202 protein-coding genes, 1 tRNA gene and 2 pseudogenes (2 of these 205 running past the window's edge) are annotated in these 228,495 nt (G+C 66.1%); 124 read left to right on the plus strand and 81 right to left on the minus strand.

Going from position 1 to position 228,495, the window contains the following annotated elements; translation table 11 throughout:
- The 3 genes from ACEN98_RS09530 to ACEN98_RS09540 form a co-directional block, all read left to right on the plus strand.
- On the plus strand, positions 1–905 hold the 3' portion of the coding sequence (locus ACEN98_RS09530) for a ligase-associated DNA damage response DEXH box helicase (protein ID WP_413383795.1). Its footprint begins 1,582 nt before the window's first position; only the last 905 of its 2,487 coding nucleotides appear in the window; its start codon lies beyond the left edge, outside the window; the stop codon is at positions 903–905.
- Complete coding sequence (pdeM, locus tag ACEN98_RS09535) at positions 902–1,552, plus strand: ligase-associated DNA damage response endonuclease PdeM (RefSeq protein ID WP_413383797.1); 651 nt, start codon at positions 902–904, stop codon at positions 1,550–1,552. Before ACEN98_RS09530 ends, pdeM begins: the two co-directional genes overlap by 4 nt.
- A gap of 69 nt (positions 1,553–1,621) precedes the next feature.
- On the plus strand, positions 1,622–2,722 hold the full coding sequence (locus ACEN98_RS09540; RefSeq protein ID WP_413383799.1) for a glycine zipper 2TM domain-containing protein: 1,101 nt from the start codon (positions 1,622–1,624) through the stop codon (positions 2,720–2,722).
- 84 nt (positions 2,723–2,806) lie between these two features.
- On the opposite strand, the gene ACEN98_RS09545 is transcribed toward ACEN98_RS09540, so the two are convergent.
- The 3 genes from ACEN98_RS09545 to ACEN98_RS09555 all read right to left on the minus strand — a co-directional run bounded on the left by ACEN98_RS09545 (position 2,807) and on the right by ACEN98_RS09555 (position 5,266).
- Positions 2,807–3,601, minus strand: a complete 795-nt coding sequence (locus tag ACEN98_RS09545) for a Crp/Fnr family transcriptional regulator (protein ID WP_371767825.1) — start codon at positions 3,599–3,601, stop codon at positions 2,807–2,809.
- 419 nt (positions 3,602–4,020) lie between these two features.
- Positions 4,021–4,665 carry a response regulator transcription factor gene (locus ACEN98_RS09550; protein WP_036232923.1) on the minus strand — a complete coding sequence of 215 codons (645 nt, stop codon included), beginning with the start codon at positions 4,663–4,665 and terminating at the stop codon, positions 4,021–4,023.
- 136 nt (positions 4,666–4,801) lie between these two features.
- Positions 4,802–5,266 carry a universal stress protein gene (locus ACEN98_RS09555; protein WP_413344797.1) on the minus strand — a complete coding sequence of 155 codons (465 nt, stop codon included), beginning with the start codon at positions 5,264–5,266 and terminating at the stop codon, positions 4,802–4,804.
- Between the two features lie 371 nt (positions 5,267–5,637).
- On the opposite strand from ACEN98_RS09555, the gene ACEN98_RS09560 reads away from it, so the two are divergent.
- The 20 genes and pseudogenes from ACEN98_RS09560 to ACEN98_RS09655 all read left to right on the plus strand — a co-directional run bounded on the left by ACEN98_RS09560 (position 5,638) and on the right by ACEN98_RS09655 (position 28,450).
- Complete coding sequence (locus ACEN98_RS09560; RefSeq protein ID WP_413383801.1) at positions 5,638–6,519, plus strand: protein phosphatase CheZ; 882 nt, start codon at positions 5,638–5,640, stop codon at positions 6,517–6,519.
- Complete coding sequence (locus tag ACEN98_RS09565; RefSeq protein WP_413383803.1) at positions 6,519–8,417, plus strand: chemotaxis protein CheA; 1,899 nt, start codon at positions 6,519–6,521, stop codon at positions 8,415–8,417. Before ACEN98_RS09560 ends, ACEN98_RS09565 begins: the two co-directional genes overlap by 1 nt.
- 229 nt (positions 8,418–8,646) lie before the next feature.
- A complete protein-coding gene (gene leuC, locus ACEN98_RS09570; RefSeq protein WP_413383806.1) occupies positions 8,647–10,047 on the plus strand; it encodes a 3-isopropylmalate dehydratase large subunit in 1,401 nt (466 codons plus the stop codon).
- Positions 10,048–10,073: 26 nt separating this feature from the next.
- Positions 10,074–10,196 (plus strand): lipoprotein, encoded by a 123-nt coding sequence (locus ACEN98_RS09575; protein WP_413383809.1) that lies wholly within the window; start codon positions 10,074–10,076, stop codon positions 10,194–10,196.
- Positions 10,197–10,206: 10 nt separating this feature from the next.
- Positions 10,207–10,854 carry a 3-isopropylmalate dehydratase small subunit gene (gene leuD, locus ACEN98_RS09580; RefSeq protein ID WP_413383811.1) on the plus strand — a complete coding sequence of 216 codons (648 nt, stop codon included), beginning with the start codon at positions 10,207–10,209 and terminating at the stop codon, positions 10,852–10,854.
- 14 nt (positions 10,855–10,868) lie between these two features.
- Positions 10,869–11,939: a 3-isopropylmalate dehydrogenase gene (gene leuB, locus ACEN98_RS09585; RefSeq protein ID WP_413383813.1), complete on the plus strand. Its 1,071-nt coding sequence runs from the start codon at positions 10,869–10,871 to the stop codon at positions 11,937–11,939.
- 140 nt (positions 11,940–12,079) lie between these two features.
- Positions 12,080–13,201: an aspartate-semialdehyde dehydrogenase gene (asd, locus tag ACEN98_RS09590; protein WP_413343190.1), complete on the plus strand. Its 1,122-nt coding sequence runs from the start codon at positions 12,080–12,082 to the stop codon at positions 13,199–13,201.
- Positions 13,202–13,588: 387 nt separating this feature from the next.
- Positions 13,589–16,501 (plus strand): FimV/HubP family polar landmark protein, encoded by a 2,913-nt coding sequence (locus ACEN98_RS09595; RefSeq protein ID WP_413383815.1) that lies wholly within the window; start codon positions 13,589–13,591, stop codon positions 16,499–16,501.
- An 11-nt stretch (positions 16,502–16,512) separates the two neighbouring features.
- A complete protein-coding gene (gene truA / locus ACEN98_RS09600; protein WP_413383817.1) occupies positions 16,513–17,322 on the plus strand; it encodes a tRNA pseudouridine(38-40) synthase TruA in 810 nt (269 codons plus the stop codon).
- A 185-nt stretch (positions 17,323–17,507) separates the two neighbouring features.
- Positions 17,508–18,215 carry a phosphoribosylanthranilate isomerase gene (locus ACEN98_RS09605; RefSeq protein ID WP_413383819.1) on the plus strand — a complete coding sequence of 236 codons (708 nt, stop codon included), beginning with the start codon at positions 17,508–17,510 and terminating at the stop codon, positions 18,213–18,215.
- Positions 18,196–19,440: a tryptophan synthase subunit beta gene (trpB, locus tag ACEN98_RS09610; protein ID WP_413383821.1), complete on the plus strand. Its 1,245-nt coding sequence runs from the start codon at positions 18,196–18,198 to the stop codon at positions 19,438–19,440. The genes ACEN98_RS09605 and trpB overlap by 20 nt, the downstream gene beginning before the upstream one ends.
- Positions 19,441–19,537: 97 nt before the next feature.
- Complete coding sequence (gene trpA, locus ACEN98_RS09615) at positions 19,538–20,338, plus strand: tryptophan synthase subunit alpha (RefSeq protein WP_413383822.1); 801 nt, start codon at positions 19,538–19,540, stop codon at positions 20,336–20,338.
- A gap of 157 nt (positions 20,339–20,495) precedes the next feature.
- Complete coding sequence (locus ACEN98_RS09620; protein WP_413383824.1) at positions 20,496–20,780, plus strand: hypothetical protein; 285 nt, start codon at positions 20,496–20,498, stop codon at positions 20,778–20,780.
- A gap of 162 nt (positions 20,781–20,942) precedes the next feature.
- A pseudogene (gene accD / locus ACEN98_RS09625) lies at positions 20,943–21,813 on the plus strand (acetyl-CoA carboxylase, carboxyltransferase subunit beta).
- Positions 21,814–21,881: 68 nt separating this feature from the next.
- Positions 21,882–23,180, plus strand: a complete 1,299-nt coding sequence (folC, locus tag ACEN98_RS09630; RefSeq protein ID WP_413344701.1) for a bifunctional tetrahydrofolate synthase/dihydrofolate synthase — start codon at positions 21,882–21,884, stop codon at positions 23,178–23,180.
- 11 nt (positions 23,181–23,191) lie between these two features.
- Positions 23,192–24,196, plus strand: coding sequence for an SPOR domain-containing protein (locus ACEN98_RS09635; RefSeq protein WP_413383826.1), 1,005 nt, complete (start codon positions 23,192–23,194; stop codon positions 24,194–24,196).
- A gap of 13 nt (positions 24,197–24,209) precedes the next feature.
- Entirely contained in the window at positions 24,210–24,698 is a 489-nt protein-coding gene (locus tag ACEN98_RS09640) for a CvpA family protein (protein WP_056136726.1), read from the plus strand.
- A gap of 40 nt (positions 24,699–24,738) precedes the next feature.
- Positions 24,739–26,262, plus strand: a complete 1,524-nt coding sequence (gene purF, locus ACEN98_RS09645; RefSeq protein ID WP_413383828.1) for an amidophosphoribosyltransferase — start codon at positions 24,739–24,741, stop codon at positions 26,260–26,262.
- A 69-nt stretch (positions 26,263–26,331) separates the two neighbouring features.
- Positions 26,332–27,573, plus strand: coding sequence for a cystathionine gamma-synthase family protein (locus ACEN98_RS09650; RefSeq protein ID WP_413383830.1), 1,242 nt, complete (start codon positions 26,332–26,334; stop codon positions 27,571–27,573).
- Between the two features lie 64 nt (positions 27,574–27,637).
- Positions 27,638–28,450, plus strand: a complete 813-nt coding sequence (locus tag ACEN98_RS09655; RefSeq protein ID WP_413383832.1) for a tetratricopeptide repeat protein — start codon at positions 27,638–27,640, stop codon at positions 28,448–28,450.
- A 3-nt stretch (positions 28,451–28,453) separates the two neighbouring features.
- Here the strand turns inward: ACEN98_RS09655 and ACEN98_RS09660 are convergent, their stop codons facing one another.
- Positions 28,454–28,615: a hypothetical protein gene (locus tag ACEN98_RS09660; RefSeq protein ID WP_413383834.1), complete on the minus strand. Its 162-nt coding sequence runs from the start codon at positions 28,613–28,615 to the stop codon at positions 28,454–28,456.
- 243 nt (positions 28,616–28,858) lie between these two features.
- On the opposite strand from ACEN98_RS09660, the gene ACEN98_RS09665 reads away from it, so the two are divergent.
- Positions 28,859–29,494 carry an SAM-dependent methyltransferase gene (locus ACEN98_RS09665; RefSeq protein ID WP_413383836.1) on the plus strand — a complete coding sequence of 212 codons (636 nt, stop codon included), beginning with the start codon at positions 28,859–28,861 and terminating at the stop codon, positions 29,492–29,494.
- 55 nt (positions 29,495–29,549) lie between these two features.
- Here ACEN98_RS09665 and lexA read toward each other — a convergent pair whose 3' ends face one another.
- Entirely contained in the window at positions 29,550–30,215 is a 666-nt protein-coding gene (gene lexA, locus ACEN98_RS09670) for a transcriptional repressor LexA (RefSeq protein ID WP_413337925.1), read from the minus strand.
- Positions 30,216–30,503: 288 nt separating this feature from the next.
- Here lexA and rpsF point away from each other — a divergent pair, with 288 nt between their 5' ends.
- The 9 genes from rpsF to ACEN98_RS09715 all read left to right on the plus strand — a co-directional run bounded on the left by rpsF (position 30,504) and on the right by ACEN98_RS09715 (position 39,955).
- On the plus strand, positions 30,504–30,887 hold the full coding sequence (rpsF, locus tag ACEN98_RS09675; protein ID WP_105378247.1) for a 30S ribosomal protein S6: 384 nt from the start codon (positions 30,504–30,506) through the stop codon (positions 30,885–30,887).
- Between the two features lie 28 nt (positions 30,888–30,915).
- A complete protein-coding gene (priB, locus tag ACEN98_RS09680; protein WP_413337928.1) occupies positions 30,916–31,206 on the plus strand; it encodes a primosomal replication protein N in 291 nt (96 codons plus the stop codon).
- A gap of 56 nt (positions 31,207–31,262) precedes the next feature.
- On the plus strand, positions 31,263–31,553 hold the full coding sequence (gene rpsR, locus ACEN98_RS09685) for a 30S ribosomal protein S18 (RefSeq protein WP_020656854.1): 291 nt from the start codon (positions 31,263–31,265) through the stop codon (positions 31,551–31,553).
- A 46-nt stretch (positions 31,554–31,599) separates the two neighbouring features.
- On the plus strand, positions 31,600–32,052 hold the full coding sequence (gene rplI, locus ACEN98_RS09690; RefSeq protein ID WP_056136742.1) for a 50S ribosomal protein L9: 453 nt from the start codon (positions 31,600–31,602) through the stop codon (positions 32,050–32,052).
- A gap of 181 nt (positions 32,053–32,233) precedes the next feature.
- On the plus strand, positions 32,234–33,619 hold the full coding sequence (locus ACEN98_RS09695; RefSeq protein ID WP_413337931.1) for a replicative DNA helicase: 1,386 nt from the start codon (positions 32,234–32,236) through the stop codon (positions 33,617–33,619).
- Positions 33,620–33,695: 76 nt separating this feature from the next.
- Entirely contained in the window at positions 33,696–34,322 is a 627-nt protein-coding gene (locus ACEN98_RS09700) for a DUF47 domain-containing protein (protein WP_056136743.1), read from the plus strand.
- 22 nt (positions 34,323–34,344) lie between these two features.
- Positions 34,345–35,355 carry an inorganic phosphate transporter gene (locus tag ACEN98_RS09705; protein ID WP_413337933.1) on the plus strand — a complete coding sequence of 337 codons (1,011 nt, stop codon included), beginning with the start codon at positions 34,345–34,347 and terminating at the stop codon, positions 35,353–35,355.
- Positions 35,356–35,485: 130 nt separating this feature from the next.
- On the plus strand, positions 35,486–36,439 hold the full coding sequence (locus ACEN98_RS09710) for an IS1595 family transposase (RefSeq protein ID WP_413383838.1): 954 nt from the start codon (positions 35,486–35,488) through the stop codon (positions 36,437–36,439).
- Positions 36,440–36,859: 420 nt separating this feature from the next.
- Positions 36,860–39,955 (plus strand): alpha-1,6-glucosidase domain-containing protein, encoded by a 3,096-nt coding sequence (locus ACEN98_RS09715; RefSeq protein ID WP_413383840.1) that lies wholly within the window; start codon positions 36,860–36,862, stop codon positions 39,953–39,955.
- 64 nt (positions 39,956–40,019) lie between these two features.
- Here the strand turns inward: ACEN98_RS09715 and ACEN98_RS09720 are convergent, their stop codons facing one another.
- From ACEN98_RS09720 to ACEN98_RS09730, 3 genes are read right to left on the minus strand one after another with little or no spacing between them, the layout of a single operon-like run.
- Entirely contained in the window at positions 40,020–40,268 is a 249-nt protein-coding gene (locus tag ACEN98_RS09720; RefSeq protein WP_413383842.1) for a hypothetical protein, read from the minus strand.
- Between the two features lie 36 nt (positions 40,269–40,304).
- On the minus strand, positions 40,305–42,686 hold the full coding sequence (locus ACEN98_RS09725) for an ATPase, T2SS/T4P/T4SS family (RefSeq protein ID WP_413383844.1): 2,382 nt from the start codon (positions 42,684–42,686) through the stop codon (positions 40,305–40,307).
- The gene (locus tag ACEN98_RS09730; RefSeq protein WP_413383846.1) at positions 42,686–43,588 is read right to left on the minus strand and encodes an MBL fold metallo-hydrolase; all 903 of its coding nucleotides are present in this window, start codon (positions 43,586–43,588) and stop codon (positions 42,686–42,688) included. The genes ACEN98_RS09725 and ACEN98_RS09730 overlap by 1 nt, the downstream gene beginning before the upstream one ends.
- 212 nt (positions 43,589–43,800) lie before the next feature.
- On the opposite strand from ACEN98_RS09730, the gene ACEN98_RS09735 reads away from it, so the two are divergent.
- The 5 genes from ACEN98_RS09735 (at position 43,801) to ACEN98_RS09755 (ending at position 54,314) form a co-directional block, all read left to right on the plus strand.
- Complete coding sequence (locus ACEN98_RS09735; protein ID WP_413383848.1) at positions 43,801–45,420, plus strand: GAF and HD-GYP domain-containing protein; 1,620 nt, start codon at positions 43,801–43,803, stop codon at positions 45,418–45,420.
- Positions 45,417–47,645 (plus strand): CHASE2 domain-containing protein, encoded by a 2,229-nt coding sequence (locus ACEN98_RS09740; RefSeq protein ID WP_413383850.1) that lies wholly within the window; start codon positions 45,417–45,419, stop codon positions 47,643–47,645. Before ACEN98_RS09735 ends, ACEN98_RS09740 begins: the two co-directional genes overlap by 4 nt.
- Before the next feature lie 238 nt (positions 47,646–47,883).
- A complete protein-coding gene (locus ACEN98_RS09745; protein ID WP_413383852.1) occupies positions 47,884–49,458 on the plus strand; it encodes a ShlB/FhaC/HecB family hemolysin secretion/activation protein in 1,575 nt (524 codons plus the stop codon).
- A 10-nt stretch (positions 49,459–49,468) separates the two neighbouring features.
- Complete coding sequence (locus tag ACEN98_RS09750) at positions 49,469–53,566, plus strand: filamentous hemagglutinin N-terminal domain-containing protein (RefSeq protein WP_413383854.1); 4,098 nt, start codon at positions 49,469–49,471, stop codon at positions 53,564–53,566.
- A complete protein-coding gene (locus ACEN98_RS09755) occupies positions 53,532–54,314 on the plus strand; it encodes a FecR domain-containing protein (protein WP_413383857.1) in 783 nt (260 codons plus the stop codon). The genes ACEN98_RS09750 and ACEN98_RS09755 overlap by 35 nt, the downstream gene beginning before the upstream one ends.
- Positions 54,315–54,478: 164 nt before the next feature.
- Here ACEN98_RS09755 and ACEN98_RS09760 read toward each other — a convergent pair whose 3' ends face one another.
- The 10 genes from ACEN98_RS09760 to ACEN98_RS09805 form a co-directional block, all read right to left on the minus strand.
- Positions 54,479–56,296 (minus strand): PhoH family protein, encoded by a 1,818-nt coding sequence (locus ACEN98_RS09760; protein WP_413383859.1) that lies wholly within the window; start codon positions 56,294–56,296, stop codon positions 54,479–54,481.
- A gap of 222 nt (positions 56,297–56,518) precedes the next feature.
- On the minus strand, positions 56,519–57,016 hold the full coding sequence (locus ACEN98_RS09765) for a peroxiredoxin (protein ID WP_413383861.1): 498 nt from the start codon (positions 57,014–57,016) through the stop codon (positions 56,519–56,521).
- A 36-nt stretch (positions 57,017–57,052) separates the two neighbouring features.
- Positions 57,053–57,994 carry a polysaccharide deacetylase family protein gene (locus tag ACEN98_RS09770; RefSeq protein ID WP_413383863.1) on the minus strand — a complete coding sequence of 314 codons (942 nt, stop codon included), beginning with the start codon at positions 57,992–57,994 and terminating at the stop codon, positions 57,053–57,055.
- 15 nt (positions 57,995–58,009) lie between these two features.
- Positions 58,010–59,050, minus strand: a complete 1,041-nt coding sequence (locus tag ACEN98_RS09775; protein ID WP_413383865.1) for a bifunctional UDP-4-keto-pentose/UDP-xylose synthase — start codon at positions 59,048–59,050, stop codon at positions 58,010–58,012.
- A gap of 22 nt (positions 59,051–59,072) precedes the next feature.
- Entirely contained in the window at positions 59,073–59,990 is a 918-nt protein-coding gene (locus tag ACEN98_RS09780) for a formyltransferase (protein WP_413383867.1), read from the minus strand.
- Positions 59,991–60,078: 88 nt separating this feature from the next.
- On the minus strand, positions 60,079–61,062 hold the full coding sequence (locus ACEN98_RS09785) for a glycosyltransferase (protein ID WP_413383869.1): 984 nt from the start codon (positions 61,060–61,062) through the stop codon (positions 60,079–60,081).
- A gap of 11 nt (positions 61,063–61,073) precedes the next feature.
- Positions 61,074–62,213: a DegT/DnrJ/EryC1/StrS family aminotransferase gene (locus ACEN98_RS09790; RefSeq protein WP_413339293.1), complete on the minus strand. Its 1,140-nt coding sequence runs from the start codon at positions 62,211–62,213 to the stop codon at positions 61,074–61,076.
- Between the two features lie 76 nt (positions 62,214–62,289).
- A complete protein-coding gene (locus ACEN98_RS09795; protein ID WP_413383871.1) occupies positions 62,290–62,664 on the minus strand; it encodes a 4-amino-4-deoxy-L-arabinose transferase in 375 nt (124 codons plus the stop codon).
- Between the two features lie 9 nt (positions 62,665–62,673).
- Positions 62,674–64,341, minus strand: a complete 1,668-nt coding sequence (locus tag ACEN98_RS09800; RefSeq protein WP_413383873.1) for a glycosyltransferase family 39 protein — start codon at positions 64,339–64,341, stop codon at positions 62,674–62,676.
- Positions 64,338–64,727 (minus strand): Mth938-like domain-containing protein, encoded by a 390-nt coding sequence (locus tag ACEN98_RS09805; RefSeq protein WP_413339288.1) that lies wholly within the window; start codon positions 64,725–64,727, stop codon positions 64,338–64,340. The genes ACEN98_RS09800 and ACEN98_RS09805 overlap by 4 nt, the downstream gene beginning before the upstream one ends.
- Before the next feature lie 215 nt (positions 64,728–64,942).
- Between ACEN98_RS09805 and ACEN98_RS09810 the strand changes: the two genes are divergently transcribed.
- Both ACEN98_RS09810 and ACEN98_RS09815 read left to right on the plus strand, forming a co-directional pair.
- Complete coding sequence (locus tag ACEN98_RS09810) at positions 64,943–66,169, plus strand: pyridoxal phosphate-dependent aminotransferase (RefSeq protein ID WP_056136773.1); 1,227 nt, start codon at positions 64,943–64,945, stop codon at positions 66,167–66,169.
- 29 nt (positions 66,170–66,198) lie between these two features.
- A complete protein-coding gene (locus ACEN98_RS09815) occupies positions 66,199–67,518 on the plus strand; it encodes a homoserine dehydrogenase (protein WP_413339286.1) in 1,320 nt (439 codons plus the stop codon).
- Positions 67,519–67,576: 58 nt separating this feature from the next.
- On the opposite strand, the gene ACEN98_RS09820 is transcribed toward ACEN98_RS09815, so the two are convergent.
- Both ACEN98_RS09820 and ACEN98_RS09825 read right to left on the minus strand, forming a co-directional pair.
- Positions 67,577–67,789 carry a hypothetical protein gene (locus ACEN98_RS09820; RefSeq protein WP_413383875.1) on the minus strand — a complete coding sequence of 71 codons (213 nt, stop codon included), beginning with the start codon at positions 67,787–67,789 and terminating at the stop codon, positions 67,577–67,579.
- A 258-nt stretch (positions 67,790–68,047) separates the two neighbouring features.
- On the minus strand, positions 68,048–69,331 hold the full coding sequence (locus tag ACEN98_RS09825) for a Glu/Leu/Phe/Val family dehydrogenase (protein ID WP_413383877.1): 1,284 nt from the start codon (positions 69,329–69,331) through the stop codon (positions 68,048–68,050).
- Positions 69,332–70,392: 1,061 nt separating this feature from the next.
- Between ACEN98_RS09825 and ACEN98_RS09830 the strand changes: the two genes are divergently transcribed.
- Positions 70,393–71,274: a Shedu anti-phage system protein SduA domain-containing protein gene (locus ACEN98_RS09830; RefSeq protein ID WP_413383879.1), complete on the plus strand. Its 882-nt coding sequence runs from the start codon at positions 70,393–70,395 to the stop codon at positions 71,272–71,274.
- Positions 71,275–71,338: 64 nt separating this feature from the next.
- On the opposite strand, the gene istB is transcribed toward ACEN98_RS09830, so the two are convergent.
- Positions 71,339–72,124 (minus strand): IS21-like element helper ATPase IstB, encoded by a 786-nt coding sequence (istB, locus tag ACEN98_RS09835; RefSeq protein WP_413382469.1) that lies wholly within the window; start codon positions 72,122–72,124, stop codon positions 71,339–71,341.
- On the minus strand, positions 72,121–73,179 hold the full coding sequence (istA, locus tag ACEN98_RS09840) for an IS21 family transposase (RefSeq protein ID WP_413385955.1): 1,059 nt from the start codon (positions 73,177–73,179) through the stop codon (positions 72,121–72,123). Before istA ends, istB begins: the two co-directional genes overlap by 4 nt.
- Positions 73,180–73,298: 119 nt before the next feature.
- On the opposite strand from istA, the pseudogene ACEN98_RS09845 reads away from it, so the two are divergent.
- From ACEN98_RS09845 to ACEN98_RS09855, 3 genes and pseudogenes are all read left to right on the plus strand, one after another.
- Positions 73,299–73,658 (plus strand): annotated as a pseudogene (locus ACEN98_RS09845) (Shedu anti-phage system protein SduA domain-containing protein); the annotation flags it as partial.
- Positions 73,639–73,842: a hypothetical protein gene (locus ACEN98_RS09850; RefSeq protein ID WP_413383881.1), complete on the plus strand. Its 204-nt coding sequence runs from the start codon at positions 73,639–73,641 to the stop codon at positions 73,840–73,842. The pseudogene ACEN98_RS09845 and the gene ACEN98_RS09850, both read left to right, overlap by 20 nt.
- A complete protein-coding gene (locus ACEN98_RS09855) occupies positions 73,823–74,233 on the plus strand; it encodes a hypothetical protein (RefSeq protein WP_413383883.1) in 411 nt (136 codons plus the stop codon). Before ACEN98_RS09850 ends, ACEN98_RS09855 begins: the two co-directional genes overlap by 20 nt.
- Before the next feature lie 139 nt (positions 74,234–74,372).
- Here ACEN98_RS09855 and ACEN98_RS09860 read toward each other — a convergent pair whose 3' ends face one another.
- From ACEN98_RS09860 to ACEN98_RS09875, 4 genes are all read right to left on the minus strand, one after another.
- Positions 74,373–74,750 carry a nuclear transport factor 2 family protein gene (locus ACEN98_RS09860; RefSeq protein ID WP_413383885.1) on the minus strand — a complete coding sequence of 126 codons (378 nt, stop codon included), beginning with the start codon at positions 74,748–74,750 and terminating at the stop codon, positions 74,373–74,375.
- A gap of 269 nt (positions 74,751–75,019) precedes the next feature.
- Positions 75,020–75,352 (minus strand): HipA N-terminal domain-containing protein, encoded by a 333-nt coding sequence (locus tag ACEN98_RS09865; RefSeq protein WP_413383887.1) that lies wholly within the window; start codon positions 75,350–75,352, stop codon positions 75,020–75,022.
- A gap of 2 nt (positions 75,353–75,354) precedes the next feature.
- Positions 75,355–75,618: a helix-turn-helix domain-containing protein gene (locus tag ACEN98_RS09870; protein WP_413383889.1), complete on the minus strand. Its 264-nt coding sequence runs from the start codon at positions 75,616–75,618 to the stop codon at positions 75,355–75,357.
- A gap of 82 nt (positions 75,619–75,700) precedes the next feature.
- A complete protein-coding gene (locus ACEN98_RS09875) occupies positions 75,701–76,642 on the minus strand; it encodes a LysR substrate-binding domain-containing protein (RefSeq protein ID WP_413342817.1) in 942 nt (313 codons plus the stop codon).
- Positions 76,643–76,943: 301 nt separating this feature from the next.
- Between ACEN98_RS09875 and ACEN98_RS09880 the strand changes: the two genes are divergently transcribed.
- From ACEN98_RS09880 to ACEN98_RS09895, 4 genes are read left to right on the plus strand one after another with little or no spacing between them, the layout of a single operon-like run.
- Positions 76,944–78,215: a dicarboxylate/amino acid:cation symporter gene (locus ACEN98_RS09880; RefSeq protein ID WP_413383891.1), complete on the plus strand. Its 1,272-nt coding sequence runs from the start codon at positions 76,944–76,946 to the stop codon at positions 78,213–78,215.
- A gap of 32 nt (positions 78,216–78,247) precedes the next feature.
- A complete protein-coding gene (locus tag ACEN98_RS09885; RefSeq protein ID WP_413383893.1) occupies positions 78,248–79,252 on the plus strand; it encodes a porin in 1,005 nt (334 codons plus the stop codon).
- A gap of 29 nt (positions 79,253–79,281) precedes the next feature.
- Entirely contained in the window at positions 79,282–81,144 is a 1,863-nt protein-coding gene (locus tag ACEN98_RS09890) for a sensor histidine kinase (RefSeq protein WP_413383895.1), read from the plus strand.
- Positions 81,145–81,154: 10 nt separating this feature from the next.
- Entirely contained in the window at positions 81,155–82,504 is a 1,350-nt protein-coding gene (locus ACEN98_RS09895; RefSeq protein WP_413383897.1) for a sigma-54-dependent transcriptional regulator, read from the plus strand.
- A 93-nt stretch (positions 82,505–82,597) separates the two neighbouring features.
- Here ACEN98_RS09895 and ACEN98_RS09900 read toward each other — a convergent pair whose 3' ends face one another.
- On the minus strand, positions 82,598–84,025 hold the full coding sequence (locus tag ACEN98_RS09900) for a sensor histidine kinase (protein WP_413383899.1): 1,428 nt from the start codon (positions 84,023–84,025) through the stop codon (positions 82,598–82,600).
- 2 nt (positions 84,026–84,027) lie between these two features.
- Positions 84,028–84,726, minus strand: a complete 699-nt coding sequence (locus ACEN98_RS09905) for a response regulator (RefSeq protein ID WP_413383901.1) — start codon at positions 84,724–84,726, stop codon at positions 84,028–84,030.
- Between the two features lie 164 nt (positions 84,727–84,890).
- Between ACEN98_RS09905 and ACEN98_RS09910 the strand changes: the two genes are divergently transcribed.
- From ACEN98_RS09910 to ACEN98_RS09935, 6 genes are all read left to right on the plus strand, one after another.
- Positions 84,891–85,946 (plus strand): porin, encoded by a 1,056-nt coding sequence (locus ACEN98_RS09910; RefSeq protein WP_413383903.1) that lies wholly within the window; start codon positions 84,891–84,893, stop codon positions 85,944–85,946.
- Between the two features lie 21 nt (positions 85,947–85,967).
- The gene (locus tag ACEN98_RS09915; RefSeq protein ID WP_413383905.1) at positions 85,968–86,921 is read left to right on the plus strand and encodes a tripartite tricarboxylate transporter substrate binding protein; all 954 of its coding nucleotides are present in this window, start codon (positions 85,968–85,970) and stop codon (positions 86,919–86,921) included.
- 20 nt (positions 86,922–86,941) lie between these two features.
- Complete coding sequence (locus tag ACEN98_RS09920; RefSeq protein ID WP_413383907.1) at positions 86,942–88,042, plus strand: ABC transporter substrate-binding protein; 1,101 nt, start codon at positions 86,942–86,944, stop codon at positions 88,040–88,042.
- A 151-nt stretch (positions 88,043–88,193) separates the two neighbouring features.
- Positions 88,194–89,990, plus strand: coding sequence for an ABC transporter permease (locus ACEN98_RS09925; RefSeq protein WP_413340968.1), 1,797 nt, complete (start codon positions 88,194–88,196; stop codon positions 89,988–89,990).
- Between the two features lie 21 nt (positions 89,991–90,011).
- On the plus strand, positions 90,012–91,085 hold the full coding sequence (locus tag ACEN98_RS09930; protein ID WP_413383909.1) for an ABC transporter ATP-binding protein: 1,074 nt from the start codon (positions 90,012–90,014) through the stop codon (positions 91,083–91,085).
- A 26-nt stretch (positions 91,086–91,111) separates the two neighbouring features.
- Positions 91,112–92,116 (plus strand): AbrB family transcriptional regulator, encoded by a 1,005-nt coding sequence (locus ACEN98_RS09935; RefSeq protein WP_413385970.1) that lies wholly within the window; start codon positions 91,112–91,114, stop codon positions 92,114–92,116.
- A gap of 3 nt (positions 92,117–92,119) precedes the next feature.
- On the opposite strand, the gene ACEN98_RS09940 is transcribed toward ACEN98_RS09935, so the two are convergent.
- Positions 92,120–93,895, minus strand: coding sequence for a hypothetical protein (locus tag ACEN98_RS09940; protein WP_413383911.1), 1,776 nt, complete (start codon positions 93,893–93,895; stop codon positions 92,120–92,122).
- Positions 93,896–93,971: 76 nt separating this feature from the next.
- Entirely contained in the window at positions 93,972–94,274 is a 303-nt protein-coding gene (locus ACEN98_RS09945; RefSeq protein ID WP_413383913.1) for a hypothetical protein, read from the minus strand.
- Between the two features lie 394 nt (positions 94,275–94,668).
- On the opposite strand from ACEN98_RS09945, the gene ACEN98_RS09950 reads away from it, so the two are divergent.
- The 4 genes from ACEN98_RS09950 to ppc all read left to right on the plus strand — a co-directional run bounded on the left by ACEN98_RS09950 (position 94,669) and on the right by ppc (position 101,087).
- Complete coding sequence (locus tag ACEN98_RS09950) at positions 94,669–96,564, plus strand: MFS transporter (RefSeq protein ID WP_413383915.1); 1,896 nt, start codon at positions 94,669–94,671, stop codon at positions 96,562–96,564.
- Positions 96,565–96,635: 71 nt separating this feature from the next.
- Positions 96,636–96,712 (plus strand) — tRNA-Pro (locus tag ACEN98_RS09955).
- Positions 96,713–96,843: 131 nt separating this feature from the next.
- Entirely contained in the window at positions 96,844–98,148 is a 1,305-nt protein-coding gene (locus tag ACEN98_RS09960; RefSeq protein ID WP_413383917.1) for a GGDEF domain-containing protein, read from the plus strand.
- A 191-nt stretch (positions 98,149–98,339) separates the two neighbouring features.
- Positions 98,340–101,087, plus strand: a complete 2,748-nt coding sequence (gene ppc, locus ACEN98_RS09965) for a phosphoenolpyruvate carboxylase (RefSeq protein ID WP_413383919.1) — start codon at positions 98,340–98,342, stop codon at positions 101,085–101,087.
- 21 nt (positions 101,088–101,108) lie between these two features.
- Here the strand turns inward: ppc and ACEN98_RS09970 are convergent, their stop codons facing one another.
- The gene (locus ACEN98_RS09970) at positions 101,109–102,002 is read right to left on the minus strand and encodes an NAD(P)-dependent oxidoreductase (RefSeq protein ID WP_413385971.1); all 894 of its coding nucleotides are present in this window, start codon (positions 102,000–102,002) and stop codon (positions 101,109–101,111) included.
- A 71-nt stretch (positions 102,003–102,073) separates the two neighbouring features.
- Between ACEN98_RS09970 and ACEN98_RS09975 the strand changes: the two genes are divergently transcribed.
- The gene (locus ACEN98_RS09975; RefSeq protein ID WP_413383921.1) at positions 102,074–102,409 is read left to right on the plus strand and encodes a winged helix-turn-helix transcriptional regulator; all 336 of its coding nucleotides are present in this window, start codon (positions 102,074–102,076) and stop codon (positions 102,407–102,409) included.
- Between the two features lie 3 nt (positions 102,410–102,412).
- Here the strand turns inward: ACEN98_RS09975 and ACEN98_RS09980 are convergent, their stop codons facing one another.
- Complete coding sequence (locus tag ACEN98_RS09980; protein WP_413383923.1) at positions 102,413–104,602, minus strand: glycoside hydrolase family 88 protein; 2,190 nt, start codon at positions 104,600–104,602, stop codon at positions 102,413–102,415.
- 110 nt (positions 104,603–104,712) lie between these two features.
- On the opposite strand from ACEN98_RS09980, the gene ACEN98_RS09985 reads away from it, so the two are divergent.
- Positions 104,713–105,660, plus strand: a complete 948-nt coding sequence (locus ACEN98_RS09985) for an alginate lyase family protein (RefSeq protein ID WP_413338560.1) — start codon at positions 104,713–104,715, stop codon at positions 105,658–105,660.
- On the opposite strand, the gene ACEN98_RS09990 is transcribed toward ACEN98_RS09985, so the two are convergent.
- Together ACEN98_RS09990 and ACEN98_RS09995 are read right to left on the minus strand one after the other, a co-directional pair.
- Positions 105,629–107,464: a hypothetical protein gene (locus ACEN98_RS09990; RefSeq protein WP_413338558.1), complete on the minus strand. Its 1,836-nt coding sequence runs from the start codon at positions 107,462–107,464 to the stop codon at positions 105,629–105,631. The two genes, ACEN98_RS09985 and ACEN98_RS09990, sit on opposite strands and share 32 nt — an antisense overlap.
- A 76-nt stretch (positions 107,465–107,540) precedes the next feature.
- Positions 107,541–108,536: a LacI family DNA-binding transcriptional regulator gene (locus ACEN98_RS09995; RefSeq protein WP_413338556.1), complete on the minus strand. Its 996-nt coding sequence runs from the start codon at positions 108,534–108,536 to the stop codon at positions 107,541–107,543.
- Between the two features lie 198 nt (positions 108,537–108,734).
- Here ACEN98_RS09995 and ACEN98_RS10000 point away from each other — a divergent pair, with 198 nt between their 5' ends.
- Positions 108,735–109,559: an NAD-dependent epimerase/dehydratase family protein gene (locus tag ACEN98_RS10000; protein WP_413338554.1), complete on the plus strand. Its 825-nt coding sequence runs from the start codon at positions 108,735–108,737 to the stop codon at positions 109,557–109,559.
- 326 nt (positions 109,560–109,885) lie between these two features.
- On the opposite strand, the gene ACEN98_RS10005 is transcribed toward ACEN98_RS10000, so the two are convergent.
- The 4 genes from ACEN98_RS10005 to ACEN98_RS10020 form a co-directional block, all read right to left on the minus strand.
- Positions 109,886–112,372, minus strand: a complete 2,487-nt coding sequence (locus ACEN98_RS10005; RefSeq protein WP_413383925.1) for a TonB-dependent receptor — start codon at positions 112,370–112,372, stop codon at positions 109,886–109,888.
- Positions 112,373–112,390: 18 nt separating this feature from the next.
- The gene (locus tag ACEN98_RS10010) at positions 112,391–113,626 is read right to left on the minus strand and encodes a glycoside hydrolase family 88 protein (protein ID WP_413338550.1); all 1,236 of its coding nucleotides are present in this window, start codon (positions 113,624–113,626) and stop codon (positions 112,391–112,393) included.
- Between the two features lie 155 nt (positions 113,627–113,781).
- Complete coding sequence (locus tag ACEN98_RS10015) at positions 113,782–114,072, minus strand: hypothetical protein (RefSeq protein ID WP_413383927.1); 291 nt, start codon at positions 114,070–114,072, stop codon at positions 113,782–113,784.
- The gene (locus ACEN98_RS10020; RefSeq protein WP_413383929.1) at positions 114,069–114,779 is read right to left on the minus strand and encodes a helix-turn-helix transcriptional regulator; all 711 of its coding nucleotides are present in this window, start codon (positions 114,777–114,779) and stop codon (positions 114,069–114,071) included. The genes ACEN98_RS10015 and ACEN98_RS10020 overlap by 4 nt, the downstream gene beginning before the upstream one ends.
- 128 nt (positions 114,780–114,907) lie before the next feature.
- Between ACEN98_RS10020 and ACEN98_RS10025 the strand changes: the two genes are divergently transcribed.
- Entirely contained in the window at positions 114,908–115,120 is a 213-nt protein-coding gene (locus ACEN98_RS10025; RefSeq protein WP_413383931.1) for a holin, read from the plus strand.
- A 176-nt stretch (positions 115,121–115,296) separates the two neighbouring features.
- Entirely contained in the window at positions 115,297–117,189 is a 1,893-nt protein-coding gene (gene ftsH / locus ACEN98_RS10030; RefSeq protein ID WP_413385972.1) for an ATP-dependent zinc metalloprotease FtsH, read from the plus strand.
- Between the two features lie 37 nt (positions 117,190–117,226).
- Here ftsH and ACEN98_RS10035 read toward each other — a convergent pair whose 3' ends face one another.
- The 6 genes from ACEN98_RS10035 to ACEN98_RS10060 form a co-directional block, all read right to left on the minus strand.
- A complete protein-coding gene (locus ACEN98_RS10035) occupies positions 117,227–118,324 on the minus strand; it encodes a glycosyltransferase family 9 protein (RefSeq protein ID WP_413383933.1) in 1,098 nt (365 codons plus the stop codon).
- Positions 118,321–118,884: a D-glycero-alpha-D-manno-heptose-1,7-bisphosphate 7-phosphatase gene (locus ACEN98_RS10040; protein WP_413383935.1), complete on the minus strand. Its 564-nt coding sequence runs from the start codon at positions 118,882–118,884 to the stop codon at positions 118,321–118,323. The genes ACEN98_RS10035 and ACEN98_RS10040 overlap by 4 nt, the downstream gene beginning before the upstream one ends.
- Positions 118,885–118,909: 25 nt before the next feature.
- Complete coding sequence (locus ACEN98_RS10045; RefSeq protein ID WP_413383938.1) at positions 118,910–119,722, minus strand: SDR family oxidoreductase; 813 nt, start codon at positions 119,720–119,722, stop codon at positions 118,910–118,912.
- 2 nt (positions 119,723–119,724) lie between these two features.
- Positions 119,725–121,053: a glycosyltransferase gene (locus ACEN98_RS10050; protein WP_413383940.1), complete on the minus strand. Its 1,329-nt coding sequence runs from the start codon at positions 121,051–121,053 to the stop codon at positions 119,725–119,727.
- A gap of 8 nt (positions 121,054–121,061) precedes the next feature.
- Entirely contained in the window at positions 121,062–122,045 is a 984-nt protein-coding gene (locus ACEN98_RS10055; RefSeq protein WP_413383942.1) for a glycosyltransferase, read from the minus strand.
- A gap of 160 nt (positions 122,046–122,205) precedes the next feature.
- A complete protein-coding gene (locus tag ACEN98_RS10060) occupies positions 122,206–123,150 on the minus strand; it encodes a hypothetical protein (RefSeq protein WP_413383945.1) in 945 nt (314 codons plus the stop codon).
- A gap of 293 nt (positions 123,151–123,443) precedes the next feature.
- Here ACEN98_RS10060 and ACEN98_RS10065 point away from each other — a divergent pair, with 293 nt between their 5' ends.
- From ACEN98_RS10065 to ACEN98_RS10100, 8 genes are all read left to right on the plus strand, one after another.
- Positions 123,444–123,686 (plus strand): KGG domain-containing protein, encoded by a 243-nt coding sequence (locus ACEN98_RS10065; protein WP_052170513.1) that lies wholly within the window; start codon positions 123,444–123,446, stop codon positions 123,684–123,686.
- 153 nt (positions 123,687–123,839) lie between these two features.
- On the plus strand, positions 123,840–124,241 hold the full coding sequence (locus ACEN98_RS10070; RefSeq protein WP_259452807.1) for a hypothetical protein: 402 nt from the start codon (positions 123,840–123,842) through the stop codon (positions 124,239–124,241).
- Positions 124,242–124,327: 86 nt separating this feature from the next.
- Entirely contained in the window at positions 124,328–125,452 is a 1,125-nt protein-coding gene (locus tag ACEN98_RS10075; RefSeq protein WP_413340611.1) for a M14-type cytosolic carboxypeptidase, read from the plus strand.
- A 1-nt stretch (position 125,453) separates the two neighbouring features.
- Positions 125,454–125,930 (plus strand): CYTH domain-containing protein, encoded by a 477-nt coding sequence (locus tag ACEN98_RS10080; protein ID WP_413383947.1) that lies wholly within the window; start codon positions 125,454–125,456, stop codon positions 125,928–125,930.
- Positions 125,931–125,937: 7 nt separating this feature from the next.
- Entirely contained in the window at positions 125,938–127,092 is a 1,155-nt protein-coding gene (locus tag ACEN98_RS10085; RefSeq protein WP_413383949.1) for a serine hydrolase domain-containing protein, read from the plus strand.
- Positions 127,093–127,200: 108 nt separating this feature from the next.
- Positions 127,201–128,358: an acyltransferase family protein gene (locus ACEN98_RS10090; protein WP_413383951.1), complete on the plus strand. Its 1,158-nt coding sequence runs from the start codon at positions 127,201–127,203 to the stop codon at positions 128,356–128,358.
- Between the two features lie 78 nt (positions 128,359–128,436).
- Positions 128,437–130,143 (plus strand): FAD-dependent oxidoreductase, encoded by a 1,707-nt coding sequence (locus ACEN98_RS10095; RefSeq protein ID WP_413383953.1) that lies wholly within the window; start codon positions 128,437–128,439, stop codon positions 130,141–130,143.
- Between the two features lie 106 nt (positions 130,144–130,249).
- Positions 130,250–132,307: a diguanylate cyclase gene (locus tag ACEN98_RS10100; RefSeq protein ID WP_413383955.1), complete on the plus strand. Its 2,058-nt coding sequence runs from the start codon at positions 130,250–130,252 to the stop codon at positions 132,305–132,307.
- Positions 132,308–132,654: 347 nt separating this feature from the next.
- Here ACEN98_RS10100 and ACEN98_RS10105 read toward each other — a convergent pair whose 3' ends face one another.
- Complete coding sequence (locus ACEN98_RS10105) at positions 132,655–133,908, minus strand: DUF2863 family protein (protein ID WP_413383957.1); 1,254 nt, start codon at positions 133,906–133,908, stop codon at positions 132,655–132,657.
- A gap of 286 nt (positions 133,909–134,194) precedes the next feature.
- Here ACEN98_RS10105 and ACEN98_RS10110 point away from each other — a divergent pair, with 286 nt between their 5' ends.
- The gene (locus ACEN98_RS10110; RefSeq protein ID WP_413383959.1) at positions 134,195–136,492 is read left to right on the plus strand and encodes a TonB-dependent receptor; all 2,298 of its coding nucleotides are present in this window, start codon (positions 134,195–134,197) and stop codon (positions 136,490–136,492) included.
- 16 nt (positions 136,493–136,508) lie between these two features.
- Complete coding sequence (locus tag ACEN98_RS10115; RefSeq protein ID WP_413383961.1) at positions 136,509–137,186, plus strand: Fe2+-dependent dioxygenase; 678 nt, start codon at positions 136,509–136,511, stop codon at positions 137,184–137,186.
- 170 nt (positions 137,187–137,356) lie between these two features.
- Here the strand turns inward: ACEN98_RS10115 and acnA are convergent, their stop codons facing one another.
- From acnA to ACEN98_RS10135, 4 genes are all read right to left on the minus strand, one after another.
- Complete coding sequence (acnA, locus tag ACEN98_RS10120) at positions 137,357–140,065, minus strand: aconitate hydratase AcnA (protein WP_413383963.1); 2,709 nt, start codon at positions 140,063–140,065, stop codon at positions 137,357–137,359.
- A 168-nt stretch (positions 140,066–140,233) separates the two neighbouring features.
- Positions 140,234–140,746: a hypothetical protein gene (locus ACEN98_RS10125; RefSeq protein ID WP_413383965.1), complete on the minus strand. Its 513-nt coding sequence runs from the start codon at positions 140,744–140,746 to the stop codon at positions 140,234–140,236.
- Positions 140,746–141,735, minus strand: a complete 990-nt coding sequence (locus tag ACEN98_RS10130) for an HpcH/HpaI aldolase/citrate lyase family protein (protein ID WP_413383967.1) — start codon at positions 141,733–141,735, stop codon at positions 140,746–140,748. The genes ACEN98_RS10125 and ACEN98_RS10130 overlap by 1 nt, the downstream gene beginning before the upstream one ends.
- A 126-nt stretch (positions 141,736–141,861) precedes the next feature.
- The gene (locus ACEN98_RS10135) at positions 141,862–142,854 is read right to left on the minus strand and encodes a malate dehydrogenase (RefSeq protein ID WP_413342138.1); all 993 of its coding nucleotides are present in this window, start codon (positions 142,852–142,854) and stop codon (positions 141,862–141,864) included.
- Positions 142,855–143,117: 263 nt separating this feature from the next.
- Between ACEN98_RS10135 and ACEN98_RS10140 the strand changes: the two genes are divergently transcribed.
- From ACEN98_RS10140 to ACEN98_RS10180, 9 genes are all read left to right on the plus strand, one after another.
- Positions 143,118–143,915, plus strand: a complete 798-nt coding sequence (locus tag ACEN98_RS10140; RefSeq protein WP_413342150.1) for a GntR family transcriptional regulator — start codon at positions 143,118–143,120, stop codon at positions 143,913–143,915.
- A gap of 137 nt (positions 143,916–144,052) precedes the next feature.
- Positions 144,053–144,475 carry a succinate dehydrogenase, cytochrome b556 subunit gene (gene sdhC, locus ACEN98_RS10145; RefSeq protein WP_413342140.1) on the plus strand — a complete coding sequence of 141 codons (423 nt, stop codon included), beginning with the start codon at positions 144,053–144,055 and terminating at the stop codon, positions 144,473–144,475.
- A 2-nt stretch (positions 144,476–144,477) separates the two neighbouring features.
- Positions 144,478–144,849 carry a succinate dehydrogenase, hydrophobic membrane anchor protein gene (sdhD, locus tag ACEN98_RS10150; protein ID WP_413383969.1) on the plus strand — a complete coding sequence of 124 codons (372 nt, stop codon included), beginning with the start codon at positions 144,478–144,480 and terminating at the stop codon, positions 144,847–144,849.
- Between the two features lie 2 nt (positions 144,850–144,851).
- Positions 144,852–146,630, plus strand: a complete 1,779-nt coding sequence (sdhA, locus tag ACEN98_RS10155) for a succinate dehydrogenase flavoprotein subunit (protein ID WP_413383971.1) — start codon at positions 144,852–144,854, stop codon at positions 146,628–146,630.
- 128 nt (positions 146,631–146,758) lie between these two features.
- Positions 146,759–147,469, plus strand: coding sequence for a succinate dehydrogenase iron-sulfur subunit (locus tag ACEN98_RS10160; protein WP_056132068.1), 711 nt, complete (start codon positions 146,759–146,761; stop codon positions 147,467–147,469).
- 151 nt (positions 147,470–147,620) lie between these two features.
- Complete coding sequence (locus tag ACEN98_RS10165; RefSeq protein ID WP_036240314.1) at positions 147,621–147,887, plus strand: succinate dehydrogenase assembly factor 2; 267 nt, start codon at positions 147,621–147,623, stop codon at positions 147,885–147,887.
- A 63-nt stretch (positions 147,888–147,950) separates the two neighbouring features.
- A complete protein-coding gene (gltA, locus tag ACEN98_RS10170; RefSeq protein ID WP_413342146.1) occupies positions 147,951–149,252 on the plus strand; it encodes a citrate synthase in 1,302 nt (433 codons plus the stop codon).
- 91 nt (positions 149,253–149,343) lie between these two features.
- A complete protein-coding gene (locus ACEN98_RS10175) occupies positions 149,344–149,880 on the plus strand; it encodes a dihydrofolate reductase family protein (RefSeq protein WP_413383973.1) in 537 nt (178 codons plus the stop codon).
- Positions 149,877–150,437, plus strand: coding sequence for a TetR/AcrR family transcriptional regulator (locus ACEN98_RS10180; RefSeq protein WP_413383976.1), 561 nt, complete (start codon positions 149,877–149,879; stop codon positions 150,435–150,437). The genes ACEN98_RS10175 and ACEN98_RS10180 overlap by 4 nt, the downstream gene beginning before the upstream one ends.
- Here ACEN98_RS10180 and ACEN98_RS10185 read toward each other — a convergent pair.
- Positions 150,340–150,780 (minus strand): glycosyltransferase, encoded by a 441-nt coding sequence (locus tag ACEN98_RS10185; protein WP_413383978.1) that lies wholly within the window; start codon positions 150,778–150,780, stop codon positions 150,340–150,342. The two genes, ACEN98_RS10180 and ACEN98_RS10185, sit on opposite strands and share 98 nt — an antisense overlap.
- A gap of 50 nt (positions 150,781–150,830) precedes the next feature.
- Here ACEN98_RS10185 and ACEN98_RS10190 point away from each other — a divergent pair, with 50 nt between their 5' ends.
- Complete coding sequence (locus tag ACEN98_RS10190; protein ID WP_413383980.1) at positions 150,831–151,637, plus strand: nucleotidyltransferase domain-containing protein; 807 nt, start codon at positions 150,831–150,833, stop codon at positions 151,635–151,637.
- 71 nt (positions 151,638–151,708) lie between these two features.
- On the opposite strand, the gene ACEN98_RS10195 is transcribed toward ACEN98_RS10190, so the two are convergent.
- Positions 151,709–151,960: a DUF3297 family protein gene (locus ACEN98_RS10195; protein ID WP_413341783.1), complete on the minus strand. Its 252-nt coding sequence runs from the start codon at positions 151,958–151,960 to the stop codon at positions 151,709–151,711.
- Positions 151,961–152,091: 131 nt separating this feature from the next.
- Here ACEN98_RS10195 and ACEN98_RS10200 point away from each other — a divergent pair, with 131 nt between their 5' ends.
- The 3 genes from ACEN98_RS10200 (at position 152,092) to ACEN98_RS10210 (ending at position 155,250) form a co-directional block, all read left to right on the plus strand.
- The gene (locus ACEN98_RS10200; protein ID WP_413383982.1) at positions 152,092–152,574 is read left to right on the plus strand and encodes a nuclear transport factor 2 family protein; all 483 of its coding nucleotides are present in this window, start codon (positions 152,092–152,094) and stop codon (positions 152,572–152,574) included.
- 124 nt (positions 152,575–152,698) lie between these two features.
- Positions 152,699–153,241: a heme NO-binding domain-containing protein gene (locus ACEN98_RS10205; RefSeq protein ID WP_413383984.1), complete on the plus strand. Its 543-nt coding sequence runs from the start codon at positions 152,699–152,701 to the stop codon at positions 153,239–153,241.
- Complete coding sequence (locus tag ACEN98_RS10210) at positions 153,238–155,250, plus strand: putative bifunctional diguanylate cyclase/phosphodiesterase (protein WP_413383986.1); 2,013 nt, start codon at positions 153,238–153,240, stop codon at positions 155,248–155,250. The genes ACEN98_RS10205 and ACEN98_RS10210 overlap by 4 nt, the downstream gene beginning before the upstream one ends.
- Here the strand turns inward: ACEN98_RS10210 and ACEN98_RS10215 are convergent.
- The 4 genes from ACEN98_RS10215 to ACEN98_RS10230 are packed head-to-tail and all read right to left on the minus strand — an operon-like array spanning position 155,242 to position 161,113.
- Positions 155,242–155,937, minus strand: coding sequence for an SOS response-associated peptidase (locus ACEN98_RS10215; protein WP_413383988.1), 696 nt, complete (start codon positions 155,935–155,937; stop codon positions 155,242–155,244). The genes ACEN98_RS10210 and ACEN98_RS10215 overlap by 9 nt on opposite strands.
- A gap of 27 nt (positions 155,938–155,964) precedes the next feature.
- Complete coding sequence (locus ACEN98_RS10220; protein WP_413383990.1) at positions 155,965–158,073, minus strand: TonB-dependent receptor; 2,109 nt, start codon at positions 158,071–158,073, stop codon at positions 155,965–155,967.
- Positions 158,070–159,266: an MFS transporter gene (locus ACEN98_RS10225; RefSeq protein WP_413383992.1), complete on the minus strand. Its 1,197-nt coding sequence runs from the start codon at positions 159,264–159,266 to the stop codon at positions 158,070–158,072. Before ACEN98_RS10225 ends, ACEN98_RS10220 begins: the two co-directional genes overlap by 4 nt.
- Positions 159,263–161,113, minus strand: coding sequence for an IucA/IucC family protein (locus tag ACEN98_RS10230; protein WP_413383994.1), 1,851 nt, complete (start codon positions 161,111–161,113; stop codon positions 159,263–159,265). Before ACEN98_RS10230 ends, ACEN98_RS10225 begins: the two co-directional genes overlap by 4 nt.
- A 120-nt stretch (positions 161,114–161,233) precedes the next feature.
- Here ACEN98_RS10230 and gluQRS point away from each other — a divergent pair, with 120 nt between their 5' ends.
- A complete protein-coding gene (gluQRS, locus tag ACEN98_RS10235; RefSeq protein WP_413383996.1) occupies positions 161,234–162,127 on the plus strand; it encodes a tRNA glutamyl-Q(34) synthetase GluQRS in 894 nt (297 codons plus the stop codon).
- 25 nt (positions 162,128–162,152) lie between these two features.
- Here the strand turns inward: gluQRS and ACEN98_RS10240 are convergent, their stop codons facing one another.
- Positions 162,153–162,749 (minus strand): CHRD domain-containing protein, encoded by a 597-nt coding sequence (locus ACEN98_RS10240; RefSeq protein WP_413383998.1) that lies wholly within the window; start codon positions 162,747–162,749, stop codon positions 162,153–162,155.
- A 175-nt stretch (positions 162,750–162,924) separates the two neighbouring features.
- Here ACEN98_RS10240 and ACEN98_RS10245 point away from each other — a divergent pair, with 175 nt between their 5' ends.
- On the plus strand, positions 162,925–163,887 hold the full coding sequence (locus ACEN98_RS10245; RefSeq protein ID WP_413384000.1) for a hypothetical protein: 963 nt from the start codon (positions 162,925–162,927) through the stop codon (positions 163,885–163,887).
- 3 nt (positions 163,888–163,890) lie between these two features.
- Here ACEN98_RS10245 and ACEN98_RS10250 read toward each other — a convergent pair whose 3' ends face one another.
- The 5 genes from ACEN98_RS10250 to ACEN98_RS10270 all read right to left on the minus strand — a co-directional run bounded on the left by ACEN98_RS10250 (position 163,891) and on the right by ACEN98_RS10270 (position 167,274).
- Positions 163,891–164,376: a DUF421 domain-containing protein gene (locus tag ACEN98_RS10250; protein ID WP_413384002.1), complete on the minus strand. Its 486-nt coding sequence runs from the start codon at positions 164,374–164,376 to the stop codon at positions 163,891–163,893.
- 84 nt (positions 164,377–164,460) lie between these two features.
- Complete coding sequence (gene arsH, locus ACEN98_RS10255; RefSeq protein WP_413384004.1) at positions 164,461–165,168, minus strand: arsenical resistance protein ArsH; 708 nt, start codon at positions 165,166–165,168, stop codon at positions 164,461–164,463.
- Between the two features lie 11 nt (positions 165,169–165,179).
- Positions 165,180–166,460, minus strand: a complete 1,281-nt coding sequence (locus ACEN98_RS10260) for an arsenic transporter (RefSeq protein ID WP_413385973.1) — start codon at positions 166,458–166,460, stop codon at positions 165,180–165,182.
- Positions 166,460–166,948: an arsenate reductase ArsC gene (locus ACEN98_RS10265; protein WP_413384006.1), complete on the minus strand. Its 489-nt coding sequence runs from the start codon at positions 166,946–166,948 to the stop codon at positions 166,460–166,462. The genes ACEN98_RS10260 and ACEN98_RS10265 overlap by 1 nt, the downstream gene beginning before the upstream one ends.
- Positions 166,949–166,959: 11 nt before the next feature.
- Entirely contained in the window at positions 166,960–167,274 is a 315-nt protein-coding gene (locus ACEN98_RS10270; RefSeq protein WP_413384008.1) for an ArsR/SmtB family transcription factor, read from the minus strand.
- A gap of 113 nt (positions 167,275–167,387) precedes the next feature.
- Between ACEN98_RS10270 and ACEN98_RS10275 the strand changes: the two genes are divergently transcribed.
- The 3 genes from ACEN98_RS10275 to ACEN98_RS10285 are packed head-to-tail and all read left to right on the plus strand — an operon-like array spanning position 167,388 to position 170,346.
- Complete coding sequence (locus tag ACEN98_RS10275; RefSeq protein ID WP_413384010.1) at positions 167,388–168,794, plus strand: FAD-dependent oxidoreductase; 1,407 nt, start codon at positions 167,388–167,390, stop codon at positions 168,792–168,794.
- Between the two features lie 11 nt (positions 168,795–168,805).
- Complete coding sequence (locus ACEN98_RS10280; protein ID WP_413384013.1) at positions 168,806–169,993, plus strand: MFS transporter; 1,188 nt, start codon at positions 168,806–168,808, stop codon at positions 169,991–169,993.
- Positions 169,994–170,028: 35 nt separating this feature from the next.
- Positions 170,029–170,346 carry an ArsR/SmtB family transcription factor gene (locus tag ACEN98_RS10285; protein ID WP_413384015.1) on the plus strand — a complete coding sequence of 106 codons (318 nt, stop codon included), beginning with the start codon at positions 170,029–170,031 and terminating at the stop codon, positions 170,344–170,346.
- Here ACEN98_RS10285 and ACEN98_RS10290 read toward each other — a convergent pair.
- The 8 genes from ACEN98_RS10290 to ACEN98_RS10325 form a co-directional block, all read right to left on the minus strand.
- A complete protein-coding gene (locus ACEN98_RS10290) occupies positions 170,343–170,858 on the minus strand; it encodes an arsinothricin resistance N-acetyltransferase ArsN1 family B (RefSeq protein ID WP_413384017.1) in 516 nt (171 codons plus the stop codon). The two genes, ACEN98_RS10285 and ACEN98_RS10290, sit on opposite strands and share 4 nt — an antisense overlap.
- Before the next feature lie 61 nt (positions 170,859–170,919).
- Positions 170,920–171,366 carry an STY0301 family protein gene (locus ACEN98_RS10295; protein ID WP_413384021.1) on the minus strand — a complete coding sequence of 149 codons (447 nt, stop codon included), beginning with the start codon at positions 171,364–171,366 and terminating at the stop codon, positions 170,920–170,922.
- Positions 171,363–171,866 (minus strand): BPSL0067 family protein, encoded by a 504-nt coding sequence (locus ACEN98_RS10300; RefSeq protein ID WP_413384025.1) that lies wholly within the window; start codon positions 171,864–171,866, stop codon positions 171,363–171,365. The genes ACEN98_RS10295 and ACEN98_RS10300 overlap by 4 nt, the downstream gene beginning before the upstream one ends.
- A 12-nt stretch (positions 171,867–171,878) precedes the next feature.
- Positions 171,879–172,370, minus strand: a complete 492-nt coding sequence (locus ACEN98_RS10305; RefSeq protein ID WP_413384027.1) for an Hcp family type VI secretion system effector — start codon at positions 172,368–172,370, stop codon at positions 171,879–171,881.
- 93 nt (positions 172,371–172,463) lie between these two features.
- Positions 172,464–172,661, minus strand: a complete 198-nt coding sequence (locus ACEN98_RS10310; protein WP_413384029.1) for an oxidoreductase-like domain-containing protein — start codon at positions 172,659–172,661, stop codon at positions 172,464–172,466.
- Positions 172,662–172,704: 43 nt separating this feature from the next.
- A complete protein-coding gene (locus ACEN98_RS10315; protein WP_413384031.1) occupies positions 172,705–173,148 on the minus strand; it encodes a hypothetical protein in 444 nt (147 codons plus the stop codon).
- Between the two features lie 87 nt (positions 173,149–173,235).
- Positions 173,236–173,913 carry a response regulator gene (locus ACEN98_RS10320; RefSeq protein WP_413384033.1) on the minus strand — a complete coding sequence of 226 codons (678 nt, stop codon included), beginning with the start codon at positions 173,911–173,913 and terminating at the stop codon, positions 173,236–173,238.
- Positions 173,910–175,415, minus strand: a complete 1,506-nt coding sequence (locus ACEN98_RS10325) for an ATP-binding protein (RefSeq protein WP_413384035.1) — start codon at positions 175,413–175,415, stop codon at positions 173,910–173,912. The genes ACEN98_RS10320 and ACEN98_RS10325 overlap by 4 nt, the downstream gene beginning before the upstream one ends.
- Before the next feature lie 242 nt (positions 175,416–175,657).
- On the opposite strand from ACEN98_RS10325, the gene ACEN98_RS10330 reads away from it, so the two are divergent.
- Positions 175,658–177,085 (plus strand): methyl-accepting chemotaxis protein, encoded by a 1,428-nt coding sequence (locus tag ACEN98_RS10330; RefSeq protein WP_413384037.1) that lies wholly within the window; start codon positions 175,658–175,660, stop codon positions 177,083–177,085.
- 231 nt (positions 177,086–177,316) lie between these two features.
- Here the strand turns inward: ACEN98_RS10330 and ACEN98_RS10335 are convergent, their stop codons facing one another.
- On the minus strand, positions 177,317–178,729 hold the full coding sequence (locus tag ACEN98_RS10335; protein WP_413384039.1) for an OmpP1/FadL family transporter: 1,413 nt from the start codon (positions 178,727–178,729) through the stop codon (positions 177,317–177,319).
- 196 nt (positions 178,730–178,925) lie between these two features.
- A complete protein-coding gene (locus ACEN98_RS10340) occupies positions 178,926–179,069 on the minus strand; it encodes a hypothetical protein (RefSeq protein ID WP_413384041.1) in 144 nt (47 codons plus the stop codon).
- 270 nt (positions 179,070–179,339) lie between these two features.
- Here ACEN98_RS10340 and ACEN98_RS10345 point away from each other — a divergent pair, with 270 nt between their 5' ends.
- Positions 179,340–180,767, plus strand: a complete 1,428-nt coding sequence (locus ACEN98_RS10345; protein WP_413384043.1) for a carboxylesterase/lipase family protein — start codon at positions 179,340–179,342, stop codon at positions 180,765–180,767.
- A 75-nt stretch (positions 180,768–180,842) separates the two neighbouring features.
- Here ACEN98_RS10345 and ACEN98_RS10350 read toward each other — a convergent pair whose 3' ends face one another.
- From ACEN98_RS10350 to ACEN98_RS10370, 5 genes are read right to left on the minus strand one after another with little or no spacing between them, the layout of a single operon-like run.
- Positions 180,843–182,180, minus strand: coding sequence for a sulfite reductase subunit alpha (locus ACEN98_RS10350; protein WP_413384045.1), 1,338 nt, complete (start codon positions 182,178–182,180; stop codon positions 180,843–180,845).
- On the minus strand, positions 182,177–183,184 hold the full coding sequence (locus ACEN98_RS10355; RefSeq protein WP_413384047.1) for an FAD:protein FMN transferase: 1,008 nt from the start codon (positions 183,182–183,184) through the stop codon (positions 182,177–182,179). The genes ACEN98_RS10350 and ACEN98_RS10355 overlap by 4 nt, the downstream gene beginning before the upstream one ends.
- A complete protein-coding gene (locus ACEN98_RS10360) occupies positions 183,181–183,993 on the minus strand; it encodes a DUF4198 domain-containing protein (RefSeq protein WP_413384049.1) in 813 nt (270 codons plus the stop codon). Before ACEN98_RS10360 ends, ACEN98_RS10355 begins: the two co-directional genes overlap by 4 nt.
- A gap of 10 nt (positions 183,994–184,003) precedes the next feature.
- Positions 184,004–184,516, minus strand: a complete 513-nt coding sequence (locus ACEN98_RS10365; RefSeq protein WP_413384051.1) for a DUF2271 domain-containing protein — start codon at positions 184,514–184,516, stop codon at positions 184,004–184,006.
- A 20-nt stretch (positions 184,517–184,536) separates the two neighbouring features.
- Entirely contained in the window at positions 184,537–185,196 is a 660-nt protein-coding gene (locus ACEN98_RS10370) for a PepSY-associated TM helix domain-containing protein (RefSeq protein WP_413384053.1), read from the minus strand.
- A 299-nt stretch (positions 185,197–185,495) separates the two neighbouring features.
- Between ACEN98_RS10370 and ACEN98_RS10375 the strand changes: the two genes are divergently transcribed.
- The 6 genes from ACEN98_RS10375 to ACEN98_RS10400 all read left to right on the plus strand — a co-directional run bounded on the left by ACEN98_RS10375 (position 185,496) and on the right by ACEN98_RS10400 (position 193,627).
- A complete protein-coding gene (locus ACEN98_RS10375; protein ID WP_413384055.1) occupies positions 185,496–188,351 on the plus strand; it encodes a 2-oxoglutarate dehydrogenase E1 component in 2,856 nt (951 codons plus the stop codon).
- A gap of 117 nt (positions 188,352–188,468) precedes the next feature.
- The gene (gene odhB, locus ACEN98_RS10380) at positions 188,469–189,728 is read left to right on the plus strand and encodes a 2-oxoglutarate dehydrogenase complex dihydrolipoyllysine-residue succinyltransferase (protein ID WP_413384057.1); all 1,260 of its coding nucleotides are present in this window, start codon (positions 188,469–188,471) and stop codon (positions 189,726–189,728) included.
- Positions 189,729–189,788: 60 nt separating this feature from the next.
- Positions 189,789–190,130: a PspC domain-containing protein gene (locus tag ACEN98_RS10385; protein WP_413385974.1), complete on the plus strand. Its 342-nt coding sequence runs from the start codon at positions 189,789–189,791 to the stop codon at positions 190,128–190,130.
- Positions 190,131–190,298: 168 nt separating this feature from the next.
- Positions 190,299–191,732, plus strand: coding sequence for a dihydrolipoyl dehydrogenase (gene lpdA, locus ACEN98_RS10390; RefSeq protein WP_413344283.1), 1,434 nt, complete (start codon positions 190,299–190,301; stop codon positions 191,730–191,732).
- 120 nt (positions 191,733–191,852) lie between these two features.
- Positions 191,853–192,950: a cell division protein ZapE gene (gene zapE, locus ACEN98_RS10395; protein WP_413384059.1), complete on the plus strand. Its 1,098-nt coding sequence runs from the start codon at positions 191,853–191,855 to the stop codon at positions 192,948–192,950.
- A 17-nt stretch (positions 192,951–192,967) separates the two neighbouring features.
- A complete protein-coding gene (locus ACEN98_RS10400; protein WP_413384061.1) occupies positions 192,968–193,627 on the plus strand; it encodes a hypothetical protein in 660 nt (219 codons plus the stop codon).
- 151 nt (positions 193,628–193,778) lie between these two features.
- On the opposite strand, the gene ACEN98_RS10405 is transcribed toward ACEN98_RS10400, so the two are convergent.
- Positions 193,779–194,537, minus strand: coding sequence for a PP2C family protein-serine/threonine phosphatase (locus ACEN98_RS10405; protein WP_413384063.1), 759 nt, complete (start codon positions 194,535–194,537; stop codon positions 193,779–193,781).
- A gap of 179 nt (positions 194,538–194,716) precedes the next feature.
- Here ACEN98_RS10405 and ACEN98_RS10410 point away from each other — a divergent pair, with 179 nt between their 5' ends.
- From ACEN98_RS10410 to rlmD, 9 genes are all read left to right on the plus strand, one after another.
- Positions 194,717–194,917 carry a YdcH family protein gene (locus ACEN98_RS10410; RefSeq protein ID WP_413384065.1) on the plus strand — a complete coding sequence of 67 codons (201 nt, stop codon included), beginning with the start codon at positions 194,717–194,719 and terminating at the stop codon, positions 194,915–194,917.
- Positions 194,918–194,943: 26 nt separating this feature from the next.
- Positions 194,944–196,986 (plus strand): ATP-dependent DNA helicase, encoded by a 2,043-nt coding sequence (locus tag ACEN98_RS10415; RefSeq protein WP_413384069.1) that lies wholly within the window; start codon positions 194,944–194,946, stop codon positions 196,984–196,986.
- A gap of 319 nt (positions 196,987–197,305) precedes the next feature.
- Positions 197,306–197,914, plus strand: coding sequence for a toll/interleukin-1 receptor domain-containing protein (locus ACEN98_RS10420; protein WP_413384071.1), 609 nt, complete (start codon positions 197,306–197,308; stop codon positions 197,912–197,914).
- A gap of 8 nt (positions 197,915–197,922) precedes the next feature.
- Positions 197,923–199,434, plus strand: coding sequence for a hypothetical protein (locus tag ACEN98_RS10425; protein WP_413384073.1), 1,512 nt, complete (start codon positions 197,923–197,925; stop codon positions 199,432–199,434).
- Between the two features lie 93 nt (positions 199,435–199,527).
- Positions 199,528–200,265 carry a 5'/3'-nucleotidase SurE gene (gene surE, locus ACEN98_RS10430; RefSeq protein ID WP_413384075.1) on the plus strand — a complete coding sequence of 246 codons (738 nt, stop codon included), beginning with the start codon at positions 199,528–199,530 and terminating at the stop codon, positions 200,263–200,265.
- Positions 200,262–201,122 (plus strand): protein-L-isoaspartate(D-aspartate) O-methyltransferase, encoded by an 861-nt coding sequence (locus ACEN98_RS10435; RefSeq protein WP_413384078.1) that lies wholly within the window; start codon positions 200,262–200,264, stop codon positions 201,120–201,122. The genes surE and ACEN98_RS10435 overlap by 4 nt, the downstream gene beginning before the upstream one ends.
- A gap of 32 nt (positions 201,123–201,154) precedes the next feature.
- Positions 201,155–202,054 (plus strand): peptidoglycan DD-metalloendopeptidase family protein, encoded by a 900-nt coding sequence (locus tag ACEN98_RS10440; RefSeq protein WP_413384080.1) that lies wholly within the window; start codon positions 201,155–201,157, stop codon positions 202,052–202,054.
- Between the two features lie 9 nt (positions 202,055–202,063).
- Complete coding sequence (gene rpoS, locus ACEN98_RS10445; RefSeq protein WP_413384082.1) at positions 202,064–203,077, plus strand: RNA polymerase sigma factor RpoS; 1,014 nt, start codon at positions 202,064–202,066, stop codon at positions 203,075–203,077.
- Between the two features lie 195 nt (positions 203,078–203,272).
- Positions 203,273–204,658 carry a 23S rRNA (uracil(1939)-C(5))-methyltransferase RlmD gene (gene rlmD, locus ACEN98_RS10450; protein WP_413384084.1) on the plus strand — a complete coding sequence of 462 codons (1,386 nt, stop codon included), beginning with the start codon at positions 203,273–203,275 and terminating at the stop codon, positions 204,656–204,658.
- A 463-nt stretch (positions 204,659–205,121) separates the two neighbouring features.
- On the opposite strand, the gene ACEN98_RS10455 is transcribed toward rlmD, so the two are convergent.
- From ACEN98_RS10455 to ACEN98_RS10470, 4 genes are all read right to left on the minus strand, one after another.
- On the minus strand, positions 205,122–207,770 hold the full coding sequence (locus ACEN98_RS10455; RefSeq protein ID WP_413384086.1) for an ATP-binding protein: 2,649 nt from the start codon (positions 207,768–207,770) through the stop codon (positions 205,122–205,124).
- A gap of 316 nt (positions 207,771–208,086) precedes the next feature.
- Positions 208,087–210,087: a TonB-dependent receptor gene (locus ACEN98_RS10460; protein ID WP_413384088.1), complete on the minus strand. Its 2,001-nt coding sequence runs from the start codon at positions 210,085–210,087 to the stop codon at positions 208,087–208,089.
- Between the two features lie 81 nt (positions 210,088–210,168).
- A complete protein-coding gene (locus ACEN98_RS10465) occupies positions 210,169–210,516 on the minus strand; it encodes a hypothetical protein (RefSeq protein ID WP_413384090.1) in 348 nt (115 codons plus the stop codon).
- A 330-nt stretch (positions 210,517–210,846) separates the two neighbouring features.
- Positions 210,847–211,530, minus strand: coding sequence for a Bax inhibitor-1/YccA family protein (locus tag ACEN98_RS10470; protein WP_056132240.1), 684 nt, complete (start codon positions 211,528–211,530; stop codon positions 210,847–210,849).
- Between the two features lie 267 nt (positions 211,531–211,797).
- Here ACEN98_RS10470 and ndk point away from each other — a divergent pair, with 267 nt between their 5' ends.
- The 16 genes from ndk to ACEN98_RS10550 all read left to right on the plus strand — a co-directional run.
- Positions 211,798–212,223: a nucleoside-diphosphate kinase gene (gene ndk, locus ACEN98_RS10475; RefSeq protein WP_036240108.1), complete on the plus strand. Its 426-nt coding sequence runs from the start codon at positions 211,798–211,800 to the stop codon at positions 212,221–212,223.
- Positions 212,224–212,341: 118 nt separating this feature from the next.
- Positions 212,342–213,514, plus strand: coding sequence for a 23S rRNA (adenine(2503)-C(2))-methyltransferase RlmN (rlmN, locus tag ACEN98_RS10480; protein WP_156404002.1), 1,173 nt, complete (start codon positions 212,342–212,344; stop codon positions 213,512–213,514).
- Positions 213,514–214,323, plus strand: a complete 810-nt coding sequence (gene pilW / locus ACEN98_RS10485; protein ID WP_413384092.1) for a type IV pilus biogenesis/stability protein PilW — start codon at positions 213,514–213,516, stop codon at positions 214,321–214,323. Before rlmN ends, pilW begins: the two co-directional genes overlap by 1 nt.
- A gap of 10 nt (positions 214,324–214,333) precedes the next feature.
- The gene (locus tag ACEN98_RS10490) at positions 214,334–215,371 is read left to right on the plus strand and encodes a helix-turn-helix domain-containing protein (protein WP_413384094.1); all 1,038 of its coding nucleotides are present in this window, start codon (positions 214,334–214,336) and stop codon (positions 215,369–215,371) included.
- 16 nt (positions 215,372–215,387) lie between these two features.
- The gene (gene ispG, locus ACEN98_RS10495; RefSeq protein ID WP_413384096.1) at positions 215,388–216,671 is read left to right on the plus strand and encodes a flavodoxin-dependent (E)-4-hydroxy-3-methylbut-2-enyl-diphosphate synthase; all 1,284 of its coding nucleotides are present in this window, start codon (positions 215,388–215,390) and stop codon (positions 216,669–216,671) included.
- A 99-nt stretch (positions 216,672–216,770) separates the two neighbouring features.
- On the plus strand, positions 216,771–218,117 hold the full coding sequence (gene hisS, locus ACEN98_RS10500) for a histidine--tRNA ligase (RefSeq protein WP_413384098.1): 1,347 nt from the start codon (positions 216,771–216,773) through the stop codon (positions 218,115–218,117).
- Positions 218,118–218,209: 92 nt separating this feature from the next.
- Complete coding sequence (locus tag ACEN98_RS10505) at positions 218,210–218,857, plus strand: YfgM family protein (protein WP_413384100.1); 648 nt, start codon at positions 218,210–218,212, stop codon at positions 218,855–218,857.
- Positions 218,858–218,977: 120 nt separating this feature from the next.
- Positions 218,978–220,123 (plus strand): outer membrane protein assembly factor BamB, encoded by a 1,146-nt coding sequence (bamB, locus tag ACEN98_RS10510; RefSeq protein WP_413384102.1) that lies wholly within the window; start codon positions 218,978–218,980, stop codon positions 220,121–220,123.
- A gap of 6 nt (positions 220,124–220,129) precedes the next feature.
- Positions 220,130–221,467, plus strand: a complete 1,338-nt coding sequence (gene der, locus ACEN98_RS10515) for a ribosome biogenesis GTPase Der (protein ID WP_413341570.1) — start codon at positions 220,130–220,132, stop codon at positions 221,465–221,467.
- Between the two features lie 272 nt (positions 221,468–221,739).
- Complete coding sequence (gene hfq, locus ACEN98_RS10520; RefSeq protein WP_036168820.1) at positions 221,740–221,976, plus strand: RNA chaperone Hfq; 237 nt, start codon at positions 221,740–221,742, stop codon at positions 221,974–221,976.
- 29 nt (positions 221,977–222,005) lie between these two features.
- Positions 222,006–223,142, plus strand: a complete 1,137-nt coding sequence (gene hflX / locus ACEN98_RS10525) for a GTPase HflX (protein ID WP_413341573.1) — start codon at positions 222,006–222,008, stop codon at positions 223,140–223,142.
- Positions 223,143–223,145: 3 nt separating this feature from the next.
- Positions 223,146–224,522: an FtsH protease activity modulator HflK gene (hflK, locus tag ACEN98_RS10530; RefSeq protein ID WP_413384105.1), complete on the plus strand. Its 1,377-nt coding sequence runs from the start codon at positions 223,146–223,148 to the stop codon at positions 224,520–224,522.
- Positions 224,522–225,400 (plus strand): protease modulator HflC, encoded by an 879-nt coding sequence (gene hflC, locus ACEN98_RS10535; protein ID WP_413384107.1) that lies wholly within the window; start codon positions 224,522–224,524, stop codon positions 225,398–225,400. Before hflK ends, hflC begins: the two co-directional genes overlap by 1 nt.
- 241 nt (positions 225,401–225,641) lie before the next feature.
- A complete protein-coding gene (locus ACEN98_RS10540; RefSeq protein WP_413384109.1) occupies positions 225,642–226,796 on the plus strand; it encodes an ATP phosphoribosyltransferase regulatory subunit in 1,155 nt (384 codons plus the stop codon).
- The gene (locus ACEN98_RS10545) at positions 226,796–228,109 is read left to right on the plus strand and encodes an adenylosuccinate synthase (protein WP_371768021.1); all 1,314 of its coding nucleotides are present in this window, start codon (positions 226,796–226,798) and stop codon (positions 228,107–228,109) included. Before ACEN98_RS10540 ends, ACEN98_RS10545 begins: the two co-directional genes overlap by 1 nt.
- A 91-nt stretch (positions 228,110–228,200) precedes the next feature.
- A protein-coding gene (locus ACEN98_RS10550) for a phosphoribosyltransferase (protein WP_413342888.1) crosses the window boundary here: on the plus strand, positions 228,201–228,495 show its 5' portion. 248 nt of this gene lie beyond the right edge of the window; only the first 295 of its 543 coding nucleotides appear in the window; its start codon is at positions 228,201–228,203; its stop codon lies beyond the right edge, outside the window.

The following is a 228,495-nucleotide window of genomic DNA, read 5'->3' on the forward strand; positions in this document are numbered from 1 at the left end:
TCCTGGAACTCGTGCGCGTGCACGAGATGACGGCGTACGTGAAGCGTTCGGACTCGACGCGCGGCGCCGTCAGCCGCTGGATGGGTACCAAGATGCCGCTGTCGTCCGAGCTCGCGCATGCGGCGCTGGAAGAACTCAAGCTGGCCAGGGAGGGCATCTACGACGGGCCGGAAATGCACGCGCTGCAGCCGCTGCTGGAGATCCAGGCGCGCTGGTCGGCGCTGCCCGACAGCGACGTGCTCGTCGTGGAAAGCATGAAGAGCCGCGAGGGGTATCATTTGTTCCTGTATCCGTTCGCGGGACGGGCCGTGCACACGGGGCTCGCGTCGCTGTTCGCCTACCGCGTGGGGCGCGTGATGCCGAGTACCTTTTCCATCGCCGTCAACGACTACGGGTTCGAACTGCTGGCGCCCGAAGCGGTCGACTGGGCGACCGTGTTCAATGCGGAGACGGGCGCCGACGTCGGCCTGTTCGACACGTCGCATTTGCTCGAGGATGTGCTGGACAGCCTGAACGCGACGCAGTTGTCGCAGCAGCGCTTCCGCGAAGTGGCGCGCATCGCGGGGCTCATCTTCCAGGGCTATCCGGGCCAGCACAAATCCATGCGCCAGGTGCAGGCGTCGTCGTCGCTGTTCTTCGAAGTCTTCCGCAAGCACGACAGCGGCAACCTGCTGCTCACGCAGGCCCAGCGCGAAGTGCTGGAGCAGGAACTGGAACTCACGCGGCTGCGCGACACGCTCGTCGAACTGCATGCGCGCCGCGTCGCCTTCCGCGAGGTGAAGCGCGCGACGCCGTTCGGCTTTCCGCTGATGGTCGAGCGCTTCCGCGAGAAGGTCAGCACGGAAAAGCTGGCGGACCGCGTCGCGCGCATGGTGCGCGAGCTCGAAAAGGCGGCCGGGGCATGAGCGGTGTCACCGTCGACGTTGCCGGAGAACAGCTCGTGCTGCTGCCGCAGAAAGCCGTGTTCTGGCCGCGTGAAAAACTGCTGGCCATCGCCGACATCCACTTCGGCAAGGCGGCCGCGTTCCGCTCGTTCGGCATCCCCGTCCCGCGCGGGACGACGATGGAAAACCTCGACGCCCTCGATGCCCTCATCGATGCGACCGGCGCGAACCACGTGCTGTTCCTCGGCGACTTCCTGCATGCGCGCGCGGCGCACGCGGCGGGCACGCAGGCCGCGCTGCTCGCATGGCGCCGGCGGCGCTGCGACCTCGTGCTGACGCTCGTGCGCGGCAACCACGACAAGCATGCGGGCGACCCGGCCGACGTGCTCGGCATCGACCTCGTCGACGAGCCGTACACGGTCGGCCCGCTGTCGTTCTGCCACCACCCGGACCTGGACGCGCCCGGCTATGTGCTGGCGGGTCACGTGCATCCCGTGTATGTCTTGGCGACACGTTTCGACGCCCTGCGGCTGCCGTGCTTCGTCCTAGGTCCTGATCGGATGATCCTGCCGTCTTTCGGATCTTTTACCGGTGGACACGCCATCCGTCCGGAGGAGGGCGATCGCATTTTTATTACCTCTGGGGAAGCCGTGCACAGCGTTCGCTAACGCACCGAGCCCGTCCAGTGCGCGGCGTAAGCTGGTCTTATCGACAACAAGACGAAGTCGGAGGACCCCATGGCAACAACCCGACAGACATTGGCCGCGGCCGTCGTAGCCGCGCTGCCTCTGCTCTCGATGACCGTGACGACGCCCGTGCAAGCGCAGGATCACCCGCGCGCGGCGCGGCTGGCACCCCGCATCGATGGTTTCAACGTGGACGAAGTGCGGCGCCTGGAACCGGGCACCGAGCTGAACTTCGACCTGTACGGCACGCCGGGCGGCTATGCCACCCTGCGCATCGATGGCGCCACGCGCAACCTGACCCTGCAGGAAACGTCGCCGGGTACCTACCAGGGCACGTACACGATCGGCACGCACGACCGCATCAACCCCGGCAGTGCCGTCACCGCGAACCTGCGCGTAAACGACATGGTCACGACGCGGCTGCTGGCCGAATCGATCGTGCGCGGACCGGGCCGTGACGACCGCAGCGACCGCACGGCGTCCAACATGCCGCACGTGGAGCGCTTCGACGTACGCGGCAGCGACGATCTCGGTCCGGGCAACGAATTGAAATTCACCGTGCGCGGCACGCCGGGTGCCAAGGTCGAGGTGCAGATTGCCGGTTCGCGCGGCATCTTCTTCCTGCCGGAAGTGCGGCCGGGCGAGTACAGCGGCCTGTACACGATCCGCCGCGACGACCGTATCGCGCCGGATGCGGCCGTCACCGCCACGATCCGCGCCAATGGCCGTTATTCGACGGCCACGCTGGGACAACCGCTGATGGCGGGCGGCAACGGCCAGGGCCTCAATCCGAATAACCAGCCGCGCGTGGCGCGTTACTGCACGAATTGCGCGACGGTGGAAGCCGTCAACGTCGTGCAGGTCAGCGGCGACGGCAGCTACCTGGGCACCGGTGCCGGCGCCGTCGTGGGCGGCCTGCTGGGCAACCAGGTCGGCAGCGGCAGCGGACGCACGGCGGCCACCGTCGCGGGCGCCGTCGGCGGCGCGATCGCGGGCCGCGAGATCGAACGCAATGCCAACGCGCGGCAGCGCTTCGAAGTCGTCGTGCGCTACGCCAACGGTGCCACGCAGACGATACCGTACGAAAACAATCCGGGCTTCCGGGTGGGCGACCGCGTGAAGGTCAGCGATGGCGTGCTGATCCGTGACTGATGCGCGACTGATCCGTCCGTATCAGAAAACAGAAAGCCGGCTTCCGCGAGGAACCGGCTGTTCTCGTTTGACGCGGGAAACGGTTCAGACTGTGGCCAGGACCTGACCGTCGCCTGCGCTGTCCGCTTCGGCCTTGTGCTTGGCGTTCTGCTTGGCGCGCGAGCGCGACGGCGGCAGGCGGCGCAGCGTCTTGAGGGCGTCCGGATCCTTGATGCCGATGGTGCGCTGGTCGACGGTGATCAGGCCGATTTCGTTAAAGGCGGACAAGGTGCGGCTGACCGTCTCGAGCGTCAGGCCGAGATAGCTGCCGATCTCATGGCGCGTCATGCGCAGGTTGAACAGTTTGCTCGAATACCCCATCGCGGCGAAACGTTCCGCCAGCGAGATCAGGAACCGGGCCACGCGCGCTTCGGCCGACAGGGCGCCGAGCATGCCGATCATGGCCTGTTCGCGCACCAGTTCGCGGCTCATCACGCCGTACATCAGATTCTCGAGCTCGGCATGCACGCGGCCGAGCGCGGTGAGTTTCTTGAACGGCACGAGGATCAGGTCGCAGTCGGACAGGGCGACGGCTTCCGACGCGTAATGGCGTGTGTGGATGCCGTCGACGCCGAGCATGTCGCCCTTCATCGGGAAGCTGAGCACCTGTTCGTTGCCGAATTCGTCGATCAGCACGGTTTTCAGGAAACCGGAGTTGACGATGTACAGGGTGTCGAAAGCCTGGCCGATCGTGTGCACGCGCTGTCCGGTCTTGAACTGTACGTGCTGGAACAGCAATTCCTCGGTGTTCATCGAGACGGCGGCCGGGATGTGGAGCAGGTCGCAGACCTCTTTCAGGTTCGACCAGAGACGGCCCTGGCGTTGGCGTCCGGCTTCCATCTGTGACGAGTGCAGGGTCGACGGGGAGGCGTTACGTTGTTCTGAAGTTAGCTGGGACTGCATACTCATCTCCAGGTTTAGGATTTCAAAGAACCAAGCTGCGGTCCGGTGGTGCCAGTGCGGTATCGGAGCCACAGAGCTGACTGGATACGGATATGGACCGCAGGCAAGTCGAAACGCTGAAGTCAGTATGCCAACACGAGTCCGGCATTAATATCAGCAACGGCTGAATGTGTAGTAGGAGGGAGCGTCAGCTTGTAGGAATTTTCTTACTGCCAAGCTGCCGATGGAGGGGGAATCAAGAGTGAGGCGCGTGTAGGATTACGCGAGCGGACGGCAGGCCCTGCGTGGCCGGAAAGCGCCGGGGCAGGGCACGAAAAGTGTCGCCAGAATGTCAAATCTGTTTCGTGCGGAGCCGTTCAGGCTTTCATCGGCGCAAGCAGACGATGCGCCACAGCGTACTGGACCATTTCGGACAGCGAGGTCATGCCCATTTTCTGCATGATGCGGGTCTTGTGGGTACTCACCGTCTTGACGGACAAGTGCAGGTTGTTGGCGATCTCCGTGATCGATTTGCCGCCCACGAGGAGCGAGAATACCTCGAATTCGCGATCCGAGAGCTGCTTGTGCAGCAGCTGTTCGTTCGGCGCCATGATGTTCAGCGCCAGCTGCTCGGCCACTTCCGTGCTGATGTACGGGCGGCCGGATGCCACCTTGCGGATCGCCCCGACGAGCTGCGTGCCGGCACTTTCCTTGGTGAGATAGCCTTGGGCGCCTGCCCGAATGGCGCGCACGGCGTACTGCTCTTCCTCGTGCATCGTCAGGATCAGGATGGCGAGCTTGGGCGCTTCACTGCGCACCTGGCGGATCAGGTCGACGCCGCTGCGGCCCGGCATGGACAGGTCCAGCAGCAGCAGGTCGAAGCCGCCCTGGCGTACCAGCGACAGCACTTCGAAGCCGTTGATGGCTTCGCCGACGATCTCGATGTCGAGCGCCCCGTCGAGGATACGCTTGAGGCCCTCGCGCATGATCGTGTGGTCGTCGGCGATGACAATGCGAATCATAGGATGTCCCTTGGGGATCAATTGTAAAATGAAGGTAAAAAGATATCACAGAAGCAACACTGACGTTGCCTTTTTTTCGGACAACGCCTGCTGTCCGATGCCGCGCCGTGGAGCCGCGGTTACTGCGGCAGGCGCGTCAGGTGCCGGGCTCCCGGATCAGGCGGTGCACCAGCACGGGCTTGGTCGTATGCGACAGCACCTTGTTGGTCACGCTACCTAGCAGCAACTGTCCCCAGCCGCTGCGGCCGTGCGACCCCATGAAGACCAGGTCGCAGTGTTGCTGTTCCGCAACGTCCACGATCTTCAGCGCCGCAGCGTCGGAAAACGCCGTCATGCAGGCGTGCTTCAGGCCGCAACCTTCCGCAGCACGCATGATGGAGCCCATGTACTCCTCGCCGAGGCGCTTCATCTGCTGGACGTACTCCTCCTCGCTGGGGTAGGCGGGCGGCACGATCTCGACATACACGGGGTACTGGTACTCGGGCGCGACGAACAGGGCGAGCACTTCGGCCCCCATCTGTCGTGCGAACTTGACGCCGGCACAGGCGGTGTGCTGCGACACCGAGGAGCCGTCGGTGGTGATCAGAATTTTCTGGTACATGGTGAGTCCTCCCTCACGTCACGCTACCTTCTCATTGTAGTTCGCGTTTCCCCTCTTGGCGGAATGTAAATGCTTGATCTTGCTCAGGGATGTGCTCGGCATTCGGCGCCCAAATACCGGATGTCACAAATGCCTCCGCGATAAAAAAATACAACACTTGCTTTGTGAAAATATTCAGAAAATGCTGTAAAAGATTGTCGACAGGCCAAGATTACTCACCAATCGGCAACGCCGGCATTTCAGAAGATTTACCTACGGCAACCACGCTGATACACTCGTCGGAAATTTGTACCGTCAGTAATGACGGCAGCCGTACGCACACAGCACAGATCATCGCATCGCGACATTTAAATTATGGAGAAGCAGGGACTATGACCGACGCCGCTGACGATTTCGACGCATTATTCGAGGAAGTGGCAGCGCAGCGTGCCAGCGCACCCGCTGCCGCTCCGACGCCGGCGCCCGCGCCCGAACCCGCCGCCGGCGGGGACAGTGGCGATACCGACGACCTGGAGGCCCTGTTCGACCAGGTCGCGGCCACCAGCGCGCCGGCCCCGGCTGTCGTGCCTGCTCCGGCCGCTCCGGCCGCTCCGGCCGCTGCCGCTCCGGCCGAGGGCGGCGAGGAAGAACACAAGGGGATGTACGAGCGCCTCGGCGGCATCGTGCGCCTGCTGCACGATTCGCTGCGCGAGCTGGGCTACGACAAGGCCCTGACCGAGGCGTCGTCCCAGATCGTGGACGCCCAGGACCGCCTGGAATACGTCGCCACCCTGACCGAACAGGCCGCCAACAAGGTGCTGAACACCCTGGACGACGGCATGCCGGCCCAGGACCTGCTGTCCAAGCAGGCCAAGGACATGGAAAACCGCTGGGACGACCTGTTCGCCGGCAAGCTCTCGATCGAACAGTTCAAGGCCCTGGCCGGCGATTCGAAGCAGTTCGCCCAGCTCGTGTCGGAAGCGACCGAAGCCGAGAAGGCGCGCCTGCTCGAGATCATGATGGCCCAGGACTTCCAGGACATCACCGGCCAGCTGATCAAGAAAGTGGTCGTGATTACGAAGACGGTCGAGAACGAGCTGACCCAGCTGCTGAAGGACAGCGCTCCGCCCGACGTGAAGGAAAAACTGGCGCAGAAACAGGCCGCGCAGGAACAGCCGCAGCCGCCGCAGCAACTGATGTCGGGTCCGTCCGTGCCGTCCGCGGCGCTCGACCAGGACAGTGTCGATGACCTTCTTGCCGATCTGGGATTCTAATGGATGAAATGCTCAAGGATTTCGTCGTCGAGGCGATGGATCTTGCAGCGAATGTCGAAGAGCATCTGCTGCACCTCGAACGCGATCCCGACAACAAGGAAACGCTGAACGCGGTCTTCCGCTCGTTCCACACGATCAAGGGTGGCGCGGGTTTCATGGGGCTGCCGGCGCTCGTCGCCGCCTGCCACCTGACGGAAAACCTGTTCGACGCGCTGCGCACCGGCGCCGCTCCCGTCACGCCGGGCGCGATCGAAGCGTCGCTGCAGGCGTCGGGCTTCGTGGCCGACCAGCTCAATGACCTGAACAACGGCGCCACGCCGGACCAGCTGCCGCAGATGCCGGCCGATCTCGAGCGCATGCTCAAGGACGCCATCGCCGGCAACGACGCCGCGCCCGCGCCGAAGGCCACGCCCACGCCTGCGCCCGTGAAGGCTGCCCCGGCGCCGGTCGCGGCCGCACCGGCACCGGCCGCGCCGGGCGCCGACGGTCTCGATTGGGAAGCGATGTACCTGGCGGTCGTCCCGCCGGGCACGTACACCCCGGCCGAGGGGCCTGCCGCCGCGCCGGCCGCAGTCGTCGACGCTGTCGCCGCACCCGTCGCCGCGCAAGTAGCGGCCGCGCCGGCGGAAGCCGCCGCGCCCGCCGCATCCGGCAAGCCGGGCTGGGACGGCGTCGAGCGCCGCAACGACAACAAGCCGGCCAGCACCGGTCCCGCGAAGGACGAGAGCATCCGTATCGACGCGGTCAAGCTGGACGCGCTGCTGGAAGTGGCCGGCGAATCCGTGCAGGCCGCGAACCAGGCGGCCGTGCTGCTGGAACGCCTGTCGCAGTTCAAGTTCGAGGGCCAGGCCGCCACCTTGATGGCCACGCTGACGGAAACGCTGGAGCGCGCGTCGCGCTACTCGGCCGAACTGCAGCGCGCCACGCTGGCGACCCGCATGCAGCCGGTGGGCCGTTTGTTCCAGAAATTCCCGCGCCTCGTGCGCGAACTGGCGAAGGACCTGGGCAAGGACGTCGAGCTGACCATCGAAGGCGCCGAGACGGAAGTCGACCGCGTCGTCGTGGACAGCCTGTACGACCCGCTCGTGCACATGCTGCGCAACGCGCTGGACCACGGCGTCGAGTCGCCGGAAGACCGCGTCGCCAACGGCAAGCCGGCGAAGGCCTACATCCTGTTGAAGGCGTGGCAGGAAGCGAACAGCGTCATGATCGTGCTGCAGGACGATGGCCGCGGCATGGACCCGGCCAAGCTGCGCAAGAAGGCAATGGAGAAGGGGCTCATTTCCGAGAGCCAGGCGACGAGCGACGACGAGGCGTACCAGCTCGTGTTCCTGCCGGGCTTCTCCACCAAGGAAGTGGCGTCGTCGGTCTCGGGCCGCGGCGTGGGCATGGACGTGGTCAAGACGGCCGTCGAGAAGAACCGCGGCGCGATCCGCATCGACTCCAACCTGGGGACCGGTACGAAGTTCTCGATCCGCCTGCCGATCGAACTGTCGATCGTGCCGACCATGCTCGTGTCGACGTCGGGCGCGCAGCTGGCCCTGCCGATGGCGGTGGTCGAGCGCGTCGTCGAACTGCCGGAGACCTTCATGCAGGTCGGCGGCGCCCCGGTGCTGAAGGACCAGGGCCGCCCGCTGCCGGTGCGTTCGCTGGCGCTGTCGCTCGGCTACGAGGAATGCGTCGAGCGCGTGGGCATCGTCATCAACGCCCCGCAGCCGTACATCATCGCGGTGGAAGCCGTCGACGGCACGGCCGACCTGGTGATCAAGCCGATGACGGCCCTGAACGTCGAAGGCATCACGGGCACGGCACGTTCGGCGGAAGGCTCGCTCGTGCTGGTCGTCGGCCTGTCGTTCCTGATGGATGGTTGCCGCACTACCGTGAGGTTGGCCGCGTAAAAAGCGGGTTGCAGCATTTTTGCCACAAAGCTACGAAAAGCCTGCGCAGGAAATGCGCGGGCTTTTTTTATTTGTGCGTCTGCAAATGGGTCCGAACAAAATTTTTACACGGATGAGTTCATTGGAATAATCGTGCTCGAAGGGCATTGCTTCCGCATTGCACAAATATGGCATAATCAAAGACCATGCCCGCATGTAGCGGTCGTTTCTCTGGACTTCGCAACTCATTATGTTAAAAACGCTCTACGACAAACTTTGGGATTCGCATGTCGTGCGTGCCGATGCGGATGGCACCACCGTGCTGTATATCGACCGTCACCTGGTCCACGAAGTCACCAGCCCGCAGGCGTTCGAAGGCCTGCGCGAAGCCGGCCGCCCGCTATGGCGCACTTCGGCCAATCTTGCCGTAGCCGACCACAACGTGCCTACTACCGACCGCTCGCACGGCATCGCCGACCCGACCTCGCGCCTGCAGGTCGAGACGCTGGACAATAACACCAAGTCCTTCGGCGTCACGTACTTCAACATGAACGACAAGCGCCAGGGCATCGTGCACGTGATCGGCCCGGAGCAGGGCGCCACGTTGCCGGGCATGACCGTCGTGTGCGGCGACTCGCACACGTCGACGCACGGCGCATTCGGCGCGCTGGCCCACGGCATCGGCACGTCGGAAGTGGAGCACGTGATGGCCACGCAGACGCTGCTTGCGAAGAAATCGAAAGCTATGCTGGTGCAGGTCGACGGCGACCTGCCGGCCGGCGTGACCGCCAAGGACATCGTGCTCGCGGTGATCGGCAAGATCGGCACCGCCGGCGGCACGGGCTATGCCATCGAATTCGGCGGCTCGACGATCCGCTCGCTGTCGATGGAAGGCCGTATGACCGTCTGCAACATGGCGATCGAAGCGGGCGCGCGCGCCGGCATGGTCGCCGTCGACGACACGACCATCGAGTACGTCAAGGGCCGCCCGTTCGCACCGGTGGGTCCGCAGTGGGAACAGGCCGTCGCGTACTGGCGCACGCTGCACTCGGATCCGGGCGCGAAGTTCGACCTCGTCGTGCAACTGAACGCCGCCGAGATCCGTCCGCAGGTGACCTGGGGCACGTCGCCCGAGCAGGTCACGACGATCGACGGCCGCGTGCCCGATCCGGACAAGGAAAAAGACCCCGTCAAGCGCGACGCGATGGAAAAAGCGCTCGTCTACATGGACCTGAAGCCGAACACCGCGATGGAAGACATCCGCATCGACAAGGTGTTCATCGGTTCCTGCACCAACTCGCGCATCGAGGACCTGCGCGCCGCCGCGGCCATCGTGCGCGGCCGCCAGCGCGCGTCGAACGTCAAGCTGGCGATGGTGGTGCCGGGCTCCGGCCTCGTGAAGGAACAGGCGGAACGCGAAGGTCTCGACCAGATCTTCAAGGCCGCCGGCTTCGAATGGCGCGAGCCGGGCTGCTCGATGTGCCTCGCGATGAACGCCGACCGCCTGGAACCGGGCGAGCGCTGCGCATCGACGTCGAACCGCAACTTCGAAGGCCGCCAGGGCCAGGGTGGCCGCACGCACCTGGTGTCGCCGGCCATGGCCGCGGCGGCTGGTATCGCGGGCCACTTCGTCGACGTGCGCCGGTTGTGACGCCACAGCAAACAACGAGAAACACAATGAAGAAATTTTTCGCTCTCGCACTCATCGCCATCGCTGTCGCCGGCTGCAACACCATTTCGGGCGTCGGGAAGGACGTGCAGAAAGTCGGCCAAGTGATCACGGGCGCCGGCGGCAAGTAAGGACCAGGACATGGATAAATTCACCGTACACGAAGGACTGGTGGTCCCGCTGGACCGGGCCAACGTCGACACCGACGCCATCATTCCGAAGCAGTTCCTCAAGTCGATCCGCCGCACCGGCTTCGGCCCCAACCTGTTCGACGAGTGGCGCTATCTCGACCACGGCGAACCGGGCATGGACAACAGCAAGCGCCCGGTCAATCCGGACTTCGTGCTGAACCAGCCGCGCTACGCCGGCGCGTCGATCCTGCTGACCCGCAAGAACTTCGGCTGCGGCTCGTCGCGCGAGCACGCGCCGTGGGCCCTGCAGCAGTATGGCTTCCGCGCCGTCATCGCACCGAGCTTCGCCGACATCTTCTTCAACAACTGCTTCAAGGGCGGCATGCTGCCGATCGTCCTCACCGAGGCGCAGGTCGACCAGCTGATGAATGAAGTGAAGGCGTTCCCGGGCTATCAGCTCGTCATCGACCTCGAGAAGCAGACCGTGGGCACGCCGGACGGCCACCTCGCGTTCGAATTCGCCATCGACGACTTCCGCAAGTACTGCCTGCTGAACGGCCTGGACGACATCGGCCTCACCTTGCGCCACGCCGACGACATCCGAGCCTTCGAAGAACGCCACCTGCGCGCCCAGCCGTGGCTCGCCAACACCATCTGAACGAGAACAAGAACATGAAGATTGCCATCCTGCCGGGCGACGGCATCGGTCCCGAAATCACCGCGCAAGCTGTCAAGGTGCTGAACGCACTGGGCGAGTCCTTCGAACTGGAAAGCGCGGACGTCGGCGGTGCCGGCTATGCCGCGCACGGCCACCCCCTGCCGCAAGGCACGCTGGCGCTGGCGAAGGCCGCGGACGCCGTGCTGTTCGGCGCCGTCGGCGACTACAAGTACGACTCGCTGGAGCGCGCGCTGCGTCCGGAACAGGCCATCCTGGGCCTGCGCAAGGAGCTGGGCCTGTTCGCCAACCTGCGTCCCGCGATCCTGTATCCGGAACTGGCCGGCGCCTCCACGCTGAAGTCGGAAGTCGTGTCGGGCCTGGACATCCTGATCATCCGCGAACTGACGGGCGACATCTATTTCGGCAAGCCGCGCGGCGTGCGCGAATGCCCGGACGGTCCGTTCGCGGGCCAGCGCGAAGGCTTCGACACGATGCGCTATGCGGAAGGCGAGATCCGCCGCATCGCCCACGTCGCGTTCCAGGCCGCGCGCAAGCGCGACCGCCGCGTGACGAGTGTCGACAAGGCCAACGTGCTGGAGACGTTCCAGTTCTGGCGCGACATCGTCACCGACGTGCACAAGGACTACCAGGACGTCGAGCTCGAACACATGTACGTCGATAACGCCGCGATGCAGCTCGTGCGCGCGCCGAAGAAGTTCGACGTGATTGTCACCGGCAACATGTTCGGCGATATCCTGTCCGATGCGGCCGCGATGCTGACCGGCTCGATCGGCATGCTGCCGTCGGCGTCGCTGGATGCGAACAATAAAGGCCTGTACGAGCCGTCGCACGGTTCGGCGCCGGACATCGCGGGCAAGGGCGTCGCGAATCCGCTGGCGACGATCCTGTCCGCCGCGATGATGCTGCGCTTCTCGCTGGGCAAGGCCGAACAGGCCGACCGCATCGAGAACGCCGTCAAGAAGGTGCTGGCCCAGGGCCTGCGCACGCCGGACATCCACGAGGAAGGCACGACGCGCGTCGGTACGGAACAGATGGGCGACGCGGTCGTCAGCGCGCTGGGTTAATTCGACGTTACGTGAAGGTGGGCTCGGGGAGCCCACCCTACGGCGTCACGAAGCGTAGGGTGGGCACCCCCGTGCCCGCCGACATGCAAGAAATCAGGAATACGCCGACTGGGGCGGAATAACTTAAACGAGGGATCAAAATGAAACTAGTAGGTCTGGTTGGTTGGCGCGGCATGGTCGGTTCGGTCCTCATGCAGCGCATGCAGGACGAGGGCGATTTCGCCCACATCGAGCCGGTGTTCTTTACCACCTCGAATCCGGGTGGCGATGCGCCGAAGATGGCGAAGAACGAAACCAAGCTGAAAAGCGCAACCGACATTGCCGAACTGTCGAAATGCGAGATCATCATCTCGTGCCAGGGCGGCGACTACACGACCGAAGTGTTCCCGAAACTGCGCGCTAGCGGCTGGAACGGCTACTGGATCGACGCCGCGTCCACGCTGCGCATGAGCGACGACGCCGTCATCGTGCTGGATCCGGTCAACCTGAACGTCATCAAGGACGCGATGGTGAACGGCGTGAAGAACTTCATCGGCGGTAACTGCACCGTGTCGTGCATGCTGATGGGTCTCGGCGGCCTGTTCAAGAACGACCTGGTCGACTGGATGACGTCGATGACGTACCAGGCCGCATCGGGCGGCGGCGCGCAGCACATGCGCGAGCTGCTGACCCAGTTCGGCACCATCAACTCGGCCGTCAAGAACCTGCTGGACGACCCGGCTTCGGCGATCCTGGAAATCGACCGCGGCGTGCTGGCCACCCAGCACGGCCTGTCGGCCGAGGAAACGAAGCAGTTCGGCGTGCCGCTGGCCGGCAACCTGATCCCCTGGATCGACAAGGACCTGGGCAACGGCCAGTCGAAGGAAGAGTGGAAGGGCGGCGCCGAGACCAACAAGATCCTGGGCCGTCACAACGGCTCCAATGTGATCCCGGTCGACGGTCTGTGCGTCCGTATCGGCGCGATGCGCTGCCACTCGCAGGCGCTGACCATCAAGCTGAAGAAGGACGTGCCGCTGGACGAGATCAACGACATCATCGCGAACGACAACCAGTGGGTGAAGTTCGTGCCGAACACGCGCGAAGCGTCGGTGCGCGACCTGACCCCGGCCGCCGTCACGGGCAGCCTGACGATCCCGGTCGGCCGCGTGCGCAAGATGTCGATGGGCCCGGAGTACATCTCCGCGTTCACCGTCGGCGACCAGCTGCTGTGGGGCGCCGCCGAGCCGCTGCGCCGCATGCTGCGCATCGTGCTGGACAAGTAATGCTGTTCACCTGCGGCTGAAGGAAGGGCGGCTCACGGATCGCCCCGAAGGGCGGCTCGCGGATCGCCCCGAAGGGCGGTTCTCGGATCGCCCCGAAGGGCGGCTCTCGGATCGCCTCAAAGGGCGGCTCTCGGATCGCCCCAAAGGGCGGCTCACGGATCGCCCCAAAGGGCGGCCCCCGGCCGCCCTTTGTCATTCTGGATCCGGTAGCGAATTGACACCGGATCATCCAAAAAACATCATAAGTCTGAATAGACCGTCTACATACCTCAGACTCCTTGAATGTTTCTCCCTGCGGAACTTGCATGCCACAGTGCATGATGATATGTTCCTGAGACCTCCGGCCACGTCGCTCTCGAACCTATGCATGTCACTCCCCGCCTCCCGATGAAGTCGTCCGCACTGAAAAAGCTCACTGCGGCGGTCGCAAGTGCGCTGGTCCTGACGTCGGCGGCCCACGCGGCCGGCCTCGGCAAGCTCACGGTGTTGTCCGCACTCGGCCAGCCCTTGCGCGCCGAAATCGAACTGACGGCGGTGTCCGGCGACGAGGCGTCCGGCCTCACCGCGAAGCTGGCGTCGCCGGAAGCGTTCAAGGCGGCCAACATCGATTTCAATCCGGCGCTGCTGTCGCTGCGCTTCAACGTCGAGCAGCGCGGCGGCCGCCAGTTCATCCGCGTCAGCTCCACGCAGCCGCTGAACGAGCCGTTCGTCGACATGCTGCTGGAACTGTCGTGGAATAACGGCCGCCTCGTACGCGAATACACGTTCCTGCTCGATCCGGCCGAGCTGCGCGCGACGCAGTCGGCGCAGGTCGCGGCGAGCGAATCCGCGCGTCCGCGCACGGAAGCGGCACCCGCCGCGTCGCCGGCCACGCCGGCGGCCGAGCGTCCGCGCCGGGCCGCACGTGCCGAGACCGCGGAAGCGCCCAAACCGGCGGCGGAGACGGCAGCGCCGTCGCGCTACCGCGTCAAGCCGGGCGACAGCCTGGGCCGCATCGCCACCCAGCTGAAACCCGTCGACGTGTCGCTCGACATGATGCTCGTGGCGCTGTACCGCGCCAATCCGGATGCCTTCATCGGCAACAACATGAACCGTCTGAAATCGGGGCGCATCCTGACCGTGCCGGCGGGCGATGCCGTGCGCGGTATGGACGATACCGAGGCACACGGCGTCGTCGTCGCCCACGCGGCCGACTTCAACGCCTACCGCAACAAGCTGGCGGGCCAGGTCGGCGCGTCCGAGCCCGTCAAGACCCCGCAGGCGGGGCAGAGCGCGGCCGGCAAGATCACGGCCAAGGTCGAGGAGCGCCCGACCGCCGCGAACGAATCGCAGGACCAGCTCCGTCTGTCGAAAGCCGCGCCGAACACCCCGGCCGGCAGGGGCACGACGATGAGCGCCGAGGACCGCATCGCCAAGGAGAAGGAACTGGCCGATGCGCAGACGCGCGTGCGCGAGCTCGAACGCAACGTGAACGACCTCGAGAAGATTGCCACGATCAAGAGCAAGGCCGGCGCCGAGGCGGAACAGAACGCTTCCGCGCCCGTTGCCGCGACACCGCCGGCACAGCAGCCCGCACCGAAGAAGCTGCCAACCATCAAACCGGCCGCCAAGCCCGCCGGCGCGCCGCCGGAGCCGGGCCTGATGGACTTCATCATGCAAAACCTGCCGCTGGTCGGCGGCGGCGCGGCCGCGCTGCTGCTCGGCGGCCTGCTTGTCGCCCAGCGCCGCAAGAAGAAGGTCGTCAAGGTGGTGCCGGAACCGGCTATCCTCGGCGTGCCGAGCGAACCGGCGCATTCGATGTTCGCGGAGACGGGCGGCCAGAGCGTGGACACGAACAACAGCGTCTTCAATTCCAGCTTCGCGCCGTCCGCCAGCCAGCTCGACACGAACGAAGTGGATCCGGTGGCGGAAGCCGACGTCTACATCGCCTACGGCCGCGATGCCCAGGCCGAGGAAATCCTCAAGGAAGCCTTGCGCACGCATCCGGAACGCTATCCGGTGCGCTTGAAGCTGCTCGAGATCTATGCCGCGCGCAAGGACCAGCGCGCGTTCGAGACGCAGGCTGCGGAACTCTACAGCATGACGCGCGGGCAGGGCGACGAGTGGGCGCAGGCCGCCGCGCTGGGCCTCACCATCGATCCGCTCAACCCGCTGTACCAGCACACCGCCGCACCAAGCGGTCCGGCGCCGAGTACCGAGGAACTGGGCCAGCAGGCCTTGCTGTCGAAGGAGCTGGACGACGTGTTCAGCGCGCCCGACCCGCAGGCCACGCCGACGGCGGCGCTGGCCGGCGAGCCGCTGGACTTCAGCCAGCATTTTGCCGACGCGATGGCGACTGCGCAGCCGGCTCCGGCGCCCGTCACCAATGCGCCGTCGACCGATCCCGCGCCGATGGAAGACGATCACGTGCTCGACTTCGACCTGGGCGGCCTCGCCTTCGAACCCGTCGAGCCGGCGCCCGCGTCGCAAGCAGCCGCGGAGCCTGCGGCCGACCTGGGTGGCGTGCACGATCTCGACTTCGACATGAGCGCGTTCGAGAAGCCGGCCGAACCCGCAGTGGCCACGGACAAGACGGAACACGATCCGCTCGACTTCTCGTTCGACATGGACTTCGCCGCCCCGGCCGCGAATCCGGTGCCGCAGCTGGAAGTGCACACGGACGATGATTTGCTGGCACCGGCCGCCGCCGCGGCTGCAAGCACCGCCGCCGCCGCCGACATCGAGATGGCCAACCTGGCCCGCGAATTCGACCTGCCCGACCTGCCGACGGAACTGCAGGCCAGCCTGCCGCCGGAACCGGAGCAGCCGGCACGCGATCCGCTGTTCGACCTCGACGCGATGGACTTCGGCCTGGACGAAACGCCGCGTGCGGAACGTTCGGTTTCAAATTCGGCGGCGTCGATCCCGACGGCCGCGCTGGACGAACACCTGTTCGACATCCCGGCCACGCCGGCACCGGCCGACGCGCCGTTCGCCGAGCCGGATCGCATCGTACTGGAACCGGCCGCGCCACAGTTCGACGTCGGCGGCTTTGACCTCGACCTGCCGGCCGACGGTTCGCTGCCGCTGCCGGAAGTACAGTCGCTGTCCGAGCCGAGGTTTGAAGAACCGGCCGCGCCGGCGGAACCGGCCGCGCTGTCCGCCGCGCACATGGAGATGGAGACGAAGCTGGACCTGGCCATCGCTTACCAGGAGATCGGCGACAAGGAAGGGGCGCGCGAGCTGCTCGAAGAAGTCATCCGCGGCGGCAATCCCGAGCAGGCGGCACGCGCCAACTCGATGCGCGCGGCACTGGTGTAAGGCAGGACGATTTGACACGTATCGCATTGGGTGTCCAGTACGTGGGCACCGCCTGGAACGGGTATCAGAAACAACCATCGCGCGACACGGTCCAGGACCAGCTGGAGATCGCGCTCGAGAAATTTGCCTGCACGCGGCTCGCGACGACGTGCGCCGGCCGCACGGACGCCGGCGTCCACGCCATCGAGCAGGTCGTCCATTTCGACACGGACCTCGACCGCGCCCCGCAGTCATGGGTGCGCGGCACGAATGCGTTCCTGCCCGAGTCGATCGTCGTGCGCTGGGCCCACGTCGTGGCACCGGACGCCGAAGGGCAGGACTTCCACGCGCGCTTCTCGGCCCGCTCGCGCACCTATCACTACGTGCTGTACAACCACGCCAACCCGTCCGCCCTGCTGGCCGGACGCGCCGGCTGGGTGTTCCGCCCGCTCGACGTCGAGCGCATGCGCGAAGCGGCCGCCCACCTGATCGGCACGCACGATTTTTCCAGCTTCCGCGCATCCGGCTGCCAGGCGAATTCGCCGGTCAAGCAGATGCACGAGGTGAAGATCGAACGGATGGGCGACATCATCGTGTTCACGGTGCGCGCGTCCGCGTTCCTGCATCACATGGTGCGCAACATCGTCGGCTCGCTGATCTACGTGGGGACCGGACGCAACGAACCCGGCTGGATGGCCGAGGTGCTGGACGCGCGCTCGCGCGACGCCGCGGCGCCCACCTTCATGCCGGATGGGCTGTACCTTGCTACAATCGACTACGACCCGAAGTGGGGGTTGCCGCAGGAGAGGGGTCAGAGCCCGGTGTTTCCTTTAGGGCTCTGACCCCGGTGGTGAGTGGTAGCGCCCGTTATAACCGATAATTGGCTGGGCAACGGCCGGGAACTCCGGGGTCAGCAACTTCGGGGTCAGAGCCCCTCAACTCCGGGGTCAGCAACTCCGGGGTCAGAGCCCCTTAAAAAGCAACACCGGGCTCTGACCCCTCGATAACCTCTCGATAACCCCTCGATATGCCACGCACCCGAATCAAGATCTGCGGCATCACCCGCGAACAAGACCTGCACGCTGCCGTCGATGCCGGCGCCGACGCCCTCGGCTTCGTGTTCTATCCCAAGAGTCCGCGCTACGTCACGCACGAGCGTTACGCGGAGCTGGCCCGTGAACTGCCGCCGTACGTCAACGCCGTCGCCCTGTTCGTCAACGCGACCGTGGACGAGGTGCGCGCGGTCGCCGCGGCCGGTCCGGTGTCGCTGCTGCAGTTCCACGGCGACGAAACGCCGGAGGCATGCGCGCAACTGGCCGCCGCCGTGCAGCGGCCGTTCACGCGGGCATTCCGGGTAAAATCGGGAACAAGCGCTGACACGACGGCCGCCGATTTGCTAGAATCGGAAGCTCAATACCGCGCCGCTTCTCCCTGGTTCTCAGGTTTGCTGCTCGACACGTACGTGGATGCCTACGGCGGCGCAGGAAAGGTTTTCGATTGGTCTCTTATTCCAAAAGAGCTCGCGCCTCGGGTCGTTTTGAGTGGTGGCTTGAGCGTACACAACGTGACTGGCGCGGTGGCGCAAGTACGCCCCTTCGCGGTCGACATCAGTAGCGGTGTCGAGGCGGCGAAGGGGATCAAGGATGCCCGCAAGATTGCCGCGTTCATCGACGCGGTGCGGGCAGGCGATGCCACCCTTTTGAGCCAGGAACACCATGAAAGCGAATCAAGTTAACGGCGCCCAGGCGCTGTTCAAGACCCCCGACTATCAACTGCCGGACACCACCGGCCACTTCGGCCCGTACGGCGGCTCGTTCGTCGCCGAGACGCTCAGCCACGCGCTGGCCGAGCTGAACGACGCGTACGCGCGCTACAGCCAGGATCCCGAATTCCTCGAAGAATTCCGCTACGAGCTGGCGCACTTCGTCGGCCGTCCGTCGCCCGTCTACCACGCCAAGCGCTGGTCGGAACAGGGCGGCGGCGCGCAGATCTTCTTCAAGCGCGAAGACCTGAACCACACGGGCGCCCACAAGATCAACAACGTGATCGGCCAGGCGCTGCTCGCGAAACGCATGGGCAAGCCGCGCATCATCGCCGAGACCGGTGCCGGCCAGCACGGCGTCGCGACGGCCACGATCTGCGCCCGCTTCGGCCTCGAATGCGTGATCTACATGGGCAGCGAGGACGTCAAGCGCCAGGCGCAGAACGTCTACCGCATGAAACTGCTGGGCGCGACCGTCGTGCCGGTGGAATCCGGTTCCAAGACCCTGAAGGACGCGCTGAACGAAGCGATGCGCGACTGGGTCACGAACATCGAGAACACGTTCTATATCATCGGCACGGTCGCCGGTCCGCACCCGTATCCGATGATGGTGCGCGACTTCCAGTCCGTGATCGGCGAGGAATGCCGCGTGCAGATGCCGCAGATGACGGGCCGCCAGCCGGACTACGTCGTCGCCTGCATCGGCGGCGGCTCGAACGCGATGGGCATCTTTTATCCGTACATCGACGAGCCGGGCGTGAAGCTCGTGGGCGTCGAGGCGGCGGGCGAGGGCCTCGACTCCGGCAAGCACGCGGCGTCGCTGACGGCCGGCTTCCCGGGCGTCCTGCACGGCAACCGCACCTACCTGCTGCAGGACGAGCACGGCCAGATCATCGAGACGCATTCGGTCTCGGCCGGCCTGGATTATCCGGGCGTCGGACCGGAACACGCGTGGCTGAAGGATAGCCAGCGTGCGGAATACGTGTCGATCACGGACGACGAGGCGCTGGCCGCCTTCCACGACTGCTGCCGCATCGAGGGCATCATCCCCGCGCTGGAATCGTCGCACGCGATCGCCTACGCCGCCAAGCTGGCGCCGACCTTGCCCAAGGATCAGATCATCCTCGTCAACCTGTCGGGCCGCGGCGACAAGGACATGCACACCGTGGCGCAACGGGCGGGACTCAACTTCGGCTGAGCCCCAATCATCGGGCACCTCGAAGAACCGTCGCGAGCTCGCAGCAGGTTTTTCGACGTGCCCCATCGTTTGCAACCACAGAATAAGGAAGAACAGCATGTCCCGTATCGCACAAACTTTCGACGCCCTCAAGGAACAGGGCAAGACCGGTCTCGTCACTTTCATTACCGCCGGCGACCCCGCCCCGGAACTGACCGTTCCGCTGCTGCACGCCCTCGTGGAAGGCGGTGCCGACGTCCTCGAACTGGGTGTCCCGTTCTCCGACCCGATGGCGGAAGGCCCCGTCATCCAGCGCGCCTGCGAGCGGGCGCTCACTTTCGGCGTCAGCATGACCGACGTATTCGGCTACGTCGCCGAGTTCCGCAAAACGAACCAGCACACGCCGGTCGTGCTGATGGGCTACGCGAACCCGATCGAGCGCATGGGCCAGAGCGAATTCGTCCGCCGCGCGAAGGCGGCCGGTGCCGACGGCGCCATCGTCGTCGACTACCCGCCGGAGGAATGCGAAGCGTTCGCGGCCGAGATGAAGGCCAGCAGCCTCGACATGATTTTCCTGCTCGCGCCGACGTCGACCACGGAACGCGTGAAGCAGGTGGCGCGCCACGGCAGCGGCTTCAGCTACTACGTGTCGCTGAAGGGCGTGACGGGTGCCGGCGGCATCGACACGGCCGACGTGGCCAAGCGCGTGGCCGCGATCCGCGAGCACGTCAAGCTGCCGATCGGCGTGGGCTTCGGCATCCGCGACGCGCAGACGGCGAAATCGGTGGCCAGCGTCGCCGACGCGGTCGTCATCGGCAGCCGCATCATCCAGGAACTGGAAAACACGCCGAAAGCGCAGGGCCCCGCGGCCGTGCGCGCCTTCGTCGCCGGGATCCGTCAAGCGCTGGACGCCCGCTGACCTGCGCCTGATCAAACCGGGGTCAGAGCCCGATTTTGGGAAATTGCTCAAAATCGGGCTCTGACCCCGGTGTTTTTTGATGCGGTCGATTTTCTTGCTGGAAACGTGGGCATACAGTGGCAGAGCAGTTCCCTTCCACTCAACCCCGGCATCCATCATGAAAAAACAAATCGTGCAGGTTTCCGTCATGCAGTCGGCCAAGGTCATGGCCGCTGTCTATCTCGTCACCGCCATCCCCGTCGTCGTACTGGCCGGGTTGTTCATGTCATCGTTCATGCCCGCGGGCGCCAGCATCGCCATGCTGATCATGATGCCGGTGGCCTACGCGACCGGCGCCTTCATCGGCGCTGCCTTCGGTGCGTGGATCTACAACCTGGTCGCAGCCCGCATCGGTGGTTTCGAATTCACGACGGCGGAGGTCGGCGAGGCCGCAGTGCGCTGACGCCGGGATCGTGCGCGACATTACCGGGGCCGAGCGCCCCGGTTCTCATTTCTGCTAGCGCAACTTTATTAAGAAGGCAAGTAATTAACGGCAAGAATTCGACAAGCCCGATGCGAACGGCTACACTACGCCCAATTCCAGAATTGCCGCAAAGGAGAGAACATGAGTTGGTTGGAAAAGCTGCTGCCCCCCGGATCCAGCGCTCCGATGCCGCCAAGCGCCAGACCATGCCCGAAGGCCTGTGGGTCAAGTGCCCGTCGTGCGAGTCGGTCCTGTACCGCGCCGACCTGGAGTCGAACCTGCATGTCTGCCCGAAATGCAGCCACCACATGCGCATCCGCGCCCGCGAGCGCCTCGACGCGCTGCTCGACGAGGGCGGCCGCTACGAGATCGGCCAGGACGTGCTGCCGGTCGATACCCTCAAGTTCAAAGACAGCAAGAAATATCCTGACCGTCTGAAGGACGCGATGGAAGCCACCGGCGAGACCGATTCGATGGTCGTGCAGGGCGGTTCGATCATGAGCCTGCCGGTCGTGGTCGCCTGTTTCGCCTACGAATTCATGGCCGGCACGATGGGGTCCGTGAATGGCGAGCGCTTCGTGCGCGGCGCCCAGGTAGCGCTCGAGCAGAAAGTGCCGTTCATCTGCATTACCGCCAGCGGCGGCGCGCGCATGCAGGAAGGCCTGCTGTCGCTGATGCAGATGGCCAAGACCACCTCGATGCTGACCAAGCTGGCCGAGAAAAACTGCCGTTCATCAGCGTGCTGACCGACCCGACGACGGGTGGCGTGTCCGCCTCGTTCGCGTTCATGGGCGACGTCGTCATCGCCGAACCGAAGGCGCTGATCGGCTTTGCCGGCCCGCGCGTGATCGAGAACACGGTGCGCGAAAAACTGCCGGAAGGCTTCCAGCGTTCCGAGTTCCTGCTGCAAAAAGGCGCCATCGACATGATCGTCGACCGCCGCAAGATGCGCGAAGAAATTGCGCAGCTGCTCGCCCTGCTGCAAAGCCAGCCGGCCGACGTCATCGCTTGATTCGCTGTCACCGCGCGGCCGGCTGCTTGTGCAAAGCAGCCGGCCGCGCGCATTCCGGAAGCCATCCCATGCCTAACCTGCCGACTACCTTGCCCGACTGGCTGGCGCTGCTCGAGTCGCGCCATGCCGAAACCCACATCGACATGGGCCTGGACCGTGTGCGCACCGTCAAGGAGCGCATGAGCCTCGCCTTTTCCTGCCCCGTGATCATGGTCGCGGGCACCAACGGCAAGGGCTCGACCTGCGCCATGCTGGAAGCCATCCTGCTGCAGAGCGGCTACAAGGTCGGCCTGTACATCAAGCCGCACTTCCTCGACTTCAACGAGCGTGCCCGCATCAACGGCGAAATGGCCAGCGACGACAAGCTCATCGCCGCTTTCAACGACGTCGAGGCGCGCCGCGGCGACATCGACCTCACGTACTTCGAATTCACGACGCTCGCGATCATGCACCTGCTGTCGACGTCCGGCGTCGACGTGGCGATCCTGGAAGTGGGCCTCGGCGGCCGCCTGGATGCCGTGAACGTGATCGATGCGGACGTGTCCATCGTCACGAGCATCGACATCGACCACAAGGATTATCTCGGTGACACGCGCGAAGAGATCGGCTTCGAGAAGGCCGGCATCTTCCGTCCCGGGAAGCCCGCGATCTGCAGCGATCCGCAGCCGCCGCAAGCGCTGATCAAGCATGCGGAAGACATCGGTGCCGACCTGTGGCTGCTGGGCCGCGATTTCAACTACCAGGGCGACAAGCAGCAGTGGGCCTACGGCGGCCGCACGCAGCGCCGCAATTCGCTCGCGTATCCGGCGCTGCGCGGTGCCAACCAGCTGCTGAACGCATCGGCCGCGCTGGCCGCGCTGGAAGCGCTGCGCAACGTGCTGCCGGTCGGTGCCCAGGAAACGCGCGCGGGCCTCGCGATGGTCGAATTGCCGGGCCGCTTCCAGGTGCTGGCGGGCCGTCCGACGACGGTCCTCGACGTCGCGCACAACCCGCACGCGGCCGCGACGCTCGCCCAGAACCTGGGCAACATGGGATTCCACCGGTTCACGTACGCCGTGTTCGGCATCATGCAGGACAAGGACATCGATGCTGTCGTCGCCCATCTCGCGCCGAACATCGACCACTGGTGCGTGACGGCGCTGCCGTCGCCCCGGTCGGCGGACCCGGCCGTGCTGGCCGAGAAGCTGCAGGCATTGAAGCCGAGTGGTGCGAAAGACGACGAATTCTCGGTCAAAACGTTCGCGAATCCGGCCGATGCATTCGCAGATGCAACAAGCCGGGCCGGACAGGATGATAGAATAGTGGTCTTTGGCTCGTTCTATACCGTGGCTGGCGTGATGGCCGCCCGTAAATCCTCTCTTCATTGACGTGACACCGCATGGGCTTGTTCTCTCGTAAAAGCAAGCAGGACCGCCTCGCCGAGGACAGTGGCCGCTTCTACAGCAAGGACGACGACGCCGCGATCGGCGAGCGCGCCCGCGCCAAACGCGCCAGCAATGCCGGTGGCGGCGCATCGCGCCGTCCTGGTGCCGACCCCATGCTTCCCGAAAAGAAGCGCGCCCGGCGCCGCCTCGTCGGCGCCATCGCGCTGGCGCTCGCGGCCGCCGTCGGCCTGCCGATGCTGCTCGATTCCGAGCCCAAGCCGCTCGCCGGCGACATCGCGATCCAGATTCCCGCCAAGGACAAGGCCGCGCCGCTGCCCGTGCCGGCCGCGGATAAAGCCGTGTCCGCCGCGGACAGTGTCGACAAGGGCGAGGAAGTGGTCGACGCACCGCCGCCCGCGCCCGCCGCGAAGGCTCCGGCCGCCGTCGCCGCCGCCAAGCCCGAGAGCGTCGCAACGCAACCGCCGGCCGTGATCGCGCCGAAACCTGAACCGAAGGTCGAGCACAAGCCCGAACACAAGGAAACGCCCACGGCCGAGCACAAGGATGCAAAGGCCGAAGCGCGCCTCGCCGAGAAGGAAAAGGCGGAACGCGCGAAGGCCGAGCACGAGCGGGCCGAGCACGAGAAGGCGGAGCGTCTCGCGCGTGAAGCCCGCGACAAGGCCAAAGCCAAAGCCGAGGAAAAACCCGTGAAGCCGAAGGACGACGCGGCGCGCGCGATGGCCATCCTGGAAGGCAAGGCGGCGGAGAAAGGCAAGCCGGCCGAGGCCTCGTCGCAGCGCTTCGTGCTGCAGGTGGCCGCGCTGTCGAGCCAGGAAAAGGCGGCGGAAGTGCAGGCGAAGCTGCGCGAAGCGGGCATCTCGTCGTACACGCAGAAGACGTCCACCCCTTCCGGCGAACTGATCCGAGTACGTGTCGGTCCCCTGAACAAGGAAGACGCCGAGAAAGTACGCGCCAAGCTGGGCCGCCTGGGCTTGTCCGGCGCCATGACCCCGGTCTGATTCGATTGAAGCCGTGACGATTTTCGACTACGTGGTGTTGTTCATCCTGATCTCGTCGGTCGTCATCAGCACCATGCGCGGCCTGGTGAAGGAAATCCTGTCGCTGGTCGGCTGGGTGGCGGCCTTCATCGTGGCCAACGCCTTCGGCGCGAAACTGGCACCCATGCTACCATCCGTGATTCCGGGCGAAGCCTTGCGGCTGATCGTTGCCTTCATTGCACTGTTCCTCGGCGTGCGCGTGCTGATGGGCCTGCTGGCCCTCGCGATCAGCGCCCTGATCGAGGCCTCCGGACTGTCCCTGGCCGACCGCGGCCTCGGCGGCCTGTTCGGATTGGGCCGGGGTATTGTGATCGTGCTGGCCGGCGTCATATTGTGCGGGATGACATCCATCCCCCAACAGGCTTTCTGGAAGGACGCGCTGTTCTCGCCCATGGCGGAAACCGGAGCGCGCACAGTCAAACCTTTCTTGCCCGCTGCCTTCGCGCAGCACGTGCAGTTTTGAAACACCCTTTTGTCTAGCTGTCCAAGTTTAGGAGCACACCATGTGTGGCATCGTCGGCGTCGTCTCGCAAGCCCCCGTCAACCAGCTGTTATATGATGCTTTGCTGCTGTTGCAGCATCGCGGTCAGGATGCGGCGGGGATTGCAACCAATCACAGCAGCATGTTCTCGATGTACAAGGCCAATGGCCTCGTGCGTGACGTCTTCCGCACGCGTAACATGCGTTCGCTGCAAGGCAATTCCGGCATCGGCCACTGCCGCTACCCGACCGCCGGTTCGTCCAGCGAAGAGGAAGCGCAGCCGTTCTACGTGAACGCCCCGTTCGGCATCACCCTGGCGCACAACGGCAACCTCACGAACCAGGAACAGCTGAAGGAAGAACTGTTCCGCATCGACCGCCGCCACGTCAACACGAACTCGGACTCGGAAGTCCTGCTGAACGTGCTGGCCCACGAGATCGCCACCGCGGCCGACGGCTACTCGCTCGATCCGGACGCCGTGTTCAAGGCCGTCGCGCACGTGCACCGCCGCGTGCGCGGCGCGTACGCCGTCATCGCCCAGATCGCCGGCCACGGCCTGCTCGCGTTCCGCGATCCGTTCGGCATCCGTCCGCTGTGCCTCGGCATCAACGAGACGGAGAACGGCCCCGAATACCTCGTCGCCAGCGAATCCGTCGCGCTGGAAGGCCTGGGCTTCCGCTTCGTGCGCGACATCGCGCCGGGCGAAGCCGTCTGGGTCGACGCCGAGCGCCAGCTGCACACGCGCCAGTGCGCCGAGAATCCGTCGCTGAACCCGTGCGCGTTCGAATACGTCTACCTTGCGCGGCCCGACTCCGTGATCGACGGCGCGTCCGTGTACGCGACCCGCCTGCGCATGGGCGAATACCTGGCCGAGAAGATCCGCAAGGAGATCCCGGTCGAAGAGATCGACGTCGTGATGCCGATTCCCGATTCGTCGCGTCCGGCCGCGATCCAGCTCGCGCTGAAGCTGGGCGTCGAATACCGCGAAGGCTTCATCAAGAACCGCTACGTCGGCCGCACGTTCATCATGCCGGGCCAGGCGATGCGCAAGAAGTCGGTGCGCCAGAAGCTGAACGCGATCCCGTCCGAATTCAAGGACAAGAACGTGCTGCTCGTCGACGACTCCATCGTGCGCGGCACGACGAGCCGCGAGATCGTGCAGATGGCCCGCGAATCGGGCGCCCGCAAGGTGTTCTTCGCGTCCGCCGCGCCGCCGGTCCTGTACCCGAACGTGTACGGCATCGACATGCCGACGCGCGACGAACTGATCGCCCACGGCCGCATCGTCGAGGAAGTGTGCCGCGAGATCACGGCCGACCGCCTCGTCTACCAGGACCTCGATGCGCTGAAGAAGTCGATCTCCGACGTCAACCCGGCCCTGACGAACGTGGAAGCGTCGTGCTTCGACGGCGTCTACGTCACGGGCGACGTCACGCCGGCCTACCTCGACCAGCTGGAGCACGCGCGCCACAAGTCGTCCGGTAAGTCGTCGGAAGACATCGTGCGCACGCAATTGAACCTGAACCCGCCCGTCGCGGCCGAATAAATCGTATTCAACCGGGCATGGGGATGCCGTAGGGTGGGCAGCCCGTGCCCACCAAACGTAAAAATCACCATGAGCGACAAGCCCTCCTACGGTTTCACCACCACCATCCTGCACAACGACCGCAGGAAGTCGATCGAACACAACTCGCTGCACAAGCCGATCCACACGTCGGTCGCGTTCGGCTACACGGATGCGCGCCAGCTGGCGTCCGTCTTCCAGGGCAAGGAACCGGGCTTCCGCTATGGCCGCCAGGGCAACCCGACCGTCAGCGCGCTGGAAGACAAGATCAGCAAGATGGAAGACGGCGTCGCGTCGCTGTGCTTCGGCACCGGCATGGCCGCCATCGGCGCGCTCGCGCAGGCGCTGCTGCGCGCGGGCGACCACGTCGTGTCGTCCTCGTTCCTGTTCGGGAATACCAACAGCCTGTGGAACACGGTGGCCGCGCAGGGCACGGAAGTATCGTTTGTCGATGCGACCGACGTCGCGAACGTGGAAGCCGCGCTGAAGCCGAACACGCGCCTCGTGTTCGTCGAGACGATCGCCAACCCGCGCACGCAGATCGCGGACCTGGCCCGCATCGGTGAGCTGTGCCGCGCGCGCGGCATCCTGTACGTCGTCGACAACACGATGACGACACCCTACCTGTTCCGTCCGAAGGCGGTCGGCGCGGGCCTCGTCGTGAACGCGCTGACGAAATCGATCGGCGGCCACGGCATGGCGCTGGGCGGCGCGTTGACGGACACCGGCGTGTTCGACTGGAGCGCCTATCCGAACATCGCCGACAACTTCCGCCGCCAGCCGCCCGCCGCGCAGGGCATGGCCCAGCTGCGCGCGAAAGCGCTGCGCGACTTCGGCGCATCGCTGGCGCCGGAAGCGGCTCACCACATCGCGGTCGGCGCCGAAACGCTCGCGCTGCGCATGGAGCGCACGTGCGCGAACGCGCTGGCATTGGCACGCATGCTCGAGGCCGATGATCGCGTCGCCGCCGTCCACTATCCCGGCCTGGAATCGCACCCGCAGCACAAGCTGGCGTCCGAACAGTTCCGCGCGTACGGCTCGCTGTTCAGCTTCGAGCTGAAGGAGGGCATCGACTGCTTCGATTACCTGAACCGCCTGAAGGTCGCGATTCCCGCATCGAACCTGGGCGACACGCGCACGCTCGTGATCCCGGTCGCGCACACGATCTTCTTCGAGATGGGCGCCGAGCGCCGCGCCAGCATGGGCATCGCGGAATCGCTGATCCGCGTGTCCGTGGGTATCGAGGATACGGCCGACCTGCTGGCCGATTTCGGCGCTGCATTGAACGGTTGAGCGGGCGGGGCGCTGCGGTTATGATCGTCCTGTTCCCCATCTTGATTCATAGACTGCACACCCCATGAAGACTGCCCTGTTTTGCGCCGCACTGCTGTGCGGTGGTGTCGCAATCGCCGCCGAGCCCGGCGCGAAATTATCTGTGAAAGGCGCGCCCGCGAAAGGTGCTGCCGCGAAGCCGGCCGCCGCTGCATCGCCCGCCAACGCTGCCGCCGAGCTTGCCGAAGCGGACGCTTTGTTCGCGAAGAAATCGTATCCGGAAGCGCTGGCGAAATACACGAAGCTGGCGAACGCCGGCAACGTGATGGCCCAGCAGCACCTGGGCGAAATGTATTTCTACGGCGAGGCGGGCGGCGTCGACATGGACAAGGCCGCGCAATGGTTCCAGAAGGCGGCCGCGAAGGGCAATGCCGTCGCCATCGCGTCGCTCGAGTTGATGAAGCAGCGCGAGGCGCGCCGTGCCGACCTCGACTACTGGATCGCGAAATACGACGGCTCCGACCTGCGCACGAGCGATTACCGTTGCCCGGCGCCGCGCTTCCCGGTCATGTCCAAGGTCAACGAGGAAATCGATTATTACAGCGGCAAGATGAAGGATTGGGAAGCGTGCCACAACCGTTGGGTGAAGCAGTTGAACGCCTCCCTGCCGCTGGCGAAACGCATCCCGGAAGACATCGCGAAGCTGATGACGAAGGATGAGACGGAGAAGGCGAACGCGCACCTGAAGGAGGTTGGTGATCGCTTGGCGGAAGACACCAAGGTGGCCGGCCGGATGGTCGTGGCGGACTTCGACGCCTGGCGCGCGGGCACGGAAGCCTATGTCAAGGAACACAACGAGATGGTCAAGAACGCGCCGCCGCCGGATAACGACAAGTGATGTTTAGCGGCCGCATGTGAAATAGCCGCGGTTCGGCAGGCCGGGGCCGGACTTCTCCCGGAGGAGCACGCCTTGCTCGCCTTTCGCGGTCGTGCGCTTGCCCTGGCCGAGCGCCGTGACGTTGCCGGCACCCGTCGGCGCTCGTTCGGCGCTCGTTCGGCGCATGCGGCGCGCCATGTGACCAGCGGTGCCAGGCCGTCCAGGCTGATGGCGGCTCGGCAGCGCGTCAGAACAGTGCTGGAAAACATGGTAAGGATCCCGATGTTGGGTTGCATGGCCGTGTAGGGGAGCCTTGTCGAAGCCGCAACTCTGTCGCCGTTGTTTGCAACTAATCGACATGAGGCGTACGCATAACCCGGGCGATAACGCCTTGCTGTATCATGCGGCTCCTGAAAACGAAGCCTGCATATGCTCATCATCACCATCAAACAGGGCAAGGAAAAAAGCCTGCTGTCCGGCGATCCATGGATTTATTTGTCCGCCATCGAGAAAGTGGAGGGACGGCCCCAGGAGCGCGGCAAACCCGGCGTCACTGCAATCGTGCAGTCGTCGGCACGCCAGTTTCTGGCGCGCGCGGCCTATAACGCCAAGTCGCAGATCGCGGCCCGCGTCTGGACCCTGCGCGAGGACGAGCCGGTCGATCACGCCATGATGAAACGGCGCGTGCAGGCCGCGGTCGCGCGGCGCGCCGTCGCCGTGCGCAACGCCGATCCGCAAGCCCTGACCCTGGTGATCGATGGCGAAAAAGACGGCCTGCCGGGGCTGCTGGTGCACAGCTATGGCGGGACCGGCGGTTACCTGGTGTGCCAGTTCAACGCTGCCGGTGTCGACGCGTGGAAAGTGACCATCGTGCAGGCCCTGCTCGCGGCCACGGGTTGTTCCAATGTATTCGAACGCAGCGACGAGCTGTTGCGCAAAGGGGAGGGGCTACCTGTCATCTGGCGCGCCCTGGCCGGCGACGAGCCGCCGCAGCGCCTGATGGTGCGTGACGGCAGCCGGCTGCTGCCGACGGATATCCGTACCGGTTTCGTCTATCCGCGCTGAGCGCACGATAAAACGACGAGGCCCGCATGACGCGGGCCTGTGTGCAGGTGGGAGGTTAGTGCCAGGACCGCAAGAGTCCGACCGCCAGGCCTTCCAGTGCGAACTCGTCGGTCCTCGGATCGACGGTAATCACGGAAAAGTCCGGATTCTCCGGCAACAGTTCGATCGTGGAACCGGTCTTGCGGTAGCGCTTGACCGTCACTTCGTCGCCGATGCGGGCGACGACGATCTGGCCATTCTTCGCGTTGTCGACCTTCTTGACGGCGAGGAAGTCGCCGTCGCAGATGCCGGCGTCGCGCATCGACCAGCCCTTGACCTTCAACAGGAAGTCGGGCTTGCTCGAGAACATGGCCGGATCGACCGAATAGGTCGCTTCGACGTGTTCCTGGGCGAGGATGGGCGAACCCGCCGCGACGCGGCCGACGAGCGGCAGCGACATCAGGTTCGGCGGAATCGGCGGCACGAAGGCAGGCACTGCGGCCGCAGCGGCGGCCTTGGATTCGACGGACTGGCCGACGAGGCGGATACCGCGCGAGGTACCCGGGGAAATTTCGATCGCGCCTTTACGGGCCAGGGCCTGCAGGTGTTCCTCGGCGGCATTGGCCGAGCGGAAGCCAAGCTCCTGGGCGATTTCGGCGCGGGTCGGCGGGAAGCCGGTGTTGTCGATGGCTTCCTTGATCAGGTTGAGGATCTGTTCTTGCCGTGCGGTGAGCTTAAGCATGTTCGTCTTCGTTGGTACGGGGTCAGACTGTATTTTTGTACAGTATTGCGCCACGCGCAAGGGGATTTCAAGTTTTTTTTGCGCTGCGGTACGCAGCGCACGTCCACAACCTTTTGAGGTGCGGCACGCAGCGCACGTCCATAACCATTTGCGGTGCGGTACGCGGCGCACGTGCACAGTCCCATTGAGCACTTGACGGTTTTGCTGTTATAATGTTGGGCTTTCCCTTCCCACACTCGTCTTGACGCCGAGGTGGGCATTTGTTTAAACGTCCTTAAGGAGTGTTTCATGCGTCATTATGAAATCGTGTTTATCGTCCACCCGGACCAGAGCGAGCAGGTCCCGGCGATGATCGAACGCTACAAGACTACGGTCACCTCGCGCGGCGGCAACATCCACCGCGTCGAAGATTGGGGCCGTCGTCAAATGGCTTACCAGATCCAGAAGCTGCCGAAGGCACACTACATCTGCCTGAACATCGAGTGCGACAACGAGACCCTGGTCGAGCTGGAAACCGCATTCAAATTCAATGATGCCGTGCTGCGTCACCTGACCGTGAAGATGAAGAAAGCTGAAACCGCACCGTCGCCGATGATGAAGTCGGTCCAGCGCGAAGACGCAGCCAAGAGCCACCGCGCCGAGCAGGCCGCCGCTCCGGCCGCCGCAGCCTAAATCTCGCGGGAGCACCGAGCTGTAATACGTGAACGAGCTGTCCCTGGTCGCAAGCATCCTGGAACGCGACGTCCTGCGCTACACCCCGGCCGGCATCCCCATCGTGGGCGGCATCCTGCAACACGGATCGACGCAGACGGAGGCGAGGATGGACAGGCAGGTCGAATTCGAGATTTCCGCGGTTGCCGCGGGCGAGATTTCGGGACGATTTGCCAACGCCGAGTTGGGTGCGATGTACCGCTTCACGGGATTCTTGGCCAGGAAAAGTCGTCACAGCAAAAGCTTGGTGTTTCACATCATTGATTTCAGTGCCGCATAAGCAGTAAGAAACTGCGGGTTGCGGGCACGTTTATAGATAGATACAGGAGCCTCAAAATGGCATTCGGTAAAAAGTTCGACAAAAACAAAGCTAAGCTCAAAGAGAAGCGCAAACAGCAGAACCCGCTGTTCAAGCGCAAGAAATTCTGCCGCTTCACCGCTGCAGGCGTGGAACAGGTTGACTACAAAGACGTCGACACCCTGAAGGATTTCGTCCAGGAAAACGGCAAGATCATGCCGGCACGCCTGACCGGCACCAAGGCTCACTACCAGCGTCAAGTGGACACCGCCATCAAGCGCGCCCGTTACCTGGCTTTGCTGCCGTACACCGACCTGCACAACGCTTAATCGTCGGTTACGACATCGAAGCATAGTCAGATTACTGGAGAATAAAATGCAAGTTATCCTGCTGGAAAAAGTCGTCAACGTCGGCAACCTGGGCGACGTCGTCAAGGTCAAGGACGGTTACGCCCGTAACTTCCTGATCCCGCAAAAAATGGCCCGTCGTGCAACGCAAGCTGCCGTGGCTGAATTCGAAGTCAAGCGCGCCGAACTGGAAAAAGCAGCTGCCGAGAAACTGGCTGCCGCTCAAGGCCAAGGCGACAAGCTGAACGGCATGACCGTCACCATCGCCCAGAAAGCCGGCGTCGACGGCCGTCTGTTCGGTTCCGTGACCAACTTCGACATCGCTGAAGCCCTGACCAAGCAAGGTTTCGCCGTCGAAAAGGCACAAGTGCGCATGCCGACCGGTCCGCTGAAGACCACCGGCGAGCACCCGGTGTCGGTCGCTCTGCACACCGACGTCGTGGTGGAAATCACCATCGCTGTCGTGGGCGAAGCCGCCTAATAAGAGTTTCAAGTAATACCGTCGTCCCCGCGCAGGCGGGGACCCAAGTTGCGACTTCGGATGCAAAGCTTGGGTCCCCGCCTCTGCGGGGACGATTTTTTTTGCAACAGCAAAAAAAATTCGTTTTTGGAAACTCACCAATGATTTCAGCGCCTGATCGGGAACGGGTATAATGCCGGCCATGAACACCTCAGCAGACCCGCAGATCGAGTCGCTCCGCATTCCCCCGCATTCCATCGAAGCAGAACAGTCCGTCATTGGCGGCCTGCTGCGCGATAACGCGGCGTGGGACCGCATTGCCGACTTCATGCATGCGGAGGATTTTTACCGCTACGACCACCGGATCATCTTCGAACAGATGGTCCGCCTGATCAATGCCGGCAAGCCTGCCGACGTGATCACGGTGTACGAGGCGCTCGTCCAGCTCGGCAAGGCCGAGGACGTCGGCGGCCTCCAGTACCTGAATGCGATGGCGCAGAACACGCCATCCGCCGCCAACATCCGCCGTTATGCCGAGATCGTCCGCGATCGCGGCGTGTTGCGTCAGTTGATCACCGTCGCCGACGAGGTGTCCGGCAAGGCCTTCAATCCGCAAGGTGCCGAGGTCAAGCAGATCCTCGACGAGGCGGAATCGCGCATCTTCGCGATCGCCGAGCAGGGCGCCCGCGGCGCCCAGGGCTGGCTGCCCGTCCAGCCGCTGCTGACCCAGGTGGTCGAGCGCGTGGACGAGCTGTACAGCCGCGACAACCAGGGCGAGATCACCGGCGTCCCGACGGGCTTCACCGATCTCGACAAGATGACGTCCGGCCTGCAGCCGGGCGACCTCGTCATCGTCGCCGGCCGTCCGTCGATGGGCAAGACCGCGTTCTCCGTCAACATCGGCGAAAGCGTGGCCGTCGATGCCGGCCTGCCGGTCGCGATCTTCTCGATGGAGATGGGCGGCGTGCAGCTGGCGATGCGTATGCTCGGCTCCATCGGCCAGCTCGACCAGCACCGCCTGCGTACCGGCAAGCTGCTGGACGAGGATTGGCCGCGCCTGACGCACGCGATCCAGAAGATGAACGATGCGCAGATCTTCATCGACGAAACGCCGGCGCTGAACCCGATCGAGATGCGCGCCCGCGCGCGCCGCCTGGCCCGCCAGTGTGGCAAGCTGGGCCTGATCATCGTCGACTACCTGCAGCTGATGCAGGGCTCCAAGCCGGGCGACAACCGCGCGTCCGAGATCTCGGAGATCTCGCGTAGCCTGAAGGGCCTGGCAAAGGAACTGGGATGCCCGGTGATCGCGCTGTCCCAGCTGAACCGCTCGCTGGAACAACGTCCCAACAAGCGTCCCGTGATGTCCGACCTGCGCGAATCGGGCGCTATCGAACAGGATGCGGACGTGATCATCTTCCTGTATCGTGACGAAGTTTACAACCCGGACTCGCCCGACAAAGGCACTGCCGAGATCATTATCGGCAAACAGCGTAACGGCCCGATCGGCGCCATTCGCGTGACCTGGATGGGCATGTACACCAAGTTCGGCAATTACACCGGCAACCTGAGTGTTTATCAGGGCGATTAAGCCGGGAGCAGTCAACGATCGCGGCATCGCCGCGACTTTCAAAGAAGTCCCAAGAGATTTACCCAACGGAGAACCTATGTTTGGACGCCTGATGCCCACGGAGGGCAAATTTTTCGACCTGTTCAACCAGCACGCCGCGTTGTGCGTGAAGGGTGCACAAGAGATGGTCGGCCTGATGACCAACTTCGACGACCTGGAAAACCGCACGCACGCCGTGGAGAGCATCGAAAAACAGGCGGACAAGGTCACCTACCAGTGCGTGGACCTGCTGCACAAGACGTTCATCACGCCGCTCGACCGTGACGACATCCACAAGCTGATCACCCGCATGGACGATATCCTCGACATGATGGAGGACGCCGCCCAGACCATCTCGCTGTACGACCTGCACGCCGTCACGCCGGAAGCGAAGCGCCTGGCCGAGCTGTGCCTGGCGTGCTGCGAAAAGGTCCAGCAGGCCGTCGGCATGCTGCACAACATGGACAACGCCCAGAAGATGGTCGCCATCTGCGAAGAGATCGACCGCCTGGAATCGGACGCCGACCACGTGATGCGCGCCGCCATGTCCAAGCTGTTCCGCGATGAGCCGGATGTGCGCAACCTGATCAAGATGAAGGCCATCTACGAAATCCTCGAGACCGTGACCGACCGCTGCGAAGACGTTGCCAACATCATCGAAGGCATCATCGTCGAGAACGCGTAACGACCGGAACAACAAGAACAACATGAACTCTCTTCATATCAGCATTTATGTGCTGGGCCTGCTCGTCTTTTTAGCGCTGGTCTTCGACTTCATGAACGGCTTCCACGATGCCGCCAACGCGATCGCGACGGTGGTGTCGACCGGTGTGCTGCGTCCGCAGACGGCCGTCGCGATGTCCGCGATGTTCAACTTCGTCGCCATCTTCACCGTCGGCCTGCACGTGGCGTCGACGGTGGGCAAGGGCACCGTCGACCCGCACATCGTCGACCACTACGTCGTGTTCGGAGCGCTCGTCGGCGCCATCATCTGGAACATCATCACGTGGTACTACGGCATCCCGTCCTCGTCCTCGCACGCCCTGATCGGCGGCCTGGTGGGTGCGGCCGTCGCCAAGAGCGGCACCGGCGCGCTGGTCGGCGGCGGCCTGCTCAAGACCGTGCAATGGATCATCCTGTCGCCGCTGCTGGGCTTCATCCTCGGTTCGCTCGTGATGCTGGCCGTGTCGTGGATCTTCGTGCGCACCCCGCCGCGCAAGGTCGACACGTGGTTCCGCCGCCTGCAGTTGTTCTCGGCCGCGGCCTACAGCCTGGGCCACGGCGGCAACGACGCGCAGAAGACCATCGGCATCATCTGGATGCTGCTGATCGTGGCCGGCGTCTCCAATGCCGGCGACGCCGCGCCCCCGCTGTGGGTGATCATCTCCTGCTATACGGCGATCTCGCTCGGCACGCTGTTCGGCGGCTGGCGCATCGTGCGCACGATGGGCCAGAAGATCACCAAGCTCAAGCCGGTCGGCGGCTTTTGCGCGGAATCGGGCGGCGCCATCACGCTGTTCCTCGCCAGTGCGATCGGCGTGCCGGTGTCGACGACGCACACCATCACGGGCGCCATCGTCGGTGTCGGCTCGGCGCAGAAGGCGTCGGCCGTGCGCTGGGGCGTGGCCGGCAACATCGTATGGGCCTGGGTCTTCACCATCCCCGCGTCGGCGTTCATGGCGGCGATCGCGTGGTGGATCGGTACGCACATCCTGTAAGCGCATCGCGCCACCATCGAAAAGCAGCCTGCGGGCTGCTTTTTTATTGGCTGTGTTCGCGCTAGTTATGTGAACTGTAATTCGTTGCAGAGGTCATACGCATCGTCGAGTTAACTCATGAGGAGTGGCGATGCGCGGCCTGACGTTCGACGAATTGTTCGCCATGTTGCTGGCGGTGCAGTTGTCGCCAGACGACCTGGTCCGGCTACGGGAATGGATCGGCGGCATCGCGGATCCGGCCGAGTGCATCACCCTGATCGAGCAGGCGGCGGCGGGCCGGCCGTGTCCGCACTGCGGCTGCGGCCGCAAGCACCGCTGCGGCCAGGCAAGCGGACTGCAGCGCTTCCGTTGCCTCACATGTGGGCGCAGCCACAACGCATTGACCGGAACGCCGCTGGCGCGGCTGCGCAAGAAGGAGCTCTGGCTGCCGTATCTGCAATGCTTGCTCGAATCGCGCACGGTGCGTGATGCCGCGCAAGTCGTCGGTGTGCATCGTACGACCAGCTTCCGATGGCGCCACCGGTTCGTGCCCGGTGCCATGCGCGACCGGCCGGCAACGCTGTCGGCCATCGTCGAAGTCGACGAGACGTATCGGCTCGAATCGCAGAAGGGGGCACGGAATCTCGCGCGGCCGCCGCGAAAGCGGGGTGGCGTGGCCAAGCGGCGGGGTATCAACCGGGAACACGATTGCCTGCTCATCGCGCGCGACCGCAACGGCCGTACGCTCGATTTTCATACGGGGCGCGGCCAGGTGACGGTGGCGCAATTACATGAGTGCCTCAAACCCGTGCTGCCGGACGACGTCCTCTTGATCACCGACGGCGCCATCGTCTATCGGCATTTCGCGGAGCAGGCCGGCATCACGCATGAAGCGGTGAACGTGAAAGCGGGCATCCGGGCGCGCGGCGCGATTCACATTCAAAACGTGAATAGCTGGCACAGCCGCTTCAAGAGCTGGCTGGTGCGGTTCCGCGGCGTGGCGAGCCGCTACCTGATCCATTACTCGGGCTGGCAGCGCATGCTGGACGATCGTCGGCTCACGAAGCCGGCCCATCTGCTGTGCGCTGCGGTCCAGCTCGGCTAGGCGAGCGGGTTACCGAATTATCGCGAACACAGCCTTTTTATTTCCCAAACCCGCAGTCAATCCCCAGCTTTTGGAAATTGCCCAAATTCGGGGTCAGAGCACATTTTCCCGCATTTTCCCGCAGATTCGGGGTCAGAGCACTTTTTCGAAAGATGCGCAGAAGCGACGCTGCTGCGATCACTGACCACGTTGGCCGTCGTTTTGTGCCCGCAGCGCACTCGGAATTTCTTGCAGTTTCTTCCCTCAAAAAGGGCTCTGAACCCGAATTTGGTTTTTGCGCCACATTTCGGAGTTTCCTTTTCATTTTTGCTAACGTAAGTAGTAATATTACAGGCGATCGTCGGCCAGCGTTGCCGTCCGGGCCACGCCCGCCGGTCAGAATAAGAATGAAGAGGGGACAATATGATATTCAGAAGTAGTTTGACTTCATGGCTGGGGCTCGCCGCGGCCGCCTGCGCCAGCATGCTGCTGGCCGGTTGCGGCGTCGGCGATTCCGGCCAGCAGGCCACCGAGTCCGGCACCCGGCTGCTGGCGGCCAGTGCCACCACGGCCGCACCCGTCGCGCCGGGCAGCATTCGCATGCACTTTCACCGCGTCCAGAACGACACGGCCCAGTGGGGCGTATATTCGTGGGATGGTCCGCAGCATCCGAGTTCGGCGTGGATCAGCGACCGCTTCATGTTCACCGGTACCGACGGGTTTGGCGGCTACGTGGATATTCCGCTGGCCGCGGGAAAGAGCGCGATCTGGTTCCTCGTCACCGACGGCAATGGCAGCAAGAATTGCGGCGCCGACCAGCACGCCGACCTGGATGCCGATGTCGCCACGAAGGGCCAGGAAGCCTGGATGCTGGAGGGCGACTGCACCGTGTACGCCACCCAGCCTGCATTCAGCTTCGGCAATCTCGCGTTCGCCAACGCCCAGTGGCTCACCAGCACGACGCTGGCCTGGCCGGGCGTGCCCACCGGCGCCAGCTACAAACTGTTCTACGCGGCGAACGGCGGCCTGGCGCCGACCCAGGGCGGTGACGTGGGCCTGACGGGCGCCGAACGCGCCTTCGACCTCACCGTATCCGCGCTACCGGACGCCATTCGTCAGAAATATCCGCACCTGGCCGGCGCGACCGGCCTGCGCCTGAACGACGCCGATGCGGCCAGGGTCGCATCGCTGGTCAGCGGCCAGTTCGCCATCGCCCAGTACGACGGCGCCGGCAGCCTCGTGCAGGTAACGTCGCTGCAGACGGCCGGCCTGCTGGACGATCTGTACGCGGCGCAGGCGGCGCAGGCCCAGCTGGGCGTGACGTTCGACCGCAGCGGTCGCGCGACGTTCCGCGTGTGGGCGCCGACGGCGAAATCCGTCGCGCTGAACCTGTACGCGAGCGCGAACGCGGCGACGGCGACGACCGTCCCGATGACGCGCGACGCGGCCAGCGGCGTGTGGAGCTATGCCTCGAACGACCCGACGCTCGCCAACCGCGCCTACTACACGTACACCGTGCAGGTGCTGTCGCGCTGGGCCGACAACAAGATCGTGACGAACACCGTGACCGATCCGTATTCGCTGAGCCTCTCCGCGAACAGCGCGCGCAGCTTCGTCGCGAACCTCGACAGCCCGCAACTGAAGCCGGCCGGCTGGGACGACCAGCGCATCCCGAAACTCGATGCGCCCACCGACATCGCGCTGTACGAGCTGCACATCCGCGACTTCTCGGCATCCGACACCACCGTGCCGGCCGCCCACCGCGGCAAATACCTGGCCTTCACGGACGGCGACGCCAACGGCATGCGCCACCTGAAATCGCTGCAGAAGGCGGGCATGACGCACGTGCACCTGATGCCGAGTTTCGACATCGCCAGCGTCAACGAAAAGGGCTGCGTCACCCCGGCCATTCCGAGTGCAGGCGCGGATTCGACCGCGCAGCAGGCCGCGGTGGCCGCCGTGGCGGACACGGACTGCTTCAACTGGGGCTACGATCCGGTCCACTACAATGCGCCGGAAGGCAGCTATGCGACGGATGCCGACGACGGCGCCGTGCGCGTGCGCGAGTTCCGCGCGATGGTGCAGGCGCTGCACGAGACCGGCCTGCGCGTCACGATGGACGTCGTGTACAACCACACGAGCCAGTCGCAGCAAGGCCCGCTGTCGGTCCTCGACCGCATCGTGCCGACCTATTACTACCGCCTGGCCAACGACGGCCACATCCTGAACGACAGCTGCTGCGCCGACACCGCGCAGGAAAACGCCATGATGGGCAAGCTGATCATCGATTCCGTGTCGCTGTGGGCGCGCCAGTATAAGGTCGACAGCTTCCGCTTCGACATCATGGGCCTGTCGCCGCTGGATCTCATCAAGCGCCTGCAGGTCAGCGTCAACCAGGCCGCAGGCCGCGACATCTACCTGTACGGCGAAGCGTGGAACTTCGGCGCCGTCGGCAACGACGCCCGTTTCGTGCAGGCGCGCCAGGCCAATATGGCGGGCACCGGCATCGGCTCGTTCAACGACCGCATGCGCGACACCGTGCGCGGCGGCGGCTGCTGCGACGGCGGCCAGGCACTGATCAAGGAGCAGGGCTTCATCAACGGCGTGTACACGGACCCGAACGCGCTGTCGACGCAGACCCGCGACGATGCGCTGCGCCTCGCGGACCTCGTGCGCGTCGCGCTGTCCGGCACGTTGCGCGACTACCGCTTCACGGACCGCTTCGGCAACGTCCGCACGAACGCGCAGATCGATTACTTCGGCCAGCAGGCCGGCTTCGCGGCGAGTCCGGCCGAGACGATCAACTACATCGAGGCGCACGACAACCAGACGCTGTTCGACATCAACGCGTTCCGCCTGCCGCAATCGACGCCGCTGTCCGACCGCGTGCGCGTGCAGACCCTCGGCGCCGCGATCAACGTGCTGGCGCAGGGTATTCCGTTCTTCCACGCCGGCCAGGAAATCCTGCGCTCGAAATCGCTCGACCGCGACAGCTACAACGCGGGCGACTGGTTCAACAAGCTGGATTACAGCTACGCATCCAACAACTTCGGCGTCGGCCTGCCGATGGCGGGGCAGAACCAGGACAACTGGTCGCTGATGGCGCCGGTGCTCGCCAACCCGCTGATCAAGCCGGACACGCGCGCGATCCTCGCCGCGAAGAACGCGTTCGAAGACTTCCTCGCGATCCGCGCGGACAGCACGCTGTTCCGCCTGCGCACGGCGCAGGACGTGATCGACCGCCTGAAGTTCTACAACGTGGGACCGAACCAGGTGCCGGGCCTCGTCGCGCTGAGCATCGACGGTACGCGCTATCCGGGCGCCCAGTACAAGGCGGTCGTCGTCGTGTTCAACGTCGACAAGATCCCGAAGACGATCGCGATCCCGGAACTGAAGGGCCGCAAGCTGCAGCTGCACCGCATCCAGCGCAACGGCAGCGACGACATGGTGAAGGCGTCGTACTTCGAGCGCAACAGCGGCATCTTCGCGATCCCGGCGCGCACGGCGGCCGTGTTCGTACACAACGCGAACGACTGATCGGGGGATAATGAAAAGGGCCGGGGATGCGATCTCCGGCCCTTTTGCCATGGCGTGCCGCGGCTCAGGGCTTGCCGGCTGCCCAGTTGTTGGTGCCGCTGCCGTTGGTGCGGTCGTTCTCGAGCGCCTGCTTGTCGACGATCGTCAGGTTGTCCGTGCGGCTCGGCGCCTTGCGCGGGATGAGGGTTCCGGTCGGCGTGTAGCTCGAATCGAGGTAGGTGTTGCCACCTTGCGTCGGTTTGGCGCCGTCGGCGGCGCAGCCGGACAGCAGGGTGACGGTGGCCGCCAGGATCGGCGGAACGATGCGATTCATCACGTTACTCTCCTGTGGTGAGTTGCGGTTGGCAGGTCATTTGATGCAGACGGCACGCACCATCTTGATGTCGGTGACGCCGCCCAGGATCTTCTCGATGCCGTCCATTTTCAGGGTCAGCATCCCGTCCTCCAGCGCGGCCGCGAGCAGGTCGGCCACGCGCGCGTGCTCGGTCAGCAGGCGCTTGATACGCTCGCTGCCCAGCATCAGTTCATGCAGGCCGACGCGCCCGCGGTATCCCTTGTTGCACTCGGCGCAGCCCACGGCGCGGTACAACGTGAAGCGTCCCGTGGCGTCGCCGTGGCGCTGGCGCCAGCCGGCCAGCACGGCCGCGCGCGCGGCCTGCGGGTCCGTCTTGTACAAGGCCTGGCCGCGCAGCTCTTCGCAGTACTCGTCGAGCAGCGTCTCCACCTCGGCGTCGTCCGGGCGGTAGGGCTGGCGGCACGCGGTGCACAGGCGGCGCGCCAGGCGCTGCGCGAGGATGCCCAGCAGGGCGTCGGCAAAATTGAATGGGTCCATGCCCATGTCGAGCAGGCGCACGACCGATTCCGGCGCGCTGTTCGTGTGCAGGGTCGAGAACACGAGGTGGCCCGTCAGCGAGGCCTCGATGCCCGTGCTGACGGTCTCGCGGTCGCGCATCTCGCCGACCATGATCACGTCCGGATCGGCGCGCAGGAAAGCGCGCATGACGGTGGCGAAGTCGAGGCCCGTCTTGCGGTTGACCTGCACCTGGCGCAGGCCCTTCTGGGTGATCTCGACCGGGTCCTCGGCCGTCCAGATCTTGGTCTCCGGCGTGTTCAGGTGCGCGAGGATCGAGTGCAGGGTCGTCGTCTTGCCCGAGCCGGTCGGCCCGCACACGAAGAACAGGCCGTACGGCTTGGCCACGGCGGCCTTCAGGCGCGCCAGGTTGTGCGGCAGGATGCCCAGGCTGTCGAGCGGGATCGGTTCGCCGGCCTGCAGGATACGCATCACGACGTCCTCGACACCGCCGCTGGACGGGATCGTCGCCACGCGCAGCTCGATGTCGAGCGGGCCGTACTTGCGGAAGCGGATCTTGCCGTCCTGCGGCTTGCGCCGCTCGGAGATGTCGAGATCGCACATGATTTTTACGCGCGCGACGAGGGCGTTGCGGTAGCTGGACGGGATCTCGATGTACGGCACCAGTATGCCGTCCTTGCGGAAGCGGATGCCCGTCTTGCCGCGGCCCGGCTGCGGCTCGATGTGGATGTCGGACGCGCCCTGGCGGTGCGCGTCGACGATGATCCGGTTCAGCAGCTTCACCAGTTCGTTCTCGACGGCGGCCGAGACCTCGGTGCTGCCGCCCTCCGTCTCCTCGTCCGGATCGCCGTCCTCGTCCAGGTGCGACAGCAGTTCGCCCACGCTCGTGTCGTCGGCCACCGCGCCGCCGAAGAACTGGGCCACGGTCTGGCGCAGGTCGTGGCGGGTCGTCACGCGCCACGCGATGCGCGCGCGGCCGAACACCTGCGCGGCGATGTGGCTGGCCGCCACGCGTTCCGGGTCCAGCGCCATCAGCACGAGGCCGTCGGGGCCGTCTTCCAGCGGCAGCCAGCCGTGTTCGAGCGCGTATTGCGGCTTCAGGTTGCGCAGCAGCTCGACGGGTTTTACACGCTCGGCGCGGAACGGTTCGTAGGGCAGGCCGCAGTATGCCGCCAACGCCTCGCCGATCTGGGCCGGCTTCAGGTGGAAGTCGGACAACAGCACGTCCTCGATGTCGGCATCGCGCTCGCGCGCGAGGCGCGTGGCCAGTTCCAGTTCCTGCACGGCGAGGACCGCGCGCGTGACGAGGGCATCGTAGCGGCCGCGCGGCAGCGGGGCGCGCAGGCGCTGGCTGAACGCGACGACCAGGGTGTCGCACAACTGCTTCACGCCGTCCAGGCACAACTGGGGGAACGGGCCGCCGGCGCGGTGGTTGATGAACTGGACGACGCCGAGCAGCGCGCCGCCGGCGTCGATCAGCGGCGCCACCAGCATCTCGCGCGTGCGGTAGCCCGTGCGCTGGTCGACGCCGCGCTGGAAGCGCAGCGTGGGTGCCAGGCGCCGCAGTTCGGCCTCGTCGTAGACGTCGGCGATGTTGACGGTCGCGCGCGCCAGCGCCGCGAAGCCGGCGATGGAGCCGGGGCCGATCGGCAGCTGCAGGTGGCGGATTTCGGACAGGCCGGTCTTGACCTTGGCGACGAGGGCGTCCTGCGCCGGTGTGACGGCGTACAGGGTAAAGCGGTCGGCATCGAACAGGTCGCAGAAATCCTGGCCCAGGTCGAGCATGATCTGGTCCAGGTTGGCGGTGGCGTGGATCCTCGTGGTGATCGCCTGCAGGCGGCGCTGGAAGTCCAGGCGCCGCGCCGTGTCGTCGGGCGCGCGCCGGTCTCCCTTGCGCTGTTCCACGAAGTCGCCGCTCATCAGAGTTCCACTTCCAGGCCTTCGTAAGCAAGCGTCACGACGAGGCCGTTCAACCGGTCGCGCCAGCGCGCGACGGCCTGCGCGAACACGGTTTCCAGCTCGTCGTCCGAGCGGGTCGGCTCGTGGTGGGTGCAGTACAGGCTGCGCGCGCCGACCTTCAGCGCCAGCGCGATGGCGCCGTCGAACGTGCCGTGGCCCCAGCCCTGCTTGGCGGGATATTCCTCGAGCGTGTACGAGCAGTCGGCGACGAGCGCGTCGACCCCTTCCATCGCGTGTTCGATCTCGCGCTCGCGCCGCTCGATCTCGCGCTGGGCCGCGTCGTAGTCCGCGCTGGCGGGGGCGTGCGGATTGAAGAACGGTTCGTGGTCGCCCGTGAAGAACATGGCGCGGCCGTTGCATTCGACGCGGTAGCCCAGGTTCGTCACGGGGTGGTTCATCACGACGTTGTGCACGACCACGTCGCCCACGGCGTGCGGCACGCCGGTGTCCAGGGTCCGGTAATCGATGGTGGCGTCCATCCGTTCCTCGCTGACGGGGAAGTAGCTGTTCTGCAGCTGCACGCCCATCACATGCTCGATGCCCTGGCCGGTGACGGGATCGTGGGCGCCGTGCAGGCAGACCCGCGTGCCCTTCACGAACAGCGGCGTGAAGAAGGGCAGGCCGTGGATGTGGTCCCAATGGCTGTGCGTGATGAAGATGTTGGCGCGTACGGGCGCGCCGTCTTCCGCGCGCCGGCGCATCAGGTGCTGGGCGAGCGCGTAGATCCCCGTGCCGGCGTCCAGCACCACGAGGGTGCCGTCGTCGCCGCGCACCTCGATGCACGTGGTGTTGCCGCCGTAGCGCACGGTACGCGGCCCGGGGGCCGGGATCGATCCGCGTACTCCCCAGAATCTGAATTTCATTAGGACTCCCCTTGCTGTGCAGCCTCGTCGTCTGCTCTGTTTTTTTTGTCGCGGCCAGGCCAGCACCGTTGCAATATATGTCAGATCATAACGTTTATTTGTAACTGGTTATCTGGAATTTGCAATTATGCATCGGTTGGTGTACAGCAGGGCGTAATGACGTTACACTGTGGTAGAATTTCACAGCGGCAACTAATGTGGCGATACATCACATGCAAGAGCTCACCCCGGCCAATATCGTAGAGCGCCTCGACCTGCTCACGGAGGTCAGCGTCGCCCTCGGCGACGGCCATGACATCGGCGCCTTCCTCGACCGCATCCTGAAGGTCGCCAAGAGCATGACGCATGCGGACGGCGGCACGCTGTACCGCCCGAGCAGCGACGAGCGCAGCCTGTGCTTCCACATCTCGCTGAACGACACGCTGGAGATGTACCAGGGCGGCGCCAGCGGTGTGTCGATCGACCTGCAGCCGATTCCCCTGTACGACCAGCACGGCAACAAGAACCTCGCGTCGGTGGCGGCCTATGCGGCCAACTTCCACCAGTCCGTGAACATCGCCGACGTGTACAAGGCCGACGTCTTCAACTTCTCGGGCATGCGTTCGTTCGACCAGACGTTCGGCTACCGGTCCAAGTCGATCCTGACGGTGCCGATGACGAACCACGAGGGCGAACTGCTCGGCGTGCTCCAGCTGATCAACGCGAAGAACCGGGACACCGGCGAGATCGGCGTGTTCTCCGATACCGACCAGCGCTTCATCGAGGCGCTGGCGGCGCAGGCGGCCGTCGCGCTCACGAACCAGCAGCTCGTCGTGCAGATGGAACAGCTGCTGGAAGCCCTCGTCAACCTGATCAACATCGGCATCGACGAAAAATCGCCGTACACGGGCCGTCATTGCCAGTTCGTGCCGGAGCTGACGATGATGCTGGCCGAGGCCGTCCACGAGACGCCCATCGGGCCGATGGCGTCGTTTCGGATGAGCGACCGCGACCGCCGCGAACTGTGGCTGGCCGGCCTGCTGCACGACTGCGGCAAGATCACGACGCCGGTCCACGTCGTCGACAAGGCGACGAAGCTGGAGACGATCTTCGACCGCATCCACATGATCGATACGCGCTTCGAGGTGCTGTTGCGCGACGCCGAGATCCGCGCGCTGAAGGAGCAATGCCAGCCCGAGGCGAACCGCGCCACGATCGCCGACCGCCTCGCGTCCGAGCAGGCGCGCCTGCGCGCGGACCGCGACTTCCTGCGCCAGGCGAACATCGGCGGCGAAGGCATGTCGCCCGACGACCAGGAGCGCGTGCGCCGCATCGCCGCGGTTCGCTGGACGGGTCCGGACGGCGTCGAGCGCGATTTCCTCGACGAGGACGAGGTACGCAACCTGACCGTGCGCTTTGGTACACTCAACGACGATGAACGCAAGATCATCAACAACCACATCGTCGTGACCATCCGCATGCTCGAATCCCTGCCCTGGCCGAAGCACCTCAAGAACGTCCCGGAATACGCCGGCGGCCACCACGAGCGCATGGACGGCAAGGGTTATCCGCGCGGCCTCACGCGCGAGCAGATGTCCGTGCAGGCGCGCGTGATGGCCATCGCCGACATCTTCGAGGCCCTCACGGCGCGCGACCGTCCGTACAAGAAGGGCAAGTCGCTGTCCGAATCGCTCCACATCCTCGGCAAGTTCGCCCTCAACGGCCACATCGACCCGGACCTGTTCGACATCTTCGTGCGCCAGAAGGTGTACCTGAAATTCGCGCGCAAGAACCTGGATCCGTCGCAGATCGACCACGTCGACGAGGCCGCGATCCCGGGTTATACGCCGTGAAGCTGCTGCGGCGCTACGGCGCGCGCTGGGCACTGGGGCTGGCGCTCACGCTGGCCGCGCTGGCGTACGTGATGGGCATCTGGAGCAGCCACGCGATCGCGCGCCAGGACACCATCATCGGCGATTTGCGCATGCGCCTGGAGGCGCCCGTGCTCGATCCGCGCATCGTCATCGTCGACATCGACACGAAAAGCCTGGGCGAGGTCGGGCGCTTTCCCTGGAGCCGCAACGTGCTGGCGAAGCTGGTCGACCAGCTGGCCGGCCGGTATGGCGCCGCCGCGATCGGCTTCGACATCTCCTTTCCCGAGCCGGACACGAGTTCCGGCTACGCGGTGCTGGACCGCCTGGCGGCGCACGAGCTGAGGGACGTTCCCGCGCTGCGCGCGCAACTGGCGCAACTGCAGCCGGCGCTCGACTACGACGGCCTGTTCGCCAAGGCGCTGCAGGGGCGGCCCGTGGTGCTGGGCTATAACCTGGCCGCCGTGAAGCGGGGCGTGCTGCCGGCGCCCGCGTTCACGGCGGCCGACCTGCAGGGGCGCGAACTGGTCGCCTACGCCGCCGATGGCTACGAGGCCAACCTGGCGCGCCTGCAGGCGGCCGCGCGCGGCGCCGGCAGCTTCACGGTGATCTCGGACGACGACGGCATGGTGCGCTCCAGTTCGCTGCTGCAGCAGATCGGCGCGGGCTACTACCCGTCGCTCGCGCTGGCGACGGCCGCCGTGTACCTGGATGCCGGCAAGATGACGCCGGACTTCGGCAAGTACGATGCGGACAGCGGCGCCGCCGACGCCATCCGCGTGGTGGGAACGCGCGGCAAGCGCCGCATCCCGGTCGGCCTGGGCCTGCTCACGGCCGTGCAGTTCCGCGGCACGGGCGGGCCGCAGGGCGGGGCGTTCCGCTACGTGTCGGCGGCGGACGTGCTGGCGGGTCGGATCGACCCGCGCGTGCTGAAGGGCGCGATCGTGCTGGTGGGGACGACGGCGCCCGGCCTGCAGGACTTGCGCGCCACGCCCGTCAACAAGGAGTACCCCGGCGTCGAGGTGCACGCCAACGTCATCAAGTCGATCCTCGACCAGCACTACAAGACGCATCCCGACTACGCGTCCGGCATCGAGTTCGCCCAGGTGATCGTCGTCGGGCTGGCGCTGTCGCTGCTGCTGCCGGCCCTCGCGCCGCTGGCGGCCGTGCTCACGTCCGGCTTCGCCTTCGCGGCCGTCGTGGGCCTCAACTGGTACGCCTACCGTGCGCTCGACTGGACGACGGACATGTTCATCTGCCTGTTGCTGATCGCCGTGCTGTTCGTGCTGAACCTGGCGTGGGGCTGGTTCTTCGAGCACCGCAAGGGCCGCGCGCTCGTCTCGCGCTTCGGCGAATACGTGGCGCCGGAACTGGTCGCGCAGATGGCCGAGAATCCGGAAGCCTATACGATGGAAGGCGAAAGCCGCGAGCTGTCCGTGATGTTCGTCGACGTGCGCGGCTTCACGACGATTTCGGAAGGACTGTCGCCGAAGGCGCTGCGCGAGTACATCAATCTCTATCTCACCGCGATGTCCGAGGACATCCGCGGCAGCCACCAGGGCACACTCGACAAATACATCGGCGACGCCGTGATGGCTTTCTGGGGCGCGCCCGTCGCCTTTGCCGACCACGCGAGCCGCGCGGTGGCCACGTCGCTGCTGATGCAGGCCAGCGCGGCGCGCCTGAACGAGGATTTCCAGCGGCGCGGCTGGCCCCCGCTCGCGATCGGCATCGGCATCAACTCGGGCCTGATGCACGTGGGCGACATGGGCTCCGCGATCCGCCGCGCTTACACGGTGATGGGCGACGCGGTGAACCTCGGCTCGCGCCTGGAAGGCATCACGAAGGTGTACGGCGTCGGGATCGCGGTCGGGGAGGCCACGCGCCTGGCCGCGCCGGAATTCGTCTACCGCGAACTGGATCTCGTGCGCGTAAAGGGCAAGAACGAGCCGGTGGCGATCTTCGAACCGCTCGGCAAGCCGGCCGATCTCGATCCCGCCGTGCTGGACGAACTGGCCGCGTGGGATGCGGCGCTGGCCAGGGTGCGCATGCGGGACTGGGATGGCGCGCAAGGCGCGATCGCGGCGCTGCACGCGGCGCATCCGCAGCGCGCGCTCTACGCCCTGTATCTGGAACGGATCGCGCACTGGCGTGCGGACCCGCCGGGGGCAGGGTGGGATGGGGTGACGACGTTCGAGACGAAATAGCCCGTTTCGTAAGACACCGTCGTTCCCGGCTTGGTCGCGGAAATTGGGCCCCCGCCTTCGCGGGGGCGACGGCGGATGTATCGGTCGCACAACGCGGTATCCGGTATTCCCCCCATCCCGTGGGGAAGAAGCCGGCATTCTCCATTATTTTTCTCTCAAGCAAGTAAAACCTCTTTACACTCGTCGAGGGGCCCGGGGATGCATGGGCCAGAACAATAACGATATGGTCATCCACAACATGAAACTACGCTTGGCACGCCTGGTCGCGGGCTCGGTGCTGGCTGCCGCCGCCGGCGCCGCCTGGGCCGACGATGCGATCCGGTTCGAGATCAGCCGCTACGACGTGAGCGGCAACACGCTGCTGCCCGCCGCCGACGTGCAGGCCGCCGTCGCCCCGTACACGGGCGCCGGCCGCGACTTCGGCGACGTCCAGCGCGCCCTGGAAGCGCTCGAGGCGCTGTACCACGCGCGCGGCTGGAACGTCGTCACCGTCCAGTTGCCGGAACAGGAACTCAATGGCGGCGTCGTGCGCCTGCACGTCGTCCAGACGAAAGTGCGCCAGGTCGAGGTGACGGGCAACCGCTGGTTCTCCGAGGCGAACGTGCGCGCGAGCCTGCCCACGCTGGTCCCGGGCGCGACGCCCAACCTGGCCGAGGTGTCGCGCAACCTCCGGCTCGTCAACGAGAACCCGGCGAAGAAGGTCAAGCTGAGCCTCGCCGGTGCCGACGCGAATGGCGAAGACGCGGTCGACGCGAAGGTCGAGGTGGCAGACGAGCGCCCGTGGAAGGTGATGTTCAACGCCGACAACACGGGCACCGAATCCACCGGCAAGACCCACGCGGGCGTGCTGCTGCAGCATGCGAACCTGTGGGGCCGCGACCACGTGGGCACCCTGCAGTACACGACGACGGCCGAGCGCCCGGACCGCGTGGCCGTGTGGGCCGCCGGCTACCACGTGCCGCTGTACGCGCTGGGCGATTCCATCGACCTGTTCGCGAGCTATTCGGACGTCGACTCGGGCGCCGTCAATGCCGGGCTGTTCGACCTCGCCGTGAGCGGCAAGGGCACGGTCTACGGCGGCCGCTACAACCACGTGCTGCCCAAGCGCGGCAACCTGGAGAGCCGCATCGTCCTTGGTTTCGACGTCAAGGCCTACCGCAACAACGTCGTCTTCGGCACGCAGAACTTCGGCAACGACGTCACCGTGCGTCCGCTGAGCATCGCCTGGGCCGGCACCCATGCGACGGCCGACGGCCAGGCCGATTTCTCGATCGCCCTGCTGCAGAACGTGCCGGGCGGCGCGCGCGGCAGCGCGGACGACTTCGCGGCCGTGCGCAGCGGCGCCAGGGCCGGCTACCGCATGGTGCGCTTCGCGGCCGCCCTCACCAGCATCGTGGCCGCCGACTGGCAGACGCGCGTGCTGCTGAACGGCCAGTGGACGCATGATGCGCTGGTGCCGGGCGAGCAGTTCGGCGCCGGCGGCGCGACGACCGTGCGCGGCTTCGGCGAACGCGATCTCGCGACGGACACGGGCATCGTCTCCAACATCGAACTGTACACGCCCGACCTGTGCGGCCGCGTGGGCTGGCAATGCCGCCTGCTCGGCTTCTACGACACGGCCTGGGGCGAGCGCAATCGCGCACTCCCGGCCGAGCTGCATCGCACCGCGATCTCCAGCACGGGCCTCGGCCTGCGTGTCTCGGCGGGCAGCGCGGCCAGCGTGCAGCTCGACTACGGCCACGGCCTGCACGTCGGCCAGGTGGCGGCCACCAGCAGGAACAAGCTCCACGTGCGCGTGGCGCTCGCGTATTGAGGATCCATCCATGACTTCTTCCATCCAAAGACGGCTCGGTGCGCTGCTGCTCGCGGCGTGTTACTGCGCCACCGGTTCTGCCGCGCCCACGCTGCCGCAGGTCGTCGCCGGCCAGGCGACGTTCAACCAGCAGGGCAACGTGTTCTCGATCACGAACACGCCTGGCGCGATCATCAACTGGCAGAGTTTCAATATCGGCGCCGGCGAGGTCACGCGCTTCATCCAGCAGAGCGCGGACAGCGCGGTGCTGAACCGCGTGCTGGGCCAGGACCCGACGAAGATCCTCGGCGCGCTGCAATCGAACGGCAAGGTCTTCCTGATCAACCCGAACGGTATCCTGTTCGGCCAGGGGGCGCGCGTGGACGTGAACGGTCTCGTGGCCTCCACCCTGAACATCAGCGACGCCGACTTCCAGGCGGGCCGCAAGCGCTTCCAGGCGGGTACCGTCGCGGGCAGCGTGCGCAACGAGGGCACGATCGCGACGCCGTCCGGCGGCCAGGTCTTCCTGATCGCGCCGAATGTCGAGAACACGGGCATCGTCACGGCACCGAACGGCGACGTGATCCTCGCGGCGGGCCACAGCGTGCAACTGGTGGATTCGAACGATCCGGACCTGCGTGTGGAGCTTTCCGCGCCGGCCGGACAGGCCATCAACCTTGGGCAGGTGATCGCGCAGGGCGGCCGCATCGGCATCTACGGCGCCCTGGTGAACCAGCGCGGCGTCGTCAACGCGGACAGCGCCGTCATGGGCGCGAACGGCCGTGTCGTCCTGAAAGCGAGCCGCGCGGTCGCGCTGGACGCGGGCAGCGTGACGCGCGCTGCCGGTAGCGCGGGCGCGGACGGCGGCACGGTGCAGGTGCTGGGCCAGCAGGTGGATGTCGCCGCGGGCGCGGGCGTGGATGCGAGCGGCCGCAATGGCGGCACGGTGCTCGTCGGCGGCGGCTGGCAGGGCGGCGGCGGCATCATGCGCGCGCAGGCCACCACGGTAGCGAAGGGCGCCGTCATCCGTGCCGACGGCAGTGGTGGTAACCACGGCGGCAACGGCGGCAAGGTCGTGCTGTGGTCCGATGGCGCGACGGCGGCGCACGGCATCGTCTCGGCACGCGGCAGCGCGGCCGGCGGCAAGGTCGAGACGTCGGGCCATGTGCTCGACGTGGACGGCATCGCGGTCGACGCCTCCGGCAGCAAGGGGACGAACGGCACGTGGCTGCTGGACCCGTACGACATCGAGGTCGTGGCGGGCGGCGCGGCGGACACGGACGACGTCACCCGCCTGGCGCCTGCCACGCTCACGGCCCCCGGCACGGACGTCGTCCTGCAGGCGGAGCACGACCTCACCATCACGGACGCGCTGGACGCAGCCGCCAGCGTACGCGCGACGGCGGGTAACGACATCCGCGTCAACGCCCGGGTGAGCGCGGGCGGCGACCTCGATTTCCGCGCGCAGAATGCGTTCACGCTGGGCGCCAACGGCCTGCTCAAGACCGGGAACTACATCGACGTCAGCGCCAACCAGATCACGCTGGCGGGCAGTATCGCGGGAACCGGTGCCGGCACCGGCCAGTTGCCGATCCTGACCCTGACGTCGGCCGATCCGGGCCGCGCCATCCGCATCGGCACGGGGACCGGCAGCACGGGTGCGCTGGCGCTGGACGCCGCATCCCTGCAGCGCCTGAGCAGCAACCTGTTCGAGATCAACGTGGGCAACAGCGCGCACAAGGGCACCGTGTCCGTGGACAGCGCGCTCGCCGCGGCGACCAACGTGGTGCTGGAAAACGCCGGCGACATCCACATCGGCGCACCCGTCGACCTGACCGCGAACGCGGCCAGCCGCTTCATCGCGAGCCAGTACGCGCCGGGTGGCCGGATCGACGTCGCGGGCAGCGTGAAGGCAGCGAAATCCGTGCTGCTGCAGGGCGACTGGCTGGGGATCGGCGCGACCGTGTCCGCCGACAAGGTCACGCTGCAGCCCAACAGCGCGGGCACGCACATCGGCATCGGCGGCACGGGCCAGTCCGACGGCTTCATGATCGGCCAGGCGGCCCTGTCCAATGTGCGGACGAACGATCTCACGATCGGCGGGCTGGCCGGCGGCTGGGGCGGCATCGACGTCGACGGCGCCGCGAGCTTCGCGGGCGCGAAGCTGACCCTCGATGCGGGCGCCGGCGAGCTGGCGATCAAGGACGCGTTGGGTGCAACCGGCACGCTGGCGCTGACGTCGACCGCGGGCATCTATGAGCAGAACAGCGGCACCGTCAGGGCGGGCAATGTGGCGCTGCGCGGCGGCCAGGTGATTCTCACCGGCGCCAACGAGATCGGCACGCTGTCCGGCAGTGCGAGCGGCGACCCGTTCCACGTCGTGAACCGGGGCGCCCTGCGCATCGGCACCGTCGACGGCATGAGCGGCATCGCCGCGCCCAACGCCAGCGTGCAAGTCATCACCGGCGGTCTCCTGACGCTCGATGCCGGCATCACCGGCGCCGGCGCGACCCTGGACGCGGCGGGCATCGCGGGCAGCGGCCTGCTGCAGGCCGGCACGCTGACGCTGAAGTCCAGCGCCGGCATCGGCACCACGACGAGCCCGCTCAAGACAAGCACCGGTATCCTGACGGCGTCCAACCAGGGCACGGGCAGCCTGCCGATCAACATCGCCAATACGGGTTTCCTCGAGCTGCGCCGGGCCGTGCAGGACGGTGAGGGCAATGCTGGCGCGATCGCCATCGACAGCGTGGGCGGCATGATCGTGCCCGCGTTCGTCGAGACCAACGGCGCCGGCGAAGTACGGACCAACAGCGGCGACATCAGCCTCACGACGCACAGCCCGCTGACCATCGATGGCCGCGTGGCGACGACGAGCGGCAACGTGCGCCTCTTCGCCGACAATGGCGGCGTCCTCAAGATCAGCGACCGCGCCAACGTGATGTCGGTCACCGGCAACGTCACCATCACGGCAGGCACCACGGAGATCGCGCCGAACAGGGTCACGGGCGCGCACGTCGACATCATCGCCACGAACGATGGCACGACGACGCCGACCCCGACGCCAACGCCGACACTCGACGCCTGCCTCGCCGACCGCACCGCGGCCGGCTGCGCCCCCGTGCTGGCGGCCGCGCTGCAGGCCTGCACGGCGAATCCGTCCGCCCCGCACTGCGGCGAGATCATGCCGACGTACGAGACGTGCTCGGCCCAGCCCACCGCGCCGGGCTGCGGCCCCATCATCAAGGAACACGACGCGATCACCGCGTGCATGGCCGACCCGAAGGCGCCGGGCTGCACGACCACGTTGCCCGTGTACGACGTCTGCAAGACGGCGCCGGCGACCTATGGCTGCGCCGTCGTCATCAAGGAGCACGACGCCATCAGCGCCTGCATCGCCGATCCGAAGGCGCCGGGCTGCACGGCGACCTTGCCGCCGCTGGACCAGTGCCGCGCGGACGGCAGCGCCTACGGCTGTGCGGCCGTGCTGGCGCGCGCCCGGTTCGACGCCTGCCTCGCGAATCCGTCCGGCGCGGGCTGCGGCGACATCCTGCCGAAGCTGGACGTGTGCAAGCTGACGCCGTCGCTGGAAGGTTGTACGCAGGTGCTGGCGCTGGGCTTCCAGGCCTGCCTCGCGAACCCCCACGATGCGAGCTGCAGCGGCATCCTGCCCACGCTGACGCAATGCCAGGGCAATACGAAACTGCCCGGCTGCGACGCCGTGCTGCCGACCCTGGCGCAATGCATCGGCAGCCCGAGCCTGCAGGGCTGCGACGTGCGCCTGCCGAGCCTCGCCGTCTGCGCGGCGGCGCCGAACACGGCGGGCTGCGAGGCCGTGCTGCCGACGGCGTCGTTCTGCAGCACGCATCCGGGCGACGCCAGCTGCGTGATCTTCAGCGGCGGCGCCGGCGCCGGCCAGGACACGCAGGGCACGCCGGTGGCCCAGGCGGTACAGACGGTCGTCCAACTCATCAACACGTCGACGCCCACTAACACCGGCAGCGGTGCCGACAAGAGCGGCAAGGACGCGGCGGCCGGCAAGCCGGGCGAACGCCTGTCGGGCCTCGCGCAAGCGGAACAATCTGGAGTCAAGAATGAAAAACCTGCGACCAAAATGTACTGCAATTGAGGCGCTGGCCCGGGTCCTGCTGTGCGCCGTGCTGCTGTTCGGCGCAGGCGCGGCATGGGCAGGGCAGGCCGTGGGCATCGTGGAACACCTGAGCGGGCCGCTGATGGACCGCAAGGCCGACGGCACCGTCAAGATACTCGCAGCGAAGTCGGAAGTGGAGAGCGGCGACACGCTCGTGGCGGAGAAGAACACCTACGCGCAGATCCGCTTCATCGACAACAGCGAGATCACGCTGCGCCCCGGCACGACCTTCAAGATCGACAACTTCGCGTATGACGCCGACAAGCCGGAGGCCGACAGCGCCGCATTCAGCCTCGTGAAGGGCGGCCTGCGTTCGATCACGGGCCTGCTGGGCAAGCGCAACAAGGAGAAGTTCCAGCTCAAGACGCCGGCGGCCACGATCGGCATCCGCGGCACGACGTTCATCGCGCAGTGGGTCGAAGCCGCGGCCGCGGCGAAACAGGCGCCGGGGCCGGTCACGCCCGGTCTCGTGCCCGACCTGGCGCCGGGTCTGCACGTGGCGGTCCTGGACGGCATGATCGTCGTGACGAACCCGGGCGGCGCCCAGCATTTCCAGGCCGGCCAGTTCGGCTTCGTGCCCAACATGAGCGCGCCGCCGATCGTACTGCCGCAGAACCCGGGGCTGAAGTTCTCGCCGCCGCCGACGTTCAATATCGGTACGGGTGGACCGCTGGCGTCGCAGGGGCCTGCGGCGCAGCAGAATACGGTGGATTGCATCGTGCGCTAAGCCGAACGGCAAAACAACGTCGCCCCTGCGCAGGCAGGGGCCCAATTTTGCAAGCGCTGCGGTAACGCCAGCAAAATTGGGTCCCCGCCTTCGCGGGGACGACGAAGTAAAAAAAGCCTGTGCATCTTCCGATGCACAGGCTTTTTTGTGGGAGCGTACGACCGTTACAGCACGTCGCTCGCGTGATCCGCCAGGCGCGAACGCTCGCCGCGCGCCAAGGTCACGTGGCCGCCGTGACCCCAGCCCTTGAAGCGGTCGACCACGTACGTCAGGCCGCTCGAGCCCTCGGTGAGGTAAGGCGTGTCGATCTGCGCGATGTTGCCGAGGCAGAGGATCTTCGTGCCCGGGCCCGCGCGCGTGACCAGCGTCTTCATCTGCTTCGGCGTCAGGTTCTGCGCCTCGTCGATGATGAGGAATTTGTTCACGAACGTGCGGCCGCGCATGAAGTTCAGCGACTTGATCTTGATGCGCGAACGGATCAGGTCCTGCGTCGCCGCGCGGCCCCAGTCGCCGGCGTCGCCGTCGCCCTTCATCAGCACTTCCAGGTTGTCGTCGAAGGCGCCCATCCACGGCGACATCTTTTCTTCCTCGGTGCCGGGCAGGAAGCCGATGTCTTCGCCGACGGGCACGGTCACGCGGGTGACGATGATCTCGTTGTAGACCTTCGTCTCCAGCACCTGCGCGAGACCGGCGGCCAGCGCCAGCAGCGTCTTGCCGGTACCGGCCTGGCCGAGCAGCGAGACGAAGTCGATTTCCGGATTCATCAGGAGGTTCAGCGCGAAGTTCTGCTCGCGGTTGCGCGCCGTGATGCCCCACACGTTGTTCTTGTTGCTGGAATAGTCGCGCAGGGTCTGCAGCACGGCGGTCTTGCCGTTGATCTGCTTGACCTGGGCGTACAGCGGCGCTTCGCCGTTCTTCGGTTCCAGGTACACGAACTGGTTGACGAGCAGGGTCGGGATCAAGGGGCCCGTGATGCGGTAGAACGTGGACGAGTAGCCGCCCTTGATCTCCTGCCACGATTCGACGCCCTTGCCGTGCTTCGTCCAGAAGTCGTCCGGCAGCTGGACGATGCCCGAGTACAGCAGGTCGGTGTCTTCCAGCACGTGGTCGTTGAAGTAGTCTTCGGCGGCCAGGCCCAGCGCGCGCGCCTTGATGCGCATGTTGATGTCCTTCGACACCAGCACGATCGCGCGGCCCGGCTGCTCCGCTTCCAGCGCGCGCACGACACCGAGGATCTGGTTGTCGGCCTTGCCGGACGGGAGTCCCTCGGGCAGGGCGGCGCCGTTCAGGCGCGTCTGGAAGTGCAGGCGGCCCTTCGCATCCTTGTTGCCCAGCTTGGCCAGCGGGATGCCGGTCTCGATGGCGTCGTCGTCGACGTTGGCGATCAGCGCGTCCAGCGTGCGCGAGACCTGGCGTGCGTTGCGCGCGACCTCCGACATCCCCTTCTTGTGGTTGTCGAGTTCTTCCAGCGTCATCATCGGCAGGTAGACGTCGTGTTCCTCGAAGCGGAACAGCGAGGTCGGGTCGTGCATCAGCACGTTCGTGTCGAGCACGAACACCTTCGTGGTGCCCGACGTGTCGGCCTTGCGGCTCGCTTGCGACTTGACGTTGACCTCGACCGGCTTGTGCTTGGCCGGATGCGGTTCGTTCATGTCGGTCTCGCGCAGCTTGGCGCCGGCGCCTTCGGCCCTCGCCTTGCCGCGTTTCGCGGGCTTTTCGCCGCGTGCAGGCATCGGGGGCGTGGGTGGGGCAGCCACCGGCGTGTCTTCGCGCGCGGGCGCCTCGGCCAGCAGCGCGGCCTTCGACTTGCGCGGCTTCGTCGCCTTGGGGGCGGGCACGGCCGGGCCGCTGATCAGGTCTTCGACGGGGTCGTTTTCCGCTTTCGCGGTTGCGCGCACAGGCGTCTTGCCCGGTTCGGCCCTCGGGTAATCCTTGGCCAGCAAAATGGTTGCGGGCTTGGTGGGGAGTTTAGGCAGTGGCATCAGGTTCTCAATCCAGAAAAGAAGTCGGAAAAACGCTCCGCACGGCACGCGCGCGCCGTCGGGCAGACAGATGCAACTGGGAGGAGCTGCGAGGCGCCGGCGAAGCCCGGACGGGGGCCCTGGCCGGCAGCCAGATTGGAATGATGCGGTGAGGTAAAACAGTGACTCAAAATAGGCGTACGCTCGGCTAAAGGTTTTTGATAACCATCGCCAGCCCGCTCTTCAAGGCTGGCTTTTCAGGAATTCCAGCACTTCATCCACGTGATCATTGACTTTCACGCCACGCCATTCTTTCACCAACTTGCCGTCAGCGTCAATGACAAACGTACTGCGCTCGACCCCCCGCACTTTTTTGCCGTACATATTCTTCATCTTCATGACGTCGAACTGGGTGCACACGGCTTCGTCCGGATCCGAAATCAGTTCGAAGGGCAGGCCCAGCTTGGCCTTGAAATTTTCGTGCGAGCGCAGGGAATCGCGGCTGATGCCGTAGACGTCGGTGTTCAGCGCCTTGAATTCGTCGTAGCGGTCGCGGAAGTTCATCGCTTCCGTCGTGCAGCCGGGGGTATTGTCTTTGGGATAGAAGTACAGCACCGTGTAGCGCGCCGGGCGACCATTCAGCTGGAAGGTCTGGGCGCCGGTCATCGGCGCGTTGAAGTTCGCCAAGGGCGCGGCGGCGCCGTCTGCGGTTGCGGGTGCTGCGGTTGGGCTTTCGGCCACGGTAATCTCCTGTCTCGCGGGCCTGGCACCGCGTGCTTACATGGTCTTGTCGAGGATGATCAGTTCGCCCGATCGTCCCGGTAACTCGCCCCACTGGACCGTATGCTCGGGCAGCGGGTCGTCTTTTATCTTCTCATAATAGTCCGCCATCGAGGCAAGCCGGTAGCCTTGGGCTTTCCAGCCTGACAACAGCTGCTCGAATATGGGGGCGAGTTTCTGTCCTTCAAGCTCCGCGTGCAAGGTATACACGTGGTCGCGTTGCGGATCCGCCGTCAGCTTGAGCAAGTGGGCGGCGATATTGTTCTCGTCGATGACGGTGCCGTCGATCTCGCGGCCCAGCAGCTCGTCCAGCGTGGGCAAGGTGGTCGGCATCTGGATGTGCGACAGGCCCCGGTAGCGGTACGGGCCGAACTGCGGATCGGCCAGCGCGCCGTCGTCGCGCAACTGGGCGCGGCCGTCCGACGCGTAGCGGTAGCCCACCGCATCGTGGCGGGCGAACGCATGAGGGTTCATCTGCCAGCCCGCCGCGCCGTGCGTGTGCGGCGGCTCGCCGAACACTTGCGTATAGCGCTGCTCGCTCTTCTTCATCATGCGGTCCGTCCACGCGGCATCGCGCCCGCGCACATTGTCCTGCCACCAGACGTGGTCCCATGTGTGGATGCCGCATTCGAAGCCGGCGTCGCGCGCGGCGCGCATCTCGGCCGCCGCCTTCGCCCCGATGTCCGGGCCGGGCAGCAGCACGCCGTACATCAGGGTCTTGAAGCCATAGTGCTCCACCACGGACGTGCGCGACACCTTCTGGAAGAAGCCGGGACGCAGCGCGCGCCGCATCGCCCATCCCGTGTGGTCCGGGCCCAGCGAAAACAGGAACGTCGCGCCGGCCCCGTGCTTGTTCAGCATGCGCACGAGATTCGGCACGCCTTCGCGCGTGCCGCGGTAGGTGTCGACGTCGATCTTGAGGACGAGCAGCGGTGCCAAGGTGTGTCCTTCGCTTCAGTCGACGAGGGCCTGGGCCGCCGCGACCTGGCCGCGGTAGGCGTCGTAGATGTGGCGCAGTGCGTCCGCCATCGTCACGGCCGGTGCCCAACCGAGGTCGCTCTTCGTGTTCTCGATCTTCGGCACGCGCTTCTGCACGTCCTGGTAGCCGGTGCCGTAGTAGGCGCCCGAGCTGGTCTCGACGATCTGCACTTTCTGCGCGCCGGCCGCGTATTCCGGGTACTCGGCCGCGAGCTTCATCATCATGTCGGCCAGTTCGCGGATCGAATAATTGTTGACCGGGTTGCCGATGTTGTAGATCTGGCCGGTGGCACGGCCATCCTTGTTCTCGATGATCTTCATGAGCGCCGAGATGCCGTCGTCGATGTACGTGAAGGCGCGCTTCTGGTGGCCGCCGTCGACGAGCTGGATGGTCTCGCCGCGCACGATGTGGCCGAAGAACTGCGTCAGCACGCGCGACGAACCTTCCTTCGGCGTGTGGATGGAGTCGAGGCCGGCGCCGATCCAGTTGAACGGGCGGAACAGCGTGAAGTTCAGGCCTTCCATGCCGTAGCCCCAGATCACGCGGTCCATCAGCTGCTTGGCGCAGGCGTAGATCCAGCGCGGCTTGTTGATCGGGCCGTAGACCAGTTCGGAGTTCTCCGGATCGAATTCGGCGTCGCGGCTCATGCCGTAGACTTCCGACGTCGACGGGAAGATCAGGTGCTTTTTATATTTCGCGGCCGAGCGGACGATCGGCAGGTTCGCCTCGAAGTCCAGTTCGAAGACTTTCAGCGGCTCCTTCACATACGTCGACGGCGTCGCGATGGCGACCAGCGGCAGGATCACGTCGCATTTCTTGACGTGGTACTCGACCCATTCCGTGTTGATCGTGATGTCGCCTTCAAAAAAGTGCATGCGCGGATGGTCCAGCAGATGCGCGATCCGCTCGGAGTTCATGTCCATGCCATACACTTCCCAATCGGTCGTCTCCAGGATGCGCTTGGAGAGATGGTGGCCGATGAAGCCGTTGACGCCGAGGATGAGGACTTTTTTCATGTGGGTTTTCCTGGATGCTTGTTCAGGCCTGGCCTTCTGCGAGTTGTGCCCGCAGTTCGGCAGGGGAGATGCGCAGGCCGTCGGCCAGCAGGCTGTGGATGACCAGCGCGCGGCCGTCGCCGCAGACGCCGAGGATGGCATTATCGACGACCGCAAGGCCCGGCGAGAGGCCCTGAACATTACCGTTCTGTAATCGGGCGCGTTCGATGACGTAGCGGCGCGGCCCGACGTCCGTGAAGGCGCCGGGGTAGGGCGGGGCGACGGCGCGGTGCAGGTTGTACACCTCCTGCGCCGGTTTGGTCCAGTCGATGCGGCCGTCTTCCGGCTTGCGGCCGCCGAAGTAGCCGCCTTTCGTCAGGTCGTTCGGCGTGCGCGGCGCGGTGCCGGCCAGCAGGTCCGGCAGCACGTGGTACAGCGCCAGCTCCGCGGCGACCGTCACCTTGCCGAACACTTCGAACGCGGTGTCGTCGGGCAGGATCGGCACGGCCTGCTGGGCGACGATGGCGCCAGCGTCCGGTTTCACCGTCATCTCGTGCAGCGTGGCGCCCGTCTCGGTGGCGCCGTGCAGCACGGCCCAGTTGGTGGGCGCGCGGCCGCGGAACGCCGGCAGCAGCGAGCCGTGCATGTTGTACGCGGGGGCGATGTCGAGGATCGCCTGCGGCAGCATGTGGCGGAAGTAGAAGCTGAACATCAGGTCCGGCTGGGCTGCCTGGATGGCCGCGACCAGGTCGGCGCCTTTCGCATCACTGGGCGTGAGGTAGGGGATGCCTTCGGTCTCGCACAGCGAGAGGACGGATTCGAACCAGATGTTTTCGGTGGCGCTGTCCTGGTGCGTGACGACCAGGGCGACGTCGACGCCGCCGGCCAGCAGCACCTTCAGGCAGCGCACGCCCACGTTGTGGTAGGCGAAGACGACTGCGCGTTTGCGGGGTTGGGTCATAGTGTTCGAGTCAATTTGGGATGAGCATGCAAAACACCGTCATCCCCGCGAAAGCGGGAACGACGATTTTATGGCCGCGGCCAGATACTCAGCGCGCGACCTGGCGCTTCTCGATCCCGCCGAGTTCCGCCAGGTCCGGCGGCACGCCCTCCAGGATCGTGGCGACGACGTAGCGCGGCCGTGCGCGCACCTGCTGGTAGATGCGGCCCACGTATTCGCCCACGAGGCCGATGCCGAACAGGATCACGCCCATGAAGAAGAACGCGATCGCGAACAGCGTGAACACGCCTTCCGCCTCGGCGCCCAGCAGGAAGCGGCGGAAGATGAGCACCACCACCAGCAGCGCCGACAGCAGCGACAGGGTCATGCCCAGCAGCGAGAACATCTGCAGCGGCACGAGCGAGAAGCCCGTCATCAGGTCGAAATTCAGGCGAATGAGGCTGTACAGCGAATATTTCGATTCGCCGGCCGCGCGTTCCTCGTGCTCGACGACGATCTCCGTCGGCTTGCGCGCGAACTTGTACGCGAGCGCCGGCACGAAGGTGTTCACTTCGCCGCACTGGTTGACGAGGTCGATCACGTTGCGGCCGTACGCGCGCAGCATGTTGCCCTGGTCCGTGATGTGGATGTTCGTGATGCGCTCGCGCACCCGGTTCATCGCCTTCGAAGCCACCGTGCGCCATGCCGAATCCTGGCGCTTGCGGCGGATCGAGCCCACGTAGTCGTAGCCCTCGCGCATCTTGGCGATCAGCTTGTGGATTTCTTCCGGCGGATTCTGCAGGTCGGCGTCGAGCGTGATGACGATCTGGCCGCGCGTCTGTTCGAAGCCCGCGAGGATCGCCATGTGCTGGCCGTAATTGCCGTTGAAGAGGACGACGCGCGTGACGTCCGGGCGCTTGCGGTACTGCTCCGCCAGGATCGCCACCGAGTTGTCGCGGCTGCCGTCGTTGACGAAGACGACTTCGTACGCGATACCCAGCGCATCCATCGCCGGGTACAGGCGCGCGAACAGATTCGCCAGGCCCGCTTCCTCGTTATAGACCGGAATGACGACCGAGACTTCCGGCTTCATGGCCACCGTCGTCATTTTGCGAGCACCGCTTTGACGGCCTTCACGGCGCGTTCCACGTCGGCGATGGTCATTGCATTGAACATCGGCAGCGTGACCGTCAGGCGGCCGATCTTCTCGGCGACGGGGAACATCCCTTCCTTGAAGCCGCGCTCGCGGTACAGCGTGAACAGGTGGATCGGCGCGTAATGGTAGCCGGTGCCGACGTTGTGTTCCTTCTGCATGCGGGTCATGAAGTCGGCGCGCGTGCCGGGGCCGTTGTCCGGCAGGATGATCTGGAACAGGTGCCAGTTGCTCGTGCCGAAGGCCTGGATCGGCAGCTGGGCGCCGGTCTGCGTTTCGAAATCGGGGCCGAAGCAGTCGAAGTAATGGCGCGCCAGCGCGGCGCGGTGCGCCGTCAGCGTCTCCAGGTTCTTCATCTGGCCCAGGCCAATGGTGGCCATGATGTCGCTCATGTTGTACTTGCCGCCCAGGACGTCGACGTCGATGCCGTCCACGCCGCTGCGCGTCACGCCCTGCAGGCGGTACTTCTCGGCCAGGCGCGCTTCCTCGAGGTTGTTCAGCACGAGGCAGCCGCCTTCGCCGGTCGTGATGTTCTTGTTGGCCTGGAAGCTGAACGACGCGAAGTCGCCGAACGAGCCGATGCGCTTGCCGTTCCACAGCGAGCCGATGGCCTGCGCGGCATCCTCGACGACGCGCAGGTTGTGCTTGTGCGCGATCGCGTACAGGCGGTCCATGTCCAGCGGGAGGCCGGAGAGATACACGGGGATGATGGCCTTCGTACGCGGGGTGATCGCGGCTTCCAGCTTGTCCAGGTCCATGTTGCGCGTGACCGGATCGATGTCGGCGAAGACCGGGGTCGCGCCCACTTCGATGATCACGTTGGCGGTGGCCGGCCACGAGACCGGCGTCGTGATCACTTCATCGCCCGGCTTGATGCCGGCGATGCGCAGCGCGATCTCCATCGTGCAGGTGCCGGAATTGAAGGTGCGGACCGGACGGCCGCCGAAGTATTCCGACAGCAGGGCCTCGAATGCCTGGTTTTTCGGACCGGTCGTGATCCAGCCGGAGCGCAGCACTTCGCCGACGGCGGCGATGGTCTCTTCGTCGATGGTGGGCCGGGAAAAGGGCAGGAAAGGCAGCTCGGCAGTCATGGAAAGCTCGTTATTCTCTTGTAAAGATGTATGCGGACAAAGCTGGCATTGTAACAGCGCCCTGTCCGACGCTAAATTAGGTTCTTGCCAGCAACACGACGCCGACGACGATGACGCCGATGGCCGCCAGGCGCTGCGGCGACACCACCTCGCCCAGGAACATCCAGGCGCCGAACGCGGACACGACATAGCCCAGCGACAGCATCGGATACGCGATCGTCACGTCCGTGCGCGACAGGCCGATGATCCACACGACCAGCGAGATGGCGTAGCAGGCCAGCCCGCCCAGGATCGGCAGCTGGGTCACGACCTTGACGAAGGTCTCGAACCAGTTGCTCATGGTGAGATGGATGGCGCCGCCGATGGCGTTCGTGCCCGCTTTCAGCAGCAGCTGGGCACAGGCGTTCAGGATCACGCCGGAGATGATGAAGGCAAAGGTGGTGAGGTTCATTCGGGAGTATCAAAAATTCGCGATGACGGTACGGCGCGCGTCCGCCGCCACGATGCGCAGCGGGACGCCCTGGCGCTGCAGGTCCGCGGCGATCTCCGGACGGATGATCGCCACGTTGCGCACGCCGGCGGCCGCATCCGTGCGCCAGCGGGCGACGAACCCGGGAATCGTCGGGATCGCGAGTTCCGGTTGCTGCTGGAGGCCGAAGTCGAACTCGTCGCGGTAATCGACGAGCGTCACGGGACGGCCGAGATAGAAGGTCAGCGACTGCTCGTAGATCCCGACCGAATAGACTTTCACGGCAGGATTCGCGGCGCCGGCGGCCTTCAGCGCGGGCAGCAGGTTGACGCCCGCGCGCACTTGGCCGATCGGCTCGAAGCCGACGAGCAGCAGCTGCGTGCCGGCGAAACCGGCGACGGCCAGCACGACGACGAACAGGTCGCGCAGCATCTGGCGCGCGTACAGCAGGGCGAGGCAGCCGCCGATCAGCAGCACGAGGCCCGCCGCCAGCACCCACGGCTGATAGGCCGCGTACAGCACGTCCTCGCCCGCATGCTTGGCGAACTTCAGCATGAACGGGACGGTGACGAGGAAGCCCACGCCCAGCAGCGCCGTCAGGGCGGCCGTGACCATGCGGCCGCGGCGCGTGCCGGCGTCCAGGTAGACCGCCACCAGCAGCGCGACGGCGGGGAACACGGGCAGGATGTAGCCGGGCAGCTTGGAATTCGACTTGGTGAAGAACAGCGTGATGAACGCCACCCACACGAGCAGCATCAGGCGTGGACGGAATTTGGTCGTCTCGCCGTCGCGGCGGGCGGCACCAATCAGGCTTTGCACCAGCACGCCGACCCACGGCACGCTGCCGGCGGCCAGCAGCACGAAGAAGATGTACCAGGCCGCTTCGCGGTGGTGTTCCTTCTTGAGGAAGCGGTCGAAGTGTTCGTGGACGAAGAAGAAGTGCGGCTGCTCCGGATTCTTCAGCCCGACCAGCACGAACCACGGCGTGGCGATCAGGAAGAACAGGATCAGGCCTTTCACGATGTGCAGGCGCTTCCAGATGGCCCAGTCGCGCGAGAAGATCGTGTAGAACACGAGCACGCCGCCCGGCAGCACGAGGCCGATCAGGCCCTTGGACAGCACGGACAGCGCCATGCCGGCCCAGCACACGAGCATCCAGTTGCGGCGCTCGGACCCGGAAGCATCGTCGCGCTGGGCGATGAGGAGGGCGCACAGGGCCACCGTCATCATGCCGGACAGGCCCATGTCGAGCGAATCGATCTGGCTGCACGCGACCCAGTAGAACGAGGAGCCGAGGACCAGCGCGGCGTAGAAGCCGATGCGCGCGCCGAACACGCGGGTGCCCGCGACGCCCGTCAGGACGACGCCCAGCAGGCCGCACAGGCCCGTCCACAGGCGCGCCTGCCAGTCGCCGAGGCCGAACAGGGTGAACGACAGGGCGTTCATCCACGTCTGCAGCGGCGGCTTTTCGAAATACTTGATGCCGTTCAGGCGCGTCGTGATCCAGTCGCCGCTGGCGAACATCTCGCGCGCCATCTCGGCGTAGCGGCCTTCATCCGGCGGCACGAGCGTGCGCGCGCCCAGTGCGTACAGCAGGACGGCGGCAAAGACGATCAGCAGGGTCCAGGTGAGGGTTTTATTCCGGTGCAGGTCGTTCATGCGGCCTTCGCGTCCCCTTCGATGATCAGCGCCAGCGTCACCTTGCGGCCTTCGCCCATCAGGATGTTGTAGGTGCGGCAGGCGGCGTGGCTGTCCATGCTTTCGACGCCGATGCGCTGGCTGGACAGGCTCGTGACGAGGCGCGGATGCACGAAGCGCTGGCGCTCGCCGGTGCCGAGGATGACGACGTCCGGCTTGTCGGCCGCGATCGCCTCGAAATGCTCGGCTTTCAGGTCCTCGAAGCGCGTGACGGGCCACGCGCGCGGTGCCACCTCGGGCATCACGAGCACGCTGTAGTCGAAGCGCTGGGCGTTGATCTCGACGCCGGCCCGGTCGTAGCCGGTGACCGTCTGGTATTTTTCGGTGCTGCTGGAATGGAGCTTCATGATGGCAAGCCGGGGAATGACAGGCACAGGGCGCGTATTGTAACTGGTTTCCAGTACGTCCCAGCAATGGGCGGTTGCTTAATCCCCGCCAATTGGGCAGAATGGAATTTTTCGCATTGCAACAACGGGGGCGTCGATAAACCTACTGCGCTACGGTTTCTCGAAACCCCCGGAGAAGGTGCAGATGTGTTCAGATACATTTCCAAGGTGATATTTTGCGACCGATTCTGAAATCCAACAAGCTCGACGACGTCTGCTACGAGATCCGTGGCCCGGCGCTGCAGATCGCGCGCCAGATGGAGGAAGACGGCCACAAGATCATCAAGCTGAACATCGGCAACCTGGCCGTGTTCGGTTTCGATCCGCCGGACGAGATCGTGCGCGACATGATCCTCAACATGCAGAACTCGGCCGGCTACACGGATTCGAAGGGCATGTTTGCACCGCGCAAAGCGATCATGCATTACACCCAGGAAAAGAATATCCGCGGCGTCGGCATCGACGACATCTACCTGGGCAACGGCGCCTCCGAACTGATCGTGATGGCGATGCAGGGCCTGCTGAACAGCGGCGACGAAGTCCTCGTCCCGGCGCCGGATTACCCGCTGTGGACGGCGGCCGTCAGCCTGGCCGGCGGCAATCCCGTGCACTATGTCTGCGACGAGCAGGCCGGCTGGCTGCCCGACATCGACGACATGCGCAAGAAGATCACGCCGAACACGCGCGCGATCGTCGTCATCAACCCGAACAACCCGACCGGCGCGCTGTATTCGCGCGACGTGCTGCTTGAAATCGTCGAACTGGCGCGCCAGCACCAGCTGATCGTCTACGCCGACGAAATCTACGACAAGACGCTGTACGACGGCGAGGAGCACGTATCGCTCGCCTCGCTGGCCGACGACGTCCTGTTCGTCACCTTGAACGGCCTGTCGAAGAACTACCGTTCGTGCGGCTACCGTGCCGGCTGGATGGTCCTCTCCGGCGAAAAACGCCATGCGAAAGACTATATCGAAGGCCTGAACATGCTGGCGTCGATGCGCCTGTGCGCGAACGCGCCGGGCCAGTTCGCGATCCAGACCGCGCTCGGCGGCCACCAGAGCATTGCGCACCTCGTGGCCCCCGGCGGCCGCCTCGCACGCCAGCGCGACCTGGCTCACCAACTCCTGACCGATATTCCGGGCGTTACCTGCGTCAAGCCAAAAGCGGCGCTGTACATGTTCCCACGCCTCGACCCGAAGATCTACCCGATCGCCGATGACCAGCAATTTATCTGTGAGCTGTTGTCCGAGGAAAAAGTCCTGCTGGTGCAAGGCACTGGCTTCAACTGGAAGACGCCGGACCATTTCCGCCTGGTCTTCCTCCCCAATTCCGACGACCTGACGGATGCGTGCGGCCGTATCGCCCGCTTCCTCGACGGCTACCGGCGCCGCCACGCGCGCTGAGAACGACAGACAGCAGACAGTATATTCATATGAAACCCATCAAAGCAGGCTTGCTCGGCCTCGGCACCGTCGGTGCAGGCACCTACCACGTCCTCCAACGCAACCAGGAAGAGATCCGCCGCCGCGCCGGCCGCGGCATCGAGGTTGCGATGGTCGCCGTCCGTAACCTCGAACGTGCCAAGCGTATCGTCGGCAGCGAAGTGGAGGTCGTCGCCGACCCGTACGCCGTCGTGAACAATCCGGACATCGACATCGTCGTCGAACTGATCGGCGGCTACGACCTGACGCGCGAACTGGTGCTGCAGGCGATCGCCAACGGCAAGCACGTCGTCACCGCCAACAAGGCGCTGCTGGCGCTGCACGGCAACGAAATCTTCGAGGCGGCCCAGGCCAAGGGCGTGATGGTGGCGTTCGAAGCGGCCGTCGCCGGCGGCATCCCGATCATCAAGGCGCTGCGCGAAGGCCTGTCGGCCAACCGCATCGAATCCGTCGCCGGCATCATCAACGGCACGACGAACTTCATCCTGTCCGAGATGCGCGACAAGGGCCTGGACTTCAACACCGTGCTGAAGCAGGCGCAGGAACTGGGCTATGCGGAAGCGGATCCGACCTTCGACATCGAAGGCGTGGACGCGGCGCACAAGCTGACCATCATGTCCGCCATCGCCTTCGGCATCCCCGTGCAGTTCGGCAGCGCCCACATCGAGGGCATCAGCCAGCTGCAGGCCGTGGACCTGCGCTACGCCGAACAGCTGGGCTACCGCATCAAGCTGCTGGGCATCACCCGCCGCACGACGGTCGACGGCAAGGAAGGCATCGAACTGCGCGTGCACCCGACCCTCGTGCCGGGCGCGCGCCTGATCGCGAATGTCGAAGGCGCGATGAACGCCGTGCTCGTGCAGGCCGACGCCGTCGGCGCCACGCTGTACTACGGCAAGGGCGCAGGCGCCGAGCCGACCGCCTCCGCCGTCATCGCCGACCTGATCGACGTGACCCGCCTGGCGACCGCCGACCCGTATTCGCGCGTGCCGCACCTGGCGTTCCAGCCGACGGAACTGGCCGACGTGCCGATCCTGCCGATGGAAGAAATCCGCACCAGCTACTACCTGCGCGTGACCGTGCAGGACCAGCTGGGCGTGATGGCCGACCTGACCCGCATCCTGGCCGACGCCGGCATCTCCATCGACGCCGTGCTGCAGAAGGAGCCGGGCGAGAAGGCGCGCACGGACATCGTCATCATCACCCACCAGACCCGCGAAAAATACGTCAACGCCGCGATCGCCAAGATCGAGAGCCTGGCGACGACCGTCGGCAAGGTGGTGCGCATCCGCCTGGAGAGCCTGGGCTGATCGTCCCCGCTCGAATCGAAGCCGCCGCCGTGCGAACGGTGTGCGGCTTTTTTACGTCTCATGGTGCGGTGCGCCAGCGCCGCGCGAGCGGGATCGGGGACAGGCCGATGTGGCCGAGGAATCCGTCGGCGAATTCGTCCACGCAGCGGCGTTCCACCTGTGTGGGCGCGTGCAGCGGGGCGGTGGTGAGCGCCAGCAGGCGGCGCTCGATGTGGTCGAACAGCGCGTCGTCCGCGCCGGGAGATGGGGGAGGGAAGCCGGTCGTTTTCATCTCCACATCTTACCTGTGCTGCGGCGCACAAGAAATGGTGTGCGAATGCATGTATGCGTTCGCTCAACGATGTGAGAATGTGCTGCAACGCATGCTTATCTGCGCGCAATGTGCGGTGAAAAATGGATTTTTTTGAAGTCGCGTGGCGTCGTACCGGCAGGTGCGCCACGCGATTCGTAGGGTGGGCACGCCGTGCCCACGCGGACGTTTGCATGACGCATGCGTCACGCGTGGGCGAAGGTCGCCCACCCTACGGTGTCACGGGTACAGGCCGCGCACTTCACGCGCCTGCAGGATGCGCGTGCAGGCCACGATGAACGTCGCGGTGCGCAGGCTCACCTTCTTCTCCTGCGCGACGTCCCACACGGCGCCGAACGCGCTCTGCATGATGCGGGTGAGGCGGGCATTGATCTCGTCCTCCGTCCAGAAGAAGCTCGAGAAATCCTGGACCCATTCGAAGTACGACACGGTGACGCCGCCCGCGTTGGCCAGCACGTCCGGCACGACGAGGACGTCCTTGTCGGCGAGGATGTCGTCGGCTTCCGGCGTCGTGGGGCCGTTCGCGCCTTCCAGGATGATCTTCGTCTTGAGTCCCGTTGCGACGTCCGCCGTGATCTGCCGCTCCAGCGCGGCCGGGATCAGGATGTCGGACTCGATGTCCCAGAACGCGTCGCGGTCCAGCGTCGCGTCCGCACCGGGGAAGCCCTTCACGCCGCCCGCTTCGGCCACGTGCTTGTGCAGTTGCGCGACATCGAGGCCGCCTTCGCGCACGATGGTGCCCGTGTGGTCCTGCACGGCGACGATCTTCGCGCCCGCGTCGGCGAAGATCGTGGCAGCGGTGCCGCCGACGTTGCCGAAGCCCTGGATGGCGATGCGCGCGCCGGCCAGCGCCACACCGCGCCGCGCCGCGGCTTCCTGCCCGACGACGAACACGCCGCGGCCCGTCGCTTCACGGCGTCCCAGCGAGCCGCCCAGCGAGATCGGCTTGCCCGTCACGACGCCCGTCGACAGATTCCCTTCGATCATGGCGTACGAATCCATCATCCAGGCCATGACCTGTTCGTTGGTGTTCACGTCCGGCGCGGGGATGTCCTTCGTCGGGCCGATCAGCATGCTGATCTCGCTCGTATAGCGGCGCGTGAGGCGCTGCAGCTCGCCCTTCGACAGGGTGGACGGATCGACGCGGACGCCGCCCTTGGCCCCGCCGTACGGCACGTTGACGGCCGCGTTCTTCACCGACATCCACGCCGACAGCGCCATCACCTCCGACAGCGTCACGTCCTGGTGGAAGCGCACGCCGCCCTTGCCCGGACCGCGCGACAGGTTGTGCTGGACGCGGTAGCCCTCGTAATGCGCAATGGTGCCGTCGTCGCGTTCGATCGGGACGTCGACGGTCAGGATGCGCTTCGGACGCTTCAGCGTTTCGATCCAGCGCGACAGGCTGCCCAGGTGCGGGGCGACGCGGTCGACCTGTTGCAGGTACTGGCCCCACGGGCCGAGGTCGTTCGGGTTCAGGTAGGAAGGGATGTAGTCGTGGCTCATGGCAGGTCTCCGTGTGTGGTTCAAGGCTGAGCGCATCATAGGATGGGTGGCCGGAGACTGGCCAATGCTGCTTGCGCATGCGGTCATGCGCAAAAAGCATGGCTGTGTTTGCGTGGTTTATGCGGGCCGGCAGCGGTTGTCGCGGTCGGGGGCATTGTCGTGATCACGCCTGCGGAGTGGCGCTGAACGGCATCGGCTGCGAGGATGACTGCCTCCTCATCGTGTGCGACCGCGTGGCTGGACGCTCGATGCTCAGACTGGACATGGCTGGAGGCGGTCGTGAAATCGCACGAATCGTTCACATCAGGGGTACACGAGCGTCGATGCGCGGTCGCTCACCCTTCGGCGATCTGCGGTGCGTGGAAAGATGAGCTTCAGCAAGCGGCTAAACGTCTTCGGAGCGAAGTGCCGGGGCTATGCCATCAGTTCGTTTGCGAACACGGCCGTTATCCAAGTGCCCGGACAGCGGCATGATACGTCAGTTATCGGTCGAGGCTGTGTAAAAACGCAGGCCCGACGTGACGTCTGCGGCGCCCGGCCTTCCAAAACGCTCGCTACGGCGTTTTCATGAGGTCGGGAATGGTAAAGCGACCCCTGAAAACATCATGATTTTACGTTTTAACACAGCCTGGACCCAAAGCAGACGGTCGCGTCCACAACCGCTTAGCACGTTTTTGCGGAATCAGCTCTTTGGAACAGGCGCTCGAGTTGGCCCGGCTCATAGTCAACACCTGCGGTGACGGTTCATTCTTCAGTTGGCCCTGCAAGCCATGCAGCTCGACGTCGAAGACAACATTGCCAAGTACAGTACAGGTCACGGAGAGCTTGAAATCCCCGTCAGTCGACTGCCTTTCTTGGGTACCACGCTATGGCCGACCTTGTTTGCTAAGGTCAGCAAGGAATGCTTGACGTCCAGTGCCAATAACGACTCCGCCGAAAGCCAGGGGGCAACAAAAATTTAGAAGCAGCAACTCATGAGCAGTTTATGAACATATAATTTAACTAAGAAATATCCAAGTTTTTTCGATTTCGCCGATTTAAGAGCGCGCACGGAGACCTGCATGGACGAAGGTGATTACGACTTCAATAAGAGGCCGCACAAGACCTACATGAGCCCCAGCCTTCCAGATTTGGATGGCAGCGGACGAAAGATTCGCATCGCCACCAAGACTTTCGCCGCCGCGACTGAACCGGAATTCGCCACGGTGAAAGGGGAGCTGGTCGTTAGGCATAAAGAAGGCCAGAAGCGGGTCGTCACCGCGAGTTTTTTTGAGGACAACCGCGACGTTAAAGTATTAAGGCTGCAAGCCTTCACGGCCGCGACCGGGTCAGCCCACAAGAACGGGTTTTCCCTCATTGGACGCGAGATCGCGACATTTTTAGAATTTGCGAAGCATATCCAAGAGCACATTTTCAAGCACGACCACCCCGTTAACATCGAAGACGAGGAGTTGCGGCGTTTTATCTTGTCCGAGCGCCAGGCCGTTCAGATCATCGCCGAGTATCCAGAGGCCTTGGCTGAGGCTCTGCGCACTCAGGTGACGAAAAAAGACCTTGTCGCGGTCGCTTATCGACGCAAGCAACTGGAGACGTTCGAGCGCCTTTTGAAAGAGCCAGATTACTTTGCGAACCTGAAAGCGCGCAAAGGATGCACCGACGAGGGGCTCTGGCAACGATTCTTCGAAAAGAACACCTGGATCTTTGGCTACGGATTGGGTTACTTGTTTCTTTCATCGATGGATGACCAAAAACTAGAATCCGCCGTGCAGGGGCATTCAATCGTGTCCCATGGCAAGCGAGCCGACGCCTTGATGAAGACCCGCGGTTTGATTTCAAGCCTCTGCTTCGTCGAGATCAAAATTCACACAACCAAGCTCCTCGCCTCGACGAAGGCACCCTACCGAGCCGGGTGCTGGGCGCTGTCAACGGCGATTGAAAACTGATACAGATTTCGTCATGCCAGCGATTTAAAACTGATACACCGCCGTCGCCGAACACCGTCCGTGTTCAGCCCAGTTCTGCAACGTCGTTCCCCCTCATCATTCCGGCCTGTCGCTGGTGTTTCAAGCGATAGCTTTCCCCTGCAATCGGCACGATATGCGCATGGTGCAGCAACCGGTCGAGCAGGGCCGCAGTCAGCGTCGTGTCCTGCGCGAAGGTCGTGTCCCATTGCCCGAACGGCAGGTTGCTGGTCACGACCAGGCTGCTGCGCTCGTACATGGCCGCGATCACCTGGAAGAACAAATTGGCCTGTTCCCGGTTCATCGGCAAGTAGCCGATCTCGTCGATGATCAGGAGCCGATATGCCTTGATCGCGCGGTGCATCACCGCCTTCAGATTGTTCTGCGTGTGCGCCGTCGTCAACGCCAGCAACAGGTCGGCTGCCGTCGTGAAGCGCGTCTTGATGCCGGCCTGCGTGGCCTTGTAACCGAGGGCCATTGCCAAGTGCGTCTTGCCCACGCCGCTGGGGCCGACCAGTACCACGTTTTCATGCCGTTCGACGAAGCCCAGGCCGGCCAACTCCTCGACCTGGCTGCGTTTGACGCCCTTGGCAAAGTCGTAGTTGAACTCATCCAGCGTCTTCACTGCCGGGAATCCGGCCAGCCGGGTCAGCGTGCTTTGCTTGCGCACATTGCGTCCAGCTACTTCCTCCCTCAGCAAGCCTTCCAGGAAGTCGCTGTAGGCCGTTCCCTGCTTGGCTGCCTTCTGGGTTGCGGCGCTGTAGCCCTGCGCCACGAACGGCAGGTTCAGGCTCTCGCACAGCGCCGCGATCCGCTCATGCTGCAGATTCATGCCACCACTCCTTCCGATACCCGCATCAGCAGCGCGTCGTAGACCTGCAGCGGATGCTGTACCGGAGAAGGTTGCGCGATCCGCTCCACCACTGCCGCCGGCCGTGGTGCCGCAGGCGCCGTTACTGCCGGTTGCGGCCGGGCTGCCGCAATGTCTGCCCGCCACGGTGCTGGCAGTGGCTGCAGGTGCTCCGACTCCCGCTTCAACGCCGCGGCTGGCGGCTCCCCGGTGGTGCCGTGGATGCGTGCATTGGCCACTTCTTGCAACCAGTGAGCCACTTCCACGTTGGCCGTTACGACATCAAGCTTCTGGCCGCTCTGCGCCAGCCGGCTCACCAGCGGCACGTAGAACGAACGGCGCAGATAACCGTTGAAGCGTTCGACCTTGCCCTTGGTCTTGGCACGGTACGGCTGGCACAGCTTGATCACAAAGCCGCTATGCCTGGCATAGTCCAGGAAGCCGGCATGGAAGCGGTGCTCGCCTTCGCCGTAAGCGTCGCGCTCCAGTACCACCGTCTTCATGTTGTCGTACAGGACCCGCCGCGTCACGCCACCGAAGGCAGCGAAAGCGCGCTCGTGGCAAGCGATCAGGGTTTCCACCTTCATGTTGCTGACGAACTCCACATAGCTGGCCCGGCTAAAGCCGAGCGTGGCGCAAAATGCATACAGCGGCGCGCTGCCCTTGCGGAACTCGACCCAGTCCACCTGCAGCTGCTCGCCCATCGCCGTCTCGAAACGCACCACCGGATCTACCGGCGGCGTCGGGCGCAGCGTGCGCATGAAGGCGCGCAGCTGGCTCATGCCGCCTTCGTAGCCGCGCGCTGCGATCTCACGGTACAGCACCGTGGCTGGAATCGTATCGGGCTGGGCGGCCTGCTGCCGATCCCTCAGATACCGCTCGAATTGCGCCAGCTTCGTCTGGCGCTTGACCTTGCGCTCGTACTTCGGCACGGCCTCCAGAGCCAGATGCCGGCGCACCGTGTTCACTGCGCAGCCGACTTCAGCGGCAATCTGCCGAAGGCTCAACCCATGCTTCTTCAGTAGCTTGACTTCCACGTACACCTCTTTGGGTTTCAAGGCCGCTCCGCAAAGCGGCCATCTTCTCAAATCGGTGTATCAGTTTTCAATCGCTGCCTGTATCAGTTTACAACCGCTGCTGACAGGCGCCCTCGCCTGAACTGGTCGGAGCCGTCGCCCAAGCTCAAGGGACGGTTCACGCCGCAGTCAAAAACATCGGCGAGAAATACTCGGGACGCGACGAGTTCGGGGCGCCCACTGGCGAGGCGGCGTTCAATATACAGCCCAGGTCTTTCTTGGTAATCGGCAGCTTAGACGAATTCATGGGTGCGAACGGCATAAACGAGGAGCAGTATCGGTCCTTCGAGCTTTACCGCCGCAATACGTCCTGGCCGGAAATTATCACGTTCGACGAACTGTATGAGCGGGCGAGCTATATCGTCAACCATGCGGGTGCTTCGGAGGGCGAATTTGTGGACGAAAAAAACGGAGACGGCCATGGCACTTCCCATCAATGACACGATCGTCGCGGCCGTGGCTCAGCTCATCGACGACTCGGAGTCGAACGGCCAATACCGTGACCCGGCCCACTCGGATATCGATTTCTACGTCAATCAGGCCGGCCTTGCGGCCGACAAGCATGAATACAGGCCAGCCACCACAAAGATAAAGGCAACATACGATGACTTTCCTAATTGCTGAACACCCAATTGCATCTGTCGACCAGTTCAAGCACGCGCTGCTCACATACCGTGATCGGGGCCGCGGCATCCCGCCGGCCTGGCTCATCATGTTATGCGCGCAGGGTAAGGCGCCTTGTGCCGCCATGACGGCAACGGAGTTGGCTGATGTGGCCGGTTACCCCAACCACAGTTCGGCGAATCTCAATTACGGCAAGCTGGCGCGCAACCTGGCCGAAATCCTGAGCTTTACGCCCACCGAAAAACATCGGAATGGCGAGCCGGCCTGGTGGACCACGATCTCGACGGGCATCGGCGCCGATCCCGACGCTGATAAGCACTTCCAGTTTGTCATGCGTCCAGAACTTCTCCAGGCGCTTCGTGAGATGAACTGGGTGAAGGCAACTCAATAAGGCGGCGCGATGCAGGATAAAGGATATGTAGTTGGATCTTGAGTGTCCGCAACTGGGCCGAACGCGGCCGTTCAGTCCAGCATAGCAGTTCGCCGACCAGAAAAAATCACGGACAGTCACGACTTGGCCGGAATCGACCCTAAGCGGTCTTGGGCGGGAGGAGCGTAATTGCCCCGGACGCGAAGGAGGCACGCTGGATGCGCCCATTGACGACTTCGTAGATGCACAGCATCTCGAGCGTGCCTAGTCCTTCAGGAAAATTGCGCGAGATGAGTTCAAGGTCGGTCACGATATTGCCAATCACCGTGCGCGACAGCAGTCGTGCGAACAGATCAGGCTCTTTGAACCGCGCCAAATATCGCGGCCGAAGTTCGTCATGCCCTTTTGCCAGACGTTCGCCATGTAATGCGAATTGCTCGGCATCCGACGCGTAAGTACGCATCAGAGCGTCAACATCCTTTGCGTTGAAGGCGTCGAGTTGGGCCTGAACGACCGCCAGCGGCGAAGTGTCTTCCATTTGTTTCCTATCTGATGGTGATTAAAAGGGGTTAAGACAATAAGACGTCATTTTTGCTGCCGACGCGGAGTCTATCTCGAAGAGGTAATGGCCGCTCTTGGCTCAGGCTGTGTAAAAACGTAAAATCATGATGTTTTCAGGGGTCGCTTTACCATTCCCGACCTCATGAAAACGCCGTAGCGAGCGTTTTGGAAGGCTGGGCGCCGCAGACGTCACGTCGGGCCTGCGTTTTTACACAGCCTCGACCGTTTGCAGACGTTTGGAATGGCTCAGTGTGCGCCCTTGTCGATCTGATTATAAGGACAGGGTTTCTCAGGCGTTCTTAACTTGGCGGCATCGCTTCCAGCGCGTGTGCCGCAGCCAGCACGCCATTCGCTGTCGGGCAGCAGGCCGTCGAAGTAGTGGGAGACCCGGGCTCCCTTCAGCGGCTCATTGTGCAGGTTGAAGGGTAGCGACAGCGAGACAGGGCGGCCGCGCGGGGAGGCGCACCAGCCGGCATCGTACTGCAGCTCCGAGTTTCCGGCAGCATTGACCGTCCAGCGGCCGACATATTCTCCGTTGGCCCAGAGATTGAGGGTTTGGCTGTGCGAGCGACGTCCCATGATTACCACTCCGCCGAGTTGCTGGCCGCCGACGTATCCCTCTCGCCGAGTTTGAGCTCCAGCTTTAGTGCCGAGCACCAGCTGAGCAGCTGCTTGACGCTGAGCTCCTCGGGGTGATTCTCGAGGTGCGAGATACGGTTCTGGCTGACCCCGACATAGCCAGCCAGCTCAGCCTGCGTGATTTTATGCCGTTTGCGCGTGGCCTTGAGGAGCTGGCCGAGGTGGGATGCCGTAGAGAGCGTGTGGTAGTCGGGCGCGAGGGACATAGGCAATATCCGATATTCAGATAATCGAGTTTATCTGATTATCAGATAAAGTCAATATATCTGAATATCGGATAAAGCGATTTTACTCGATATTCGGATAAATCGCAGACTGCTCCGCGACGAGGTACTCCCACAGATCCGCGACGATCTGCTTGCCCGGCCGCGCATCGGACGGCCGTTCGCGATACAGCCGGATCTCCATCTCGATCTCCCACTGACCCGGCTCGCTGGCCCGCGCCAGCTGCCCCTGCGCGACCTCGCGCGTGACCGCCGATTCGGGCAGGAACGCGATGCCATGGCCATCGAGCGCCATCATCTTGAGGCCTTCCGCCATGTCGGTCTCGTAGCGTTTGTCGAAGTGCAGGCCGGGCTTCGCGTCGGCGAGGATCAGGTCCACCATCCGTCCGAGGTAGGCGTTCGTCGTGTAGGAGAGGAACGGCAGCGGCGCGTCCTTGCGGCCGGGCAGGCGGTATTCCGGGTGACCGTCCGCGCCGCAGCGAGCGTACGCGCACAACGCTTCGCGGCCCATCAGCAGCATGTCGTAGCGGCCCGGATCGACCTGCACCGGCTGGCGCGGATGGTGGTAGCACAGCAGCAGGTCGCACCCGCCCTCGACGAGCTGCAGCACCGCGTCATGGACGTTGAGGGCGATGAGGCGGCTGTTGATCGACGCGAAGTCGCGTTCCAGGGCGGCGAGCCACTTCGGCACGAACGTGAGCGACAGGGTGTGCGGGACGGCCAGGTCGATCGTCTTCGTCGCCGTGACGCGGTTGTTGCGCAACATCTCGCGCACGCCGTTGATCTGCCCGAGCATTTCCAGCGCCTGTTCGTAGAAGATCATGCCGGCCGGCGTGACGCGGGTGGGGAACGTGGTGCGGTCGATCAGGTCCGTGCCGAGCCAGTTTTCCAACGAGCGGATGCGGCGCGAGAACGCGGGCTGCGTCACGTGCCGCAGCTGCGCGGAGCGGCTGAAGTTCTTGGTCTCGACCAGTGAAATGAAATCTTCCAGCCATTTGGTTTCCATGCCGCGTCCTGCGCTGTTGAATATCGCGGCATTGTAAGGCCATTCCCGGCCCGGCATACAGGGCCTTGCGGAGCCTTTCCAATTATTCATACAGCCCCCGCCGAGCGCGTCCCGAAAGTTGGACGCTCCGGGCTCGCAAACTTCAGTTTCCAAAATAAAACACATTTGTAATCAGGCGTTTACCACGTAAATATTTCAAAGATCTCTCTGGCATGCGGCTTGCTGTTGTGGTCGCACCCGGTTCCCGCCGGGTCACGACAACACGCGGCGCCAAGAAACGCCGCGATTCTTGGAGATCAAAGTGAAAAAGAAGCGTCCCCTGACCCTGTACATCCTGATCGCGATGGTGCTGGGCGCCGCGGTCGGCTACGGCCTGCATGAAACCGTCGCCGACAAGACGATCAGCGCCGACATCGCCGCCCACATTTCCATCGTCACCGACGTGTTCCTCCGGTTGATCAAGATGATCATCTCGCTGCTCGTGTTCTCGACGCTGACGGTCGGCATCGCGCACATGGGCGACGGCCGCGCCGCGGGCCGCATCGGCATGAAGGCCATGGCCTGGTTCGTGATCGCGTCGCTGGTCTCGCTGAGCCTGGGCATGTTGCTGTCGAACGTGATGCAGCTGGGCGCGCACCTGAACCTGCCGCTGCCGCCGGTCGACGCGGCCACGGGCCTGAAGACCACCGCGTTCACCTTGAAGGACTTTGTCGCCCACCTGGTGCCGAAGTCGCCGATCGAGGCGATGGCCAACAACGAGATCCTGCAGGTGCTCGTGTTCGCGCTGTTCTTCGGCGCCGCGCTGGGCGCGCTGGGCCAGTCGGCCGCCGGCCTCACCGCCGTGATCGACCAGCTGGCGCAGGTGATGCTGCGCATTACAGGCGTGATCATGAACATGGCGCCGCTGGCCGTGTTCGCGGCGATGGCCTCCATCATCACCACCAACGGCCTGGGCATCCTCCTCACGTTCGCGAAGTTCATGGGCGGCTTCTACCTCGGTCTCCTGACGCTGTGGATGCTGCTGATCCTGGGCGGCTCGCTGTTCATCGGCAAGCGCGTGCTGCACCTGCTGGCGCTGATCCGCGAACCGTTCCTGCTCGCGTTTTCCACCGCCAGCTCGGAAGCCGCGTATCCCAAGCTGCTGCTGGCGCTCGACCAGTTCGGCGTGCAGCGCAAGATCTCCAGCTTCGTGCTGCCGATGGGGTATTCGTTCAACCTGGACGGCTCGATGATGTACTGCACCTTCGCCGTGCTGTTCATCACGCAGGCGTACGGCATCGACCTGTCGCTGGGCACGCAGATCACCATGCTGCTGCTGCTGATGCTGACCTCCAAGGGCATGGCCGGCGTGCCGCGCGCGTCGCTGGTCGTCATCGCCGCCACGCTGAACCAGTTCCACATTCCCGAAGCGGGCCTGCTGCTCCTGATGGGCATCGACCAGTTCCTCGACATGGGCCGCTCGGCCACCAATGCCGTCGGCAACGCCGTCGCCACGGCCGTCGTCGCCAACTGGGAAGGCGCGCTGGAAGAAAAACCGCAACAGGTCGCACCCGTCGTCGCGCAAGTCGGCTGACCACATAACAAATCAAATCAACGGAGACTTCATTGAAATATCGTCATATCGCTGGCGCCGGCGCGTGCGCGCTCGCCATGCTTGCCACCTGCGCGCAGGCGCAATCGTTCGTTAAAGTCTACGGCGTCGCCGACGCCGGCATCGTGCTGGACCGCGGCGGCGCCGCCGGTTCGTCGCAGAACATCGGCAGCGGCGTGGCGTCCGGCTCGCGGCTGGGCTTCAAGGGCAAGGAAGATCTCGGCGACGGCCTGAGCGCCGTCTTCGTCGTGGAAAACGGCTACAACATCGACACCGGCAAGGCCGCGCAGGGCGGGCTGCTGTTCGGCCGCCAGGCGTACGTGGGCCTGTCCGGCGCGGCCGGCACGATCAGCCTGGGCCGCCAGTACGCGCCGTACTACAAGGTCATGCGCGACATCGTCGACCCGTTCTGCACTGGCCTCGCGGGCAATGCACAGAACATCCTCCCCGGACTCGGCCGGGTCGACAACTCGGTCGAGTACCAGTCGCCGAAGTGGAACGGCTTGTCCGCCGATGTGCTGGTCGGCGCGGGCGAGGTGGCCGGCGACGCCGCGAAGAACCGCACCTTCGACGCGTCGGCCACGTACGAAGCGGGTCCGCTGACGCTGGCGCTGACGCATCACCGGCAAAACGATGCGACGGGCGCCGCGCACGACCGCAACACGATGGTGGTGGGCCGCTACCGCTTCGGCACCGTGACGGCGCACGCGGCCTTCGCGCGCAACCGCAACGTCCTGGGGCATGCCAGCCGCGACGCGCTGCTGGGCGTGGCCGTGCGGGCCGGCGCCGCGGGCAGGGTGCTGGCCTCGGTGATCGTCCACCGCGACGATTCAGGCCGCGACGCCCACGCGCGCCAGGGCGCGATCGGCTACGAGTACAGCCTGTCGCGCCGCACCGACCTGTACGCGGCGTATGGCCATATCGTCAACCGCAACGGCGCCGCGTACACGGTCGGCGACGCCACGAACGCCGGTACCGGCACCACGGGCATCAACCTGGGCGTGCGTCATGTGTTTTAATCGCACAACGTAAACATTCCAGGACCGCCATGCCCGCAGCCGCATCCACCGTCAACCCGCAGCAGACCGGCCGCTGGCCGCGGCGGCTGGGGCTGTCGCTCATGTTGCTGCTGGTGTGCGCGGCGCTGGCCGCCGTGGCGTACCGTTATGCCGAGGATGCCGCGATCGACCGGCTGCGGCTGTCCGGCGCGCAGCGGCTGGACACGTACGCGGCAGGCCTCGAACACCTGCTGTCCAAGTACGATTTCCTGCCCGGCACGTTCGAATTGAACAAGGACGTCATCGCGCTGCTGCGCCAGCCGGGCGACGAGGCGCTGCGCCGGGACGTGAACATCTACCTGGAGCGCGTCAATCGGCTGGCCGGATCGACCAGCATCTACATCGTCAACCTGAAGGGCGTGACGCAGGCGGCCAGCAACTGGCGCGCGCCCGACAGCTACGTCGGTGACTACATCGCGTTCCGGCCTTACATACGCGAGGCCCTGCGGGGCATGCCGGGCGGTTTCTACGGGGTCGGCACGACCCGCGGCGAGCCCGGCTATTACTTTGCCCGCGGCATTTATCACGAGGGCCGCATGCTGGGCGTGGCGACCGTCAAGGTCAACATCGAGAGCCTGGAGGCGAGTTGGGCGGAGGCCGGCGGCAAGGCCTTGCTCACCGATCCGCATGGCGTCGTGTTCCTGAGTTCGGTGCCCGAATGGAAATACCGGACGCTCGCGCCGCTGACGCCGGCGGCAAGGCAGGAACTGGAACAGTCGCGCCAGTATTTCTCGCATGCGCTCACGCCGTTGGGCCTGCGCGAAGTGCGCGCGCTCGACGCCCGCGCGCGCATCGTCACCGGGCCGCCGCCGGCCACGGGGCCCATGCTGAGCCAGTCGCGCGGGCTGGTGACGCGCAACTGGCAGATGGTGTACCTGTCCGACCTCGCGCCGGCCCGCGCCAGCGCCCGCGCGGCGGCGCTGCTGACGGTGCTGTCGGAAGCGCTGGCGGTCATGCTCGTGCTGTATGCGCGCCAGCGCCATCGCCTGGGCCGGCAGCGCCAGCGGGCGCGCGAGGATCTGCAGCGCGCCTACGACCAGCTGGAAAACCTGGTGGCCGACCGCACCGCGAGCCTGGAGCAGATCACGCGCGAGCTGCGCGACGAGAACGCCGTGCGCCGCCAGGCCGAAGAGCAGTTGCGCAAGGCGCAGAGCGAATTGGTCCAGGCGGGCAAGATGGCCGTGCTCGGGCAGCTCTCCGCCGGCATCACGCATGAACTGAACCAGCCGCTGACGGCGCTGCGCACGATGGCGGACAATGCCCGCGTGCTGATCGAGCGCGGCCGCCACGCCGACGCCTCCGCGAACCTCGCGACCATCTCGCAACTGGTCGAGCGGATGGGCCAACTGACCGGGCAGCTGCGCCAGTTCGCGCGCAAGTCCGACACGCGGCCGAGCGCCGTGCCGGTGGCGGATGCCGTCACCGCGGCGCTGTTCCTCGTCGAGCGCCGCATCGCGCAGGAACGTGTAGGATTCCGCATGGCGACCCATCCGCGCGACCTGTACGCGCTGTGCGACAGCAACCGGCTGCAGCAAGTCCTCGTCAACCTGTTCAGCAACGCGCTCGACGCGATGGAGATGGCGGGGAGTGTCTCGCGCCAGCTCGTCGTCGAAGCGGGGCGCGAGGGCGCGCGCGTCCTGATCGCCGTGACCGACAGCGGTCCCGGCATCCCGGAGGATGTCCGCGCGCACCTGTTCGAACCCTTCTTTACCACCAAGCCGCAGGGCAAAGGGCTGGGCCTCGGGCTCGCGATCTCCGAGCAGATCGTACGCGAGTCCGGCGGCCGGCTGCGGGCCGAGTCGCCCCCCGAGGGCGGTGCCCGGTTCATCATCGATCTGCCCCGGGCGGAGTAGGATAGCTACCATGTCTACATACGAATCCATGAAAGTGCTGCTCGTCGAAGACGACGCCATCGTCCGCGCGGGCAGCGCGCAAGCGCTCGATCTCGCCGGCTTCCAGGTCGAGGCGTTCGACGCCGCCGAGCCGGCGCTGGCGCAGATAAGACCCGGTTTCGCCGGCGTCGTCGTCAGCGACGTGCGCCTGCCCGGCATGGGCGGCATCGAGCTGATGGCCGCCGTCAAGGCCATCGACGCGCAGCTGCCGGTGATCCTCGTGACGGGCCACGGCGACATCTCGATGGCCGTCGGCGCGATGCGCGGCGGCGCCTACGATTTCATCCCCAAGCCGTATTCGTCGGAGCAACTGGTCGAGGCCGTGCAGCGCGCGCTGGAGACGCGGCGCCTGATCCTGGAAGTCGAGACGCTGCGCCACCGCATCGCGAACGGCGAGGGCATCGAGGCGATGCTGCTGGGCGATTCGGCCCCGATGCGCAACCTGCGCCGCCTGATCCTGGACCTGGCCGACGAATCGGCCGACGTGCTGATCTACGGCGAGACGGGCACCGGCAAGGAGATGGTGGCGCGCTGCCTGCACCAGTTCAGCCGCCGCCGCGCGCATCACTTCGTCGCCCTGAATTGCGGCGCGATCCCGGAAAACATCTTCGAAAGCGAAGTGTTCGGCCACGAACCGGGCGCGTTCACGGGCGCGACCAAGCGCCAGGTCGGCAAGATCGAGCACGCCGACAAGGGCTCGCTGTTCCTCGACGAGATCGAGAGCCTGCCGCTGTCGCTGCAGGTCAAGATGCTGCGCGTGCTGCAGGAGCGCTACGTCGAGCGGCTCGGCTCCAACCACCCGGTGCCGGTGGACGTGCGCGTGATCGCGGCGTCGAAGGTCGACCTGAAGGAATGGTCCGACCAGCAGAAATTCCGCAGCGACCTGTACTACCGCCTGAACCTGATCGTGCTGAACCTGCCGCCGCTGCGCGAGCGGCGCGAGGACATCCCATTGTTGTTCGAACACTTCATGCTGGGCGCGGCGGCCCGCTACAAGCGCGCCGCGCCCACGGTGCCTGGGCCGCTGATGCAATCGCTGATGGCGCACGACTGGCCCGGCAATGTGCGCGAGCTGCGCAACATCGCGGAGCGCTTCGTGCTGGGCCTGTCCAGTGGCGCGGACGGCCTGCTGGCCGCGCGCACGGCGGCGGCGGTGCCGCTCGCGGACCAGGTGGGCGCGTTCGAGCGCGCCGTCATCGAACAGGAATTGCGCCGGGCGGCGGGGAGCGTCGTGGACGTCGCCGCGGCGCTCGGGGTGCCCAAGCAGACGCTGTACTACAAGATGCAGAAGTACGGGCTTACGCCAGATGATTACCGATGACGGCAATGTGACGTTACGCGTGGGCGCAGGGCGCCCACCCTACGATGTCCGTGTTGCCGTAGGGTGGGCACCCCGGGCCCACGATCGCATGCATTACCGCGCCGGGAACGTGACGCTGACTTTCAATCCGCGCCCGCTTTCGGCCCTGGCCAGCTCCAGCGTGGCCCCATGCACCGTGGCGATGTCGCGCACGATGGCGAGGCCCAGCCCCGTGCCGCCCGGATTGCTCTCCAGCGTCGCCTGCGCCCGGTAGAAGGGCATGAACACCTTGTCGTATTCGGCCGGATCGAGTCCTGGCCCGCTGTCCTGCACGTCGAGCACCACGACGCCGATCAGCCGCCGCACGCGCAGCAGCACCGTGCCGCCCGGCGGCGTGTAGCGGATCGCGTTGTCGACCAGGTTGCTCGCCAGTTCGTGCAGCAGCAGCGCCTGGCCGTCGATGGTGGTGGCGCCGTCGTCTTCCGCTTCCAGCGCGAGGTCGATGCCTTTCTGGACGGCCGGCAGCGCCAGTTCCAGTCCGACCTGGCGCGCCACCTCGGACAGCGCCACCGGCGCGAGCGCCGCGTTCGCGCCGCCGTGCTCGATGCGGGCGAGCGTCAGCAGGCGGTTCGCGAGGTGCACGGTCGAATCGGTCGTCGCCGCGATCGAGCGCACGATGGCCTGCATCGCGGCCGGATCGTTTTCGCGCAGCGCCAGCTCGGCCTGTGTCTTGAGCACCGTCAGCGGCGTGCGCAGCTGGTGCGAAGCGTCGGCGATGAAGCGGCGCTGGCTCGCGATCAGGTTCTGCATGCGCGCCATCGTCCCGTTCATGGCGGCGACCAGCGGCCGCACTTCGCGGTGCACGAGGGCTTCGTCGACGTCGGACAGGTCGGAAATCGCGCGCGTCTCCACGACCTGTTTCAGCCGCATCAGCGGCTGCAGCACGAGGCGCACGGCGAACCACACGAGCGTCGCCACGGCCAGCACGAGCAGCGCCTGGCGCAGCAGGGTGTTGAGCAGGATGCGCCGCGACAGCGCGCGCCGCGCGTCCAGCGTCTCGCCCACCTGGATCAGGGCGATGCCGCGCATGGAATCGTCGTACACGGGCTGCAGCAGGGCGGCGATGCGCACCGGCTCGCCGTTGTAGTCGGCGTGGTAGAAACGCACGAGGGCCGGATACAGTTCCGAGCGGGGCGTGTCCTTCGGGACGGGCGGCAGGTCGTCGTAGCCGGATACCGTCTCGCCATGCAGCCCGCCCACGCGGTAGTAGATGCGCCCGAGGGTGTCGGTCTCGAAGCTGTCCAGCGCCACGTAGGGCACGTCCGCCACGACCTTGCCGTCGCGGACCGAGACGCGCTCCGCGAGCGCGCGCGTGGACGCGAGCAGGGAGCGGTCGTAGGCGATGTCGGCGGCGTCGAGCGCGTCGCGGTACAGCGACACGGCATTGGCCGCGACGAGGATCACGAGCGGCACGATCAGCCAGCGCAGCAGCTGGCCGCGCAGGCTGCCCAGCTTCGTCGACGCCGCCGGCGGGAACCGCATGCTCAGGACGCGGCCGGCGGCCGTTCCTGCAGCAGGTAGCCGATGCCGCGCAGGGTGGCGATCGCGGCGCCGCCGTCCGGGCGCTTGTCCAGCTTCTTGCGCACGCGGTGGATGTACAGTTCGATGGCGTCGAGGTTGGCGTCGTCGTCCAGCGCGAACACTTCGTCGAACAGCTTTTCCTTCGACACGGCGCGGCCCGGGCGCGAGATCAGCGCTTCCAGCACGGCGTGTTCGCGCGGCGTCAGCGCCAGCGGCTCGCCGCCGTAGGTGAACATGCGCGCGACGGTGTCGAAGCTGAGCTGTCCGCACGTGTGCACGAGCGCCTCGTTGCCGACGCTCCGGCGCAGCAGCGCCTTCACGCGCGCTTCCAGTTCGGCCAGTTCGAACGGCTTGGCGAGGTAATCGTCCGCGCCCAGGTTCAGGCCCTGCACCCGTTCTTCCAGGCCGCCGCGCGCCGTCAGGATCATCACGGGCGTGCGCCCGCGCGTACCGCCGCGCGCCCGCAGGCGGCGCAGCACTTCCAGGCCGTCCATGCGGGGCAGGGTCAGGTCCAGGATCACGAGCGCGTAGTCCTGGGTGTGCAGCAGCGCGTCGGCGTCGGCGCCGGTGGCCGCGCATTCGACGGTGAGATTGGCGTCGCGCAGGGCTTTGGATACCCAGTGCGACAGCTCGACGTGGTCTTCGACTAACAGGATTCGCATCGCGCCAGTGTAAGCCACGGAACGCGCCGTGTCTTCATGGGTAAGTGATTTCCACAACACCCGACATTGAAAGGTTCAGTGAAAGCTGATTGAAAGGTTGGCGGACCTATCCTTGGTCTCACGAAGCGGCACACGACCGCCTTGATGACAACAACGGAGACAATATGAAGAAATCGGCCCTCGCGCTCGCCGTCCTGGCAGCGCTTTCCCTGAACGCATCCGCCCAGACCAATGTCCAGGTCTACGGCATCGTGGATGCCGGCGTCGAATACGTGAACCACGCATCCGCCAGCGACGCCAGCCAGGTGCGCGTCGTCTCGGGCGGCAAGAACACGTCGCGCTGGGGCTTCCGCGGCAGCGAAGACCTGGGTGGCGGCCTGAAAGCCATCTTCAACCTGGAAGGCGGCGTCATGCTCGACACCGGCGCCCAGGACGGCAACCTGTTCAAGCGCCAGGCCAACGTCGGCCTCGAAGGCGGCTTCGGCCGCGTGATCATCGGCCGCTCGTTCACGACGACCTATGACCTGGTCATCAAGTTCGACCCGATGGGCTTCGCGCCCAACTATTCGTGGGCGACGTCGAGCAACGCCACCGGCCCGTCCAAGTACGGCATGACGACGGCGTTCGACAACCTGATCAAGTACACCGGCACCACGGGCGGCTTCACCTACGGCGCCACCGTCGGCATGGGCGAGCAGGCCGGCAACGCGGCCGATGGCCGCAAGTACGCCGTCGGCGGTTCCTGGTTCGGCGGCCCGGTCGGCGTGATGGCGTCGTACGAACAAATCAACGGCAACACGCTCGCCGCCACCGGCGACCGCGACAAGACGACGGCCTTCCACCTGGGCGCCCTGTACAAGGCGGGTCCGATGACCTACCAGGCCGGCATGCGCGGCTACAAGCTCCAGTCGGGCAAGGCCGCCACGCCGGACGTGCGCGGCGACACGTACTGGGCCGGCGCCACCTGGGCCGCCTATCCGTGGACCCTGACGGGCGCCGTCTACCATGTCAACACGAAGAACCTGCCGTCCGCGAAGGACGCGGATCCGACGATGCTCGTGGGTCGCGCCATGTACTCGCTGTCCAAGCGCGTCTGGCTGTACGCGTCGGTGGCGCATGCCAAGGCCGACCACGGCCAGCTCGTGGGCCTGTCGCGCGACGATCCGGGCTTCGGGTCGACGCAGACCGGCGTCACCACCGGCATCCAGTACCGGTTCTGACCGACCCCTGGCCGCAACATCATGAAGCGCGCCATCTCGATCCTTACCGCCGCGGCACTGTCCGCGGCAGCGGCGGCGGCCAGCGCCAACGCCGAATGCGTGGTGCCGTCCAAACCGGGCGGCGCCATGGACCTGACCTGCAAGCTGGCCCAGAAGGCCTTGCCGGACACGAAGCTGAAACTGGCCTACCTGCCGGGCGGGATCGGCGCCGTCGCGTGGCACACGCTCGTGTCGCAGCGGCGCGCCGAGCCTGACACGCTCGTCGCGTTCTCGGGCGGTTCGCTGCTGAATCTCGCCGAAGGAAAATTCGGCAAGGCGCTTGCTGCAGACGTGCGCTGGGTCGCGGCGCTCGGCGTCGACTACGGCATGATCGCGGTGCGTTCCGACGCGCCGTGGCATAGCCTGGACGAGCTGATGGACGCGATCCGCAAGAATCCGCAGCAGGTCCTGATCGGCGTGTCCGGCACCATCGGCAGCCAGGACTGGATGAAGGTGGCGCTGCTGGCGCGCCGCGCCGGCATCGAACCGCGGCGCCTGCGCTTCGTCGCGCTGGAAGGCGGCGGCGAGACGTTCACGGCGATGAGCGCCAACTACGTGCAGGTGATCTCGGGCGACGCATCCGAAGCGGCGCTGTATGCCGGACCGGGCAAGGTGCGCGTGCTGGCCGTGCTGGCCGAGAAGCGCCTGGCCGGTGTGCTGGCGTCCGTGCCGACGGCGCGCGAGCAGGGCTACGACATCGTGTGGCCCGTGATCCGCGGCGTATGGATGGGCCCCGGCGTGCCGGATGCCGACTACCGCCGCTGGGTCGACGCCTTCGCCCGCGTGCAGGCCACCCCCGATTTCGCGGCTTTGCGCAGCCAGGCCGGCCTGTACCCGTTCTCGCTCACGGGCGACGCGCTCACGCGCTGGGTCAAGCAGGCCATCAACGATTACAACCGACAGGCCAGGGAATTCAACCTGGTCCGCGAACACTGACAACACCCCAGGAGACAACCATGAATTTCAAGAAGACCGCATTTGCGACCACCTTTGCCGCCGCCATTTTCGCATTCGCCGCACCGGTGCTGGCGCAGGCCCCGGCAGGCTACCCGGCCAGCTACCAGCAACTGATCGACGCCGCCAGGAAGGAAGGCAAGCTGGTGATCTACGGCGCCACCGACAGCAAGGCCGCCGAACCGCTGATCAGCGATTTCAAGTCGATGTACCCGGGCATCACGGTCGAGTACAACGACATGAACTCGACCGAAGTCTACAACCGCTTCTTCTCCGAGAACGCGGCCGGCGGCGACACGGCCGACGTGCTGTGGTCCTCGGCGATGGACCTGCAGATGAAACTGGCCGCCGGCGGCTATGCGCTGCCCTATAAATCGGTCGAAGCGGCGAAGATCCCCGGCTGGGCCGTCTGGAAGGACATCGCCTACGGCACCACGTTCGAGCCGGCCGCCTTCGTCTACAACAAGCGCCTGCTGAAGCCCGAGGAAGTCCCGCAGACGCACGCCGATTTCGTGCGCATCATCCAGCAGCCGAAATTCCAGGACAAGGTCACCACCTACGACATCGAGAAATCCGGCGTCGGCTTCATGTTCATGACGCAGGATGCGCGCGCCTTCCCGCAATACAAGCAGCTGGAACAGGCGTTCGGCGCGGCCAGGGTGCGCGTGCAGTCGTCGACCGGCACCATGCTGGAGCGGATCTCGTCGGGCGAAAACCTGATCGGCTACAACGTGATGGGTTCGTATGCGCTCGTGCGCGCCAAGAACGATCCGTCGCTGGGCGTCGTGCTGCCGAAGGACTACACCCTGATCATCTCGCGCGTCCAGTTCATCAACAAGATGTCCAGGCACCCGAACGCGTCGAAGCTGTGGATCGACTACATGCTGTCGCACCGCGGCCAGACCATCATCGCCAATGCCTCCAAGTTGTACGCGATCCGCGCCGACGTTACCGGCGAAACGACGTCCACTGACCTGATCAAGATGGTCGGCGAGAAGAACATCAAGCCGCTGCCGGTCAGCCCGGCCGTCGGGGAATACCTGGATCCGGCGCTGCGCCTGGCGTTCCTGAAGGAGTGGAAGGCTACTGCGGGTAAAAAGTAAGGCAGCCTTAAAACCGTCGTTCCCGCGGAGGCGGGAACCCAAGTGAGTGTCCTGGTCCGCTCAAAAAATTGGGTCCCCGCCTGCGCGGGGACGACGGTGGTGATGACCATAGGCTCTACATCGATCGGACACTCCCATGCCTACTTCAACCATGCCACTGGAATCCAAGGGCGCCGACGCCGGCAGCCTGCCGGCCGTGCGCGCGCCGCGCTTCAACTGGACGCGCGGCATCGTCGTGCTGCTCACCTGCGTGGCCATCTTCCTGCCGCTGTACCTCATCTTCTACCAGAGCTTCCTGACGGCGCCGTTCTTCATGCCCGACAAGATGCTCGGCCTGGACGCGTACCGCTTCATCTTCGACGACAGCGACTTCTGGCTCGCCTTCAAGAACGGCCTCATCCTGGCCGCCGGTCTCGCCGCCATCGCCGTGCCGCTGGGCGGCATGCTCGCCTTCCTGATGGTCCGCACCGACCTGCCGGGCCGCGGCATCGTCGCGCCGCTGCTGCTCGTGCCGATCTTCGTGTCGCCGATGGTGATGGGCTTCGGCTACGTCGTCGCCATGGGCCCGGTCGGCTTCTACTCGACGTGGGCGCACGACCTACTGGGCTTCGTGCCGTGGAACGTGTACTCGTTCACGAGCATCGTCGTCATCGCCGGCCTCACGCACGTGCCGCACGTGTACCTGTACGCCTCGTCCGCGCTGAAGAGCCTCGGCTCCGACGTGGAGGAAGCGGCGCGCGTCTCGGGCGCGTCGCCGTGGCAGGTGATGTTCAACGTGTCGCTGCCGATGATCATGCCGGCCCTCGCGTATGCGGGCGTGCTCGTGTTCTTCCTCGGCTTCGAAGTGTTCGGCCTCGTGCTCGTGCTGGGCGACCCGGAAGGCCACCTCGTGCTGGCGACTTACCTGTACAAGCTGACCAACAAACTGGGCACGCCGTCGTACCACCTGATGGCCGCCGTCGCCGTCTGCCTCGTCGCCGTGACGATGCCGCTCGTGATGCTGCAGCGCTGGCTCCTGAAGTCGGCCAACAAATACGTGTCCATCAAGGGCAAGGGCGCGCGCCAGAAACCGCTCGCGCTGGGCAAGTGGAAGTGGGTGGCCTTCGCCGTGCTGGGCACGTGGATCGCCGTCACCATCGTGCTGCCGCTGACCGGCATCGTGCTGCGCTCGTTCGTCCAGTACTGGGGCGAGGGCGTGAAGCTGGCCGACGTGCTCACCCTGCAGCACTTCCGCGACATCTTCGAACAGCCGTCGCTCGTGCGCGGCATCGTCAACACGATCCTGATCGGCGTGATCGGCGGCGCGCTGGCCGTGGCCTGCTACACCGCGATCGCGCTGGCCATGCACCGCAAGAACGACGGCATCACGCGCCTGCTGGACTACAGCGTCCTCGTGCCGCGCGCCGTGCCGGGCCTGCTGGCCGGCCTGTCGTTCCTGTGGGTGTTCCTGTTCGTGCCGAGCTGGCTGGACGGCATCCTGCACGGCATGGACAACGGCGTGGCCGCGTGGCTGTCGGAGCACTTCATCCCGGCGCTGCGCCAGATGCGCTCGACGATCTTCGCGCTGTGGCTCGCGTACTCCGTCGTGTGGCTCGCCTACGGCATGCGCCTCGTGTCGACGTCGCTGCTGCAGGTGGGCCCGGAACTGGAAGAGGCGGCACGCGCCGTGGGCGCCAGCCGCGGCCGCGTGACCCGCGACGTGACGCTCCCGCTGATCAAGTTCGGCATGCTGGGCGCCTGGCTGATGGTGTTCCTGATCTTCGAACGCGAATACTCGACGGGCGTGTACCTGCTGTCGCCCGGCACCGAGGTGATTGGCGCGATGCTCGTGTCGCTGTGGGCCGGCGGCTCGACGGACCTCGTGGCCGCGCTCTCGTTCATCAACATCACGCTCGTGGCCATCGGCCTCGGGATCGCGCTGCGCTTCGGCGTCAAGCTGCATAACTAAATCAATCGCGAGACAAACATCATGAACGTTTTGACCGTCAACGACCTGCACCTCGACTACGGCAGCGGCGCCACCGCCAACCCGATCCTGAAGGGCGTGTCGATGCATTTGCAGCGCGGCGAAGTGGTGGCGCTGCTGGGCCCCTCGGGCAGCGGCAAGACCACGCTGCTGCGCGCCGTGGCCGGCCTGGAAAGCCCGAAAGCCGGCACGATCGACATCGGCGAGCGCCGCGTGTACGACGGCAGTAAAAAACTCGAACTGCCGGCGGAAGCGCGCAACCTGGGCCTCGTGTTCCAGTCGTACGCGCTGTGGCCGCACAAGACCGTGTTCGACAACGTCGCCTACGGCCTCAAGCTGCGCAAGATGGCCGCGCGCGACATCGAACCGAAGGTACGCGAAGTGCTCGCGCAACTGGGCCTCGGCCACCTGGGCGAACGCTTCCCGCACCAGCTCTCCGGCGGCCAGCAGCAGCGCGTGGCGATCGCCCGCGCGCTCGTCTACAACCCGCCCGTGATCCTGCTCGACGAACCGCTGTCGAACCTGGACGCCAAGCTGCGCGAGGAAGCCCGTGCGTTCCTGCGCGAGCTGATCGTGCGCCTGGGCCTGTCGGCGCTGATGGTCACGCACGACCAGGCCGAGGCGATGGCGATCTCGGACCGCATCCTCCTGCTCAACAACGGCAAGATCGAGCAGCAGGGTACGCCGCAATCGATGTACGAGTCGCCGGACACGCTGTTCACCGCGGAATTCATGGGCAGTAACAACCGCCTGCCGGCGCGCGTCGTGGCGCGCAACGGCGGCGCCGCGCGCCTGCAGGTCGAAGGCATGGCGCTGAACGCGACGGCGCGCGGCAGCGGCGCATCGAATCCGGACGTGGAAGCGTCGGCGCTGATCCGCGTGGAGGAGGTGCGCATCGGCCGCACGCCCGTCGACAACGGCATCCAGCTGCCGCTGTCCACCTGCATGTACCTGGGCGACCGGTGGGAATGCCTGTTCAAGCACGGTAATTCGAGCGTGCGCGCGTACTCGAAGTACCGCGTCGATCCGGGCCAGTACTGGCTCGAGATGCCGGCCGAGAAGCTCTGGGTGTTCTGATCAGGACGTTCCTCCCCGCACTTGCGCTGGCCTTCACGGCGGCGCAACTGTGCATCTTCCTCGACACGCCGCTGCCGTGGATGATCGGCCCGCTGTTCTCGACGGCGATCGCCTGCATGCTGGGCGCGCGCCTCTCCGCCCCCGTGCAGGCGCGCGAGGCGGGGCAGTGGGCCATCGGCACCGCGCTGGGCCTGTACTTCAGCGCGCCCGTGCTGGCGGTGCTGGCGCGGCACCTGGGCTGGATCCTGTTGGCCGTCTCCTTCGCGATCTGCCTCGGCATGGCGGGCGGCGCGCTGCTGCGCCGGCTGTCCGGCAGCGACGCCGCGACGGCGTTCTTCGCGATGGCCGTCGGCGGCGCCTCCGAGATGGCCGTGCAGGCGGAGCGCCACGGTGCCGTGGTCGAACGCGTGGCGGCCGCGCACAGCCTGCGCATCATGATGGTCGTCGGTACGATCCCCTTCGCCGTGCGCTGGTTCGCGGCCCACGGCTGGGGCAACGGCCTCGATGCGTTCGTGCCGCTCGCCGGCCGGGTCGATGCGGCCGGCCTGTGCGTGCTCATCGCCGTTACCAGCTGCGCCGCGCTGGCGCTGAAACGCCTGCGCGTGCCGAACGCCTGGGTGATCGGCCCGCTGGTCGTGGCGCTGATGATGACGGCGGCCGGCGTGCAGCTGTCGCGCCTACCGGAGTGGATGATCCGCACGGGCCAGCTGTTCATCGGCGTCTCGCTCGGCACCCGCTTCACGCCGGCGTTCGTGCACACGGCGCCGCGCTTCCTCGCCAGCGTGGCCGCGTGCACGGCGCTCACGTTGCTGCTGGCGGGCCTGTTCGCGTTCTGCGTGGCGGCGGTGACCGGCCTGCATCCGGGGACGATGGTGCTGGCCACGTCGCCGGGCGGCATCGCGGAGATGGCGCTGACCGCGCGCGTGCTGCACCTCGGCGTGCCCGTCGTGACGGCGTTCCACGTCGCGCGCATGGTGGTGGTCGTGCTGGGGATAGCGCCGCTGTACCGGGTGTGGACGCGCATCGCCTGATCGTCACGGCACGTCGATCCAGGGGTCGATCGTCAGGGATTCGGTCTGGTGCTGGAGCTCGGCTTGCTGCTGGGCCGCCGCCGGCGAGCCGCCCCGGTTTTTCTGGCCATCCAGGTAGTCGCGCAAATCGGCGAGGCCAGCTGCGCGGGCCACGTTTTCCATCGTGACGTTGCCGGCGACGGTCCATTGGCGGAACGCGGCATCGGACGCCGGCGCGCGGCGCAATTCTGCCAGCACGGCGGCGCTGTCGACACCGGCCACCATGTGTGCATTCCATTCGGTGGCCCAGGCGGCCAGCGCCGGGTCGCGCCGGTTGCGGATCAACACGTTGAAGGCTTCGCGTGACTTCGCGTGGTCGCCGGCGTACGCAAACATGAGCGCCGCGCTGCGGGCGTACTCGCCGACCTCGCGTCCATTGTCCCATGCCAGCCGGGCCGCTGTCGGCGCGGTGGTGGTGGGCGGCTCGCCGGACGCCAGTTCCGCGCGCAGCAACGCATAGGCCGCCGTCGCCGACGAAGGCGCCGCATTGACGGCGTCGACGAGGTGGCGGCGCGCTGTCTCCAGCGTGGCGGCGCGCTCCGCGCCCTGCTGCCCCTCCGCGAGTCGCAGCAAGGCGCGGCCGAGGAGTTCGAGCGCCTCGGGCGTGCGCTGCGTGGATAGATAGGGCAAGGCATCCTGCGGCTTGCCCCAGTCGACCTGCGCGCGGCTCAGCGCCATGCGGGCCAGCGGATGGTTCGGCGTGCCGTCCTGATTGGCTGTCATCGTGCGCAGCAGGGCTTCGCCCGTCGCGCGTCCCGGGCACGACTTCAGGGCCGCATCCATCGTCACGTAATCGCTCACCGACTCGGGCAAGACCGTAATGTCGATCGGGGCGACGGGAACGGCGGGTGCTGCGATCCGCAACACCCTGGCGTCGCTCAGGCGGTAACGCCACAGTACCTCGTCGAGTTCGTCCGGTTTCATGCCGAAGGCCGTTTCGAACGCCTTGTACGCAGGTGTGCCGCCGTTGGCCAGGTTGAGGTAGCGGGCCATGCGGGTGCGGTTCGCTTCCGACGACAGCATGAAGTGGGTCAGCAGCCAGGCGCGGGCCGCGAATTCCAGTTTGATGCCCGCCGGGCCGGCGTAGCCGTGGCCTTCGCTGTCGTTGTCGTTCAGGACGTCGGCATACGTCAGGCTGTAGCGGCGGCCGCTGCGCAGGAAGTCCAGGTAGCGCGCGACGGCTGCCGGCGCCTGGCCGACGACCATCTGGTCATCGGAGAAGCGGGCCGCGGCGAAGTACTGCGCGAAGCCGTCGATGAACGACAGCGGCGCGCGGATATCGGTGTGGTGGTACAGGAAATGGCGCGCGTAGGCCTCGAACAGATAGGTCTGCGTCTCGCTGTCGGGCATGGCACCGATCTCCACGCCGACCCCTTGCACGCCGCCGCTGCAACTGGTGTACAGGCCGACGGCGCCTTTGGCCACCGTGCCGGCATGCTGCCGCAGGTCGCCTTTGCGCTGGCGGTAGTAGAAAGCGAGCTTCGATTCGTTCGGCGGGCTCTTGAAAAACGGCTTCGTGTAGAGACGCAGCAGGCCATCCAGGCGCTCCAGATCCTGCAGTATGAGCATGGCGCTGTCGCGCGTCGTGTCGGCGTACATCACGACATGCCGGCTTTCGGCCTTGAACCACGCGGACGGGTGTTTCTGGCCCTGGATGGTGACCGCCTGTTGCGCGTTGGCGGTGGACGCGCAGAACAGGCAGACCGCCATCAGCGCGTACTTGGCGAGGTCATGCAGCATTGTCTCTCCGGATCATCGATTGGCGGAAATGCGCCTGGACGCACACGCGGCCGGGCGCTCTTCAATTGGCATTAACTCACCGGCACTGGCCCATGCAATACGAATACACGTAGTTATAGGCACCGTTCGCCTGCGCGTAGATCCACGGCTGGGAGGCGCTGTAGCACGCCTGGAATTCCGCGGCCGAATGCGCGGTCTGGCCGCAGTTCTGCGCCGCCTGCTGCGAGGCCCACGCCTCCGCCTGCGTATAGGCCTGCTTGGCCGCGGTCGTGCACGTGCCGTTGCAGTCGCTGGCATCCGCGATGGGGGCGGCGAAGATCATGCAGGCGATGGCGCTGGTGGCAATCGATTTGAGCGGTGCGTTCGACAGAAATTTCATCAATGGCGCTCCTGTGAGTGTAAGAGAAAGGGCACATCATCGATCGCGCCTGCGCGGGAGGGCCACAGGCGCGACCGTTTCCGCGCGAGCGGACACCTGTCGTGCGCGGTACGGACATCGAACCGCGCTGCATCGCCTGGCTGGGGAGGGAAGTCCGACATGGCCTGTTGTTTTTATGGTGGCCATGCGGTGAATGCAACGCATTGTAGGTGCGCGTTTCCGGCAAAAGCCTCACCAATACTCACCGATTGTGAAATTTTTTTGAATCGGTAGTCGCGCCAGTCGCTGCGGGTAGCGGAATCCGCGACCCTTGATTCGCGCCGAGCAACATCATGTGTTCAAGCCGGCGGTTGTGTTGTAGATTGTCGCTTCGTTCAATACCGCATCGACGAGCATGAGCCACCCGAACCACACCAGCCAGTTTGCCCTGCTGACCCAGCGCCGCTTCGGCCCGTTTTTCTGGACCCAGTTCCTGGGCGCCTTCAACGACAACCTGTTCAAGACGGCGCTGCTCGTCGTGCTGACCTATGACGCGCTGTCGTGGACGACGCTGCCCGCCGCGCTGCTGAACAACCTGATCCCGGGCCTGTTCATCCTCCCGTACGTCGTGTTCTCCGCCACCGCCGGCCAGATCGCGGACAAGGTCGAGAAGGGCCGCCTGGCGCGCTTCGTCAAGCTGCTCGAAATCGGCATCATGGCCATTGCCGCCATCGGCTGGCTCACGCACAACCTGTGGCTGCTCGTCGCCGCGGTCGTCGGCATGGGCGTCCATTCGACGCTGTTCGGCCCCGTGAAATACGCCTACCTGCCGCAACACCTGAAGCCGGAAGAACTCGTGGGCGGCAACGGCGTCATCGAAATGGGCACGTTCGTCGGCATCCTGCTGGGCGAGGTGATGGGCGCGATCCTGGCCGGCCACGGCGCCGCCGGCGTGCACCTCGTCGCGTTCGGGACGCTGGCCGTCGCCGTGCTGGGCCTCGCCATGAGCTGGCGTATCCCGGCGTCGCCGGCGCCCGCGCCGGCGCTGAAGATCAGCGCGAACTTCGTCGCCGAATCCGTGCGCAACCTGGCGTTCTCGAAGAAGAACCGCACCGTGTTCCTGTCGATGCTGGGCAATTCCTGGTTCTGGTTCTACGGCGCGCTCGTGCTGTCGCAATTCCCGCTGTACGCGAAGGAGTACCTGCACGGCGACCACAGCGTGTTCGTGCTGCTGCTGACCATCTTCTCGCTGGGGATCGGCACCGGCTCGCTGCTGTGCGAAAAACTCTCCGGCCGCAAAGTGGAGATCGGTCTCGTGCCGTTCGGCGCCATCGGCCTTTCGCTGTTCGGCATCGACCTGTATTTCGCGAGCCTCGGCTATACCAACACGGCGTCCGTCGACTTCATCGGCGTGCTGGCGCAGCACGGCACGCTGCGCATCCTGGCCGACATCCTGCTGCTGGGCGTGTTCGGGGGCTTCTTCATCGTGCCGCTGTTCGCGCTGATTCAGACGCGCTGCGATCCGGCGCACGTCTCGCGCACCATCGCCGGCATGAACATCCTGAATGCGCTGTTCATGGTGGCGTCGGCCGGCGTCGCGGTCTTCCTGATCGGCCGCGGTTTCAGCATCCCCGAGATGTTCCTGACGACCGCGCTGCTGAACGCCGTCGTCGCCATCTACATCTTCTCGCTCGTGCCGGAATTCCTGATGCGCTTCCTGGCCTGGCTGCTGATCCACACGATCCACCGCGTGTCGACGGTGGACGTCGAGCGCATCCCGGAAGAGGGCCCCGCGGTCCTCGTCTGCAACCACGTCAGCTACGTCGACGCCATCGTCATCCTGGCCGCGAGCCCGCGCCCGATCCGTTTCGTGATGGACCATCGCATCTTCAAGACGCCGCTGCTGGGCTTCATTTTCCGCACCGGCAAGGCGATCCCGATCGCGCCGGCGCACGAGAACCCGTGGCTGATGGAAAAGGCGTTCGTCGACGTCGCCCAGGCGCTGCACGAAGGGGAACTCGTGTGCATCTTCCCGGAGGGGAAACTGACGCGCACGGGCGAGATGAACGCATTCCGCGGCGGCATCGCCAAGATCGTCGCGCGCAGCCAGGTGCCCGTGATCCCGATGGCGCTGCGCGGGCTGTGGGGCAGCGTGTTTTCGCGCGATCCGTCGAATGTGTTCGAGCGCTCGTTCGCGCGCGGGCTGCGCTCGAAGCTGGCGCTGGCCGTCGGGCGGCCGGTGCCGCCGCAGCAGGTGACGCCGGAGGGGTTGTACGAGGAAGTCCTGGCGTTACGGGGGGATTGGAAGTAAGTTTCTCCATGATGCCCGGTGACAAAAAGACTAGTCATCCCGCGTGCCTCTGTTATAATTCTGGACCAAGTCGGGGCGTAGCGCAGCCTGGTAGCGTACGTGCATGGGGTGCACGTGGTCGGAGGTTCGAATCCTCTCGCCCCGACCAACGAATTCAAAGAGTCAGGCCAGCTTTCGAGCTGGCCTTTTTCGCTTCTTGAGGTTGCCGCACGGGAATGATCGCAGCCGCTTGATGATTTCAGTATATTGATCGCCGAATATATAGATCAGCGATCCGCCATGATCCCTCGACTCGCGCGCGCAATGACGATAGTCCAGTCCCTGGTTGGATTATTGCTGGTTCTGACCCCCGCATTACTGATCTGGCAGCACTTCGGGATGACCCGGGTCTTCGAGCTCTCGCCCCGGCAGCCCTACGGCGCGACCGTTACCGACGACCGTCACGAGAACGGCAAGTCCGTCGCGTCGCTGGTGCGTGCGAACGATGCCTTCGTCATGCGCTGCGATCTGCGCGCCGGCTATGCCTGGCCATTCTGCAAGCTGCAGTTCCACTTGGGGCAGCACGGAAAAGGCGTGGATTTCAGTCAGTTCGATTCGGTCACGTTCGACATGCGTTATTCGGGCGAGTCGGGCAGAAAAATCAGGCTGCACCTGACGAACTTCGAACCGGAATTTTCCACCGTCGGCGACTGGAATTCGCAGCGGTACAACTCCGTCGAATTCGACGCGCCGGAGCAGGCCTCGTTCACGATTCCCGTCAACGTCGTGCGCACTGCCGACTGGTGGATCACGGCGTACGACGTGCCGCTGGAGAAAACGTATACCCGGCTCGATAACGTCACGGCGGTGGAGATCTCGACGGGATCGGTGCCGCCTGGCCAGTCGATAACGATCGAACTGCGGTCCATCCAGTTCCGCGGAAAATGGATATCGGATACCGCGCTGCTGACCTGGCTGGTGGGTGCATGGATCGGATGCGGCCTGCTCGGGCTATCGCTGAGCCTCTTGCACGTCCGCTCCAGTCTCTCGGCCAGCAATGCGCGCCTTGAACTGCTGGCCGTCATCAACAAGGCGCTGCAGCTGGAGGCGCGCGATCTCGCCAATCAGGCTCACACCGACCCGCTGACCGGCGCATTGAACCGCCAGGGCCTCAGGGAGGTGCTGATGAAACGCTTGCACGTCGCCGGCCACGTCGACGAGGAGATGGCGGTCGTCTTCATGGATCTCGACCATTTCAAGCGGATCAACGATCAACATGGCCACGACGCCGGTGACGAGGTGTTGCGGCGCTTCGCCGCGGTCATCCGGGGCGAAGTCCGATCGAGCGACAAGCTGGTGCGCTGGGGCGGAGAGGAATTCCTGCTCCTGTGTCCGGAAACCGACGTGGCGCATGCCATGACGATGCTGGACAAGCTGCGTGCGGCGCTGGCGACGCAGGACTGGCCGCACGGGTTGCGCGTCACGTCATCCTTCGGCCTGACGTCGCTGAAGCCCGAAGAAGACATCGGGGCGGCGATCAAACGGGCGGACGGGGCGTTGTATCGCGCGAAAGCGAACGGCCGCAACCGGGTGGAAATCGCCTGACCAGACGATCATGTGTAGCATTTTTTCAACCTCACCCACCGAACTGATCAATGTTCGTAGTAAAATTTCATAACATTGCATTATTTGTCGTGCCGCGCTGTGTATAAAGGCTGGCCTATACAAGGTATCTGCCCGCCAACGCTGGTTATCTGGTGCGTGTTCTGTAAATTATTTACATTTTGGAGAGCTGAATGAGCGTTGAAGAGGCACGGAACTTCAAGGAAGAGTTGCTGGGGCGGGATATCCGCCAGCTCGGCCGCATGCTGGGGGAAACGATCCGGGCCCAGGAGGGCGATGGCGTGTTCGACCGCATCGAGTCGGTCCGCAAGAGCTGCATCGGTTTCCGGCGCGACGAGGACGGCAGCGCGCACGAGGAACTGGCGGCGATCCTCGCAGACATCTCGGCCGACGAGAAGACCCAGCTGATCCGCGCCTTCACGTATTTCTCGCTGCTGGCCAACATCGCCGAAGACCAGCACCACATCCGCCGCAGCCGCGCGCACCTGTCCGCCGGCTCGGCGCCGAAGAAGGGCAGCATCGCGCACGCCGTCGACGGCGTGTTCGCCGCCGGCCGCATGGACGACCTGCGCGCCTTCTTCGACGACGCGCACGTGAGCCCCGTCTTCACCGCGCATCCGACCGAGGTGCAGCGCAAGAGTGTCCTCAACTGCCAGATGGCGATCGCGCGCCTGATCGGCGAACGTGACCGCACGCAGCTGACGCCCGACGAAGAGCAGGACAACGACGAAGCGCTCGCGCGCGCCATCCTGACGCTGTGGCAGACGCGCCTGCTGCGCCCCACCAAGCTGTCGGTGCTGGACGAAGTCGAGAACGGCCTGTCCTTCTTCGACTATACGATGTTCAAGAGCGTGCCGCGCCTGTACTGCGCCCTCGAGGACACGCTGGCGCAAAAGGATGCCGGCTGGGCCGACACGGAGCTGCCGTCGTTCATGAAAGTGGGCAGCTGGATCGGCGGCGACCGCGACGGCAACCCGTTCGTCACGGCCGACATCCTGCGTGCCACCCTGAAGGCGCAGGCGACCCGCGCGCTGGATTTCTACCTGCCGGAAGTGCACATGCTGGCGTCGCAACTGTCGCAGGCGCAGTCCCTGTGCGGCAGCACGGAAGCCCTGCACCGCATCGCCGAGCGCACGCCCGACCAGTCGCCGCACCACCAGGACGAGCCGTACCGCCAGGCGCTGCACGGCATGCATGCGCGCCTCGTGGCGACGCGCGACTGGCTCGTCAGCGGCGCCAATGAGCCGGATGCGGTGGCCTACGCCAGCGCCGACGAGCTGCTGGCCGACCTGGACGTCATCCACGAGTCGCTGGTGGCCAACGGCGCCCGCCAGCTGGCGCGCGGCCGGCTGCGCCTGTTGCGCCGCGCCGTGAAGGTATTCGGTTTCCATCTCGCGCCCGTCGACCTGCGCCAGAACTCCGACGTGCACGAGCGCGTGCTCGCGGAACTGCTGACGCAGGCGCGCCCCGGCGTCGATTACCTGGCACTGGACGAAGCCGCGCGCTGCACGCTGCTGCTGGAAGAACTGCAGTCGCCACGCCTGCTCGTGTCGCCGTTCGAGGCGTATTCCGAAGAGACGGCGTCCGAGCTGGCGATCCTGAGCGAGACCAAGCGCGCGCACCTGACGTACGGCCGCGCCGCCGTCACGAACTACATCATCTCGAAGGCGGCTTCCGTCTCCGACCTGCTGGAAGTGGCTGTGCTGCTGAAGGAAGCGGGCCTGCTGCACCCGACGCTCGGCACGCTCGACGTCAACATCATCCCGCTGTTCGAAACCATCGACGACCTGCGCGCCGGTCCCGCGATCATGGCCGCGGCGTTCGGTCTGCCGTTCTACATGCGCCTGTTGCAATCGCGCGACCGCCTGCAGGAAGTCATGCTGGGCTACTCGGACAGCAACAAGGACGGCGGCTACGTCACGTCCGGCTGGGAGCTGCACAAGGCGGAGCTGGAACTCATCGCCGTCTTCCGCGCCCACGGCATCAAGCTGCAGCTGTTCCACGGCCGCGGCGGTTCGGTGGGACGCGGCGGCGGGCCGAGCTACGAAGCGATCCTGGCGCAGCCGCCGGGCGCCGTGCAGGGACGCATCCGCCTGACGGAGCAGGGCGAAGTCATCACCGCGAAGTACGCCAACGCCGACGTGGGCCGCCGCAATCTCGAGGTGCTCGTCGCCGCGACGATGGAAGCGACCCTGCTGTCGCATGACCAGCCGCAGCCGGACGCGGCGCAGGTGGCCGCGATGGACCGCCTGTCGACGGAAGCGCTGCGTGCCTACCGTTCGCTCGTGTACGAAACGGAAGGCTTCGAAACGTACTTCTGGGAGTCGACGGTGATCACGGAGATCGCCGCGTTGAACATCGGCAGCCGTCCGGCATCGCGCAAGAAGTCGCGCTCGATCGAAGACCTGCGCGCGATCCCGTGGGTGTTCAGCTGGGCCCAGTGCCGCCTCATGCTGCCGGGCTGGTACGGTTTCGGCACGGCGGTGGAACGCTTCATCGCGGACGCGCCCACCGAGCGCCTCGCGCTGCTGCGCACGATGTACAAGACGTGGCCGTTCTTCACGACGCTGCTGTCGAACATGGACATGGTGCTGGCGAAGAGCGACATCGCGATCGCCAGCCGCTACGCCGGCCTCGTGGCCGACGCGGCGCTGCGCGACCGCATCTTCGGCGCCATCAGCGCCGAGCATGCGCGCACGGTGGAGATCCTCCGGCAGATCATGGAGCAGGACGAGCTGCTGGACGGGAACCCGCAAATGCAGCGTTCGTTGCGCAACCGCCTGCCGTACATCGATCCGCTGAACCACCTGCAGGTCGAGCTGCTGCGCCGCTACCGGGCCGGCGTCGACGACGATGCGACCCGCAACGGGCTGCACATGTCGATCAACGGCATCTCGGCAGGCCTGCGCAACAGCGGTTGACCGGTACGGCGGTGGCGGAGGTCACAGCACCTTCGCCACCGCCGCGAACTCTTCCCCGCCATATCCCGCCTCGTCGGCCCGGCGCAGCAGCGCGGCGATCGCGGCCGGCAGTTCCGTGCGCAGCCCGCGTGCACGCATCGCGTCCTCGATGCGGCGCGTCGCATCGACCGAGATCGACAGTGGGCTTTGCGTGATGCGGTAATCGCCCGAGGCGATGACGCCGGCCTCGTGCCGCAGGAACTCGCCATACGACGGCGCCAGCGCGTGCACGATCGCGCCGTAGCGCCGCACGTCCAGTCCTTCCCGCTCCGCCAGTGCGGCGCCCTGGAAGAAACCCAGCGACGCACCGTAGACGAACGAGAGGGTCGCGAGGTCCATCGTCGCCGCGGCCGCCGGGCTGGCGCCGAGGTGGACGATATTCCCGCCATAAGCCGCGAGCACGGCGCGCGCACGTTCGACGTGTTCCTCCGCGCCCGAGACGAGGATCGTCGTGTCGGGCTGGCCCATCTGCTCGGGCGCGACCTGGATCGCGCCCGCCACGAAGCCGGCGCCTTCTGCTGCCAGCGCGGCTGCCGCATCCTGCGCCTCCCGCGGACTGCCTGTCGTGAACTGGACGAGCACCTTGCCCGCGAGGTCGACGCCGTCCGCGTCCAGTATTTGCCGCGCCGCCGCGTAGTCGTGCACGCACATCACGACGATCTCCGCCGCGCGCACGGCGTCCGCCGGCCGCGCGGCCACGCCGGCGCCCGCGGCGGACAGACTTTCCGCCTTTCCCGGCGTGCGGTTCCACACATGCACGCGCCATCCGGCCTGCAACGACAGCCGGGCGAGCGTGGCGCCCATCTGGCCCAATCCGATCACTGCGATGTCTTTCATCCTGACCTCCTGTGGTGTTGGAAGCGGCAGTATCCCGATGTACCATTCGAAGCGTCAAGTACGTACAATCCGGTCAGGTACTACCCAATCGGTAAGTTTTGGAGGAAGCGATGGCGGCCAGCAAGCCCTTTAATTGCGGGATCGGACCCGCGTTCGAAGTCATCGGCGGCAAGTGGAAAGCCGTGATCCTGTACGAGTTGCAGGACAAGCCCGTGCGGACGGGCGAGTTGCGCCGCCTGGTCGGCAGCATCACCGAGAAAATGCTGATCCAGCAGTTACGGGAAATGGAGTCGGATGGACTGGTGCGGCGCGTCGTCTACCCGGAAGTGCCGCCGCGCGTGGAATATTCCGCGACACCCGAGGGCGCCGCGTTGAACAAGGCGCTGGGGCCGATCGCGGAATGGGGCCGCAAGTATGTGGCGGCCCGGGGCCACGTGGAGATCTAGCGTTTACTCGGGACCCGTCACCCGCAGCGGCACCGCCAGCCGCTGCGCCACGTTGCGCACGTGCGCTTCCCACGCCTGCGCATCGGGAAAATCGCCGCTCTCGCTCCATCCCGCGCCCAGGTAGTGCACGAACGGCTGCCCGGGCTGCGCGGTCCCGACCAGCAGGGCGTCGCCGCCATCCACCGCGGCGCGCGTCGCCTGGCCGGGGACGATGATCGCGCACGCCGTGTGCCCGTTCGGCGCGCTCTCCGGTTCCCAGTAACTCATCCAGCTTGCGCTCGTGTCGCGCACGAGCCGGCCGTCGCCCTTGCGCTGGGCGATGCCGACGGCGACGGGCAGCGCGCCCGCCTGGTCGCTCGTGTAGCGGCTTTCGACGCGGCTGAAGTTGGCGCCCGCGTCGATCGAGATGCGCTTCGTCTCCGCGACCTGGCGTCCGGCCGCGCTCCACGCGTCGTAGCGCAGCTCGAACACGGCGCGCAGCGGCCCGTCCGCGATCACTTTCCAGCCCGCGTAGACGGATGACGGATACGCCTTGCCATCGCGGTAGATTGCCGTGCCGCCGCAGCCGCGGCCCGTGCCGACGCTGTAGTTGTCGAGGCCCTCGCCGTGGTCGCTGTGGTACTCGCCGCGCTTGTACCACGTGTCCACGACGGGCCGGCGCACGCGCTTGAGCCACACGTCCACGCCGCTGCCCACGTGCTCGTTCGGCACGTGCAGGATCGCCGGGCCGTACGCGCGGTGGGCGATGCGGTCGCTCTCCCACGCGAAGTCGTCGTAGCGTTCGGGCACGTAGCGTGCGTGCACCTTGACGTCGGGCGGCGCCAGCGCGGGCAGGGCGCTGGCCGGCAGCAGCAGGAAGCGGCGTCGTTCACGGGGCGCGAAGTTTGCCTGGAACAGCAGCGTGTCGCCGATGCGCTGCGTGGGCAGCAGGCGCGACGTGCCGGTTTCCATCACGGCCAGCGCTTGTGGAGAATCCGGCGCGAGCGGCAGTTCGATCGTCTCGTCGGCACGGTGAAAATCGCCCGGATTCGTCACGCGCACCGTGCGGGGTACGGCGCGTTCGAGCAGCGCCATGCGGAACACTTCGCTGCCCGCGAGCAGGAAGGCGCCGACGCCATAGACTTCCGTCGCATCGTCCGCGAAGCCCGTCGGCGCCTGGCCGATCGGCTGTACGTGCGTGAGCTTGCCGTCCGGCTGGACGCTGGCCACGAGCGCCGTCCATGCGCGCCGCACGCCCGGTTCGAACGCGGCGCGGTCCAGCAACCCCTGGTTGACGCCCCACGCGAGCGCATACGCGAACAGCGCCGTGCCGCTCGTTTCGCGCGCCGGATAGCCGGCCGGGTCGAGCAGGCTCGCGCGCCACAGGCCGTCGGCCTGCTGCAGCGCGAGCACCTTCGCGGCCATCGCGCGGAACTGCTGTTCGAAGCGGGCGCGCGCCGGATGGTCCGCCGGGATGTACTGGAGCGTGCGCGCCAGGCCCGCCATCACCCAGCCGTTGCCGCGTGCCCAGAACACCTTGCGGCCATTGGCTTCGCGCCGCGCGAAATAATTGCTGTCGCGGTAGTACAGGTGTTCGTCCTTGTCGTACAGGTAGTCCGACGTGCGCCACCACGCGGCGACGGCGTGGTCGAGATAGCGCGCGTCGCCGGTGGCGGCGGTCAGGCGCGCCCACGCGGGCGGTCCCATGAACAGGGCGTCGCACCACGACCAGCGGTCCTGGTTGCCGGGCACCGTGAATTTCAGCGTGCCGTCGTGCGGCTCGGCGAGGATCGCATCGAAACGCGCCTTCAGCGGCGCCAGCATGGCCGGGTCGCGCAACTGCAGGTACAGCTCCGCATACGTCTGCCCGACCACGTGGTCGTCCGCGTGATAGGCGCGCGGACCGAGTTGCCAGCCATTGCGTTCGCCCATCGCCGCCATCGCGTCGCGGTACGTGCGCGAGCCGGACAGGTTGGCCAGCACCATGAAGCCGGCGTCGCCGACGCCCTGCGTCCAGTGCGTCGGCGCATGCGCGCTCGGATGCGCGAGCTGCCAGTCGGCGACGCGTTCCATCGTCGCCAGCACGGCGGCCGGCGTCGGTGCCTGCGCGTCGGCCCTGGCGGCGGGCGGTGTGTGTGTCGCGCATCCGGGCAGGAGAGGGCCGAGCAGCAGCAGGGCGAGCGTGGCGTGCTTGAAGGGGATAGTCGGGATCATCGTAGGATAACGTTTAACTAGATGTATGGATTCTGGCTTAAAGCTGAGATAAGGTAAACGCTTTCATAAAAATGGAGAAGACCATGCGGATACGAGGACTCGGAGCAGCCATGTTCATCGCGGCACTGGCCGCGCGTCCGGCGGGCGCGTGCGAGGCGCCGCCGCCGGCCGTCATCGACATCGATGCGAACAGCTATTACAGCGACAGCCATCACTCGATCGTCGACCCGGTGCGCAAGGCGCGCAACGAGGCGGCCGTCAAGCCCGTCAACGACTACCTCGACGCGGTGGCCCATGCCGCCGTCGCGTGGCAGCGGACGCACCGCGACGCGGATGCCCGCTGCGCCCTGGCCTGGCTCGCCGACTGGGCCGGCCGCAAGGCGATGCTGGGCACGATGACGACGGAGCAGTCGTACTACACGCGCAAGTGGACGCTGGGCGGCCTCGCGCTCGCCTACGCGCGCGTGAAGCCCGCGGCGACGCTGGAGGAGCGCGGCCGCATCGAGGCGTGGCTGCTGGCGCTGGCCGATGCAACGATCCGCCATTCGGACGCGCACAAGGGCGTGCGCAACAATCACTATTACTGGGAGGGCCTCGCGGTGACGGCGACGGGCGCTGTCACGGGCGACGCGCGCTGCCTCGCGTGGGGCCGCAAGGTGTTCGACGCTGCGATGGCGCAGATCCGGCCGGACGGCGTGCTGCCGTACGAACTGGAACGGGCGGGCAGGGCGCTGCACTACCACCTGTACGCGGCCGCGCCGCTCGTGCTGATGGCGTCGATCTTCGACGTGCAGTCGCCGCGGCTGGACAAGCTCATTGCGTTCTCCGTCGGCGGCGTCGCCGATCCGTCGGCCATCGCGACGATGACGGGCGTCGAGCAGGAGCGGTCGGGCGGCGTGCCGGGATGGATCGCCATCTACCTGCGCCACGGCGGCAAGGTCGCGGTGCCCGTCAGGCTGCCGGCCGTGAACTGGGATGCGCGCATGGGCGGCGACCGCAGCCTGGCCAATCCGCTCGAACACGTCGTCACTGGTAGCGGATCGTCCAGCGGATCCTGAGCGGCTTGTCGAACGTGAACGCGCCCGTGCGGCAGGCGGCCAGCGTGGCCATCGGTCCATACGGCGCGCGGTACGCTTCGCTGCCGGTCACGTCGTCGGCGCTGCAGCGTGCGAGGCCGTCGACGGCGAAGGCACGCACGGCACCGTCGCGGAAGGCGATCGTGTTGCCGTCCACCGTGGCGCCGCTTGAAAACGACGCGAAGTCGAGGCTCACGCCGGCCACGTCCAGCGGTGCCGCCGGCGTGTACGTGTCGGTGCGCGTGATGACGCCGTGGCGCAGGGTGTATTCCGTCTCGACCGCGATGCGCGTGTCCTTCACGGGCACGTTCTTGCCCAGCTTCGTGAGCGCATCCTGGCGGTACGTGACGCGATGGCCGCCGTCGATGTCGCTCGTCTCGATGTTCTTGATGAACGCGGTCGCGATCAATTCGCTGCCGTCGGCGAGACGGAATTTCGGCAGCAACTGCGGATGCGCGGCGCCGCTGTCGGCGATGCCGGAGACGATCCCGTACGAGAACGGCAGCGGATAGTACGGGCTGTTCGCATGCTGGCTCGGACCGCCGTTGATCATCGAGAGGCTGAATACGTGTGGCCCGTCGCGCCAGATGGCGAGGGCGCGGTCGTATTCGCCGCCCGCGAAGCGCGTGAGGCTGAAGGGAGGACGCGCGCGTTCCAGCCACGCCGCAAGGTCCGCGCGCGGTACGGCGTTCTTCATGCCGGCCCGGTTCCACATCTCGTCCGTGCCGATCAACTGGTGCAGTAGCGAGAAGTTCTCGCCGAGGATGCGATGCTTGCCGCGGTACGTGTCCGTGCGGCGGCCCTTGCCCCACATGTCGACCGAGTGCAGCGCCGGGTCGTACCAGAAGTTCATGTAGCGCTCGCCGATACGCGCGGAGTAGGCGTACGCGTACTCCTTTTCTTCCGGCGTGAGGACGCCGAGGTAGGCGGCCGTCGACAGGATTTCCAACATCGCCGTCTCGCCGTACGGCCCGAGGCTGCGGCCCATCGTGAAGCCGCTGCCGTCGGCACTCGCCGCGTTCAGCGCGACGTCGGCCGACTTGCGCAGCAGGGCTTTCAGTTCCGGCGTCACCGTCAGGCCGGTCTCGATGAAGCGTTCGCAGATCTCGGCCGCCAGCAGGATGCTGTAGCGGTCGAAGCGGCCCTGGCCATCCGTCTCGTCGGAAAAGCCGTAGGTGCCGGAGTAATCGGCGTAATGCTTCAGCATCCTGTCGAGCAGGACGTCGCTCGCCTGCGCGTCTTCCCAGCCCATCAGCAGGCGCAGGCGCGCAATGCTGAAGGCGACGCCATAGTAATTGGTCGGCAGGTCGATCAGTTCGTAGGCCGGCACGCGCACGAACGTCCGCCAGTCGAGCTTCTTGCGCAGTTGGTCGAGCGTGGCGGGACGCACGGCGCGCTCCAGCAGGCCGGCCCGCTTCAGCTTGACCAGCGCGCCAATGTAGTAATAGATGCCCCAGGTATCGTTTTCCATGCCGACGGTAAGGTCGGCGATGGATGCATAGTCGCGCAGCATGCCGGGCAAGCGCGGGTCATTGGCGGACGTGTGCAGCAGCACGTCCGCCAGGCCCGTCGCGATTTTCCCGGGCAGGAATTTGTCGTGGCTCTGGAACGGCGCGCGGCCGTCGATCGTGATGCCGTCCCGTTCCTTCACGAGCTTCTGGAAAAAGTAATCCAGCTGCGGGTAGGCCTGTTCGACCGTCTGGTGCAGGGGCCTGGTCGCGAGTGCGGGCGCGGCGTGTGACAGGGCGAGAACCGCCATCGTGATGACGGGCAGGACAGGGCGCATGCGTGTCTCCAGTGTTGTTAAACGTTTTCCTAAAAGGATAGGTCAACTCTTCCGGAAAGTAAACGGCGATACGGGCTCAGGGGCGGCGGGCGATCGTCGACCCGCGCAGGATCAGTTGCGGCGCGACCTTGGTGAGCTTTTCGACGTGTTCGCCGCGGATCACGGCCAGCAGCTTTTCCATCGCGGTCGCGCCCATGCGCTCGCTCTGCAGGTCGACGGTGGTAAGGGCGGGGGTCGTGTATTTGCCGTAGGGGATATTGTCGAAGCCGACGACCGAGATGTCCTGGGGGATCGAGATGCCCAGGTTGGACGCTTCTTTCATGAAGCCGAGCGCCATCAGGTCGTTGTAGCAGATCAGCGCATCCGGACGCTGGCTGCCCAGCACGATCGCAGAGCACAGGCGTTCGCCTTCGGCCAGCGACGGCGCCTCGGCATCGAAGATCGCGAGTTCGAGGCCGGCTGTCTTCAGCGATTCGCGGATGCCGCCCAGGCGCTCCTCGTCGCGCCGCGACTTGGAAAAGCCGAGGTAGGCGATGCGGCGGTGGCCCAGCATGCGCAGGTGCTGGGCCAGCATGTAGGCGCCGCCGTGGTCGTCGCTGGCCACCGTAGGCAGCGGCAGTTGCGCCAGGCTGCCGAAGAAGACGAGCGGCTTGTCGATCTCGGTCATCCACGCCATCTCGTGCTCGCGCATGCGCGAGAACACGATCATGCCGTCCACGCGCCGGCTCAGTTCTTCCAGCGTGCGCCGCTCGCGGCTGGGCGTTTCCTCCGTGTCGACGAGCAGGACGGAAAAGCCCTGGTCGTGCGCCACGCGGTTCGCGCCCTTCAGGATGCTGGAGAAGTGCGGGTTGGTGATGTCCAGCACGGAGAGGCCGATGGTGTTCGTGCGCCCCGTGATCATCGACTTGGCCAGCGGGTTCGATTTATAGCCCAGGCCCGCGATCGCGGACTCGATCGCCGCCTCGACCTTGGGCGAAAAGCGCTGTGCGCCGTTGATGAATTTCGACACCGTGGCAGTGGACACGTGGGCGGCTGCGGCGACGTCGCGGATGGTCGGGGCGGACTTTTTCATGGAAGGTTAATCGTTACTCAGCGGCACATCTTAGCATGCGTCCCCAAGGGCGGAAGCGAGCTGGGGCAAGAAATCGGCGTATGGAATCGTTGCCACCTGTCCGGGCGGGGCCTCCGGGCGAAAAAGCGGTCCAAAAAATTGACATCGAAAGCGTTTTGGATATACTCGGTTAAACGTTTAACATATGCGAGCCTGTCCATGACCCCAGCGACCGAGTCCAAGCCTTTCCACCGTCTTCTCCTGACCGGCGCCGGTGGCGGCCTCGGCACCGTGCTGCGCGAGCGGATCAAGCCGTGGGCCGACGTGGTTCGCCTCAGCGACATCAAGGACATCGCGCCCGCCGGGCCGGGCGAGGAAGTCGTGCGCTGCGACCTGGGCGACCGCGCCGCCGTGATGGCGCTGACGGAAGGCGTGGACGCCGTGCTGCACTTCGGCGGCGTCTCCGTCGAGGACACGTTCGAGACGATCATGCATGCCAACATCCTCGGCCTGCATCACCTGTACGAGGCCGTGCACAAGCGCGGCATCAAGCGCGTGATCTACGCGAGCTCCAGCCACGTCGTCGGCTACTACCCGACCACGCAGATCGTCGATGCCAACGTGCCGCTGCGGCCGGACGGCATCTACGGCGTGTCGAAGTGCTTCGGCGAGGCCTTGTCTCGCTACTACTTCGACCGCTTCGGCATCGAGACCGTGTGCCTGCGCATCGGCTCGTCGTTCGGCGAGCCGCGCAATGCGCGCATGCTGGTCACGTTCCTCGCGTACGACGACCTCGTGGAACTGGTGCGCTGTGCCCTGTTCACGCCGCGCGTGGGCCACACGATCACGTACGGTGTGTCGGACAACCCGGTGCGCTGGTGGGACAACCGCGCGGCGGCCCACCTGGGCTTCGAGCCGCGCCACAGCGCGCGCGCGTTCGCCGACCGCTTCCCGGCCGGCGGCACGTGGTCGGATGCGGGCGACATCACGGCCGTGTACCAGGGCGGGCCGTTTTTGACGGCGGGGCCGATCTACGAAGACTGAAGCGCCCGCGAACGCGACATGCCGGGCCGGTGCAGTGATGCCCCGGCCCTTTTTGTTTCCAGCAACCGGGTCAGACCGCGATTATTGGAAATAGCTTCAATTCGGGGTCAGAGCACGTTTTCAGCAAGATTCGCGGTCAAAGCCCTTTTCGGTGCGAGTTCTTTGTGCGGTGAGCGCAATTCCGTGTTTGGTAGCGCAGTGGACATTGATCCGAAATGTGCTCTGACCCCGATTTTGGGAAATGGCCTCGGATAAAAAAATGCCGCCAGGTCGCCCCGGCGGCATCGAGGGAAACGCGGGCCGGGGCCCGCGGAGGAAACCCGGTATCAGAACTTCAGGTCGAGGCGCACGCTGTAGAAGCGGAATACGTCGCGCGGCGGCACCCAGCTGTTGACCGTGATGGCGGGGGAGGTCGACGTCGGGCCCGCGCGGTACGACGGGCCGCTCGCGTTGGCGTTGCCGATGTAGAAGCGGTCGAACAGGTTGTTGATGCGGAAGGACAGGCGCCACATGTCGTTGTTCTGGCGCAGGCCGAAACCGAGGTCCGAGATCGAGTACGCGTTGTTCACCGAGCGCGGGTCGTTGTTGATGTTGGTCTGGTACTCGGTCTGGTAACGCACGTTCGCGTTCACGAAGGCCCAGTACGGGCGGTCCGCGAAATGGTAGTCGTAGTTCGTGCCGATGTTGACCTTGTTCTTCGGCGTGCCCGGAAAGATCCCGCCCGTCAGGTTCTGCACGCCCGTCGTCGAGCCGGCGCGGATCGGGAAACAGGCGCGGTTCCAGCCGCCCAGCGAACCGCCTTCGCCCAGGCCCGTCGTGCCGATGGCGGGGTTCGTGTTGTCCTGGTAGCAGGGGCCGTTCTTCCAGTCGACGATCTCCGGACGCGTGTATGCGTACGACACGTTCATCGACCAGTTCGACGTCAGCAGAAAGTGCGAATCGATTTCGAAGCCGCGCGTGCGGATCTTCGGGATCGAGTTCAGCTGCGTGTAGATCGTCGGGTCGTTCGGCAGCACGAACGACGTGTTCTGCTGGTAGTTCTTGAAGTCCGTCTTGTAGATCGTGGCCGCGAGCGACATGCGGTTGTGGAACAGGTTCGCCTTGGTCCCGAGCTCGACACTGCGGCTCGTCTCCGGCGCCACCGGGAACGCGGCCGCCGCCTTCAGGCCGCTCGTCACGTCGTACGCGAGGCCCTTGTAGCCGGTCGCCGTCATCGCATAGACCATCCAGTCGCTGTTGATCTGCTTCTGGATCGACAGCTTGCCGGTCGTCGCCCAGTCGCGGTTGCCGCTGCTGGAGAACTGGTCCCGGCCGACGGGGCCCGGCACGAAGGTCGAGCGGTCCAGCTGGTCCGTATAGAAATTGCGGATGTAGTTGAAGCCCGAGGTTTCCACGTTGCGGCGGATGCCCGCGACCAGCGTGTACGTCGGATGGAAGTCCCACGTGGCCTGGCCGAACACGGCGCGGTTCACGTTGTAGATGTCGGTGTAGTAGTTCGTGGGGCTCGACGGCGAGCTGGCCGTGCAGACGCTCGGGCGCACGCAGAAGCCGCGGATGAAGTGGCGGTCGATCTCGTTCTGCGCCCACCACAGGCCGGTCACGTAGCGCAGCTTCCCGATATCCGGCGACACGTAACGGATTTCCTGCGTCTTCGATCGGATGTCGTAGGTGCCGAATTGCGCGTTGCCGACGCTGAACTTCGTCTCGCCCGGCCGCGCGATGGTCGGCACGTCGACGAAGTCCTGGTCGCGGTAATCGTTTGCCTTGTAATGCTCGTACGACGAGATCGACATCAGCGTGCCGTCGTTCGGCAGGTTGTACGAGAACTTCAGGCCCGTGCCGAACGTGGACGAATTGATCCCGGTCGGGAAGTCGCGCCGCACGTTGCGGTTGTTCGGATCGTACGGGTTGATGCCGGCCAGCGTGAGCGACGCGGGCAGTTGCGGGTTGCCGTTCATGTACGCGGTCGCGAGGTCGGCCTGGCTACCCGCGCGGTAGAAGCCGTTCACGGCCGTCACGCCGCGGCTGTTTTCCTGCGCGTTGTAGTGCGGCGTGAAGTCGATCTCCAGGTCCTTGATCGGGTTCCACTGGAACTTCGTCATGATCGTCCTGCCGCCCGATCCGTTGACCTTCTGGCCGTTCGTCAGGTTCGTGAAGTTACCCGGCATGTCGCTCTTGTTGACGGCGATGCGCATGCCGAAGTCGTCGCGCAGCTTGCCGCCGACCGACGCGCCCACGCGCCACTCGTGGTCGTTGGTGTAGTACGCGTTGGCGCGGTAGACGATCGGCCCGCTGATCGGTTTCGTCACGATGTTGATCGCGCCGGCCACGGCGGATTTGCCGAACAGCGTAGACTGCGGCCCTTTCAGCACCTCGACGCGGGCCACGTCGGCCAGGTCGCGGAAGGCCTGGAACTGGCTGGCGATCGGGATGTCGTCGATGATGACGGAGACGTCGGACTCCACGCCGATGCCGACGGAGACGGTACCGATGCCACGCATGAAGATGGCGTTGTTGGCGGCCGTCGTGCCCGACGACAGCGTCAGCGACGGCGTCAGGTTGATGACGTCCTCGATCTCGCGCACGTTGTTGCGCTGGATCTCCGCCTCGGACAGCACGGAGATCGACTCCGGCACATTTTCCAGCCGCTCCACGCGTTTGTTCGCGGTGACCAGGACGGTTTGCAACTGGTTGGGGTTCGTCGGTACTTCTTGCGCCCGCGCGGGCACGGTCCAGTGGGCGACGGCCATCGCGACGACGGCCGCCACGGGCTTGACCGCGATCCGCGCGCCCGGTGTTCTCTGCTTGCTCACAACGTCTCCTTGGTTTTTCTAATGAAAACTGCCAGTCCCGCTGCGCGCCGCCTTCAGGCGTGCCGCCTTCATGCGCAACAGCGCCTCCAGAAAGTAGTAGTCCGCGTAGTTCAGCGGCACGTCGATTTCCGATTTGGCCGGCTTGTGGCCGGTCGCATGCTTGAGGAGGAAGCCGCCGTTGTCTCCAGGCGCCGCGAGGTACGCACTGGACGACAGGCTGCGCAGCGTCTGTTCGGCGAAGTCGCGGTAGCGCGCGGCCGTCTCGCGGTCGGAGAACGTCGCCAGTTCCAGCAGGGCGGAGGCGGCGATGGCGGCGGCGGAAGCGTCGCGCGGGGCGGCGGGAATGGCCGGGTCGTCGAAGTCCCAATAGGGCACCTTGTCGGCCGGCAGGCGTGGATGGGTCGTGTAGAAGCGGGCGATCTTGTGCGCCTGCTGGAGATAGTTGTCGTTGCGGGTTTCGCGGTACATCATCGTGTAGCCGTACAGGCCCCACGCCTGTCCGCGCGCCCATGCGGAGCCGTCCGCGTAACCTTGCACGGTCATGCGCGTACGCACGGCGCCCGTCTTCGGGTCGTAGTCGACGAGGTGGAAACTGGACCCGTCGGGGCGGAAGTGGTTCTTCAGCGCGGTGTCGGCATGGGCGATGGCGATCTCGCGGTAGCGCGGTTCGTTCGCGGCCTTCGCGGCCCACATCAGCAGCTCCAGGTTCATCATGTTGTCGATGATGACGGGGAAGGCCCACGTCGTGTTGGGCCACAGGTCCCACGACTGGATGCTGCCGACTTTCGGGTTGAAACGCGTGATCAGTGTCGTCGCGCCGGCCAGCAGGGCGTCGCGGTAGGCCACGCGCGTGGCCGCGTCGTCCACGAGGCGCAGGCCGTTGCCGTAGCCGGCGCCCAGCATGAAGCCGAGATCGTGCTGGGACTTGTCGAACTTCGCGGGCGCCGTCAGCGCCGTGTAGCGCATCGCCGCCGTTTTCCATGTCGCGTCGCCGGTGGCTTCGAACAGGTACCACAGCGAGCCGGGAAAGAAGCCGGCCGTCCAGTCGCCCGGCCCGATCATTTTTACTTCGCCACGCTCCACGGTGCGGGGGAAGCCCGGCTTGCCCGCGGCCTTGTCCAGCAGGATGCGGTACTGCGCGCTGGCGACCTTGAAGTCCTTGTCGATGACGGCGCCGATCGGTTCCGCGGCCGTTGCGGCCGACGCGCCGCACGCCGCCAGCAGGATCCCGCAGATAATCGTTTTCGCAGTCATGGAACGCGTCTCCCTGTTGGTCTGATTATTGAGCAAATCGTAATCAGAACGGGAAGCGGTGTCAACAAAAATAGGTAAACGCTTAACTTGACGTTTTCAGGGCTTAACGACGTGCTGGTGGCGGCAATAGCGAAAACGTTTTGCCGGCCGGACGACTAGAATGGCGGCGGCTCGTCCGGCGGGAGCGGCGGCACGTCGAGGTCGATCGTCGTACGCGGCAGGTGCGCGAGATCCGCGCCGTCCACGAGCGCCTGCGCCTGGAACGCGGCATGCGCGCGCACGCCATGCTTTTGCACGGCCACGAGCATCACGGGCAGGGTGGGGAAGTATGGGCGCAGGCGTTCCAGCAGCACGTCGCCGACGCCGGGCGCGACCCACGCCGGCGGCGGAAAGGCCAGCGCCACGCGCACGCCTTTCAGTTCGGCCTGGGCGACCTCGAGTTTCAAATCCGGTCGCTTTCCTTGCGCACGACGCGGCCGATGATGAGGCAGGCGTTGCCCTGGCAGAGTTTGCGGTGGTATTTGCGCTGGTCCGGATTGTCCGACGTCAGCCACCATTTGCCGGCGTCGCGCGTCAGCCGCTTCACGACGGCCTCGCCTTCGTAGTTGAAGGCATACACGGCACCGTCCACGAGCTTCGTGTCGAGCGTGTTGATGATGACGATGTCCCCCGCGTACAGCGACGGTTCCATGCTCTCGCCCTTGACGAGGATGGCCATCAGGTGGTCGGGATGGTAGTTGTGCCGTTCGATCCACGTGCGGCGCATGCCGAGCGTGCCGCCGTCGCGGCGTTCGGGCTCCGTCTGGAAGCCCGTGATCCCGGCCGACAGCCGCAGCTTGACCATGCGGATCTGGACGAATTCCGCATCGTCGTTGTCGGCCGGGCGCACCGGCATGCCGTCCTTCAGGCCGTGGAAGGGGGCCTGGCGCGGGTCGCCTTCGCCGGTCATCAGCCAGATGTGCGAGAACCCGAGTTCGCGCTCGATGTTCAGCGCGTAGCGGATGTCCATCGACTTGATTTTCCCGGTCAGCCACTGGTTCACCACGCTCTTCGAGGCGCCCGAGGCTTTGACGAGGCCGATCTGGCCACGCTCGCCTTCGAGCTGCGGCGTGGTGCGGTAGATGTGGTCGAGGCGGTCGGATAAGAGGTTCATGTTCAGGCCCTGCACTCGTTCTGGTTTAGTGTTCTTGACGTTGATCAGTTTAGAGTTCTATACTGGACTCTACTCGACTTGCCGGGTTTTGTGAAGGGGAGGCGAGCTTTCGATGGGGGAGAACAGCTATGAACAGACCAGGTATCTTCGGCGTGGCCAGCTATGTCGCGGGCGTGGCGTCGATCGGCGCATCGTTGACGATGGCGGACGTCGGCGCGGCGGTCGGTATCGCGACCGCCGTCCTGACCTGCCTGACCAATACCGTGTACACGTACCGCCGCGACCGGCGCGAACAACGCGAGTGCGAGGCGCGGCTCGCGCAGCTGGAGCGGCAGACGTGAACGTGTCACTTTGATCCAGGTCAAAGTGATGTGGGCCTGATCTGTCAGACAGTGGGGCGAGAGGCGGAGGCGCTGGAAGAGCTCAGGCGCAGGGAGGCGGCGTGAACGATATGTCCGATACGAAGGAGACGCCAACCGGGCGGGGCGTGGACGGCGGCGGCCCGACGCTCCGTCCCATGCTGTGGTACTGGCTGGTCGCCATTGTCCTGTTCATGCTGTTCCAGTCGGTGACCGACGTGATCACGTCGTCGCCGCTGGCATACAGCGAGTTCAAGGAGCTTTTGCATGGCGGCAAGGTCAACGAGGTCACGCTGGCGGAGACGACCGTGTCCGGCACGCTCAAGTCCGGCGGCCTCGACGCCATCCTGCCGAAGAACCGCGCCGAGTCCGTCAAGTGCAATGAGGACGGGCTGTGTCCGTTCAACGCCGTCCGCGTGGCCGATCCGGATCTCGTCAAGGACCTCGACGCGGCGCACGTGCGCTACTTCGGCCAGCAGCACAGTGAATGGCTGAGTACGTTGTTGTCGTGGGCGCTGCCGCTGCTCCTGCTGTTCTGGATGTGGGGCGCCATGGCGAAGCGGGGTGGCGTTGCGGCCGGGCTGTTTGACGTGGGCAAGAGCCGGGCCCGTGTGTACATGCAGAGCAAGACCGGCGTGAGTTTCAACGACGTGGCGGGCATCGACGAGGCGCGCGACGAGCTGATGGAGATCGTCGACTTCCTCAAGAGCCCGCAGCGCTATCGGCGGCTCGGCGGGCGCATTCCGAAAGGCGTGCTGATCGTCGGGCCGCCCGGCACCGGCAAGACCCTGCTGGCCCGGGCCGTGGCCGGCGAGGCCGGGGTGCCGTTCTTTTCGATCAGCGGCTCGGAATTCGTCGAGATGTTCGTCGGCGTCGGCGCGGCCCGCGTGCGCGACATGTTCGTGCAGGCGCAGAAGGTGGCGCCCTGCATCATCTTCATCGACGAGCTCGATGCGCTGGGCCGCGCGCGCGGCGTGGCGGGCGTCGTCGGCGGCTACAACGAGCAGGAGCAGACGCTCAACCAGTTGCTCGTCGAGATGGACGGTTTCGACACCAACAAGGGCGTGATCATCCTCGGCGCCACCAACCGCCCCGAGATCCTCGATCCGGCCCTGCTGCGCCCGGGCCGCTTCGACCGCCACGTCGCGCTCGACCGGCCGGACCTGAAGGGCCGCCAGAAGATCCTGCAGGTGCATGCCCGCGACGTCAGGCTGGCGCCGGACGTGGACCTGGCCGCCGTGGCTGCGAAGACGCCCGGCCTGGCCGGTGCCGACCTCGCCAACCTGGTCAACGAGGCGGCGCTGCTGGCCGCGCGGCGCGGCAAGGAGAGGGTCGAGCGCGGCGACCTGGAGGAAGCCGTCGACCGCGTCATCGCGGGCATGGAAAAGCGCTCGCGCCTGATCAATCCGATGGAAAAGGAAACGGTGGCCTTCCACGAGGCGGGGCACGCGCTGACGGCGGAATTCCGCGCGCATGCGGACCGCGTGGCGAAGGTGTCGATCATCCCCCGCGGCATCGCGGCGCTCGGCTATACGCAGCAGCTGCCGGCCGAGGACCGCTACCTGCTGAAGAAGAGCGAGCTGCTGGACCGGATGGACGTGCTGCTCGGCGGACGCGTGGCGGAGGAGCTGGTGTTCGGCGACCTCTCGACGGGGGCGCAGAACGACCTGCAGATGGCGACCGATCTCGCGCGCCACATGGTCGCGCAATACGGCATGAGCGAACGTATGGGCCTTGCGACGTTCGAGCAGCCTGCCGCCGCGCCCTATGCGCCGGCCCAGCCGCCGAATACGGCATACAGCGAACGTACGGCGCGCCTGATCGATGGGGAGATCGCGCGGCTGCTCGACGAAGCGCATGAACGCGTGCGCGTCACGCTGCGCGAGCAGCGCGTATTGCTGGATGCGCTGGCCCGCCAGCTGCTCGACCATGAGACCGTCGAGCGCGACGCGCTGCAGGCGCTCGTGCGCGAGCATGCGGCGCGGCCTGTCGCGGCACCGTCTGCGGCGCCGGCCGTGGGGCAGGTGGCGGACAGGCAGTCCGGACGGTGATCGGCACGGCGGCAAGGGCAGCATGGCGTCGCGCCGGTCAGGTTGTCTCCGCCGCCGGCGTTGCGCGCGCTGCTGGATGCGGCGCGCGCACGGCATCGACGACGCGCCGCGGCTCGATCCCGGCCAGGCAGGCCTGGTGGCCTTCCGGACACGTGCTCTTGTAGCAGAAGCGGCACGGCACATCGTGGAACAGGACGCGGCTGCGCACATTCCACGGCGTGTGCTGCGGGTTGGTCAGGGCGTACAGGTCGACGACCGGCGTGCCCACGGCGGCGGCCATGTGCGCCGGCCCCGTGTTGTTGGTCACGGCGACGGCCGCCAGGCGCAGCGCCGCGCCCAGCTCGCCCAGCGCCAGCCGGCCCGCGAGCGAGATCGCCGGCACGGCGCTGGCGAACTGGATGCCGTCGACGAGCTCGCTTTCCTCCGCGCTGCCCGTGAGCACGAGGGGCAGTTGCAGTTCCTGCGCGAGCAGGCGCACCACGTGGGCCCAGTGCGCGGCGGGATAGCGGCGCGAGGCCGCGCTGGCGCCCGGATGCAGCAGGATCCACGGCCGGTCCGGATCGATGCCGGCGGCGGCCAGGCGTGCCCGTGCCGCCGTAAAGTCCGCCGGACGGGGAACGAACGACAGGCCAAGGCCGGCGCTGCGGCAGCCGACCCGCTGCACGAGGGCCAGCTGGCGCTGGACTTCGTGCCGCACGAGCGTGGCCGGCTCGGGGTCGGGTACCCAGTCGCTCAGCAGGTCGTACGGGTTTTCGCGGCAGTGGGCCAGCCGCAGCGGGATGCCCGCCAGCTGGCACAGCAGGGCCGCCGGCAGCGCGCTCTGCGTGTAGGTCGTGAAGATCACGGCCGCGTCGAAGGCGCGCGCCGCCAGTGTGGCGATTGGCGCCGGCGCGGCGGCCCCGGTGGTGGCGGACCTGGCGGACTTCGTCCACGGCGCCGACCAGGCGATGGCGTCGTCCAGTTCGGGAACGAAGGGCAGGGCGGCGGCGCCGGATGCGGAGCTCAGCAGGGTCAGCGTGCGGCCCGGCACGGCCTGGCGCAGCGCGCGCATGGCCGGGGTGCACATCAGCACGTCCCCCAGCGAGTCGAGGCGCACGCACAGGATGCGCCGGGCGCGATGCCAAGGGGCGGTCATGGCGCGTCTCCATGGCTGGCGATCAGCACGGCGGCCGTGTACAGGTCGGGGGCCATGCGCGTCGGCACGCGGCGGGGGCCGAGCCGCCATTCGGTCTCGTTGCCGTTGTCGATGAGGATGGTGCGGCAGCCGGCCCGGTTGCCGGCCTCGACGTCGTGCAGGATGTCACCCACCATCCACGACGCCCGCAGGTCGATGTCGTGCTCGTGCGCCGCCTTGAGCAGCAGGCCCGGCAGCGGCTTGCGGCAATGGCATTCGGCCGACCAGGGCGCGACCGTGCCTTCCGGATGATGCGGGCAGACATAGAAGCCGTCGAGCGCCAGGTGTTCGCGCAGCAGCAGGTCGCGTATGCGGGCGCTGACGGTGTCCATCGCGGCCGCGGCGAAGCGCCCGAAGGCGATGCCCGGCTGGTTGGTGACGACGAACAGCCGGTAGCCGAGGCGCACCAGCAGGCGCAGCGCCGGGCCGGCGCCGCGGCACAGCGTGATGCACGCGGGCTCCACGTTGTGGGGCAGGTCGGGTACGAGCGTCCCGTCCTTGTCGAGAAATATGGCTTTCACGGCGCGGCTTTCATGAGGACACAAGTCAGGGCCATGAAGTTTCCTGCATGGGCAGCACGGTCATTTCCGCGATCACGCTTTCGCGCGGCAGCAGCAGCGCGTGCCGGATCGCCTGGGCCACGCTGGCGGGATCCTGCAGGCGGGTCGGATCGAGGTCGGGGAAGCGGTCGAGCAGGAACGGCGTCCGCATCCCGCCCGCGACGACGGCCGTGACGCGGATGCCGTGCGGCCGCAGTTCGGCATGCAGCGCATGCGACAGCCCGAGCAGTCCCCATTTGCTGGCGTGGTAGGCGCTCGCATTCGGCCAGGCCCGCTTGGCCGCCGTGGAGGCCACGTTGACGATGTCGCCGCTGCCCTGGCTGCGCATGTGCGCGGCCGCGTGCTTGGCCAGCAGGAACGGCCCGTTCAGGTTCGTGTTGATGACGCGCAGCCAGTCCTGCTCGGACAGGTCGGACAGCGGCAAGGTCACGTCCGTGCCGGCGTTGTTGACGAGGATGTCGATGCGGCCCATCGTCGCGACGCAGCGTTCGACGGCGGCGCGCGCGGCGCCCGGGTCGCCGACGTCGAGGGCCAGCGCGCTGGCGCGTACGCCGTGGCCGAGCAGGGCCGGCATGGCCAGCTGCAGCGCGTCGGCGCGGATGTCGGCGGCCACGAGGTCGCATCCTTCCGCCGCCAGCACGGCGGCCAGCGCGGCGCCGAGCCCGCTGGCGGCGCCTGTGACGAGTGCGACCCTGCCGTGCAGGGGCCGCTGCCAGCGGACCGGATCCGGGGCCGGGTCGGGCAGTGCATCCACGGACGGTTGCGCCGTGATGGACGGGGAGGCGTTGAGGTCGGCCATGCTTACTCCTGGGGTTGGGTCACGGCGATGGGGGCGCGCGCTTCGGCGAGGACGGCGGCATAGATGGCCGCGACCTGCTGGGCGACGGTGCGCCAGGTGTAATGGCGGTAGGCGCGGCGCAGCCCGGCTTCGCCCATCGCGCGCGCGCGCACGGGATCGCGCTGCAGGCGGGCGAGGTGCGCGGCCAGCGCCTGCGGGTCGCGCGCCGGCACGAGGAAGCCGGTGGTGCCGTCGACGACGGTGCTCTTGATGCCGCCCACGTCGGCGCCGACGACGGGCCGGGCGCAGGCCATCGCCTCGACGGGCGTGATGCCGAACGGTTCGTACCACGGCGTCGTGGCGAACACGTCCGCGGCGCCGTACCAGACCCGCAGCGCCGCGCGCGACTGCTGGCCGGCGAACTGCACGTGGCCGGCAATGCCCAGCGTGTCGGCGAGGGCGCGCAGCCGGGCCAGTTCCGCGCCGTCGCGCCCGCCCGGCTGCGCGTCGCCGCCGACCACGAGCAGTCCGGCGTCGATGCCGTACGCGGCGCGCAGCAGCGCGACGGCCTCGATCACCGTGTCCACGCCCTTGCGCGGCACCATGCGGCCCAGCTGGAGCACGGTGAAGCGGTCGGGGGCCAGCGCCAGCGCGGCACGGGCCTCGTCGCGCGGCATGGGCCACAGCTCGTCGGGATCGAAGCCGCACGGCGCGATCGCGATGCGTCCGCCGCTGGCGCCGTACAGGCGCTCCATGTCCTGCCGGTCCTGCTGGCATTCCGCGATGATGCGGTCGGCGTGCCGCATCAGGCTGCTTTCGATACGGGTGCGCGCCGCCGGAAACGCATCCGCCGTACCCTGCGCGAGGCGGCGTACGCGGCCGAGCGCGTGGAAGGTGATCACGAACGGCAGGCCCAGCGCCTGCTTGAGGTGGCGGGCGACCATGCCGGACATGAAGAAGTTCGCGTGCACGATGTCGTACGGGGCCGGCTGGTGGCGGGCGAAGCGGGCCGCGAAGCGGGAGAAGGACGGGATGTGCGGCAGCATCTGCTCCTTGGGGACGTAATGGGCCGGTCCCGCCGGCACGTTGACGACGCGCAGGTTTTCGCGCCAGCGCACGAGCTGCTTCTGTTTCGCGTCGTCGCGGCGGGTGAAGACGTCGACGAGGTGGCCTGCCAGCGCCAGTTCGCGCGCGAGGTGCGCGACGTAGACGTTCTGGCCGCCGCAATCGATGCTGCCCGGTGCCGCGAGCGGCGACGCGTGGTCGCTGATGAGGGCGATGCGGCGTCGGCCGGCAGGGTGGGCCGGACGGGGCGTGGCGGCTGCGGCGCGTGGCCGGTCGTCGAGTTTCATGGCGGCGGTCAGCTGGTCACGGCGCGCAGCGCGGCATCCCAGTCGGCGCTGAAGCGGGCGATGGCGAAGCGTTCGCGCGCCCGCAGCTGCGCGGCCTCGCCGAGGCTGCGGGCCAGGCCGGCGTCGCCGAGCAGCGCGCGCATGGCGATGGCGAGCTGGCGCGTGTCGGTCACGGCGAACCCGGAGACGCCGTGCTCGATCACGGTCGCCATTTCGGCGGTCGCCAGTGCGACGACGGGCATGCCGATCGTCATGGCTTCGATCACGGACAGGCTGAGGCTGGAATAGCGGACGGGCGAGAACAGGAACCGGTACGCGGCGGCGAACGCGGGCAGTTGCGGATGGTCGACCTCGCCCAGGCCGCCCAGCTCCGTCGCGCCCATGCCGACGAGGTCGAGGGGCAGGGTCGTGCGCAGGCGGCCGAACAGGTCCGCGCCCATGCGCCGGCCGCGCCGCGCCAGGTGGTTCGTGATCACGAGGCCCCGCTCGACGTCGCCGCGCCAGCGCACGCCGTCGGGCACGGCGACGCCATGCTCGATGACGCGCGTCGGCGTGCGGCCGCTGTCCCACATCAGGTCGTTGAACGGCGTGACGTGCACGAGCAGCACGGCGGGATCGTCGACCGGGTGGCGCACGTCGGTCGGCCATTGCGGCCGGCGAGCGTCAGCGGCGATGTCGTCCGGGGGCAGCGAGGGCGGATCGTGCTCCAGGTAGATGCGGGGCAGCGCGCGCTGGGCGGGCGTGAGGAGTTCGTACTGGTCGCGTTCCCAGTGATGATCTTCCTGGAACAGGATGCAGTCGAAGGCCTGCGTGCGCGCCTGGTCGGCGGGCAGGTCGCGGACGTTCGGGCCGAACGGGAAGGGGCCGCAGCGGCCGCCGTAGCCGGGCGGCCGGCCCGGTTTCACCAGCACGTGGAAGTCGTGCGGCGCATGGGACAGGTAGTACAGGTAGCTGCCATGCGTGTGCCACGTCAGGACGTTCAGGCGGCGCATGACGCCTCCATGGCCCGTATGGAGGCGGCACTAAGCTCGTGTGCAATCCCGTTCTGGTTTGGCATGCTTCGCTCGCGGTCTGAATGTGACAGGTTCGACCGCGAGCGAAATGGCTGGGTTCCGGAACTAGCCCGGAGCTTGAATCTGGATCAAGGATGGCTCAGGGCTTGCGCTTGAAGCCGGTATCGTCGTCCATGTTGTCGTCGCCGTGCAGCTTGTTGGCGAAGCCGGGGCTGCGCGGGTAGGCGCCGGCGGCATCGTTCGACTTGTGCACGGGCGGGCCGTTGTGGGAACCGGTCTGCGAGCCCTGGCGGTCGGTGCTTGCGGCGCCCGTGTTGCCCGGCGAGCGCGGCAGGCCGCCGGCCACGTCGTTCGACTGGTGCACGCCGCCCACGTCCGAGTTCTGGTTCGACATCGAGCGCGAGCCGGCCACGTCCAGCTGTGTGTTGCCGCGCTGGGCTTCATGGCCGCCGGTGGCGCCCGGTCCCGGCATGCCGCCGCCCTGCGTGGAGCCCGATGCCGACTGGCGGTTGCCCATCGAGCCGCGCGGCGGCTGCGACGGCAGTTCGCTGCGCGGGCCGTGCATGCCGCCGCCCTGCGTGTGCGTGGAGGCCTGCAGGTTGCCGCGCGAGTCCGAGAGCGAGCCGCCGTGCAGGTCTGGCTGGGCGGCACTCTGGGAGGCCAGGTTGCCGCGCACGACGTCGCGGTGCATGTCGTGTTGCCGGTTCAGATCCACGCCCGAGTCTTTCGGACGGTGTCCGACAGCCTGTTCCAGTAAGCCGTAGGCGCCGGACTTCTGTTCCATCTGGCGCTGGTGGCTGTCCGTAATGCCTTGCACTGCGCCGGAGCCGCCGTTGATCTGGTTGTCCATCGAGCCGCCGGGAATGCCGGCATCCTCGCCATACTCGCGGCCGCCCACGCCGCCCTGGCCGCCCATGATGTCGCGTTGCTGGTTGCCCTGCTGCGGTACGCCGGTGCCTTGCGGATACGTGTGGTCGAGCGGCTGGCCGCGGTCGGCGCTGGCGCCCTCGGACCCGGGCGTCCATTTTTCATTGGCGCCGTTGTTCGTCTGGTTGTTCGCTTCGCTGCGTTGGTTCGCGTCCATGGTCGTCTCCTTTCGATCTGGAATTGAGATGATGCGCGTCCAGAGGCGACTTCAGTATAGGAAGACGTTGCGGTTATATGTAGGACGATTACCGACGAGTTATTTACGACTGGAAGTATTGTTTCGAGAGTGAATTTTCTGTGTCACATTGTCCTACAAAGTCATCTGAAATGCTCCTATAGTCTCATCTAGACGGCATGCCTAAGATGTTTTCCGACCGAGCGCTCATCCGATGGCATCGGCAGGCCTGCCGCGGGACGCGGCGGTTTCAACTGCAACGAGGAGAGAACATCATGGCATCCAGCAATCAAGGCAACAAACAAAGCGGCGGTACCAAGAACCGCGGTTTCGCATCGATGGATCCGGAGCGTCAGCGCCAGATCGCCAGCGAGGGTGGCAAGGCCGCCCACCAGAAGGGCACCGCCCACGAGTTCACCTCGGAAGAGGCACGTCGCGCAGGCAGCATGAGCCATGGCAACCGCCAGTCGGCTTCGGGCTCGTCGTCGCGCAGCTCGTCCAAGGGCAACAAGCAGTAATCCCACGCAACGGGACGGTGGCGGTGCCGTCCCTCTGCCAAGTTTCCACACGGGGAGCACGAGCTCCCCGTTTTGCATTTCTTTAACACAATTCTTAAATGGGATGGGGTAGAATCCTCGGGCTTTCAACCACTTAGCCCATAGGAATTCGTCGTGAAATCAGCGGTCATCCGTCAAGTCAAGAGCATGTCCATGTCGTGCGACCGGGTCGGCAACCTGTTGTTGACCAAGTTTTCCGCACACGGCGCGAGCGACGTCGCCGTCTTCGTGCCGGCATCGATCGTGTTCTGGCTCCTGAAGCACCTGCCGGTGAACCAGGATCCGAACCTGCAGCCGCCGCCGGCCGGTCCGCAGATCACCCAGTGGGACTGGGATCACCCGAACATCCCGCGCGCGTTCACCGTGCAGTGCAAGGTCTTGCCGGGCAAGATCAGCATGACGTACAACCTCGACCGCAAACCGGACCTGACCGTCGTCCTCGACCGCAGCAACGTCGAGCTGATGCGCCAGATCATGCTGGCCTACAGCAAGGACCTGATCGACCTCGACGCGTAAGCCGAAGCGTCCGGCCGTCAGTGATGGCCGGCGGGCGTGGGCTCGGCTATCATGCGGTCTTTGACCGCTTTTCGAGGAACCCGCCCATGCCCATCAAGATCAGCCAGCTGTTCGATTCCGGTGCGATCGACGTCGTCCAGGCCACCGACCCGCGCCAGATCGACCTCAAGCTGCGCAAGGATTCTTCAGCCGACATCCACCAGTGGTTCCACTTCCGCCTGCAGGGCGCGCGCGGCCAGGCCTGCACGATCCGCTTCCTGAACGCGGGCCAGGCGACGTATCCGAAGGGCTTCGAGGGCTACCAGGTGGCGGCCAGCTACGACACCGAGAACTGGTTCCGGGTTCCGACGTCCTTCGACGGCCAGGTCATGACCGTCAACCACACCCCCGAGCTGGACAGCATTTATTACGCCTATTTCGAGCCCTACACCTGGGAGCGCCACCTGCGCCTGCTCGGTGAAGTGGCGGAGAACCCGGTCGCGCGCGTGCACGACATCGGCACGACCGTCGACGGCCGCGACATGAACCTCGTCGTGGTCGGCAATCCGCAGGCCGAGAAGAAGATCTGGGTGATCGCGCGCCAGCATCCGGGCGAGACGATGGCCGAGTGGTTCGTCGAGGGCATGATGGATGCGCTGCTCGACAATTCGAACCCGATCTCGCGCAAGCTGCTGCAGCGTGCCGTGTTCTACATCGTGCCGAACATGAATCCGGATGGTTCCGTCCGAGGCAATTTGCGCACGAACGCGGCCGGCGCGAACCTGAACCGTGAGTGGATGACGCCGTCGCCCGAGCGCAGCCCGGAAGTGCTGTGCGTGAAGAACAAGATCCACGAGACGGGCGTCGACATGTTCTTCGACATCCACGGCGACGAGGCGCTGCCGTACAACTTCGTGGCCGGCAGCGAGATGCTGGAAGACTTCACGCCGGAGCGCCTGGCCGCCCAGAACGCGTTCATCGAGCGCTACATGGCCGCCAGCCCCGACTTCCAGAACGTCTACGGCTATGCCGCGAGCAAGTACAACGAGGAACTGCTGACCCTGGCCTCGAAGTACATCGGCCACACGTTCAAATGCCTGTCGCTGACCCTGGAGATGCCGTTCAAGGACAACGCCAACCTGCCCGACCCGTACGTCGGCTGGAACGGCGCCCGCAGCGCCGCGCTGGGTGCCGCGATGCTGCAGCCGATCCTGCAATCGCTGGACGACTGACATGGGCGTCGAGATCGAACGCAAGTTCCTGCTGGCGCATGAAGGCTGGCGCGGGCGGGGCGTCCCGACGCGCATGCGCCAGGGCTACCTGGTGGCGGATGCCGTGCGAACCGTGCGCGTGCGCATCGAGGGCGAGCGGGCCGTCATCACCATCAAGGGAAAAAGCACCGGCGCGTCCCGCGGCGAGTGGGAATACGAGATCCCCGTGGCGGACGCGACGGAGCTGCTCGACGGCCTGTGCGAGCAGCCGCAGGTGGAAAAGATCCGCCACCGCATCGAGCACGCGGGCCACACGTGGGAAGTCGACGAATTCCTCGGCCTGAATGCCGGGCTCGTCGTCGCGGAGATCGAACTCGATGCCGAGGACGAAGCGTTCGAGAAGCCGGACTGGATCGGCCAGGAAGTGACGGGCGAGAAGCGCTACTACAACTCCAGCCTGATCCGGATGCCGTACGCGCAGTGGCAGGTAAAGCCGTGAAGCGGCCATGAAGCGCCGCGCGCTGCTCGCGTTGGCCGTGTGCGCAATGGCCACGGCGCATGCCGCCACGCTGCCGAAGCCCAAAGCGGAGCCGTCGTACTTTCCGCCGGCCGGCGAGTGGGCCCACAAGACGCCGGGCCAGCTGGGCATCGACGCCGCCAGGCTGCGCGACGCCGTCGCGTACGCGCAGACGCACGAGACGGCGCGGGCCCGCGACTTTTCCGACCAGAGACAGACGTTCGGCGAGCCGCTCGGTTCGCTGCCGTCGAAACGCGCACCGACGAATGGCATCGTCATCTACAAGGGCTATGTCGTGGCGGAATTCGGCGACACGCACTTCGTCGACCCGACGTATTCCGTCGCGAAGAGCATGTTGTCGACGGTCGCCGGCGTCGCCCTGCGCGACGGCAGGATCGCGGACCTCGACCAGCCCGTCGCCGCGACCGTGAAGGACGGCGGCTACGACTCGCCGCATAACGCGCCGATCACGTGGAAGCACCACCTGCAGCAGGAATCCGAGTGGGAAGGCAGCATGTGGGGCAAGAACGCGGACTTTGTCGGCCACGACGCGTTCGGTGCGGGCGAGCGCAAGCCGCGCACATTCCAGGATCCGGGCACGTTCTACGAATACAACGACGTGCGCATCAACCGCTTCGCGCTGTCGCTGCTGCGCGTGTTCGGCAGGCCCGTCCCGGACGTGTTCCAGGACGAGGTCATGGACCCCATCGGCGCGTCGCACCAGTGGAAGTGGGTGCCGTACACCAACAGCTACGTGGACATGAATGGCAAGCTCGTGGCGTCCGTCAGCGGCGGGACGCGCTGGGGCGGCGGCATGTGGATCGATTCGTGGGACATGGCGCGCTTCGGCTATCTGTGGCTGCGCCAGGGCAATTGGAACGGCCGCCAGATCGTGCCCAAGGACTATGTGAAGGCGGCACTGACGCCCAGCGCCCACGGGCCCGACTACGGTTATCTGTGGTGGCTGAACACGGAGGGCAAGAACCTGCCTGGGCTGGCGCCGACGGCATTCGCGGCGCTGGGCGCGGGCAGCAACGACATCGTGGTGTCGCCCGAGCATGATCTCGTGATCGTGTGGCGCTGGCATGCGGGCAATCCGGCCGAGTTCGCCAAACGCGTGATCGCGGCGCTGCCGGTCCGGTAATCGGCCCGGCACTGCCGTTTTTTGTAGTTTTTGAGGCGTTTTTTTTAGCGACGACAGGCCGTACCGGGCGAGAATCGGCCCCATCGATCACTTTGCGATGGGGACACGATGCGGGACGCCCGTACGACGATGGACTTGCCGGTGGCGCCGGACGCGCGGCAGGCAGCGGCCCGGTATTACCGTCCCGAACTGGACGTGTTGCGCTTCATCGCGTTCCTGTTCGTCTTCATGACGCACCGCACCGACCTGGCGCCCATCGACCAGGCGCGGCATCCGTGGTTCCATGCGTTCGCGCAGGTCGGCGTGTATGGCGTGCCGGTGTTTTTTTTCCTGAGCGCCTTCCTGATCACCGAATTGCTGGAGCGGGAACGGAGCGCGACCGGCACCATCGACGTGCGCGCCTTTTATATCAGGCGCATTTTGCGGATCTGGCCCCTGTATTTCCTGGTCTTTTTCGGGCTCGTCCTGCTCAACCAGGTCCTGCCCGGCGCCGGCGCGGACTCGCCCGCCAAATGGCTGTTCTTCATGCTGTTTGCCGGGAACTGGTACATCACGTTCAACGGCTGGATCGAATATCCCGTCAATCCGATGTGGAGCCTGTCGGTCGAGGAGCAGTTCTACATCGTCATCCCGCTCCTCGCCTCGCTCGGACGCCGCGCGCTCGTGGCGGTCAACGTCGCCGTCCTCGCCGTGTCGTACGGCGTGATCGCCTGGTATGCGCGCGGATTCACCACGCCGCCCGGCTTCAGCGGCCAATGGACCAACAGCTTCGTGCACTTCCAGTTCTTCGCGGGCGGCATGTTGCTGGCGCTGGCCTTGCGCGGCCGCCGGCCCGACTGGCATATCGCCGCGCGGGCCGGCCTGTGGATCGCCGCCATCGCCGCCTGGCTGGTCGCCTCGGCCGTGTGCGGGATCAAGGCCGATTATCCCCATTCGACCGTGACGGAAAGCCTGGCTGGCTGGGGCCTCGTGCTGGCCGGCGCCGCGCTCATGCTGGTCGCGACGCTCGGCACGCCGCAGCGGTTCCTGCCCGCCCCGCTGGTCTACCTCGGGCGCATTTCGTACGGCCTCTACCTGACCCACATCTTTTTCTTCTGGCTCGTGTACGACAAGTTCAAGCCGTGGCTGGCCGGCCTCGGCGACGACGCCGGCATGCTGCTCGCCTTTGCCGCGACCGTGGCCGTGGCCTCCGTGCTGTACCGGACGTTCGAAACCCCGTTCCTGCGCCTGAAACGACGCTTCACCCGGGTACCATCGCGCGACTGATACCCCTGCATTAATCCAGTCCACATCGCGCCCGAAGTGCGCTAGCATGCCGGCGTACCCCACCACAAGGCGCCGACCATGTCCGAACACGATCCCGAACTCATCTCCGCCAGCCTCGCGCCCGATTCCGAGGCGCGCGCCGCCATCGACCTGGCCACGCGGGGCCACCAGATCTTTCCCGTCCTGGGCGCGGACGACATCCAGCGCCTGCGCCGCTTCGGCATGTGCCGCACGTGGCCGGACGGGGCTACCGTGTTCCGTGCCTGCGTGGATTCGCCGGGCATGGTCGTCGTGCTGGCGGGGCGGTTGTCGTGCAGCCGGACGGACGCGCTCGGCAAGCGGGTCGAGGTCGTCGAGTACGGGCCCGGCCAGTTCAGCGGCGAAGTGGCGCAATTGTCGGGCCGGCCGCCGCTCGCGGACGGCTTCGCGGTGGGCGAGCTGGAAGCCCTCGTGCTCGACGCGGAATGCCTGCGCGCCGTGATCGTGGCCGAGGCCGAACTGGGCGAGCGCCTGATGCGCGCGTTCATCCTGCGCCGTGTGCAGCTCATCAACAACAAGCCGGGCGGCCCCATCCTGATCGGGCCGAACGCCCACGCAGGGCTGTTCGAGCTCGAGAATTTCCTGTCGCGCAATGCCTACCCGTACACGCGGCGCGATCCGGCCACGGACCCGGAAGCGGCCCAGCTCGTGCGCGAGCACTGGCGCAACGAGTCCGACTGGCCGCTCGTCGCGCTGCCGGACGGCTTCGTGCTGAAGAACCCGACCCTGGCCGAAGTGGGCCGCTGCCTCGGCACCTTGCCCCGCATCGAACGGGGGACCGTGTTCGACGTGCTGGTCGTGGGCGCCGGGCCGTCCGGCCTCGCGACGGCCGTGTATGCCGCCTCCGAGGGCCTGCGCGTGATGGTGCTGGACCAGCGTTCCTATGGCGGCCAGGCCGGGGCCAGCGCGCGCATCGAGAATTTCCTCGGCTTCCCGACCGGGATCTCCGGCCGCGCGCTCGCGGGCCGCTCGTACGTGCAGGCCCTGAAATTCGGCGCCGAGGTCGCGATTCCCGCGCAGGCCACGCGCCTGCTGTGCCACGAGCGGCCGCTGAAGGTGGAAATGGATGACGGCACCTGCCTGCAGGCCAGGGCCGTCGTGCTGGCGTCGGGCGCGCGCTACCGCAAGCCGGACCTGCCCAACCTGGCGCAGTTCGAAGGCCGCGGCGTGTACTACTGGGCATCGCCGGTGGAAGCGCGGCTGTGCCGCAACGAAGCCGTCATGCTCGTGGGCGGCGGTAATTCCGCCGGGCAGGCCGCGGTCTTCCTCGCGGCGCACGCGACCGAGGTGCACATGCTCGTACGCCGGGGGCTGGAAGCGACGATGTCGAGCTACCTGATCGAACGCATCGCGGCCACGCCCAACATCCATTTGCACACGCGGCGCGAGATCGCCGCGCTGGAGGGCGACGACAATGGCCTGAGCGCCGTGCGCTGCCGCAGCATCGACGGCGACGACGAGCGTGCGTTCGCCGTGCGCCGGCTGTTCCTGTTCATCGGCGCCGATCCGAACAGCGACTGGCTGCACGAGTGCGGCGTCGAACTGGACGACAAGGGCTTCGTGCTGACGGGCGCCGACACGCGCGCGGAACACGGCGCCCGTTCGCTGGAGACGAGCGTCGACGGCGTGTTTGCCGTGGGCGACCTGCGGGCCGGCTCGACCAAGCGCGTGGCCGCGGCGGCGGGCGAGGGGGCGGCGGCCGTGTCGCAGATTCACGGTTATCTGGCGACATTGGCCGAGCGCTGACCCACGGCGCATGGCGAAACAAGGTTGAGTTGAACCTTCTAGATGACAGCAGGCATAATGCGCCCGCAAGCGGCCGACCGTCCTTCGGCCCAGCCCGAGGAGTGCAATGGCCTTTTCCGTACTGTCATCATCCAGCATGCGCGGCGTGTGCGTCGCCGCAGTCTTGCTGTGCCCGCTCGTGGCCCATGGCGACGACGCCCAGGCACGCCGCCTGCGCGACATCGGCGCCATGGCCCGCTTCGTGCCGGACGAGGCATCGCGCCGGCTGCGCGCGATGGAGTGGGAAATGGCCACCGCCCCCGCGGCGCTGCGGACGGACTTCCTGTACCACTACAGCACCGCCGAGCGCGGCATCGGCGACCTGACGCATGCGCTGACCCTGGCCGACCAGCTCGTCACGTATGGCCGGCGCAACCATGACAACGTCGCCCTGGCGAAAGGCCTGATCGGGCGCGCCAACACGCTTTATTTGCGGGAAGAACTGGCCGCGTCGCACGCCACGGCGTTCGAGGCGGAACGGGTCGCCCTGGCGACGGACGACGTCCCGACCAAGGTGCTGGCGACGATCGCCGCCGGGCAATCGTTCCAGGAGGAGGGCAATTATCCGGAGGCGCTGGCGAAACTGCATGCCGCCGTCGACATGGCGCGCCACATCAAGGATGACGCCGCGCCGCTGGCCAGTGCGCTGCACACGCTGGTGCAGCTGTACCTGAACACGGGCGATTTCGACAAGGGGTGGGAGGCGCAGCGGGAAGCGCTGGCCGTGGCCAGGCAGATGGCCTCCCCGGGCTATATCGCGACGGCGCTGGGCGACGAGTTCGCGCTGGCCGTCGAGCAGAAAGCGTTCGCGCGGGCCCGGCGCGCCCTGTTCGAGGAACTCGCTCTCGAACGCAGCATGGGCGCCCGCCAGATGGTGGCGACCACGCTCGTCAACCTGTCGGATTGCTACCTGAAGGAGGGCCGGTTCCGCGAGGCCCAGACCTATGCCGCGCAGGCGCTGGAGGCCGCCCTCGACGCCAGGAGCAACAACGACGCCGCCACGGCCCGCGTCAACCTGGGCCAGGCGCTGCTCGGACAAGGCCACCTGGCCGAGGGCAAGCGGCACTTCGAAGCCGGTCTCGCCACCTATGAAAAGCAGGACGACAAGCCCGAACTGCTGGCGGTGCTGCGCGAGTATGGCTACGCGCTGGAGCATGCCGGCGACTACAAGGGCGCCGTCGACGCGTACAACCGCGAGCGCAAGCTGTCGAGCGAGATCTTCGCCGAGCAGCGCCAGAAGGCGTTGATGGAGCTGCAGCAGAAGTACGAGGCCGAGAACAAGCAGCGCCGGATCGACGCGCTGCGCCAGGAGAACCGGGCCACGAAGGCGGAGCTGGACAACCGCCGGCTGCATCAACGCATCTGGTGGATGCTCGCCATCGTCTTCGGGCTGGCGTCGGTGGTCGTCGGCCTGCTGTACCGGAAAGTGCGCCGCGCCAACGCCGAGCTGGAAGAGAAGAACCAGCAATTGAAACGGCAGGGCGCGCTCGATCCGCTCACGCTGCTGTACAACCGCCGCCATTTCCAGGAATTCATGGCCCGGACCGGCAACGAGCGCCGCACGGACGGCGACGGGACCATCGGGGGCTTGTTCCTGCTGGACGTCGACCGGTTCAAGGACATCAACGACACGCTGGGCCATGCGGCCGGCGACGCCGTGCTGAAGACCGTTGCGCACAACCTGCGCCTGGCACTCCGCGAGACCGACATGATCGTGCGCTGGGGCGGCGAGGAATTCCTCGTGTTCGTGCCGTCGGTCGCGCGCGACGGCCTGGACGAGGTGGCGCTGCGCATCCTGCACGGCATCTCGTCGCATGTTGCCGAGCATCGGGGGACGCGGGTTCCGGTCAGCGTGTCGGTCGGGTTCGCGCCGTTTCCAGTGGCGCTCGACGGCACGGCACTGACCTGGGAACAGGTCGTCAACCTCGCGGACATGGCCTTGTACCAGGCCAAGGCGCGCGGCCGCAACTGCGCGTGCGGCGTGTTCGGCTTTCCCGACGGCGCCCCGGCGACGCTGGAGCCGATCGAGCGCGACCTGGAAGAGGCCTGGCGCCAGGGATGGGTCGACCTGTCGGTGGTGCCGGGCGACGTCGAATACACGATGCCGGTGCGGTCGCGCGCGTGACGCTTGTCCTCCTGTTCAGCCGCCCGGCAGGTCGCGCTCGAGTTCGGCGACCTGCGCGAGCCAGCGCGCGACGACGTCCAGCTCGTCCGGCGTGAACCCGGCCGTCAGGCGCGCGTTCAGGTCCCGCAGCACGGCGTGGGCCTGGCGGCTCGCGTCCTGCCCCTGCGCGGTCAGCCTTGCCCAGGCGCTGTTGCCAAGAACCGGGGTCAGAGCCCGGTTTTAATCAATTTCCTCGAGGCTCAACAGGTTTGCTTGATGGATCTTGCCAAAAAAAGGGCTCTGACCCCGGTTTTCCAAAACAAAACCCGGCGCATGGCCGGGTCTTGTGGTTGAGGCGCTGCCGCGCGTCAGTGGAAGTGCTCGTTCCCCGCCGGCGTGTCTTCCGGCATTTCGGCATGGACGAGCTCGCCGCTCGGGTCGGCGAACAGCGGCGCGCCGCAGTCGTCGCAGTATTCCGCGACATAGCGTTCGCCGATGCGCTTGACGTGGGTGATGCCGACCTCGTTCAGGTGCTTGACGATCTCGTCCAGCGGCGCGAGAGGGCGGTCGCCGCCGCCGGCCGGGCCTTCCATCGGCGTGCCATCCTCGTCTTCCTGGCCGTACAGCGGCCAGACGATGCCGTAGACGACGTCCGGCGACTGGCGCAACGTGAAGCCGACGCGGTATTCGTCGACCTGGCTGTCGTTGACTTCGTCGCCGAAGCCGGCCACGACCGCGCGCAGGTCGTTCGGTTCGACACCCAGCGTATTGGTCAGGTAGTGGACCGCGGCGCGGATCGATACCGGCCGGATCAGTTTATCGGCCTCGCGGCACGCGACGTAATACGCTTCCGGCAGCAGCAGATCGACGCCGCAGCCCGGCAGCAGGCGCGCGATGTTCGGGCCCGCCTGGGCGCGCCATTGCTCGAGACAGTTCTCGCGCTCGGCTTCGAAATTGATGTGGTGCTGCGGTTCCTGCCAGCGGAACAGCGGGGCGCCCACCGGGGCCACGACGGCCACGAGCAGGTAGCGCGTGTCGGCCAGGAATTGCGACGTGTCCGGGCCGGGCGCGGCCGGCTTCACCGTCGAGCCCTTGTGGGCGGCGGCGGCGAGCTTGTGCGTCAGGCCATAGGTCTCGGCATGGGTGCGCGGCAACTGGTCGATCGAGTACAAGGTCGGCGCGATGGCCAGCTTCGTGTTGTCGGCCAGCAGATGGGCGGAGAAGTGCGCCGTCAGCGTGCTCAGGATGTCGCCGGGGATCGTGCCGGACGCGATCGAGAAACGGGTCCAGGCCAGGATCGGCGCAGCCACGAGCAGCACCTGCCACGTGGTCTCGGTACCGTCCTTGGCCTGCTCGGTCATCGTCGAGGACTCGCTGACCGCCTCGACGCCATCCATCAGGACGTCGTAGACCGCGAGGTCGCCCTTGAACAGGACGTTGAGGGCGGCGTCGATGCTGTCCTGGTGGTTCGTCTTGAGCAGCTTCTGCAGCTGCGTGTCGAGGTTGCGTTCCCAGGTCCGTTCTTCAACGCGGCTGGCGGCCTGCACGATGGCGTTGCTGATGCTGATGAGACGCTGGCTTTCTGCCGAAAGTTTGGGTGAGTCTTTGGAAGGGCGACGCATACGCTTGAGGAGTCTCTTCAGTAAGGTGATTCGTATTCTTGGTTGACATCTCGGGTCATGATAAACCCTTATCCCCGACATTGTAGTTGATTCGCCCATCCCCCAGTAACACGACGGCAAGATTGCCGGCGTCGCATTCCTGCCTCACCCCCGTATTTATTGGCCTTTGTGCTTGCTAAAAGTACTAATCGGAATCATAATGCGAATCGTTCTCATTCATGTTCCTGCTAAGTTCCTATTGATGACGGCGCGGCGAGACGCCCGGCAGGGCAACACCCCACACACCATGACCACGAAGAAAAACAACACCTCTTTCATCACCAGCCGCAAGCATTCCCGCACGTTGCCGACCCCTGCACTGGCCATGCTCGCGTCGCTGGCGCTGCCCGCCGTTGCCCATGCCGGTCCGGACGTCACCCCGGATCCGACGATCCCGAGCGTCCAGGTGATGGGTGCCAACCAGCAGCAGCCCACCTCGGCCAACACCAAATTCACCGCACCGCTGCTCGACACGCCGAAATCCGTCACGATCGTGCCGGCCGAGGTCATCGCGCAGACGGGCGCCACGTCGCTGACGGATGCGCTGCGCACCGTGCCCGGCATTACCATCGGCGCGGCCGAAGGCGGCAATCCGGTCGGCGACAACATGTTTATTCGCGGCTACAACGCCCAGACGGACACGTACATCGACGGCATCCGCGACGCCGGTTCGCAGTCGCGCGAGATCTTCGCCGTGGAGCAGGTCGAAGTCGTGAAGGGCCCGAACTCGGCGCTGGGCGGCCGCTCGTCGGCCGGCGGCGGCGTCAACCTGATCACGAAGACGGCGCAGTCGTATGACTTCAACCATGCCAGCATCGGCCTCGGCACGGACAAATACCGCCGCGTCACGGGCGACTTCAACCGCAACATCGGCAGCAACAGCGCGTTCCGCCTGAACGTGATTGCGCACGAGAACGACGTGCCGGGCCGCGACGTCGTCGGCGGCAAGCGCTGGGGCGTGGCGCCGACCGTGACGTTCGGCCTGACCGGTCCGACGCGCGCCATCGTCAGCGTCTACCACCTGACCTCGCACGAGATCCCGGACACGGGCATCCCGTTCAACAACCCGGTCACGACCGGCACCAACGTGTCGAAGAACGGCAACGGTACCCCGTTCAACGTCGACCGCTCGACGTTCTACGGCCTCGCCAACCGCGACTTCCGCGACACGAAGAGCGACATCGCGACGATCGACCTGCGCCACGAACTGGCCAATGGCATCACGCTGCGCAACGTCACGCGCTACGGCAAGTCGAACAACGACTACGTGTGGACCCAGCCGGACGACTCGAAGGGCAACACGGTCCTGTACGGCACCGTCTGGCGCCGCGCCAACACCCGCGCGACGGAGACCCGCACGGCGTCGAACGTGTCGAGCATCTCGGGCAAGTTCGACACGGCCGCCATCAAGCATGCGTACAACGCGGGCATCGAGTTCGACCGCGAGACGACCGACCGCGCCGCCTACGTGTTCACGCCGGGCACGAACAACCCGCTGACGAACACGTTCACCTGCCCGACGTCGGGCGCCGCGACGCTGTACAACTGCACGACGCTCGTCGACCCGAACCCGTACGACCCGTGGGCCTATACCCGCAGCGTGTCGGGCGCGCTGACGCACGTGAACACGAAGACGAAGGCGGCGTACGCGTTCGACACGATCGAATTCAACCCGCAATGGCAATTGAACCTGGGTGCGCGCTACGACGACTTCCAGACGACGCTGAACACGCTGGCGACGTCGTCGACGGCGGCTGTGACGGCGCACGTCGACAGCACCTTCTGGAGCTGGCAGACGGGCCTCGTCTACAAGCCGGCGTCGAACGGCAGCATCTACCTGGCCTACGCGACGTCGGCGACCCCGCCGGGCAACGACGGCGGCGACGGCCTGGACGCGCTCACCGTGGCCGTGCAGAACCTGCAGCCCCAGCGCAGCAAGAACTTCGAGCTGGGCACCAAGTGGGACGTGATGCCGGGCGGACGCCTCTCGCTGACGGCGGCCGTCTTCAAGAGCACGATGAACAATGCCCGCGTGACGGCGCCGGACGGCACGACGCAGAACGTCGGCCGCAAGGAAATCAGGGGCGTCGAGCTGGGCTTCTCGGGCAAGCTGTCGTCGCAGTGGAGCGTGTTCGGCGGCTATACGTACCTGGACGCGGAAATCGCGGACAACGGCTACCTGAACATCGGCACGACCGCGAAACCCGTGTACGTCGCCTCGCCGTACAACGGCAACCGCTTCCCGACGACGCCCAGGCACTCGGCCTCGCTATGGACGACGTATGCCGCCACGAAGGAGCTGACGTTCGGCATGGGCCTGAACTCGATGGCCATGGTGTACGCAAACGTCAACAACAACAAGTGGGTGCCGGGCTATACCCGCTTCGACGCAATGGCCAGCTACGCGCTGAACAAGGACGTCAGCCTGCAGCTGAACGTGCAGAACCTGACCGACAAGCTGTACTTCGACAAGGTCTCGTCGCCGCACTACGCGGGCGTGGGGCCGGGCCGCTCGGCCACGCTGTCGGCCAACGTCAAGTTCTGATCGGGAGGCGCAGTCCATGCTGCTCCATATTCCAGGCGTGCTGACCGCGGACCAGGTGAAGGCCATGCGCGCGCGCCTGGATGCGACGGACTGGATCGACGGCCGCGCGAGCGTCGGGAGCCAGGGCGCGCAGGTCAAGCGCAACCGCCAGCTGGCGGAGGGTTCTCCGCTCGCGCTGGAGCTGGGCCAGATCGTCAGCGCCGCGCTGATGGCGAACCCGCTGTTCTTTTCGAGCGTGCTCCCGCTGCGCATCCTGCCGCCGTTCTTCAACAGCTACGCGGGCGGGGAACACTACGGCCTGCACATTGACGGCGCCATCCGCGCGCAGCGGGGCGGATCACCCGTGCGCTCGGACGTCTCGTGCACCGTGTTCCTGAGCGATCCGGACGAGTACGAGGGCGGCGAGCTGACGGTCGTCGACACGTACGGCACGCATGAAGTGAAGCTGCCGGCGGGCGATGCGATCGTCTATCCGTCGTCGAGCGTGCACGAAGTGAAGCCGGTGACGCGCGGCGAGCGCGTGGCGTCGTTCCTGTGGGTGCAGAGCATGGTGCGCGACGACTGGAAGCGGGCGATGCTGCTGGAGCTGGATACCAATATCCAGGCCTTGCGCGCGAAGCATGGCGATGGGGCGGAGATGGTGGCGCTGACCGGCCACTATCACAACCTGCTGCGGATGTGGGCGGAAACCTAGGAGGGCAGGGCAGGGGTCAGAGCCCGGTGTTTCTTTTGGGGCTCTGACCCCGGTGCTTAGAGGCGTCGCGTCAGACCACCGGTGTAGAGAAATGGCGCCGCGTCAGGCCACCGGGGTCAGAGCCCAACCATCAACACCGGGCTCTGACCCCTAGGCTCTGACCCCTCTGTTTAAGCTGCCAGCAACTGGCGCAGCACGAACGGCAGAATGCCGCCATGCTTGTAGTAATCCACTTCGATCGGCGTATCGATGCGCAGCAGGACCGAGGTTTCCCTGGTCGAGCCGTCGGCGCGGTGGATCACGAGGGTCGCCTGCATCTGCGGACGGATCTCGCCTTCCAGGCCCTTGAGGTCATACGTCTCGTTGCCGGTGATGCCCAGGGTGTCGACGCTGTCGTCGCCCAGGAACTGCAGCGGCAGCACGCCCATGCCGACCAGGTTCGAACGGTGGATGCGCTCGAACGAACGCGCGATCACGGCCTTGACGCCCAGCAGCTGGGTGCCCTTGGCGGCCCAGTCGCGCGAGGAGCCGGTGCCGTACTCTTCGCCCGCGAAGATCATCGTCGGGGTGCCTTCCGCGATGTACTTCATGGCCGCGTCGTAGATCGACAGCTGTTCGCCGCTCGGCTGGTGGATCGTGATGCCGCCTTCGACTGCCGAACCGTCGGCCTTCGGCGGGATCATCCTGTTCTTGATGCGGACGTTCGCGAACGTACCGCGCATCATGATCTCGTGGTTGCCGCGGCGCGAGCCGTACGAGTTGAAGTCGGCCTTGATGACGCCGTGGTCCTTCAGCCATTTACCGGCCGGACCGTCTTCCTTGATCGAACCGGCCGGGGAGATGTGGTCGGTGGTGATCGAGTCGCCGAACACGCCCAGCGCGCGCGCATTGGCGATGCCGGCGGCGGCCGCCTTCGGGGTCATCTCGAAGTCGCCGAAGAACGGCGGCTCGGCGATGTAGGTCGACTCCGGCCAGTCGTAGACCTGGCCCGATACCGACGACACGGCTTCCCACAGCGCGCCCGGGTTGCCCTTGACGTCGGCGTAGTTGGCCTTGAAGACGTCCGAGTTCATCGCGAGCTTCATCAGGTCGTGGATCTCCTGCGAGGTCGGCCAGATGTCGCCCAGGTAGACGTCGACGCCGTCCGCGCCCTTGCCGACTGGTTCCGTCATCAGGTCGCGCGTGACGTTGCCGGCGATCGCGTAGGCGACGACCAGCGGCGGCGAGGCCAGGAAGTTGGAGCGGATGTTCGGGTGGATGCGCGCTTCGAAGTTGCGGTTGCCCGACAGGACGGCGGCGGCGATGATGTCGTTCGACGTGATCGCGGCGTTCAGTTCCGGGGTCAGGTCGCCGGCGTTGCCGATGCAGGTGGTGCAGCCGTACGCGGTCAAGCCGAAGCCCAGCTGCGTCAGGTAAGGCAGCAGGCCGGCCGCTTCCAGGTAGTTGGTGACGACGCGCGAGCCCGGCGCCAGCGACGACTTGATGTGCGGTGCGACGGTCAGGCCTTTTTCGACGGCCTTCTTGGCCAGCAGGCCCGCGGCCAGCATCACGCTCGGGTTCGACGTGTTGGTGCACGACGTGATCGCGGCGATCAGCACGTCGCCGTTCTTCACGCGCACGCCGTTGGTCGTCTCGTACACCTTCGACAGGTCTTCCGGCGACTTGTTGAAGCCGTTTTCGCTCGTCGGCTTGGAGAACAGCTCGGCGAAGTTGTGCTTCACGTTGCCCAGTTCGATGCGGTCCTGCGGGCGCTTCGGGCCGGCCAGCGACGGGGTGACGGTCGACAGGTCCAGGTGCAGCACGCGGGTGTAGTCGATCTCGCCTTCCTTCGGGATGCCGAACAGTTGCTGGGCCTTGAAGTAGTTCTCGAAGGCGGCCAGTTCTTCTTCCGTGCGGCCGGTGCCGCGGAAGTAGTCGACGGTCTTCTCGTCGACCGGGAAGAAGCCCATCGTCGCGCCGTATTCCGGTGCCATGTTGCCGATGGTGGCGCGGTCGGTGGTCGACAGCGAGGCGGTGCCTTCGCCGAAGAATTCCACGAACTTGCCGACGACTTTTTCCTTGCGCAGCATCTCGGTGATGGTCAGCACCAGGTCGGTCGCGGTGCAGCCTTCGCGCAGCACGCCGGTCAGGTTGACGCCGATGACGTCCGGGGTCAGGAAGTAGACCGGCTGGCCCAGCATGCCGGCTTCCGCCTCGATGCCACCCACGCCCCAGCCCACGACGCCGACGCCGTTGATCATGGTGGTGTGCGAGTCCGTGCCGACCAGGGTGTCCGGGTAGTACATCGAACCGTTCTTCATCACGCCGCGCGCGAGGTATTCCAGGTTGACCTGGTGGACGATGCCGAAGCCCGGGGGCACGACGCCGAACGTGTCGAACGCCTGCATGCCCCACTTCATGAACTGGTAGCGCTCGTTATTGCGCTGGAACTCGATCTTCATGTTCAGGTCGAGCGCGTCCGGGGTGCGGAAGTGGTCGATCGTGACCGAGTGGTCGACGACCAGGTCCACCGGGACGAGCGGCTCGATCTTCTTCGGATCGGCGCCGGTCTTGGCGGCCACGTCGCGCATCGCGGCCAGGTCGGCCAGCAGCGGCACGCCGGTGAAGTCCTGCAGGACGACGCGGGCGACGACGAACGGGATCTCTTCGGTGCGGGCGGCGGTCGGGCCCCAGTTCGCCAGCTGGCGGACGTGTTCTTCGGTCACCTTCTTGCCGTCGCAGTTGCGCAGCACGGATTCGAGGACGATACGGATCGACACCGGCAGGCGCGACAGGTTCACGCCCAGCGACTCGGCCAGGGCCGGCAGCGAGTGGAACTGGCCGGTCTGTCCGCCCGCGAGCGGGAATTCCTTCAGCGTATTCAACGTGTTCTGAGACATTCAATTCTCCTTTGTGAGGATTTTGTTGTTGCTTCGTCAAACTGTTTCATGCCGTCGCCCCCGGACTAGCCGTCCGCCTTGACGGGGGCCCAAGTACTGGCGCCACCGGAACGCTACATTGGGTCCCTGCCTGCGCGGGGACGACGTGCGGGCGTTCCGGCCCGCACATCAGCTTTTCGGTTCGGCCGGTGCCGAGGCCACCACAGGCGGCTTGGCCTGCTCGGCGTCCTTGCATTCGTTGGCCAGTTGGCGGCTCTGCTTCGAATCGAGCAGGATGCCCTTCGACGGGATGCCGATCCAGACCAGGCCGAGCTTTGCGTTCTCGTAGCGCTGCGCGCCCGTGGTCGTGCCCACCTTGTCCATGCGGCGCAGGTGGTTCTTCCAGCGCAGCGCGATGTGGCTGTCGTCCATCAGGTTGCGGTAGATGGTGACCTTGTTGTTCAACTCGCAAGAATACTCGGCCATCGTCGTGTCGGTGACGTCCGGTTCGGGCTCGTCGTCGACGACCTCTTGCTTAGTGTCCTCTTTTTTCGCCTTTTTATGCTTGGAGGATTTTGCCTTTTGTTTCAGGACTTTGGTCGCTTTGGGATGGGTTTCGGCGGCAGTCGCCGTTGCGCAAAGACCGGCGGCCGCGAGCGCAAAGGCACAGGCGGCTGCGATTTGATTCAGAGTGATGGCCATCAGATGGATTCCGGTTGATTGACGAGTGCCGCCGCGGCATCCGGCAGCGCAAGGCCGGCCAGCTTCGCGCGCTGCAACACCGTCCAATAATATCGGTAGCTGGCGCGGTCGTGCAAGCGGCCACCGTGGGCAATCGGACCCCAGTCCTTCGCCATGGCCGCGGTCAGGATGCTCGTCGCGTCGTTCACCTCCGCGAGGCGCGGCGTGAATGCCTTGACGATCGGCTTGATCTGGTCGGGGTGGATGCTCCACATGCGCGTAAAGCCGAATTCGGCGGCGGCGCGCTGGGCGTCGTTGGCGACGACGGCGCTGTCCTTGATCTCGGTCGTCACATTATGCGAAGGGACTTTGTCATGCGCATGACATGCCGCAACCATCTCCAGCTTCGCCCGGACGACGAGCGGATGGGTAAATTGACCCGGCGTACGCATCGCGGCGGCCGGTACCGCGCCGTAGTGGGCCGAGACGAAATCCATGATGCCGAACGACAGGCTCTCGACCTGGGGCAGGGCGGCGATGGCGTACACGTCGTGCAGGGCGCCGTGCGTTTCGATCAATACGTGCAGCGGGAGAAAGTGACGGCCGGCCTTCGCGGCGGCCTGGTTGACCAGCTCTTGCGCGCGCACGACGTCTTCGAGGCTGTTCGGCTTGGGCAGGACGATGTAGGCGAGCTTGTGCGCGGCGGCGCCGACGATGATCTCGACGTCCTGCGCGAAGTGGGGGCTCCCGACGTCGTGCAGGCGGGCGCCGATGCGGTTGTAGCGGTTGTCGTCGCTGTTGACGAGCGCCGCGACCAGTTCCGCGTGCGCGCGCTCGGTGCCGGCGCTGGCGCCGTCTTCACAGTCGAAGGTGATGTCGAAAATGGGACCAAGCTCTTGTTGCAGGGCCATCGATTTGCGCATCAGCTTCTCGCTGCCGGCATAGTGGTCGCAGGCAGGGAGCAGCAGCGGCTGGCGTTGGCCCTGGAATAAAACCTCGGAAGGATGCATTGTGTCGTCTTGGATATGCGTTAACGTGGCCTAGGGTGGGCACGGGTGCCCACCCTGCGAACCGCGCATCTGCGGTAGGGTGGGCACCTCGTGCCCACCAAACGTATGCCTACCGGTCCGGCGGGATTACTGGCCCAGCAGGTGAGCGACGCCTGCGCGCTCTTCGTTCAGTTCGTTCAGGGTCAGGTTGATGCGCTCTTGCGAGAACGCGTCGATGTCCAGGCCTTGCACGATCTTGTACTCGCCGTTCTCGGTGGTCACCGGGAAGCCGAAGACGATGCCTTCCGGAATGCCGTACGAACCGTCCGACGGCACGCCCATCGTGGTCCACTTGCCGTTGGTGCCCAGCACCCAGTCACGCACGTGGTCGATGGCGGCGTTGGCGGCCGAAGCGGCCGACGAGGCGCCGCGGGCGTCGATGATGGCGGCGCCGCGCTTGCCGACGGTCGGCAGGAACGTGTTGGCGTTCCATTCCTGGTCGTTGATCAGGTCCTTGACCGACTTGCCGTTGACCGTCGCGAAACGGTAGTCGGCGTACATGGTCGGCGAGTGGTTGCCCCAGACGACCATCTGCTCGATGTCGCCGACGGCAGTGCCGGTCTTGGCGGCGACTTGCGACAGGGCGCGGTTGTGGTCCAGGCGCAGCATGGCGGTGAAGTTCTTGGCCGGCAGGTTCGGGGCCGATTTCATCGCGATGTGGGCGTTGGTGTTGGCCGGGTTGCCGACCACCAGGACTTTCACGTCACGCGACGCGACGGCGTCCAGTGCCTTGCCCTGCACCGTGAAGATCTGGGCGTTGGCTTCCAGCAGGTCTTTACGCTCCATGCCCGGGCCGCGCGGACGGGCGCCGACCAGCAGGGCGACGTCCGCATCCTTGAATGCGGTCATCGGGTCGCTGTGGGCGGTCATGCCGGCCAGCAGCGGGAATGCGCAGTCTTCCAGTTCCATCATGACGCCTTTCAGCGCCTTCTGTGCTTTTTCGTTGTCGATCTCGAGCAGCTGCAGAATGACCGGCTGGTCCTTGCCCAGCATGTCGCCGTTGGCGATGCGGAACAGCAGGGAATAGCCGATCTGGCCGGCCGCGCCGGTAACGGCAACGCGCTTAGGGGTTTTAGCCATGATGAATCTCCAAAGTGGGAAAGAAAAACGGGGCGACGCAGAGGATACGCCAGTTTGGGAAAACTGCAATCATACCAAAAGCACTACCCACGAGCCGGGCGTGCGACGGTTGCCGACAGGCGGGGCGCCCACGCTCGATCGATCGCGAGTGTATGCCCGTACGATTCCATCTGTCAATTCATATCATATGTCTTATATAAGACACATAATCTGAGGGTTTCTCCACTGGACGGACAATGGGATTTATGAAAAAATCGATGTCTATGAACCCAGCCCCGTCCAATCCGAACAGCAATGGCGCCACGACTACGAGCGCCGGCAGCGCTGTCGGCGGCGCGGCGCCTTCCCCCACATTCTCTCCACTTTACCAGCAGATCAAGGCGCTCATCACGCAGAGCCTGCAGTCCGGCGAATGGAAACCGGGCGAGCTGATCCCCAGCGAAGTCGAGCTGGCCGGCCGCTACAAGGTCAGCCAGGGCACCGTGCGCAAGGCCATCGACGAGCTTGCCGCCGAGCACCTCGTCGTGCGCCGCCAAGGTAAAGGTACGTTCGTCGCGACCCACAACGAGGCGCGCGCCCACTTCCGTTTCCTCAAGCTGATGCCCGACGAGGGCGTCCCCCAGCATTTCGATCACGAATACCTCGAGGTGAAGCGCATCCGTGCGCCGGCCGAGGTGGCGCGCCTGCTCGACCTGAAATCGGGCGACGCGGTCGTCTATATCAAACGGCTGATGAGCGACGGCGGCGCGCCGACGATCCTGGAAGAACTCTGGCTGCCGGGGCAGTTGTTCAAGGGGCTGACGGCGGAGCGTCTCGCGGAATACAAGGGCCCGATGTATGGACTGTTCGAATCGGAATTCGGCACGCGCATGATCCGCGCGTCGGAAAAGATCCGGGCGGTGGCGGCCGATGCACCGACGGCGCAGGCGTTGAAAGTCCCGGAAGGAACGCCGCTGCTGTGCGCGGACCGGGTGTCGTTCACCTATGGAGACAAGGCGGTCGAGTTGCGGCGCGGGCTGTATCTGACCTCCAAGCATCATTACCAAAACGAATTGTCGTGAATTGTTTTTGCGGCGGATCTATGCTGCTGCATGAATCGCTTGCAGCGATTACAATGCCTTGATTTTGGGCAAGCGTCGAAGAGCAACCGGCGTGGTCCGGAGTCAATATAAATAAACGCTTTAAGGGAGGTGTTCCAATGTCCGAAGCCGTGAAGAACGCGCAAAAAAGAGGGCAGCCGATCCGTAACGTGAACATTACGGACATCACGATGAACTACAAGCAGCCGCCGTCGGCCATCGTGTCGATCCTGCACCGTATCAGCGGCTTCGTGCTGTTCCTGTTCCTGCCGTTCCTGCTCTACCTGTTCGAGCAGAGCATCCGTTCCGAGATCTCGTTCGCGCACTTCGCCGGGATCGTCAGCCATCCGTTCACGAAGATCGTCATCCTGGGCCTGTCCTGGGGCTACCTGCACCACTTCTGCGCCGGCATCCGCCACCTGTTCATGGACAACCACATGGCCCTGGACAAGGACGCGGCGCAGCGCACCGCGCGCTACGTGCTCGTCGTCGCCCTGGCGCTGACCCTGCTGGTCGCTCTCAAACTGTTCGGAGTGTTTTAATCATGGCTGCTACCCCCAAGAATATCGGACAGCGCCGCCTCGTCGTCGGCGCGCACTACGGCATGCGCGACTGGCTGGCCCAGCGCGTCACCGCCATCGTGATGGTCATCTTCACCGTCATCCTGCTGGTCTCGTTCCTGACCGGCCAGAATTTTACGTACGAAGGCTGGGCCGGCCTGTTCGCCCGCCAGTGGTTCAAGCTTTTCACGATGGTCACGTTCTTCGGCCTGTTCTACCACGTGTGGGTGGGCATCCGTGACATCTGGATGGACTACGTCAAACCGGTCGGCATCCGCCTGACCCTGCAGATCGCCACGGTGCTCTGGCTGCTCGCCTGCGCCGCCTGGACTGTGCAAATTCTCTGGAGCGTGTAATCGTGGCAGCAATCAACACCAACATCCCCGTCCGCCATTTCGACGTCGTCATCGTCGGCGCCGGCGGTTCCGGCCTGCGCGCGGCGCTGCAACTGTCCGAAGCGGGCCTGAACGTGGCCGTGCTGTCGAAAGTGTTCCCGACCCGCTCGCACACGGTGGCAGCGCAGGGCGGCATCGGCGCATCCCTCGGCAACATGAGCGAGGACGACTGGTACTGGCACATGTTCGACACCGTCAAGGGGTCGGACTACCTGGGCGACCAGGACGCCATCGAATTCATGTGCCGCGAAGCCCCGAAGGTCGTGTACGAGCTCGAACACTTCGGCATGCCGTTCGACCGCAACCCGGACGGCACGATCTACCAGCGTCCGTTCGGCGGCCACACCGCCAACTTCGGCGAGAAGCCGGTGCAGCGCGCCTGCGCCGCCGCCGACCGTACCGGCCACGCGCTGCTGCACACGCTGTATCAACGTAACGTCCGCTCGCGCACGCACTTCTTCGTCGAATGGCAGGCGCTGGACCTGGTCCGCAACGCCGACGGCGACGTCCTCGGCGTGATCGCGCTCGAAATGGAAACGGGCGACGTCATGATGCTGCAGGCGAAAACGACCGTGTTCGCCACGGGCGGCGCGGGCCGTATCTTCGCCGCGTCGACCAACGCCTTCATCAACACCGGCGACGGCCTCGGCATGGCGGCACGTGCCGGCATCCCGCTGCAGGACATGGAGTTCTGGCAGTTCCACCCGACCGGCGTGGCCGGCGCGGGCGTGCTGATCACGGAAGGCGTGCGCGGCGAGGGCGGTATCCTCATCAACAGCAACGGCGAACGCTTCATGGAGCGCTACGCGCCGACCCTGAAAGACCTGGCGCCGCGCGACTTCGTCTCGCGCTCGATGGACCAGGAAATCAAGGAAGGCCGCGGCGTGGGCCCGAACAAGGACCACGTGCTGCTGGACCTGCGCCACATCGGCGCGGACACGATCCGCAAGCGCCTGCCGTCGATTCTCGAGATCGGCCACAAGTTCGCCAACGTCGACGCGACCAAGGAACCGATCCCCGTCGTCCCGACCATCCACTACCAGATGGGCGGCATCCCGACCAACATCCACGGCCAGGTCGTCACGCCTGACGGCACCGGTTCGCAAAAGGTCGTCAATGGCCTGTACGCGATCGGCGAATGCTCGTGCGTGTCGGTGCACGGCGCGAACCGCCTGGGCACGAACTCGCTGCTCGACCTCGTCGTGTTCGGCCGCGCGGCTGGCAACCACATCGTCGCGCAGAATCTGAAGGAGCAGGGCAACCGCGCGCTGCCGAAGGATTTCGCGGACTACGCGCTGGGCCGCCTGAACCGCCTGGAAAACTCCACCGGCGGCGAGAAGGTGCAGGACGTGGCCAACGCGATCCGCGCGACGATGCAGAAGCACTGCGGCGTGTTCCGCACCCAGGCGCTGATGGACGAAGGCGTCAAGGAAATCATGGCCCTGGACGAGCGCCGCAAGCACGTCTCGTTCAAGGACAAGTCGAAGGTGTTCAACACGGCGCGCATCGAAGCGATCGAGCTGGACAACCTGATCGAAGTGGCCAAGGCGACCGTCGTGTCGGCCGCGGCGCGCAAGGAATCGCGCGGCGCCCACGCCCACAGCGACTACGAGCAGCGCGATGACGTGAACTGGATGAAGCACACCCTGTTCTACTCGGAAGGCAACCGTCTCGACTACAAGCCGGTCGTGACCAAGCCGCTCACCGTCGACACGTTCAAACCGAAGCCCCGCACGTTCTAAGAACCTGTCTCGGTATGCGCGAACCGGTAGGGTGGGCTCCCCGAGCCCACGCGGAAGCTGGCAGATCGCAAACGTCGCGCGTGGGCGGAGGGCCGCCCACCCTACGATTTAAGAATATGAGGTAACACATGGCACGCACAGTCCACCTGAAGATTTACCGCTACGATCCGGACAAGGATTCGAAGCCCTATATGCAAGACGTCACCGTCGAGCTGAAAGACACCGACAAGATGCTGCTGGACGCCCTGCAGCGCATCAAGTCCGACGTCGACGACTCGCTCGCGCTGCGCCGCTCGTGCCGCGAAGGCGTGTGCGGTTCGGACGCGATGAACATCAACGGCAAGAACGGCCTGGCCTGCACGACGAACCTGAACGAGCTGACGCAGCCGATCGTGCTGCGTCCGCTGCCGGGCCTGCCGGTCATCCGCGACCTGATCGTGGACATGACCAACTTCTTCAAGCAGTACCACTCGATCAAGCCGTACCTGATCAACGACTCGATCCCGCCGGAGAAAGAGCGTCTGCAGTCGCCGGAAGAACGCGAAGAACTGGACGGCGTGTACGAGTGCATCCTGTGCGCGTGCTGCTCGACGTCGTGCCCGTCGTTCTGGTGGAACCCGGACAAGTTCGTCGGTCCGGCCGGCCTGCTGCAGGCGTACCGCTTCATCGCCGACTCGCGCGACGAGGCGACCAACGAGCGCCTGGACAACCTGGAAGACCCGTACCGCCTGTTCCGCTGCCACTCGATCATGAATTGCACGGACGTGTGCCCGAAGGGTTTGAACCCGAACAAGGCCATCGGCAAGATCAAGGAATTGCTGGTACGCCGCGCGATCTGAGTAGGGTGGGCGGCCTCCGCCCACGCGTGACGCCTGCGACATGTTGGCTTCCGCGTGGGCTCGGGGAGCCCACCCTACAACCCAGTAAAACTACCGTACTGCCGGCATCCGGCAGCCGGAGTATAGTGTTGACCCAACAACGGACTCTAGTGTGAATACGCATCAATCCGACCCCGCCAACCGTGCCCGCCTGCGCTGGCGCGCCCGCCGCGGCCTGCTCGAGAACGACCTGATCCTCACGCGCTTCCTGGATGCGCATGAAGAAACCATGACGGACGAGGAAGTCGATGCGCTGACCCGTCTGCTGGACCTGGCGGATAACCCGCTGATGGACCTGCTGCTGGGGCGCGCCGAGCCCGAAGGCGAGGTCGACCTCCCGCACGTCCGCGCCCTGGTGGCGCGGCTGCGGCAAGCCTGAGCGAAACCGGAAGATTTCGTTTTATTTTGTCTTGTAGACTCACCTCCCAAAGAAGGAAGTGCCATGAACATCTCTGATACCAAAGCCACCCTGTCGTTCTCGGACGGCAGCCCATCGGTAGACATGCCGATCTACAAAGGCACGATCGGCCCGGACGTCATCGACATCCGCAAGCTGTACGGCCAGACCGGCAAGTTCACCTATGACCCTGGCTTCATGTCGACCGCCGCCTGCCAGTCGGCCATCACCTACATCGATGGCGACAAGGGCGAGCTGCTGTACCGCGGCTACCCGATCGAGCAACTGGCAGTCAACTGCGACTTCCTGGAGACCTGCTACCTGCTGCTGAACGGCGAACTGCCGAACGCCAAGCAGAAGGAAGAATTCGTCGCCACCGTGACCAAGCACACGATGGTCCACGAGCAGATGCAATTCTTCTTCCGCGGCTTCCGCCGCGACGCGCACCCGATGTCGGTGCTGGTGGGTACCGTCGGCGCCCTGGCGTCGTTCTACCACGACTCGCTGGACATCAACGATGCCAAGCAGCGCGAGATCTCGGCCATCCGCCTGATCGCCAAGCTGCCGACCCTCGTCGCCATGGCATACAAGTACTCGATCGGCCAGCCGTTCGTGTACCCGCGCAACGACCTGTCGTACAGCGCGAACTTCATGCGCATGATGTTCGGTAACCCGTGCGAAGAGTACAAGGTCAACGACGTCCTCGTCCGCGCCCTGGACCGCATCCTGATCCTGCACGCCGACCACGAGCAGAACGCATCGACCTCGACCGTCCGTCTGGCCGGTTCGTCGGGCGCCAACCCGTTCGCGTGTATCGCTGCCGGCATCGCCTGCCTGTGGGGCCCGGCACACGGCGGCGCGAACGAAGCCGCACTGAACATGCTGAAGGAAATCGGCTCGGTCGAGAACATCCCGGCCTTCATCGAGAAGGTCAAGGACAAGAACTCGGGCGTGAAGCTGATGGGCTTCGGTCACCGCGTGTACAAGAACTTCGACCCGCGCGCCAAGCTGATGCGCGAAACCTGCCACGAAGTGCTGAACGAACTGGGCCTGCAGGACGACCCGCTGTTCAAGCTGGCGATGGAACTGGAAAAGATCGCCCTGAACGACGACTACTTCGTGTCGCGCAAGCTGTACCCGAACGTCGACTTCTACTCGGGCATCGTGCAGTCGGCCCTGGGCATCCCGGTCTCGCTGTTCACCGGTATCTTCGCGATGGCCCGTACCATCGGCTGGATCGCCCAGTGGAACGAGATGATCGCCGATCCGGAACAGAAGATCGGCCGTCCGCGCCAGCTGTTCGTCGGTTCGACCGTCCGCGACGTGCCGACCATCGACAAGCGTTAATCGACCTGTCCCGTCGTCGGAAAGCGAGCCTGCGGGCTCGCTTTTTTTACGCCTTCGTATAAAATATACAGTGTATAAATAAGGAGACTTCATGACGACTGGACACGTATTCATCGCCACGAGCCTGGACGGCTACATCGCGCGCCCCGACGGCGACATCGGCTGGCTGCTCGCCCGCGACGACCCGAACGAAGACCACGGCTACGACACCTTCATCGCCGACAAGGACGCGATCGTGATGGGCCGCGGCAGCTACGAGAAGGTCGCGACGTTCGATCCCTGGCCGTACGACCGGCCGGTGCTCGTGCTGTCGCGCCAACTGGCCGGCACGCCCGTTCCCGACCGCCTGCGCGGCAAGGTGCGTTTCGCGGACCTGTCACCGCCCGATGCCATGCGTGCCCTGGCGCAGGACGGCGCCCGCCGCGTCTACGTGGACGGCGGCCAGGTCGTGCAGGCATTCCTGCGCGCCGGGCTGATCGAGGACATGGTCATCACGACGGTGCCCGTCCTGATCGGGGCGGGCCGGCCGCTGTTCGGGGCACTCCCGGCCGACCGCGACCTGGCCCTCGTCGCCAGCCGCAGCTTCCCGTCGGGCCTCGTGCAATCCACGTACCGCGTGCTGCCATGACGCGCCCGCGCGGCCGGCCCGCGCGCGGGCAGGGCGTCACGCGCGACGCCATCCTGGATGCCGCGCTGGACCTGCTGGACGAGGATGGCGACGCCGGCCTGACGATGCGCGCGCTGGCGGCGCGGCTGGGCGTGACGCCGATGAGCCTGTATCACCATGTGACCGACCGCGCCGGGCTGTTGCGGGCGTTGTCGGACCGGTTGTATGGCGACGTGCTGCAAGGTGTCGACGCGGCCGCCGGTCCCATCGACGGGATCCGGACGCTGCTGACGCGCTATCACGACGCCGTCGTCGCGCACCCGCAGCTGACGCTCGCGATCTTTGCCGAGCCCGCGGCCTTCGCCGGCGCGAGCCGCGAGATCACGGACCGCCTGACCGCGCTGCTCGCGGCCGTCACGCCGGCGCACCTGCTGTGGCGCGATATCCTCGTCGACCACGCGCACGGCAGCGGCCTTGCGCTCATCGCCGCCCGCGCCGACGCGGCGCGCGTGGACGCGTTGCGGGAGGCGTACCGGCAGGCGCTGGACTGCCTGCAGGCGTCATTCGGCCGACGTTGATCAGGGACAACAGGCTGGCGAGACCACCCGTCACGGCCGGCGTGTTCGAATTGTCGCAGGCGATGACCTTGCCGCCGGCGGCCAGCGCTTCCACGATCGGGACGCAGAAGCCCTCGTGGCGGGCCGGCAGCACGAACACGTCGGCATCGCGCAGGATCCGTTCCTTGGCGTCTTCCGGTGCGTCGCCGTGCAGGCGCACGACGATGCGGTCGCCGGCATCGCGGGGCAGGACGTCGGCCGCCGCGCGCATCATGGCGAGCAGCGCCGGATCACGCTTCCGGACTGCGCGAATACAGCCGGATGAGGATATGTTGATGCGGGGCGCGCTACGAAAATCAGACATTTGCTGTTGTGTTGTCGGATAGGCTGTCAGTTTTGGATCTTCTTTCGATCATGCCTACTCATTATCCAAAGACGCTACCTGAAGCCCATCGAGCATTCATCGACGTGGCATTGCGTGTGTTACCAGAAGATTCCAGGATTCTTGGGTTAGCAGCCGCAGGCTCCTACCTGACCGATAATATGGATGAGTTCTCGGACCTGGACCTGGTCGTCATCACGGAGCCTGGCAAGCAGGATGAGGTATTGCGCGACCGTGTCGCGATCGCGCGAGAACTTGGCACCTACCTGGCAGGATTCACTGGCGAGCATGTCGGGGAACCACGCGTACTCATCACGTTGTATGGTTCGCCTTTGATACACGTCGATCTCAAGTTCGTTTCCTTGGCCGATGCGCATGTCCGGGTCGAGGAGCCCGCGGTTCTCTGGCAGAGGGACGAACGCGTTTCTGGCGCACTCTCGCAAGGTCGTGGCGTTTATCCTCAGCCAGACATTGCCTGGATCGATGAACGTTTCTGGATCTGGATGCACTACGGTGCGTTGAAGATCGGCCGCGGAGAAATTTTCGAGGCCATCGACATGATCAACTACGTCCGGTCCAATGTACTGGGTCCACTCGCACTACGCAGAGCGGGTGCCCGGCCTCAAGGAGTACGCAGGTTGGAAACTGCGGCCCCGGACTTCGCAGCCGCATTGCGGGAAACGGTCCCCTCCTGTACGAAGGCGGACTGCCTGCGGGCGCTGCATGTCAGTGTCGACTTGTACCGCCAGTTGCGTGCCGATTACTCCAACCTGAAACGACATGAAGGCGTTGAGCAGGAAGTATTGGCATATATGCAAAAAATTGGTATCGGAATGTAAGATGTGCCGAAAATGAAAAGGCCGCCGGATCGCCCCGGCGGCCTTGGCATGTCCACGTTATCGATGAATGGTCAGACGGCGTAATACGCCTCGACCGTACCTTTCAGCTTGATCAGCATCGGGCGGCCCTTGCGGTCCAGGGTCTTGCCGGCGGCGACCTTGATCCAGCCTTCGCTCAGGCAGTATTCCTCGACGTCCGTGCGTTCCTTGCCGTTGAAACGGATGCCGACCGGGTGCTTGAAGACTTCCGCGTCATGGTGCGGGCTCTTCGGGTCGATGGACAGGCGGTCGGGCAGGGGTGGGAGTTGGGTAGTATCGTTCATGGCGGGAATTATCCACGATTCCGCGCGCACGCGCGAGCACCGCGTGCTCCGTCCCGGTGGACGCAATTGCACCATTTCGCTATGCTCGGCCGAAGGGCATCCGATCCTGGCCACATGAGGACATCAAGACCATGAAATCGCTCATCCTCGCCTGCTGCCTGTTCGTGGCCGGCCTCGCGCACGCCGCCGGCGTCGACCCGGCCCTCGCGCAGCAGGTCAATGCGTTCGTCGACGGCTGGCACGACGACGCCGCGCACGCGCGCATGCGCTACTTCGACAAGATGGCGCCGGACGGCGTCTATATCGGCACGGACCGCACCGAGCTGTGGCAGCGCGACGCGTTCCGCGAGTGGGGCCGCAAATACTTCGAGGGCAAGCAGGCCGCGTGGGTCTTTCATCCCACGCGGCGCAATGTCTACGCGACGGCGGATGGATCGATGATCTGGTTCGACGAATTGCTCGACACGGAACACATGGGCCATTGCATGGCCAGCGGCGTCATCCGCAGGACGCCGGCCGGGTTCGAGATCGTGCATTACCAGCTGTCGCTGGCGGTGCCGAACGAGGCGGCGAAGAAGGTGATCGAGGTGGTGAAAACGGCCGAATCAAGGTAGATAGCGCACTATTCACTGTGGATATCCCGTAGCGAGCGCATTAAGGATTGATTTAGTTCGATTGTATTATTAATATAATTCAACAGAAATAATCATTTCGGCAATACGGCACGACGGGAGCGCAGTGAAAGGTATCGTTTTTAATTTGTTGGAAGAGGCCGTCAGCAGCACATACGGCGACGCCGCGTGGGATCGGCTGCTCGATGCGGCAGGACTGGAAGGCGCCTATACATCGCTCGGCAGTTACGACGACGCCGAGATTGCGGCCCTGGTGCGTGCGGCAGCGGACGCCCTGGACATACCGGAAGATACCGTGTTGCGCTGGTTTGGACGCAGGGCGATGCCGCTGCTGGCACGGCGTTACCCGGTGATCTTCGACAGCCATGCGAACGTGCGCAGTTTCCTGCTGAGCCTGAACAACATCATTCATCCCGAGGTCTGCAAGCTCTATCCCGGCGCGCGGACGCCCGTCTTCGCTTTCGATACGAGCGTCGCCGGCGTGCTGAAGATCGGCTACGACTCCCCCCGCCGCTTGTGTGCGCTTGCCGATGGGTTCATGCACGGCGCCGCCACGCTTTTCGGCGAGCGGATCGAGCTCGAACAGCACGAATGCATGCACCGCGGCGATCGCCGCTGCGAGTTCCACGTGCGCTTCGAGCCGGCATGAACGGGCTCGACAATGCGGAAGCCGCAGCGGAGATCGCCCGCCTCCAGCGGCGCGTGCGGCGCGAAGCGGCCGCGCGCCATGAAGCCGAGGCGATCGCCGAGCGGGGCCTGCGTGATTTGTACCAGCGGCAGCAAGAAATTGCCCTGCTGGAGAGTATCGCGGTGGCCGCCAACGAGGCGGACGACGTCCATGCCGCGATGGGGCGCGCGCTCGAGGCAATGTGTCGCTATGTGAGTTCGCCCCTCGGCACCCTGTGGCTGGTGTCGGGGCCGCGAGGGCAGCAGCGGCTCAACGCCACCGGCATCTGGTATGACGAGGCTGCGCGCAATGGGGCCAGTCCGGTCCAGGAACTGCGAACGCGCACCGACGCCGACATGTTCGCGCCCGGCGTCGGGCTGCCAGGGCGGGTCGCGCTGAGCGGCAGGCCGGAATGGCTGGCCACCGATGGCTCGGGCACGGTCGAGCTGCCGCGCCTGCCACTGATCGTCGGCGCGGGGTTTGCTTCGCTCGTCGCGTTTCCGGTGATGATCGCCAGCGAAGTGGTCGCGGTGGTCAAGTTTTTCAGCCGCAAGCGCGAGGCGCCGGACGAATCGCTGCTGCGCCTGATGGCCCAGGTCGGCACGCAGCTCGGCCGCGTGTTCGAGCGTTGCCGCGCGCGGGACAAGCTCATGCACAATGCGCTGCACGATCCCCTGACGCAGCTGGGCAACCGCAGGCTGTTCCTGGAACGTCTCGAGCACCTGCTGCAGCGCACGCGGCGCAAGCCGGGCGACCATTTCGCCGTGCTGTTCGTGGACCTGGACCGCTTCAAGTCGATCAACGACGGCCTGGGACACCAGTGCGGCGACCAGTTGATCATCGCTGCGGCCCGGCGACTGTCGGCCTGCCTGCGCCAGAACGACATGGTGGCGCGCGATGTCGCGTTCGCGCACGAGCACCTGGTCGCGCGTCTCGGCGGCGATGAATTCGTGATCCTGCTCGACCAGGTCGGCAGCGCCGAACATGCGATCCTGGTCGCGGAGCGCATCATGAGCGTGCTGGCCGAACCCTTCGACGTGGCCGATCAGCGCGTGTTCGTGACCGCCAGCGTGGGCATCACCCTGAGCGCGACCGGCTACGCCCACGTCGAGGACATCGTGCGCGATGCCGACATCGCGATGTACCACGCCAAACGCACGGGGCGCGCGCGCTGGATGATGTTCGACCAGGCCATGCAGCGGGCTGCCGTGAGCCGCCTGCGGATGGAAGCCGATCTGCGCTACGCGATGGACCGCCGGGAGTTCTTCCTGGAGTACCAGCCGATCGTTGCCCCGCTCGACGGCCGGGTGCGCGGTTTCGAAGCCCTGCTGCGGTGGCGCCATCCGGTACATGGCCTCGTGCCGCCGGCCCGGTTCATCCCGATCCTCGAAGAAACCGGCCTGATCGAGCCGATCGGCGCATGGGTGCTGGGGGAGGCGTGCCGCCAGCTGCGCGACTGGCAGCAGGCCTTCGACATGCACCTGACGATGAGCGTGAACGTGTCGGCGGTCCAGTTCACGGACGAGGGCCTCGTCGGCGTGGTGACGCATGTGCTGGCCGAGACGGGCATCGCGCCCGCCACGCTCAAGCTCGAGCTGACCGAAACCGCCGTGATGGCGGACGCCGAAAGGGCACTGGCCGCGTTCGCGCAATTGAAGGCGCTGGGCGTGCGGGTCAGCCTGGACGATTTCGGCACCGGCTACTCGTCGCTCAGCTACCTGCGCCGCCTGCCGATCGACACGCTGAAGATCGACCGCTCGTTCGTCAGCAAGCTCGATTGCCACGACGACAAGCGCCAGATCGTCGAGGTGGTCCTTACGCTGGCCCGCGCGCTCGGCATGGACGTGGTGGCGGAAGGCGTGGAGACCGAAGCCGAGCTGGCGCTGTTGCGCGAGATGGGCAGCGACCTCGTGCAGGGCTATTATTACTACCGCCCCCTTGCGACGGAGCCCGCCACGCGGGTACTGGCCGGGCAGTTCGGATCAGAATAACTCGAGGTTCTGCGGCGCCGACGGCGGCGGCGATTTCTTCACGGGCGCCTTCGGCGCAGCCCATGCCTTCATCTCTTCCGCCGGATAAGGCCGCAGGAAGCTGCGCGCCAGCTCCGGATCGCGGCAGTGCAGCCACGCGTCGACGTCGTCCGGCGGCAGCACGACGAGCGCGCGCTTTTCGTCGTCTGGCTTGTGGAAGCGCCGCATCAGCGGATGATCGTCCGCGTTGATCGTGATCTGCGTGAACGACGCCGCGATCGTCCCGTCGGCCTCCGACCACTCGCGCCACAGGCCCGCCACGAAGAACACGGCGTCGTCCCGCATGCCGATGCCGAAGCGTTCGGCGCGGCCGCTCTCGTAGTTGGGCTCATAAAAACAGGTCATCGGCACGGCGCACAACTGGGTACGGCGCCAGGCCGGGGCGAACGAGCGCTTTTCGCCCAGCGATTCGGCGCGCGCGTTCATCGTGTCGAACGGTTTGACACCGGCCGGGATGTGGCGGCGCGGGACCATGCCGTAGCTCGCGAGCTGCAGCACGCGTTCGCCGTCCGGCCCCGCGCGCACGATCGGGGCCGTGTAATCCTTCCACGTTTCGCTGGGCCAGTCCCAGTCGCGATACAGGTCGACGAGGGTGCCGAGCACCATGTCGAGTTGTTCGGGCAGCGGGGGGCGGTAGTTGACGCACATGGCGCTAGTTTGACATAAAAACGCCCTTTAGAAGCGGTAGCGCGCGCTGACCAGTACCGTGCGCGGCTCGCCCGGCATGTTGTAGTCGTTGGCGCCGCTGTGCGCGGACACGAAATAAGTCCGGTTGAGCAGATTGCGCACCGTGACCGTGACGTCGACCTTGCCGCTGTCGTAGCCGGCGCCGAGCTGCAGGACGCCATAGCCCGGCAGTGTCGTCAGGTCGTCCGGCGACGCATAGCGGCTCGATTCCGCGCGGCCGCCGGCGGCGACCCAGAAGTGGCCATCGAGGCGGTGCTTGATCCACGCGTTGAACGTGTGGCGCGGCGTGAGCGCGGCCGTGTTGCCTTCGAACGGCTTGCCGGCGGACGTCAGCTCCGTCGAGTCCTCGATGGTGCCGCGCATGTTCGCATAGCCGGCGATCGCATCCCAGCCCGGCGCGATCTCGCCCATGAAGCTCAGTTCCAGGCCGCGCGTGCGCTGGCGGCCGACGGGCAGCGAGAAGTTCGTGTTGGCCGGATCGGCGACCTGGATGTTCGATTGGGTCATGTCGAACAGCGCCGCGGTCAGGCTCGAACGGGCACTGAGGTCGAGCTTCACGCCCGCTTCCTTGTTGACGGTCTGCGTGGGCTTCAGGGTGTCGCTGTTGGCGCGGAACGTGAACGAGTCCGCGATCGGCTGGAACGAGCGGTTCCACGAGGCGTAGACGGCCACGCGGCTCGTGGGCTGGTACACGGCGCCCAGGCGCGGCGACCAGGTATCGTCCGTGCGCTGCAGGTCGATGTTCTTCGCCGTGCGGTCGTCGCGGTCCTGCTTCAGGCGGTCGTAGCGCACGCCGGCCAGGACTTTCCATTCCGGCGTCAGCGCCACGAGGTCCTGCAGGTACAGGCCAGCGATGTCGACGCGGTTTTGGTTATCCGCGCCGGGTGCGACGCTATCCGGCAGCACCGGCAGGTCGACGAGCACGGGGTGGAACAGGTGGTACGTCGCCACGTTGTTGCGCGAGCGGAGCACCTCGCTCTTGTTCTGGCGGCCGAGTTCCACGCCGTACAGCAGCTTGTGGTTCGTCGTGCCCCAGTCGACGGTCTGGGAGAGTTCGTTCTGCAGGTAGCGGCCGTCCTCGTCGCGCAGGCGGTGGCTCTGGCCGATGGAGATGGTCGGGTTGGCGCCGTCCTTGATGGTACCGATCGACGTGTAGTTCCGGTCGAGCGCGTAGTCGTACGCGCGCAGCACCGTGTGCAGTTTCAGGTCGGGCGTGAACGCGTGGTCGAGCGTCGCGGTGGCGCTTTTCACGTCGCTTTGCACGAATGCGCGCGCGGTGGCGTTCGCGGCGCCGAAATAGGTCTCGACCGGCACGTCGACGGGGCGGCCGTGGTAGCTGGGCACGCCCTGGTCGGCCAGGCGCTTGTCGTGCAGGTAGTCGGCTTGCAGGGTCAGCGTCGTGGCGGGCGACAGCCTGAACGTCGCCGACGGCGCGAGGGCCTGGCGGCGCAGGAAGTAGCGGTCGCGGAAGCCGGTCGAGTCTTCGACCGCACCCGTCATCCGGAACAGGGCGTCCTTGTCGTCGTTGGCCGCGCCGACGTCGAACTCGCCGCGGCGCTGTCCGTGCGAGCCGAGCGTGACGCCCGCCTCCAGCAGCGGATCCGCGAGCGGCTTCTTCGTCACGCGGTTGACGAGGCCACCCGCCGAGCCGCGGCCATACAGCACGGAAGCCGGCCCCTTGAGCACTTCGACGCGTTCGATGTTGGAGAGGTCGCGGAAGTACAGCGCGTCGTCGCGCACGCCGTCCACGAACTGGTCGCTGATGGCGGAAAATCCGCGGATCGTCACCTGGTCGCGCTGGCCGTCGCCGACGGAGAACGACAGGCCCGGCACGTTCTGCAGCGCGTCCTGCAGCGACAGCGCGTTCTGGTCGTGCAGCACGACGGCCGGCACCACGTTGACGGTCTGCGGAATGTCGCGCAGCGGCACGTCGATCTTGGTGGCGGTGTTGGTCTCGGTGACTTCGTACGAGCCGGCGTCGATCTTCCGGTCGCGGATGACGACTTCCGGCATCGCGGGTTCTTCGGCACGGACCGGCGTCCACACGCTGCAGGCGAGGGCGACGAGGCAGGGGAGGGGGCGCAGTACTTGTTTCATGATGTTCCTGTTGTTGTTTGAAGGTGTTGGAAATCGGACGACCGGGTCCGGATCGCGCGCATGCCGATGGCGGCAACGGCGTACAGCAAGGCGACGGTCCAGAACATGGCGGACAGCGGCACCCACGCGAGCGCAAGGCCGCCCGCGCCGGCGCCGACGAGCGCGCCGGCCTTGGCGGCGCCGTTGCCGGCGCCGAGCACGCGGCCCTGTTGGTCGTCCGCCGCTTCGCGCGAGAGCAGGCCGTAAAAGACGGGCAGCAGCGCGGCGAGGCACACGCCCCACAGCACGCGCGCCAGCACGAACACGGCGATATTCGTTGCGAGGGCCTGCACCGCGACGATGGCGACGCAGGCCCAGAGAATCCATTCGACCTGCGCGAGCACGCGTGCATGCGCCAGGTGCGCGAAGCGCCGGGCCCAGAACGGCGCGGCCACGCACAGGCCGAGCGCCGTGCCGGCATAGCACAGGCCCGTCACGCGGTTCGATACGTGCAGGACTTCGTCGGCATACAGGCCGAAGAACGTCTGCGGCATCATCTTCCCGGCCTGCACCAGCACGATGCCGAGCAGCAGGCCATACAGCCCGGCCGGCAGCGCCGCCTTCCGCTCACGCACGCCGGAGGACCGCGTGGCCGGCGGCGCGACGGCCGGCAGGACAAACGAGGCCAGCGCCGCGCACAGCAGGCACGCCGCACCGGCCCACACGTTCACGCTGGTAAAACCCTGGGCATCGAACAGCCAGCCACCGATCACCGGACCTGTCACGGAGCCGATGGCCGTCGCGGCCTGCAACTGCGACATCAGTGCGCCGCGCGCCGCGCGCGTCACGAGCCGCGCGCCATAGGCCTGAGCGGCCGCGATGTAGCCGGCGAGGGCGCCCTGCAGCAGGCGCACGGACAGGATGACGGCCACGCTGTCCGTCGCCGCGATCCACCACTGCGTGGCCGCCAGCGCGAGCAGCGCGCGCAGCAGCATCGGCTTGTGGCCGACCCTGTCGCCGAGGCGGCCCCACCACGGCGTCGTGCACATCGCCATGGCCATCGGGCCCGCGTAGGCGATGGCGCTGACCCACGCCAGCGCGTGCGGCGACAGCTCGCCCACGCGGCGCAGGTGCAGGGGCCAGAACGGGCCGCTCATCTCCATGGCGCCCATCGCCACGAGCTGCAGCGCGAACAGCCAGCGCGTGGTGGTCATGCGAGCGGATTGGGCATGGTGCCGTGCACGTCGTCCTGCGTATCGGACAGGCGCATGCGCAGGAACGCTTTCGCGGGCCACTCGTGCTCCAGCAGCGCCGCGCGTTCGGCGTGCCAGCGGGCCGCGTCGACGCGGCCGCGCAAGGCCGTGAACACGGCGTCGATCTCGCGCCGCAGGACGTCCCAGAACGGATGCTCGGGATGGCCGTACGCGCGCGCCAGCAGCAGCGCCAGTTCGGACAGGTGGCACAACAGCACGGCGTGCAGCAGCTTGTCGCGCACGGGGCCGTCGTCCTCGTACACGGTGGCGCCGGCGCGGTAGGCGTCGATCGCGAGGCCCGCGCCGCGCAGGGTGGGGCCGTGGATGCGCAGGTCGCCGAAGTCGCGCGCGAGCAGCTGCACGGGCGCGTAGTCCGCGTCGAGCATGACGAAGCTGTTCTGCTGGTGCGCTTCGAACGCGATGCCGTACACGAGATACGCGGACAGCAGAGCCGTCAGCACGGTGCGCGCGTGGCGCTCGAAGTACGCGACGGCGCCTGCGGCATGGTCGCCGTATGCGAGCGCGACGGCCTCGGTGACGAGCGGCCGGCCGCTGAACGGCGATTCCGCGAACAGGGCACCGACGGGGACCGGGAAGCGTGCGCCGTCCGCCTTCGCCATCGGATTGGCGCGATACAGGATCGCCAGGTGGCGCGCGCGGTCATCGATGCCGTCCGGGTCGAGGTAGTGGAGGCCGACATCCTCGCGCACGATGTCGAGCGTGCCGCCGAAGCCCGCTTCGGCGTCGAGGATCGTCGCGAGCAGGCGCGTGATGCGCGGTCCCATCACGGCGGACTTCGGCGACACGGTCCGCTGCACGCTCGTCAGGCGCAGCGACACCGGCAGCTTCAGGTGCGGCAAGGCCGGCGAGCCGGCCGGGACGACGGTGCGGAACGACATGGTCGGGGTCGCGTCGAGCGCCACGTCGTCCGGCAGCAGCAGGTCGCCGCGCGCGATCTCGGCCGCGAATTTTTCCGGGATCACCCTGCCGGCCTGGAAGGGATGCAGCGGCAGCGGGAGCCAGTCGGAAGGCGACTTGCCCAGCGCCGCCAGGGCGACTTTCCAGCGCAGCAGCGGCTGCGGGAAGTGCCGGCCGAACCACGCGAGGTAGTCGCCGTCGCCGGTCGAGAAGGTGACGTGCGCCTTGTCCGCGCGGATCGCGGCCAGCGGCACGGCCAGCGTCGGCTGGAATTCCGGCGACAGCGCCGTGACCTCGTCCGCGGACAGGCCCAGCTTGGTCTTGAACGTGGGATGCCACGGATGGCCCAGCGTGCCCCATTGCTCCAGCAGCAGGGCGGGATTCGCATGGCCGGACTTGCGCAGCGCGGCGATGAAATGGGTGTCGGCCTTACCCAGTTCGGCGCGCAGCGCCCGCGCCCAGCCGCGGCGGTAGCCGAGGCACAGCACGTCGTTGGCGAGGCTGTTGTCGAGTTCGTGGATGAGCCGTTGCAGGTCCGCGCCCTGGCCCGGCAGGGAGGGCGCCACGCAGGCCAGCAGCGCCGCCGCATGCGCGACGGGCTGCGGCCGTTCCCCGGTCGCGTAGTACGACACGCCCCCGGCCAGCCGGCAATCGCCGATGCGGCCGAGGTTCAGGCCCTCGAAACGCAGCATGCCCTGTTGCGCCCACAGCGGCAGCCACGACACCGCGCCCTCCGTGATCAACTGGTCCCGGTTCAGGAGGCGTTCGCGGAACAGGGCCTGCAATGTTCTCTGCAGGCTGCGCCGGCGGGCGTCGGACGAGGCCAGCTCGGCGGCAACGGCGTCCAGGGCGTGATCGATGGGGTTGAGCAGTTTCGGTATCGCGTTCATCGGCTTGCCTTCTCAATAACGACGGGAGCGCAGCATAACGTAAACGCGAATCATTCTCAATACGATTCTCGATATTGCCAGATATGGATCAAGGCAGGGGCGTATGTTATGGTTGCGCCGATGAACACCCGATCCAACGGCGGCTACGTCGGCCGCTTCGCTCCATCGCCCACGGGCCCGCTGCACGCGGGGTCGCTGGTCGCCGCGCTGGCCAGTTATCTGGATGCGCGCGCCCACCACGGCACCTGGCTGATCCGCATCGAAGACATCGACGAGGGCCGCAGCGTGCCCGGCGCCGCCGGGGAGATCCTCGACCTGCTGCACCGCCTGGGCATGGAGTCCGACCGCGAGGTCGTGTGGCAGAGCCGCCGCAAGCACTTGTACGAGGCCGCGTACGACCGCCTCGCCGGCCACGTCTACCCGTGCGGCTGCAACCGCCGCGAGATCGCCGATTCGCGCCTGGGCGTCGCGCCCGACGGCGCCGCCATCTACCCGGGCACGTGCCGCCACGGCCTCGCGCCGGGCCGCAGCCCGCGCAGCCTGCGCCTGCGCGTGCCGGAGGCGGGCGCGGACGTGATCTCATTCCAGGACCGCGTGGCCGGCGTCGTCACGCAGCGGCTGGCCAGCGAGTCGGGCGACTTCGTCTTGAAGCGCGCGGATGGCTACTGGGCTTACCAGCTGGCCGTCGTCGTGGACGATGCGGAGCAGGGCGTGACGGACGTCGTGCGCGGCGCCGACCTGCTCGATTCCACGCCGCGCCAGATCTTCCTGCAGCGGCTGTTGGACGTGGCGACGCCGCGCTACCTGCACGTGCCGGTGGTGCGCAATGCGAATGGCGAAAAACTGTCGAAGCAGACGGGGGCGCTGGCCGTGCGGCCGGGGGACGAAGAAGCTGCAGTGGCCGCGTTGCGGCAATCGGCGGGGTTTCTCGGGCTGGAAGTGGGCGAGCCAGGGTCGCTGGAAGCATTCTGGCGGGTCGCGGTGCCCGCGTGGGCGGCGTTGCATGTAAGTTGATGCCTCCCCGCATCAACCATCCATCTCACACCATCGGCCGTCTCCGGCTCATCCACATCAACCCGGCGAGACCCACGGCCAGCATCGACCACTCGGCCGTCTCCGGCACGGGCGGTGCGGCCACCAGCCAGCCGCGGAGTTCCCCGTTCGGATAGAGACTCGTGTGGATGTTGACGTAGGCCTCGTTGGCGTTGATGGCGTCGATGAGGGCCGTTTCGGCACTCGACGCCGTGCCGCCGTGCGTGCTCACGAAGGCGGGATCGTAGGACATCGCGTCATCCAGCGGGATGGCCTTGCTGTAGGTGCCCGCGGTGACACCCATCGGGAAGTCCTGGAACGGCACCGCCACGGGTGCCACGCCCGTGAAGGCCGTGCCGGTGCAGCAATGGATATGGGCATCCGTGGTGGTGCCGTCCAGGTCGCGGAACGGCATGTCGACGAACATTTCCTTCCCGCCCAGGTCGATCGTCACGAGGCTGGTGCCGGGCGAGGGGTTGGGCGGGCTTTCCAGCGCCCCGGTGGCGACGGCCCGGTAGCTCGGGTCGGCCGGCGCGGCGCCGGCGGGCACGGCGACGGCGGTGGATGCCGCTGCCAGTGCGAGTACGGACAGAACACGTTTCATGGAGTACCTCCTGTTAAACAAAAGTCCTGCGCGCACCCCGTCCTGGGGTGCTGACTAAAAACTTAGCACTGAAGACATGGGCGGCCTCACACCATACGGTTGAGATAGTGCCCGCGGGCGACTGAGATTAGGAAAGCTTGGCATAATCGGCAACTGATCCTAATTGACCCCATTCATGCACTATCTTTACAGCATCTTTACGCTTCTCACTATTTCCTCCGTCGCCCACGCCCAGGACGCGTCCCTGCTGGCCGGTGCGATGCGCGCCGACACGGATGCCGGCAATTCCTCGTTCGCGGTCAACGTCGGCTATACGCAGCACCTGCACAAGTACTTCTCGGTGAGCGCCGATTACCTGAACGAAGGCCATCCGAAGCTCCACCACCGCGACGGTCTCGGCGCCCAGCTGTGGGCGCATACGGCCGTCCCGCAACGGGGCTGGTCGTTCGGCGCCGGCTTCGGTCCCTACTATTACTTCGACACGACGACGGGCAACGGCTCCCTGGGCGACTACCGCAATGAGCACGGCTGGGGCCAGCTGATGAGCGTGAACGCGGTCTACCACCTGCATTCGCGCGCCTACGTCGAGGCACGCCTGTCGCATACGCACGGCATCACGTCGCACGACAGCTCGATGCTGATGGTCGGCATGGGCTACGAACTGGGCAGCGTGCCGCGCCCGATCCGGCTGGAAAACGCCGACCGCGGCGACAACCTCGTCATGCTGCTCGCGGGGCGCTCGATCGTGAACAGCTTCAAGTCGGAAACGTCGACGTCGACGGGCCTGGAGTATCGGCGCACGTTCACGCCGAATGTCGAGGGCAGCGTCATCCTGATGAATGAAGGGAAGGTGGACGCGGCCGAGCGCAAGGGCGTCTCGGCCCAGGTGTGGCTGCTGCGCCCGTTCACCGAGCGCACCGTGCTGGAGATGGGCTTCGGCGCCTACGCCATGCGCGACCAGCTCGACCGCACCGATCCCCACGCGGCGCGCGAGAACCACGTGGCGCCGATCGCGTCGATCGGCATGCGCTACCGCATCGACGACCACTGGCGCGGCCAGCTCACGTGGAGCCGCGTCATCACGAATTACGAGCGCGATTCCGACGTGTTCCTGCTCGGCGCCGGCTACGCGTTTTGATGGTCAGGTGCGCACCGGATCCGTGGCCAGCGGCCGCTTCATGATCGTGATGCTGCCGTCGGCCTCGAGGAAGGCGCACTGCATCTCGTGCTGCGCGCAATCGGCCTGGCGCAGTGCCTGCCGGACGTCCGACTCGCCCACGCGATTGCGGCGCAGGACCTTGTCGAAGAACACGCCATCGCGGCCGATGAGCAGCGAGTCGCCGTCCAGCAGGGATTCCATGCGATGGCTGGTGGCTGCAAGCATCCCGATACCCGCGTTCAGCACGATCAGCGTGGCCGCGATGATCAGGCCGCCGCTGACGGAATCGTCGCCGCCCGACAAGCCGTTCGACACGGCTTCCGACAGCAGCATCACGACGAGCAGGTCGAACGGCGTCAGCTGGCTGATCGTGCGCCGTCCGGACAATCGCACCATGACGAGCAGGGCAACATAGACCAGCGCGCCCCGCGCAACAAATTCCCACCAGGGAAGGTCCATATCGAACATAGCGGCCTCTCCGGAATGCAGCGGATGCATCCATCGTAATGACGGGGCCGGCGGTCGACTGTTCGCTGGGGAACGTTGTGCGCCCTACAGCTTGCCGATCTGGCGGTCGATGGCCTTGCGCGCCCGTTCGCTGCGTTCGCTGTAGCGGTCGGTCAGGTAGTCCGTGCGGCCGCGCAGCAGCAGCGTGAATTTGTAGAGTTCCTCCATCACGTCGACGAGACGGTCGTAGTAGGCGGACGGGCGCATGCGGCCGGCGTCGTCGAATTCCTTGTACGCCATCGGCACCGACGACTGGTTCGGGATCGTGAACATGCGCATCCAGCGTCCCAGCAGGCGCAGCGTGTTGACCACGTTGAACGATTGCGAACCGCCGCAGACCTGCATCACGGCGAGCGTGCGTCCCTGGCTGGGCCGTACCGCGCCCTGTTCGAGCGGAATCCAGTCGATCTGGTTCTTCATGACGGCCGTGACGGCGCCGTGGCGTTCCGGGCTGCACCACACCTGGCCCTCGGACCACAGGCATAGTTCGCGCAGTTCCACGACCTTCGGATGCGTCTCCGGCACGCTGCCGACCATCGGCAACTCCATCGGGTCGAAGATCTTCACGTCGGCCCCGAAGTGTTCGAGGATGCGTGCCGCCTCGTACGTGAGGAAGCGGCTGAACGAGCGCTCGCGCAGCGAGCCGTACAGCATCAGGATGCGCGGCGGATGATCGAGGCTGCCGACGGGTTCCAGCCTGGCTTGGGTGGGCAGGTCGAGGCGTTCGAAATCGATGTTGGGCAGGTTGTCCATGATGGGTCGTGTCAGGAAAGCCGCAGCGCCAGCGCGGCCAGCGTCACGAGCAGGATCGGCAGGGTCAGCACGATGCCGGTGCGGAAGTACTGGCCCCAGGAAATACGGATGCCCTTGTCCGCCAGCACGTGCAGCCACAACAGCGTGGCCAGGCTGCCGATGGGCGTGATCTTCGGACCGAGGTCGCAGCCGATCACGTTGGCATACACCATCGCCTCGCGCACGGCGCCGGTGGCGGGAACGGCGTCGATCGCCAGTGCGCCGACCAGCACGGTGGGCATGTTGTTCATGATGGAAGACAGCAGGGCGGTCGCGAACCCGGTGCCGAGCGCGGCGCCCCAGGTGCCGTGCGCCGCGCTGCGCGCCAGCAGCGCCGTCAGGCCGTCCGTGAGGCCGGCGTTGCGCAAGCCGTAGACCACCAGGTACATCCCCAGCGAGAACACGACGACCTGCCATGGGGCACCCCGCAGCACGGCGCGCACGGAAATGACATGGCCGCGCGCCGCGACGGCCAGCAGCACGAGGGCGCCCGCCGCGGCGACCGCGCTGATGGGCACGCCCACGCGCTCCAGCCAGAAGAAGCCTGCCAGCAGCAGCGCCAGCACATACCAGCCGGCGATGAAGGTCGCGCGGTCGCGGATGGCATCCATCGGGCGCTTGAGCTGGGCGAGGTCGTAGCGGGCGGGCAGGTCGCGGCCGAAGTACGCGACGAGCGCGGCGAGCGTCGCCAGCACGGCGACGATATCGACCGGCACCATGACGGCCGCGTAGCGCGCGAAGCCGATGCCGAAATAATCCGCCGACACGATGTTGACGAGGTTCGACACGACCAGCGGCAGGCTGGACGTGTCGGCGATGAAGCCGGCCGCCATCACGCACGCGAGCGTGGCGCGCGGCGGGAAGCGCAGCGCGGCCAGCATCGCGATCACGATCGGCGTGAGGATCAGCGCCGCGCCATCGTTCGCGAACAGCGCTGCGACGGCCGCGCCGAGCAGCACCAGCAGCACGAACAGCCGCCGGCCGTACCCGCCGCCCCAGCGCGCCACGTGCAGCGCGGCCCATTCGAAGAACCCGGCGCGGTCGAGCAGCAGGCTGATGACGATGATGGCGACGAACGCGCCGGTGGCGTTCCAGACGATGTGCCAGACGACCGGGATGTCGTCCACGCGGATCACGCCCGCGAGCAGCGCGACGGCGGCGCCGGCGGCGGCGCTCCAGCCGATGCCGAGGCCGCGCGGTTGCCAGATGACGAGGATCAGCGTGGCGAGAAAGATGAGCAGCGCCGGCAGCATCACGGCGTCGATCCGCCCAGCTTGCCGATATGGTCGAGCGCCGCCTGGAATGCCGCGCGGTCGCCGGCCAGGCGGTCGAGGGGCAGCGCCAGGAATGCCTCGATGCGCGCGCGCAGGATCGCGTAGGCCTGTTCGAACGCGGCATCGATCTCGGCTTCCGTGCCGGTCACGTGGCTCGGATCCTCCACGCCCCAGTGCGTGCGCAGCACCGGGCCGAGGTAGGCCGGGCAGGTTTCGCCGGCGGCGCTGTCGCACACGGTGACGACGACGTCCGGCGTGACGGGCAGGCCGTCCCACGATTTGCTGTAGTAGCCGTCGGTCGGGATGCCCTTGGCGGCCAGCAGGGCGAGCGCGCGGGCGTTCAGCCGGCCGGTCGGGTGGCTGCCGGCGCTGAGGGCATGCCAGCCGACGGGGGCCAGGTGGTTGAAGACGGCTTCGCTGATCAGCGAGCGGCAGGAGTTGCCGGTGCAGAGAAAGAGTATGTTCATGGAGATAAGAGTCAGCAGCAGGAGGTGTCGCGCGAGCAGGGCGTGCCGCCGCAGCAGTTTTCGGTGAGGAAGCCGACAAGGGCGTTCATCGAGTCGAAGCGGGCGGCATAGATGACGAAGCGGCCCTCCTGGCGCGGGACGACGAGGCCGGCGTGGGTCAGCTCCTTCAGGTGGAACGACAGCGACGAGGGCGGGACGCCCAGCGCTTCCGCGATCCTGCTGGCGGCAAGTCCGTCCGGCCCGGCCTGCACGAGGAGCCGGAAGGTCGCCAGCCGCGATTCCTGCGCGAGGGCGGCGAGGGCCGCCACCGCTTCCTTGTTGTCCATGGTCGCTCCGCTTTTCAATTCGATAATTCGATTATAGTCGAAATGACTTGACATGGTCGAGCGCGGGAATCTATTCTGTATTCGTCGAATAACGAATAAAGGAGAGAACGACGATGGACACGAACGAACGACAACTTACGGTCGCGGTGCTGGGCGCCGGTCCGGTGGGCCTCGCGGCCGCGGCGCACCTGGTCGCGCGCGGCCTTACGCCCCTGGTGTTCGAGGCGGGCGCGGCGCCGGGTGCGAACCTCGCGACCTATCGGCACGTGCGCCTGTTTTCGCCATGGCGGTACGACGTGGACAAGGCCGCGCGCCAGCTGCTGGAGCGCCACGGGTGGACGGCGCCGGCTCCCGACGCCCTGCCGACCGCCGGCGAACTGCTCGACGACTATCTGGCGCCGCTGGCCGCCACGCCCGAGATCGCGCCGCACCTGTTGTTCGGCCACCGCGTCACCGCGCTCACGCGCGCCGGCTTCGACAAGGTGAAAACGAAGGGCCGCGAGCGTGCGCCGTTCGTCATCCGCGCCGACACGGCCGCCGGCCCGCGCGCGTACCTGGCCGACGCGGTGATCGATGCGACCGGCACGTGGTCGCATCCGAACCCGCTGGGGGCGGACGGCATTCCCGCGCTTGGCGAAGCGGCGCTGGCCGCTCGCATCGATTACGGCATGCCCGACGTGCTGGGGGCCGCACGCGCCCGGTTCGCGGGGAAGCGGATCCTCGTCGTGGGCGCCGGACATTCCGCGGCCGGCACGCTGCTCGCGCTGGCCCGGCTGGCGCAGGACGACCCGGCGACACGGATCGTGTGGGCGACGCGCGGCAGCCGCCTCGACCGGGTGTTCGGCGGCGGCGCCGCGGACGGCTTGCCGGCGCGCGGCGAACTCGGGATGCGCCTCAAGGCCCTGCGCGACGCGGGCGGCCTGGTATTGCGCCAGGACTTCCGCATCCAGGCCCTGGACGAAATCGATGGGCGGCTGCGGGTGACGGGTGTCCCGGTGGACGGTACGGTGCCGGTGATCGACGGCATCGACCGGATCGTCTGCGCGGCGGGCGCCCGGCCCGACCTGGGCCTGGGCCGGGAACTGCGCGTACGTCACGATCCCTGGCTCGAGAGCACGGATGCGCTGGCGCCGCTGATCGATCCCAACGAACACAGTTGCGGCACCGTCCGGCCGCACGGACACCGCGAGCTGGCGCACCCGGAGCCCGGCTATTACGTCGTCGGCGCCAAGAGTTACGGCCGCGCGCCGAATTTCCTGCTGGCGACCGGATATGAGCAGGTGCGTTCCGTCGTCGCCGCGCTGGCGGGCGACCTGGCGGCCGCCGACGACGTCCAGCTCGACCTGCCGGAAACAGGCGTCTGCAACACGCGGCTGGCCTTCGACGACGCCGCGCCAGGGCCGGCGGACGGGTGCTGCGGCGTGGCTCCGACGGCGGACGCCGCCTGCTGCGTGCCGGCGCCGGCCGCGGGCGGTGCGTGCGGTTGCCGTCATCCCGCCCCGACGGGCTGCTGCGCCTGACCGGAGTCCGCATGCGCCGCCCATCGACGACCGTCGGCATCCTCGCCGTGACCCAGATCGTGTCCTGGGGTTCGCTGTATTACGCCTTCACCATCCTGGCGCCCGGCATCCGGCGCGACCTCGGCCTCGCGCCGGAGGTGGTGTTCGGCGCGTTCTCGTGGGCGCTGCTCGTCGCCGGGCTGGCCGCCACGCCGGTCGGCATCCTGCTGGACCGTTACGGCGGCCGCGCCATCATGGCGGGCGGCTCGTTCCTGTGTTTCCTGGGGTTGGCCTGGCTCGGCCGCTGCACGGGCGCGGTGTCGTACTACGCCGCCTGGACGCTGGTCGGCCTGGCGATGGCGCTGACGCTGTACGAAGCCGCGTTCGCGACGATCCAGCGGCAACTCGATAGCGGGGCAAGGCAGGCCATGTCGACGCTGACGCTGTTCGGCGGCTTCGCCAGCACGCTGTTCTGGCCGTTGACGGCGTGGCTGCAGGCGTCGCATGGATGGCGCGACACGTACCTGTTGTACGGGATCGTGCAACTCGCCGTGTGCATGCCGCTGCACCTGGGCCTTGGCGCCAGCGCGCCCGCAGTGACCCGCGCCGGTCCGGCGCGCGGACACACGCTGGCGGAAGCCGTGCGGCATCCCGCGTTCTGGACGCTGGCGCTGGCATTCGCGGCGAATACCTGTGTCTTCTCGGCGCTGGCGGTCCACCTGATTACGCTGTTCGAACGTCTTGGCCAGGCGAGGGAGACTGCGGTGCTGCTGGCCGCGCTGATCGGTCCGATGCAGGTGGCGGGACGCGTGGGCGAGATGGCGTTCGCGCGGCACACGGCACCGCAAACGGTCGGCAAGGTGACGTTCGCGCTGCTGCCGGCGGGCCTGGCCGTCATCGCGCTGGGCGGTGCGCAGGCGTGGGCGGTGGCCGCGTTCTGCGTGCTGTATGGGCTGAGCAACGGCATCCTCACGATCCTGCGCGGATCGTTGCCGCGGGCGCTGTTCGGCCGCGACCACTACGGCGCCATCGCGGGCGCCATGGCCGGGCCGGCATTGTTGTCGAAGGCGGCGGGACCGTTGATCGCGGCCGCGCTGCTGGGCCGCGCCGACGGTCCCGCCCTGCTGCTGGCCGCGCTGCTGGCCATGTCGCTCGCGTCCCTCGCGTTCTACCTGCGCGCAGTCGCGCCGGACAAAACTTTTGACAAGCATCCCGCCTGACGTCTATCCTGCGTTCGCCCAACCACGAACGCACCATGTCCAAGTCCTGCTGCCCCCCGGCGACCGCTCGCGCCCGTACGACGGAATTCGATGCCGACGACCTCGCGCGCATGTGCAAGGCGCTGTCGCATCCCGCGCGCGTCCAGCTGCTGCGTCACCTGATCGATCACGGCGAGTGCTATTTCGGGAACCTGGCCGACGTGTTGCCGCTGGCGGCGTCGACGATCTCGCAGCACGTCACGATCCTGAAGGAGGCCGGCCTGATCGAAGGCTCGGCGGACGTGCAACGGGTCTGCTATTGCGTCAACCCGGACCGGCTGCAGCAGCTCAAGCAGGCGATCGGGGCACTTTAACCCTGTCCGTCCCTGGCCAGGTTCAGTTCCCAATAACCCACGTCGACCCAGCGGCCGAACTTCATGCCGACTTCCGAGAAGTGGGCCACCTTGCGGAAGCCCAGCGCTTCGTGCAGGCCGACGCTGCCGGCGTTCGGCTGGGCGATGCCGCCGATCACCAGGCGCAGTTCGCGCTTGCGCAACTCGTCCAGCAGCGCGCCGTAGAGAGTGCGTCCCAGGCCGCGGCCGGTGCACGTCTTGTCCAGGTAAACCGTACTCTCGACGGAATATCGATAAGCCGGCCGTACGCGCCACTTCGTCGCGTACGCATACCCGGCGAGCGTGCCGTCGACCTCCAGCACGAGCCACGGCAGGCCGGCGGCGCCGACGTCGGCGATGCGCTGGGCCATCTCGGCTTCGCTCACCGCGTCTTCCTCGAAGCTGACCGTCGTCGTCGTGACATAGTGGTTGTAGATGGCGCAGATGCGGGCGGCGTCGGCGGGCGTGGCGGGGCGGATGCGGGTAGCGGACATGGGAATCTTCGAAGTGATGGCGTCGACGATGGTGGGGGGGCGCTAAACGGCTGTCAAGTCATCAATCCAGCATCGCGGGCGAAGGCAATGCCTTGCGTTTGCAAATGGCGATTGCCTCCCACACACTTAGCCCTCGGTCCACCGCCGTTTCCCGTAGCTTCAAGTCGCAGACTTCGATCCGCGGATCCAGCGGTATCCACCAGTCGCGGCCACCGATGACCCGCGGGCCGCTGATCGCTGTGCCGGCGATGCGTTCACCGCCGTACTGGCATACAAGCCATTTCGGGACGTCGTCCGGAAGACTGTAATGCGTATCGGTGCCGTCCTTCACCTCTTCAATGTCACCGTGCAGGGCGCCGTTCCCATGCATCTCGCCCAGATACATGGCGGCGTTGGACAAGACGGTGGCAGGCGTGCCGTTGGGCGGATAGCGCGGCGGGCAGCGATACGTTTGCGCCGTGGCGCCGGCGCAGGATACCGCCAGGGCTGCGTACAGGAGTGTTTTCATGGCACGACCACCACGTAAAAATCGTCTGCCCGATTGGATGGTGTATCGTATTCCGGATACTGTTTTACGTACCATTCGGGAAGAATGGACATCGGACGCAAGCCGGGGTAATGCCGGGTCTTGCCGCTGTACTGGTCGAACATCGTGAATTCGCAGCGCAATTTGTTCGACAGGACCTCGCCATGATAAAACCTGTCGAACAGTCCGGCGTGGTAGCCATGTTCGTTCGGATACTTCCAGTGTCCGCCGATCAGCTTGAAGTTGGCGATGACGGTGCCAGGCAGCAGGAAGGCAAGATCAAGGACACGTGGCCCGCGATGCCAGCGGCCGGTCCAGCCGACATCCGTCAGTTCCTGGGGAAGTCGCGCACACTCTCCGTTTGCGATAAACCGCGGGTTCTTTCTGTAGTCCTCGACCAGCGCGCTGAAGTCTTTTGGATAAATGACGTTACGCTTGGGAAGGTCGTCGATCCACTGGCTCGTGCCTTGCGATCGGTCCATGGCCGGCCTCGTTCAAACGCATTTATGGGCGGCGCAATCCCGGCCGCCCATCGTGTTGCCCTCGACCCCGCCTCGTACGCTTTGCTTGACGTATTCCCATTTGATCTTCGAATACGCCAGGTGCACCATTTCGTTGATCGTGCCGCCCGCGCCGCTATTGAACGTGACACCGGAAATCATCACGTTGTCGAGCGCAAGCCTGTAGTAACAGATCGGCTTTCCGTCGCCATCGGCACGCATGAATTCGAACACGGCATTGGGAATCGTCTTCCCCATCGCGGAGTGTTGATGAAGGATTGGGGATGCGACATCGGCCAGTTTTTCGAACGTGATGTCCGAGAGTGCGGCCCTGCCGGTCGTCATGCCTCCGGCCGTGGAGACGACGGCGGCTCGTGGCTGGTGGACGCTGCCTGTCACCTTGAAGACTTCGATCCATCCCTTATGCTTGTCGTCCGTTGACTCGCCCTTGATGCCGTCGATTTGCAGGTATGCGTCGATTGTCATGATGCCTCCGTCGTTGAGTAACGAGGCATCGTGACAGAGTGCGATTTATGGCGATTTGGCCGGAGTCAACGGATAAACGAACGCGGCAAGCAGTCAGTCCTGGGCTGGCTTTTCGGCGGCTTCCGGATGCCGCACCTCCCACGCCGCCAGCGCTTCCTTGTAATTGGCAAGCAGCATCTGGTAGACGTCGAAGATGCAGTTCGGACAGCCGGAGCCGCAGCAATCTTCCAGCGCGGGTTCGATGGGCGGCAGCGGCCGCGGGTCGGGCAGGGGTGTGACGGGATCGGACATGCGGGCCAGCATACCGCAAACGCGCCCCGCGCGTCGAGTAGGCCTACCCGTTCAGCTCATAGCTGCGCAGCACGAACACCGGCTTGCCGTTGCGCTTCGCGCAGACGCCTTTCATCACTTCGCCCCCGCCCAGGTCCCACGCGAGGGCGCTGCCGGCCGGTTTGCCGGCGCAGGCCGCGTGCGCCTCGGCCGGGACCGGCGGCAGCTTCGGTGGCGGCGGCGGTGCGGGGACGGCCGGCACGCCGGGCACGGCCGGGATGGGCGGCAGGGCCGGCGGGACGCCGGTTTCGCCCACGCCCGGGACGGGCGGTGCGGACGGGGCCGGCGGCGCGGGAGGCGCTGGCGGGGCAGGGGGCACGGGCGGGCCCTTGCACTTGCCGGTGGCCGTCTTGCAGTGGATGCTCACGTGGACGTGCTCGTCCGTGGTCTGCGCCAGCGCGGGCAGCATGACGGCGCCCAGCAGGATGCCGAGGATGGTGGGTTTCATGGTCTTCTCCTTGTCGTGGCCCGCACGACGCGGCGGGCCATGGCGGTATCGTGCACGCCGATTGTGGAGAAAAATGAAGATCGCCTGTCAAAGATCGAAGCGGTAGCCGAGCCCGTAGATCGAACGGATGGCGTCCACGCCCGGCAGCGCGGCGTCGAGCTTGCGCCTGAGGTTCTTGACGTGGGTGTCGATGGCGCGGTCCGTCACGTCGAGGCTCGCGTTGCCCTCGCGCGCGAGGTCGAGCAGCTGGGCGCGCGAAAAGACCTGGCCGGGGCGGCGCACCAGCGCGGCCAGGATGCCGTATTCGGTCGGCGTCAGGTCGAGCGGCTTGCCGTGGACGGCGATGCGGCGGGCGAGCGTGTCGACGGCGACGACCGGCACGGGACGCCCCGCGCGGCGCAGGATCGCCTTGATGCGGGCGACGAGTTCGCGCGGGCTGAACGGCTTGCACAGGTAATCGTCGGCGCCCGCGTCGAGGCCCAGCAGGCGGTCGATTTCTTCCACGCGCGCCGTCACCATCACGACGGGCAGGTCGGCCAGCAGCGAGTTCGCGTCGGCCCGCAGCGCACGGCACAGGGACAGCCCGTCGAGCCCCGGCAGCATCAGGTCCAGCACGACCAGCGCCGGCGGATCGCGCCGCAACGCCTCCAGCGCGGCCGCGCCGTCGCCGCACACGTCGGCCGTGTAGCCGGCCGCGCGCGCATAGTCGGCCACCAGCGCGGCCAGTTCCGGCTCGTCTTCGACGATGACGATGCGCCCGCTCATGCCGGGGCTCCCGCGCGCGGCAGCGCGATCGTGGCGCGCAGGCCGCCGGACGGCGCGTGCGCGAAGGCGAGCGTGCCGCCCTGGGCTTCCACGAGGCGCCGGCACAGCGCGAGCCCGAGGCCGGCGCCGCCGTGGGCGCGGCTGCGCGACGCGTCCACCCGATAGAAACGGTCGCCGAGGTGCGCCAGCGCGTCGTCCGGGACGCCGGGCGCGCTGTCGTCCAGGTGCAGCCGGATGCCGCGGCCGTCCGCATGCGCATGCAGGTGGACGCGCCCGCCGGCCGCCGTGTAGCGCAGGCTGTTCTCGAACAGGTTGGCGAGCACCTGGCGCATGCGGTCGGGGTCCGCCATCACTTGCGCGGCGGCCGGGCCGGGGGCGAGATCGAGCGCGAGGCCGGCCTGCGCGAAGCGCTCCTCGAAGCCGCGCGCCTCGGCGCACGCGAGCGTCCACAGGTCGAGCGCGACCGGCTTGCACTCGAGCGCGCCGACGTCGGCGCGCGCCAGCGCGTACAGCTCGTCGATCAGTTTATTCAGGGCGAGCACCTGGCGCAGCATCGCGTCGAGAGTGTCCGGCGTGGCGCTGCGCACGCCGTCCTGCAGCGCTTCCAGCTGGGCGCGCAGCACGGCCAGCGGCGTGCGCAGTTCGTGCGACGTGTCCGCGACCCATTGGCGGCGCGCCTGCTCCGCGCCGGCCAGCCGGGCCGCGAGGGCGTTGAAGTGGCGCGCGAGGTCGCCCAGTTCGTCGCTGCGCCGCGCGGGGAGGCGCAGGTCGAAGTGGCCCTCGGACAGTGCCCGGCTGCCCGCCGCCAGTTGCCGGATCGGGCTGCGGAAGTGGCGCGCCAGCAGCATGGCGGCGATGGCGCTGAGGGCCACCGCGAGCGCGACGATCTGCCACAGGCTGCTGGTCAGTTGCTGCAGGAAGGCATAGCTCAGCGCGTCGCCGGGACGGGCGTCGCGGACCACGGCCAGGTAGCCGACCGTGCGGCCGTTCACCTCCACCGCGCGCCGGACCGTGGCGGCATCGGGGCCCGGACGGCGGCCGGCGAGCCACGCGCCCTGCGCATCGAGCAGCGAGACGCGGCGCGCCAGCGGCAGCGGGCCCGGGTTTGGAACCTCGGGCAGGCCGGGCACGACGGGGACGTCATGCACGCGCGGGCCGGGCAGCGGCGGCAGCGGCGGGGCCGGCGGCGCGGGCGGCGCGGGCGGAACGGGCGCGACCGGAGCGAGCGGCGCGACCGGCGCGACGGAAGGTAATCCATCTTCGCGCAGCCGCTGCAGGCGCGCGAGCTCCTGCGCGATCCAGTCCTGGCGGTCGGTGGCGGGAATGAAACCCCAGCCGTTGCCGGCGCGGTAACGGCGCGCGAGCGTGGTCGACAGCTCTTCCAGGCGGTCCAGTTCGATGCCGGCGGCGTAGTCGCCGAAGCTGGCCACCACGTTCTGGCGCAGCAGGAATACGGCGCAGGCGGCCACGGCGAGGATCGCCAGCAGGACCGAGGCAAACAAGCGATGACCGATCGAGAATTTCAAGGCGGAATGGGAAGGAATTGGCGAAGAGGCATTTTAGGATAATTAAGTGTGGTAAATACGGCGTGATAGCGCGCGTCTACCCGATTTGGCTGGACAGCATATTGATTTTTCGCGAATGATGACATGTGTCCAGAATGCAGCTATATTTTCCTCTAATAAAAGATCGGCCGGTGAATCAATAGAGCCGAGTACCCGGGAGACAAGTTATGTTGAATTGGTTGAAAACGACGCTCATACCGTCCGCGTCGGCGTTCGCGCCAACCGGACGGTCCGGCATGACGGCCCGCGTGCGCAGCCTCGTGCTGAATGCGCGCGACGGCAGCATCCGCACGGCGATCAACGCGGCGCGCCTGCGCAAGGAGGTCGACCAGTCGCTCGACAAGGCGCGCCAGCAGTACACCGCGTCGCGCGAGCTGGCGGCGTCGGCGCGCGAGGTGACGGCGCTGTCGGCCAGCGTGAAGGCCGGTACGGACGACATCGCGGGGACGGCGGGCCGTAACCTGGCCGTGGCGCGCGCGTCGATGGACGAGTTGTCGCACCTGGAAGCGCGCATGCGCGCGATCGAGGAAAAAGTGGATGGTTTCGCGCGCACCGTCGGGCAGCTGGACCACCATGCCCGCTCGATCAGCGAGTTCGGCGGCATCATCCAGCGCATCGCCAACCAGACCAACCTCCTGGCGATCAACGCCGCGATCGAAGCGGCGCGCGCGGGCGAAGCCGGCCGCGGTTTCGCCGTCGTCGCGGCCGAGGTGCGGCGCCTGTCGCAGCTGGTCAACGAAGAGACGGCCAAGATCGCGGGCGTCAACAGCGAGATGCGCACGCTCGTCGAGTCGACCACCGGCGCCACCCAGGAGATCCTGGACGGCGTGAACGTGTCGGCCCGCGAGGTCGGCCTGGCCGCCGGCCACTTCAAGACCTTCGTCGCCGATTTCGAGCGCATGACGGGCACCGTCAACGAGATGGCCGTCGCGATGCAGTCGCTGGACAGCATCAGCCAGTCGATCGGCCGCCAGGTCACGGACATGGCGACGAATGCGTCGGAGACGGGTAAATCGATGGCCGACGCGTCGCGCCGCGTCGACGAAGTGCGCGCGACGACTGAGGAAATGCAGGGCGTGCTGGCCGAGTTCCGCACGGGCGGCACGGCGTTCGACGGCCTCGTGGAAGCGACGACGCAGCTGCGCGACGCCGTCGGCCGCTGCCTCGCGGGCCACCTGGCGCGCGGCGTGGACATCTTCGACCAGACCTACCGGCCGATCGAAGGTTCGGATCCGCCGCGCTTCACGACGGGCTACGACCGCGCCGTCGAGCGCGATCTGCAGGCGCTGTACGACCGCGTCCTGTCCGACCTGCCGGGGTGCACGTATGCGCTGGCGGTCGACAACAAGGGTTATGCGCCCACGCACAACGGCAAGTTCTCGCAGACCCCGACCGGCCGGCGCGACCACGATCTCGTCTACTGCCGCAATAAACGCATCTTCGACGACCCGGTGGGCGCGAAGCTGGCCGCGAACCGCAAGCCGTTCCTGTTCCAGACCTATCTGCGCGATACGGGGGAGGTGATCAACGACCTGTCCATGCCGCTCGAGATCGGTGGCCGGCATTGGGGGGCGGTGCGGGTCGGGTTCGATTCGTCGAAACTCTAAACACGTCGTTCCCGCGCAGGCGGGAACCCAATTTGCACGCGCTATCGCTGCACATGCAGAACTTGGATCCCCGCCTGCGCGGGGATGACGTTTGGGGTGTGGGGTGCGGCGCGGGTCGGGTTCGATTCGTCGAAACTCTGGAATCCCGTCGTTCCCGCGCAGGCGGGAACCCATAATGAAGCACCGAAGTCACTCAGCATGGATTCCCGCGTGCGTGGGAATGACGGGTGGTCAGAACTTGTAGTTGTACGCCAGCCCGATCAACTGCATGCGGGTCTTCCACGTGCCGCGGGTCGTCTCGCCGTTGCCGGTGCAGCCCGTCATCACCGGATTGCAGTTGTTCGTGTAGTTGCCGCTCGCGTCGTTGAAGTGCAGCCAGCTGTACGCCAGGTCCAGCGACGAGGCCGGGGTCAGCTTCCAGTTCGCGCCGAACGACAGCTGCAGGCGGTCGGCGTCCGGCAGCGCCGCGTGGCGGAGCAGGTCGCCGCGGACCGGGGCGTCGTCATGGGCGATGCCGCCGCGCAGGGTCACGGCGTCGTTCAGCGCATAGTTCGCGCCCAGCGCCACGCGCACGGTGTTCTTCCACTGCTGGCGGATCACGAGGTCGCCTTCGTTGGTGCCGACGAACTGGATGTCGATGTCCTGCATGCGCGAGTTGCGCGTCCACGTCACGTCGGCCATGCCGGCCCATTTCGCATCGAACTGGTGGAAGGCGTTCAGCGACAGCGTCTCCGGCGTGCTGACGTCCACGCGCGCCGCGGAATTCGCGTGGTGCGAGGCGCCCTGCAGCACCTTGTTGACGACGGCGTCGCCCGTCACCGTCGAGAAGTCCCACAGCGCGCCGCCTTTCAGTTCATGCTTGATCGACGAGCGGTAGGCGATGCCGAAACGGGTATCCGGCGTCGGCGCGTACAGATAGCCCACGTTGAAGCCATAGCCCCAGTCCTTGCCGTCCACGCCCGCGTGCGCGTCGCCGGCCGTCGGAAGCAGCGCCGGGTTGCCGCCCAGCGCAGCGATCTGGCGCACCAGCGCGGCGCCGCCGCCGGCGGCCTGCGCGGCGGCGATCGAGCCCGGCACGTCCACGCCCTGGCGCAGGCTCGCCTTCATGTGTTCGATGTCGATGCCGAAGCCGAAGCTGTGCTGCTCGGAGAGCCTGAACGCCACCGACGGGTTGATGTTGATCGATTCCAGCTTGATGTTGGTGAGCGAGTAGCGGCCCGACCAGTTGTCGTCGTAATCCAGCTTGGTGCCGTACGGGACGAACACGCCGACACCGGCCGTCCACTGGTTGTCGATCTTCTGGCTGTAGTACAGCGTCGGGGCGGCCACGACGCTTGGTGCGTAGTCGTCCTGCGCCTTCACGCCGCCCGTGGACGTCCTGGTGAAGCGGGTCGAGCCGGCATCCTGGAACGTCGAGTGCGGAACGACGGCGGTGATGCCGCCGACGATCTGGCGGCCTCCCAGGCGCGACAGGCCGGCCGGGTTGGCGAAGAGGGTGGATGCGTCGGCGGCTTCGGCGCCGTTGGCTTCCGCCGTGCCCTGGGCGGACACGCTCTGGGAGCCGAAGCGGTAGCCGGAAGCGGTCGCGTCGAGCGACGCGCCCAGGGCCAGGGCGACGAGCAGGGTCAGGTGTTTCTGGTTCATCGGTCTCACTCCAAGTATCGATTCTTAGCCCGCCCCCGGGCCGGAAAGGCCGGGGTCGGCGGGAGCCGAAGCATACACCATTTCGTACGATCGTTCTATTTTCGCTCGCTTCGGTCGCGTAGCGGACACAGGTCGGGACCGCAGCAGGCGCAGGTCGACGACGGCATCGAACACGCCGGCCGTGCCAATACTTGTGTCAGCAATACGTTGTCAGGTCGACGATGCGGTAGCTGGCCTGTTCGCGCCCCTCGCCCGTCGTGATGAACGCGCCGGCACCGAGACGGTACAACTGCCCGCCGCCGGCCGGCATGCCCAGGCGCAGCGTGCCCGCATCGAGCACGACATACGTGCGCCTGTCATGCGCGGCCGGCTACGGCAAGGCCTGCACGACGGCGCCCGCCGCAATGCCGACTTCCACGGCGTCGATGGGCACTTCTGCGAGGCGCATGTTGGCGGTTTAATGATTTTTCGCATGGGAATACCAGAGAATTTTGACGAATTCGATTATTTGTTGCGCCGTACTTACGGCCCAAGGCGAGGTTTCCATTGACGGGTTGCCATATGGTCATTAGCATCGGGATGCATTCCATACCCACAACAAGGAGACACCATGCCACGCCCGACCCTGCCATCCCTGCTCGTGTTAGCGCTAACTACCATCGCCTCCGCCGTGCACGCCGCCAGCGGTCCCGTCGTGACGACGGACACCGGCAAGGTCCAGGGCGCCGTCGACAAGGGCGTGGCCAGCTGGAAGGGCATCCCGTTTGCGGCGCCGCCGGTCGGCGAGCTGCGCTGGCGCGCGCCGCAGCCCGCGGCCGCCTGGTCCGGCGTGCGCGCGGCGACGGAATACGGCCATGACTGCATGCAGCTGCCATTCCCCAGCGACGCCGCGCCGCTCGGCACGCCGCCGGCCGAGGATTGCCTGTACGTGAACGTGTGGCGTCCCGCGAAGGCGAAAGCGTCCGCGAAGCTGCCGGTGATCGTGTGGATCTATGGCGGGGGCTTCGTCAACGGCGGGTCGTCGCCGCCGACGTATTCCGGTGCCGCGCTGGCGAAGCAGGGCGTCGTGCTGGTCAGCTTCAACTATCGCCTCGGCCGTTTCGGCTTCTTCGCCCATCCCCAGTTGACGCAGCATGCAAAGGACGAACCGCTCGGGAATTACGGATACATGGACCAGCTGGCCGCGCTGCAGTGGGTCAAGCGCAACGTGGCGGCGTTCGGCGGCGATGCGTCCAACGTGACGATCATCGGCGAATCGGCCGGCGGCATGTCCGTCAACGCGTTGCTGACGTCACCGCGAACGCAGGGCCTGTTCGCGAAGGCGGTCGTGCTGTCCGGCGGCGACGGCAAGTCGGCCGATCCGGGGCTGGCTGCCGTCGAACAGATCGGCGTGAATTTCGCGACGGCCAAGGGCATCGCGGCGGACGATCCGCAGGCGCTGGATAAACTGCGCGCGCTGCCGGCCGAGCAAGTCGTCGACGGCATGAACCTGGCCAACCGCGCGCCGCAGAATCCGGCCACGTATGCGGGGCCGTTCGCGGACGGCAAGGTGGCCGTCGAGTCGGGCGCCGCGTTCGCGTCCGGCCGCTTTGCGAAAGTCCCCGTGATGATCGGCGCGACGAGTGCCGACATCGGCGGCAAGACTGGCTTCATGGTCGCGGGCGCGCGCAGCCTCGCGGGCCGCCTCGCCGCGCAGGGTGTGCCCGTGTACGCATACCGCTTCTCGTACGTGGCCGACAGCATCGGCAAGACGGGCGCGCAGCACGCGAGCGACATCCCGTATTTCTTCGACACGGTCGACGTCAAGTACGGCGACGCCGTCACGAAGAAGGACGTGGCGATGGGCCGCGCGATGAGCGCCTACCTCGTGAACTTCGCGAAGAAGGGCGACCCGAACGGCCGCAAGCTGCCCGCGTGGCCGCGCTATGCGGGCGACAAGGACGTGATCATGGATTTTGGCGCGGACGGCAAGCCGGTCGCGCTGCGCGATCCGTGGGGTTCGGAAATCGACGCCACGACCGTGGCGGCGGGTAGGTAAGGTGGGCTCCCCGAGCCCACGCGTGACGCCCGCGGTGTGTTGGCGTTACGCGTGGGCGGAGGGCCACCCACCCTACTAATACACGTCGCGGCGGTAGCGGCCTTCGTTTGTCAGCCCGTCGAGCGCTTGCGCGCCGAGGATGCCTTGCAGCGCCTCGTGCACGCCGCCGGCCATGCCTTGCAGGCTGCCGCAGACATAGATCGCGGCGCCGCGCTCGACCCACTCGCGCAGCCGGTCGGCGCGGTCGCGCAGCACGTCCTGCACGTAGCGGCGCTCGGCCTGGTCGCGCGAGAACGCGAGGTCCAGGTACGCCAGTTCGCCGTCCTCCCGCCATGCCTGCAGTTCGTCGCGCAGCAGGAAATCGTGGATCTGGTTGCGCTCGCCGAACAGCAGCCAGTTATCCATCCGGCCCGCGGCGATGCGCGCCTTGAGCAGGCCGCGCAGGCCGGCCAGGCCGCTGCCGTTGCCGATGGCGATCAGGGGCCGTCCCATGTTCGCGCCGAGGCGGAAGCGCTCGTGCGCGCGCAGGCGCAGGCGCACAAGGTCGGCCTCGGCGGCCTGGCCGCACAGCCACCCGGACGCCGCGCCGACACTTCCATCTTCCCGCCGCTGCAGGCGCACGAGCAGTTCGAGCCGGCCCTCCATCGGCAGCGATGCGATCGAGTATTCGCGCGGGTGCCCGGGATCCGCTGGCGGGCTGACCTGGGCGAGGTCGCCCGCTTCCCACGCCGGCAGCGCGCCGCCGACGGGTTCGAGCGCGACGCGGTACAACGGTGCGCCCGCGCTGCCGGGATTTTCCAGCGTGCGCGCGACGATGCGCCAGTTGCCGTACGCGGGCGCGTCCCAGTCCGGGGCGTCGTCCGTGCCGGCCAGGCGGCCCACGTGGTGCTGCCATTCCGCCAGCGCTTTGGCATCGCCGCGGTCCACGTCGATGCGGTCGAACAGGCGCGTCGCGCCCTGTTGCGCGAGCCAGGCGTCCAGCGCGCGGCCGAAGCCGCAGAAATTCGCGTAATTCCTGTCGCCCAGCGCGAGCACGGCGTAGTGCAGGTGGGACAGGTCGAGACCGGCCGCCATCAACCGGCCCGCGAACGGCGCGGCCGTGTCGGGCGCGTCGCCTTCGCCGTACGTGCTGGCGATGAACAGCACGCGCGTGGCGGAGGCGAGGCGGTCGCGGTCGAGCGCGGAGATGCAGATGGCGCGCGCGGCCAGGCCGCCCGTCGCCAGCAGTTCCGCGCTGCGTTTCGCGAGCACTTCCGCGCTGCCCGTCTGGCTGGCGTGGACGACGAGCCAGTCTGCGCCCTTGACGTCCATGGTGGTACGGTTGCGGTGGATGCGCCACATGCGGTACGACAGCCCGAGCCAGCCCAGGGACAGGGCCAGCGCGCCGGCGAGGCGCAGCGGTTCCGCCGTCATTGCAGCAGCGCCTTCCACGCCGGGGTCACGATTTCGTCCAGCGTGCCAGCGCGCCGCACGAGGACCCGAGCCGCCAGCGCGCGCGCCTCGGCGAACGCGACGCCGTCGTCCGGACCGAGCACGGCGAGGACGGTCGACAGCGCGTCGGCTTCCATGCACGTGGGCGCCAGCACGGTCACGGAAGCGACGTCGTTGGCGACGGGCCGGCCCGTGCGCGGGTCCAGCGTGTGCGACACGCGGCGCGCGCCGTGTTCGAAATACTGGCGGTAGTCGCCGGACGTCGCGATGGACAAGCCGTGCAGCGCGACGACGGCATGCGGCGTGGCGCTATCGGGAACGCCTTCGATCTCCACCCACCACGGATGCCCGTCCGGCTTCACGCCCGCCCCGCGCAATTCGCCGCCCACCTCGACGAGGTAGTGGTGGAGCCCCCGCCGCTCGAGGCATTGCGCGAGGCGGTCGACGGCGTAACCCTTCGCGATGGAGGACAGGTCGAGCCGGAGACCGCCCGGCTGCAGCAGCCGGCGCCCGTCGCGGTCGAACGACAGGCGCGCCGCGGCGCGTTGATCCAGCGTGTGCCCGATGGCGGCGTCGACCGGCGCATAGAACCCCGTGTGATCGTAGCGCCGCGCGGCGCCGAAGCCCCACAGGTCGACGAGGGCGCCCGCAGCCGGATCGTATGCGCCGCCGCTGGCCATGTGCGCCCACAGCGCGTAGTCGATCACGTCGAAGAATTGCGCGGGCAGGTCGACCCACGTGCCGGCCGGCGCGCGGTTGTAGCGCGACAGCAGCGAGTCGGGCTCCCAATGGCTCATCTGGGCGACGATCGCATCCAGTTCGGCCTGCAGCGCCGGGCGCGGATCATCGATGCGGCCGGCGGCGACGCTGACCGTCCACGTCGTCCCCATGCTCGCGCCTTCGAACGTGTGGATCCGGCTGCCCGGCGGCGGCACGGCCGGGGCGAGGTCGAGCGGAATGAGGACGGCGCGTTCGGTCAAGGTCACTCCGGCAGGATCTCGAAGGTGGCCGAGTAGCTGTAGCGCTTCGCCGGGCCGTCCAGGCCGCGCGGCGCGTTGGCCGGATACGCGGCGCTCAGCCAGTACATGTTCGGCGCGGGCAGGGTAAAACTGGCGTCGCCGTTCGCGTCCGTGGTGAGGCGCACTTCGTTCAGCGTGCCGCGGTATTTCACGCCGCCCGGGATCAGGCTGAACGGGAAATTCGCGAGCGGCTTGCCGTCCAGCTGGAAGCGGAACTTCGCTTTCTCGCCGGCGCGCAGTTCGGTCGGATTCGTCAGCGCGACCAGTTCCAGGCCCGAACCCGTCGGCTTCAGCGCGGCCGCCGTCGGCTTGTTCAGCGTGACGAACGTGTCCTGGCGCTGCACCATCGTCATGCTGCGCACGTCCGTGGCGCCGGCCGGGACTTCGTCCTTGACCGTCTGCGCGGTGGCGCGGAAGCGCTTCGTTTCGCCGTTCAGTGTATAGGAGCCCATCACGTTGACCGCGGCCAGGGTGACGCGGTAGGTGCCGTCCTTCGGCAACCGGATGTCGACGGTGGAGCGGTGCTTGCCGAGCGTCGCGGCCGGCGCCGGGGCCGTGTTGCCGTCCGGGTCGGTGACCGTGAGGCCGTCCAGCTTCTGCGGCACGAAGTCGTTTTCGAACAGGCCTTCCGAGATGGCGGCGTCGATGGTCGCCCACGCTTCGCCGCGGTCGGATTCGATGAGGCTCGTGTTCGGGATCATCCACGGACGGTGCGCCTGCGCGACGCAGGCGATGCCGGCCAGGGCGAGGGCGATGGCGATCTGCTTGATGTGCATGCTGGTCTCCTTACCTGATGCTGAGCGACACGACGCCCAGTTCTTCCTTGCCGGCGAAGACGGCGGCCACGTTCGATTTCGGCTCCCAGTGGAACGGCACCCGCACGAGTTCGCGGCCGCCCGCTTCGCGCGCCGCTTCGACGACGAGCTTGTAGTCGCCGGCCGGCAGCTTGTCCAGGCCGGCGCGGGCGGCCGGGATGGTCAATGTCTGCACGCCCGCCGTGCGCGTCGCGCCGCTCACGCCGTCCATCGGCAGCGTGACGTCGCGGCCGGCCTTGCGCCACCACGTGCGCAGGTCCTTGACCCACTTGGTGCCCGCGTTGTCGCGCTTCTTGACGTCGTACAGCACCGCCAGCGTGTTGGCGACGCTCTGGTCCGCGCGCTCGATCCAGATCGCGACGTAGGGCTTGTGGTACTCCGCCACGTTCAGCTGCGGCAGTTCGAACTTGACGGTGAGGTCGGCGGCCATCGCCCAGCTCGAGGCGAGCGGCAGGGTCAGGGCGAGCGAGTGGGACAGTTTCATGTCGGCTTTCGATGGATGGATTAATGAACGAACAGCAGGGCCAGCACGATCGGCAGCACGATGCCGAGGCCGATCACGGGCCACGTCGACGGCCGGTTGGCCGCGTGGTATTTCAGGATCAGGAAACCGGTGACGCAGAACACGACGCAGGCGATGGCGAAGATGTCGATGAACCAGCCCCACACGGGACCGGCGTTGCGGCCCTTGTGCATGTCGTTCAGCCAGGAGATCCAGCCGCGGTCGGTCGATTCGTATTCGGCATTGCCGTCCGCGCCGATGCGCAGCCAGGCGTCGCCGCCGGGGCGGGGCAGGGCGATGTAGGCGTCTTCCTCGCTCCATTCGGCGCGCACGCCTCGCACCTGCACGGGGAACGTCTGCTCGGCCCAGTCCGCCAGCGAGGCGGGCAGGGGGACGTTGGCGTCGGCATGGCCGGCGGCGAATTCCTCGACCTGGGTGCGCAGCGCCGGGGGCAGGGCGGCCTTCTGGCGCGTGACGGCCGGCTTCGCTTCGATCTGGGACGCGTGGTTCAGGGTAAAACCCGTGATGGCGAACAGCAGCATGGCCATCAGGCACAGGGCGGAACTGATCCAGTGCCATTGATGCAACTGGCGCAGGAATGTGGCACGCCGCGCGGCGGGCAGCGCGGTGGAGGTGGGGGATGTGGAGCCGGTCGGGAGCATGCGCAAATGATAACGATTATCATTTAGATGGTCAACCGCTGGTTCATGATTTAGTTGACAAGGTGAAAAAAAGTAATATCGGAATGAATAAAATGTCGTTGCAGGGTCAGCGGCGGCCGAATCCTTGCGTTACAATGTCGTGCGCCAATGGGCAGGTCGGTTGCATTGATTTGCCTTTAGAGTCCTTCCCCCACAACTTGATATGAAGTAAGTGCGATCCGCTAACCGGTCAGGCCGTGTCGCGGAAGGTTAGATTAACCCGCCCTAAAATCGCGAAACGCGAAGAAAGGTGAGCAAGAATGATGCAACAATATAACGCCAACTCGTACCTGTTCGGCGGTAATGCGCCGTACGTGGAAGAGTTGTACGAAGCGTACCTGAACAATCCGGGCTCCGTGCCGGACAACTGGCGCGCCTATTTCGACGCGATGCAGCACATGCCCGCCGTCGACGGTTCCGCCAAGCCGGACGTGGATCACTCGTCCGTGATCGCTTCGTTCGCCGAACGCGCCAAGCAGGGCCCGATCCGCACCGTGACCGCGTCGCCGGACGCCGAACTCGGCCGCAAGCGCGTCGCCGTGACCCAGTTGATCGCCGCTTACCGCTACCTCGGCTCGCGCTGGGCCAACCTGGACCCGCTGCAGCGCCAGGAACGTCCGCCGATCCCGGAACTGGATCCGGCCTTCTACGGCTTCACCGAAGCCGACCTGGACACCAAGTTCAACATCAGCAACACCTACTTCGGCCAGGAAGACGCATCGCTGCGCGACCTGCTGAACATGTTGCGCGACACCTACTGCCGTTCCATCGGCGCAGAATTCATGTACGTCAGCGATCCGACCGAGAAGCGCTGGCTGCAGGAGAAGCTCGAGTCGATCCGTTCGACCCCGACCTTCACCGCTGAAAAGAAAAAACACATCCTCGAGCGCCTGACCGCGGCCGAAGGCCTGGAGCGCTACCTCCACACCAAGTACGTCGGCGCCAAGCGCTTCTCGCTGGAAGGCGGCGAATCGTTCATCGCCTCGATGGACGAAGTGATCCGCCGCGCCGGCGAGCACGGCGTGCAGGAAATCGTCATCGGCATGGCCCACCGCGGCCGCCTGAACGTGCTGGTCAACACGCTGGGCAAGGCCCCGTCCGACCTGTTCGAGGAATTCGAAGGCAAGCACGCCGACGACCTGCCGGCCGGCGACGTCAAATACCACCAGGGCTTCTCGAGCGACATCTCGACCCCGGGCGGCCCGGTCCACCTGTCGCTGGCGTTCAACCCGTCGCACCTGGAAATCGTCAACCCGGTCGTGGAAGGTTCCGTCAAGGCACGCATGGAGCGTCGCGGCGACCGCCTCGGCAAGGAAGTCCTGCCGATCCTCGTGCACGGCGACGCCGCGTTCGCGGGCCAGGGCGTCGTGATGGAAACGCTGAACCTGGCGCAGACCCGCGGCTACGGCACGGGCGGCACGGTCCACATCGTCATCAACAACCAGATCGGCTTCACCACGTCCGACCCGCGCGACGCGCGCTCGACGCTGTACTGCACCGACGTCGTCAAGATGATCGAGGCGCCGGTGCTGCACGTGAACGCGGACGATCCGGAAGCCGTCGTGCTGGCCTCGCAGCTGGCGATGGACTACCGCACCGAGTTCCATAAAGACATCGTCGTCGACGTGATCTGCTACCGCAAGCTGGGCCACAACGAGCAGGACACGCCGGCTCTCACCCAGCCGCTGATGTACAAGAAGATCGCCAAGCACCCGGGCACCCGCAAGCTGTACGCGGACAAGCTTGCTGCGCAGGGCACCATCGCTCTAGAGGCCGGTGACCAGCTCGTGGCCGCGTACCGCGCCGCGATGGACGCCGGCAAGCACACCGTCGACCCGGTCCTGACCGACTTCAAGAACAAGTACGCCGTCGACTGGGCGCCGTTCCTGAACAAGAAGTGGACGGACGCCGCCGACACCGCCGTGCCGCTGACCGAGCTGAAACGCCTGGCCCAGCGCATCACGACCGTGCCGGAAAACTTCAAGCTGCACTCGCTCGTCGAGAAAGTGCTGGCCGACCGCGCCAAGATGGGCCAGGGCGAGCTGAACCTCGACTGGGGCATGGGCGAACACCTGGCCTACGCGTCGCTGCTGGCCTCGGGCTACGCCGTCCGCCTGTCGGGCCAGGACGCCGGCCGCGGCACGTTCGTGCACCGTCACGCCGTGCTGCACGACCAGAACCGCGAGCGCTGGGACCAGGGCATCTACCTGCCGCTGGCGAACGTGTCGGACAACCAGGCCAACTTCACCGTCATCGACTCCGTGCTGTCGGAAGAAGCGGTGCTGGGCTTCGAATACGGCTATTCGACCGCCGAGCCGAACACGTTGACGATCTGGGAAGGCCAGTTCGGCGACTTCGTGAACGGTGCGCAGGTCGTGATCGACCAGTTCATCGCGTCGGGCGAAGTCAAGTGGGGCCGCGCGTCGGGTCTCGTCATGATGCTGCCGCACGGCTACGAAGGCCAGGGTCCGGAGCACTCGTCGGCCCGTATCGAGCGCTTCCTGCAGCTGTCCGCCGACCACAACATGCAGGTCGTGCAGCCGACCACGGCCGCGCAGATCTTCCACCTGCTGCGCCGCCAGATGGTGCGTCAGTTCCGCAAGCCGCTCGTCATCTTCACGCCGAAGTCGCTGCTGCGTAACAAGGACGCCGGCTCGCCGCTGACCGACCTGGCCAAGGGCGGCTTCCAGACCGTCATCGGCGAACTGGACGACAAGATCGACGCCAACAAGGTCAAGCGCGTGATCGTCTGCTCGGGCAAGGTGTACTACGACCTGGTCAACGCACGCAAGACCCGCGGCACGACGGACACGGCCATCCTCCGCGTCGAGCAGCTGTACCCGTTCCCGCACAAGGCGTTCCAGGCCGAACTGAAGAAGTTCCCGAACGCCACCGAAGTGGTGTGGACGCAGGACGAGCCGCAGAACCAGGGCCCGTGGTTCCAGATCCAGCACAACGTGTTCGAAAGCATGGAAGCAGGCCAGCGCCTGGCATACGCCGGCCGTCCGGCTTCCGCGTCGCCGGCTGTCGGCTACACCGACAAGCACGTGGCGCAGCAGAAGGAACTGCTGGACACCGCGTTCTCGAAGTTGAAGGGGTTCGTCCTCACCAAGTGAGAACGGGGGGCGCCGCACGCTCGCGCGTGCGGCTCCTGACCAAACAAGCAGCGCACATCGACCCCGCGCTCTCCGCGCGGGGTTTTTTGCACAGAATACAAAAACGGAGTTTTCTAAATGGCACAAATCGAAGTCAAGGTCCCCCAATTGTCGGAATCGGTCGCCGAAGCGACCCTGCTGTCGTGGCACAAGAAAGTCGGCGAAGCCGTTTCGCGCGACGAGAACCTGATCGACATCGAGACCGACAAGGTGGTCCTGGAACTGCCGGCACCGGCTGCCGGCGTGATCGTGCAAATCATCAAGAACGACGGCGGTACCGTCGTCTCGGGTGAAGTCATCGCCATCATCGACACCGAAGCCTCGGCCGGCGTGAGCCCGCTGCAGGTGACCACTGCGCCGGCTGCCGCTGCCGAAGCCGCTGCCGCACCGGCTGCCGCCGCTGCCGCCACCGGCTCGAAAGGCGACGTCGCCATGCCGGCCGCCGCCAAGATCCTGGCCGACAACAACCTGACCGCCGCCGACGCCACCGGCACCGGCCGTGACGGCCGCGTGACCAAGGGCGATGCCCTGGCCGCCGTCGCCAACAAACCGGCCGTCGCCGCACCGGCACCGCTGCAGCAGCAAGCACCGAAGGCAGCCCTGCCGCAAGTCGCAACCCCGGTCGCGAACCTGGGCGACCGTCCGGAAGAGCGCGTGCCGATGAGCCGCCTGCGCGCCCGTATCGCCGAGCGCCTGCTGCAGTCGCAGTCGACCAACGCCATCCTGACGACGTTCAACGAAGTCAACATGGCACCGGTCATGGAAATGCGCGCCAAGTACAAGGACAAGTTCGAGAAAGAGCACGGCGTCAAGCTGGGCTTCATGTCCTTCTTCGTCAAGGCCGCCGTCGCCGCGCTGAAGAAGTACCCGATCCTGAACGCGTCGGTCGACGGTAACGACATCATCTACCACGGCTACTTCGACATCGGTATCGCCGTCGGTTCGCCGCGCGGCCTGGTCGTCCCGATCCTGCGCAACGCCGACCAGATGTCGATCGCCGAGATCGAGAAGAAGATCGGCGAATTCGGCCAGAAAGCCAAGGACGGCAAGCTGACGCTGGAAGACCTGACCGGCGGTACGTTCTCGATCTCGAACGGCGGCACCTTCGGTTCGATGCTGTCGACCCCGATCATCAACCCGCCGCAGTCGGCGATCCTGGGCGTGCACGCGACCAAGGACCGCGCCGTCGTCGAGAATGGTCAGATCGTCATCCGCCCGATGAACTACCTGGCGATGTCGTACGACCACCGCATCATCGACGGCCGCGAAGCCGTCCTGGGCCTGGTCGCGATGAAGGACGCGCTGGAAGATCCGGCCCGCCTGCTGCTCGACCTGTAATTCACGAACGGGGGCGCGCCCGCCTGGTGCGCCCGTGCGTGTGTCTGATGGAAGGGAATGATCATGATCTCCGATGAAATCAAGCGTTTGCACGAACTGCACCAGGCCGGCGCATTGACCGACGCCGAATTCGAACAGGCGAAGGCGAAGGTATTGTCCGGCGCCTCGTCGACCGTGAACCTGAACAAGAGCGCGAGTGCCGACGGTTCGTTCGCGTCCGAGCTGAACACCTTGCGCCGCTCGCGCACCGACCGCTGGCTGGGCGGTGTCTGCGGCGGCCTGGCGAACGTGTCGGGCGTGGATGCGTGGGTATGGCGGCTCGTGTTCGCGCTGTTCACCATCACGTTCGGGTTCGGGATCGTGATTTACCTGTTGTTGTGGATTTTCGTGCCGGAAGAGTGAGTCTTCGGGCGAAGAACGAATACGAAACCCATATCAACGTCGTTCCCGCGCAGGCGGGAACCCAATTTGAGCTTGCAGCATCGCGCACGGGACGTCTCCGTTCCGTTTGCACTTGGGCCCCCGCCTTCGCGGGGGCGACGTTGGTTGGAAAAAAAGGAAAGCGATTAGATGAGCACTGAAAAACAATTCGACGTCGTCGTGATCGGCGGCGGTCCTGGCGGCTACGTGGCCGCGATCCGCGCAGCGCAGCTGGGCTTCAAGACCGCCTGCATCGACGAATGGCAGAACGCCAAGGGCGGCCCGGCACTGGGCGGCACCTGCACCAACGTCGGCTGCATCCCGTCGAAGGCACTGCTGCAATCGTCGGAACACTTCGAGCACGCCGGCCACGCGTTCGCCGAGCACGGCATCGACGTCGCCGGTCTCTCGCTGAACCTGGGCCAGATGCTCAAGCGTAAGGAAGGCGTCGTCAAGGCCAACAACGACGGCATCGTCTACCTGTTCAAGAAGAACAAGGTCACCTTCTTCCACGGCCGCGGCACGTTCGCCGGCAAGGCAGGCGAAGGCTACACCATCAACGTGTCGGGCCCGACCACCGATTCGATCACCGCGAAGAACGTGATCATCGCGACCGGTTCGAACGCCCGCGAACTGCCGGGCGCAGCGTTCGACGAGAAAGTCATCCTGTCGAACACCGGCGCGCTGACCGTCGACGCCGTCCCGGCCCGGCTGGGCGTCATCGGCGCCGGCGTGATCGGCCTGGAGATGGGTTCCGTGTGGCGCCGCCTGGGTGCCAAGGTCACCGTGCTGGAAGGCCTGCCGACGTTCCTGGGCGCGGTCGACGAGCAGATCGCCAAGGAGGCGCACAAGCTGTTCACCAAGCAGGGCCTGGACATCCAGCTGGGCGTGAAGATCAACAGCGTGACCAAGGGCGACAACAGCGTCACCGTGGACTACGCCGATGCAGCGGGCGCCGCGAAGAGCGAAACGTTCGACCGCCTGATCATCTCGATCGGCCGCGTGCCGAACACCAACGGCCTCGGCATCGAGACCGTCGGCGTGCAGCTGGACGAGCGTGGCTTCGTGGCCGTCGACGACGAATGCCGCACCAACGTCCCGGGCATCTGGGCCGTGGGCGACGTCGTGCGCGGCCCGATGCTGGCGCACAAGGCGGAAGAAGAGGGTGTTGCCGTTGCCGAGCGTATCGCCGGCCAGCACGGCCACGTCAACTTCAACACGATCCCGTGGGTCATCTACACCTCGCCGGAAATCGCGTGGGTCGGCAAGACCGAGCAGCAGCTCAAGAAGGAAGGCGTCGCGTACAAGGCCGGCACGTTCCCGTTCATGGCCAACGGCCGTGCACGCGCGCTGGGCGACACGTCGGGCATGGTGAAATTCCTGGCCGACGCGACGACCGACGAAATCCTGGGCGTCCACATCGTGGGCCCGGTCGCGTCGGAGCTGATCTCGGAAGCCGTCGTCGCGATGGAATTCCGCGCGTCGTCGGAAGACATCGCCCGCATCTGCCACGCCCACCCGTCGCTGTCCGAAGCGACCAAGGAAGCCGCGCTCGCCGTCGACAAGCGTTCGCTGAACTTCTAAGTAACATCCGGGGCCATGCGCCTCGTTGGGTGGGCACCCCCGTGCCCACGCGAACGCTTGCGTCATGCCGGCGTACGCGTGGGCACGGGGTGCCCACCCTACGTTTTTATAGACGAATCCATGAACGTCCAAGAGTACTACCAGCACGCGCTGACCGAGCGCGGATTCAAGTCCGATCCCGCGCAGCAGCGCGCCGTCGACCGCCTGCAGGAGGCGTACGACGACTGGGTCGCGTACAAGTCGCAGCGCTCGTCCGCGTTCAAGCGCCTGATCAACCGTCCCGACGTCCCGCAGGGCGTCTACATGTGGGGCGGCGTCGGGCGCGGCAAGTCCTTCCTCATGGACAGCTTCTACTCGGTCGTGCCGGTCGTGCGCAAGACGCGCCTGCACTTCCACGAATTCATGCGCGCCGTGCACCGCCAGCTCGACGAGCTGAAAGGCGTGGAAGACCCGCTGATCGAGGTCGCCAGGCGCATCTCGAAGAAATACCGCCTGATCTGCTTCGACGAATTCCACGTGAACGACGTGGCCGACGCGATGATCATGTACAACCTGCTGTCCGCGCTGTTCGCCAACGGCGTGTCGTTCGTGATGACGTCGAACTACGATCCGGACAAGCTGTACCCGGACGGCCTGCACCGCGACCGCATGCTGCCCACGATCGCGCTGATCAAGGACAAGCTGGACGTCATGAACGTCGACGCCGGCATCGATTACCGCCACCGCGCGCTGGAACAGGTGCAGGCCTATTACACGCCGCTGGGCGCGGCCTCCGACCACGCCTTGCGCGAGGCGTATGCGAAAGTCGCCGACACGGCCGACGAGGATCCGCGCGTGCACATCGAACAGCGCGAGCTGCGTGCGCTGCGGCGTGCCGGCGGCGTGATCTGGTTCGATTTCGCCACCTTGTGCGGCGGCCCGCGTTCGCAGAACGACTACCTGGAACTCTCCAGCCAGTTCCACACCGTGATCCTGTCGGGCGTGCCGCGCATGTCGGCCGCGATGTCGTCGGAGGCGCGCCGCTTCACGTGGCTGATCGACGTGTTCTACGATCACAAGGTCAAGCTGATCATGTCGGCCGAGGTCGAGCCGGAGCTGCTGTACACCGAGGGTGCGATGTCGAACGAGTTCCATCGCACGGTGTCGCGTATCATTGAGATGCAGTCGCGTGAATACATGCTCGCCGAGCGCCGCGGCGCGGCCGACTCGCTGGCCTGAACGATCAAAGGAACCGAATGAAAGCAGACTTCGTCACAGACACCCGTAGCCGCATGCGCACGCTCGCCGTGGCGCTGTCCGCCGCGCTGCTGGGTGCGTGCGCCAGCCAGGACGTGGTGCCGCGCGAGGTGCCGCCGCCGCCCGTGACGTCCGTCGCACAGGCCGACCAGCAACTGGCCGCCGTCGCGCGCGAGCGCGCCGCGATCGAGGCCCGCTTCGCGGAACGGGAACGCGTCTGCTACGACAAGTTTTTCGTGAATAACTGCCTCGACGAGGCGAAGGAACGCCGCCGCAGCGCACTCGCCGCCCAGCGCGCGATCGAGGTGCAGGCCGAACACTTCAAGCGCCAGGCGGTCGTCGAGGAGCGCGACCGCAACCTGGCCGAAGCGGAACGCCGCTTCAAGGAGCAGGAGGCGCGCATGGCGGCCGAACCGCCGAAGCCCGCAGCGGAGCCGACGCCGGCGCCGGCGCCGCGCAAGGCGGTCGCGCCCGAGCGCATGGCCGAGCGCGACGCCCGCCTGCGCGCGCAGAAGCAGCAGGAAGCGGCGAACGCCGGCAAGCGCGCGCAGAACGTGCGCGACTACGAGGAACGCAAAGCGCAGTCGGAAGAACGGCAGCGCAAGGTTGCGCAGCGCAAGGCGGAGAAGGCTGCGAAGGCCGCGAAGGCCGCGAAGTAGGGGGGCACCCCGTGCCCACGCGTGACGCTCGCATCATGTTGGCGGCGTTCGCATCATGTCGGCGACGCTCGCATCATGTTGGCCACGTTCGCACCATGTCGGCGACGTTCGCATCATGTTGGCGTTACGCGTGGGCGGAGGGCCGCCCACCCTACGCCGCCTTGACGAGCTTCACGATGGCCATGCTGCAGTTCCCGCCCTTGCCCTGCGAGCGCTCGCCGGCCTTGTTGATCAGCATCTCGGACGCTTGACGGGGGCTCGACTTCGCGGTCACGGCACCCAGTTCGGCATCCGTGAAGAAATGCCACAGGCCGTCCGAGCACAGCAGGAAAACATCGTTCGCCGCGAGATCGAGGCGCTGGCCGAACGTGATGAACGGCTCCTTGCGGCTATTGCCCATCACATTCAGCAACAGCTTGGACTTGCGGTGGTTCTTCGCGGCGTCCGGCGGCAGGCGGTCGCTCGACACGAGGTGCTCGACATAGGCCGCGTCGCTCGTGCGCGCCAGGCACTTGCCGTCATGAAAGTAATACAGGCGCGAATCGCCCACGTGGGCCCAGACCGCCTCGCCGTGCGGCGTCAGGACCAGGCCGACGAAGCTGGCGTGCACATGGGCCTGTGTCGCGACGGCATTCATGTTGATGACTAGATGGGTTTCCTGCACGATGTCGCGCAACAATTGCTGCAGGCGCTCGACGGGCGGGCGGTCGCCCGGCTTGAATTCGTCGAACACGTGTTTGGCGGTGTGCAGGACCTGTTCCGCGCCGGCCGCGCCGGCAATGCCGTCGGACAGCACGGCCAGGACGTAACCGGGCGCGCGGGCGCCCGTCATGAGCGCGACCCGGTCGTTCTGCTGGGGGCGGTTACCGATATGCTGCGCGGTTCCCGCTTCTAACTTGTATGAGGTCATAAACGTGGCTTTCCGATACCGCCATGCCGGACTTTGTTGGCGGCAACGGCGGTGTAGTTTAAACTATGCACCGGTTTGCACTGGAGTTGCAAGCCGTAACAATGAATAGCGCGCCGCCCCGAGCCAGCGGGCATGCGTCTTCCCACCCCTTTACGCTTAACTGTTCGGAAATGCCTAACATGATCGACGTCCAGGAGATCCACCGCCGTATCGTTGAACTCGACGTGGAACATCGCGACCTCGACGCTGTCATCGACATGCTGACCCGCGACGGTCACGCCGACCAGTTGCAGTTGCGACGTCTGAAGAAACGCAAGCTGCAGTTGAAGGACCACATCACACTGCTGAAAATGCAGTTGGTGCCGGACGTTCCGGCATAAGCCCACGTTTTTTAAGCAGTCTCATTTTGACCGATCGCCTCCCCTTGTCCGAGTCCGACCTCGACGCCGCGCCCGCGCCTTCCGAACCTGCCGGCAAGTACGACGCCGAAGTCGACCGCATCTTCGGCGCCGGTGGCCCGCTCGCGCCCGCGGTCGGCACGTTCAAGCCGCGCCAGTCGCAGACCGAGATGGCGAAGGCGATCGCGCACGCGATCAGCGAGCAGGGCACGCTGATCGCCGAGGCCGGCACGGGCACGGGCAAGACGTTCGCCTACCTCGTTCCCGCGCTGCTGTGGGGCGGCAAGACGATCATCTCGACGGGCACCAAGAACCTGCAGGACCAGCTGTTTTCGCGCGACATCCCGACCGTGCGCGCGGCATTGCGCGCGCCCGTCTCGGTGGCGCTGCTGAAGGGCCGTTCGAACTACCTTTGCCACTACCACCTGGAACGCACGCTGTCGAACGGCCGCCTGACGTCGCGCGACGATGTCGGCCACCTGCGCGAGATCTCGCGTTTCATCAAGATGAGCCAGTCGGGCGACAAGGCCGAGTTGACGAAGGTCCCGGAAACGGCGTCCGTGTGGAACCTCGTGACGTCCACGCGCGAAAACTGCGTGGGCCAGGAGTGCCAGTACTACCAGGACTGTTTCGTGATGAAGGCGCGCCGCGAAGCGCAGCAGGCCGACGTCGTCGTCGTCAACCACCACCTGTTCTTCGCCGACGTGGCGCTGAAGGAAGGCGGCATGGCCGAACTGCTGCCGTCCGCCAACACGATCATCTTCGACGAGGCGCACCAGTTGCCGGAAGTGGCCACGCTGTTCTTCGGCACGACCGTGTCGACGGGCCAGGTGCTGGAACTGTGCCGCGACGTGTTGGCCGAAGGCCTCGCGCACGCGCGCGGCGGCGTGGACTGGGCGAAGGTCGTGACCGTCGTCGAGAAGGCCGCGCGCGACCTGCGCCTGACGTTCCCGGAAGGCGGCACGCGCTTGTCTCTGCCGCAGATCCCGCCCAGCTCGGAATTCTTCCCGGCGCTGGAAAAGCTGAAGGAAGAGCTGGAAGGGCTGATCGACGTGCTGGAAGCCCAGGCCGAGCGCGCCGAGACGATCGAGCAGTGCCGCGTGCGCGCCGTCGAGCTGCTGGAACAGTACAAGGCGTGGAAATCCGAGCCGAAGAAGGGTAAGGAAGTCGACGGGGCGCACCATGCGGGCGACGATGCCGTGCTGTGGGTCGAGGCGTTTTCCTCGTCGCTGCAATTGCACAAGACGCCGCTGTCGATCGCGCCGATCTTCGCCGGCCAGCGCGCCGGCACGCCGCGCAGCTGGATCTTCACGTCGGCCACGCTCGCGGTGAAGAACGACTTCAAGCATTTCACTGCCCAGCTCGGCATGACGGGCGAACCCGCGCAGAGTTGGCCGAGCCCGTTCAACTACCAGGAGCAGGGCATCCTGTACGTGCCGACCGGCCTGCCGGAACCGAACACGTTCGGCTACACGGACGCGGTCGTCGACATGGCGCTGCCCGTGATCGAAGCGGCGGGCGGCCGCTGCTTCTTCCTGTGCACGACGATCCGCGCCGTCAACCGCGTGGCCGAGCGCCTGCGCGAGGAATTCGCCGCGCGCGGCCTCGACTTCCCGCTGTTCGTGCAGGGCGAACGGGGCCGCACGGAATTGCTGGACTCGTTCCGCAACGCGGGCAATGCCGTGCTGGTCGGCAGCCAGAGTTTCTGGGAAGGCGTCGACGTGCGCGGCGAGGCGCTGTCGCTCGTCATCATCGACAAGCTGCCGTTCGCGCCGCCCGACGACCCGGTGCTGGCCGCGCGCATCGAAGTGATGGAAAAGAAGGGCATGAACGGCTTCGTTCACCACACCTTGCCGGAAGCCATCATCAACCTGAAGCAGGGCGCCGGCCGCCTGATCCGCGACGTCGAGGATCGGGGCGTGCTGATGCTGTGCGATCCGCGCGTGATCAGCAAGCCGTACGGGCGGCGGATCTGGCAGAGCTTGCCGCCGTTTCGGCGCACGCGGGTGCAGGCGGAGGTGATCGAGTTTTTCCGCGCTCCCAAAGCTTAGCCGTAGGGTGGGCTCCCCGAGCCCGCCTTCGACTTCGAATCTGCCGCTGAGTCGGAGATTCGGGGTCAGGGCCCTAAAAAAGCAAATTCGGGCCCTGACCCCCGGCTTCGTTGGCCGCTGCGTGGGAACCGGGGTCAGAGCCCTTTTAAAAGCAACACCGGGCTCTGACCCCTCTGCTTCGTTTTACGCTACCTTTGGGCTCGCCTCGCGCTACGCCGCGCAGCGGCTCCGCTGTCGCTTGTGTTCCCACAACATGCAGGATGGGTGACTTGTTTAGAGTCACACAGGCCCGGCCGGTGGCAGACTTCAAGGGGGAGCAATGGCGATACGTTATGGCTGCTTTTTCAGCTATGCCCATGGGCGGCACGAACTGATGCAGCGCTTCAAGGCCACGCTGGCCGATGCACTGCGCTGTTACCTCGAACCGTATTTCGACAACGAAGACGAACTGTTCATCGACACCGAACAACTCGGCGGCGGTGACGACCTCGACCGCAAGATCGCCCGCGCGCTGTGCGAAAGCGCGTGCATGGTGCTGATCTACACGCCCAAATACGAAGCCCATCCCTACACCCGGCGCGAGTACGCCGCGATGCGCCTGATCGAAGCCGAGCGCAGCACGTGGTACACGCTGCCCAGCCAGCTGATCATTCCCGTGATCATGACGCAGCATCCCGTCGGCCTGCCGCCGCAGATCAGCGAATCCACGTTCTACGTCGACTTCTCGCGCTTCACGATGGCCACGGCCGACCTGAAGTCGAACCCCGATTTCCTGCCGGACATCGACAAGATGGTCCGGCGCATCGTCACGCATTACCAATACCAGAAAAAAACCATGCCGCCGGCGCATGACTGCAACCAATTCGTGCTTCCCGCTGTCCCACCCGCATGGCGTGAGTTACCGGATCCAACCTTCCCAAAAAAATGAGGAGCCTTATGGAAACCAACCGCATCACCGCAGTACCGGCCGGTCAGGCCGGCGAGGTGACGACGTTCTACTCCTACGACAGCGCCCCCGTGCGCAGCCTTGCGCTGGCCCATGCCGCCTGGCTGCTTGCCGGGCGCGCGCATGCGAAGACACCGGTGCTGATGATCGACTGGGATCTGGAAGCCCCTGGCCTGCATCACTATTTTTCCCGCGCGGACGATGGGCAGCATGCCAGCGGCCTGCTCGAACTGTTCGAGAGTTGCCGCGAGCAACTGCACGGCAATACGTCGAACGACGACGCCGAGGCGCTGGCCGCGCGCGTGCTCGACACGCTGGACTGGGACGACTACATCGTCCGCGTCGACGACAGCCGGCCGCTGTACCTGATGCGCGCCGGCCGCTTCGACGACAGCTATGGCGAGCGCGTCGACCGGCTCGACTGGGACGCGCTGTTCTGCGCGTGCCCCGCGCTGTTCCGCACGTTCGCGGCGCAGGTGGCACGGCGCTTCGCCCACGTGCTGATCGATTGCCGCAGCGGCCGCTCGGCGGCGGCCAGCGTCTGCACCGCGCTGTTGCCGGACAAGATAGTCGGCGTGTTTACACCCGACGCGCGCAGCCTGGACGGCCTGCAGGGCGTCGTCGCGCGCGCGCTCGATTACCGCTGCAGCCACGAGGACGAACAGCGGCCGCTGCTCGTCTATCCGCTGCCCTGTCCGGTCGACGGCACCGGCGAAGGGCGGTTGCGCTGGCGCTTCGGCGACGCGCCACGGAGTCCGTCCGGCTACCAGGCCCGGCTCGAACGGATGCTGGCCGAGTGCTATGGCCTGTCCCGCGTCGTGCTCGACAGCTACCTCGACGAGGTGCAGCTGCCCCAGGCGGCCGTCAGCGGCATGGCACCGGCCGGCGGCCGGGCCCAGGCGGGCGAGCACGACCGGCTGGGGCCGCAGCGCGCCGTCGAAGCGCTGCTCGAATGGCTCGAGCCCGGCCATTTCCCGTGGCGCCCGTTGCCCGAGGTGCGGCTCGTGCAGGCCGTCGAATCGCTGCGCGAACGGGCCGCCGATCCGCAGGCCCCGAGCCTCGTGCGCGAACTGGCCCGGCTGGCCCAATTGTATTTAGGGCAACAAAGCGAACTGGAGGCCGCACGCCGCATCGAGCAGCACGTGATCGCGCTGGAGCAGGGCCTGCACGCCATGGAGGAGGGCAAGCGTGGCCACGGCACACCGCGCCGCGCCGGCGAACCGTCGCCGGATGCGCTGGACGACAAGCTGTCGCGCCTGCAGGAACTGATCGACAGCCGCAGTCCCCGCGAGGCGCGGGCACTGGCGGACAGCCTGCGCTCGACGATCCTGCGGCCGAGTGTGGCGCATCCGCTACGACGGCGCGGCGCCGCGATGATCAAGCAGGTCTACCTGCAGGAAGGCGACAAGGACGCGCTGCTGGCCTTCACGCTGGACGAGGTCTCGTCCCTCGAAGGCGCCCTGATCCAGGCGGCGGAAGGGCGTCCGCTGGTGGCGGGCTGACGTCGCGGCGGGGCGCGCGGCGGCGCGTCCGGGGGGCAATAAATGTGACGTCCGATTGGTCGATCTAGCCGTTGCTTCAGGTAAAATCGCAGGATGCGTATCCTTATCAGTAACGACGACGGCTATCTCGCCCCCGGCATCAACGCCCTGGCCGATGCGCTCGCGACAGTCGCCGACATCGTAGTGGTCGCGCCCGACAGCAATCGCTCGGGCGCGTCGAACTCGTTGTCGCTGGACCGTCCGCTGTCGGTGTCGAAGGCTGCCAATGGGTTTTATTTCGTCAACGGCACCCCCACCGACTGCGTGCACATCGCGTTGACGGGGATGCTCGACGTCCGCCCCGACCTGGTCGTCTCCGGCATCAACAACGGCCAGAACATGGGCGACGACACGCTGTACTCCGGCACGGTGGCGGCGGCGACGGAAGCCTATCTGTTTGGGATCCCGGCCATCGCCTTTTCCCAGGTGCATGGCGGCTGGGCGGAGGTGGAAGCGGCCGCGCGGGTGGCGCGCGACATCGTGCTGCGCCGTTTCGAGATGCTGGACACGCCGTTTTTGCTGAACGTAAATATCCCGAACCTGCCGTACGAGCAGATGGGACCGCTCGTGCCGACCCGCCTGGGCCGGCGTCACCAGGCCGAGCCCGTCATCCGCGGCCAGGATCCGCGCGGGCGCGAGATTTTCTGGATCGGGGCGCCGGGCGCCTGCCGCGACGCCGGCGAAGGCACGGATTTCCACGCGACGAGCCAGGGCTGCGTGTCGGTGACGCCCCTGCAGGTCGACCTCACGCACCGCGACCAGTTGGACCTGCTGCGGCGAGGGCTCGGATGAGCGAAAAGCGCAGCCAGTTTCCCCTGCCGCTCTCGTCCGTGACGGGCGGCGGCACCCGAAAGCCCGCTGCGCCGGCGCCGGTCGCCACGCCGCAGACGGCGACCCAGAACGCGCGCAACAGCCAGGCGCAGCCGCCCGGCGGTCACCGTGGCGCGCCGGCCGGCGTGGCGGGCACGACCAAACCGTCCCAGCCGCAACAGACCGTCGTCCGGTCCGACCTGGCGGCAACGGAAGCGCCGCGCCGTGCGATGGCGGCCCGGGCCGCGCGCCAGGGCGTCAAGGACCCGCAGGTGCTGGCCGCGCTGGAAATCGTGCCGCGTCATATGTTCGTCGAGCCGGGCATGCTGGCCCAGGCGTATGTCGACATCTCGCTGCCGATCGGCCACAACCAGACGATTTCGCAGCCGTACATCGTCGCGCGCATGATCGAGTTGCTCAAGGACAGTAAGAAGCCGCTGCACCGCGTGCTCGAGATCGGCACGGGGTGCGGCTACCAGGCCGCTGTGCTGTCGTGCGTGGCGCAGGAGGTGTATTCCATCGAGCGCATCAAGCCGTTACATGAGCTGGCGAAGGCCAATCTGCGTCCGTTGCGTATCGCCAATCTGCGCTTGCAGTACGGAGATGGTATGCTAGGGCTCCCGCAGGTGGCCCCGTTCGACGGCATCATCCTGGCGGCGGCCGGTCTCGAGGTGCCGCGTGCATTGCTCGAGCAGATGGCCATTGGCGCCCGCCTGGTGGCGCCCGTCGGTGCTCAGGTCCAGCACCTGCAGCGCATTACCCGTACCGGCAAGGCGGAATGGACCAGCGAAACGCTGGAAGCCTGCCATTTTGTCCCGCTGCGGCCAGGCATCGCTTGAATGCCAGTTGTTGTAAAAGAATTATAGAGAGAATGAAACTTACGCCCCGCTTAGCCCTGTTGACCCTTAGTCTCGGCATCCTGTCCGCCTGCAGCACCGAGACCCGCGTAGCCCCCGTGATCGACCGTCCGGCTCCGACCGCATCCAGCTTCCGTCCCCGCCCGCAACCGGCCCCGGTGCCGGCCGCCGAGGAGTCGAAGCCCGACGCGCGCGGCACCTATACCGTGCGGCGCGGCGACACCTTGCTGAAGATCGCCCTCGACCACGGCCAGAATTACCGCGACCTCGTCGCCTGGAACAACCTGGCCGATCCGGACGACATCAAGGTCGGCCAGGTGCTGAAAGTGGCGCCGTCCGAGCGTAACGGCAACGGCGTCGTGACGTCGCCGATCGCGATGCCGGGTGCCGAGAAGGCGCCGGCCGTGCCGAAGAAGACGGAGCCGAACGGCGCCAAGAAGCCGTACAGCGAATCGAACCTGGCCGCGAAAGAAGACAATCCGAAGGCGGAAAAAGTGATCTCGGCGGGCGTGACACCAGGCACCACCGTCACCGCGAACGACGACGAAAAACTGAGCTGGATGTGGCCGTCCGACGGCAAGATCATCGCCACCTTCGACGAAGGCAAGAACAAGGGCATCGACATCGCCGGCAAGATGGGCCAGCAGGTGATGGCCGCGGGTTCCGGGAAGGTGATGTATGCCGGTAGCGGCATCCGCGGATATGGTAATCTCGTGATTGTTAAGCACAGCAACAGCTTGTTGTCGGCATATGCGCACAACCGCACCATCCTGGTGAAGGAAGGTCAGAACGTGACCAAGGGCCAGGCGATCGCGGAGATGGGCGATTCCGATGCCGACACCGTCAAACTGCATTTCGAGATACGCCAGCAGGGCAAGCCGGTCGACCCGGCCAAGTTCCTGCCCAGTCGCTAGAGAGAGCCGATGACCTTGCCCGCCGACCCGCTGGACAACGACACGCCGGAAGAGAATCCGGATGAACCGCTGGACGACGGCGGGTTCGGGGCGGACGGCGTCGACCGTGCCGAGATGCTGCCGGAAGGCGCGGCGACGGCCATCGTCGACACCGTCGACGAGCTCAAGAGCGTCCTGCAGGCCGAGCTCTCGACGGACACCACCCAGCATTACCTGAACCGCATCGGCGCCAAGCCGCTGCTCACGGCCGAACAGGAAGCGCACTACGCGACCCTGGCCAAGGCGGGCGACTTCAATTCGCGCCAGAAGATGATCGAGCATAACCTGCGACTCGTCGTCTCCATCGCCAAGCACTACATCAACCGCGGCGTCGTGCTGCTCGACCTCATCGAGGAAGGCAACATCGGCCTGATGCGCGCGATCGACAAGTTCGAGCCGGAGCGCGGCTTCCGCTTTTCCACCTACGCGACGTGGTGGATCCGCCAGAGCATCGAGCGCGCGATCATGAACCAGGCCCGCACCGTGCGCCTGCCCGTGCACATGGTGCGCGAGTTGAACCAGGTGCTGCGGGCGAAATACCACCTGGAGGCCCAGCACCACGACGGCAAGGAAGCGAGCGCGGAAGACATCGCCAGCCTCGTCGGCCGGCCCGTGGAAGAAGTGCAGGACATCCTCGCGCTGTCCGAACACGCGACGTCGCTCGACGCCCCGCTCGACAACGATCCGCAGAGCAGCCTGATGGACATGCTGCCGGACGAGGGCGACGTTAGCCCGGACGCGCACGCGGAGCAGCACGAAATGACGGTGCTCGTGCGCGACTGGCTGCAGAAGCTGCCGGACAAGCAGCGCCTTGTCGTGATGCGCCGCTTCGGTCTCGACAACGACGACCCGGCCACGCTCGAAACGCTGGCCGAGGAGATGGGCGTGACGCGCGAACGGGTGCGCCAGATCCAGCAGGAAGCCCTCGTCAAACTGAAACGGGCGATGGCCGCCCGTGGCGTCGTCCGCGATTCCTTGCTATGATGCCCGGCTGGCCGGAATGGCCACGAAATCGTCATTCCCGCGCAGGCGGGAATCCATACTGAGCAACCGCAGCCGACACGCAGGCGTTCCGGCTCCGCGATCGTCACCATGGGTCCCCGCTTTCGCGAGGACGTCGTCGTTTGGTTGTGCGGTATTCCGACCGCCGTCTTCCCCGATTCTGCTTTCTTCTATCCCATGCAAGAAACCTTCATCAACATCAAATCCCTCGACATGGACGCGCGCGGCGTCGGCCACCTGGAGAACGAGGACGGCACGCAAGGCAAAGTGATCTTCGTCGAAGGCGCGCTGCCGGGCGAGCGCGTCAGCTTCGAGACCCTGCGCAAGAAGAAGAACTGGGAATCGGGCCGCATGGTCACGCTGCAGAAGGCGTCGTCGATGCGCGTCGAACCGAAATGCCCGCACTTCTGGCACTGCGGCGGCTGCTCGATGCAGCACCTGGAGCCGTCGGCGCAGGTCGCGATGAAGCAGCGCGTCCTGGAAGACAACCTGTGGCACATCGGGAAGACGAAGGCCGAGAACATCATGCGCCCGATGTACGGCCCCACGTGGGACTACCGCTACCGCGCGCGCCTGTCGGTGCGCTACGTGGCCAAGAAGGGCACGGTGCTGGTCGGCTTCCACGAGCGCCACTCGTCGTACGTGGCCGACATGACGAGCTGCGAGATCCTGCCGGACCACCTGTCCGCCATGCTCGTGCCGCTGCGCGAACTGGTGGGCGCGCTGTCGATCTACCAGCAGATGCCGCAGATCGAGATCGCCGTCGGCGAAGAGACGACCGTGCTCGTGCTACGCATCATGGCGCCGCTGAGCCCTGCGGACGAGACGCTCGTGAAAGCGTTCGCCGACCAATGGAATATCCAGTGGTGGCTGCAGCCGAAAGGCCCGGACACCGCCGCGCCGTACTACCCCCTGGGCAAGGAACTGTACTACACGCTGCCGGAATTCGGCATCAGGATGCCGTTCAAGCCGACCGACTTCACGCAGGTGAACCACCAGATCAACCGCCTGCTGGTGCACAAGGCGCTGACCCTTCTGGACGTGCAGCCGGGCGACCGCGTGGCGGACCTGTTCTGCGGCCTCGGCAACTTCACCTTGCCGCTGGCGACGCAGGCGCGCGAAGTCGTCGGCATCGAAGGCAGCACGGCGCTGACGACACGCGCGCTGGAAAACGCCAAGGCCAACGGCCTGGCCGACAAGACGACGTTCTACACGCGCAACCTGTTCGAGGTGACGAAGGACGACCTGATCGCGCTGGGTAAATTCGACCGCATGCTGGTCGACCCGCCGCGCGACGGCGCCGTCGCGCTGGCGATCGCGCTGGCCGAACTGCGCCTGACGCATCCGGACCTGCTGCCGCAGCGGATCGTGTACGTGTCGTGCAGCCCGTCGACCCTGGCGCGCGATGCCGGCATCCTGACGCACCGCGCCGGTTACGTGCTCAAGAAGGCGGGTGTGGCGAACATGTTCCCGCACACGTCGCACGTGGAATCGATCGGCGTGTTCGAGCGCCTCGAGAACTTCCAGCCGCGCGAATTCAGCACGCCGGACGTCGCCGAATAACGGTGGCGTTCGCGTGGGCGGAGGGCCGCCCACCCTACGGCTGCCGTAGGGTGGGCACCCCGTGCCCACGCGTTCAACGAGCGGCGACGCGGTCCAGCCGTAGGGTGGGCACCCCGTGCCCACGCGTTCAACGAGCGGCGACGCGGTCCAGCCGTAGGGTGGGCACCCCGTGCCCACGTGTTCAACGAGCGGCGACGCCGTCCAGCCGCAGGGTGGGCACCCGTGCCCACGCGTTCAACGAGCGGCGACGCCGTCCAGCCGTAGGGTGGGCACCCGTGCCCACGCGTTCAACGAGCGGCGACGCGGTCCAGCCGTAGGGTGGGCACCCCGTGCCCACGCGTTCAACGAGCGGCGACGCGGTACAGCCGTAGGGTGGGCACCCCGTGCCCACGCGTTCAACGAGCGGCGACGCCGTCCAGCCGTAGGGTGGGCACCCCGTGCCCACGCGTTCAACGGGCAGTGATCACCGCACGGCGACCCGGTCGAGCAGGGCGAATAATCCCGCCGGATCGACCGGCTTGACGAAATAACTGTCGAAGCCGGCATACGCCGCGCTGGCCTGGTCCGATTGCTGGCCATACCCGGTGATGGCGACGAGCGTCGCCCCGGTGCAGCCGGGCACCTTGCGCAGCCGGCGCGCCAGTTCGTAGCCGTTCATGCCGGGCAGGCCGATGTCGAGCAGGAACGCGTCGTAATGCGCCTGCGCGGCACGTTCCAGCGCCTCGCCCGGGTGGTGCATCACCGTCACGTGGTGGCCGCCCGATTCCAGCAACAGGCCCAGGGTCATCGCCGCGTCGACGTTATCGTCCACCAGCATCAGCGACAGCCCGCGCGCCGCGCCCGGTGCCGCGGGACCGGCCGCGGCCGTGCCGCCGGCGGGTGCGGTGGCGTTGTGCAGCCGCGGCAGGCGGATCGTGAATTCGCAGCCGAGGTTGCGGCCTTCGCTGGCCGCCGTCACCATCCCGCCGTGCAGTTCCACGAGACTCTTCACCAGCGCGAGGCCGAGCCCGAGTCCGCCCTGCGAGCGGTCCGGCGTGCGCTCCGCCTGGGAAAATAAATCGAATACGGTCGGCAGCAGTTCGGCGGAGATGCCGATGCCGTTGTCCGACACGGTCACGAGCACCTGCTCGGGCGTGATGCCCATCCAGATCGACAGCCGGCCGCCTTCGTGCGTGTACTTCGCCGCATTGTTCAGGAGGTTCGCGATCACCTGCACGAGGCGCTTCGGATCGCCTTCGACGATGGCCGGTTCCGTCGACAAATGCAGCGCCAGCTGGTGGCGGCGCGCCTCGATCAGCGGCCGCACCTGCTCCACCGCGTCGCCGATCACGCGGCGCAGGTCGACGTCCTCGCGCGTCAGCACGACGAGCCCGCGCGTGACGCGCGAAACGTCGAGCAGGTCGTCGATCAGGCCCGTCATGTGCGCCACCTGGCGCGCGATGATGGCGCTCGTGCGCTCCACGCGGACATTGTCCGGCGGACCGAGGTTCAGCAGTTGCGCGGCGGCCGAGATCGGCGCCAGCGGGTTACGCAGCTCGTGCGCCAGCATCGCGAGGAATTCGTCCTTGCGGCGGTCGGCGAGGCGCAGCGCGTCTTCCGCGCGCACGCGCTCGACGGCGCTCCACGCGCGCTCGGCGACGTCCTCGATCAGGCGCACGATGTCGGCGCTCCACACGCGCGGCAGGTTGTCGTTGATGAAGAGGCAGCTCGTCAGCGCGCCATTGCGGTTCAGCGGCACGACGACGGCGGAGCGGATCTGCAGCGCCGCGTAGTTCGGCCACACGTCGGGGCCGCTCGTGCGCGGGTCGCGCTGCAGGTCGCTCGACACCCACGTGCCCAGGCTCAGCGTGCTGAAATTCGCCACGCCGAACAGCGCGGCGGGGAAGGTGCCGTTCAGCTCGGCGACGATGCCGTCCGTGTAGTTCGAGTGGAAGGTCACGAGCTGCTTGTCGGCGTCGTAGTCGCCGTACAGCACGCGGCTGGCCTGCAGGAAGCGGCCCAGCATGGCGCCCGTCTGGACGAAGATCTGCGACGGGTCGTTCAGGCGGCGCAGCAGGTCCGACACTTCGAGCCGGAATTCGTTCATGTCGAGCAGCGTCGTCTGGCGCGCGACGGCGTCGCGCAAGGCCTGTTCGGCGCGCACGCGGTCCAGCGCTTCCCAGCTGCGCTCGGCGATGTCGGCGGCGAGGCGCTGCGCTTCCTCGTCCCAGTCGCGCGTCTGGGTGGAATAGCCGACGAGGGCCGCCACGAGCTGGCCACGCCTGACCTTGGGCACGACGAGGATCGCGCGCGCGCCCGCGGCCGCGTAGCGCTCGCCGCGCGCGGGCAGGCGCGGGTCGGCCGTCGCGTCGCGCACGGCCAGCGGCGAACCCGTGCGCAGCAGGGCCAGCGCCTGCGGGCCGAAATCGTCGAGGCGGGCGCGCCGGCCGATGAGCGGCGTGCCCGTGTCGCGGGCCCAGTCGTGCATCACTTCGAAGCTGCCGTCTTCCTCGTCCGTTTCGACATAGCAGGCGCGCTCGAGTTCCAGGTGCTTGCCGAGCAAGGTGCACGACCCTTCGATGATGTCGGACGGGTGGTGCAGGCGGCGCAGGCTGTCGACCACCTGCAGCTGCACGGCGTGGCGCCGCTCCAGTTGCACGCGCTGGGTCGTCTCGCTCGTCACGCACAGCATGCCGCGCACGGTGCCGGCATCGTCGCGCACCGGAGAATAGGCCAGCGTGAACCAGGCGTTGTACGGCTTGCCGTTGCGGTCGATCGGGCTCGGTACGTCCTCGCCGTACGTGGCGTGGCCCGCGAGGGCGCGTTCGACCAGCGGCTTCAGGCCGGGCCAGCGGTCGGGCCAGACCTGCGCCAGTGGGCGGCCGAGCGAAGCGGGATGGGTGCCGTCGAGGAGAGGGATGAAGGCGGCGTTGTACAGCAGCGCCAGGTGCGGACCCCAGGCGAGGTACATGGGGAATTCGGATTCGAGGATCAGGCTGACCGCATTGCGCAATGCGGGGCTCCAGCGGTCCGGCGGGCCGAGTGGGGACACCGACCAGTCATGGACGTGGTAACCGGCGCGGACGGCGCCGGTGCTGCCGAGGAGATGAAAGTCGCGCGTCGCTGCTTCCATGCCGATCGCTTCCGAGTCCGAAAGCGGTCATTCTATGCGCAAATGCATAAGCTGGAACGGCTATGAAAAAAAATACATTTTCCGCGCGAGAAACTCCGTTGATACCTGGAGAACAAAATGTCTCCGAAGGACCATTTGCGGCGGCAAACGTACAGCTGATGCCAAGGGGATTGGGTTTGATGGCAAGACTATAACGGACGTCCCGCACGCGTGGCGCACGGGACGTCGATATGTCATCGCGTCACGGCGGGCTCGGGAGCCCACCCTGCGGCATCGTTACAATCGCAGGATGGGCACCCCGTGCCCGCGATGGTCGTCAGAACTTGGCGCGCACACCGAACGTGATGTTCCGCCCCGGCAGCGGCGCAATATCCTTCAGCAGCGACGTGGCCAGGCGGATGTCTTCGTCGAGCAGGTTCTTCGCCGAGACGAAGTACGTCAGGTCCAGGTGCTCGAGCCTCTGCGTGTACGAGACATTGGCATTGACCTGGTTGTACGACGGCGTCGTGGACGTCTCGAACGCCGCGAGGCGGTCCTGGCCGCGGGCGTGCGTCCAGTCGAGGCCGGCGCGCCAGTGCGGCTGGCGGTAGCCGATCGCGGCGCCCACGCGGTCGGCCGGCTGCAGCGGCAGGTTGCCGGCGTCGTCGAGGTAGCCGCGCGACGTGTCCGCGAACACGCGGCCGTTCCAGCCCATGCCGATCTGGTTCCACGTCATCTCCGCTTCCGCCCCCTGGACGTGCGCCTTCGCCTGCTGGAACAGGCGCTGGCGGAAATCGCCGCCCGGATTGCCGTCCTCGTCGAACGACGCGTCCATGATGCGGCCGTAGATGAAGTTGTTGACGTTGTTGCGGTACGCGTTCACGCGCCAGCGCAGCAGGCCGCTCGTCTTTTGCAGCGACAGCTCGATGTTGCGCGAGATTTCCTTTCGCAGGTTCGGATCGCCCACGTCGAACGTGAGCGTGGCGTCGTGCGGGCCGCCCGAATACAGTTCCTCGGTCGCGGGCGCGCGCTGCGCGTACGACACCGTCGCGCCGGCCGAATAGCCTTTCGTGAACGACCACAGTGCGCCGATCGAGCCGGAGCCCAGGTCGAAGGTGCGCTCGCGGTTGGACACCGGCTTGCGGTCGACGTTTTCATAGCGCAGGCCCGCGTTCCAACGCAGCGGACCCTGGCTCCATTCCTCGACGAGGAAAGCGGCCTGCGTCGTCGAATGCGTGACGGGCACGGTGTCCGGCCCGCCTTCCGCGCTCAGCGCCGAGAAATGCGTGTTTTCCGTCTGCATGCCGAACGTGCCGTGCAGGCCCAGGGCCGTGATCGGCTTGTGCGTCAGCTCGACGCGCGATTCGAACGATTTGTTGGAGAACAGCGTGGCCGGCACGCCGTCGTCCAGTTCGGCGTGGTGGTAGTCCGTGTAGCCGGCCTTCACGCGCGCGCTCTCGAAGCCGGCGAGCGGGTTCTTGACGACGCTGTCGAAGTCGTAGCGGTTCTGGCGCTGGTCGATGTGCGATCCCTCGTCGGTCGGGATGCCATAGAAATTCGTCAGGTGCGAGGCCGACAGGCCCGCATAGCCCCAGTCGTCGATATACGAACCGCCGATGCCGATGTTGCGCTCCTTCGTGTCGGAATTCGGCAGCCGGTTCATGCGCGACGTGGGGTCGTTCACCACGCGCAGGTCGGGGATCTGGAAGTCGTCCGTGTTGCGCATGTTGCCGTCGAGGTGCAGGCCGATCTTGCCGACGGATCCGTCCAGGGTGCCGGACATGTCCTTGCCGTTGTCGACGGTGCTGAGGCGCGTCTCGACCTGGCCCGTCAACTTCGGTTCCAGCGCCGTCGGGATGCGTTCGTTGACGACGTTGACGAGGCCGCCGATGGCGCCCGAGCCGTACAGCAGGGCGGCGGGGCCGCGCAGGATCTCGATCTGGCGTGCGACGGCGCCTTCGGACGCGACGGCGTGGTCGTTCGACAGGCCGGACACGTCCGACGTCGCCATCCCGTTTTCCAGCATTTTCACGCGCGAACCTTCCATGCCGCGGATGATGGGGCGCGACGCGCCAGCGCCGAACGCGGACGCGGACACGCCCAGTTCGTTCTGCAGCGTCTCGCCCAGCGAGCTGCCGACCTTGTCGCGCAACTCGTCGCCTGCGAGCACTTTGGCCGGCGTGAGGATCTGGTCGCCTTCGCCGTTGCGCAGCGGGCTGGCGGTGACGACGACTTGCTGGATCTTGCCGTCGTTGATGGTTTCTTGATCGTCTGCGCGGACGGCCGGGTGGAAGGCAAGCAGGAGCGCGCTGGCGAGCAGCGTACGTTCGATTTTCATGATTTTCTACAATCTCAAGCGAATGGATAACGGCCCATACCGCCGGGACGCGCCGGGCGGTACGGAAAAGCGGGAGCGTTATCAGGCTTGAGGCGGCGCGCGCGACTGGAACGGGCAGGCCGTGAGCAGGCAGATGCCTGGCGTGGCCGGCACGGCGGGCGCGGCATAGGCCAGCTCGGCCGGGACGAATTGCCGCAGCGTGGATGGCAGCGCGAACGCGATCTGGGCGCTGGCCGCGCACTGGCCGCACAGGTCATGCAGGCCGGGCTTGGGCAGCTTGCCGGTGCCGTCGTCGTCCGTGTCGGCGCTGACCTGCTGGACGAGCGTGTCGTCGGCCTCGGTCCAGTGGGTATAGCCGTGGGCGAGCGACAACTGCTGCGAAACGAGCAGCAGCAGCGACAGCAATACGTGGACCAGGCTACGGGACATGGGGGACGGGATCGAAAGCGAACGGATATTGTACGCAGGGGCGTTCGGTTCTGACAATCATACTTTCAGTAAGGTCCTTAAGCTCAATTAAATTCGGGGTCAGGGCACATTTCGGAACAAATTCGGGGTCAGAGCCCTTTTCGGCGCACAATCTTCGAGGCAAGTTTCCTCTGCGTGCTGCAGTGGGATGCGGCGGTCGCATGGCGGTGGTACGGCTCGGCGTTACGTTTTCGTTGTGAGCCAGGACATTGATCAGAAATGTGCTCTGACCCCGAATTGGGGCAATAAAAAACCGGCCCGCAGGCCGGCTCTTCGATGCGAGCGGATGGATCAGTCGCGGTTGCCGAAGCCGATGCCCAGCAGTTGCAGCATGCTCGTGAACACGTTGTAGATGTCCAGGTAGATGGCCAGCGTCGCGCTGATGTAGTTGGTCTCGCCGCCGTTCACGATCCGGTTCACGTCGAACAGGATGAAGGCCGAGAAGATCACCATCGCGAGCACCGACACGACCAGCATCAGCGCCGGCAGGTGCAGGAAGATGTTGGCCAGGCCGGCCAGGATCACGACGATGGCGCCGGCGAACAGCCAGCTGCCCATGCCCGAGAAGTCGCGCTTGGACACGGTCGCGATCGTCGCCATCGTGGCGAACACGGCCGCAGTGCCCGCGAACGCGGTCATGATCAGTGTGCCGCCGTTGGAAAAGCCGAGCGTGAAGCGCAGCAGCGGCGTCAGCCACAAGCCCATGAAGAACGTGAAGGCGAGCAGGATCGGTACGCCGGCCGCCGAGTTCTTGGTCTTCTCGATCGCGAAGATGAAGCCGAACGCGATCGCGAGGAACAGGATCACGCCCATGCCGCTGGCAAAGATCGGCAGGGCCATTTGCAGGCCGATATAGGCGCCGAACACCGTCGGGATCATGGACAGTGCTAGCAACCAGTAAGTGTTGCGCAGCACGCGGTGACGCGTGGCCTGGATGGCCGAGACGTCGTAGGTTTTCTGCAGGCTGGGAATCATAATGCCTCCGTTGGAAGAAATCGCTTTGCTCCCCATATGGGGACGGGACCCGGCGTCAACAGGGGGGGATATGCTGGAAACGCAAGTTTTAAGTCTTGCCTAAGGGCCAGCGCGCACCCTGCCATGGACGAGGTCGAACCGATGTCACTGTATCATCCGCGGTCGCCCCTGCGCAATATCGGTGGCATCCCGGATGTATGGTAAAATAGAAGGTTGATTGAGTTCCCAAATCTCGATTTAAACCTTTCTTTTTATTGGAGTTTTTAAATGGCAATCGAACGCACCCTGTCGATCATCAAACCTGACGCAGTCGCTAAAAACGTGATCGGCCAAATCTACAGCCGTTTCGAAGGCGCGGGCCTGAAGATCGTCGCTGCCCGTATGGCCCAGCTGTCGCGCGCCGAAGCCGAAGGTTTCTACGCTGTCCACAAAGAGCGTCCGTTCTTCAAGGATCTGGTCGACTTCATGGTCTCGGGCCCGGTCATGATCCAGGTGCTGGAAGGCGAGAACGCGATTGCCAAGAACCGCGAACTGATGGGCGCAACCGATCCGAAGAAGGCCGACAAGGGCACCATCCGCGCCGACTTCGCCGACTCGATCGACGCCAACGCCGTGCACGGTTCGGACGCTGCCGAGACCGCCGCTGTCGAGATCGCTTACTACTTCCCGGCACTGAACGTCTACTCGCGTTAATCTTCGTAGCAAATTTTTTGTGTTGATCAGCCCCGTGCTGATTTAACATCGCAATATCCCGCTCGCCCATGCTCGAAGAGCCCGGCGGGCGGGACTTATTTTGAAGGCACAGGATTCAATCATGGCAACTCTCACCAACTTGCTGGACTTCGATCCCGCGCAGCTCGTCGCTTACTGCGCCGAGTTGGGGGAGAAGCCGTTCCGCGCGAAACAGCTGCAGCGCTGGATCCACCAGTTCGGCGTCGCCGATTTCGACGACATGACCGACCTGGCGAAGTCGCTGCGCGAAAAGCTCAAGACGCGCGCCGAAGTGCGTGCGCCGGCGATCATCAGCGACCACACGTCGAGCGACGGCACCCGCAAGTGGCTCGTCGACGTGGGCAACGGCAACGCAGTCGAAACCGTGTTCATTCCGGAAGAGACGCGCGGCACGCTGTGCATCTCCACGCAGGCCGGCTGCGCCGTCAACTGCCGCTTCTGCTCGACGGGCAAGCAGGGCTTCAACCGCAACCTCTCCGTGTCCGAGATCATCGGCCAGCTGTGGATGGCCGAGTTCGAGCTGCGCCGCACGAAGGGCATCGAGCCGGGGCCGAAAGGCGAGCGCCAGATCACGAACGTCGTCATGATGGGCATGGGCGAGCCGCTGCTGAACTTCGACCCGACCGTCACCGCATTGAAATTGATGCTGGACGATAATGCGTACGGCCTGTCGCGCCGCCGCGTGACCGTGTCGACGTCGGGCGTCGTGCCGAACATGGACAAGCTGTCGCAGGAATGCCCGGTGGCGCTGGCCGTGTCGCTGCACGGTTCGAACGACCCGCTGCGCGACATGCTCGTGCCGCTGAACAAGAAATACCCGCTGCGCGAGTTGATGGCCGCGTGCAAGCGCTACCTGGAATTTGCCCCGCGCGACTTCATCACGTTCGAATACTGCATGCTGGACGGGGTGAACGACACGGACGAGCATGCGCGCGAACTGGTCGCCCTCGTCAACGACCCGGTCGTCGGCGTGTCGTGCAAGTTCAACCTGATTCCGTTCAACCCGTTCCCGGAATCCGGCCTCGTGCGCTCGAAGAACCCGCGCATCAAGGCGTTCGCGCAGGTGCTGATGGATGCCGGCCTCGTCACGACGATCCGCAAGACGCGCGGCGACGACATCGACGCCGCCTGCGGCCAGCTGGCGGGCGAGGTCAAGGACCGTACCCGCGTGAACGAGCGCATGAGCAAGATGGCGGAATACCAGCAGAAATTCGGCCCGAACTTCGGCAAGATCGTGGAGATCTCGTCCTGATGGCGCGGCTGTCGGGACGCGTCGCCTGCGCACTCGCTGTGCCGTTGCTGTTGTCGGCATGCGCCGGCAATGGCGGCATGGCGGGCGAACCGCATGAGCTCAAGACGCTGTCCGACCAGACGGCCGCGGAAAAACGCGCCCAGATCCGCCTGCAACTGGCGGTGGGCTATTACCAGGAGCGCAAGTACGAGATCGCGCTGGACGAGGTCAAGCAGGCCATTGCCGCGGACCCGGACGATGCGGACGCGTACGGCGTGCGCGCCCTGATCTACACGGCGATGAACGAAAACCGTCTCGCCGACGAGAACTACCGGCACGCGCTGCGCCTGGCGCCGCGCAATCCGGACCTGTCGAACAATTACGGGCTGTTCCTGTGCGACGCCGGCGGCAAGCCGGCGGAGGCCATGGGCTATTTTGACGCGGCGCTGAAGAATCCAAATTACGCGACGCCGGTCAAAGCCATGGTGAACGCAGGTAACTGCAGCCTGAAGATGAAGAACGTCGACGCGGCCGAGCGCTATCTGCTCGACGCCCTGCGTTACGATCCCGACCTGCCGGCGACGAGCGCCGGCCTGGCCCGGGTGTATTTCGAGCGGCGCGATGTCACCCGCGCCGGGTTTTTCATTAACCGCCTGACGGAGACAGCGAAGCTCGACACGCTGTCGGCCGACGTGCTGTGGCTGGCCATCCGGGTCAAGCACATGCTCGGCGACCGGGCCACGGAAGCTTCGCTGGCGGCGCAGTTGCGCAAGCGCTTCCCCGGTTCGCCCGAGTACGCGGCCTTCGAGCGCGGTGCATTTAGTGAGTGAGACAACGACAATGAGTTCCGAGCGTGCAGATCAGCCGGCGACGCCCGACAACCAACCGCCTGTGCACGGTGTTCCCGGCCGGGTCCTGGCCGCGCAGCGCGAGGCGATGGGGTGGTCGGTCGAGCAGGTGGCCGACCAGTTGAAACTGGCGGTGCGCCAGGTCATCGCCCTGGAGGCGGGCGATTACGCGTCCCTGCCGAGTCCGGCCGTGACCCGTGGGTTCGTGCGGGCCTACGCCAAGCTGGTGAAGGTCGATCCGGCGCCGCTGGTGGCCCAGATCGCCATGGAGACCGAGCCCGCGCCCGATACGAGCGCCGTCACGGCGAACCGCCGGCCGACGCCGACCTCGTTCTCCCAATCGAAATTCCCGAGCCATGGCAAGCGTTCGTCCCTGCCGCTGGGGATGATCGCGGGCGCCGTCGTGGTCGTCGTGGCTGCCGCTGCCGCGGCGTGGCACTTCGGCTTCGTGCCGGGCAGCCAGCACGCCGAAACGGGTACCACCGTGGTCACGCCGGCCTCGACCGGTGCCTCGACCGAGGCCGCCAACGGCAGCTCCGTCGAGGCCCTGCAGAATCCGGCCGTGCCGCTGATTTCCGTGCCGGGTCCGAGCGCGAGCGCATCGGCGCCGGCAACGACTGCCGCACCGGGTGCCGTCGTCAATGTGCCGGGTACGACCGCGACCGGCGCGCCGCCGACGACTGTTCCCGCGGCACCGGCCGCGGCGCCGGGCGCCACGTCGCCTGCAACACCGACGCCGGCCGCGGCGGCGGCGACCGCGCAGGCTGCGCCGACGCCAGCCGCCGCCGGCGCCAACGCCCTCGTGCTGAACGTGCGCGAGGATTCGTGGATCGAAGTCCGTCCGGCCAAGGGCGGCGCGCCGCTGTTCTCGCGCCTCGTCAAGGGCGGCAGCACGGAGACGGTCAGCGTCGACCAGCCGGTGCGCGTCACGGTCGGCAATCCGGGCGGCGTCACGGCCACGCTGCGCGGCACGGCAGTCGCCCTGCCGCAAGTGCCGGGCAAGACGATCTCCCGCGTGAATTTGCAGTAAGAACGGAAGCAACGAGATGACTTTTTCGAACAACGCCAACGACCCGATCGGTTCCGGCCCGCTGGCGCGCCGCGCCAGCCGCGGCGTGGTCGTACGGCATGGCGCGCGCAAGGTGATCGTCGGTGGCGATGCCCCGGTCGTCGTGCAGTCGATGACGAACACGGACACGGCCGACGTGATCGGCACCGCCATCCAGGTCAAGGAACTGGCGCGTGCCGGTTCCGAGATCGTGCGCATCACCGTGAACACGCCGGAAGCGGCGGCCGCCGTGCCGGCGATCCGCGAACAGCTCGACAGGATGGACGTCGACGTCCCCCTCGTCGGCGACTTCCACTACAATGGCCACCTGCTGCTGCGCGATTATCCCGAGTGCGCGCAGGCGCTGTCGAAATACCGCATCAATCCCGGTAACGTGGGGCAGGGCGCCAAGCGCGACACCCAGTTCGCCCAGATGATCGAAACCGCGATCCGCTACGACAAGCCGGTGCGCATCGGCGTCAACTGGGGCAGCCTCGACCAGGCGCTGCTCGCCCGCATCATGGACGAGAACGCCGCCCGCGCCCAGCCGTGGAGCGCGCAGTCGGTGATGTATGAAGCGCTGATCACGTCGGCGATCGAGAACGCGCAGCGCGCCGAAGAAATTGGTATGCGGCGCGACCAGATCGTCCTGTCGTGCAAGGTGTCGGGCGTGCAGGACCTGATCGCCGTCTACCGCGAACTCGCAAAGCGCTGCGACTATGCGCTGCACCTGGGCCTGACGGAAGCGGGCATGGGCAGCAAGGGCATCGTCGCGTCGACGGCTGCGCTGTCCGTGCTGCTGCAGGAAGGGATCGGCGACACGATCCGCATCTCGCTGACGCCGGAACCGGGCGGCGACCGCACGAAGGAAGTGGTCGTCGGCCAGGAAATCCTGCAGACGATGGGCCTCCGCAAGTTCACGCCGATGGTGATCGCGTGCCCGGGCTGCGGCCGCACGACGTCGACCGTGTTCCAGGAACTGGCCGACAACATCCAGACCTTCCTGCGCGAGCAGATGCCGGAATGGAAGAAGACCTACCCGGGCGTCGAGGCGATGAACGTGGCCGTGATGGGCTGCATCGTGAACGGGCCGGGCGAGTCGAAGCACGCGAACATCGGCATCTCGCTGCCGGGCACGGGCGAATCGCCGGCGGCCCCGGTCTTTGTGGATGGGCAAAAGGTCGCTACACTGCGGGGCGAGCGGATCGTGGATGAGTTCAAGACGATCGTGCTCGATTACGTACAGAAGAATTACGGCAAAGCAGCCGAAACAGCGGTTTGAACGTAGGGTGGGCACCCCGTGCCCAAGCAAAAGCCGACATGACGCAACCGTCACGCGTGGGCTCGGGGAGCCCACCCTACGCATGGAAAGCACAAGCATATGTCTGACAAAAAAGAGAAAATCGTCGCCATCAAAGGCATGAACGACATCCTGCCGGCCGACGCGCCGCTGTGGGAACTGTTCGAAAACACCGCGGAATCCGTGCTGAAGAGCTACGGCTACCAGAAGATCGTCACCCCGATCGTCGAGGAAACCGGCCTGTTCGCGCGCGCCATCGGCGCCGTCACCGACATCGTCGAGAAGGAGATGTATTCCTTCACCGATTCGATGAACGGCGACCAGCTGACCCTGCGTCCGGAAGGCACGGCCGGCGTCGTGCGCGCCGTCATCGAGCACAACCTGGCCTACGACGGTCCGAAGCGCCTGTGGTACAAGGGCCCGATGTTCCGCCACGAGCGTCCGCAGCGCGGCCGCTACCGCCAGTTCTTCCAGTTCGGCGCGGAAGCCATCGGCTTCTCCGGCCCGGACATCGACGCGGAACTGATCATGCTGTGCCGCCGCCTGTGGGACGACCTGGGCCTCGACAACATCCGCCTCGAACTGAACTCGATCGGCAACGCGGAAGAGCGCCAGCGCCACCGCGCCGACCTGATCGCCTACTTCGAAGCGAACATCGACGCCCTCGACGCCGAAGCCAAGCGCCGCCTGCACGCGAACCCGCTGCGCATCCTGGACACGAAGAACCCGGCGATGCAGGACCTCGTCAACAACGCGCCGAAGCTGCTGGACTACCTGGGCGGCGAATCGCTCGCGCACTTCGAGGGCCTGAAGCAGATCCTCGACGCGAACAACGTCCAGTACACGGTCAACCCGCGTCTCGTGCGCGGCCTCGATTACTACAACCGCACCGTGTTCGAGTGGGTCACGGACATGCTGGGCGCGCAGGGCACCGTGTGCGCCGGCGGCCGCTACGATCCGCTGATCGAGACGTTCGGCGGCAAGCCGACGCCGGGCATCGGCTTCGCGATGGGCATCGAGCGCCTGATCGAGCTGATGAAGGCGCAGGGCGAACCGGCCGAGCCGGCCCAGTGCGACGTCTACCTCGTGCACCAGGGGGAAGACGCGCAGATGAAGGCGTTCATCCTCGGCGAGCGCATCCGCGACGCGGGCCTGGACGTCGTCCTGCACTGCGCCACCCCGGCCGGCGCGGGCAGCTTCAAGAGCCAGATGAAGAAGGCCGACGGTTCCGGCGCCGCGTTCGCCGTGATCATCGGCGAGGACGAGGTCAACAACGGCGTCGTCGCCGTGAAATCCCTGCGTGACAGCGAAGGCGGCCAGCAGCAGACGAGCGTGCCGTTCGACGAAGCCGTCGACTTCATCGTCGACCAGATCGTCGGTGGCCACGACCACGACCACGATCACGACCACGTGCACTACCATCCATAATTACGAACCCGCGCAGACACGCGGAAACTTCCCGAACCCGCGCAGACGCGCGGGAACTTCCCAACACACGATAACGAAGAAGACGAACGTCCATGGCATACGATCTCGAAGAACAAGAACAGATAGCCAATTTCAAGGCCTTCTGGGACCGCTTTGGCAACCTGATCACCTGGGTGCTGATCATCGCGCTGGGGGGCTACGCCGCCTGGAACTTCTGGGGCTCGCACCAGCGCTCGCAGGCCGCGGAAGCGTCCGGCCTGTATGACGGCCTGACCGAAGCGATCGCAGCGAAGGATGCGGCCAAGGTCCAGCGCATCACGGGCGACATCGAGAACAAGTTCGGCTCGACCGCCTATGCGCCGATGGCCGCGCTGGCCGCCGCCAAGGCCGCGTTCGACGCGAACGACCTGAAAACCGCGAAGGCCCAGTTGCAATGGGCGGTCGACCATGGCGACGACGAGTACAAGGCGATCGCGAAGCTGCGCCTGTCCGGCGTGCTGCTGGACGAGAAAGCGTTCGACCAGGCGCTGGCGCTGCTGAACGGCGAGTTCCCGGCGCAGTTCGCGGCCGAGGTGCAGGACCGCAAGGGCGACGTCCTCGTCGCGCAGAACAAGCTGGCGGAAGCCCGCGCGGCGTACCAGGCGGCGCTCGACAAGATGGAGAAGAACCATCCGGGCCGCCAGGTCGTGCAGGTCAAGCTGGATGCCATTGGCGGCGCGCCGGCACCGAAAGCAGCCTGAAGACCGTCGTTCCCGCGCAGGCGGGAACCCAAGTTTGCAAGCGTCGCCGTAACGCAAGCAAAAATTGGATCCCCGCCTTCGCGGGGACGACGTATTTTTAAATAACAAGGTAAATAAGACATGCGTATTACCCGGAAGCTCGTTGGTGTCGGTATGTTCGCCCTGATGGCGGGCTGCTCCTCGCTCAATCCGTTCGCGTCCAAACCGAAGGGCAACCAGCCCACGCCACTGGTCGACCTGAAAGGTTCGATGGCCGTGCGCACGGCGTGGAAGCTGGAAGTCGGCAAGTCGCAGAGCTATATGTTCTCGCCCGCCGTCGCCGACAACACCATCATCGCGGCCGGGGGCGACGGCACCATCGTGCGCGCGGAAGCGGCCACCGGCCGCCAGATCTGGCGCACGAAGGCCGGCATCGACCTGACGGCGGGCGTCGGCACGGACGGCAGCGTCATCGTGCTGGGCGGCGCCAAAGGCACGCTGCTGGCATTCGACATGGACGGCAAGAAGCTGTGGGATGCCCAGCTGTCTTCCGAGATCCTGTCGTCGCCGGTCGTGGGCCAGGGCATCGTCGTCGCGCGCAGCATCGACAACCGCATCGTCGGCTACGACGCGAAGACGGGCCAGAAGAAGTGGACCGTGCAGCGCAACGCACCGGCGCTCACGCTGCGCCTCGCGCCGGGCATGGTCATCCACGACAAGGACGTGCTGGTTGCACAGCCGGGCGGCAAGCTGATGTCGCTGATCCTCGCCACCGGCGCGCCGCGCTGGGAGATCGAGGTCGGCGTCGCCCGCGGCGCGACGGAACTGGAGCGCGTCACCGACATGGGCGGCACGCCGGTCGTCATCGACAACGACGTGTGCGCCGTGTCGTACCAGGGCCGCGTCGGCTGCTTCGACCTGGCCACGGGCAGCCCGCGCTGGACCCGCGACCTGTCGTCGGAAGTCGGCGTCGCCGCGGACCAGCGCTTCGTCTTCGTCCCGGACGACAAGGGCGCCCTCTACGCGTACAACCGCGACAGCGGCACGAGCGCGTGGAAGAACGACAAGCTGGCCTACCGCCGCCTGTCCACGCCGGTGTCGTACGGCCGTGCCGTCGCCGTCGGCGACTACCAGGGTTACGTGCACTTCCTGTCGCGCGAGGACGGCTCGTTCCTGTCCCGCGCCGCCACGGACGGCAGCGCCATCGAATCCACGCCGCTGGTCGTCGGTTCGAACCTGATTTTTCAAACACAAAATGGAACCGTGACCGCCATCGCGGTCGAATAAGATTCAATGAAGCCGGTAATCGCACTCGTAGGTCGTCCCAACGTCGGAAAGTCGACCTTATTCAACCGCATGACCCGCTCGCGCGACGCGCTGGTGGCGGACTTGCCCGGCCTGACGCGCGACCGCCACTACGGCGAAGGGCGCATGGGCGAACGTCCGTTCCTGGTCATCGATACCGGCGGTTTCGAGCCGGTCGCCAAGGAAGGCATCATGCACGAGATGGCGCTGCAGACGCGCCAGGCCGTCGCCGAGGCCGATATCGTCATGTTCATCGTGGACGGCCGCCAGGGCCTCACGCCGCACGACAAGACCATCACGGACTTCCTGCGCAAGTCGGGCCGCAAGGTCATGCTCGTCGTGAACAAGAGCGAGGGCATGAAGTACACGTCCGTCACCGCCGACTTCTATGAGCTGGGCATGGGCGATCCGTACGTGATCTCCGCCGCCCACGGCGACGGCGTGCTGGACCTCGTCAACGAGGCCATCGACGTCGCCGTCCAGCAGCGTCCGGAGGAAGCCGAGGAGTTCGATCCGGCCGACTACGGCGTCAAGATCGCGCTGGTCGGCCGTCCGAACGTCGGCAAGTCCACGCTGATCAACACCCTCGTCGGCGAGCAGCGCGTGATCGCGTTCGACATGCCGGGCACCACGCGCGACTCGATCGAAGTCCCGTTCGAAAAAGGCGGCAAGCACTACACGCTGATCGACACGGCCGGCATCCGCCGCCGCGGCAAGGTGTTCGAGGCCATCGAGAAGTTCTCGGTCGTGAAGACGCTGCAGTCGATCTCGGAAGCGAACGTCGTCGTGCTGATGCTGGACGCGCAGCAGGACATCTCCGAGCAGGACGCGCACATCGCCGGCTTCATCCTGGAGACGGGCCGCGCGCTCGTCGTCGCCGTCAACAAGTGGGACGGCCTGACGTCCGACGTGCGCGACCAGGTCAAGAACGACATCGACCGCAAGCTGAACTTCCTCGACTTCGCGGAGACGAAATTCATCTCGGCGCTGAAGGGCACCGGCATCAACCACCTGATGAAGGCGATCGACACGGCGTACGCCGCGGCGACCGCGAAGCTGTCCACGCCGCGCCTGACGCGCGCGCTGCAGGAAGCGATCGAGAAGCAGGAGCCGAAGCGCAAGGGCAGCACGCGCCCGAAGATGCGTTACGCGCACCAGGGCGGCCAGAACCCGCCGATCATCGTCATCCACGGCAATGCGCTGGATGGCGTCACGGAACCGTACAAGCGTTACCTGGAAAAGCATTTCCGCGATACGTTCGATCTCATTGGCACGCCGCTGCGCATCGAGCTCAAGAGCGGCAAGAATCCGTTCGCCAAGGAGTAGGGTGGGCGGCCCTCCGCCCACGCGTAACGCCAACGGAATGCGAACGTCACGCGTGGGCGCGGGGTGCCCACCCAACGTGCGTAACCCATTTGCGGTAAATGTTTTCCGCGCGGGTTTTAAGCCAGGTTTAACCATAGCAGTACGACAAAAAAGAGCAAAACAGGTTACAGTTAGCTTGGGCGAACATTCACAGCTTGAGAATGTTGGCGCAGCCACTTGAAATCCGGCATCCCGCCACAATTTTTATACGACAACAACATCACGGAGCTGTCATGAGCAACAAAGGGCAACTGTTACAAGACCCATTCCTCAACGCCTTGCGCAAAGAGCACGTCCCCGTCTCGATCTACCTGGTCAACGGGATCAAGCTTCAGGGCCACATCGAGTCCTTCGACCAGTACGTCGTCCTCCTGCGTAACACCGTCACCCAAATGGTGTACAAGCATGCGATCTCTACCGTCGTTCCGGCCCGTGCGGTCAATCTCAACCTCGAACAAGACGCCGAGTGAGGTCGATGGCTGACGTTTCCGGCAACACCATGCGCGCCGCCCTGGTCGGTATCGATTTCAACGCTGGCGATTTCAAAGCCAGCCTGGAAGAACTGGCCCTGCTGGCGCGTTCGGCTGGGGCCGAACCGATCAGCACGATCACCGCGAAGCGCAACAGTCCCGATCCTGCGTATTTCGTCGGCAGCGGCAAGGCCGACGAAATCGCGCAGGCCGTTCTCGCCGACAAGGTCGAGATCGTCATTTTCAACCACGCCCTGTCGCCCGCCCAGCAGCGTAACCTGGAGCGGCGGCTCAATGTGCGCGTGGTCGACCGTACCAGCCTGATCCTCGACATCTTCGCGCAGCGCGCGCAGAGCCACGAGGGCAAGCTGCAGGTCGAACTGGCCCAGCTGCAGCACCTGGCCACGCGCCTGATCCGCGGCTGGACCCACCTGGAACGCCAGAAGGGCGGTATCGGCCTGCGCGGTCCCGGTGAAACCCAGCTCGAGACCGACCGCCGCCTCATCGGCGAGCGCGTCAAGATGCTGCGCACCCGTCTCACCAAGCTGCGCAAGCAGCACGAGACCCAGCGCCGTTCGCGCGGGCGCAACCAGACTTTTTCCGTGTCGCTCGTCGGCTATACCAACGCCGGCAAGTCGACCCTGTTCAACACCCTGACGAAGGCCGGGGTGTACGTCGCGAACCAGCTGTTCGCAACGCTCGACACGACGTCGCGCCGCCTGTACCTCGGTCCGGATACCGGCAACGTGGTCGTGTCCGATACCGTCGGATTCGTGCGCGAACTGCCGCACCAGCTGGTCGCCGCTTTCCGCGCCACGCTGGAAGAAACCATCCACGCCGACCTGCTGCTGCACGTCGTCGACGGTGCTTCTCCCGTGCGGATGGAGCAGATCGAGCAGGTCAACGAGGTCCTGCGCGAGATCGGCGCCGACCATATCCCGCAAATCCTGGTCTGGAACAAGATCGATGCGGCCGGCCTCGAGCCGGAGATCGAGCGTGATGAATATGGTAAGATCAGCCGCGTTTTCATCAGCGCCCGGAGCGGCGCCGGCCTCGATCTGCTGCGCGACGCGATCGTCGAGGCGGCCGGCAGCCCGGCCGTTGTGCCGGTTGTCGACGAGCACCCCGACCTCATGCCCGCGACTCCCCATCCCGGACCACACTAGTCTATGCTTGTTTCTCTGATCAAACGGATCGGCGCGCGGCTCGCGCCGACCGGTCGTCACGCCGGCGCGGGCAAGGCCGGCGTTCCCGTGTTCTCGCTGAACGATCCGCGCTGGGGCCACAACCCCAAGTCGAACGAGGGCCGCCGCCCGAACAATAACAACAAGAACGACAACGACGGTCCGCCCGACCTCGACCAGCTGTGGCGCGATTTCAACCAGCGCCTCAACAAGCTGTTCGGCGGCAAGCGCGGCGGCGACGGCGGTCCGTTTCGTCCGGACGCGCGCGGCGTCGGCCTCACGGCCACCGTCGTCGGCGCCATCGCCCTCCTGATCTGGCTCGCCAGCGGCGCGTTCATCGTGCAGGAAGGGCAGGTCGGCATCGTCACGACGTTCGGCCGGCTGTCGCACGTGACGGGCGCCGGCTTCAACTGGCGCTGGCCCGCGCCGTTCCAGTCGCACGAGACCGTCAACACGGCGCAAGTGCAGACGACCGAGATCGGCTACCGCGCCAATGTGCGCAACAAGCAGCCGAGCGAAGCGCTGATGCTGACGGGCGACGAGAACATCGTCGACGTCCAGTTCTCCGTGCAGTACAAGATCAAGGACCCGGTCGCGTGGGTGTTCAACAACCGCGACCAGGTCGAGACCATCCGTGACTCGGCCGAGACCGTCGTGCGCGAACTCGTCGGCCAGCACAAGATGGACACCGTCCTGTACACGGGCCGCGACAAGCTGGCGGCGGAAGCGCGCGAAGCGATCCAGCGCCTGGCCGACCGCTACAAGATGGGCGCGGAGATCGTCGGCGTGACGATGCAGTCCGTGCAGCCGCCCGACCAGGTCGCCGCCGCGTTCGAGGACGCCGGCAAGGCGCAGGAGGAGCGTGTCCGTGCGCGCAGCGAAGCGCAGGCGTTTGCCGACGAGGTCATCCCGCAGGCGAAGGGCAAGGCCGCCCGCCTGCTGCAGGATGCCGAAGCGTACCGCGCCAGCGTGGTGAGCGTCGCCACCGGCAACGCCGCGCGCTTCGACAAGATCGTGGCCGAGTATGCGAAAGCCCCGGCCGTCACGCGCGACCGCATGTATATCGAGACGATGCAGCAAATTCTTTCCAGCACCAGCAAGGTCATGATCGACGCCAAGAGCGGCAACAACACGATCTACCTGCCGCTCGACCGCCTGCTGGCCCAGTCGACGGCCAACGAGGCGGCGCGCGGCGCCAATTCCGGTCCGATGATGGCACCGCAGCAGAACCCGGCGCAGCAGCCGGCACCGGCCCTGGCGCAGCCGCAGCCGCAGCCGCAGACGGAAGTCTCGGCCGGCGAATCGAACCGCACGCGCGACCTGCGCAGCCGCGACACCGGCCGCGAACGGGAGAGCCGCTGATGAGCCGTCTGTTAGCCATCCTGATCGGCGCCGCCATCGCGGTGGCGCTCGTGTCGTCGTCCGTGTTCGTCGTCGACCAGCACCGTTACGCCGTCGTGTACGCGCTCGGCGAACTGCGCGAGGTCATCCAGGAACCGGGCCTGAACATCAAGGCGCCGCCGCCGTTCCAGAACGTCGTCTTCCTCGATAAACGCCTGCAGACGCTCGACACGCCCGACGGCGAGCGCTTCCTGACGGCGGAAAAGAAGGACCTGCTCGTCGATGCGTTCGTGAAATGGCGCATCGTGAATCCGCGCCAGTACGTGATCGCCATCGGCAGCAACGCCGACCGCGGCGGCGAGCGCCTGAACCAGCTCGTGCGCAATGCGCTCACGGCCGAGATCGGCAAGCGCAGCCTGGCCGACGTGCTGACGGGCGGCAAGCGCACGGACGTGGCGAATGCCGTGCGCGCCGACCTGGCCCCGGAAGCGAAAGACCTCGGCGTGGAAGTCGTCGACGTGCACCTGAAGCGCATCGACTTCATCGACCAGGTCAACAATGCCGTGTACGAACGCATGAAGGCCGACCGCGTGCGCGTGGCGAACGAACTGCGCGCGACGGGCGTGGCCGAGGCGGAGACGATCCGTGCCGACGCCGAGCGCCAGCGCAGCGTGATCCTCGCCGACGCCCAGCGCGACGCCGAGACGATCAAGGGAGAAGGCGATGCGCAGGCGTCGCAGATCTATGCCCAGTCGTTCGGCAAGAACCCGGAGTTCTACCGGTTCTACCGCTCGATGGAAGCGTACAAGGCCACGTTCAAGGGCCGCAACGACGTGATCGTGCTGGATTCCAGTTCCGAGTTCCTCAAGTATTTCAAGGGCCCGGGCGCCGGAAAATAATCGCTGCCGCAATCGGTGGGCACGGGGTGCCCACCCTACGAATCCATGGTGCCGTTGGGTGGGCACCCCGTGCCCACGCGTCACGGTCACGTGGAGTATCGGCAACGTTGGCATTCGTTTCATCGCCAACCGCCCGGCGTTTTCGGTTAAAATCGTCGATTCGGCGGAATGAACGCGTGCAAAGCCGCGTTCATGCTGCCCGAATGTTGTCCGACTTTTAATAACCCGACCCGCTTTGCCCATGCCCACCTGGCTCCTGCCCGAGAATATCGCCGACGTCCTGCCGTCCGAAGCGCGCAAGATCGAAGAGCTGCGCCGCCTGATGCTCGACACCTTCCGTACCTACGGCTACGAACTCGTGATGCCGCCGCTGCTCGAATACGTCGATTCGCTGCTGGCCGGCGCCGGACAGGACACCGATTTCCGCACCTTCAAGCTCGTCGATTCGATGAGCGGCCGCCTGCTCGGCCTGCGCGCCGACATGACGACGCAGGTCGCCCGCATCGACGCCCACCTGCTGAACCGCGACACCGTCACCCGCCTGTGCTATGCCGGCAGCGTGCTGCACACGCAGCCGTCCGGCCTGCACGCGACCCGCGAGCCGCTGCAGATCGGCGCCGAGATCTATGGCCACGCCGGCCTCGAAGCGGACGCGGAGATCCAGGAACTGGCGCTGGCGTCGCTCGCGCTGGCCGGCTTCGAACAGCCGCGCCTGGACCTGTCGCACGTCGGCGTGCTGCGCGCGATCCTCGCCGAGGATGCCGCCGCCAAGCGCGACGAGCAGCTGCTGTACTCGCTGCTGCGCTCGAAGGACGTCCCGGGCCTGGAAGAGGCAACGGTAAGCTACAACGAACAAACCCGCGCCGCGCTGCTGGCGCTGCCGAACCTGTACGGCGACATCGACGTGCTGGCCCGCGCCAAGGATGTGCTGCCGGCGCTGCCGGGGATCGCCCGCGCGCTGGCGGAACTCGCCGCGCTGGCCGGTTCCGCGCTGGGCCGCGCCCAGATCGCGATCGACCTCGCCGACCTGCGCGGCTACCAGTACGAAAGCGGCGCCATGTTCGCGCTGTACGTGCCGGGCCTGCCGAACGCGGTGGCCAGGGGCGGGCGCTACGACCACGTGGGCGAAGCCTTCGGCCGCGCGCGTCCGGCCACGGGCTTCTCGCTCGACCTGCGCGAACTGGCCCGGCTGCTGCCGACGGCCGAGCGCAAGCACTCCATTCGTGCCCCCTGGGGCAACGCGCCCGAGCTGCGCGAAAAAATCGCTGAACTGCGCAAAGCGGGCGAAGTGGTGATCCAGTCCATGCCGGGTCACGACAATGTACAGGACGAGTTCGAGTGCGACCGTGTGCTCGTCCTCGAACAAGGAAATTGGATTCTCAAAAACTTAGGTTAATGATGTCAAATACTGCTAAGAACGTCGTTGTCATCGGCACCCAGTGGGGCGATGAAGGCAAGGGTAAGATCGTCGACTGGCTGACCGACCATGCCGCCGGCGTGGTGCGTTTCCAGGGCGGCCACAATGCCGGCCACACGCTGGTGATCAAGGGCCAGAAGACCGCGCTGCAACTGATCCCGTCGGGCATCATGCGCGAAGGCGTGGCCTGCTATATCGGCAACGGCGTCGTCGTCTCCGTACCGGACGTGATGCGCGAGATCGACAAGCTGGAAGCGGCCGGCGTGGAAGTCGCGTCGCGCCTGAAGATCTCGGAAGCCTGCCCGGTCATCTTGCCGTACCACGTCGCCATCGACGTCGCCCGCGAAGCCAAACGCGGCGTCAACAAGATCGGCACGACGGGCAAGGGCATCGGCCCGGCCTACGAAGACAAGGTCGCGCGCCGCGCGATCCGCATCGCCGACCTGCTGAACGAAACCCGCTTTGCCGAGAAGCTGCGCGAGAACCTGGAATACCACAACTTCGTGCTGACCGGTTTCCTGGGCGGCCAGGCGCTTGACTTCCAGAAGGTGTACGACGACGCGATGGCCCTCGTGCCGCGCCTGCGTCCGATGGTCGGCGACGTGTCGTCCGCGCTGTACGCGACGCACAACGCCGGCGGCCACCTGCTGTTCGAAGGCGCGCAAGGCTCGCTGCTGGACGTCGACCACGGCACGTACCCGTTCGTCACCTCGTCGAATTGCGTGGCCGGCAACGCCGCCGCCGGTTCGGGCGTCGGTCCGGGCATGCTGCACTACATCATGGGCATCACCAAGGCCTACACGACCCGCGTGGGTTCGGGCCCGTTCCCGTCGGAACTGCCGACGGATGCCGGTGTGGGCGAACACCTGTCGCGCATCGGCCACGAGTTCGGCACCGTGACGGGCCGCGCCCGCCGCTGCGGCTGGTTCGACGCCGCGCTGCTGCGCCGCTCCGTGCAGATCAACGGCGTGTCGGGCATGTGCCTGACCAAGCTGGACGTGCTGGACGGCCTGGACACGCTGAAGCTGTGCACCGGCTACAAGATCGACGGCCGCGACGTGGACATCTTCCCGGTCGGCGCGGAAGAAGCCGCGGCCTGCGTGCCGGTGTACGAAGAGATGCCGGGCTGGACGGGCACCACCGTCGGCGCGAAGTCGATGGACGAGCTGCCGGCCAACGCGCGTGCCTACATCAAGCGCATCGAAGAACTGGTCGGCGTGCCGGTGGACATGGTGTCGACCGGTCCGGATCGCGAAGAAACCATCGTGCTGCGCCACCCGTTCGCAGCCTGATATGAAACATCGTCCCCGCCGCGCCACCCGTGGGGCGGGGACACCAGCCACAAGCAGAAGTTAGCCATAAGCAAAAACTAGGATAATCCAAATGACGACGCCTTCCTCGACCGACAAGGACCTGTGGGTCTCCTGGGATGAATACAACCGCCTGATCGAGCGCCTGGCGCTCAAGGTGTACGAATCGAACTGGAAGTTCGACATGGTGCTGTGCCTCGCGCGCGGCGGCGTGCGCCCGGGCGACGCGATCTCGCGCATCTTCGACGTGCCGCTGGCGATCCTGTCGACCAGCTCGTACCGCGAAGAAGCGGGCACGAAGCAGGGCGACCTGGACATCGCCAAGTACATGACGATGACCAAGGGCCCGCTGGCCGGCCGCATCCTGC

It is taken from the genome of Massilia sp. CT11-137, assembly GCF_047302885.1.
Lineage (GTDB): Bacteria > Pseudomonadota > Gammaproteobacteria > Burkholderiales > Burkholderiaceae_D > Telluria > Telluria orientalis.

Bases quoted from the DNA above. Each gene is read 5' to 3' on its own strand.
- pdeM (WP_413383797.1), top strand. From the start codon at position 902: ATGAGCGGTGTCACCGTCGACGTTGCCGGAGAACAGCTCGTGCTGCTG.
- ACEN98_RS09540 (WP_413383799.1), top strand. From the start codon at position 1,622: ATGGCAACAACCCGACAGACATTGGCCGCGGCCGTCGTAGCCGCGCTG.
- ACEN98_RS09545 (WP_371767825.1), bottom strand. From the start codon at position 3,601: ATGGAAGCCGGACGCCAACGCCAGGGCCGTCTCTGGTCGAACCTGAAA.
- ACEN98_RS09550 (WP_036232923.1), bottom strand. From the start codon at position 4,665: ATGATTCGCATTGTCATCGCCGACGACCACACGATCATGCGCGAGGGC.
- ACEN98_RS09555 (WP_413344797.1), bottom strand. From the start codon at position 5,266: ATGTACCAGAAAATTCTGATCACCACCGACGGCTCCTCGGTGTCGCAG.
- ACEN98_RS09560 (WP_413383801.1), top strand. From the start codon at position 5,638: ATGACCGACGCCGCTGACGATTTCGACGCATTATTCGAGGAAGTGGCA.
- ACEN98_RS09565 (WP_413383803.1), top strand. From the start codon at position 6,519: ATGGATGAAATGCTCAAGGATTTCGTCGTCGAGGCGATGGATCTTGCA.
- leuC (WP_413383806.1), top strand. From the start codon at position 8,647: ATGTTAAAAACGCTCTACGACAAACTTTGGGATTCGCATGTCGTGCGT.
- ACEN98_RS09575 (WP_413383809.1), top strand. From the start codon at position 10,074: ATGAAGAAATTTTTCGCTCTCGCACTCATCGCCATCGCTGTCGCCGGC.
- leuD (WP_413383811.1), top strand. From the start codon at position 10,207: ATGGATAAATTCACCGTACACGAAGGACTGGTGGTCCCGCTGGACCGG.
- leuB (WP_413383813.1), top strand. From the start codon at position 10,869: ATGAAGATTGCCATCCTGCCGGGCGACGGCATCGGTCCCGAAATCACC.
- asd (WP_413343190.1), top strand. From the start codon at position 12,080: ATGAAACTAGTAGGTCTGGTTGGTTGGCGCGGCATGGTCGGTTCGGTC.
- ACEN98_RS09595 (WP_413383815.1), top strand. From the start codon at position 13,589: ATGAAGTCGTCCGCACTGAAAAAGCTCACTGCGGCGGTCGCAAGTGCG.
- ACEN98_RS09605 (WP_413383819.1), top strand. From the start codon at position 17,508: ATGCCACGCACCCGAATCAAGATCTGCGGCATCACCCGCGAACAAGAC.
- trpB (WP_413383821.1), top strand. From the start codon at position 18,196: ATGAAAGCGAATCAAGTTAACGGCGCCCAGGCGCTGTTCAAGACCCCC.
- trpA (WP_413383822.1), top strand. From the start codon at position 19,538: ATGTCCCGTATCGCACAAACTTTCGACGCCCTCAAGGAACAGGGCAAG.
- ACEN98_RS09620 (WP_413383824.1), top strand. From the start codon at position 20,496: ATGAAAAAACAAATCGTGCAGGTTTCCGTCATGCAGTCGGCCAAGGTC.
- folC (WP_413344701.1), top strand. From the start codon at position 21,882: ATGCCTAACCTGCCGACTACCTTGCCCGACTGGCTGGCGCTGCTCGAG.
- ACEN98_RS09635 (WP_413383826.1), top strand. From the start codon at position 23,192: ATGGGCTTGTTCTCTCGTAAAAGCAAGCAGGACCGCCTCGCCGAGGAC.
- purF (WP_413383828.1), top strand. From the start codon at position 24,739: ATGTGTGGCATCGTCGGCGTCGTCTCGCAAGCCCCCGTCAACCAGCTG.
- ACEN98_RS09650 (WP_413383830.1), top strand. From the start codon at position 26,332: ATGAGCGACAAGCCCTCCTACGGTTTCACCACCACCATCCTGCACAAC.
- ACEN98_RS09655 (WP_413383832.1), top strand. From the start codon at position 27,638: ATGAAGACTGCCCTGTTTTGCGCCGCACTGCTGTGCGGTGGTGTCGCA.
- ACEN98_RS09660 (WP_413383834.1), bottom strand. From the start codon at position 28,615: ATGCGCCGAACGAGCGCCGAACGAGCGCCGACGGGTGCCGGCAACGTC.
- ACEN98_RS09665 (WP_413383836.1), top strand. From the start codon at position 28,859: ATGCTCATCATCACCATCAAACAGGGCAAGGAAAAAAGCCTGCTGTCC.
- lexA (WP_413337925.1), bottom strand. From the start codon at position 30,215: ATGCTTAAGCTCACCGCACGGCAAGAACAGATCCTCAACCTGATCAAG.
- rpsF (WP_105378247.1), top strand. From the start codon at position 30,504: ATGCGTCATTATGAAATCGTGTTTATCGTCCACCCGGACCAGAGCGAG.
- rpsR (WP_020656854.1), top strand. From the start codon at position 31,263: ATGGCATTCGGTAAAAAGTTCGACAAAAACAAAGCTAAGCTCAAAGAG.
- rplI (WP_056136742.1), top strand. From the start codon at position 31,600: ATGCAAGTTATCCTGCTGGAAAAAGTCGTCAACGTCGGCAACCTGGGC.
- ACEN98_RS09695 (WP_413337931.1), top strand. From the start codon at position 32,234: ATGAACACCTCAGCAGACCCGCAGATCGAGTCGCTCCGCATTCCCCCG.
- ACEN98_RS09700 (WP_056136743.1), top strand. From the start codon at position 33,696: ATGTTTGGACGCCTGATGCCCACGGAGGGCAAATTTTTCGACCTGTTC.
- ACEN98_RS09705 (WP_413337933.1), top strand. From the start codon at position 34,345: ATGAACTCTCTTCATATCAGCATTTATGTGCTGGGCCTGCTCGTCTTT.
- ACEN98_RS09710 (WP_413383838.1), top strand. From the start codon at position 35,486: ATGCGCGGCCTGACGTTCGACGAATTGTTCGCCATGTTGCTGGCGGTG.
- ACEN98_RS09720 (WP_413383842.1), bottom strand. From the start codon at position 40,268: ATGAATCGCATCGTTCCGCCGATCCTGGCGGCCACCGTCACCCTGCTG.
- ACEN98_RS09725 (WP_413383844.1), bottom strand. From the start codon at position 42,686: ATGAGCGGCGACTTCGTGGAACAGCGCAAGGGAGACCGGCGCGCGCCC.
- ACEN98_RS09730 (WP_413383846.1), bottom strand. From the start codon at position 43,588: ATGAAATTCAGATTCTGGGGAGTACGCGGATCGATCCCGGCCCCCGGG.
- ACEN98_RS09735 (WP_413383848.1), top strand. From the start codon at position 43,801: ATGCAAGAGCTCACCCCGGCCAATATCGTAGAGCGCCTCGACCTGCTC.
- ACEN98_RS09745 (WP_413383852.1), top strand. From the start codon at position 47,884: ATGAAACTACGCTTGGCACGCCTGGTCGCGGGCTCGGTGCTGGCTGCC.
- ACEN98_RS09750 (WP_413383854.1), top strand. From the start codon at position 49,469: ATGACTTCTTCCATCCAAAGACGGCTCGGTGCGCTGCTGCTCGCGGCG.
- ACEN98_RS09755 (WP_413383857.1), top strand. From the start codon at position 53,532: ATGAAAAACCTGCGACCAAAATGTACTGCAATTGAGGCGCTGGCCCGG.
- ACEN98_RS09760 (WP_413383859.1), bottom strand. From the start codon at position 56,296: ATGCCACTGCCTAAACTCCCCACCAAGCCCGCAACCATTTTGCTGGCC.
- ACEN98_RS09775 (WP_413383865.1), bottom strand. From the start codon at position 59,050: ATGAAAAAAGTCCTCATCCTCGGCGTCAACGGCTTCATCGGCCACCAT.
- ACEN98_RS09780 (WP_413383867.1), bottom strand. From the start codon at position 59,990: ATGACCCAACCCCGCAAACGCGCAGTCGTCTTCGCCTACCACAACGTG.
- ACEN98_RS09785 (WP_413383869.1), bottom strand. From the start codon at position 61,062: ATGAAGCCGGAAGTCTCGGTCGTCATTCCGGTCTATAACGAGGAAGCG.
- ACEN98_RS09790 (WP_413339293.1), bottom strand. From the start codon at position 62,213: ATGACTGCCGAGCTGCCTTTCCTGCCCTTTTCCCGGCCCACCATCGAC.
- ACEN98_RS09795 (WP_413383871.1), bottom strand. From the start codon at position 62,664: ATGAACCTCACCACCTTTGCCTTCATCATCTCCGGCGTGATCCTGAAC.
- ACEN98_RS09800 (WP_413383873.1), bottom strand. From the start codon at position 64,341: ATGAACGACCTGCACCGGAATAAAACCCTCACCTGGACCCTGCTGATC.
- ACEN98_RS09805 (WP_413339288.1), bottom strand. From the start codon at position 64,727: ATGAAGCTCCATTCCAGCAGCACCGAAAAATACCAGACGGTCACCGGC.
- ACEN98_RS09815 (WP_413339286.1), top strand. From the start codon at position 66,199: ATGAAACCCATCAAAGCAGGCTTGCTCGGCCTCGGCACCGTCGGTGCA.
- ACEN98_RS09820 (WP_413383875.1), bottom strand. From the start codon at position 67,789: ATGAAAACGACCGGCTTCCCTCCCCCATCTCCCGGCGCGGACGACGCG.
- ACEN98_RS09825 (WP_413383877.1), bottom strand. From the start codon at position 69,331: ATGAGCCACGACTACATCCCTTCCTACCTGAACCCGAACGACCTCGGC.
- ACEN98_RS09830 (WP_413383879.1), top strand. From the start codon at position 70,393: ATGGACGAAGGTGATTACGACTTCAATAAGAGGCCGCACAAGACCTAC.
- istB (WP_413382469.1), bottom strand. From the start codon at position 72,124: ATGAATCTGCAGCATGAGCGGATCGCGGCGCTGTGCGAGAGCCTGAAC.
- ACEN98_RS09850 (WP_413383881.1), top strand. From the start codon at position 73,639: ATGGCACTTCCCATCAATGACACGATCGTCGCGGCCGTGGCTCAGCTC.
- ACEN98_RS09855 (WP_413383883.1), top strand. From the start codon at position 73,823: ATGACTTTCCTAATTGCTGAACACCCAATTGCATCTGTCGACCAGTTC.
- ACEN98_RS09860 (WP_413383885.1), bottom strand. From the start codon at position 74,750: ATGGAAGACACTTCGCCGCTGGCGGTCGTTCAGGCCCAACTCGACGCC.
- ACEN98_RS09865 (WP_413383887.1), bottom strand. From the start codon at position 75,352: ATGGGACGTCGCTCGCACAGCCAAACCCTCAATCTCTGGGCCAACGGA.
- ACEN98_RS09870 (WP_413383889.1), bottom strand. From the start codon at position 75,618: ATGTCCCTCGCGCCCGACTACCACACGCTCTCTACGGCATCCCACCTC.
- ACEN98_RS09875 (WP_413342817.1), bottom strand. From the start codon at position 76,642: ATGGAAACCAAATGGCTGGAAGATTTCATTTCACTGGTCGAGACCAAG.
- ACEN98_RS09890 (WP_413383895.1), top strand. From the start codon at position 79,282: ATGCCCGCAGCCGCATCCACCGTCAACCCGCAGCAGACCGGCCGCTGG.
- ACEN98_RS09895 (WP_413383897.1), top strand. From the start codon at position 81,155: ATGTCTACATACGAATCCATGAAAGTGCTGCTCGTCGAAGACGACGCC.
- ACEN98_RS09900 (WP_413383899.1), bottom strand. From the start codon at position 84,025: ATGCGGTTCCCGCCGGCGGCGTCGACGAAGCTGGGCAGCCTGCGCGGC.
- ACEN98_RS09905 (WP_413383901.1), bottom strand. From the start codon at position 84,726: ATGCGAATCCTGTTAGTCGAAGACCACGTCGAGCTGTCGCACTGGGTA.
- ACEN98_RS09910 (WP_413383903.1), top strand. From the start codon at position 84,891: ATGAAGAAATCGGCCCTCGCGCTCGCCGTCCTGGCAGCGCTTTCCCTG.
- ACEN98_RS09915 (WP_413383905.1), top strand. From the start codon at position 85,968: ATGAAGCGCGCCATCTCGATCCTTACCGCCGCGGCACTGTCCGCGGCA.
- ACEN98_RS09920 (WP_413383907.1), top strand. From the start codon at position 86,942: ATGAATTTCAAGAAGACCGCATTTGCGACCACCTTTGCCGCCGCCATT.
- ACEN98_RS09925 (WP_413340968.1), top strand. From the start codon at position 88,194: ATGCCACTGGAATCCAAGGGCGCCGACGCCGGCAGCCTGCCGGCCGTG.
- ACEN98_RS09930 (WP_413383909.1), top strand. From the start codon at position 90,012: ATGAACGTTTTGACCGTCAACGACCTGCACCTCGACTACGGCAGCGGC.
- ACEN98_RS09940 (WP_413383911.1), bottom strand. From the start codon at position 93,895: ATGCTGCATGACCTCGCCAAGTACGCGCTGATGGCGGTCTGCCTGTTC.
- ACEN98_RS09945 (WP_413383913.1), bottom strand. From the start codon at position 94,274: ATGAAATTTCTGTCGAACGCACCGCTCAAATCGATTGCCACCAGCGCC.
- ACEN98_RS09950 (WP_413383915.1), top strand. From the start codon at position 94,669: ATGAGCCACCCGAACCACACCAGCCAGTTTGCCCTGCTGACCCAGCGC.
- ACEN98_RS09960 (WP_413383917.1), top strand. From the start codon at position 96,844: ATGATCCCTCGACTCGCGCGCGCAATGACGATAGTCCAGTCCCTGGTT.
- ppc (WP_413383919.1), top strand. From the start codon at position 98,340: ATGAGCGTTGAAGAGGCACGGAACTTCAAGGAAGAGTTGCTGGGGCGG.
- ACEN98_RS09975 (WP_413383921.1), top strand. From the start codon at position 102,074: ATGGCGGCCAGCAAGCCCTTTAATTGCGGGATCGGACCCGCGTTCGAA.
- ACEN98_RS09980 (WP_413383923.1), bottom strand. From the start codon at position 104,602: ATGATCCCGACTATCCCCTTCAAGCACGCCACGCTCGCCCTGCTGCTG.
- ACEN98_RS09985 (WP_413338560.1), top strand. From the start codon at position 104,713: ATGTTCATCGCGGCACTGGCCGCGCGTCCGGCGGGCGCGTGCGAGGCG.
- ACEN98_RS09990 (WP_413338558.1), bottom strand. From the start codon at position 107,464: ATGCGCCCTGTCCTGCCCGTCATCACGATGGCGGTTCTCGCCCTGTCA.
- ACEN98_RS09995 (WP_413338556.1), bottom strand. From the start codon at position 108,536: ATGAAAAAGTCCGCCCCGACCATCCGCGACGTCGCCGCAGCCGCCCAC.
- ACEN98_RS10000 (WP_413338554.1), top strand. From the start codon at position 108,735: ATGACCCCAGCGACCGAGTCCAAGCCTTTCCACCGTCTTCTCCTGACC.
- ACEN98_RS10010 (WP_413338550.1), bottom strand. From the start codon at position 113,626: ATGACTGCGAAAACGATTATCTGCGGGATCCTGCTGGCGGCGTGCGGC.
- ACEN98_RS10020 (WP_413383929.1), bottom strand. From the start codon at position 114,779: ATGAACCTCTTATCCGACCGCCTCGACCACATCTACCGCACCACGCCG.
- ACEN98_RS10025 (WP_413383931.1), top strand. From the start codon at position 114,908: ATGAACAGACCAGGTATCTTCGGCGTGGCCAGCTATGTCGCGGGCGTG.
- ftsH (WP_413385972.1), top strand. From the start codon at position 115,297: ATGCTGTGGTACTGGCTGGTCGCCATTGTCCTGTTCATGCTGTTCCAG.
- ACEN98_RS10035 (WP_413383933.1), bottom strand. From the start codon at position 118,324: ATGACCGCCCCTTGGCATCGCGCCCGGCGCATCCTGTGCGTGCGCCTC.
- ACEN98_RS10045 (WP_413383938.1), bottom strand. From the start codon at position 119,722: ATGGCCGACCTCAACGCCTCCCCGTCCATCACGGCGCAACCGTCCGTG.
- ACEN98_RS10050 (WP_413383940.1), bottom strand. From the start codon at position 121,053: ATGAAACTCGACGACCGGCCACGCGCCGCAGCCGCCACGCCCCGTCCG.
- ACEN98_RS10055 (WP_413383942.1), bottom strand. From the start codon at position 122,045: ATGCGCCGCCTGAACGTCCTGACGTGGCACACGCATGGCAGCTACCTG.
- ACEN98_RS10060 (WP_413383945.1), bottom strand. From the start codon at position 123,150: ATGGACGCGAACCAACGCAGCGAAGCGAACAACCAGACGAACAACGGC.
- ACEN98_RS10065 (WP_052170513.1), top strand. From the start codon at position 123,444: ATGGCATCCAGCAATCAAGGCAACAAACAAAGCGGCGGTACCAAGAAC.
- ACEN98_RS10075 (WP_413340611.1), top strand. From the start codon at position 124,328: ATGCCCATCAAGATCAGCCAGCTGTTCGATTCCGGTGCGATCGACGTC.
- ACEN98_RS10080 (WP_413383947.1), top strand. From the start codon at position 125,454: ATGGGCGTCGAGATCGAACGCAAGTTCCTGCTGGCGCATGAAGGCTGG.
- ACEN98_RS10085 (WP_413383949.1), top strand. From the start codon at position 125,938: ATGAAGCGCCGCGCGCTGCTCGCGTTGGCCGTGTGCGCAATGGCCACG.
- ACEN98_RS10090 (WP_413383951.1), top strand. From the start codon at position 127,201: ATGCGGGACGCCCGTACGACGATGGACTTGCCGGTGGCGCCGGACGCG.
- ACEN98_RS10095 (WP_413383953.1), top strand. From the start codon at position 128,437: ATGTCCGAACACGATCCCGAACTCATCTCCGCCAGCCTCGCGCCCGAT.
- ACEN98_RS10100 (WP_413383955.1), top strand. From the start codon at position 130,250: ATGGCCTTTTCCGTACTGTCATCATCCAGCATGCGCGGCGTGTGCGTC.
- ACEN98_RS10105 (WP_413383957.1), bottom strand. From the start codon at position 133,908: ATGCGTCGCCCTTCCAAAGACTCACCCAAACTTTCGGCAGAAAGCCAG.
- ACEN98_RS10110 (WP_413383959.1), top strand. From the start codon at position 134,195: ATGACCACGAAGAAAAACAACACCTCTTTCATCACCAGCCGCAAGCAT.
- ACEN98_RS10115 (WP_413383961.1), top strand. From the start codon at position 136,509: ATGCTGCTCCATATTCCAGGCGTGCTGACCGCGGACCAGGTGAAGGCC.
- acnA (WP_413383963.1), bottom strand. From the start codon at position 140,065: ATGTCTCAGAACACGTTGAATACGCTGAAGGAATTCCCGCTCGCGGGC.
- ACEN98_RS10125 (WP_413383965.1), bottom strand. From the start codon at position 140,746: ATGGCCATCACTCTGAATCAAATCGCAGCCGCCTGTGCCTTTGCGCTC.
- ACEN98_RS10130 (WP_413383967.1), bottom strand. From the start codon at position 141,735: ATGCATCCTTCCGAGGTTTTATTCCAGGGCCAACGCCAGCCGCTGCTG.
- ACEN98_RS10135 (WP_413342138.1), bottom strand. From the start codon at position 142,854: ATGGCTAAAACCCCTAAGCGCGTTGCCGTTACCGGCGCGGCCGGCCAG.
- ACEN98_RS10140 (WP_413342150.1), top strand. From the start codon at position 143,118: ATGAACCCAGCCCCGTCCAATCCGAACAGCAATGGCGCCACGACTACG.
- sdhC (WP_413342140.1), top strand. From the start codon at position 144,053: ATGTCCGAAGCCGTGAAGAACGCGCAAAAAAGAGGGCAGCCGATCCGT.
- sdhD (WP_413383969.1), top strand. From the start codon at position 144,478: ATGGCTGCTACCCCCAAGAATATCGGACAGCGCCGCCTCGTCGTCGGC.
- ACEN98_RS10160 (WP_056132068.1), top strand. From the start codon at position 146,759: ATGGCACGCACAGTCCACCTGAAGATTTACCGCTACGATCCGGACAAG.
- gltA (WP_413342146.1), top strand. From the start codon at position 147,951: ATGAACATCTCTGATACCAAAGCCACCCTGTCGTTCTCGGACGGCAGC.
- ACEN98_RS10175 (WP_413383973.1), top strand. From the start codon at position 149,344: ATGACGACTGGACACGTATTCATCGCCACGAGCCTGGACGGCTACATC.
- ACEN98_RS10180 (WP_413383976.1), top strand. From the start codon at position 149,877: ATGACGCGCCCGCGCGGCCGGCCCGCGCGCGGGCAGGGCGTCACGCGC.
- ACEN98_RS10185 (WP_413383978.1), bottom strand. From the start codon at position 150,780: ATGTCTGATTTTCGTAGCGCGCCCCGCATCAACATATCCTCATCCGGC.
- ACEN98_RS10190 (WP_413383980.1), top strand. From the start codon at position 150,831: ATGCCTACTCATTATCCAAAGACGCTACCTGAAGCCCATCGAGCATTC.
- ACEN98_RS10195 (WP_413341783.1), bottom strand. From the start codon at position 151,960: ATGAACGATACTACCCAACTCCCACCCCTGCCCGACCGCCTGTCCATC.
- ACEN98_RS10200 (WP_413383982.1), top strand. From the start codon at position 152,092: ATGAAATCGCTCATCCTCGCCTGCTGCCTGTTCGTGGCCGGCCTCGCG.
- ACEN98_RS10210 (WP_413383986.1), top strand. From the start codon at position 153,238: ATGAACGGGCTCGACAATGCGGAAGCCGCAGCGGAGATCGCCCGCCTC.
- ACEN98_RS10215 (WP_413383988.1), bottom strand. From the start codon at position 155,937: ATGTGCGTCAACTACCGCCCCCCGCTGCCCGAACAACTCGACATGGTG.
- ACEN98_RS10220 (WP_413383990.1), bottom strand. From the start codon at position 158,073: ATGAAACAAGTACTGCGCCCCCTCCCCTGCCTCGTCGCCCTCGCCTGC.
- ACEN98_RS10225 (WP_413383992.1), bottom strand. From the start codon at position 159,266: ATGACCACCACGCGCTGGCTGTTCGCGCTGCAGCTCGTGGCGATGGGC.
- ACEN98_RS10230 (WP_413383994.1), bottom strand. From the start codon at position 161,113: ATGAACGCGATACCGAAACTGCTCAACCCCATCGATCACGCCCTGGAC.
- gluQRS (WP_413383996.1), top strand. From the start codon at position 161,234: ATGAACACCCGATCCAACGGCGGCTACGTCGGCCGCTTCGCTCCATCG.
- ACEN98_RS10240 (WP_413383998.1), bottom strand. From the start codon at position 162,749: ATGAAACGTGTTCTGTCCGTACTCGCACTGGCAGCGGCATCCACCGCC.
- ACEN98_RS10245 (WP_413384000.1), top strand. From the start codon at position 162,925: ATGCACTATCTTTACAGCATCTTTACGCTTCTCACTATTTCCTCCGTC.
- ACEN98_RS10250 (WP_413384002.1), bottom strand. From the start codon at position 164,376: ATGTTCGATATGGACCTTCCCTGGTGGGAATTTGTTGCGCGGGGCGCG.
- arsH (WP_413384004.1), bottom strand. From the start codon at position 165,168: ATGGACAACCTGCCCAACATCGATTTCGAACGCCTCGACCTGCCCACC.
- ACEN98_RS10260 (WP_413385973.1), bottom strand. From the start codon at position 166,460: ATGCTGCCGGCGCTGCTCATCTTTCTCGCCACGCTGATCCTCGTCATC.
- ACEN98_RS10265 (WP_413384006.1), bottom strand. From the start codon at position 166,948: ATGAACATACTCTTTCTCTGCACCGGCAACTCCTGCCGCTCGCTGATC.
- ACEN98_RS10270 (WP_413384008.1), bottom strand. From the start codon at position 167,274: ATGGACAACAAGGAAGCGGTGGCGGCCCTCGCCGCCCTCGCGCAGGAA.
- ACEN98_RS10275 (WP_413384010.1), top strand. From the start codon at position 167,388: ATGGACACGAACGAACGACAACTTACGGTCGCGGTGCTGGGCGCCGGT.
- ACEN98_RS10280 (WP_413384013.1), top strand. From the start codon at position 168,806: ATGCGCCGCCCATCGACGACCGTCGGCATCCTCGCCGTGACCCAGATC.
- ACEN98_RS10285 (WP_413384015.1), top strand. From the start codon at position 170,029: ATGTCCAAGTCCTGCTGCCCCCCGGCGACCGCTCGCGCCCGTACGACG.
- ACEN98_RS10290 (WP_413384017.1), bottom strand. From the start codon at position 170,858: ATGTCCGCTACCCGCATCCGCCCCGCCACGCCCGCCGACGCCGCCCGC.
- ACEN98_RS10295 (WP_413384021.1), bottom strand. From the start codon at position 171,366: ATGAAAACACTCCTGTACGCAGCCCTGGCGGTATCCTGCGCCGGCGCC.
- ACEN98_RS10300 (WP_413384025.1), bottom strand. From the start codon at position 171,866: ATGGACCGATCGCAAGGCACGAGCCAGTGGATCGACGACCTTCCCAAG.
- ACEN98_RS10305 (WP_413384027.1), bottom strand. From the start codon at position 172,370: ATGACAATCGACGCATACCTGCAAATCGACGGCATCAAGGGCGAGTCA.
- ACEN98_RS10310 (WP_413384029.1), bottom strand. From the start codon at position 172,661: ATGTCCGATCCCGTCACACCCCTGCCCGACCCGCGGCCGCTGCCGCCC.
- ACEN98_RS10315 (WP_413384031.1), bottom strand. From the start codon at position 173,148: ATGAAACCCACCATCCTCGGCATCCTGCTGGGCGCCGTCATGCTGCCC.
- ACEN98_RS10320 (WP_413384033.1), bottom strand. From the start codon at position 173,913: ATGAGCGGGCGCATCGTCATCGTCGAAGACGAGCCGGAACTGGCCGCG.
- ACEN98_RS10335 (WP_413384039.1), bottom strand. From the start codon at position 178,729: ATGAACCAGAAACACCTGACCCTGCTCGTCGCCCTGGCCCTGGGCGCG.
- ACEN98_RS10345 (WP_413384043.1), top strand. From the start codon at position 179,340: ATGCCACGCCCGACCCTGCCATCCCTGCTCGTGTTAGCGCTAACTACC.
- ACEN98_RS10350 (WP_413384045.1), bottom strand. From the start codon at position 182,180: ATGACGGCGGAACCGCTGCGCCTCGCCGGCGCGCTGGCCCTGTCCCTG.
- ACEN98_RS10360 (WP_413384049.1), bottom strand. From the start codon at position 183,993: ATGCACATCAAGCAGATCGCCATCGCCCTCGCCCTGGCCGGCATCGCC.
- ACEN98_RS10365 (WP_413384051.1), bottom strand. From the start codon at position 184,516: ATGAAACTGTCCCACTCGCTCGCCCTGACCCTGCCGCTCGCCTCGAGC.
- ACEN98_RS10370 (WP_413384053.1), bottom strand. From the start codon at position 185,196: ATGCTCCCGACCGGCTCCACATCCCCCACCTCCACCGCGCTGCCCGCC.
- ACEN98_RS10375 (WP_413384055.1), top strand. From the start codon at position 185,496: ATGATGCAACAATATAACGCCAACTCGTACCTGTTCGGCGGTAATGCG.
- odhB (WP_413384057.1), top strand. From the start codon at position 188,469: ATGGCACAAATCGAAGTCAAGGTCCCCCAATTGTCGGAATCGGTCGCC.
- lpdA (WP_413344283.1), top strand. From the start codon at position 190,299: ATGAGCACTGAAAAACAATTCGACGTCGTCGTGATCGGCGGCGGTCCT.
- zapE (WP_413384059.1), top strand. From the start codon at position 191,853: ATGAACGTCCAAGAGTACTACCAGCACGCGCTGACCGAGCGCGGATTC.
- ACEN98_RS10400 (WP_413384061.1), top strand. From the start codon at position 192,968: ATGAAAGCAGACTTCGTCACAGACACCCGTAGCCGCATGCGCACGCTC.
- ACEN98_RS10405 (WP_413384063.1), bottom strand. From the start codon at position 194,537: ATGACCTCATACAAGTTAGAAGCGGGAACCGCGCAGCATATCGGTAAC.
- ACEN98_RS10410 (WP_413384065.1), top strand. From the start codon at position 194,717: ATGATCGACGTCCAGGAGATCCACCGCCGTATCGTTGAACTCGACGTG.
- ACEN98_RS10420 (WP_413384071.1), top strand. From the start codon at position 197,306: ATGGCGATACGTTATGGCTGCTTTTTCAGCTATGCCCATGGGCGGCAC.
- ACEN98_RS10425 (WP_413384073.1), top strand. From the start codon at position 197,923: ATGGAAACCAACCGCATCACCGCAGTACCGGCCGGTCAGGCCGGCGAG.
- surE (WP_413384075.1), top strand. From the start codon at position 199,528: ATGCGTATCCTTATCAGTAACGACGACGGCTATCTCGCCCCCGGCATC.
- ACEN98_RS10435 (WP_413384078.1), top strand. From the start codon at position 200,262: ATGAGCGAAAAGCGCAGCCAGTTTCCCCTGCCGCTCTCGTCCGTGACG.
- ACEN98_RS10440 (WP_413384080.1), top strand. From the start codon at position 201,155: ATGAAACTTACGCCCCGCTTAGCCCTGTTGACCCTTAGTCTCGGCATC.
- rpoS (WP_413384082.1), top strand. From the start codon at position 202,064: ATGACCTTGCCCGCCGACCCGCTGGACAACGACACGCCGGAAGAGAAT.
- rlmD (WP_413384084.1), top strand. From the start codon at position 203,273: ATGCAAGAAACCTTCATCAACATCAAATCCCTCGACATGGACGCGCGC.
- ACEN98_RS10455 (WP_413384086.1), bottom strand. From the start codon at position 207,770: ATGGAAGCAGCGACGCGCGACTTTCATCTCCTCGGCAGCACCGGCGCC.
- ACEN98_RS10460 (WP_413384088.1), bottom strand. From the start codon at position 210,087: ATGAAAATCGAACGTACGCTGCTCGCCAGCGCGCTCCTGCTTGCCTTC.
- ACEN98_RS10465 (WP_413384090.1), bottom strand. From the start codon at position 210,516: ATGTCCCGTAGCCTGGTCCACGTATTGCTGTCGCTGCTGCTGCTCGTT.
- ACEN98_RS10470 (WP_056132240.1), bottom strand. From the start codon at position 211,530: ATGATTCCCAGCCTGCAGAAAACCTACGACGTCTCGGCCATCCAGGCC.
- ndk (WP_036240108.1), top strand. From the start codon at position 211,798: ATGGCAATCGAACGCACCCTGTCGATCATCAAACCTGACGCAGTCGCT.
- pilW (WP_413384092.1), top strand. From the start codon at position 213,514: ATGGCGCGGCTGTCGGGACGCGTCGCCTGCGCACTCGCTGTGCCGTTG.
- ACEN98_RS10490 (WP_413384094.1), top strand. From the start codon at position 214,334: ATGAGTTCCGAGCGTGCAGATCAGCCGGCGACGCCCGACAACCAACCG.
- ispG (WP_413384096.1), top strand. From the start codon at position 215,388: ATGACTTTTTCGAACAACGCCAACGACCCGATCGGTTCCGGCCCGCTG.
- hisS (WP_413384098.1), top strand. From the start codon at position 216,771: ATGTCTGACAAAAAAGAGAAAATCGTCGCCATCAAAGGCATGAACGAC.
- ACEN98_RS10505 (WP_413384100.1), top strand. From the start codon at position 218,210: ATGGCATACGATCTCGAAGAACAAGAACAGATAGCCAATTTCAAGGCC.
- bamB (WP_413384102.1), top strand. From the start codon at position 218,978: ATGCGTATTACCCGGAAGCTCGTTGGTGTCGGTATGTTCGCCCTGATG.
- der (WP_413341570.1), top strand. From the start codon at position 220,130: ATGAAGCCGGTAATCGCACTCGTAGGTCGTCCCAACGTCGGAAAGTCG.
- hfq (WP_036168820.1), top strand. From the start codon at position 221,740: ATGAGCAACAAAGGGCAACTGTTACAAGACCCATTCCTCAACGCCTTG.
- hflX (WP_413341573.1), top strand. From the start codon at position 222,006: ATGCGCGCCGCCCTGGTCGGTATCGATTTCAACGCTGGCGATTTCAAA.
- hflK (WP_413384105.1), top strand. From the start codon at position 223,146: ATGCTTGTTTCTCTGATCAAACGGATCGGCGCGCGGCTCGCGCCGACC.
- hflC (WP_413384107.1), top strand. From the start codon at position 224,522: ATGAGCCGTCTGTTAGCCATCCTGATCGGCGCCGCCATCGCGGTGGCG.
- ACEN98_RS10540 (WP_413384109.1), top strand. From the start codon at position 225,642: ATGCCCACCTGGCTCCTGCCCGAGAATATCGCCGACGTCCTGCCGTCC.
- ACEN98_RS10545 (WP_371768021.1), top strand. From the start codon at position 226,796: ATGATGTCAAATACTGCTAAGAACGTCGTTGTCATCGGCACCCAGTGG.